Source organism: Sutterella megalosphaeroides (assembly GCF_003609995.1).
Lineage (GTDB): Bacteria > Pseudomonadota > Gammaproteobacteria > Burkholderiales > Burkholderiaceae_F > Sutterella > Sutterella megalosphaeroides.
On the sequence record NZ_AP018786.1, the window covers coordinates 1,148,407 to 1,379,092 of the forward strand.

General features: G+C 62.4%; 176 protein-coding genes, 1 tRNA gene, 3 pseudogenes and 1 riboswitch (2 of these 181 running past the window's edge). Of the genes and pseudogenes, 99 read left to right on the forward strand and 81 right to left on the reverse strand.

Features of this window, described 5'->3' with window-relative positions; genetic code table 11:
• The 11 genes from cas6 to S6FBBBH3_RS05000 all read left to right on the forward strand — a co-directional run.
• On the forward strand, positions 1-695 hold the 3' portion of the coding sequence (gene cas6, locus S6FBBBH3_RS04950; RefSeq protein ID WP_170143823.1) for a CRISPR system precrRNA processing endoribonuclease RAMP protein Cas6. Its footprint begins 4 nt before the window's first position; the window shows 695 of its 699 coding nt (coding positions 5-699); its start codon lies beyond the left edge, outside the window; the stop codon is at positions 693-695.
• Between the two features lie 491 nt (positions 696-1,186).
• Positions 1,187-1,456, forward strand: a complete 270-nt coding sequence (gene cas2 / locus S6FBBBH3_RS11415; RefSeq protein ID WP_408646493.1) for a CRISPR-associated endonuclease Cas2 — start codon at positions 1,187-1,189, stop codon at positions 1,454-1,456.
• A 2-nt stretch (positions 1,457-1,458) separates the two neighbouring features.
• On the forward strand, positions 1,459-2,424 hold the full coding sequence (gene cas1, locus S6FBBBH3_RS04960) for a CRISPR-associated endonuclease Cas1 (protein ID WP_120176696.1): 966 nt from the start codon (positions 1,459-1,461) through the stop codon (positions 2,422-2,424).
• Positions 2,421-2,714 (forward strand): CRISPR-associated endonuclease Cas2, encoded by a 294-nt coding sequence (locus S6FBBBH3_RS11420; RefSeq protein WP_120177828.1) that lies wholly within the window; start codon positions 2,421-2,423, stop codon positions 2,712-2,714. The genes cas1 and S6FBBBH3_RS11420 overlap by 4 nt, the downstream gene beginning before the upstream one ends.
• A 53-nt stretch (positions 2,715-2,767) precedes the next feature.
• Positions 2,768-3,067 carry a CRISPR-associated protein Csx16 gene (csx16, locus tag S6FBBBH3_RS04970; protein WP_120176697.1) on the forward strand — a complete coding sequence of 100 codons (300 nt, stop codon included), beginning with the start codon at positions 2,768-2,770 and terminating at the stop codon, positions 3,065-3,067.
• A gap of 69 nt (positions 3,068-3,136) precedes the next feature.
• Entirely contained in the window at positions 3,137-4,303 is a 1,167-nt protein-coding gene (locus tag S6FBBBH3_RS04975; RefSeq protein ID WP_170143824.1) for a Card1-like endonuclease domain-containing protein, read from the forward strand.
• Positions 4,300-5,463 carry a CRISPR-associated ring nuclease Csm6 gene (gene csm6, locus S6FBBBH3_RS04980; protein WP_120176699.1) on the forward strand — a complete coding sequence of 388 codons (1,164 nt, stop codon included), beginning with the start codon at positions 4,300-4,302 and terminating at the stop codon, positions 5,461-5,463. The genes S6FBBBH3_RS04975 and csm6 overlap by 4 nt, the downstream gene beginning before the upstream one ends.
• 11 nt (positions 5,464-5,474) lie before the next feature.
• Entirely contained in the window at positions 5,475-6,092 is a 618-nt protein-coding gene (locus tag S6FBBBH3_RS04985; protein WP_120176700.1) for a GNAT family N-acetyltransferase, read from the forward strand.
• A gap of 204 nt (positions 6,093-6,296) precedes the next feature.
• Positions 6,297-7,289 carry a ribokinase gene (locus S6FBBBH3_RS04990; RefSeq protein ID WP_120177829.1) on the forward strand — a complete coding sequence of 331 codons (993 nt, stop codon included), beginning with the start codon at positions 6,297-6,299 and terminating at the stop codon, positions 7,287-7,289.
• Positions 7,290-7,351: 62 nt separating this feature from the next.
• Positions 7,352-8,320 (forward strand): nucleoside hydrolase, encoded by a 969-nt coding sequence (locus S6FBBBH3_RS04995; protein WP_120176701.1) that lies wholly within the window; start codon positions 7,352-7,354, stop codon positions 8,318-8,320.
• A gap of 253 nt (positions 8,321-8,573) precedes the next feature.
• The gene (locus tag S6FBBBH3_RS05000) at positions 8,574-9,698 is read left to right on the forward strand and encodes a 5-methyltetrahydropteroyltriglutamate--homocysteine S-methyltransferase (RefSeq protein ID WP_120176702.1); all 1,125 of its coding nucleotides are present in this window, start codon (positions 8,574-8,576) and stop codon (positions 9,696-9,698) included.
• A 125-nt stretch (positions 9,699-9,823) separates the two neighbouring features.
• Here S6FBBBH3_RS05000 and feoB (S6FBBBH3_RS05005) read toward each other — a convergent pair whose 3' ends face one another.
• Together feoB (S6FBBBH3_RS05005) and S6FBBBH3_RS05010 are read right to left on the reverse strand one after the other, a co-directional pair.
• Positions 9,824-12,151, reverse strand: coding sequence for a Fe(2+) transporter permease subunit FeoB (gene feoB / locus S6FBBBH3_RS05005; protein WP_120176703.1), 2,328 nt, complete (start codon positions 12,149-12,151; stop codon positions 9,824-9,826).
• 169 nt (positions 12,152-12,320) lie between these two features.
• Positions 12,321-12,557, reverse strand: a complete 237-nt coding sequence (locus S6FBBBH3_RS05010) for a FeoA family protein (RefSeq protein ID WP_120176704.1) — start codon at positions 12,555-12,557, stop codon at positions 12,321-12,323.
• 550 nt (positions 12,558-13,107) lie between these two features.
• Between S6FBBBH3_RS05010 and tyrA the strand changes: the two genes are divergently transcribed.
• The 5 genes from tyrA (at position 13,108) to S6FBBBH3_RS05035 (ending at position 19,002) form a co-directional block, all read left to right on the forward strand.
• Complete coding sequence (gene tyrA / locus S6FBBBH3_RS05015) at positions 13,108-14,283, forward strand: bifunctional chorismate mutase/prephenate dehydrogenase (RefSeq protein ID WP_120176705.1); 1,176 nt, start codon at positions 13,108-13,110, stop codon at positions 14,281-14,283.
• 59 nt (positions 14,284-14,342) lie between these two features.
• Positions 14,343-14,885 (forward strand): flavodoxin family protein, encoded by a 543-nt coding sequence (locus S6FBBBH3_RS05020; RefSeq protein WP_120176706.1) that lies wholly within the window; start codon positions 14,343-14,345, stop codon positions 14,883-14,885.
• Positions 14,886-15,005: 120 nt separating this feature from the next.
• Positions 15,006-16,532, forward strand: a complete 1,527-nt coding sequence (locus S6FBBBH3_RS05025; RefSeq protein ID WP_120176707.1) for a carboxymuconolactone decarboxylase family protein — start codon at positions 15,006-15,008, stop codon at positions 16,530-16,532.
• A gap of 331 nt (positions 16,533-16,863) precedes the next feature.
• Positions 16,864-18,399 carry a flavocytochrome c gene (locus tag S6FBBBH3_RS05030; RefSeq protein ID WP_120176708.1) on the forward strand — a complete coding sequence of 512 codons (1,536 nt, stop codon included), beginning with the start codon at positions 16,864-16,866 and terminating at the stop codon, positions 18,397-18,399.
• A 252-nt stretch (positions 18,400-18,651) separates the two neighbouring features.
• Positions 18,652-19,002 carry a cytochrome c3 family protein gene (locus S6FBBBH3_RS05035; RefSeq protein ID WP_120176709.1) on the forward strand — a complete coding sequence of 117 codons (351 nt, stop codon included), beginning with the start codon at positions 18,652-18,654 and terminating at the stop codon, positions 19,000-19,002.
• A gap of 80 nt (positions 19,003-19,082) precedes the next feature.
• Here S6FBBBH3_RS05035 and S6FBBBH3_RS05040 read toward each other — a convergent pair whose 3' ends face one another.
• Both S6FBBBH3_RS05040 and S6FBBBH3_RS05045 read right to left on the reverse strand, forming a co-directional pair.
• Entirely contained in the window at positions 19,083-20,915 is a 1,833-nt protein-coding gene (locus tag S6FBBBH3_RS05040) for a DUF262 domain-containing protein (RefSeq protein ID WP_120176710.1), read from the reverse strand.
• The gene (locus tag S6FBBBH3_RS05045) at positions 20,912-22,744 is read right to left on the reverse strand and encodes a DUF262 domain-containing protein (RefSeq protein WP_170143825.1); all 1,833 of its coding nucleotides are present in this window, start codon (positions 22,742-22,744) and stop codon (positions 20,912-20,914) included. Before S6FBBBH3_RS05045 ends, S6FBBBH3_RS05040 begins: the two co-directional genes overlap by 4 nt.
• An 849-nt stretch (positions 22,745-23,593) precedes the next feature.
• On the opposite strand from S6FBBBH3_RS05045, the gene S6FBBBH3_RS05050 reads away from it, so the two are divergent.
• Together S6FBBBH3_RS05050 and S6FBBBH3_RS05055 are read left to right on the forward strand one after the other, a co-directional pair.
• Positions 23,594-24,757 (forward strand): iron-containing alcohol dehydrogenase, encoded by a 1,164-nt coding sequence (locus S6FBBBH3_RS05050; RefSeq protein ID WP_120176712.1) that lies wholly within the window; start codon positions 23,594-23,596, stop codon positions 24,755-24,757.
• A gap of 304 nt (positions 24,758-25,061) precedes the next feature.
• A pseudogene (locus S6FBBBH3_RS05055) lies at positions 25,062-25,370 on the forward strand (ATP-binding cassette domain-containing protein); the annotation flags it as partial.
• A gap of 6 nt (positions 25,371-25,376) precedes the next feature.
• Here S6FBBBH3_RS05055 and tnpA read toward each other — a convergent pair.
• Positions 25,377-25,820: an IS200/IS605 family transposase gene (tnpA, locus tag S6FBBBH3_RS05060; protein ID WP_120177830.1), complete on the reverse strand. Its 444-nt coding sequence runs from the start codon at positions 25,818-25,820 to the stop codon at positions 25,377-25,379.
• Between the two features lie 65 nt (positions 25,821-25,885).
• On the opposite strand from tnpA, the gene S6FBBBH3_RS05065 reads away from it, so the two are divergent.
• From S6FBBBH3_RS05065 to S6FBBBH3_RS05075, 3 genes are all read left to right on the forward strand, one after another.
• Positions 25,886-27,016 carry an RNA-guided endonuclease InsQ/TnpB family protein gene (locus S6FBBBH3_RS05065; RefSeq protein ID WP_120176714.1) on the forward strand — a complete coding sequence of 377 codons (1,131 nt, stop codon included), beginning with the start codon at positions 25,886-25,888 and terminating at the stop codon, positions 27,014-27,016.
• 134 nt (positions 27,017-27,150) lie between these two features.
• Positions 27,151-27,684 (forward strand): ATP-binding cassette domain-containing protein, encoded by a 534-nt coding sequence (locus S6FBBBH3_RS05070; protein WP_408646494.1) that lies wholly within the window; start codon positions 27,151-27,153, stop codon positions 27,682-27,684.
• A gap of 85 nt (positions 27,685-27,769) precedes the next feature.
• The gene (locus S6FBBBH3_RS05075; protein ID WP_120176715.1) at positions 27,770-28,531 is read left to right on the forward strand and encodes an ABC transporter permease; all 762 of its coding nucleotides are present in this window, start codon (positions 27,770-27,772) and stop codon (positions 28,529-28,531) included.
• A gap of 304 nt (positions 28,532-28,835) precedes the next feature.
• On the opposite strand, the gene S6FBBBH3_RS05080 is transcribed toward S6FBBBH3_RS05075, so the two are convergent.
• Positions 28,836-30,617: a flavocytochrome c gene (locus tag S6FBBBH3_RS05080; RefSeq protein ID WP_120176716.1), complete on the reverse strand. Its 1,782-nt coding sequence runs from the start codon at positions 30,615-30,617 to the stop codon at positions 28,836-28,838.
• A 206-nt stretch (positions 30,618-30,823) separates the two neighbouring features.
• Between S6FBBBH3_RS05080 and S6FBBBH3_RS05085 the strand changes: the two genes are divergently transcribed.
• Entirely contained in the window at positions 30,824-31,744 is a 921-nt protein-coding gene (locus tag S6FBBBH3_RS05085; RefSeq protein WP_120176717.1) for a LysR substrate-binding domain-containing protein, read from the forward strand.
• Positions 31,745-32,344: 600 nt separating this feature from the next.
• Here S6FBBBH3_RS05085 and pepT read toward each other — a convergent pair.
• Positions 32,345-33,583: a peptidase T gene (gene pepT / locus S6FBBBH3_RS05090; RefSeq protein ID WP_120176718.1), complete on the reverse strand. Its 1,239-nt coding sequence runs from the start codon at positions 33,581-33,583 to the stop codon at positions 32,345-32,347.
• A gap of 279 nt (positions 33,584-33,862) precedes the next feature.
• Between pepT and dcuC (S6FBBBH3_RS05095) the strand changes: the two genes are divergently transcribed.
• The 4 genes from dcuC (S6FBBBH3_RS05095) (at position 33,863) to S6FBBBH3_RS05110 (ending at position 39,644) form a co-directional block, all read left to right on the forward strand.
• Positions 33,863-35,254, forward strand: a complete 1,392-nt coding sequence (dcuC, locus tag S6FBBBH3_RS05095) for a C4-dicarboxylate transporter DcuC (protein WP_120176719.1) — start codon at positions 33,863-33,865, stop codon at positions 35,252-35,254.
• A gap of 249 nt (positions 35,255-35,503) precedes the next feature.
• On the forward strand, positions 35,504-37,654 hold the full coding sequence (locus S6FBBBH3_RS05100; RefSeq protein WP_120176720.1) for a sensor histidine kinase: 2,151 nt from the start codon (positions 35,504-35,506) through the stop codon (positions 37,652-37,654).
• A gap of 72 nt (positions 37,655-37,726) precedes the next feature.
• A complete protein-coding gene (locus S6FBBBH3_RS05105; protein ID WP_232008838.1) occupies positions 37,727-38,386 on the forward strand; it encodes a response regulator transcription factor in 660 nt (219 codons plus the stop codon).
• A 145-nt stretch (positions 38,387-38,531) separates the two neighbouring features.
• Positions 38,532-39,644, forward strand: coding sequence for a M20 family metallopeptidase (locus S6FBBBH3_RS05110; RefSeq protein WP_120176721.1), 1,113 nt, complete (start codon positions 38,532-38,534; stop codon positions 39,642-39,644).
• A 275-nt stretch (positions 39,645-39,919) separates the two neighbouring features.
• Here the strand turns inward: S6FBBBH3_RS05110 and S6FBBBH3_RS05115 are convergent, their stop codons facing one another.
• Entirely contained in the window at positions 39,920-41,071 is a 1,152-nt protein-coding gene (locus S6FBBBH3_RS05115) for a porin (RefSeq protein WP_120176722.1), read from the reverse strand.
• A gap of 542 nt (positions 41,072-41,613) precedes the next feature.
• Between S6FBBBH3_RS05115 and S6FBBBH3_RS05120 the strand changes: the two genes are divergently transcribed.
• The 4 genes and pseudogenes from S6FBBBH3_RS05120 to S6FBBBH3_RS11430 all read left to right on the forward strand — a co-directional run bounded on the left by S6FBBBH3_RS05120 (position 41,614) and on the right by S6FBBBH3_RS11430 (position 47,730).
• Positions 41,614-42,480: a cyclic nucleotide-binding domain-containing protein gene (locus S6FBBBH3_RS05120; protein WP_120176723.1), complete on the forward strand. Its 867-nt coding sequence runs from the start codon at positions 41,614-41,616 to the stop codon at positions 42,478-42,480.
• 211 nt (positions 42,481-42,691) lie between these two features.
• Positions 42,692-43,501: a restriction endonuclease gene (locus tag S6FBBBH3_RS11325; protein ID WP_170143826.1), complete on the forward strand. Its 810-nt coding sequence runs from the start codon at positions 42,692-42,694 to the stop codon at positions 43,499-43,501.
• Positions 43,474-44,559, forward strand: a pseudogene (locus S6FBBBH3_RS11425) (DEAD/DEAH box helicase family protein); the annotation flags it as partial. The gene S6FBBBH3_RS11325 and the pseudogene S6FBBBH3_RS11425, both read left to right, overlap by 28 nt.
• A gap of 51 nt (positions 44,560-44,610) precedes the next feature.
• Positions 44,611-47,730 carry a type ISP restriction/modification enzyme gene (locus tag S6FBBBH3_RS11430; RefSeq protein WP_408646498.1) on the forward strand — a complete coding sequence of 1,040 codons (3,120 nt, stop codon included), beginning with the start codon at positions 44,611-44,613 and terminating at the stop codon, positions 47,728-47,730.
• Between the two features lie 154 nt (positions 47,731-47,884).
• On the opposite strand, the gene S6FBBBH3_RS05130 is transcribed toward S6FBBBH3_RS11430, so the two are convergent.
• The 4 genes from S6FBBBH3_RS05130 to S6FBBBH3_RS05145 form a co-directional block, all read right to left on the reverse strand.
• The gene (locus S6FBBBH3_RS05130) at positions 47,885-49,681 is read right to left on the reverse strand and encodes an FAD-dependent oxidoreductase (protein ID WP_120176724.1); all 1,797 of its coding nucleotides are present in this window, start codon (positions 49,679-49,681) and stop codon (positions 47,885-47,887) included.
• 102 nt (positions 49,682-49,783) lie between these two features.
• Positions 49,784-51,328, reverse strand: a complete 1,545-nt coding sequence (locus tag S6FBBBH3_RS05135; RefSeq protein ID WP_170143827.1) for an FAD-dependent oxidoreductase — start codon at positions 51,326-51,328, stop codon at positions 49,784-49,786.
• A 5-nt stretch (positions 51,329-51,333) separates the two neighbouring features.
• Positions 51,334-52,002: a response regulator transcription factor gene (locus S6FBBBH3_RS05140; protein WP_120176726.1), complete on the reverse strand. Its 669-nt coding sequence runs from the start codon at positions 52,000-52,002 to the stop codon at positions 51,334-51,336.
• On the reverse strand, positions 51,996-53,933 hold the full coding sequence (locus S6FBBBH3_RS05145) for a PhnD/SsuA/transferrin family substrate-binding protein (protein ID WP_170143828.1): 1,938 nt from the start codon (positions 53,931-53,933) through the stop codon (positions 51,996-51,998). The genes S6FBBBH3_RS05140 and S6FBBBH3_RS05145 overlap by 7 nt, the downstream gene beginning before the upstream one ends.
• Positions 53,934-54,124: 191 nt before the next feature.
• Here S6FBBBH3_RS05145 and S6FBBBH3_RS05150 point away from each other — a divergent pair, with 191 nt between their 5' ends.
• Positions 54,125-55,135: a cytochrome-c peroxidase gene (locus S6FBBBH3_RS05150; protein WP_120176728.1), complete on the forward strand. Its 1,011-nt coding sequence runs from the start codon at positions 54,125-54,127 to the stop codon at positions 55,133-55,135.
• Positions 55,136-55,481: 346 nt separating this feature from the next.
• Here S6FBBBH3_RS05150 and feoB (S6FBBBH3_RS05155) read toward each other — a convergent pair whose 3' ends face one another.
• The 6 genes from feoB (S6FBBBH3_RS05155) to S6FBBBH3_RS05175 all read right to left on the reverse strand — a co-directional run bounded on the left by feoB (S6FBBBH3_RS05155) (position 55,482) and on the right by S6FBBBH3_RS05175 (position 63,190).
• On the reverse strand, positions 55,482-57,821 hold the full coding sequence (gene feoB / locus S6FBBBH3_RS05155; RefSeq protein WP_120176729.1) for a Fe(2+) transporter permease subunit FeoB: 2,340 nt from the start codon (positions 57,819-57,821) through the stop codon (positions 55,482-55,484).
• 113 nt (positions 57,822-57,934) lie between these two features.
• Positions 57,935-58,162, reverse strand: coding sequence for a FeoA family protein (locus S6FBBBH3_RS05160; protein ID WP_120176730.1), 228 nt, complete (start codon positions 58,160-58,162; stop codon positions 57,935-57,937).
• Positions 58,163-58,248: 86 nt separating this feature from the next.
• A complete protein-coding gene (locus S6FBBBH3_RS05165; RefSeq protein WP_120176731.1) occupies positions 58,249-58,500 on the reverse strand; it encodes a FeoA family protein in 252 nt (83 codons plus the stop codon).
• 384 nt (positions 58,501-58,884) lie between these two features.
• Positions 58,885-60,204 carry an LTA synthase family protein gene (locus S6FBBBH3_RS05170; protein WP_269460467.1) on the reverse strand — a complete coding sequence of 440 codons (1,320 nt, stop codon included), beginning with the start codon at positions 60,202-60,204 and terminating at the stop codon, positions 58,885-58,887.
• Positions 60,107-60,979, reverse strand: a complete 873-nt coding sequence (locus tag S6FBBBH3_RS11055) for an LTA synthase family protein (protein WP_170143830.1) — start codon at positions 60,977-60,979, stop codon at positions 60,107-60,109. The genes S6FBBBH3_RS05170 and S6FBBBH3_RS11055 overlap by 98 nt, the downstream gene beginning before the upstream one ends.
• A 162-nt stretch (positions 60,980-61,141) precedes the next feature.
• Positions 61,142-63,190: a methyltransferase domain-containing protein gene (locus S6FBBBH3_RS05175; protein ID WP_120176733.1), complete on the reverse strand. Its 2,049-nt coding sequence runs from the start codon at positions 63,188-63,190 to the stop codon at positions 61,142-61,144.
• Between the two features lie 483 nt (positions 63,191-63,673).
• On the opposite strand from S6FBBBH3_RS05175, the gene S6FBBBH3_RS05180 reads away from it, so the two are divergent.
• The gene (locus tag S6FBBBH3_RS05180) at positions 63,674-64,156 is read left to right on the forward strand and encodes a Dps family protein (protein WP_120176734.1); all 483 of its coding nucleotides are present in this window, start codon (positions 63,674-63,676) and stop codon (positions 64,154-64,156) included.
• Between the two features lie 121 nt (positions 64,157-64,277).
• Here the strand turns inward: S6FBBBH3_RS05180 and S6FBBBH3_RS05185 are convergent, their stop codons facing one another.
• Both S6FBBBH3_RS05185 and S6FBBBH3_RS05190 read right to left on the reverse strand, forming a co-directional pair.
• Positions 64,278-65,165 (reverse strand): DMT family transporter, encoded by an 888-nt coding sequence (locus S6FBBBH3_RS05185; protein WP_120176735.1) that lies wholly within the window; start codon positions 65,163-65,165, stop codon positions 64,278-64,280.
• A complete protein-coding gene (locus S6FBBBH3_RS05190; protein ID WP_120176736.1) occupies positions 65,165-66,157 on the reverse strand; it encodes a LysR family transcriptional regulator in 993 nt (330 codons plus the stop codon). The genes S6FBBBH3_RS05185 and S6FBBBH3_RS05190 overlap by 1 nt, the downstream gene beginning before the upstream one ends.
• A gap of 148 nt (positions 66,158-66,305) precedes the next feature.
• Between S6FBBBH3_RS05190 and S6FBBBH3_RS05195 the strand changes: the two genes are divergently transcribed.
• Positions 66,306-68,225 (forward strand): flavocytochrome c, encoded by a 1,920-nt coding sequence (locus S6FBBBH3_RS05195; RefSeq protein ID WP_232008839.1) that lies wholly within the window; start codon positions 66,306-66,308, stop codon positions 68,223-68,225.
• 165 nt (positions 68,226-68,390) lie between these two features.
• On the forward strand, positions 68,391-69,527 hold the full coding sequence (locus tag S6FBBBH3_RS05200; protein ID WP_123957642.1) for a porin: 1,137 nt from the start codon (positions 68,391-68,393) through the stop codon (positions 69,525-69,527).
• 180 nt (positions 69,528-69,707) lie between these two features.
• On the opposite strand, the gene S6FBBBH3_RS05205 is transcribed toward S6FBBBH3_RS05200, so the two are convergent.
• The 3 genes from S6FBBBH3_RS05205 to S6FBBBH3_RS05215 all read right to left on the reverse strand — a co-directional run bounded on the left by S6FBBBH3_RS05205 (position 69,708) and on the right by S6FBBBH3_RS05215 (position 74,607).
• Entirely contained in the window at positions 69,708-71,057 is a 1,350-nt protein-coding gene (locus S6FBBBH3_RS05205) for a ferredoxin reductase family protein (RefSeq protein ID WP_170143831.1), read from the reverse strand.
• A gap of 397 nt (positions 71,058-71,454) precedes the next feature.
• Positions 71,455-73,065, reverse strand: a complete 1,611-nt coding sequence (locus S6FBBBH3_RS05210) for an amidohydrolase (RefSeq protein WP_120176739.1) — start codon at positions 73,063-73,065, stop codon at positions 71,455-71,457.
• A gap of 129 nt (positions 73,066-73,194) precedes the next feature.
• Positions 73,195-74,607 carry an APC family permease gene (locus S6FBBBH3_RS05215; RefSeq protein ID WP_232008840.1) on the reverse strand — a complete coding sequence of 471 codons (1,413 nt, stop codon included), beginning with the start codon at positions 74,605-74,607 and terminating at the stop codon, positions 73,195-73,197.
• Positions 74,608-74,785: 178 nt separating this feature from the next.
• Positions 74,786-74,960, reverse strand: a riboswitch (Lysine riboswitch).
• 294 nt (positions 74,961-75,254) lie between these two features.
• On the opposite strand from S6FBBBH3_RS05215, the gene S6FBBBH3_RS05220 reads away from it, so the two are divergent.
• Entirely contained in the window at positions 75,255-77,051 is a 1,797-nt protein-coding gene (locus S6FBBBH3_RS05220) for a multiheme c-type cytochrome (RefSeq protein ID WP_120176741.1), read from the forward strand.
• Positions 77,052-77,285: 234 nt separating this feature from the next.
• On the opposite strand, the gene S6FBBBH3_RS05225 is transcribed toward S6FBBBH3_RS05220, so the two are convergent.
• Positions 77,286-77,792 carry a hypothetical protein gene (locus S6FBBBH3_RS05225; protein ID WP_120176742.1) on the reverse strand — a complete coding sequence of 169 codons (507 nt, stop codon included), beginning with the start codon at positions 77,790-77,792 and terminating at the stop codon, positions 77,286-77,288.
• A 143-nt stretch (positions 77,793-77,935) separates the two neighbouring features.
• Positions 77,936-80,353, reverse strand: coding sequence for a heavy metal translocating P-type ATPase (locus tag S6FBBBH3_RS05230; protein WP_120176743.1), 2,418 nt, complete (start codon positions 80,351-80,353; stop codon positions 77,936-77,938).
• Between the two features lie 224 nt (positions 80,354-80,577).
• On the opposite strand from S6FBBBH3_RS05230, the gene S6FBBBH3_RS05235 reads away from it, so the two are divergent.
• The 8 genes from S6FBBBH3_RS05235 (at position 80,578) to S6FBBBH3_RS05270 (ending at position 89,317) form a co-directional block, all read left to right on the forward strand.
• On the forward strand, positions 80,578-81,057 hold the full coding sequence (locus S6FBBBH3_RS05235) for a MerR family transcriptional regulator (RefSeq protein ID WP_120176744.1): 480 nt from the start codon (positions 80,578-80,580) through the stop codon (positions 81,055-81,057).
• Between the two features lie 102 nt (positions 81,058-81,159).
• The gene (locus S6FBBBH3_RS05240) at positions 81,160-81,753 is read left to right on the forward strand and encodes a hypothetical protein (RefSeq protein ID WP_120176745.1); all 594 of its coding nucleotides are present in this window, start codon (positions 81,160-81,162) and stop codon (positions 81,751-81,753) included.
• A 132-nt stretch (positions 81,754-81,885) separates the two neighbouring features.
• Positions 81,886-83,031, forward strand: coding sequence for a beta-aspartyl-peptidase (iadA, locus tag S6FBBBH3_RS05245; protein WP_120176746.1), 1,146 nt, complete (start codon positions 81,886-81,888; stop codon positions 83,029-83,031).
• A 236-nt stretch (positions 83,032-83,267) separates the two neighbouring features.
• The gene (yddG, locus tag S6FBBBH3_RS05250) at positions 83,268-84,245 is read left to right on the forward strand and encodes an aromatic amino acid DMT transporter YddG (RefSeq protein ID WP_120176747.1); all 978 of its coding nucleotides are present in this window, start codon (positions 83,268-83,270) and stop codon (positions 84,243-84,245) included.
• 730 nt (positions 84,246-84,975) lie between these two features.
• Entirely contained in the window at positions 84,976-85,143 is a 168-nt protein-coding gene (gene dba / locus S6FBBBH3_RS05255; RefSeq protein WP_120176748.1) for a disulfide bond formation protein Dba, read from the forward strand.
• Positions 85,144-85,158: 15 nt separating this feature from the next.
• Entirely contained in the window at positions 85,159-86,700 is a 1,542-nt protein-coding gene (gene dsbI, locus S6FBBBH3_RS05260) for a disulfide bond formation protein DsbI (RefSeq protein WP_120176749.1), read from the forward strand.
• 271 nt (positions 86,701-86,971) lie between these two features.
• Positions 86,972-88,339 carry a YihY family inner membrane protein gene (locus S6FBBBH3_RS05265; protein ID WP_232008841.1) on the forward strand — a complete coding sequence of 456 codons (1,368 nt, stop codon included), beginning with the start codon at positions 86,972-86,974 and terminating at the stop codon, positions 88,337-88,339.
• 225 nt (positions 88,340-88,564) lie between these two features.
• Entirely contained in the window at positions 88,565-89,317 is a 753-nt protein-coding gene (locus S6FBBBH3_RS05270; RefSeq protein ID WP_120176750.1) for a tetratricopeptide repeat protein, read from the forward strand.
• Between the two features lie 103 nt (positions 89,318-89,420).
• On the opposite strand, the gene S6FBBBH3_RS05275 is transcribed toward S6FBBBH3_RS05270, so the two are convergent.
• From S6FBBBH3_RS05275 to S6FBBBH3_RS05335, 13 genes are all read right to left on the reverse strand, one after another.
• Positions 89,421-92,219 carry an ATP-binding protein gene (locus S6FBBBH3_RS05275; RefSeq protein WP_120176751.1) on the reverse strand — a complete coding sequence of 933 codons (2,799 nt, stop codon included), beginning with the start codon at positions 92,217-92,219 and terminating at the stop codon, positions 89,421-89,423.
• A 320-nt stretch (positions 92,220-92,539) separates the two neighbouring features.
• Positions 92,540-93,910: a type II secretion system F family protein gene (locus tag S6FBBBH3_RS05280; RefSeq protein WP_120176752.1), complete on the reverse strand. Its 1,371-nt coding sequence runs from the start codon at positions 93,908-93,910 to the stop codon at positions 92,540-92,542.
• A 41-nt stretch (positions 93,911-93,951) separates the two neighbouring features.
• Complete coding sequence (locus S6FBBBH3_RS05285; protein WP_197714305.1) at positions 93,952-95,664, reverse strand: GspE/PulE family protein; 1,713 nt, start codon at positions 95,662-95,664, stop codon at positions 93,952-93,954.
• Between the two features lie 60 nt (positions 95,665-95,724).
• The gene (locus tag S6FBBBH3_RS05290; protein WP_120176753.1) at positions 95,725-97,512 is read right to left on the reverse strand and encodes a secretin N-terminal domain-containing protein; all 1,788 of its coding nucleotides are present in this window, start codon (positions 97,510-97,512) and stop codon (positions 95,725-95,727) included.
• 93 nt (positions 97,513-97,605) lie between these two features.
• The gene (locus S6FBBBH3_RS05295; RefSeq protein WP_120176754.1) at positions 97,606-98,358 is read right to left on the reverse strand and encodes a hypothetical protein; all 753 of its coding nucleotides are present in this window, start codon (positions 98,356-98,358) and stop codon (positions 97,606-97,608) included.
• Positions 98,355-98,927 carry a hypothetical protein gene (locus S6FBBBH3_RS05300; protein WP_120176755.1) on the reverse strand — a complete coding sequence of 191 codons (573 nt, stop codon included), beginning with the start codon at positions 98,925-98,927 and terminating at the stop codon, positions 98,355-98,357. The genes S6FBBBH3_RS05295 and S6FBBBH3_RS05300 overlap by 4 nt, the downstream gene beginning before the upstream one ends.
• Positions 98,928-98,939: 12 nt before the next feature.
• Positions 98,940-101,105: a hypothetical protein gene (locus S6FBBBH3_RS05305; RefSeq protein ID WP_120176756.1), complete on the reverse strand. Its 2,166-nt coding sequence runs from the start codon at positions 101,103-101,105 to the stop codon at positions 98,940-98,942.
• A gap of 11 nt (positions 101,106-101,116) precedes the next feature.
• Positions 101,117-101,890, reverse strand: a complete 774-nt coding sequence (locus S6FBBBH3_RS05310) for a prepilin peptidase (RefSeq protein ID WP_120176757.1) — start codon at positions 101,888-101,890, stop codon at positions 101,117-101,119.
• Positions 101,891-101,925: 35 nt separating this feature from the next.
• The gene (locus tag S6FBBBH3_RS05315) at positions 101,926-103,011 is read right to left on the reverse strand and encodes a type IV pilus twitching motility protein PilT (RefSeq protein WP_120176758.1); all 1,086 of its coding nucleotides are present in this window, start codon (positions 103,009-103,011) and stop codon (positions 101,926-101,928) included.
• A gap of 250 nt (positions 103,012-103,261) precedes the next feature.
• Entirely contained in the window at positions 103,262-103,648 is a 387-nt protein-coding gene (locus S6FBBBH3_RS05320; protein WP_120176759.1) for a pilus assembly FimT family protein, read from the reverse strand.
• Between the two features lie 77 nt (positions 103,649-103,725).
• The gene (locus S6FBBBH3_RS05325; protein WP_120176760.1) at positions 103,726-104,103 is read right to left on the reverse strand and encodes a pilus assembly FimT family protein; all 378 of its coding nucleotides are present in this window, start codon (positions 104,101-104,103) and stop codon (positions 103,726-103,728) included.
• 213 nt (positions 104,104-104,316) lie between these two features.
• Positions 104,317-105,960, reverse strand: coding sequence for a GGDEF domain-containing protein (locus tag S6FBBBH3_RS05330; RefSeq protein ID WP_120176761.1), 1,644 nt, complete (start codon positions 105,958-105,960; stop codon positions 104,317-104,319).
• Between the two features lie 2 nt (positions 105,961-105,962).
• Positions 105,963-106,661 carry a substrate-binding periplasmic protein gene (locus tag S6FBBBH3_RS05335; protein ID WP_123957643.1) on the reverse strand — a complete coding sequence of 233 codons (699 nt, stop codon included), beginning with the start codon at positions 106,659-106,661 and terminating at the stop codon, positions 105,963-105,965.
• A gap of 613 nt (positions 106,662-107,274) precedes the next feature.
• Between S6FBBBH3_RS05335 and S6FBBBH3_RS10980 the strand changes: the two genes are divergently transcribed.
• From S6FBBBH3_RS10980 to S6FBBBH3_RS05370, 8 genes are all read left to right on the forward strand, one after another.
• Positions 107,275-107,490, forward strand: a complete 216-nt coding sequence (locus S6FBBBH3_RS10980; protein ID WP_123957644.1) for a hypothetical protein — start codon at positions 107,275-107,277, stop codon at positions 107,488-107,490.
• Positions 107,491-107,671: 181 nt separating this feature from the next.
• Positions 107,672-108,061, forward strand: coding sequence for a hypothetical protein (locus S6FBBBH3_RS05340; protein WP_120176763.1), 390 nt, complete (start codon positions 107,672-107,674; stop codon positions 108,059-108,061).
• A gap of 81 nt (positions 108,062-108,142) precedes the next feature.
• Complete coding sequence (locus S6FBBBH3_RS05345; protein ID WP_120176764.1) at positions 108,143-108,868, forward strand: hypothetical protein; 726 nt, start codon at positions 108,143-108,145, stop codon at positions 108,866-108,868.
• A 549-nt stretch (positions 108,869-109,417) separates the two neighbouring features.
• On the forward strand, positions 109,418-110,479 hold the full coding sequence (locus S6FBBBH3_RS05350) for an HD domain-containing phosphohydrolase (protein ID WP_120176765.1): 1,062 nt from the start codon (positions 109,418-109,420) through the stop codon (positions 110,477-110,479).
• Positions 110,442-110,924, forward strand: a complete 483-nt coding sequence (locus S6FBBBH3_RS05355) for a prepilin-type N-terminal cleavage/methylation domain-containing protein (RefSeq protein WP_170143832.1) — start codon at positions 110,442-110,444, stop codon at positions 110,922-110,924. The genes S6FBBBH3_RS05350 and S6FBBBH3_RS05355 overlap by 38 nt, the downstream gene beginning before the upstream one ends.
• On the forward strand, positions 110,914-111,561 hold the full coding sequence (locus S6FBBBH3_RS05360; protein WP_120176767.1) for a type II secretion system protein: 648 nt from the start codon (positions 110,914-110,916) through the stop codon (positions 111,559-111,561). Before S6FBBBH3_RS05355 ends, S6FBBBH3_RS05360 begins: the two co-directional genes overlap by 11 nt.
• Complete coding sequence (locus S6FBBBH3_RS05365; protein WP_120176768.1) at positions 111,558-112,010, forward strand: prepilin-type N-terminal cleavage/methylation domain-containing protein; 453 nt, start codon at positions 111,558-111,560, stop codon at positions 112,008-112,010. The genes S6FBBBH3_RS05360 and S6FBBBH3_RS05365 overlap by 4 nt, the downstream gene beginning before the upstream one ends.
• Positions 112,011-112,013: 3 nt before the next feature.
• The gene (locus S6FBBBH3_RS05370) at positions 112,014-112,550 is read left to right on the forward strand and encodes a hypothetical protein (RefSeq protein WP_120176769.1); all 537 of its coding nucleotides are present in this window, start codon (positions 112,014-112,016) and stop codon (positions 112,548-112,550) included.
• 112 nt (positions 112,551-112,662) lie between these two features.
• Here S6FBBBH3_RS05370 and S6FBBBH3_RS05375 read toward each other — a convergent pair whose 3' ends face one another.
• The 3 genes from S6FBBBH3_RS05375 to S6FBBBH3_RS05385 form a co-directional block, all read right to left on the reverse strand.
• Complete coding sequence (locus S6FBBBH3_RS05375; RefSeq protein ID WP_120176770.1) at positions 112,663-113,034, reverse strand: Hpt domain-containing protein; 372 nt, start codon at positions 113,032-113,034, stop codon at positions 112,663-112,665.
• 171 nt (positions 113,035-113,205) lie between these two features.
• Positions 113,206-113,988, reverse strand: a complete 783-nt coding sequence (locus S6FBBBH3_RS05380) for a foldase protein PrsA (protein WP_120176771.1) — start codon at positions 113,986-113,988, stop codon at positions 113,206-113,208.
• 97 nt (positions 113,989-114,085) lie between these two features.
• Positions 114,086-114,691, reverse strand: a complete 606-nt coding sequence (locus tag S6FBBBH3_RS05385) for a septation protein A (protein WP_120176772.1) — start codon at positions 114,689-114,691, stop codon at positions 114,086-114,088.
• A gap of 446 nt (positions 114,692-115,137) precedes the next feature.
• On the opposite strand from S6FBBBH3_RS05385, the gene S6FBBBH3_RS05390 reads away from it, so the two are divergent.
• Both S6FBBBH3_RS05390 and S6FBBBH3_RS05395 read left to right on the forward strand, forming a co-directional pair.
• Positions 115,138-117,867: a M16 family metallopeptidase gene (locus tag S6FBBBH3_RS05390; RefSeq protein WP_179950568.1), complete on the forward strand. Its 2,730-nt coding sequence runs from the start codon at positions 115,138-115,140 to the stop codon at positions 117,865-117,867.
• Positions 117,868-118,256: 389 nt separating this feature from the next.
• Positions 118,257-120,149, forward strand: coding sequence for a suppressor of fused domain protein (locus S6FBBBH3_RS05395; protein ID WP_170143833.1), 1,893 nt, complete (start codon positions 118,257-118,259; stop codon positions 120,147-120,149).
• Between the two features lie 120 nt (positions 120,150-120,269).
• Here the strand turns inward: S6FBBBH3_RS05395 and S6FBBBH3_RS05400 are convergent, their stop codons facing one another.
• Positions 120,270-121,688, reverse strand: coding sequence for a flavocytochrome c (locus S6FBBBH3_RS05400; RefSeq protein WP_120176775.1), 1,419 nt, complete (start codon positions 121,686-121,688; stop codon positions 120,270-120,272).
• 394 nt (positions 121,689-122,082) lie between these two features.
• Between S6FBBBH3_RS05400 and S6FBBBH3_RS05405 the strand changes: the two genes are divergently transcribed.
• From S6FBBBH3_RS05405 to S6FBBBH3_RS05435, 7 genes are all read left to right on the forward strand, one after another.
• Positions 122,083-122,964: a DNA-processing protein DprA gene (locus S6FBBBH3_RS05405; RefSeq protein ID WP_120176776.1), complete on the forward strand. Its 882-nt coding sequence runs from the start codon at positions 122,083-122,085 to the stop codon at positions 122,962-122,964.
• Between the two features lie 179 nt (positions 122,965-123,143).
• The gene (locus S6FBBBH3_RS05410; RefSeq protein WP_120176777.1) at positions 123,144-123,902 is read left to right on the forward strand and encodes an HAD family hydrolase; all 759 of its coding nucleotides are present in this window, start codon (positions 123,144-123,146) and stop codon (positions 123,900-123,902) included.
• Between the two features lie 485 nt (positions 123,903-124,387).
• Positions 124,388-124,921, forward strand: coding sequence for a hypothetical protein (locus S6FBBBH3_RS05415; RefSeq protein WP_120176778.1), 534 nt, complete (start codon positions 124,388-124,390; stop codon positions 124,919-124,921).
• Positions 124,918-125,385, forward strand: coding sequence for a hypothetical protein (locus tag S6FBBBH3_RS05420; RefSeq protein WP_120176779.1), 468 nt, complete (start codon positions 124,918-124,920; stop codon positions 125,383-125,385). The genes S6FBBBH3_RS05415 and S6FBBBH3_RS05420 overlap by 4 nt, the downstream gene beginning before the upstream one ends.
• A gap of 13 nt (positions 125,386-125,398) precedes the next feature.
• The gene (locus S6FBBBH3_RS05425) at positions 125,399-125,902 is read left to right on the forward strand and encodes a hypothetical protein (RefSeq protein ID WP_120176780.1); all 504 of its coding nucleotides are present in this window, start codon (positions 125,399-125,401) and stop codon (positions 125,900-125,902) included.
• 395 nt (positions 125,903-126,297) lie between these two features.
• A complete protein-coding gene (locus tag S6FBBBH3_RS05430; protein WP_120176781.1) occupies positions 126,298-126,738 on the forward strand; it encodes a hypothetical protein in 441 nt (146 codons plus the stop codon).
• Positions 126,731-127,024 carry a hypothetical protein gene (locus S6FBBBH3_RS05435; RefSeq protein WP_120176782.1) on the forward strand — a complete coding sequence of 98 codons (294 nt, stop codon included), beginning with the start codon at positions 126,731-126,733 and terminating at the stop codon, positions 127,022-127,024. The genes S6FBBBH3_RS05430 and S6FBBBH3_RS05435 overlap by 8 nt, the downstream gene beginning before the upstream one ends.
• On the opposite strand, the gene S6FBBBH3_RS05440 is transcribed toward S6FBBBH3_RS05435, so the two are convergent.
• The 3 genes from S6FBBBH3_RS05440 to S6FBBBH3_RS05450 all read right to left on the reverse strand — a co-directional run bounded on the left by S6FBBBH3_RS05440 (position 127,021) and on the right by S6FBBBH3_RS05450 (position 129,064).
• A complete protein-coding gene (locus S6FBBBH3_RS05440) occupies positions 127,021-127,368 on the reverse strand; it encodes an SDR family oxidoreductase (protein ID WP_120176783.1) in 348 nt (115 codons plus the stop codon). The genes S6FBBBH3_RS05435 and S6FBBBH3_RS05440 overlap by 4 nt on opposite strands.
• A gap of 30 nt (positions 127,369-127,398) precedes the next feature.
• Positions 127,399-128,028: a chalcone isomerase family protein gene (locus S6FBBBH3_RS05445; protein WP_120176784.1), complete on the reverse strand. Its 630-nt coding sequence runs from the start codon at positions 128,026-128,028 to the stop codon at positions 127,399-127,401.
• A gap of 97 nt (positions 128,029-128,125) precedes the next feature.
• On the reverse strand, positions 128,126-129,064 hold the full coding sequence (locus S6FBBBH3_RS05450; RefSeq protein ID WP_120177834.1) for a DMT family transporter: 939 nt from the start codon (positions 129,062-129,064) through the stop codon (positions 128,126-128,128).
• A 365-nt stretch (positions 129,065-129,429) separates the two neighbouring features.
• On the opposite strand from S6FBBBH3_RS05450, the gene S6FBBBH3_RS11060 reads away from it, so the two are divergent.
• Complete coding sequence (locus tag S6FBBBH3_RS11060) at positions 129,430-129,579, forward strand: hypothetical protein (RefSeq protein ID WP_170143834.1); 150 nt, start codon at positions 129,430-129,432, stop codon at positions 129,577-129,579.
• 362 nt (positions 129,580-129,941) lie between these two features.
• Here the strand turns inward: S6FBBBH3_RS11060 and S6FBBBH3_RS05455 are convergent, their stop codons facing one another.
• Positions 129,942-131,747, reverse strand: a complete 1,806-nt coding sequence (locus S6FBBBH3_RS05455; protein ID WP_120176785.1) for an FAD-dependent oxidoreductase — start codon at positions 131,745-131,747, stop codon at positions 129,942-129,944.
• A gap of 444 nt (positions 131,748-132,191) precedes the next feature.
• Here S6FBBBH3_RS05455 and S6FBBBH3_RS05460 point away from each other — a divergent pair, with 444 nt between their 5' ends.
• The 3 genes from S6FBBBH3_RS05460 to dcuC (S6FBBBH3_RS05470) all read left to right on the forward strand — a co-directional run bounded on the left by S6FBBBH3_RS05460 (position 132,192) and on the right by dcuC (S6FBBBH3_RS05470) (position 135,917).
• Entirely contained in the window at positions 132,192-133,448 is a 1,257-nt protein-coding gene (locus S6FBBBH3_RS05460) for a M20/M25/M40 family metallo-hydrolase (protein ID WP_120176786.1), read from the forward strand.
• A gap of 320 nt (positions 133,449-133,768) precedes the next feature.
• Positions 133,769-134,350 carry a hypothetical protein gene (locus S6FBBBH3_RS05465; protein ID WP_120176787.1) on the forward strand — a complete coding sequence of 194 codons (582 nt, stop codon included), beginning with the start codon at positions 133,769-133,771 and terminating at the stop codon, positions 134,348-134,350.
• Positions 134,351-134,636: 286 nt separating this feature from the next.
• Positions 134,637-135,917: a C4-dicarboxylate transporter DcuC gene (dcuC, locus tag S6FBBBH3_RS05470; RefSeq protein WP_120176788.1), complete on the forward strand. Its 1,281-nt coding sequence runs from the start codon at positions 134,637-134,639 to the stop codon at positions 135,915-135,917.
• Between the two features lie 119 nt (positions 135,918-136,036).
• Here the strand turns inward: dcuC (S6FBBBH3_RS05470) and S6FBBBH3_RS05475 are convergent, their stop codons facing one another.
• Positions 136,037-137,788: a C69 family dipeptidase gene (locus S6FBBBH3_RS05475; protein ID WP_120176789.1), complete on the reverse strand. Its 1,752-nt coding sequence runs from the start codon at positions 137,786-137,788 to the stop codon at positions 136,037-136,039.
• Positions 137,789-138,030: 242 nt separating this feature from the next.
• On the reverse strand, positions 138,031-139,701 hold the full coding sequence (locus S6FBBBH3_RS05480; protein WP_120176790.1) for an HAL/PAL/TAL family ammonia-lyase: 1,671 nt from the start codon (positions 139,699-139,701) through the stop codon (positions 138,031-138,033).
• 400 nt (positions 139,702-140,101) lie between these two features.
• On the opposite strand from S6FBBBH3_RS05480, the gene tilS reads away from it, so the two are divergent.
• Positions 140,102-142,654, forward strand: a complete 2,553-nt coding sequence (tilS, locus tag S6FBBBH3_RS05485) for a tRNA lysidine(34) synthetase TilS (protein ID WP_232008842.1) — start codon at positions 140,102-140,104, stop codon at positions 142,652-142,654.
• Between the two features lie 413 nt (positions 142,655-143,067).
• Here the strand turns inward: tilS and S6FBBBH3_RS05490 are convergent, their stop codons facing one another.
• The gene (locus S6FBBBH3_RS05490; RefSeq protein ID WP_120176791.1) at positions 143,068-144,042 is read right to left on the reverse strand and encodes a LysR family transcriptional regulator; all 975 of its coding nucleotides are present in this window, start codon (positions 144,040-144,042) and stop codon (positions 143,068-143,070) included.
• Between the two features lie 253 nt (positions 144,043-144,295).
• Between S6FBBBH3_RS05490 and S6FBBBH3_RS05495 the strand changes: the two genes are divergently transcribed.
• The 3 genes from S6FBBBH3_RS05495 to S6FBBBH3_RS05505 all read left to right on the forward strand — a co-directional run bounded on the left by S6FBBBH3_RS05495 (position 144,296) and on the right by S6FBBBH3_RS05505 (position 151,755).
• Complete coding sequence (locus tag S6FBBBH3_RS05495) at positions 144,296-146,113, forward strand: aryl-sulfate sulfotransferase (protein WP_120176792.1); 1,818 nt, start codon at positions 144,296-144,298, stop codon at positions 146,111-146,113.
• 218 nt (positions 146,114-146,331) lie between these two features.
• Positions 146,332-146,856: a macro domain-containing protein gene (locus S6FBBBH3_RS05500; RefSeq protein ID WP_120176793.1), complete on the forward strand. Its 525-nt coding sequence runs from the start codon at positions 146,332-146,334 to the stop codon at positions 146,854-146,856.
• 372 nt (positions 146,857-147,228) lie between these two features.
• Positions 147,229-151,755: a DEAD/DEAH box helicase gene (locus tag S6FBBBH3_RS05505; RefSeq protein ID WP_170143835.1), complete on the forward strand. Its 4,527-nt coding sequence runs from the start codon at positions 147,229-147,231 to the stop codon at positions 151,753-151,755.
• A 342-nt stretch (positions 151,756-152,097) separates the two neighbouring features.
• Here S6FBBBH3_RS05505 and S6FBBBH3_RS05515 read toward each other — a convergent pair whose 3' ends face one another.
• Entirely contained in the window at positions 152,098-152,715 is a 618-nt protein-coding gene (locus tag S6FBBBH3_RS05515; protein ID WP_120176796.1) for a TetR/AcrR family transcriptional regulator, read from the reverse strand.
• 211 nt (positions 152,716-152,926) lie between these two features.
• A complete protein-coding gene (locus S6FBBBH3_RS05520; protein ID WP_120176797.1) occupies positions 152,927-154,684 on the reverse strand; it encodes a flavocytochrome c in 1,758 nt (585 codons plus the stop codon).
• A gap of 393 nt (positions 154,685-155,077) precedes the next feature.
• Between S6FBBBH3_RS05520 and S6FBBBH3_RS05525 the strand changes: the two genes are divergently transcribed.
• The 3 genes from S6FBBBH3_RS05525 (at position 155,078) to S6FBBBH3_RS05535 (ending at position 158,374) form a co-directional block, all read left to right on the forward strand.
• Complete coding sequence (locus tag S6FBBBH3_RS05525; RefSeq protein ID WP_120176798.1) at positions 155,078-156,730, forward strand: HAL/PAL/TAL family ammonia-lyase; 1,653 nt, start codon at positions 155,078-155,080, stop codon at positions 156,728-156,730.
• Positions 156,731-156,850: 120 nt separating this feature from the next.
• A complete protein-coding gene (locus S6FBBBH3_RS05530) occupies positions 156,851-158,101 on the forward strand; it encodes an MFS transporter (protein WP_120176799.1) in 1,251 nt (416 codons plus the stop codon).
• Positions 158,102-158,137: 36 nt separating this feature from the next.
• The gene (locus S6FBBBH3_RS05535; RefSeq protein ID WP_120176800.1) at positions 158,138-158,374 is read left to right on the forward strand and encodes a hypothetical protein; all 237 of its coding nucleotides are present in this window, start codon (positions 158,138-158,140) and stop codon (positions 158,372-158,374) included.
• Positions 158,375-158,465: 91 nt separating this feature from the next.
• Here the strand turns inward: S6FBBBH3_RS05535 and S6FBBBH3_RS05540 are convergent, their stop codons facing one another.
• The gene (locus S6FBBBH3_RS05540; protein ID WP_120176801.1) at positions 158,466-159,017 is read right to left on the reverse strand and encodes a CreA family protein; all 552 of its coding nucleotides are present in this window, start codon (positions 159,015-159,017) and stop codon (positions 158,466-158,468) included.
• Positions 159,018-159,281: 264 nt separating this feature from the next.
• Complete coding sequence (locus S6FBBBH3_RS05545; RefSeq protein ID WP_120176802.1) at positions 159,282-159,770, reverse strand: hypothetical protein; 489 nt, start codon at positions 159,768-159,770, stop codon at positions 159,282-159,284.
• Positions 159,771-160,085: 315 nt separating this feature from the next.
• On the opposite strand from S6FBBBH3_RS05545, the gene ppk2 reads away from it, so the two are divergent.
• Entirely contained in the window at positions 160,086-161,291 is a 1,206-nt protein-coding gene (gene ppk2, locus S6FBBBH3_RS05550) for a polyphosphate kinase 2 (RefSeq protein WP_232008843.1), read from the forward strand.
• 97 nt (positions 161,292-161,388) lie between these two features.
• Here the strand turns inward: ppk2 and S6FBBBH3_RS05555 are convergent, their stop codons facing one another.
• From S6FBBBH3_RS05555 to S6FBBBH3_RS05570, 4 genes are all read right to left on the reverse strand, one after another.
• A complete protein-coding gene (locus tag S6FBBBH3_RS05555) occupies positions 161,389-162,321 on the reverse strand; it encodes an adenine nucleotide alpha-hydrolase family protein (protein ID WP_120176804.1) in 933 nt (310 codons plus the stop codon).
• The gene (gene larC / locus S6FBBBH3_RS05560) at positions 162,321-163,067 is read right to left on the reverse strand and encodes a nickel pincer cofactor biosynthesis protein LarC (RefSeq protein ID WP_120176805.1); all 747 of its coding nucleotides are present in this window, start codon (positions 163,065-163,067) and stop codon (positions 162,321-162,323) included. The genes S6FBBBH3_RS05555 and larC overlap by 1 nt, the downstream gene beginning before the upstream one ends.
• 46 nt (positions 163,068-163,113) lie before the next feature.
• On the reverse strand, positions 163,114-163,794 hold the full coding sequence (gene larB, locus S6FBBBH3_RS05565) for a nickel pincer cofactor biosynthesis protein LarB (RefSeq protein ID WP_232008844.1): 681 nt from the start codon (positions 163,792-163,794) through the stop codon (positions 163,114-163,116).
• 85 nt (positions 163,795-163,879) lie between these two features.
• Positions 163,880-165,160 (reverse strand): nickel-dependent lactate racemase family protein, encoded by a 1,281-nt coding sequence (locus S6FBBBH3_RS05570; RefSeq protein ID WP_120176806.1) that lies wholly within the window; start codon positions 165,158-165,160, stop codon positions 163,880-163,882.
• 497 nt (positions 165,161-165,657) lie between these two features.
• Here S6FBBBH3_RS05570 and S6FBBBH3_RS05575 point away from each other — a divergent pair.
• From S6FBBBH3_RS05575 to S6FBBBH3_RS05585, 3 genes are all read left to right on the forward strand, one after another.
• Positions 165,658-165,733 (forward strand) — tRNA-His (locus S6FBBBH3_RS05575).
• A 198-nt stretch (positions 165,734-165,931) separates the two neighbouring features.
• The gene (locus S6FBBBH3_RS05580; protein WP_120177837.1) at positions 165,932-166,402 is read left to right on the forward strand and encodes a Panacea domain-containing protein; all 471 of its coding nucleotides are present in this window, start codon (positions 165,932-165,934) and stop codon (positions 166,400-166,402) included.
• Positions 166,399-166,833 carry a hypothetical protein gene (locus tag S6FBBBH3_RS05585; protein ID WP_123957646.1) on the forward strand — a complete coding sequence of 145 codons (435 nt, stop codon included), beginning with the start codon at positions 166,399-166,401 and terminating at the stop codon, positions 166,831-166,833. Before S6FBBBH3_RS05580 ends, S6FBBBH3_RS05585 begins: the two co-directional genes overlap by 4 nt.
• A 178-nt stretch (positions 166,834-167,011) precedes the next feature.
• Here the strand turns inward: S6FBBBH3_RS05585 and S6FBBBH3_RS05590 are convergent, their stop codons facing one another.
• Entirely contained in the window at positions 167,012-167,884 is an 873-nt protein-coding gene (locus S6FBBBH3_RS05590) for an aldo/keto reductase (RefSeq protein ID WP_120176808.1), read from the reverse strand.
• Positions 167,885-168,172: 288 nt separating this feature from the next.
• On the opposite strand from S6FBBBH3_RS05590, the gene S6FBBBH3_RS05595 reads away from it, so the two are divergent.
• A complete protein-coding gene (locus tag S6FBBBH3_RS05595) occupies positions 168,173-169,780 on the forward strand; it encodes an FAD-dependent oxidoreductase (protein ID WP_120176809.1) in 1,608 nt (535 codons plus the stop codon).
• A gap of 14 nt (positions 169,781-169,794) precedes the next feature.
• A complete protein-coding gene (locus tag S6FBBBH3_RS05600) occupies positions 169,795-170,136 on the forward strand; it encodes a cytochrome c3 family protein (protein WP_120176810.1) in 342 nt (113 codons plus the stop codon).
• A gap of 113 nt (positions 170,137-170,249) precedes the next feature.
• Here the strand turns inward: S6FBBBH3_RS05600 and S6FBBBH3_RS05605 are convergent, their stop codons facing one another.
• Together S6FBBBH3_RS05605 and S6FBBBH3_RS05610 are read right to left on the reverse strand one after the other, a co-directional pair.
• The gene (locus tag S6FBBBH3_RS05605; protein WP_120176811.1) at positions 170,250-171,734 is read right to left on the reverse strand and encodes a sensor histidine kinase; all 1,485 of its coding nucleotides are present in this window, start codon (positions 171,732-171,734) and stop codon (positions 170,250-170,252) included.
• A gap of 5 nt (positions 171,735-171,739) precedes the next feature.
• On the reverse strand, positions 171,740-172,417 hold the full coding sequence (locus tag S6FBBBH3_RS05610) for a response regulator transcription factor (RefSeq protein ID WP_120176812.1): 678 nt from the start codon (positions 172,415-172,417) through the stop codon (positions 171,740-171,742).
• Between the two features lie 334 nt (positions 172,418-172,751).
• Here S6FBBBH3_RS05610 and S6FBBBH3_RS05615 point away from each other — a divergent pair, with 334 nt between their 5' ends.
• Positions 172,752-175,187 (forward strand): sulfatase-like hydrolase/transferase, encoded by a 2,436-nt coding sequence (locus S6FBBBH3_RS05615; protein ID WP_120176813.1) that lies wholly within the window; start codon positions 172,752-172,754, stop codon positions 175,185-175,187.
• Positions 175,188-175,459: 272 nt separating this feature from the next.
• On the opposite strand, the gene S6FBBBH3_RS05620 is transcribed toward S6FBBBH3_RS05615, so the two are convergent.
• The 6 genes from S6FBBBH3_RS05620 to S6FBBBH3_RS05645 form a co-directional block, all read right to left on the reverse strand.
• Positions 175,460-176,026, reverse strand: a complete 567-nt coding sequence (locus S6FBBBH3_RS05620; protein ID WP_120176814.1) for a fimbrial protein — start codon at positions 176,024-176,026, stop codon at positions 175,460-175,462.
• Positions 176,026-177,186, reverse strand: coding sequence for a hypothetical protein (locus tag S6FBBBH3_RS05625; RefSeq protein WP_120176815.1), 1,161 nt, complete (start codon positions 177,184-177,186; stop codon positions 176,026-176,028). The genes S6FBBBH3_RS05620 and S6FBBBH3_RS05625 overlap by 1 nt, the downstream gene beginning before the upstream one ends.
• A gap of 2 nt (positions 177,187-177,188) precedes the next feature.
• Positions 177,189-179,879 (reverse strand): fimbria/pilus outer membrane usher protein, encoded by a 2,691-nt coding sequence (locus S6FBBBH3_RS05630; RefSeq protein ID WP_120176816.1) that lies wholly within the window; start codon positions 179,877-179,879, stop codon positions 177,189-177,191.
• A complete protein-coding gene (locus S6FBBBH3_RS05635; RefSeq protein WP_170143836.1) occupies positions 179,876-180,532 on the reverse strand; it encodes a fimbrial biogenesis chaperone in 657 nt (218 codons plus the stop codon). The genes S6FBBBH3_RS05630 and S6FBBBH3_RS05635 overlap by 4 nt, the downstream gene beginning before the upstream one ends.
• Before the next feature lie 175 nt (positions 180,533-180,707).
• Entirely contained in the window at positions 180,708-181,448 is a 741-nt protein-coding gene (locus tag S6FBBBH3_RS05640; RefSeq protein ID WP_120176818.1) for a fimbrial biogenesis chaperone, read from the reverse strand.
• Between the two features lie 104 nt (positions 181,449-181,552).
• Entirely contained in the window at positions 181,553-182,113 is a 561-nt protein-coding gene (locus S6FBBBH3_RS05645) for a fimbrial protein (protein WP_120176819.1), read from the reverse strand.
• An 839-nt stretch (positions 182,114-182,952) separates the two neighbouring features.
• Here S6FBBBH3_RS05645 and S6FBBBH3_RS05650 point away from each other — a divergent pair.
• Positions 182,953-184,755 carry a sensor histidine kinase gene (locus S6FBBBH3_RS05650; protein ID WP_170143837.1) on the forward strand — a complete coding sequence of 601 codons (1,803 nt, stop codon included), beginning with the start codon at positions 182,953-182,955 and terminating at the stop codon, positions 184,753-184,755.
• A gap of 155 nt (positions 184,756-184,910) precedes the next feature.
• On the opposite strand, the gene S6FBBBH3_RS05655 is transcribed toward S6FBBBH3_RS05650, so the two are convergent.
• Together S6FBBBH3_RS05655 and S6FBBBH3_RS05660 are read right to left on the reverse strand one after the other, a co-directional pair.
• Positions 184,911-186,041 (reverse strand): porin, encoded by a 1,131-nt coding sequence (locus tag S6FBBBH3_RS05655; protein WP_120176821.1) that lies wholly within the window; start codon positions 186,039-186,041, stop codon positions 184,911-184,913.
• Between the two features lie 110 nt (positions 186,042-186,151).
• Positions 186,152-187,636: an FAD-dependent oxidoreductase gene (locus S6FBBBH3_RS05660; RefSeq protein WP_120176822.1), complete on the reverse strand. Its 1,485-nt coding sequence runs from the start codon at positions 187,634-187,636 to the stop codon at positions 186,152-186,154.
• 228 nt (positions 187,637-187,864) lie between these two features.
• Between S6FBBBH3_RS05660 and S6FBBBH3_RS05665 the strand changes: the two genes are divergently transcribed.
• Positions 187,865-188,524, forward strand: a complete 660-nt coding sequence (locus S6FBBBH3_RS05665) for a response regulator transcription factor (RefSeq protein WP_170143838.1) — start codon at positions 187,865-187,867, stop codon at positions 188,522-188,524.
• Between the two features lie 139 nt (positions 188,525-188,663).
• Here S6FBBBH3_RS05665 and S6FBBBH3_RS05670 read toward each other — a convergent pair whose 3' ends face one another.
• Positions 188,664-190,157: an FAD-dependent oxidoreductase gene (locus tag S6FBBBH3_RS05670; RefSeq protein ID WP_120176824.1), complete on the reverse strand. Its 1,494-nt coding sequence runs from the start codon at positions 190,155-190,157 to the stop codon at positions 188,664-188,666.
• Between the two features lie 355 nt (positions 190,158-190,512).
• Here S6FBBBH3_RS05670 and S6FBBBH3_RS05680 point away from each other — a divergent pair, with 355 nt between their 5' ends.
• On the forward strand, positions 190,513-192,315 hold the full coding sequence (locus tag S6FBBBH3_RS05680; protein ID WP_120176826.1) for an FAD-dependent oxidoreductase: 1,803 nt from the start codon (positions 190,513-190,515) through the stop codon (positions 192,313-192,315).
• A gap of 147 nt (positions 192,316-192,462) precedes the next feature.
• Here S6FBBBH3_RS05680 and S6FBBBH3_RS05685 read toward each other — a convergent pair whose 3' ends face one another.
• Positions 192,463-192,840: a RidA family protein gene (locus tag S6FBBBH3_RS05685; RefSeq protein ID WP_120176827.1), complete on the reverse strand. Its 378-nt coding sequence runs from the start codon at positions 192,838-192,840 to the stop codon at positions 192,463-192,465.
• Positions 192,841-193,169: 329 nt separating this feature from the next.
• Here S6FBBBH3_RS05685 and S6FBBBH3_RS05690 point away from each other — a divergent pair, with 329 nt between their 5' ends.
• The gene (locus tag S6FBBBH3_RS05690) at positions 193,170-194,258 is read left to right on the forward strand and encodes a hypothetical protein (RefSeq protein WP_120176828.1); all 1,089 of its coding nucleotides are present in this window, start codon (positions 193,170-193,172) and stop codon (positions 194,256-194,258) included.
• A 138-nt stretch (positions 194,259-194,396) separates the two neighbouring features.
• On the opposite strand, the gene S6FBBBH3_RS05695 is transcribed toward S6FBBBH3_RS05690, so the two are convergent.
• The 4 genes from S6FBBBH3_RS05695 to S6FBBBH3_RS05715 form a co-directional block, all read right to left on the reverse strand.
• Complete coding sequence (locus S6FBBBH3_RS05695) at positions 194,397-195,176, reverse strand: UDP-2,3-diacylglucosamine diphosphatase (RefSeq protein WP_120176829.1); 780 nt, start codon at positions 195,174-195,176, stop codon at positions 194,397-194,399.
• 94 nt (positions 195,177-195,270) lie between these two features.
• Positions 195,271-195,768, reverse strand: a complete 498-nt coding sequence (locus S6FBBBH3_RS05700; RefSeq protein ID WP_120176830.1) for a peptidylprolyl isomerase — start codon at positions 195,766-195,768, stop codon at positions 195,271-195,273.
• A gap of 182 nt (positions 195,769-195,950) precedes the next feature.
• Entirely contained in the window at positions 195,951-196,532 is a 582-nt protein-coding gene (locus S6FBBBH3_RS05710; protein ID WP_120176832.1) for a peptidylprolyl isomerase, read from the reverse strand.
• Positions 196,533-196,620: 88 nt separating this feature from the next.
• Complete coding sequence (locus tag S6FBBBH3_RS05715) at positions 196,621-197,184, reverse strand: tetratricopeptide repeat protein (protein WP_120176833.1); 564 nt, start codon at positions 197,182-197,184, stop codon at positions 196,621-196,623.
• A gap of 426 nt (positions 197,185-197,610) precedes the next feature.
• Here S6FBBBH3_RS05715 and cysS point away from each other — a divergent pair, with 426 nt between their 5' ends.
• Positions 197,611-199,020: a cysteine--tRNA ligase gene (gene cysS / locus S6FBBBH3_RS05720; protein ID WP_120176834.1), complete on the forward strand. Its 1,410-nt coding sequence runs from the start codon at positions 197,611-197,613 to the stop codon at positions 199,018-199,020.
• A gap of 91 nt (positions 199,021-199,111) precedes the next feature.
• Entirely contained in the window at positions 199,112-200,230 is a 1,119-nt protein-coding gene (locus tag S6FBBBH3_RS05725) for an acetyl-CoA carboxylase carboxyltransferase subunit alpha (protein ID WP_120176835.1), read from the forward strand.
• Positions 200,231-200,357: 127 nt separating this feature from the next.
• Here S6FBBBH3_RS05725 and S6FBBBH3_RS05730 read toward each other — a convergent pair whose 3' ends face one another.
• Positions 200,358-201,131: a magnesium transporter gene (locus tag S6FBBBH3_RS05730; protein WP_120176836.1), complete on the reverse strand. Its 774-nt coding sequence runs from the start codon at positions 201,129-201,131 to the stop codon at positions 200,358-200,360.
• Positions 201,132-202,189: 1,058 nt separating this feature from the next.
• Between S6FBBBH3_RS05730 and nrdD the strand changes: the two genes are divergently transcribed.
• The 9 genes and pseudogenes from nrdD to S6FBBBH3_RS05775 all read left to right on the forward strand — a co-directional run bounded on the left by nrdD (position 202,190) and on the right by S6FBBBH3_RS05775 (position 214,560).
• Positions 202,190-204,352 carry an anaerobic ribonucleoside-triphosphate reductase gene (gene nrdD / locus S6FBBBH3_RS05735; protein ID WP_120176837.1) on the forward strand — a complete coding sequence of 721 codons (2,163 nt, stop codon included), beginning with the start codon at positions 202,190-202,192 and terminating at the stop codon, positions 204,350-204,352.
• Positions 204,353-204,484: 132 nt separating this feature from the next.
• Positions 204,485-204,973, forward strand: coding sequence for an anaerobic ribonucleoside-triphosphate reductase activating protein (gene nrdG, locus S6FBBBH3_RS05740; RefSeq protein WP_120176838.1), 489 nt, complete (start codon positions 204,485-204,487; stop codon positions 204,971-204,973).
• A 26-nt stretch (positions 204,974-204,999) separates the two neighbouring features.
• A complete protein-coding gene (locus S6FBBBH3_RS05745) occupies positions 205,000-207,015 on the forward strand; it encodes a sensor histidine kinase (RefSeq protein WP_120176839.1) in 2,016 nt (671 codons plus the stop codon).
• A gap of 13 nt (positions 207,016-207,028) precedes the next feature.
• Positions 207,029-207,655 (forward strand): response regulator transcription factor, encoded by a 627-nt coding sequence (locus tag S6FBBBH3_RS05750; RefSeq protein ID WP_120176840.1) that lies wholly within the window; start codon positions 207,029-207,031, stop codon positions 207,653-207,655.
• 295 nt (positions 207,656-207,950) lie between these two features.
• Entirely contained in the window at positions 207,951-208,319 is a 369-nt protein-coding gene (locus S6FBBBH3_RS05755) for a cytochrome c3 family protein (protein WP_120176841.1), read from the forward strand.
• Positions 208,320-208,585: 266 nt separating this feature from the next.
• Positions 208,586-210,058 (forward strand): annotated as a pseudogene (locus tag S6FBBBH3_RS05760) (FAD-dependent oxidoreductase).
• Positions 210,059-210,495: 437 nt separating this feature from the next.
• Positions 210,496-213,135 carry a DEAD/DEAH box helicase family protein gene (locus S6FBBBH3_RS05765; protein ID WP_170143839.1) on the forward strand — a complete coding sequence of 880 codons (2,640 nt, stop codon included), beginning with the start codon at positions 210,496-210,498 and terminating at the stop codon, positions 213,133-213,135.
• A gap of 64 nt (positions 213,136-213,199) precedes the next feature.
• Positions 213,200-214,000, forward strand: coding sequence for a DUF3427 domain-containing protein (locus tag S6FBBBH3_RS05770; RefSeq protein WP_120176843.1), 801 nt, complete (start codon positions 213,200-213,202; stop codon positions 213,998-214,000).
• A gap of 92 nt (positions 214,001-214,092) precedes the next feature.
• Positions 214,093-214,560 (forward strand): (deoxy)nucleoside triphosphate pyrophosphohydrolase, encoded by a 468-nt coding sequence (locus S6FBBBH3_RS05775; RefSeq protein WP_120177838.1) that lies wholly within the window; start codon positions 214,093-214,095, stop codon positions 214,558-214,560.
• A 166-nt stretch (positions 214,561-214,726) separates the two neighbouring features.
• Here S6FBBBH3_RS05775 and S6FBBBH3_RS05780 read toward each other — a convergent pair whose 3' ends face one another.
• The 4 genes from S6FBBBH3_RS05780 to S6FBBBH3_RS05795 all read right to left on the reverse strand — a co-directional run bounded on the left by S6FBBBH3_RS05780 (position 214,727) and on the right by S6FBBBH3_RS05795 (position 220,495).
• The gene (locus S6FBBBH3_RS05780; RefSeq protein ID WP_120176844.1) at positions 214,727-215,308 is read right to left on the reverse strand and encodes a DUF362 domain-containing protein; all 582 of its coding nucleotides are present in this window, start codon (positions 215,306-215,308) and stop codon (positions 214,727-214,729) included.
• Between the two features lie 27 nt (positions 215,309-215,335).
• Positions 215,336-216,661 carry an RNA-guided endonuclease IscB gene (gene iscB / locus S6FBBBH3_RS05785; RefSeq protein WP_120176845.1) on the reverse strand — a complete coding sequence of 442 codons (1,326 nt, stop codon included), beginning with the start codon at positions 216,659-216,661 and terminating at the stop codon, positions 215,336-215,338.
• Between the two features lie 241 nt (positions 216,662-216,902).
• Positions 216,903-217,397 carry a hypothetical protein gene (locus tag S6FBBBH3_RS05790; RefSeq protein WP_197714291.1) on the reverse strand — a complete coding sequence of 165 codons (495 nt, stop codon included), beginning with the start codon at positions 217,395-217,397 and terminating at the stop codon, positions 216,903-216,905.
• Positions 217,398-217,633: 236 nt separating this feature from the next.
• Positions 217,634-220,495, reverse strand: coding sequence for an ATP-binding protein (locus tag S6FBBBH3_RS05795; protein WP_120176846.1), 2,862 nt, complete (start codon positions 220,493-220,495; stop codon positions 217,634-217,636).
• 600 nt (positions 220,496-221,095) lie between these two features.
• Between S6FBBBH3_RS05795 and S6FBBBH3_RS05800 the strand changes: the two genes are divergently transcribed.
• Both S6FBBBH3_RS05800 and S6FBBBH3_RS05805 read left to right on the forward strand, forming a co-directional pair.
• A complete protein-coding gene (locus S6FBBBH3_RS05800) occupies positions 221,096-222,040 on the forward strand; it encodes a DMT family transporter (protein ID WP_232008735.1) in 945 nt (314 codons plus the stop codon).
• Positions 222,041-222,124: 84 nt separating this feature from the next.
• Positions 222,125-223,306: a M20 metallopeptidase family protein gene (locus S6FBBBH3_RS05805; protein WP_120176848.1), complete on the forward strand. Its 1,182-nt coding sequence runs from the start codon at positions 222,125-222,127 to the stop codon at positions 223,304-223,306.
• A gap of 117 nt (positions 223,307-223,423) precedes the next feature.
• Here the strand turns inward: S6FBBBH3_RS05805 and S6FBBBH3_RS05810 are convergent, their stop codons facing one another.
• Positions 223,424-225,052: a Na/Pi cotransporter family protein gene (locus S6FBBBH3_RS05810; protein WP_120176849.1), complete on the reverse strand. Its 1,629-nt coding sequence runs from the start codon at positions 225,050-225,052 to the stop codon at positions 223,424-223,426.
• Positions 225,053-225,088: 36 nt separating this feature from the next.
• Entirely contained in the window at positions 225,089-226,084 is a 996-nt protein-coding gene (locus S6FBBBH3_RS05815) for a helix-turn-helix transcriptional regulator (protein WP_120176850.1), read from the reverse strand.
• 167 nt (positions 226,085-226,251) lie between these two features.
• Between S6FBBBH3_RS05815 and S6FBBBH3_RS05820 the strand changes: the two genes are divergently transcribed.
• From S6FBBBH3_RS05820 to S6FBBBH3_RS05835, 4 genes are all read left to right on the forward strand, one after another.
• A complete protein-coding gene (locus S6FBBBH3_RS05820; RefSeq protein WP_120176851.1) occupies positions 226,252-226,968 on the forward strand; it encodes a gamma-glutamyl-gamma-aminobutyrate hydrolase family protein in 717 nt (238 codons plus the stop codon).
• A gap of 178 nt (positions 226,969-227,146) precedes the next feature.
• Positions 227,147-228,466 carry a hypothetical protein gene (locus S6FBBBH3_RS05825; protein WP_120176852.1) on the forward strand — a complete coding sequence of 440 codons (1,320 nt, stop codon included), beginning with the start codon at positions 227,147-227,149 and terminating at the stop codon, positions 228,464-228,466.
• A gap of 366 nt (positions 228,467-228,832) precedes the next feature.
• Positions 228,833-230,014: a porin gene (locus S6FBBBH3_RS05830; protein WP_120176853.1), complete on the forward strand. Its 1,182-nt coding sequence runs from the start codon at positions 228,833-228,835 to the stop codon at positions 230,012-230,014.
• 376 nt (positions 230,015-230,390) lie between these two features.
• A protein-coding gene (locus tag S6FBBBH3_RS05835) for a C69 family dipeptidase (RefSeq protein WP_120176854.1) crosses the window boundary here: on the forward strand, positions 230,391-230,686 show its 5' end (the start). The gene runs 1,210 nt beyond the window's last position; 296 of the gene's 1,506 nt are visible here — the first part of the coding sequence; it begins with the start codon at positions 230,391-230,393; its stop codon lies beyond the right edge, outside the window.

A 230,686-nucleotide genomic window follows, 5' to 3' on the forward strand; every position in this document is an offset into this window, starting at 1 on the left:
AGTCCTTCAGCAAGGTGCCGAACCCTTACGTCATTGAGGCGCCCCTCGGCGGACGAAAGCACCTGGACGTCGGAGATCGACTGGAATTTTCCGTGGTTCTCTTCGGCGACGCCCTGCAGAAGTTGGCCTTGATCGTCTATGCGATGCAACGCGCTTTTTCCTACGAAGTCTGCCGCGGGAAGGCTTCGTTGCAATGTGTTTATCTTGAGACCGAGGCAGGGGACGAGCCGATTTACGAGCCGGGTGCCGAATCGATCAAGCCGCATGCGCAACAACTGACGCTGACCGCTCCCCGAGGGGAGGCCGACAAGACCTTGCGTTTTGTGACGCCGCTGCGCCTCCAGAATAACGGGAAGATTTACGGTGCCAAAGACATCGAGCCCCTGCCTTTCCTCACCGCGCTCGTGCGGCGGATCGGTTTGCTTGCCGAATTTCATGGAGACAAGCCGAATCTGAACTATCACGCCCTGAGGGAAGCCGCGCTTGCGGTCGAATCTTCCCATGCGTTGAGTTGGCAAAATTGGAAGCGCTATTCGTCCCGTCAGCAAAAGAGCATGTATCTCGGCGGACTCGTCGGTACCTGGACGCTGAGCCGGGTTCCCGAAGCGTTGCAGATTTTTTTGGAGCTCGGAAGCTACCTCCACGTGGGTAAAAATGCCACCTTCGGGTTGGGACGCTATGAAATTTTACATTGATTTATATCAAGGATTTAAGTTATGTTCAAAAGACTACTGACGATGAATTTTCAAAGCCTGGATTTGCTAGTCGCACAGGCGTTTTCTGGAAAACTGCTATTCTGACGGTACCCTGATCTTGAAGGGATTGAGACACGTAGATCCGCTTGACTTCGGTAAAAAGCTCATTCTGACGGTACCCTGATCTTGAAGGGATTGAGACTGATTACCCGAACCAGGCTGATTGCCGGGTTGAATTCTGACGGTACCCTGATCTTGAAGGGATTGAGACAGAGCACACATGCAGATGTCGTTGAGGATCGTATTCTGACGGTACCCTGATCTTGAAGGGATTGAGACTTGATGGATATGACGGATATGACGGGGAAGGACGTGATGCTGACGCTTGAAGAGATGGCCGGGATCTCACAAGTTTGTGAGTTTTACGGAGGAGGAATTGGAGGAGTATATTTCCCGTGTGAATACGTTCGTATGGAGGTGATGTGTCTCGCGTGCTGTATTTGGTTTGCTATGACGTGGCTGACCCCAAAAAGTTACGACGTATTCACAAAATGACGGCGGCATATGCGGTGGGCGGTCAAAAATCGTTTTATGAGTGTTGGATGACGGAGTCGGAATTGAGACAACTCAACCGACAAATCGAAGACGAAATTGACTTGGAAACAGATCGGGCTCATATGTTTTCCTTGGATCCAAGGAGCTCTCCGTTTTTATTTGGGGTTGCGAGCCGTCAATCCATCAATCCTTTCATGGTGATCTAACGATGACTAGTCTCTTTGTGGATCGGAGAGGTGTCGAAATCAGACTCGACGGGGAAGCTCTGACTTTTTACGAAAAAGATGAGCGTGTTGCTACGGTGCCGATTGCGCCGCTTGAGCGAATTTATGTCTTCGGGGACACCCTGGTGCGAGCCGGACTTCTGGCAAAGCTCGGAGAGCGAGGTGTGGGGGTTGTTTTTCTCTCCGGAAGAAGGTTTGTGCCGTCGCTCTTCCTTCCCAAGCCTCATAACGACGCTGTACGTCGAGTAAGGCAGTACGAATTGAGCTCTTCCAATGTATTCAAAATGCGATTTTCTCGTGAAATCGTAGCGAGAAAAATCCAAGCGCAAAGGGACTGTTTGTTGAGTTTGAAAACCGAGCATTCGGAATGTGAAAACGAACTGATAGAGTTCGCCGACAGGTTGCTCGAACTTCTTCCTCAAGTTGAGGGTTTATCCTGTTCGGCGGAATTGCGAGGATTGGAAGGTGCTGCGGCAAAGGTCTATTTTTCAGGAATTGCTCGTGTTCTTCCGAAGGAACTGTGTTTTTCCGGTCGAAATCGCCGGCCGCCGCGGGATCCGTTCAATGTGATTCTTTCCCTTGGTTATACATTGCTGCACTCCGAGGCGGTATTGATTTCTTATGGAATGGGGTTGGATCCGTACATCGGATTTTATCATTCCTTGGATTTCGGTCGGGAGTCGTTGGCGTGTGATTTGATCGAGGATTTGAGGCCACTCGTTGATCGTTTTGCCATCCGTCTTTTTGAAGAAAAAGTTTTAACGATCGACGATTTTTCTCGTCAAACGGATTCGTGCCTGCTCGGAAAATCGGGGCGCACTCGGTTTTATCCGGCCTGGGATGAATGTCGCGCGTCTCTTCGTTCGGCGCTCGAAGATCGTGCATCCGAGTTGCTTCGTGCGACAACGGAGTTGTCGAATATGCCGGATGTCGAGAGGTGCACGGCATGAGTACGTATCTCATCGCTTACGACATTCGTAATGCGCGTCGCTTGCAACGCGTGCACCGAAAACTGACGGCGACGGCCATGCCGCTCGAATACAGCGTGTTTCTTTTTGTCGGAAGCGACGAAGGGTGTCGGCGAAGCGTTGAGGACTGTCTTTCGCTCATGAACCCGAACGAAGACGAGCTTCGGTGTTACCGCTTGCCCGCTCACGGGCGCAGGGTTGAAATCGGTCGCAGGGCGCTTCCCGACGGCTTGGTGTGGACCGGGTGGTCGACTTCGGAAAGAGTAGGTTGAGTGCGATTCGCAGAGGGTTTGCGGATCAACTCGTGCGGAGGAACGGTTTGAAAATGGCTCTTTGGTTTGTTTCGCGTCACCTGGGTGCCCGGGCTTGGGCACGGGCCCGCTCGCTTCGGGTCGACCACTGGGTGGAGCATCTTGATGTCGAAGACGTGAGCGAAGGCGACGTGGTCGTGGGGACGCTACCCGTCGACAAAATTGCCGAAATCAATGCGCGCGGCGCACGGTTTCTCGCGCTCTGTCTCGACCTGACGTCCGAGATGCGGGGGCGGGAGCTCACGCCCGAGGACATGGAAATGCTCGGCGGTCGGCTCGTCGAGTACCGCGCCCAACGGGTGGAGTCGACGTGACGGCAGGGCGCTTCGGCTACCGCCGAATCGATGACGAATTACGAGGTAACGATAAAGGGAGTACGCGTTATGACGATTTTGTCCGAACGAGTCGACACGCACATCATGTTCGTGTCGGAACACAATTCGCCCAATCTTTGGCCTGCGTTGGATCCGAAAATCGCGCCTTCGCACGCGATTTTGGTGACGACGCCCGAAATGAAAGCGAAGGCCGAGAGCTTGGAGCGGACCCTGCGCTGGGCCGTGCCCGGCATCGCGATCGAGCACGTCGACGTGCCGGACGGCTACGACATCCTGATGCTTGCCGATACGCTTGAAAACATGATTCGCGATCTCAAGGACCGGGGGCTGCGGCCGCTTTTCAACCTGACGTGCGGCACGAAGGCCATGACGCTTGCCGCGATGACGGCGACCGAAACGACGAAAACGCCGTGTCTTTACCTGCCGATCGATTCGCATGACGTGATTTTCGTGCGGGAACTCGAAACGATGCGGCTCGATTGCGCCATGCAGTTGAAGCACTACGTGTCGCTTTACGGCTATGTCATGCGCGAAGAGCCGAAGACCCTGCCTTTTACGCAGGAACTGCGCGACCTCGCCGAAGAGCTCGCGAGGACCGAATCGTTTCGCCAGACGTATCCGGCCGTCAACCGTCTGGCGAGCGAGGCGAAAGACAAGCTCGCCGTATCGCTCGACCTGCTCGGTCCGAGGTCGGCCGCGTTCGATGCGCTCCTCGACCGACTCGAGGCCGCGCAGTTGCTGACCCTCAACGGTCGGACCGTACGCTTCGGCAACGAGGCGAAGCGCTTCTTCGTCAACGGGGGGTGGCTCGAAGATTGGGCCGCCAACGCGGCGCGGCGGGCCTTTCCGGGCGCCAAAGTGGTGGAAAACGCCCGAATCGATTACATCGAGGGACAAAACGGGAAGATCGACGTCAAGGGCTTGCAAAACGAGCTCGACGTGGTTCTCTGGCAAAACGACCGGCTCGTCATTCTCGAATGCAAGACGTCGAACCTGGGCGATGAAAAGCGATTCGAGGACGTGACCTACAAACTGAGTGCGCTCGGGAAGCTCTTCGGCAAGACCGTTGTGCCCGTCATCGTTTCCTACCTGCCCTTGACCGAAGCGGCGGTCAATCGGGCAAAAACCCTCCGTATCGAGATTGTGGCCGGCAAAGACGTGGCCCGGTTGGAGGAGCGACTCAAGGGGCTCTTGAGCGAGAAGGCGAAGGCATGATGTCCGAGCGGTACCCGCGCCGCATTCTGCTTGCCGTTACCGGCATGTCCACGCAGGTCGTGACGGAAACCCTCTGGGCGCTTCTTGCCAAAGGCGAACTTCCGACCGAGGTACGTCTCGTCACGACCGAACACGGTCGCAACCGGGCCGTGCGCGATTTGCTCGACCCCAAGGACGGCCGCTTTCACGCGTTTTGCCGCGACTACGGGCTCGAGGGGAAGATTGCTTTTTCCGAAGACTCGATCCGTGTGATCGAATCCGCCTCGGGCGATCGGTTGACCGACATCCGTACGCCCGAAGACAACGCCCGTGCCGCGGACGTCATCCTCAAGGTCGTGCGATCGTTGTGCGCCGACGAGCGCGCCCGGGTGCACGTTTCGATTGCGGGCGGTCGCAAGACCATGGGGTTTTTCGCCGGGTACGCCCTGTCGCTTTTCGGTCGGGAGCAGGACCGGCTCTCCCACGTGCTCGTTTCCGAGCCCTTCGAATCGAATCGCGACTTCTTCTACCCGAGCCCCGTTTCCCGCAATATTCTCTCGGCCGACGGGCGACTCCTCGACGAGGCCGAGGCGCGCGTGACGCTCGCCGAAATCCCCTTCGTACGCTTGCGGGAGGGGTTGAGCGCGAATTTTCCCGAGGACTGTACGCGGTACGAGGACGTCGTGGAACGCGCTCAGGCCGAGATGCTGCCGCCCGTCTCCCTTCGGATCGAGCTTCGCGAAGGGGCGGAGCCGGTACTCCTCTGTTCGGGGCGACGCGTCAATCTGGCTCCCACTCCGATGGCCGTCTACGTTTGGTTGGCCGAACGCCGCAAACGCTCGGCCGACGGTGTTCGGCCCGGGCTTGACGCGGCGGCGGAGATCCTTGCGTTGCATTCGGAACTCTTCCCGCGTCGCTCGGGCGACCATGCCCGCAGTTTGCGTGCGTTGAAGCACGAGGAAGACGTGTTGCCGTATTTCCAGGAAAAGCGCTCCCTCATCCATCGCGCGCTGCGGGAGGCGCTCCCCGAACGACTGGCCGAGTCCTACTTCGTGGCCGCGCTCGGGCGTCGTCCGAATACGGTCTATAGGCTCAACGTCGACCCCGACGCCATCGAGATCGTTCGAATTCCCGACGCTCGCTCCACGGAGAAGCACCGAGCGCAAAACCCGCCCCGATGAGGTGATGAGAAATGGAAAACGTGAAAACCGCATCGACCGAAACATTCGTCCGACCGCCGGTTTTTACGCCGTTGGCGTCCGAGACACTGCGTGCGGCGCTCGAAAGCCTTCGGTGTGCCTCCGATGTGCCGGGCGTTCCGGACGACGCAACCGACCGCCTCTCGGCGCTCGCGCGCCTTGCGTGCGAAGCCGACGAGCCCGAGCACGCGCTCACTCTCGTTACGTCCGAAGCCCGCGGACTTCTTTTGAAGGATGCCTCCGGGAACGGACTTTTCTCGGGTTTCATTCTGTGGGGTCCCGTCACGAAGGAAACGCGTGCGTGGCTTGCGCCGCAAGGGCTTGCGGCCGACTTCGAGGTGCTCCTCATTGCGGTCGAGGCCGCCCGCAGGCGTCGGGGAATCGGGCGGCAACTTCTTGAGGCGGCGCTTGCGAGGGAATCGGCGGGCTCGCGCTGGGTGCTCGGGACGGGAAACGCTCCCGCGACCGAGCGCTTTTATCGGGCCGCGGCGTGGGAGCCCGCGGGCCTTGAGCCCGGGTACTTCGAGCGGGCCTACGGGCACGCGGTCTTCGACGGGAACACCCGCCTGACGGCGCGCAGCTACTTCATGAAGACGGCGCCGCAGGCGTGAGGTTGGAAAGGGCCGGAAAAGGGTGTCAAGCCCATCTTCGGGCCGTATTTCGCGGTTTGAAAACCGCTTCTCTTTCGAAAAACCTCCGGGTCTTCTACAATGGCGCGCGACGGGGCCGCACGCAACGGTGCGGTCCGTTTCATTTTTCAGTTCGTGCGCCCGGGGACTCGCCTCGCGCGTCCCCCTTTTCCGGAGAACTCTTCGATGCCCCGCGTCCTCAATATCGGTTCGATGAATATCGACTACGTCTATGCCGTGCCGCACTTCGTGCAGCCGGGCGAAACGCTTGCCGCCACGGGGAGGGCTTTGCACGAAGGGGGCAAAGGGTTGAACCAGAGCGTGGCGATGGCCCGCGCGGGACTCGAGGTCGAGCACGCGGGGCTTCTCGGTATCGACGGGGTCTTCCTCAAGGACTTCCTCGCGGACCAGGGCGTCAAGGTCGACGCCGTGGGCGTCAGCGACACCTTCCCTTCGGGCCACACGATCATTCAAGTGTCGCCCGACGGCGAAAATTCGATTCTCTACTTCCCGGGTACGAACCGCATGCTCGCGGAAGCGCGCATCGACGAACTCCTCTCGGGCCTTTCCAAAGGAGACTTCGTCGTTCTTCAAAACGAAGTGAACGACGTCGCCCTCTGGGTTGAAAAGGCGCTTGCGCGCGACCTGCGCGTTGTTTTGAATCCTGCTCCCTATACGGCCGAGATCGCGCGACTGCCGCTTAATCGCCTGCACGCCCTCATCGTCAACCGCACCGAAGGCCGCGGACTCCTCGAAGACTTCACGAAGAGCGAAGCGGTCGACAACGGGGAAACCATTCTCGGGGCGCTTGCGGACCGTTTCATTCGCGACGAACCCGCGAGCGGTCCGGTGCTGATCCTCACCGAAGGGTCGGAAGGCGTCTCCTTCAAGATCCCGGGCGAAGCGCCCCGCCACTTCCCCGTCTTCCCCGTGACGGCGGTCGACACGACGGGTGCGGGCGACACTTTTGCGGGTTACGCCGTCAAGGCCCTGATCGAAGGCGTTGAAAAGGGTAAGGAGGCTTTGCTCGAAGGGATCGCTCGTGCGACGCTCGCCGCCGCGCTTTCGGTGACGAAGCACGGGGCTGCGGCCTCCATCCCGACGGCGGACGAGGTGGCGCGCGAACGCCTTGCCCGCATCGAGCGGGGCGAATGGCCGGTTCAGGGCTTTCAGGGCTGAGGCCCCCGAGCGATCGACTTTCCGACGAACATCTTTCCATTTCATCCGAGGAACTTTCCACGATGACCGAAGTGACGAAAATCATTCTCGACTGCGACCCCGGCTACGACGACGCCGTGGCGCTTTTGCTCGCGGCGGGAGATCCCCGCATTGAGCTTTTGGCCGTTACGACGGTGGCGGGCAACCAGTCGATCGAAAAGGTGACGGGGAACGCCCGCCGCATTCTCCGTGCGGTCGGGCGTGAAGACATTCCCGTCGCGGCGGGTGCGATTCGCCCGCTCGTGCGCGGGGGCGCGGCGTTCTGCCCCGAAATCCACGGCGAATCGGGCTTGGACGGAACGACGTTGCCCGAAGCGACGACGCCCGTCGACCCGCGCGCCGCGGCGCAGCTGATCGTCGACACGGTCATGCGCGAACCCGAAGGGACGGTGACGCTCGTTCCCACGGGGCCCCTCACAAACATTGCGCTTGCCGCCCGACTCGAACCCCGCATCGTCGGGCGCGTCAAAGAAGTCGTGCTCATGGGCGGCGGATGCAAGATCGGGAACGTGAAGCCCTTTGCGGAATTCAACATCGAATTCGACCCCGAAGCCGCCTACGTCGTCTTCAACGAAGCGTGGAAGGTGACGATGGTGGGGCTCGACCTCACGTACCAGGCCCGCGCCGACGAGGCCGTGCGCGCCCGCGCCCGTGCGATCGCGACGAAGCCCGGGCAGCTCCTCGCGGACATCCTTGACGCGTTCGCGCGCAACTACAAGAAAAAGAGCCACTTCGACGCCCCTCCCGTGCACGATCCGTGCGCCGTTGCGGCCGTCATCGACCGATCGATCGTGAAGTGCGTTCCGGTGCCGATCGACGTCGAACTGCGCGGTGCGCTCACCTACGGGATGACCGTGGCGGACTTCCGTCGTCCGGCCCCCGAAGGGTGCCGCACATTCGCGGCGGTGGAACTCGATCAGCCCCGCTTCTGGGACATGGTGATCGAGGCCGTGGAACGCATCGGCGACCCCTTGAAGGACGTCGAGTACTGAGGCACGTTTCCTCCGTCCCGCCCCTGCGGCCGGCGGCCTTGATCGGTCCTTTTCGAGCTTTTCTTAAGGTATTACCGTGCGAGGCCGTCCGCAGGCGGCTTGAGGCGGCGGGCTCGGGCGCATAATACGAAAACGCCCGAAGCATTGAAGCATTCCAGCGGGCGCTTCCGACGAACGGGAGCGCCCGTTTTTTCGAGGCTTTTCAACCCGTTTCACCAATTCCATTCAACCGCACATCCAGGAGAATCCCACCATGGAACGCATTCTTCCGCCCTATCGCGCCGACGTCGTCGGCAGCTTCCTTCGTCCGAAGTGCCTGCTCGAAGCGCGCGCCGCTTTCGAAGCCGGGAAGCTCTCGCGCGACGAACTTTCGGCCGTCGAAGAGCGTGAAATCGCCGCGCTCATCCGCAAGGAACGCGAAAACGGTCTGACGGCCGTCACGGACGGCGAATTCCCGCGCGCCTTCTGGCACCTCGACTTCCTGGCGGGCCTTTCGGGCATTCGTCACGTGAAGGCGGAAGCCTGGTCGGTGCACTTCGAAGGCCACCAGCCCAAGGCGGAAACGGTCGTGATCGAGGATCGGATCGGCTTCCCGAAGGATCATCCGTTCCTTGCGGCGTTCGATCGTGTGAAGCGCCTCGCGGGCGACGCCCCCGTGAAGTTCACGATTCCGTCGCTCTCGATGCTGCACCTCATCTGTTGCGTGCGCGAAGCGAACTACAAGCCGATCGCGGCCTATGCGGAAAATCCGGATCTTCTCTTCGAGGACCTCGCCGCCGCCTGGACGGACGCGATGCTCGCGCTTTACGAGCACGGCTGCCGCTACCTGCAGTTCGACGACACGAGCTGGGGCGAATTCTGCTCGGCGGAAAAGCGCGCGGCCTATGCGGCCCGCGGGATCGACGTCGATGCGGTGGGTCGCAACTACGTGAAGGCCTTGAACGCCGTCCTCGCCAAGAAGCCTGCCGATCTGACGGTGACGATGCACATCTGCCGCGGCAACTTCCGCTCGACCTGGTTCTCCTCGGGCGGCTACGAACCCGTGGCGGAAATCCTCTTTGCGAACTGCAACGTCGACGCCTTCTTCCTCGAGTACGACAGCGACCGCGCGGGTTCGTTCGAGCCGCTGCGTCACATCAAGGACCAGACGGTCGTGCTCGGTCTCATCACGTCGAAGTTCCCCGAACTCGAAGACCCCGAAGCCGTCAAGGCCCGCATCCGCGAAGCCTCGCAGTACGTGCCGCTCGAGCGCCTTTGCTTGTCGCCTCAGTGCGGTTTCTCCTCGACCGAAGAAGGCAACATCATGACGGAAGAGGAAGAATGGGCGAAGGTCCGCCTCGTGAAGCAGATTGCCGACGAGGTGTGGGGGAACAACTGATCCCTCACACGGACTTCGCGATCACGAGCTCGTGAAGCCCTTCGTGCAAGCTTCCAAAACGAACGCCTGGCCTCCTTTGAGGAGCCGGGCGTTTCGTTGTTTCCGTTTTTCCTATCGGTCGCGGCTTACTGCTTCGGCACGATCGGAATCACCTTCGGACCCGTGTTGCGGCGCGCGAGGCGCTTCATCACGAGAAGAAGGATGAGGAGGGCGGCGAGACTTCCGCCGATCGCCACCGAGGCGTACGCGGGAGCTTCGGCAAAGTGCACGAGTCGGTAGAAGACGGTCGCGGCGGCGTAGCCGAGCACGGTCGTCCAGATCCCCGAGAAGACCGTCCACACGAAGCCCACTTCGCGAAGAATGGTCGCCATGGCGGCCACGCACGGGCAGTAAAGAAGAACGAGAAGGAGGTAGGCAAAGGCGGCCGATTCCGACGCGAAGAGCGTGCGGATCGTGTCGATCGTGCCGGTCGAAACTTCCTGCTCTTCGGCGGCCGACGTTTCGTCAGAGAGGTCCCCGACCGAAAGGCCCAGGGGGTCGGTAAGCGCCGCCCCGAGGCCCGCGAGGTTTTCGCCCGTCACCGTCAGCGCTTCACCGAGCGTATCCGCAAAGGAGAAGCCCGATTCGTTCGCTTCTTCGTCGGCCGATTCGGTCGCGGCCATCTGACCGTAGAGCGAGTTGAGCGTCCCCACGACCGCTTCCTTGGCGAAAATCCCCGTGAAGATCCCGACCGCGGCGGGCCAGTTCTCTTCTTCGACGCCCATGGGTTCGAGCACCGGAACGATCGTGCGACCGATCGACGACAAGACCGATTTGTCGCTGTCTTCGTTGCCGAAGGAGCCGTCCGTCCCCATCGAATTGAGAAAGGTCAAGCAGGCGACGATCACGATGATCGCCTGACCGGCGCGGACCGTAAAGCCCGAGACGCGCTCCCACGTGCGAAGCATCACGCCCTTCAGGGTCGGGATGTGGTAGGGGGGAATTTCCATCACGAAGTGCGCGGCGCTCCCCGGAAGAACCGTGTTCTTCAAGAGGAACCCCGTGAGGATCGCGGCGACGATCCCGATCACGTAGAGGGCGAAAACGAGGTTCTGCCCGTTCGTGGGGAAGAAGGCCGTGGCAAAGAGCACGTAGACGGGGAGACGAGCGCCGCAACTCATGAAGGGCGCCATCATGACCGTGATGATGCGGTCCGACGCCCGGTCCATCGTGCGCGTCGCCATGATGGCGGGCACGTTGCAGCCGAAGCCGACGATCAAGGGAACGAAGGCTTTGCCGGGGAGTCCCAACGCGCGCATCAGGCGGTCCATGACGAACGCCGCACGCGCCATGTAGCCCGAGTCCTCGAGAACGGCGAGGAAAAGGTAAAGGAAGAAGACGACCGGGATGAAGGTCGAAACCGTCTGAAGACCCCCGCCCACGCCGTTCGCAAGGAAGACGCGCAACCAATCCGGGGCGCCGAGCGACGTGAGAAGCTCGCCGAAGCCTTCGACCATGACGCCGCCCACGAGAATGTCGAAGAAGTCGATGAAGGCCCCGCCCACGTTCTGCGTGAAAAGGAACATCACGTACATGACGAGAAGGAAGATCGGGATCCCCAACCAGCGGTTGAGGACCACGCGGTCGATTTTCTCCGTGAGGCTTTGCGTCACTTCGCCCACACGCGTGATCGCGCGGTCGGCGACTTCCTGCACGAACGCATAGCGCGCGCTCGCCACGAGAATGTCCGTGTCGCCTTCCGTTTCGTCGTTGAGAGCCCGAACGCGCGCCTTGACGGGTTCGAGGTCGACTCCGGGGAGCTTGTCGTCAAGCCCCGCCGCCTCTTCCATGAACTGCATCGCGAACCACTCGGGGCGCGCGACCTTCGCGTCGCGGAAGTACGCGGCCGCTTCCGCGACGGCATGCTCGATCCGCTCGTCGAAGTGCGTTTTGACGTGCGGCACCACCGGATGCTCGAGCGCGGCGAGGATCGCGTCCTTGAGCGCCTCGATCCCGTCTTCGCGCGAGGCGACGACGCCCACCACGGGGCAGCCGAGTTCGCGGGAGAGCGCGTCGAGGTCGATCGAGAGGCGGTGCTGCTTCGCGATGTCGAGCATGTTCACGACGACGAACATCGGGACCTGCATCTCGATCAACTGCGTCGTGAGGTAGAGATTGCGCTCGAGGTTCGAGGCGTCGACGATGTTGACGACGAGTTCGGCTTCGCCCGTCAGGATGTAGTCGCGGGCGATGCGTTCGTCTTCGCCCGAAGCGCCCGAGGGCGTGATCGAATAGATGCCCGGCAGGTCGACGAGGTCGATCGCAACGGCGCGGTGCGTGAAGCGGCCGACTTTCTTGTCGACGGTGACGCCCGGCCAGTTGCCGACTTCCTGATGCGAGCCCGTGAGGGCGTTGAAAAGCGTCGTCTTCCCGCAGTTCGGGTTCCCGACGACGCAGACGGTGCGAGTCTGCATGAAAAGGATTTCTCGGTGGATGGATGGGGGTTTCAGCAAAGGGCCGCAGGGGGTGACGAACGTGACGAAGCGGGGTCGCTAAAAAAATCGGGCCGCCCGACGCTCAGGCGTCGAACGGCTCGCGGGCGACCGTGCTCGAAAGCGTCCCCTCGGTCTCGAAAGCCCGGCTTCAGTCGCTCAGGCGTTCGATGTGCATCAGTTCCGCTTCGTCTTTGCGAACGCTGATGAAACTGCCGCGCACGCGGATTTCGATCGGATCGCCGAGCGGCGCGCGACGCACGACTTCGAAGGTCGTCCCCGGGGTGGCCCCGAGCATCAGAAGGCGCCGACGGTATTCGCGGTGTTCGTTGTGAAAGCCGACGATGCGACCGCGAGCGCCGATGGGAAGTTCCTTGAGCAAAAGCATGGTGCGAATCCTGCGGCCGACTTGCGTATTCTTGTCGTGACGGAAGGCGGCGCGTCGGCCTCGCTGCGCCTTTTCTTCCGTGGGGTGGACTATAGCGCGATTTTGTCCGAAAGGGAATGAGATTGTGAGTGTTTCTCACTTAGGAATGCACGGGGAAAGCCCGTTCGGCTCTTGAACGGCTCTGAGGACGCCCCTCGGACGACGCCGAAAAAGCGCCGGAGGCGCGCCGTAGCAGGCTTTTTTCTCCCAAAACGGTCGGAACGCGGGGCCAACGGGTGTAAATCGAGGGGAAACCTTTGTCCGAAGTTGCCGGGAGGGCGTCCTCGTGCACGACTTCGTTCGCGGATTCACTTGCCTACGGGTGAATTTCTGAGGTTACGCCCTCGACCCGATGCGATAATGCAAAACTTGAGAGCCCGGAAGGCGTGCCGTTGTGCGCCTTGCTTCGGGCTTTCGGTGGCGTCCCGCGCGGTCGTCGTCGTTTCCGTATTTTGGCGGGTGCGCCTGCTTCCGAGTTGCTGCGCGCCCCTCCGAGGAGCTTTGCCTTTCCATGTCGTCCATCCCGTGTGCTTTTTCAGAATGTTCGGAAAAAGAGCTCCGGCTCTTTGCGGGCGACGCCGAGGCGCGCTCGAGCTTTTTCACGCGCCTCGAAGGTTTGCAGGCGCCGGTTGATACCGATGCGTCCGGTGCCGCTTCGCCCGAAGCGGCGGCCCGAGCCGCCGTCGCCCGTGCGGCGCGGGAGTTGGAGCTTGCCTTGAAGGCGTACGGGGAAGCGTGCGAAGCGCCTCATGAAGCCGAAGCCCTTCATGAAGTGACTCAAGAAGAGGCGCGGTCAGCGGACCTCGCTTCGAGCATCGACGCAGCGAAACCGCCCGTCGTCCTCGTGGGCGGCGCGGGCGGTATGGGGCGGATTCTGCAGCGCCTCTTTGCGGCGGACGGGCGCGAAGTGCGCATTCTCGAAAAAGACGACTGGGATCGGGCGCAAGACATTCTGCGCGGCGCGAAGCTTGTCGTCGTTTCGGTGCCTATTGACGTGACGACGGACGTGATCGCCCGACTCGGGCCGATGCTCGACGCCGACGCCGTTCTTTCCGACGTGACGAGCGTGAAGCGCGCGCCCGTCGAAGCGATGCTGGCGGCGCACGCGGGCCCCGTGGCGGGTCTGCACCCGATGTTCGGGCCGGACGTTGCGTCCTTGGAGCGCCAGGTCTTTGTGTACGTTCCCGCCCGAAACCCGGAAGCGAGTGCCTGGCTCGAAGAGCTCCTTCGAAAAGAAGGGGCGTCGGTCGTCACGACGAGCGCCGAAGAGCACGACCGCGCGATGGGGATCATTCAGGCGCTTCGCCACTTCACGACCTACGCGTACGGGGTTTTCCTCGCGGAGCTCCATCCCGATCTGCGCCAGATCATGGCGATGAGTTCGCCCATCTACCGGCTGGAACTCGAGATGGTGGGACGACTCTTCGCGCAGGATCCGCACCTCTATGCGGACATCATCATGGCGAACGACGACAATGCGCGTCTCATTCGCGCCTACGTCGAAAGCCTCGCGCCCGAACTCGAGCTCGTTCTTCGCGGCGACCGCAAGGCGTTCGTCGAACGCTTCGGCCGTGCGCGCGATTACTTCGGAACGCTCGCGTACGATTTCATGAAAGAAAGCGGTCGGATGCTTGCCGCCGTGCAGTCGGAGCGAAACGGACACTCGAAAGCCCGGGCGGCGCGCTAACCATCCCCGACACCCGACCGACCTCATTCACGACACTTCACGAACCCAAGGAATACACGATGGAAGTCACGATTCTTCTCGGCAGCCCCCACCTCAACGGCAACACGGCCGCGCTTGCGGCCGGCTTTTCGGACGGCGCCAAAATGGCCGGTGCCAACGTCGTTCGCATCGACGTCGATCAGCTCGGCGTCTCGCCCGTCGACGCGAAGCTTTTGAAGCGCCTCGAAGCGGGTGAAAACGTGGATGCGGACGGCATGGACCGCGTGATCGACCGACTGCTCGCTTCGGACGTCGTCGTCTTTGCGACGCCGCTCTACTACTACGGGATGAGCGCGCAGTTGAAGATCGTTCTCGACCGTTTCTTGGCGCGTAACGGCGAACTCCAGCAACACCCCGCGCGTCTCGTGCTCCTTGCGACGAGTGCGGGCCCGGGCGAAGAAGCGATGCGCCCCATGATCGACCAGATGCGCTTGGTCTGCGGCTACCTCAACTGGACCTACGCGGGCGAAGTATTGGCGACGGGTCTTGCGGTCGAGCACCTCGGCAAGGCCCGCCGCGAAGCGGCGAAGACCTTCGCCGAAAAGCTTCTCAAGGCGAACTGAGACGACAAGTCTCCCGGGGCTTCGGTGCGGTCTTCGTGACGACGCGCGAAGCTCTTCTTCCGGTTCAACCCGAGCACGCGGCGCAAGCCGCGTGCTCCCTCATCTCACAAAAGAAATCGAATGACGCGCATGCAACGACGCGACCTCGCGAAGCTCGGTTTTGCCTTCACGGGTCTTGCGGGCGGCTTCACCGCTCTTACCGCTCCCGCCCGTGCGGCCGAGAGTCCCGCAACGGGGTTCGTTTCGGTTTTGGAACCCGTTTTCAAGCGACTTCTCGAAGAGGACGTGCCCGAACGCACGTCGCTCGACGACCGACTCGCCAACCTCCTGCAAACGGCCGCGATGACGGTGTTGCCCGCTCACGGAGGCTCCGAAGCGTTGGCGGAAACCTTCCGTCGGGCGCTCTTTGCGGGTGTCTCCGCGGAGGAGCTCCTTGAAGTCTTGGTGCAGACGATGCCCGTCGCGGGGATGCCCGCCGTCATCTCGGCCGAGCGGATTCTGCACGCCGAACTCGGTGAAGCCGGCATGAGCGCGCCCGTGACGCAACCCTCGACCGCCGGGGCGGCGGAGCGCTTCGAGCGCGGCCTGGAGGCGGAGGAAAAGCTTTTCGGGCGCGAGTACCTCTACGCCTTTCACGCGGGACTGCGCGAGGACGAGCGGCCCTTGCAGCTTTCGCTCCTATCCTCCTGGGCCTACGGGGAGACCTTCGGGCGGCCGCACCTCACGGATGCGGAGCGCGAACTCGTGCTCCTTGCCGCCCTCATTGCGTCGGGCGCGCGGGAAGAAATCGAAATGCACGTCCGCGCGGCGAAAACGCTCGGGGCGACCCGCACCGACCTGATCGGGCTTCTGACGGTACTCCTTCCCTACACGGGGTTCCCGAAGGTGCGCGCGGGGCTGGCGCTTATCAACGCGGTCGAAGCCGAAGACGAACGCCGCCGTGCGATCACGCAAGCGCGCGAAGAGGCGTTGAAGCGCCTTGAAGCCAAGCGTGAAGCGAAGCGCGAGGCCGAGGAGAAAGCGAAGGAGCAGGCCGAGGCCGAAACTGCCGCGGCCGCTGCGGGCGAAGAGACGAAGCTCGAGGAAACGACCGAAGCGCCCGAAAAAACTGAAGAAACGTCCCGGACCGACACGACCTCGGACGAGAGCACGGAAGCGTCCACCGACGAGACCGAAGAGGGTGCTTCGGAAGACGGGTCGGAGAACGGGACCCGAGAGCCGGAAGTGCAGGAATCCGAGAGCGAGGCCGATTCGAACGGCGCCGACCTTCCCGAAGCTCCCGAGGAACCCGTGAAGGCCGACGCCGCCCGGCCTGTCGAATCCGTCGATGCGCGTCCGGCCGACACGTCGAGCGCCTCCGGTGTGAAGGACGCTGCGCCGACCGCTCAACCCGCCGAACCGGCAACGCAGGCCCCGAGCAACGCTCCTGCGGCTCCGTCCTCCGCTCCCGCTGCGGGCGCGAACGACTCCGCGAAGCTCGTCTCCGACTGGAGCGAAGCCGACGAGCGGGCCTTCAACGCGGCGCTTGAAAAGCTCTCGAAGGCAACCGAAGCGGGCGACGATGCGGCCGCGGCCGCCGCGCTGAAGGAGCTTGATGCGCTCGGCGCTTCGGGCGGGGATTTGCCCGTCCTGTCGACGACACCCTGAGGTCCGTCCGCGCGCGTGAACGTTCGCACGAAAGACTTTCCAACGAAAAAACCGTACCCCGCCCGGGGTGCGGTTTTTCGTTTTTTTGATGTCGCTTCGAACGCGTTTCGGAGCCGACGCTGGACTCGCGGTCCTTTTTTGAGGGTTTTTCTGAGGTGCCGCCCCCCTACCAATAGGGTTACGCCGAGAGTAGGGGGTCGATACACTCTTCCCACGTCGTTCCGAGGGGGCTATGTCCGTCGGGACGCAATCACGATCGGGTTCCAAAGCGGAACGGGGCCTTCGGGCACCTTTTTCCCTTTGCAACTTTCAGCTTCAAAGGAGCATCACAATGACCCAGATTTCCCGTCGTTCGCTCTTCGGCACGGCCGGCGCCGGCGCTCTCTCGCTCGGTCTCGGCGGCTTCGTCTCGACCGTTTCCGCCGCGGAAGCCAAGAACATCAACTGGAACGAAACGACCGGTTTCCTCATCGTCGGTACGGGTTTTGCCGGTTTGGCCGCCGCCCTCGAAGCGCACGGCCTCGGCATGAAGAAGGAAGACATCCTCATCCTTGAAAAGATGCCGACCCCGGGCGGCAACTCCATCATCAACGGCGGCGCCGTGGCTGCGGCGGGTACCGACATGCAGGAAAAGGACGGCATCAAGGACAACGCCGACCTTCTCTACGCCGACATTCTGAAGGCGGGCGGCGGTCTTGCCCACCCGAGCCTTGCCCGTCGCATCGCCGACGAATCCGTTGAAAACTTCTACTGGCTCCGCGACAAGATCGGCGTGAAGTTCAAGGCCGTGACCTTCCACGGCGGCCACTCCGTCAAGCGCAGCCACGCCGTGACGAACAACTCCGGCTCGGGCTTCATCAACCCGATGCTCGCCAAACTCAAGGAATACGGGATCGAACCGCGTCTTCGCACGAAGGTCGAAGAGCTCATCGTCAACGACAAGGGCTGCGTTCTCGGCGTGAAGGCCCGTACGGGCTACCGCTTCGGTCGCGAAGATTCGGGCAAGGTCACCTACATCCGCGCGACGAAGGGCGTGCTTCTCGCTTCGGGCGGTTTCTCGAACAACGTGAAGATGCGCATGTCGCACGACCCGCGTCTTACGGCCGACTTCACGTCCACGAACCATCCCGGTGCCACGGGCGAAATGATTCAGGAAGCCCAGATGATCGGTGCCAACACCATTCAGATGGACTGGATCCAGATGGGCCCCTGGACCTCGCCCGACGAAAAGGGCTTCGGCGTTGCTCCGCTCTTCGTCGAATCCGCTCTCGGCTACGGCCCGATGATCGACCCCGTCACCGCGAAGCGCTTCATTCAGGAATCCGGCAACCGTAAGGTTCGCGCCGACGCCATCGTCGCCATGGGTCACCCCGCCGTCATCTACACGACGGAAGAAAACGCCCGTACGGCCATCATCGGCAAGAACATGACCGAAGAGCTCTACGAGCGCGCCCTGAAGAACGGCGTCGTCAAGAAGTACGACACCCTGAAGGCGATGGCCGACGACCTGAAGATCCCGTACGCCGAACTCGAAAAGACGAACAACACCTTCAATCAGTACATCAAGGATCAGAAGGACCCGGACTTCGGTTGCATGATGTTCGAAAACGCCAAGCCCAACGTCAAGGGTCCGTTCCTCGCCGTTCGCCTCTGGCCGCGCGTCCACCACTGCATGGGCGGCCTCGAAATCAACGACAAGGCTCAGGTTCTCAACGTCTTCGGCGACCCGATCAACGGCCTCTACGCCGCGGGTGAAGTCACGGGCGGCGTGCACGGCATGGTCCGTCTCGGTACCGTGGCCGTCGCCGACTGCATGATCTTCGGTCGTGTGGCTGCTCGTACGGCGAACGAATTCAAGGGCTGCTGATTCCCGAATTCGATCGCTTGAACCGCTCGACTCGACCGTGCTTCGACGCGGTCGAGCCGAACCGAGCGTAAGCGCCAGGGCTTGGCCCTCGGGCTCCCGACCTCCTCGAGGGGAACCTCTGCGGCCTCCCTACCGTACCACGCCCGAAGGAGCGCGTCTCTTTCGGGCGTTCCTTTCGGTTTCCGACCCGAAAGGCCATTCCTTCTTTCCCTTTCCTCGTTCTCACTCGTTTCCCCAAGGAGACTCCCTATCATGATGCGTTTTGCCGCCATCGCCGCTTCGCTTTGCCTCGGCCTTGCCGCTCTTTCGAGCGCCGCCACCGCCGCCGACTTCGGCGCGGACCGCCACGTTGCCCGCGGTCTGAAGTGCGAAACCTGCCACGGCCCCGACATGAAGAATCCGAACTACCCGGATGAAAAGACGTGCCTTGCCTGCCACAACCGCGACGACGTCGCCGCGAAGACGAAGGCGCTCGAACCCAATCCCCACAAGGCGCCGCACAACGGCGACTGCACGCTCTGCCACATGCAGCACGAACCCGAAGTGAACTACTGCGAGCAGTGCCATCAGTTCAATTTCAAGATGAAGAACGGTGCGAAGTAAGCCGCGCGGCTTCTTTTGCTCCTCACATCGAAACGCCCGGAGGGCTCGACGCTCTTCGGGCGTTTTTTCGCACCTTGAAGTCAGGAATCTCGGACGTCCTCCGCGTGTCGGTCGATGACGGCCCAGAAGGCCTTCATCCGGTCGATGTAGGGCTGAAGCGACGCCTCCGTGAGTTGGTCCGGCGGGAGAGGCACGCCCGCCTTCTCCTGGGCGCGGGTGAGCGCCGCGCAGACGATCAACGTGGGCCAGGCCTTCTCGGCTTTGTCGTCGTCCATCAGTCGAACGGTCTTCGTGCCGATCGACGCGTTTCGCCAGCTCGAATTGAGACTCTCGGTGATGTGCGCGAAGTTGTGGGGAGTGTTCAGCAAACGATCGAGCTCCTTGCGCTGCTTCTGTTCGCCGCGTTCAAGCGACACCCAGTGCTCGGTGGCTTGTCCGGCCCAACGGTCGGGAAGTTCGTTTTCGAGACGAGGCGCTCTTTGTCGGACCAGATCGAAAAAAGCCGAGGCCGCTCTCTCTTGAAGGACTTCCTCAAACGCGGAGCCCGCCTTCGCCCACGCATCGATCGCCTCCTTGACGAATCCGAAGTAGGGCTCCGTCCGGCTCCAGATACCGCGCAACAACACCCATTCGCGCCACAGGAGGAGCCAGGTCGTGGGGCCGCACGCATCGGCATCTTCCTTATTGTTCTCGATTTCTTCTCGCGCTTGTCGGGCGAGCCAACCTTCAAGAGCTTTGAGCGTCTTTCGGATACGTTCCTCGGGGCTCGCCGTTTCGTCGGTGAGGCCGGAAACGACGACGGCAAAGGCCCCGCTTTCGAGCCAACGCTCCTGGTAGTACCCGTGAAGGAAAGCCTGAAGCTGAAGGAGCGCCAGGGCATCGGGAAGGCAGGAAGATTCCGATTCCGACCCGAAGAGAAGCGTTTCGTCCTCCTTGTTACGAGCAAGGAGCAGGCCCGAGCGCAGTCGTTTACGCCGCGCATTGCTGTCGTCGGAAGCGGTGCTCAAGTCGTTGAAGGTGGGAAGCTTTTGCAAGAACGCGTTGCGGTTTTCCGGAGTGTCGAGCACGAACCGGTTCCGAAAAGACGCGTCGGGATCCTCCGGATTCACGGTGAAGCCTTGGGGGTCCTCCTCGTGAACAACCGTCCGAAGAAGCGTCAGGAGAATTCGCATGAAGCGCAACTCCTGGCGCTGGAGCCGCTCGGGCGAGCGCTTTTCCTTGAGACCGAGGCCGTCCAGCGTCCAGACGGTTCGTCGCAGCCGCTCCCATTCTTCAGCAACGGAACTGCTCTTGTCGTCGGCCCGAGCTTCATCCGGCAGATCGAGTACGAGCCTCGCCTTGGCTTCGTCGAGTGCCGAAAGCATTCGGCGTTGACGGTTGAGACGCGTGAAGAACTGAGCGCCGAGGCGGCTCGCACAACGTGCGTCCGCCATGTCGGGTTCCAAGATCGTCACCGCGAACATAACCGCCTCAGTCCAATCGGAGGGGAGTTCGCGCAGGTAATCGACTGCTTCGCGAAAGGCACCCGCAAAGCCCTTGAGGTCGTCGGGCGGCTCGACGGCTTGGGGAAGGGCGAGCCGTCCGCGGAAAAGCGGCAGTCCCTTCTGCTCGAGAAGAAGTGAGAGCAGATGGTGGAGCGTTGTGAGTCGCTGCTGCCCGTCGACGACGTCGAATACGAAGGACGGTTGCAGGTCGCCCTCGGGTGAGGCCGCCTGATCCTGCCGTTTCACGAGGACGATCGTGCCGAGAAAGGCCGGGCGCTTCGGCGAGGCCGAGCAGAGAGTCTCCGCGAGCGACGTCCATTGCGGTTGCGTCCAGGCGTAGTCGCGCTGCCAGAGCGGAATCATGAGCCGCTCGGCGTAGTCTTCGAGTTGACTGAGCGTCATGAGTTTGTGATGGACGGTGTAACTCATTCGGAAGCCTCCGACTCAAAGCGTTTCAGGGTGTCGCGAACATAACGCGCTACGGCACGAGCCTCGTCGGAGCCCTCTTCGGACGGATGCTCAAGAAGCGAGATCCATGCCTTCAGCGCGGTGGAATACCGGTGTCGGCCAGGGGCTTGCCTTGCGAGGAGCCACAGGGCGCTTTCGGGCGTTCGGCATTCGCGGGCCGCTTCAACGGAAGGTTGCAGAAGGAGTGCGTTCTCAATAGTGTAGAAGTACCCGCCGAACGCGCCCGACGCGTTGAAGAGAGCCGTCACCAAGGCGGCAAGCAACGACGAAGCGTCGCGATCGGAGAGTTGGCCGTTCGTTCCGAAGCGGTCGGTCCAGAAGAGCGCCGTGGCAAGAAGTCTCGGAAGGATGGATCCTCGGGACGTGTCGAACGCATCGCCCGCGCCGGGCCTCAGGCCGAGAAGCCAGCGCGAGGCGCCCGGCTTGGTGAGGAGTTCGTTGAGAAACGGGATGCCCTCGACACGGAAGGAGGTCGTTTCGTCGTGTTGCGTATCGGACTCTCGTGAGGCTTTCAACGAGTCGAGCTCTGCGGCAACCAGATACAGGGCGGCGCGAAAGATCAGCACAGCCGTCATGACCAGGGCTTCGGGCGTGCGCGGGTGTTCGGGCGATAGGACGAGCCCGTCGCTCCCGGAAAGCCGAGCAAGGCGCAAATGCGTTGCGAGAACGGTCTCGTCGTTATCCTTGTCTTCGTTCCGGATGCGCAGTGAGTTGTCTAAGAGTTCTTGCGTTCGGCGGATTTCCTCCGTGATCCCCCGAACATGCGTCTCGAGTCGCCGCACGACTTTGAAGAACCCGAGGCCGGCTGCGAAATCGAGCGGTCGGTCGGCACGCCAACAGTCGGGCGCCCGGCCGGAGCTCATCCCGTCGTAGGGCTCGAGCGGATCGAGGTGCAGGTCGGTTTTCTCCGTGATCGGCAGGTACCATCCTCCTCCTCCTTCGCCAGCCAGGAGCCCGAAAAGCCCTTGTATGAGACCCTGTCCGAAGGTCGCCCATGCGTAGTCGTCGGCGAGTCGGTCGAGACCGAGCGGGGTTTCGGAGAAAGGCGTGCGGTACTCGATCTCGATGAGGTCGTTCCTCCCGGAGCCGGAGAGCTCGGCCGGAACGCGGTTCTTGCAGCGCCAGGCTTCGAGCTTCTCAAGCAGTACTTCCACTTCGGGATCGGTCAACGCGTCTTCGCGCAGGATGTGCCCGTAGTGGCGCGCCTTCAGGATCTGCCAGCCCGTAAGCGGCAGGCCCGTGGTGTTCGCGTCATCGAAGAGTCGCTTGACGGTTTCGACGGCATCGGACGACCGAGACTGATAAAGGGCGGCGGCGCGAGCCTGTTCGATGCGACCGCGAAGATGCACGCTGCGTTCGGCGTTGAGCAGGTGGTTGAGCACGCGTTCGGCCTCGGCAATGCGGTAGGTGCTCTCGGCATTTTGATTGGCATCGGCGAGAAGCGTTTCCAAGCGCGAGGAGAGCGGAATGTTGCCGCCATGTGTGGCGCGAAGCAGCAGGCCGAAGGTGATGAGCCTTTGCTGGCCGTCGACGACAAAGAGTGTCCCGTCGTCCGGGCCGACACGCTCAAGCATCAACACCCCGAAGTCGACGGGAGAGGAATCTTCGGGCGACTCTCCGACAACATCATGAAAGAACGCGGTGACGAGCGACTCGTCCCATTGGTACGGGCGCTGGTAGTCGGGGAGCTTGAGGGTGCCCGGTTCGAGCAACCACTCGGAGAGGCATTCCAACCGGAGTTCGAAGGAAGGCTCGACGGTCGGGGCGTCGGTGCTGGAGGTATTGGCCATGGCGTAGTTCTTCGTACAAAGACGGCTCTTCGGAGAGAAGCTCCACGTGTCGACTGTAGCACGCAGGTTTCGGGGCGTATGGCTCGCACTTTCCCGAGGGTAGTCCAGGCGTGTCAACGGTCCTGACAAGATCTGATCGCTTTTGTTACATCTGCAAATGAGAATTACTTGCATCGGAGGGGCGTTTGAGGCATACTTCACTCAACGGGAAACAACACCCGCCCACACCAAGAGCCAAGGGGTCGGCTCGGGCGGGAAAGCTCTCCGATCGACGGGAAAACGATCGCGGAGCCGGCGCTTCTCCTCGCCGCGTTGTTTTTCGGGGTCTCTACTTGAGGGCCGACGGTCGCAACGACTGTCGGCCCTTTTTTCATGTGTGCCGCCCGCGAAGGCTGAGGGAGCCGCGGACGCAGGTCTTCACGTCCCCGCGGAAGGTCGCTGGAGAAAAACTTTTAAATCGCAAATGAGAATCACTTGCATTTCTGAGAGGTTTCAGGCATACTTCTCCTAACGGGAAACAACACGTCGCCCGTACAAGAGCCAAGGGGTCGGCTCGGGCGACGCGTCCTGCGATCGACGGGAAAACGATTGCCGGACCGACGCTTCTCCTCGTCGCGTTGTTTCTTCGGGGTCTCGCTCGGGTCGACGGTTGCACGTACCGTCGGCCCCTTTTTCTTTGCCGATACATTCCGCGGCAGGTTTGGTTTGGAGCAGTTTCGGGCAGGGATTCGCGGATTTTCGGGTAACGGACTCCGCTCTCGCTTCGGTAAGATGGATACGATTCGCGTGCGAAAACGCCTGACAACGAGGCGGCGCACGTCTCTCGTTTGGCTTTGAGGAGATTGCATCATGCAGCCTTTTTCGCTTTATCTTCCGACCCGTCTGGTGTACGGGAAGGATCGCATTGAAGAACTCGACGGCCTTACCCGGGGTTACGGCACGCGCGTCCTGCTCGTCGCGGGCACGGGTTCCGCCCGCAAGTCGGGGCTCGTCGATCGCGTGAAGGCGGCGCTCGCCGGGCGCGACATCGTCGAACTTGAAGGCGTCGTGCCCAATCCCCGCATCGATTCCGTCCGTGCGGGGGCCGCGCTTTGTAAGGAACACAACGTCGACTTCATCGTCGCGGTCGGGGGCGGGAGCGTCATCGACTGCTCGAAGGCGATTGCGGCAGCGGCCGTGAGCGACGAAGAGGCTTGGGAACTTGTGCGTCATCCCGATCGCATCGAAAAGGCGCTGCCGCTCTTTACGGTGCTGACGCTCGCCGCTACGGGCAGCGAATACGACAACAGTGCGGTGATTTCGAATACCGCGACCTCCGAAAAACTCGGCATGGCGAACGACCGGCTCGCCCCCGTGGCGTCGATCTGCGACCCGTCGCTCACCTTTTCCGTCCCCGCCTACCACACGGCGGCGGGCATTGCCGACATCATGAGCCATACGTTCGAGCAGTACATGGTTCTGGAAGGCAATCCCGTGAGCGACGGCTTTTGCGAAACGATTCTGCGTACCTGCATCGAGTACGGTCCGAAGGCCGTGGCGGAGCCCGACAACGAAGAAGCTCGTTCGGCCCTCATGCTCGCGAGCTCCTTCGGTTGCAACGGCATGCTCGCCCTCGGTCGCACGCCTTCGCCCTGGCCCTGCCACGGGATCGAGCACGAAATCTCCGCGTTCCATGACATCACGCACGGTGTGGGTTTGGCGATCATCACGCCGCACTGGATGCGCTACAGCCTCACGGAAACGACGCTTGCGCGCTTCGTGCAGTACGGCGTGCGCGTCTGGGGGCTCGATCCCGAAGGCGACCCGATGACCGTCGCCAAGACCGCCATCGACAAGACGGCCGAATTCTTCGCGTCGATCGGCCTTCCCTCGCGCCTTTCGGAAACGGGCGTCACGGACGAACACTTCGAAGCGATGGCCGAACACGTCGAAACGTGCTGGTGGAGTCTTCAGGGGGCGTTGCGTCCGATCGACCGCGCGGGAGTCCTTGAAATCTTGCGCGCTTCGCTCTGAGGCGGGCGTCGAGCCTTGAGAGGCTGAGCCGAGACGGCCGGGCAGCGTGAAGCTGCCCGGGGCCTCGACGGCACCAAGTGCTCGAAACACGCAAAAAGCCAGAAAAGCAAATACAGCAAGCGAGCCGGTTCCCGAAAGGGGCCGGCTTTCTTTGTGTCGGCGCGTTGCTGGGACGGATGTTCGGCGGAAAACGATCGCGTCGGGCGTCCGAACACCGTACGGATTAAGATGGGCGGTCCGACGTCGCACGCCGCACGGTGCGGCCCGACGGTCGACAAGACCCGCTCACGACTTCCGTACGACCATGACTTCCGTTTTGAGTAAGCCGACTCCGCCGATTTCTACCCCCGCCGGCCGCCCGAGCGCCATCGCGATCGAGCACCTCGGGAAAACCTACCGCACGGGCGTGGCGGCCCTGAAGGACGTCTCCTTTACGGTCGAAGAGGGGAAATTCTTCGGTCTTCTCGGCCCGAACGGGGCGGGGAAGTCGACCCTCATTTCCTGCCTCGGAGGGCTTGCAACGCCCACGAGCGGGCGCATTCGCGTGCGCGGCCTCGATACGGCGACGGACCGCCGTGCGGCCTCGTTGCAGCTCGGAATCGTGCCTCAGCAAAACCCGTCAGGAACCCTCGCCCTCTAAGGGCGGGGAGGAATGACGGCTACGTGTCCCTTGAGACTCGACGTAGCGCTTCAACACGTCAACCGTGACGCCACCTGCCGTCGCGGCGAAATAAGACCGGGACCAAAAAAGCCCCGTGTTGCCGCCGTGAAGAATGTTAGGATGGTTTTTGCGAATCATCCGTGATGAAACGGTTTTCAACGAATTCACCATCGACGAGATGCTCATGTCCGCAGGGAACAACAGCAGGAGATGTATGTGATCCTCCTCCCCGTTAATCTCCTTGACGGTACAGCCGATTTTCTCTGCCGTTTCCCGTAACGTCACCTTCATCTCTTCGAGGATCGGTGGCGTCATAACCTTGCGGCGGTATTTCGTGGTGAACACGAGATGAACGCAAAGCTTGGTGACGCTGTGGCGTCGCTTATCATAGTCGTCGAACATTGAGCGCCTTTTTAAAATAAGTGCTATAATTTCAATTATAGCAATGAATTGCAAAATGACCGCCAATGCTTAAAGCCCTCCGTGTACGACTCTACCCCACGCCCGAACAAGCGCACTTCCTGCGCGGTCAGTTCGGCGCCGTGCGGTTCGTTTGGAACAAGGGCCTCTTTCTCAAGCGGCACTTTTACCGCGTCAAGGGAACCAATCTCGATCCCGTCCACGACCTGAAGAAACTTCTTCCCGTCGCCAAACGGCATCCCAAGTACGCGTGGCTCAAGGACTACGATAGCATGGCGTTGCAGGAGAGCCTGCGCCATCTCGGTTCCGCCTTCTCGCGCTTCTTCAAGAAGCAGGCGGGCTTCCCGCACTTCAAGAGCCGACGCGGCGAGCAATCGAGTTATCACTGCACGGGCGTTTCCGTCGGAGAGGATTTCATCAAAGTCCCAAAGATGGCCCCTATCAAGGCGGTGATCCACCGCCCGGTGGAGGGCAAGGTGAAGAGCATCACGCTCAAGCTCGATACCTGCGGTGATTTCTTTGCCTCAATCCTTTACGACGACGGGAAGAGCAATGCGGTCAAGCCGAAAGCCGTGCGTGCCTCCGAGGTTGTCGGGTGCGACGTGGGACTCAAGTCCTTCGTCACCGACTCGAACGGCCGCAAGATCAAAGCACCGAAGGCTTATCGCCGTGCACGAAAGCGTCTCGCAAAGGCGCAGCGGGCTCTGTCTCGCAAACAGAAGGGAAGCGCGAATCGGGAGAAAGCGCGTCGTCGCTTGGCCAAACAGCATCGACGCGTAGCCCGCATTCGGAAGGACTTTCTGAACAAGGTGTCTCGAAAACTGGTGAACGAAAGCCAAGCATTAGTCGTCGAGACTTTGAAAATCAAGAACATGCTCAAGAACCATCATCTCGCCGGCGCCATTGCGGATGCGAGTTGGGGTGAGTTCGTCCGTATGACCGAGTACAAGGCCGAACGTGAGGGACGTTACGTCGTTCACGTCAACACCTACTTTCCGTCCTCGAAAACGTGCTCGCAGTGCGGGTACAAACGAGACGAGCTCGATCTGTCGGTTCGATCGTGGACGTGCCCGAAATGCGGTGCGCACCTCGACCGCGACGTAAATGCCGCGGTGAACCTGAAGGCGGAGGGCATAAGAATGTTGAGGGCGAACGGGCTGGTCGTCCTTCGCGCGTAAAGTTGCGCGAAAAGCCTGTGGAGCGGGTGTAAGTCCGGGCATGCCCGGCCGTCTGCGAAGAAGCAGGAAGCCTCGCCCAAGCGTCAGCTTGGACGGGGAGCAGTCACGAAATCACGTTCGATCCGTTTCTCACCGTGCGCGAAACGTTGCGGTTTCAGTCGGGCTATTGGGGCGTAAGGAAGAACGACGCCTGGATCGACGAAATTCTCGAGCGTCTCGGCTTGGCCGACAAAGCGGACGCGGGCATGCGACAGCTCTCGGGCGGCATGAAGCGACGCGTCCTGGTCGCGCAGGCACTCGTGCACAAACCCGCCGTCATCGTTCTCGACGAGCCGACGGCAGGGGTCGACGTCGAGCTGCGCGAACACCTCTGGGCCTTCATCGGGAGCCTGCACGCGCAGGGGCACACGATCGTTCTCACGACCCACTACCTTGCCGAGGCCCAGGCCCTCTGTCAGCGGCTTGCGATCATGCAAAAAGGGGAGCTCGTTGCGCTTGATCGGACGGAAGCGCTCCTCTCGCGCTTCGAAGGGCGGGTGATGCGCTGTCGCCTTGCGGCAGGCGACCTTCCCCCGAATTCGAGGGGGACCTTTTGCGCCGGCACGGCGCCGACGTCGCGCTTCGCGTCGCGGACGCATCGGACGTTGCCGCGAAGCTTGAACGCATGATGCGCTTCGGCACGACGGTCGAAAACCTCACGGTCGGGCAGCCCGACCTGGAGGACGTCTTTTTGCACATTACGGGAGGTGAAAAGTGACGTGGACGCCCTTCGTGACGCTCTTTCGCAAGGAGCTCCTGCGCTTTCTGAAGGTGTGGATTCACACCGTGGGGGCGCCGATTCTGACGGGATTCCTCTATTTGGTCGTCTTCGGCGAGGCGCTCGCGAAGCATCTCCCCGTCTACGAGGGCGTTTCCTACACGGAATTCATCATTCCGGGCCTCATCATGATGTCCGTACTTCAAAACGCCTTTTCGAACACGGCCTCAAGCTTCATCCAGTCGAAGATTTCCGGGAACCTCGTCTTCATTTTGCTGCCCGCCATTCCCGGGCCGCAGCTCGCAGCCGCCTACATCTGCGCGAGCTTCGTGCGCGCGGCCTTGGTCGGCGCGGGGCTCTACGCGGTGTGTGCGCTCTGGGCGGCGCCCCCCGTCGCCTCGCCTCTCGTCCTTTTCTCCTTTGCCTTCTGCGGCGCGGCGATCATGGCGTCGCTCGGTCTCATCACGGCGCTCTGGGCCGAGAAGTACGACCAGATGGGCGCCGTCATGAATTTCGTCGTCATGCCGCTCACCTTCCTGTCGGGGGTTTTCTACTCTGTCGAGTCGCTCCCGCCCGTCGGGCGCACGTTGAGTGCGTTCAATCCGTTTTTCTACCTCGTCGACGGCTTTCGGCAGGGCTTTTTCGGCCGCGGCACGACCGACATCGGCACGAGCCTCGTGGTCGTGGCGCTCACGGCCTGCGCCGTTACGGCCGCGGCGGTCATTCTCGTGACCCGCGGGTGGAAAATCCGGGAGTGACGAAGGTTCCGGGGCCGGCCGTCCTTTCGCGGCGGGACCCGCAACCCTTTGCGGGCGGCTCGGCAATAATGGTTTGTGTGTTCATCGTGTTGTGAACTACGGGATGCCATGGCATCGGAGCGGGTCAAAGCTGAGTTTCAGAGTTGGTCTTGATGCGGGCTGTGAACGGAGCTCTCGATTTCGACGATGTCGTGCGGAGTGTGTCAAGCGCGAGCCGGAATCCGTAGAAAAGCCCGTCGGGCGGACCGTAAAGTCCGCCCGACGGCTCGATGGTGCGTATCCGCTCGTCAGAGCGGGAAGGGTGTCACTTCTTCAAGATCGCATCGGCCGCACGGTCGCCCGCGATGCGACCGAACGTGATGGTTTCGCTGATGGAGTTGCCGCCCAGACGGTTTTTCCCGTGAACGCCCCCGGTGGTTTCGCCCGCTGCGAAAAGGTTCGCGATGGGCTTGCCCGCCTTGTCGATCACGCGCGTGTCGGTGTCGATTTTGAGGCCGCCCATGGCGTAATGGATGGCGGGCGTGATTTCGATGGCGTAGTAGCGCGGACCTTTGAGCTCGATCTTGATGTCGGGACGACCGAACTCGTCGTCCTTCCCGGCGCGAGCCATGGCGTTGTAGCGCTCGATCGTGGCCTTCAGGTTGGCGGGGTCGATTCCGGCGTTGCGCCCGAGCTCTTCGAGGGTGTTCCCTTCCTTGGCGAGTCCGAGTTCGAACGCGGCCTTGAGTTGCGCGACGCGTTCCCGCACGCCGTCGTCGAAGATTTCAAACGCGGTGCCGCCCGTTTGCTTGGAGACGGCCGCACTCGTGACGTCGCGGGTGGCGAGTTCCTGGATGAAGCGCTTCCCTTCGCGGTTGACGAAGACCGCTCCCTGGCCGCGAACGGTTTCAGAGATGATGACGGGAGAGCCGACCAGAAGCGTCGGATTCAATTGGATTTCTTGCACGTCCACCAAAGCGGCACCGGCCTCTTCGCCGAGAATCATCCCGTCGCCGGTCGTACCGGGTTGGTTCGAAGTCTTCGTTTCGGGGCTGATGTCGGGACGATATTTCTTCACGAGCGCCTTGTTGGCGCCGAGCCCGCCCGTCGCGAGGATCACGGCTTTGGCGTCGAGTTGATAGAGCCCCGTGTGGAGTCCTTCCACAAGAACGCCCGTGACGTCGCCCCGATCGTTCCGGACAAGCTTGACCATGCGGGAATTGAGCCGCAGGTCGACGCCTTCCAATTGGTCGACATTCTTGCGGAAGAAGGCCGAGAGATAGGGGCCCACGGCAAGGCCGCCCTTGGGACCGTGCATGCGGGCGGCGGAGGCGCCCGCCCCTCGGGCGACGTTCTCAAGGGGAGCGCCGCGTTCGCGCAACCACTCGACGGAGGCCGCGGATTCGCGGGCGAGTACGTCGACCAACGCGGGATCGGAGACGTTCTTGCCGCCCTTCATCGTGTCGGCGGCCATCAGTTCGGCACGGTCCTCGATGCCCTGTGCCTTCTGGAAACTCGTTCCGGCGGCGTTCATGCCGCCCGCGGCAAGCTGGGAGTTGCCGCCCGGAATCGGCATCTTCTCGAGAATGACGATGTTGCGCACGCCGCGGTCGTGAGCCTCCATGGCGGCGACGAAGCCCGCCGCCCCGGAACCCACGACCACGAGGTCGACCGTTTCGACGCGCTCGGGTTTGGCGTGCGTAAAGTCGTCGAGCGGTTTGGGCGCCGGACGCTTGGGGCTCGCAAAGGGCATTTTCTCGAATTGCGGAAAGTCGTGGCACTCGAGGCAGTACGCGCGGGAAGACTCGTGGGCGCGGTGGCAGGTCGTGCACTGAATGTCGCCGAGGTGGGACTTGTGCGGATTCGGGCCTTCGCTTGAAGCCGGAATCTTTTCCATGGGGCCGTGGCATCCTACGCAGGAGGCATTCACTTCGCGCTCTCCGTCCGAGACCGAGGTCCCTGACTTGTGACACGATTCGCACATCACGCCTTTGGCGGCGTGGGCGCCCGCAAGGTGAGCGGCGGGGTCGGGAACGGTTGAGGTCGCAAAGGCGGCGGAGGTCGCGAAGAGGGCGAGGATCGCGAGGGCGGAGGATCGTAGACGCATGAAAGGTTCTCCTTGGGGTGGTGCGGTCGGACCTCTCCGGAGTTTCTCCCAGCGACGCGGGGATGAAAACGAAGGAAGAGGCTTAAGGCAAGCTTAAAGACGGCCGCCGGCCGCCGCTTGTTAAAATTTCGGAAGCCCGGCATCGGAATTGCCGGAAACCGGAGGTTCCCGCGAGGTGCGGGAGTCGTTCTGCGCGGTGATGTTTCGTGATTCGTTTTGATCTTTCCGACCTTCGACTGGTCCTTGCGGTGGAGCGCGCCGGCAGCGTCTCGGGCGCGGCCGAGGCCGTGCATCTCGCGCCGAGTTCCGCCGCGGCGAAGCTCGCCGCGCTTGAGCGCGGACTCGACGTGACGCTTTTTCGACGTACGAGTCGCGGGGCCGTGCCCACCGAGGCGGGACGAGCGTTTGCAAGGCATGCCCGGACGATTTTGAGCGAAGCTTCCGACCTTCAGGCATCGCTCGAGCGCTTTGCTCGTCGCAAGCGTGCCGTGCTGCGCATCGTCTCGAATGAAAATGCTTTGCGGTCGTTTCTGCCGGAGGGACTCGGTCGCTTCCTCGAGGTGCATCCCGAGATGACCGTCGAGGTCGACGAGTGTGCTTCCGAACAAGTGGTCGAAGAAGTCGCCTCGGGCTTGGCCGATGTAGGAGTGACCGCATTTGCGGGGGAGTGCCCGTCGGTGACGTTCGAGCCCTACGCCGTTGATCGGCTTGTGGCGGTCGTACCGGAGGGCTCCGTCCTGGCCGATCTAGAACGCGTCGATTTTGCGAGACTTGCCGCCGAACCCTACGTGTCCATCGGTCCAGTCTCCGCCATGCAGGATTTTTTGGACGAACGGGCGAGGATTTCGGGTATCCGACTCGTTCCGCGAATTCGCGTGGCGAACTGGGAGGCGGCGGTCGCTCTGGTGGCCCGAGGGGCGGGCGTGACGGTCGTGCCGGCTTTTCGTCTGATCGAGCGTGAGGGTGCGGTGACGGTGCCGCTCTCGGATGCGTGGTCCGTACGCACGCTGCGGCTATGCCGGCGTATGCGCGAAAACGAGTTTGAGGAAGAGGGGCTTCTCGATGAACTCCTGCGGACATTGCGCGAAAGCGCGGCGAGAAACGAAGCGGACCGGAATGCGCGATAAGAAGGCGGCACCGCGGCCGTGATGCGTCAAAGAGGCCATAAAGCCGCTTTGACGCGGGAACCGAAATCGATCTACAATTTTCGAACGACGGGTGTTCCGTGTAATTGGGCTTCGGACGGCTTGAGTTATGCGGCAACGCCTCTTTTTTTATCTGAAAAAGCCGTCGGGTTTCTTTCGAATTTACGGAGGTTTGGTGATTTTCTCCGAAGAATGAAGAAGGAATTCGAGCGACTGTAAGACGGGTTGACCGCACGGCGAGCGACCCGAATGCGGAGCGCACGCTTTGCGCCACCTCAAAGCCCGAAGAGATTTCAGGCAAAGGAGTTGGGGAAACACTGATACCTCTTCCTCCGATTCAGGAACAACGATGCATCGTCTTCAAACTCACCGAACTGCTCGGCGAGGTCGAGAAGCTCTCGGCGTAAGAGCAACCTCGATGCGAGGCTCTGCGCCCTGCACTCCCGAGAGTGCCCGAGGTGCAAAAGCAAAGCGGGCGTTCCGGATTTCCGGAACGCCCGTTTCTTGTGGGCTGAGGTCAAGATTTCCCACGTGCGGGCCCGAGTTTCTCCTCAAGCCCGCCCTCGGGAATTCAACGGGACCTCAGGCCTTCGCGGTCATGAGTTCGAGCGTGACTTCCAGGCTCTTCACCCAGGAGTTCATCGGGAGGAATTCCGCACGGCTGTGGAAGTTGTGCGCGCCCGTGAAGTAGTTGGGGGTGAGGACGCCCTTCACGGACAGGTACGAGCCGTCCGTGCCGCCGCGCATGGCGGTCGTCTTCGCTTCGACGCCCACGGCTTCGAGCGCGCGGTAGAGGCGGTCGATGCCTTCGCGGTTGTCGTCGCGGATCGAGTCGGCGATGTTGGCGTAGGAGTCGGAGAGCTCGATGTCGATCACGGCGCGCGGATGACGCACGCGGAGGTACTCGGCGGCGGCCACGAGCTTCGCCTTCTTCGCTTCGTAGAGCGCCTTGTTGTGGTCTCGGATCTTCATCGTGAGGACGGCCTGGGAGGGATTCGCCTGGAGCGTCTTCAGGACGATGAAGCCTTCGCGGTTTTCGGTGTATTCGGGCGTTTCGCCGCGATCGAGCATCGCGATGAAGTCGTGCACGACGAGAATCGGGTTGACGAGCACCCCTTTTGACGACATCGGATGGGCGGGAATCCCCTTGACGGTGAGCTTGGCATTCCCGGCATTGAACGTTTCCCAAACGACTTCGCCGAGCTCGCAGCAGTCGATCGTGTAGGCGTAGTCGACGGGGAATTTCGCGAGGTCGAGCTTGCGGGCGCCCTGTTCGCCGAGTTCTTCGTCGGGAACGAAGCAGATGTAGATGTCGCCGTGCGGACGGTTTTCTTCCTTGAGGATCGCAAGCGCCGTCATGACGTTCGCGATTGCGGACTTGTCGTCGGCGCCGAGCACCGAGGTGCCGTCGGAGATGACGATGTCGTCGCCCTTGTAGCGTTCGATTTCGGGGTGTTCCTTCACGCGAATCCAGATGTTTTCGGCTTCGTTCTGGAGGATGTCGCCCCCTTGGTAGTTTTCGACGACCTGCGGGTGAATGACGGGGGAAAGGCCCACGTCCACGGTGTCCATGTGCACCATCCAGCCGACGGCGGGCGCGGTTTGCCCGGCGGGGAGGTTGCTCGGGAGCTTCGAGGTGAGCACGGCGTGCTCGGAAATTTCAATGTCGACGAGTCCGAGTTCAGCGAGTTCCTTCGCGAGGAGTTCCGCAAGGTCCCGTTCGGCGGGATTGCTCGGGACGACGCCCGCCTTGGGGTTCGACTGGGTGCTGATCGCGACGTAACGCTTGAAACGCGTCAGAAGTTCGGATTTCTTGTCCATGGGTTGACTCCTCTTTGTCATGGAACGTGTGGTGGTCGGGGAACGCCCCTCGCAGGGGCCTTCCTTGAAAACGGTCGCGAACCATTATCGAAGCGTGAAGATGCTTCGTACATTGCACCAAGGTACAAGGCGCCCGAGGGGCGGTCCGTCGCACAATGCCACCGTGCCCGTGCCGCGATTTCCGGCTGCGCTCGACTGCCTCTCTCGTCGAATGCGCCGCGATTCGCGGGCGGCATTGAGACCCACGACCGTTCAACCCCAATAAAGGAGCCGAAACAAATGATCGGCGTCATCATTTCCCTCCTGGTCACCATCATGGTGGTCCGGATCCTTCTTAAAAAACTTAAAGCCCAATTCGTCCTCTTTTTCGGCGGCCTCGTGCTGCTTTTGAGCGCGGTGCTCATGGACATGGCCGGGCTCCTTCCCAACGGCGCTCAGATTCTTCCGAAGGGCGTCGCGAGCACGGGTTTCGTCGGCTTCGACTTCTTCAAGTGCATTTCGTCGATCATGTCGTCGCGCCTCGCGGGGATCGGTCTTCTCATCATGTCGGCCGCCGGCTACTCGACCTACATGTCGAAGATCGGCGCGAGCGCCGTCATGGCCGACTACATTTCGCGTCCGCTTCGCGTCTTCCGCTCGCCCTACGTGGTGCTTGCGATGAGCTACGTGATCGGCGCCCTCGCGGACCTCTTCATCCCGTCGGCTTCGGGCCTCGCCATGCTCTTGATGGTGACGATGTACCCCGTGCTCGTGAAGCTCGGCGTCTCGCGCCTTTCGGCCGCCGCCCTCATTGCCACGGTCTCGTGCCTTGACATGGGGCCGACCTCGGGTGCCGCGAACTACGCCGCTCAGGTGGCGGGCATGGACACGATGACCTACTTCATCGAGTACCAGATCCCGGTCGGCATCGTCGTGACGATTGCGGTTGCGATCCTTCACTACTTCACGCAGCGCTACTTCGACCGCAAGGACGGCGACAAGGCCAACGAAATCGACGAATCGATCGCGAAGCAGAGCGACCTCGACAGCAAGGGCGCTCCCGTCTGGTACGGCTTCCTCCCGATGATTCCGCTCGTCCTCCTCTTCGTCTTCAACCGCTTCGTGATTTCGAGCATCAAGCTCGACGTCCCGACCGCGATGTTCATCTCCTTCACGGTGGCGCTCGTTTGCGAACTCTTCCGCAAGACGCCGAAGGAAGTGCTCACGACCGCGACCGAGTTCTTTAACATGATGGGTAAACAGTTTGCCACCGTGATTACGCTCATCGTCGCGGGCGAACTCTTCGCGAAGGGCCTCATTGCCACGGGCACGATCGACTACCTCATCGAAGGTACGAAGCACCTGGGGCTCCCCGCCTACGCGATCATGATCGTGGTTGTCGCCTTCATCTCGATTTCTTCGGTCGTGATGGGCTCCGGGAACGCTCCCTTCTTCGCCTTCGCGCCGCTCGTTCCCGACTTCGCGCAGCAGTTCGGCGTCTCGACGATTCTTCTTCTCATGCCGATGCAGCTCTCGACTGGGCTTGCTCGTGTCATGTCTCCGATCACGGCCGTGGTGGTCGCGGTGGCCGGGTGCTCCGGGATCAATCCCTTCGCGCTCGTTCGTCGCACCGCCATCCCGATGACGGGCGGGCTGATCGTGATGATGCTGACGACCATCATCCTCAATTGATCGACGACCGCGTCGATGCCCGGTCGAGAGGGGCTCGCACGAACGAGCCCCGGCCGACCCAGGCCTGCGCGCTCGGAGGCGCACGGCAAGGCGCCCCCGGGCGCCTTTTTGCATATCGGCAGGTTCGCGGCTTCCGGCTCGACCGCTATTATTGGTTGAGGGCGTACGACGACGGTTTTTCGGTTCCCGAGCGACACGCCCCGAGATTTCGACCGCCGAACGTCCGGCCACTCGTACGCTTTTCGACCCATGCGCTTCCTTCGTCGCCCCGCTTCCGTTCGTTGCCCCGGCGTGCCGCATCGTGCCGCCGTTGCGTTTCTCTTCGCGCTTTTCCTTGCAGCGTCTTGCGCTTCTTTCGATGCGGACGCGCGAGCGCAGAGCCTCCCGACGGACGTGAAGCCTTCGAACGGTTCGACGGTCTCGCAACAGTCCGCTCTGTCGACGCCCTCGGGCCCTTCGAGCGCATCCGCCTCGGCGCCCCTTGCGGAAGACGACCCCGAACCTCGTCCCGCCGTTGCGGCTTTGCCGCGGCACGTCTTTTCCGAAAACGAAGCGGAACCCGAGGAAGGCCGTACGGGCGACACGCCGACGCTCGTTTTCGGGGTGCCGGCGTCGGACGAACCGGGGTTCCGGGAAGAATTGCTCCTTCCCACCTACGAAGCGCTTCGGCGCGCCTTTCCCGACCACCGGATCGAGTGGCGGGAGATGAGCAAATTCGACCTCATTCTGGCGGTTGTGAAGCGCGAGGTCGATCTCTACGTCGTCTCGAGCGGCTTTTTCGCTTACCTCACGCACGGTGCGGGCTCATCGTGGCTTGCGACGCGCAAAATCCCGCAGGCTTCGGACCCCGAGCATGCGGTCGGGGGCTTGGTCGTAGCTCGAGCGGCCGACGACCGCTACGCGACGATCGCGGACCTGAGAACGGCTCGTGCGGCCGCCGCGAGTTCGCAGTCCTTTCCTTCTTGGACGGCGGTGCTCGGCGAAATCGCGAACGTCACCTCCTACCCAGAGCACTTTCTCGGGAAACCCCGCTTCACGGGTGATTCGGGCCTTTCCGTCGTCGAGCGCGTGCTACGCAAAGAAACCGACGTGGGGTTCCTCAGAACCTGTGAGTACGAAACGCTCGTCGCGCGCGGTCTCGTGCACCCGCAGGCACTCAAGGTCGTCGGGGAACGCACGAGCGAAGCGCTCGCGTGCCGCACCTCGACCGAACTCTATCCGGACCTGGTTCTCGCGGCGCGGCCCGACCTTTCCGACTCGGTGCGTCGCCGCGCCGCGGCCGCGGTTTTTTTGATTCCCGAAAGCGCCTCGGGCTACGCCTGGACCGTTGCGAACGACTTTCGGTCGGTGAGGCGCTTGGTCGCTCGCTTCGGGAGCGCCCCGAGCGAGCACGCCGAGCCCTCGGCCGCGCTCGATCGCTACAAGTACGCGCTCGTCATTTCGGTGTTGCTCCTCGGCGGCGCGATTCTCTACAGCGTGTCGGTAAGCGGCGTCGTCGCGCGCCGTACCAAGGAGCTCGTTGCCGTAATCGACGAGAAGACCACGCTGGAGCAGACGGCGCGCGTGAGCCGCGAACGCTTGTCGCAACTCGAGCGTGCGGGGATCGTGTCGGAGCTCTCAAGCATGATCGCGCACGAATTGCGCCAGCCCGTGGCAGGGCTCGTCAACTACGCGGACGGGCTCGCCCTCTACCTGAGCGGCAAACAAGATCCCGTCGTTGAAGAGGCGACCCGCGAAATCGCCCGGCAGGCGGAGCGCGTCTCAAGCATCGTCGAGCGCGTGCGCGCCTATGCGAAAGGAAAGTCGGACGTGCGGCAACCGAGCGACCTCTGCGTCGTTGCCAAACGCGCCTTCACGACCTTCCGCTCGGGAGCGGACTTGACCGGCGTGCGCGTTTCGGGCGAATTTCTCCCCGAAGCGCCCGTTTCGGGCGATCCGCTGGAGCTTGAACTCCTCGTCGTGAACTGCCTCAAAAACGCGCTTCACGCCGCAAAGTCTTCGCCCGACGGGCACGGTGAAATCCGCATTCGTGTGTCGGACGACGCGTCGGGCGAAAAGTGGTGCCTGGAGGTCGAAGACAACGGTCCCCGGATCGACGACGCAAAGTTCGCCGAACTCTCCCACCCCGTGACGAGTGAAAAATTCGAAGGGCTCGGTCTCGGACTCTCGATTTCCCGCGTGATCGCGGAGCGCCACGCCGCGCGGCTCCTCTTCCGTCGTGCTGGCGAGCGAGGACTTGTCGTGACGCTTCTCATCGCCAAGCGCCCCGTCGAAGCGGAGGATGCTTCGCACGGTACGGGCGGCATGAACGGCATGGACGGTACGTTGGCCGCTCCCAAGGCCGTACCCGCATCTCACTACGGGGCCGACCCGTCTCGAAATGTCCTCTCGGACGAATGATCGACAGACTGAAAGACCTTCCGACCAATTAACCGACCGCCCCTCGATCGACTGTTTTAAAGGAGAAAACCCGTGCTCGACTTCGGCTCGCCTCCCGCGCTCCAACCCCTCGCCCGCATCGTCGACGACGATGAAACGGTTCGCCGCTCGACGGTCTTCAACCTGCGCATGGCGGGGATCGAATCGATCGCCTTCGAGAGCGCGGAAGAGTTTCTGGAGCGTGATGACAACCGTCGCCCGGGCGTTCTTATTCTCGACGTGCGCATGCCCGGGATGAGCGGCCTCGAACTGCAAGACGAGTTGTTGCGTCGCGGAAACGACCTCCCGATCCTCTTTCTTACCGGCCACGGCGACGTCGCCATGGCGGTGATGGCCCTCAAAAAGGGGGCGGCCGACTTTTGCGAAAAGCCCGTCGACCCCGCGCAGCTCCGCGAAAAAGTGCGGCGCCTCTCGGAAGCCCACATCGAAACGCGGCGCGAGGCTTTCCGCATCCGCATGATGAAGGGGGCCTTCGAAACCCTCACGGACCGCGAAAAGGAAGTGATCCGGTGCGTGGCGGACGATCGCTTGAACAAGGTGATCGCGTTCGACCTCGGGATTCAGGAGCACACGGTGAAAATCCACCGCGCGAACGCCTGCCGCAAGCTTGGCGTCCGTTCGGCCCTCGAAGCGCACGAATTCCTGCGTCAGATCGGAGAGCTTCTGCCCGAGGCCGAGAAGCCCTCCGAATAAGGACGTCCCCGGGCCTTGAACCAAGGTGCATGGTTTCTTTTCCTGCGGAAAGCGACAATTTCCTTCGACCAATGACCGAAGACGGTCGCAGGGGCGGAAAAAGAAATCGTCCGCGATCGTCGCACTTTTTTCTTGGAGAGGACCCATGCTCGAAGCTTATTTGAAGGATCTCGCCGAAGTCGTCAACATCGATTGCGGCAGCGCCAATGTCGAAGGCGTCACGAAGGTCGCGCACATCATGAAGGCGCACTTCGATTCGATCGGCTGGCACACCGAACTCGTCGACGTCGGCCCGAAGGCGGGCAAGGGCGTTTTCGCGACCAACAAGCCGGAAGCGACGACCTACGACATCATGTTCAACGCCCACCTCGACACGGTTTTCCCCGAAGGCGAAGCCGAACGTCGCCCCTTCAAGATCGAAGGCGACCGCGTCTACGGTCCGGGCTGCGGCGACTGCAAGGCGGGTGTCATCGCGATTTTCCACGCCCTCAAAAACGCTCGTCCCGAAGACCTCGAACGTCTTGCGATCGCGGTTGTGTACAACCCCGACGAAGAAGTGAGCTCGCTCTCCTCGCGCCCGTGGTTGCGCGAAATGGCTTCGAAGAGCCGTCGCGCCATCGTCTGCGAACCGGGCCGCGCGTCGGGCGCCTTCGTGCGCTCCCGCAAGGGCCGTTCCGTCTGGGACATCACCTTCCACGGCGTCGCCGCCCATGCGGGCAACAACCCGCAGGACGGTCGCTCGGCGATTCTCGCCGCCTCGCGCTTTACGATTGAAGTGAGCAAGCTCGCCGACTACGAAGGCAAGGGTACGAGCGTTACGGTCGGCGTCATCCAGGGCGGCACCGTCTGCAACACGGTTCCCGAAAAGTGCACGATCAAGATCGATACGCGCTGCTGGAAGGACGAAGACGGTCGCGAAATCGACGCGGGTATCGAAAACCTCGCCAAGCAGAACTGGGGCGACGGCATCACCTGCGAAGCGCGCCGCGTCTCCACCTCGCCCGCGATGCCCGTGACGGAAGCCTCGAAGGAACTCGTCGAACTTGTGAACCGCGCCGCGAAGGCCGCCGGTTACGACGCGAGCTGGGTCGACGCGGGCGGCGGTTCGGACGCGAACCGTATCGCCGAAGCGGGCGTTCCCGTGGTCGACGGCGTGGCTCCCGCGGGTGCCGGTTTCCACTCCGAACGCGAATACGTCGAAGTGAAGACGATCGAAAACCGTATTGCAACCCTTTCGAACGTTCTCTCGCTCCTGTGAGAACGACGAAAAAAAGGAGTGCGTCCCCGGGGACCCTGCGGCATGCCGTACGGCATGCCGCAGGGGAGCGGGGTCGAAACGGAGGTAGCCGGAAAGCCGATACATATCGGGTTTCCGGCTTTTTTCTCGTCCTGCGGACATGAAAAAGCCGACGCCCCGAAGGGTGCCGGCTTTTGGGGTTCCGGAACTATCCGTTGGACTCCGAGCCCTCGCGGGAGCGCCGCGAAGCACTCCCCGAGGGGCTCAAGCGAGGCCGTACGGAAGGACCTCTCGGATTAGAAGCGGTGAACGATACCCGAGGTGAGTTCGTAGCCGCTCGGCTTGGCGGAGTCGCCCCCCTGCAGTTCGACCTTTTCCTGCGAGTAGCCGCCCATCACGTAGACCGCCGTACGCTTCGAGAGGGGATAGTCGTAGCCCGCGGAGGCCACCCAGCGCGTGAAGTCTGTGTTCTGGCGGTTGTCCATGTCGCGGTAGGCGAGAGCGCCCTTGAGGACGCCGTTGCCGGCGGGAACGTGAATGCCGAGGCCGACGCCGAAGCCGTCCACGAAGCCGTAGCCCGAACCCTGGGTGATGTCGAGGATGCCTTCCTTGCCGACGCCCGAGCGGACGGCCGTGTTGAGTTCCATATCGCCGAAGAACTGCGTGAAGGCGAGGAACTTGATGTTGTTTTCAAGCGAGTAGTTGCCGCCGAACGTCACGGTCCAGCCGTCGTTCTTCGACGGATTGGCGCCGGCATTGCGGTACGTGCCGTACATCGTCGTGTCGCCGACGAGGACGAGTTCGAGCGGGCCCTGCATGTAGCGGGCGGCAAGAGCGGCGTAGCGGTCGGATTCGCCGCCGTGGCCTTCGGTACCGACAGCGGCGGAGTTGTTCTTGAAGGAGTACATCGCGTAGCCCGTGAAGCCCGCGAAGGTCGGGGTGACGTAGCTCACCGCGTTGTCTACGCGCGTCCAGGAGGAGGCCGTCACGTGGCCCGAACCGAAGGCGACGGTGTAGTTCGCGAAGAGCGGATCGATCGCGCGGAAGAGGCCGTCGGCGCCGAGCGTGCTGCCGAAGACGGGCATCAAACCGAAGGAGAGCTTGCCCCAGGGGCCGTGAAGGTCGACGTGCGATTCGCGACCGAAGAGCTTGCCGCCCTGGTCGAGGCTGCCGTCGTCGGACTTGATGCCCGATTCGAGCACGAAGCCCACCTTATAGCCGTTGCCGAGGTCTTCGGAACCCTTGATGCCGAAGCGGGAACCGAATTCCTTGGCGTTTTCCATCGTGAAGGAATCGGTCGAATCGATGCCGGGGCGGTCGGCGTCGCTGTGCACGTAGGAAAGGCTCGTGTCGATGAGGCCGTAGACTTCGACTTCGGCGGCGGTGGCGGTAAAGGAAAGGCCCGCGAGAGCGGCGCCGAGGGTCACGGCAAGAAGACTCTTCTTCATGATGGGGGTCCTGCAAAAAGGATTTGAAAACGTCGCGAAGCCGCTCGGCTCCGCAGAAGGCTCACCGATCGACGTTGATCGTCGTCGGTCGGCTCGGGCCTTCGTTGTTGAAGGCACAATTTTCGGGGTCGAAACACGTATCAAACACCCAAATACTTGGGAGTCGAACAAAAGGAAAAACCCTGTAGTACGGCGAATTCCCTGCGGCACAGGGAATCCACTAGAATTGCCGGATAGGCAACACGTCGAAAAAAGACCGAATGCAAGTGTTGGTAAAATACAACACTACGGTTTTCAGGCTGTCCTACGGGTGTTGTGCCCCGGAAAAGACCTTGCGGTAGGACCAACCGAGAGGTAGGACACAAGACGAAATCGTATGACAAAAGAGGAAAAGAAAACATTCCGATCGACGGAGAAAATTGCCGTCGTCGAACTTCCGCTGAGACGCGTCGGGCACGAGCCCGGTACCGGTCACAAAGGGACCGGCGGGAGGCGTCGAGGCGCAGCCGGTCGATCGGATATTTCACTAAAGGAGAGACGCCATGCGCCGCTTTACCGACGCGTGGATCGACGCCGTCGGGCTCAAGCGCTTTGCCGGGCCCTGGTCGTCGCCGCGCGGACCGAGACTTCCGATCCTTCCCTGGATTGCCGTACCGCTCCACCCGATCATTCGCGAGTTTTTCGAGACTTGCGGTCGGGAGGTGCACTTTGCGCCCGGTGAAAAGTTCTTTCCCACGACGCAGGTGACCCATTTCATCACGGTGACGTCGGGCCTGACGGGGCGTGTTGCGGCGGTCCTCGACGGTCGAAGCGGCTCGGGTGCGATGGCCCTTTCGCCCGCGGGGCGCTTTGCGGCGGGGAACCTGAATTGGGTGACGAGGCGTCCGGCGATCGGTCGCTACTATGCGCTTTCGCAGTGCACCGTGCGCATGATCCCGCATGTCGATGCGGAAGAGCGGATTCTTGCGCGCGACGACGCGAACGATTTTCTCCGCATTCTCTACACGCAGTTCGAACTCGGGAACCTCTCCGACCGCATGGCCTTTTCGACGCTTGCGCTTCTCCAGGCGCCCTTGCGTCTTCAGGCTTTTTTCCTTGCGTGGTCGGTCTTTTACGGCACGATTCGGGAAGAGGGCGGTCGACACATCGTTCGGATGCCCTCGCCCGGACGTCGGGCGCACATCGAAGACGTACTCTCGGTTTCTTCCGTCACGATGGACAAACTCTCTTCGCACCTGCACGCGGAAGCCGCCTTCGAGCGCGACGGGGAGTTCGTGACGTTCGACGCCGCGTGGTTGCAGGAAGCGCACGACTGGATGCGCGCCTGCGACGGGGACGGTGTGCTCTACCCGAGGCCCAGGTCCGTGATCGACTTTCTCTACGGCGCGCAAGCGGGCGAGTACGCGTGAGTCGCAAAGCACGGGTGCCTGCCCGTGCTCAAGCGAAGAGGGTCCGTAAGGTCGGAAAAACCCTGTGAAGAGCGCAGAGCGCCTCTCCTTCCCGCATTCCCTATACTTGACGGGCACCCCGTTCCGGAGTCGATCGGCCGGGTCTCGGAATTGAGGCATGTCAACGGTCGCGTCGGAACGGTCCGAAACAGACAACGCATTTTCCCGACTCATGACCGAATTCGATACGAACGATACCGACGTCAAGGAAGAGCTGCCCGAGAACGCCGACTATCTCACGCAACTCCTCGACACGCTTGAAACTGCGAGTGCGACCGAACGCGACAAAGGCACGCGCTTCGAAACGCTCGTCCGAGACTGGCTTCGCAAGGAGCCCACCTATTCGGACCTCTTTACCGACGTGCAAACCTGGAAGGATTGGGCGTCGAGTCATCCCGACCTCGCCGTCAACGCACGCGACATCGGGATCGACCTCGTAGGCACGAACGCGGACGGCCCGGGCTACACCGCGATCCAGTGCAAGCTTTACGCGCGCAATGCGAGCGTCCCGAAGGCGGGCATCGACTCCTTCCTCGCCGCTTCGGCGAAGCCCTTCTTCACGCGCCGTTTTTTGGTGGCGACGAACGAAAAGTGGTCCGAAAACGTCGCGAACGAACTCCATCAGCAGACGATTCCCGTCACGCTCATCACGCGTCGCGAACTCGAGACGTCCGTCGTCGACTGGTCCGAGTACCTGAAGTCGGGCCGTGTGGTCGAACGCCCGAAGCGCACGCCCCGGCCCTATCAGCTGAACGCGATTGCCAATGTTGTCAAAGGGTTTGAAACCTCCGACCGCGGCAAGCTCATCATGGCCTGCGGTACCGGAAAGACCTTTACGTCAATGAAAATTGCAGAAGAATCAAGCATTTACCCCCCCCCCACCAGAATGCTAGAGGTCGGTTCGTACTTTTTCTCGTCCCCTCGCTCTCCCTTCTTTCTCAGACGCTCTCCGACTGGAAGCAGCAGTGCTCGTGCCGTCTGAATGCCTTTGCCGTCTGTTCCGACGCGTCGACGGGTAAGGCCAACCTCGAAGACATCGAACAGTTGACGGTCGGAAGCGAGCTCGCTTATCCCGCCACCACGGACGCGAAAACACTCGCCGATCGCGTTGCCCGCGCCCTCAACGACCACGACGCTCTCACGGTCGTTTTCTCCACCTACCATTCGATCGACGTCCTGCACGAAGCGCAGCAGAAGTACGGAATGGCCGACTTCGGTCTCATCATCTGCGACGAAGCGCACCGTACGGCCGGCGGTCACTACGTCGAAGGCGAAGAGGACTCCCCGTTCCAGCGCATCCACGACGCGAACTACGTTCGCGGTAAAAAGCGCCTCTACATGACGGCCACCCCTAAGATTTACGGGGGAGAAGCCAAAGCCCAGCAAGACGCGGGCGAAGTCGTTCTCTATTCGATGGACGACGAGAAGGTGTTCGGCAAAACCTTCCATACGATCTCCTTTTCCGAGGCCGTCCGTTTGGGGAGTCTGGTTGACTACAAGGTGATCGTCCTTACGATCGAAGAAAACGTCCTCAAAAAGTACGCCGAGGGACGCGACGACCTGGAGCTCGTGCGCGACGGCGGGTTGCCCGTGAAGCACGCGGCCAAGGTGATCGGCTGCTGGCGTGCGCTCTCCAAGGTCGACCTGAAGGGCGAACGTTCGATTTTCGACGACGTTCGCGCGATGAAGCGCGCCGTGGGGTTCGCGCAGATCATCGACGCGCCGAAGGGGCGCAATCTCGACCGTACCTCGTCGAAGCTCTTCGCGGCGAATTTCGAAAACGTCGTCGAAGCTTTCAAGAAGGAAAACTTCCTCACGTTGAACGCCAAGGACCCGACCTACAGCCGGGCCGCCTACGCGGCCGAGTTCCCGCTCGAGTGCGACTGCAAGCATATCGACGGGTCGATGAACGCCACAGAAAAAACGGCGCTTCTCGACTGGCTGCGCGAGGAGCCCGCCAAAAACCGCTGCAAGATCCTCTTCAACGTTCGGTGCCTTTCGGAAGGGGTCGACGTGCCGGCGCTCGACGCGGTGCTCTTTCTCTCGCCCCGCAAGTCGCAGGTCGAGGTCGTTCAGACCGTGGGTCGCGTCATGCGCATCGCGCCCAACGCCGGTAAGAAGCGCGGCTACGTCATCCTGCCCGTCGTGACGCCGCCCGGGCTTGCGGGTGAAGATGCTCTGAACAACAACAAAGAATTCGACGTTGTTTGGCAGGTGCTCCGGGCCCTGAAGTCGATCGACAACGAGTTCGGTGCGGCGGTGGACCCGCAGCTCGGCAAGATCAACTCCGACAAGATCGAGGTCGTGAGCCTCACGGAAAAGAAGCTCAACAAAAAACCGAAGGCCTCCGGCGCAACCGGTCCGAAAGGCAAACGAGGGTCGAAGCCCGAAGGCACGACCGACACCGGAGATCAGGGGAGCCTTTTCGAACGCGACGAAGTGTTCGAAGAACACATCCGCAGCCGCATCCTGAAGCGCGTCGGCAACCGACGCGAGTGGGGCGACTGGGCCGAGGACGTGGGCCTCTTCTGCGAAAAGCAGGTCGCTCACATCGAGAAGGTCCTCCGCGAAAGCGAAACGTCCCGCGCGGCGTTCGAGAGTTTCAAGAAAGAACTGAAGGCGACGTTGAACGGCGAGCTTTCGGACAAAGAAATCGTCGACATGCTCGGACAGCACGTCGTGACGCAACCGATCCTCGACGCGCTCTTTACGATTCGCGACGACACGGGGAACATCATCTACGAATTCTCAAAGCACAACCCGATCGCCCGGGCGATGACCGCGATGGTCGATTCGCTCGACAAGGACGGGATGCGCACGGCAGCGAGCTCGCTCAAGGATTTCTACGAGTCGGTGCAAATCCGCATGCGCAACGTCAAGACCGCGGTCGAGCGACAGACCGTCATCAAGGACCTCTTCGAGAAGTTCTTCAAGGCGGCTTTCCCGAAGCTTCAGGAAAAGCTCGGCATTGTCTATACGCCGGTCGAGGTGGTTGACTTCATCAACCGCTCGGTGGCGGACCTCATGAAGCAGGAGTTCGGCACGAACCTCTACGACGACGGGGTGCACATCCTCGACCCGTTCTCGGGAACGGGGACCTTCCTCGCCCGCCTCATGCAGAGCGGCCTCATCCCGCAGGACAAGCTCCCGAAGAAGTTCGCGACCGAGCTGCACGGGAACGAAATCGTCCCGCTCGCCTACTACGTCGCCTCGATGAACCTCGAGGGGGTCTTCCATGAGCTCTGCCCGAACCAGCCCTACGCGCCCAACAACGTCATGCTCTGGACGGACACCTTTGCCGACCACGGCAACCCCGATGTCTTCAAGACGGCGCTTGGGGAAAACAACGAGCGGCTCGAAAGTCTCGAGAAGACGGATGTGCGGGTCATCCTGGGGAATCCGCCGTATTCTGCGGGTCAGAAATCACAAAATGACAATAATCAAAATGAGCACTATGAGAGTCTGGATGCTCGCATCGATGAAACTTACTCGGCCCGTACGGATGTGACGCTGAAGAAGCTGAAGGATTCATATATCCGGGCGTATCGTTGGGCATCGGATCGAATCGGTGATAAGGGGATTATCGGGTTTGTGGCAAATGCAAGTTGGTTGACGAGTAGTAGCGCTAACGGCATGAGGAAGTGCATTTCCGAAGAGTTTAATTCCATTTATGTATACAACTTAAAGGGAAATCAGAGAACATCAAAGGAACAGTCTCGTAAGGAGGGTGGTAAGATTTTTGGTGAGGGTAGTCGTTCTGCCATCGCTATTGTTTTATTGATCAAGAACCCTGACCATAATGGAAAAGAGGGGATTTTCTATTATGAGGTTGATGATTATCTAAGTAAGGCTGAAAAGCTTGAAGGACTGTCTCGAACCGGTTCGATGCTTAATGTGCCTGTAAGGATTATTATTCCGGATGAATATGGCGATTGGTTTGAACATCGAGAGGGAACGTTTTCAAAATACTATCCGATTTTTGACTCAAAATCGGACGTTCCTGCAATCTTTGATGAGAAAATCGTCGGTGTAAGTACAAATCGCGACAAATGGGTTTGGGGATCGTCTACGACGCAAATCGCGAAGAATATTGATAGAATTAAAGAATCTTACACTCGCGCATTGGGTGTGATGAAAACGTCGAGGACTCCCAGTAATAAGGAGAAAATTACCGAGGCCAGAGCTGCCGTGCAGGGTGATATTGCATGGAGTTGTGGATTATTGAGGCGGTTGGAAAGGTTTGAAGCTGTTTCTGGATTTGATCTCGGCAAGATGAGGTTGGCCGCATATAGACCATTTGTTGTTCAAAATCTCTACTATGATCGAGAATCCTTTGTTGAGAGGCCTGGACGGTGGAGCCAGGTTTTTCGGGATGATTTTACGAAGAATCTAATAATTTGTTTTAATCAAAACTGGACAGGTGAAGGGCAAATTGTCGTGATGACAAATCGTATTGCAGATTTGCATTTCAATGGCGATACGCAGTGTTTTCCTAGGTGGATTCCCAGGGTGACAGATTTTGCTCAGGGGAGCCTTTGCCTGGGATATGAGGACGATGATCGGGAGAGCGGCTTTTCGAAAGATGCACTGCCGCATTTCCAGAGGGCCTATCCCGGTCACACGATCACCGAAGACGATCTCTTCTACTACATCTACGGGATTCTGCATTCGGAAGAATATCGAACGCGCTACGCGAACAACCTCATAAAAGAGCTGCCCCGCATCCCGCGGGTGGCGACCTACGAGCAGTTCCGAGCGTTCGCGGATGCGGGGCGAAAGTTGGCGGATCTTCACGTCAACTACGAACACGTCGCTCCTTATGCGGGCGTGAAGCTCGTGAAGAAGGAGGGGAATGCCGACTACCGCGTGGAACAGATGAAGTGGGGGAAGATCCCCGGGAAGAAAGGGAACGCCGCGAAGGACAAGACCCGACTCGTCTACAACGACTGGCTCACCATCGAGAACATCCCGCCGGAGGCCCAGGAGTATGTTGTCAACACGAAGTCGGCTCTCGACTGGGTTGTGGAACGTGCATGCGTTTCGGTTGATAAGGACTCGGGAATCGTCAACGATTTCAACGACTACGCGGCCGAAATCGGGGACCCGCGCTACCCGTTGGATCTTTTCCTGAAAGTGATCACGGTGAGCCTCGAAACCGTGAAGATTGTGAAGGGACTGCCCGCGCTTGAGATCCACCCGTTGGATGCCTAAGCCCGACTTCCCGCCCGGGCGGCGATGCCGCAACCGGGCGGAGTTCGATTGAAGGGTGTTTTATTCGCACACGCTTCGAACCTTCGAGCAAAAAGGCCTCCCCGCATGGGGAGGCCTTTGGGTTGCTCGGTGACGAAACCTGGTCGAAAGCGCGTTACTTCGAGTTCTTGACGGCGCTTTCGCCCGCCACGTAGCCCGAGACGATCGCCCACGTGTTCATGAGGGTCGTCATCGAGTCGGCGCCGTTCGCGCCGCCCACCACGCAGCCCGCACCGTAGAGGTTGCCGACGGGCTTGCCGTCCTTACGGAGAATCTGCATGTCGGCGTTGGCGCGCAGGCCGCCGAGCGTCGTCTGGTAGCGGGCCTTCTGTTCGACGATGTGGTAGGGACCTTCGCCGATTTCAACGAGCGTCGTGCGGCCGAAGGCCTTGTCTTCGCCCGCCTTGACGGCGGCGTTCCAGTCCTTCACGGTCTGCACGAGCCCTTCCGGGTCGATCCCCATTTCCTTGGCGCACACGTCGAGTTCGCCCGTGCAGATCACGGGGCGGCCGTTGTTGCGAAGCGACTTCCAGGCTTCGAACGTCGAGGCGTCGGGCACGGTATGGTCGTCGACCGCCTTCTTGACGTAGGCTTCCCAGGCCTTCTGGTCCATCACCAGGTACATGATGTGATTCTTCTGCGCGAGGGTCGCTTCGGTCAGTTCGCCGAGCGACTTGTTTTCGTTCACGCAGCGCTTGCCGTCCGTGTTGACGAAAATGGCGCTGCCGCGCACGGCGAAGGTCGAGGAGCCCGTCGTGTCCATGGAGCGGCCGGGCTGGACTTCGACGCCGTTCGGGTAGGTCTTGACGTACTCAAGGTTGATCGTGTCGGCGCCGATCGCCGTCCCCATCTTGAAGCCGTCGCCCGTTTCGGTCGGGATCCCGTAAAAGAGCACGTCCTGCATGCGTTCGGGGAGCATCGACTTCACGGCGCCGTAGCCGCCCGAGGCGAGCACGAAGGACTTGGCGTCGAACCGGTAGTTCTGGCCCTTGAGGCCCGTCGCCTTGACGCCCGTGACGTTGCCGTCCTTGTCGGTGATGAATTCGGTCGCGCGCATGTCCGTCATCAGAACGCCGCCGTGCTTGGCGAAGATGTCGAGCATGGTCTTTTGCCAGCCGACGGAGTTACCCTTCGCGGAAATCTGGCGGTGCGCGCTGTGGTCGGGGAACTGAACCCAGGCCGCGCCGTAGGCGACCTTCAGATCGTCGATGAGCCAGTCGCCGACTTCGCCCGTGTGTTCGCTCACCATCTTGGCAAGGACCGGGTCGTTGGCGTTCTTGCCGACGCGCAGCATGTCCTTGTAGAGGAGTTCGGGCGAGTCGTTCGTTTCCTTCATCTCTTCGCGCTGGTAGCGGGTGCCCGTCGCGGCGAGCCCGCCGTGATTGAGGGCGGAGACGCCGCCCGCGGCGGGACGCTTTTCGATGAGGATCACTTTCGCACCCGATTCGGCCGCTTTGACGGCGGCGGTGATGCCGCTGTTGCCCGCACCGATCACAAGAATGTCGGACGTGACGTCCTTGACGGGAAGCGAGGCCGCGCTCTTGTCGTCGACCTTCTTCAAGTAGGGCTTCGTGTCGACGCCCGCCGAGACGAGCGCGGCGAGCACGGCCTGCTTGATCGCCTCGGACGTGAGCGTTGCGCCGCCCACCGCATCGACGGCCGCGGACTGTTCGGCGGTGACCGCTGCGGGAATACGTTCGAGGGCGGGATCGGCAATGCCGGTCGATTCTTTGTGGGACACCACCTTCACCGCCGTGATTTTGCCGTCCGTAAGCGTGACCGCCACCTTCACGGCGCCGTTGCGACCCTGGGCTTCGCCCGTATAGGTGCCGCTGGCGGCGGCCAATGCCACGGAACTGCCGAAGGCGGCAACGAGCGTGGCGGCAAGCAGGGTGCGGGTGAATTTCTTCATGAATTTCTCCTTTGTCGTTCGATGGTGCTCGACGGGGACGTGGTCGGTCGTCTCCCGCGTCGAGCTTTGAAGAAAGTATGAAGCGCCCGGCTGCGCTCGTCTTTATACGGCTGTATAAGTCGAGACTCCAAGGATCGATTCCGCTGCGGCGTGCCCGAATACGAAGGCGTCGGCAAGACCGCACCCGCCCAATTGGTTTTCGCCGTGCAGCCCCCCGACGGCTTCGCCCGCGGCCCAGAGCCCCGGAATGACGACTCCTTCGTCATCGAGCACGCGTCCGACGGCGTCGACGTCGATGCCGCCCGACGTGGCGTGCACGGTCATCGCCACGGTGCTCATCCAAAAGGGCGGACGGGCGATGGGATGCGCGTTGCGAACGTTTTTCCCGAATTCGTCCCGACCCTCGCGAATGCCCCGGTTGTAGCGCTCGACCGTCTCGCAAAGCACGGCGCCCGAAAGTCCCGCCTGGCGCGCGAGGTCCTCGAGCGAGTCGGCGCTCACCGCGTCGCCCGATTCGACCGCAAGCACCGCCTCCTGCTGAATCGAGCGGTTGTAGCTTCGGAAGCCGTCGTCGTCGATGAGAATGCGGGCCAGCCCTCCGGGCAGCGCCGTCACGCGGTCGCGAATCGCATCGCGTCGTCCGTCTTCGGCGACGAACCGTCGGCCGTCGGCGTCAAGAAGAATGAAGCGCTCGACGTCGTTGTGAAAGCGAACGCGGCGTTTTCCTCCGGGCGGGCACCCCGGCTGGCACTGAACGACGTCCATGTCGCGAAGCCGCGCGCCCGCGTCCCGGGCGGCGAGAAGCATTTCGCCCGTGGCTCCGGGCGCGTTGTCGTGCCCGAGGTGCGCGTATCGGGGAGCGAAGCGCTCGAGCATGGCGCCGGAAGCCGAAAAGCCTCCCGACGCAATCAGAATGCCGAGCTTTCCCGTGAAACGCGCAAGACTGCCGTCGGCCCGCCGTGCGAGCACGTTCTCAACGCGTGCCACGCCCTGAGCGGTCATGCGGGATCCGAGGGCGAGCGCACGGCACTCGGTTTCGAGGCGAACGCCGAGTTGCAGGGCTCGGGCGGAGAGTTGCCGCACGTAGCCTTCTCCGTTCGGCATCACGGGGCGGTAGTTTCGGGGAAAGAGCGACCCCGAGATTTCGTAGACCTCGCGCCCGAACGTGACGCCGAGCCCTTCGAGCCAGCGCATCACGGGGCCCGCCTCAAGCGCGAGGCGCATCAAGCGGGCGGAGTCGGCTTTCGGGCCCGCATTGGCGTAGAGAAGCCCGTAGAAATCTTCGACGCCGTCCGAAATGCCCGCTGCCCCCTGACGCTCGGGCTCGACGGCGGCGTAGTAGCCGCTCGCAAGGAGCGTGTTGCCGCCGATCGAAGGCATCTTTTCGAGGACGATGACGCTCGCTCCGATTTCGGCCGCTCGGGCCGCGGCGGCGAGTCCCGCACCGCCCGCTCCCACGATCACGATGTCGGCCGCGCGTTCCGTCGGCAGGTTCGGCGCGGGGCGACTTTCGTCGAAAATGCCCGCCTCGTCGGCGCTTCGGGAGGAGGAAGACGGTCGGCAGCCGGACGCGGCGAGGAGGGAAACGGCCGCCGCACCACCGAGCAGTCGGCGGCGTTCGAGGTCGGGTAGAACAATCGAACGCACGGGTCTTACTCCGAAAGCAGTCGGGCTTCGATGCCGCTCAGGAGCCCGCGCTCCGCATGCGCGTCGGGAATTCCCGCCGCGTCGAGCACGGCTTTGATTTCGACGGCCGATCGGACCTCAAGTTTCGCGTACACCGCGGAGCGGTGGATTTTGACGGCCTGTTCCGATACCCCGAGTCGGGCGGCGATGACTTTGTTGGGGTCGCCTTTGACGGCCTCGAGCGCGACGTCGAGCTCCCGGGGCGTAAGTGCGTCGACGCGTTCGCGTGCGAGCGCGCGTTCTCGGGAACGGCGTCGCGCGTCGAGATTCCAGGCGAAAAGCTCCCGCGCGGCGCGTGCGAGCTTTTCGGGATCGACGGGCTTCGTGAAAAAGTCCGCGGCACCGTTTTTGACGGCCAAAAGCGCCATCTCGATGTCGCCGTGTCCCGAGAGAAAGACGACGGGTTGGTCGAACCCGAGCGAGGGCATGCGAGCGTGGCATTCGAGGCCCGCCATGCCCGCCATGCGGATGTCCATCACGACGCAGCCGGGAACGGCCGGGTCGTCGCGGCGCAAAAACTCTTCCGCGCTTTCGTAGCCGACGGCGCGAAGGTCGGCCATGCTCAAAGAAAAAAGCAGCGCGTTGCGCAGAGCGTCGTCATCGTCGACGAGGCGAACAAGCGGTGTGGTCAACATGAGGTCGGTTCCGAAAGACGGGCGGTGGTGTTTTCAAGGGATCCGTCGGGTGCGGGGTTCTTTTCTTCAGATACGAGCATCGGGAGGCGAATTTGCACGGTGAGGCCGTTCGAGGGGGGAGCGGCACGACGAAAGGCGAGACTTCCGCCGTGCGCTTCGACGATGCGCCGCACGATGTGAAGGCCCAGGCCGAGCGAATCGGGTTTCAGACTTTTGACCGGAGTTGAAAGTCGCCGGAAAACCTCTTCAGCGACCGGTCCGTCGGGAGAACCTTCGTCCGAAACCTCAAGCGTTGCAAAGCGCGGAGCGAACCTCGCTCTCTTGGCGTTTCCCGATGCTTCAGGGACAAGGACTTCGCCGCACTCGAACGCTTTCACGAGGATTCTGCGCTTTCCGCTCGGGCGATCGGTCATCGCGGCGGCTGCATTGCGAAAGAGGTTGACGAGAACGAGTTCGAGCTCCAGAGGTTCGCCCGAAACCGAGAGCGTATCGGGTACGTCGATGCGTACGTCGACGCCCTCGCCGAGCGAGCCGTGTCCGAAGATCTCCCGGGCTCGGGCGACGAGCCCCGCAAGTTCCACGCGGCGGTGACGGCGGGCTCCCGCTTTGGCATAGCTTCGCACGCGTTCGACGATGTCGGAGACGCGCTCGGCTTCGTCAATCAGCCGATCGGCGGCCGAAACGAGCGTCGGTCCGAGTTCGGGCGAGGGGGTCTTGCCGAGACGTCCGGCCGCCATCCGAATTCCGCCCGCATATGCGACGACGGCCGACAGAGGTTGGCGCACTTCGTGCGCGAACATGCTCGAGAGTCCCGAAACAACGCTTGAGCGTTCAAGTTGCGTGAGGCGCTCCCGCGCTTCTCGCGCGGTTGCGGCGGCACGTTCCTTCTCGGCGATCGCGGCCCGAAGCGCCCGGGTACGCTTTTCGACGAGCCGTTCGGCCGCAACGGAATGGAGCGCCAAGAGCATCAGAGCGAGAAAGACGGCGATGATCCATCGCTTGTAGCGTTGCCAAAAATGCAGGAGCGTCGGTTCTTCGGTGACGGGCCGGTAGGGACCGATCCGGAGTTCCCGGTAGAGGTCCGCCGCTTTCGTGAAGTCGCTCGCAATGCGCCAACGCTCGCCCGCACGAAAGGGTTTCGCGCCGAGAAGCGTCACCGAGAGCGTGCTCGCCAGGTCGGCGCTTGTTCCCGTCGAGACGCCGAAGACGATGTCGGGCAAAAGCGGCGCGGAGTGCCGGCAGGGAAAACCGTCGGAGACGCTGTCGCCCAAAACGACGAGTTCGCCCTCGCGCACGACGTTCATCGCCACGAGCGACTCGAGCCGACAGGCGGGCACGACCGCGACGTCGACCGCCGCTTGTTGCACGAGCTGGATCGGGTCGGGCGGCATGTAGCCCGTGAAGCGCACTTCGGCGTTCCAGCCGGGTTCGAGCGCGCCGATCCCGTTAAGAAGTCCCCGAAACGCGAGCCAAGTGGAAAAGTCCCCCGGGGCTTCGGAGGCGATCCGTTTGCCGGGAACGTCCGAGAGCGTGCGGATCGGGCTGCCGCGCCGAACGACGACCGCAACCCCCGCCGCTTTGGAGGGATCTTCGACGTAGGGCGGCGTGCGGGCGGCAATCTGTTGGGCGCCGCTCTCAAGTTGCAGTACGCCGAAAAGAGCGCTGTCGGCAAAGAACGCGTCGACGCGCCGCTCGCGCACGGCGCGTGAAAGCGCTTCGGGCGTGTAAATCGTTGTCCTGAACCGCGTCTCGGGGTGCTCGCCGCGCAAAAGCCGCATGGTCGGAGCGAAGGATTCGATCAAAAAATCGGGCCCGAGATTGTCCTGGAGTCCGATGCGCACCTCGGGCGGAAGGTCCGCGGCCTGTGCGGGGAGAAGGACCGCACCGAGCAGAGCGAAGATCGAGCCGAGGACGAGGATCCGAGAGCGCATTGGAGGTGAGAGGAAAAGGTGATCTGTCGATTTTCCCATACTTCGTCCTACGCATGGAGAATCCCTATTGTCCTCTTAGATAATTAAAATTAGCTATCAAAAGTAGTAGGGTCATATAATTATTTCGGCGTCGACGAGCTTCATTCGCTCGTCGTAGAGACCACTCACAGACCACCCACAAGGAACGCCCCATGACCAAGACCCTTCTTGCGGCCGCCGTCGGCGCCGTGATCGGCCTCTCTTCCTTCTCCGCGCTTGCCGCCGAACCCGTCGACCCGATCGAGCCCGTTGAGGTGAAGAACCCCGCGCTCGTCGAACTCGGGAAGATGCTCTTTTTCGAACCCCGCCTCTCGCGCTCGGGCCTTCTTTCCTGCAACAGCTGCCACAACCTCTCGACGGGCGGCGTCGACAACCTGAAGACCTCGATCGGCGACTACTGGGCCCAGGGTCCGATCAACTCCCCGACGGTTCTCAATTCCTACGGTCAGATCGCACAATTCTGGAACGGCCGCGCGAAGACGCTCGCCGAACAGGCCGCCGGCCCGATCGCCAACCCCCTCGAAATGGCCTCCACGCACGAGCTCGCCGTTCAGGTGATCGGCTCGATCCCGGGCTATGCCGAACACTTCAAGAAGGCCTTCGGCGACGAAAAGGTCGACATCGGCCGCATCACGGACGCGATCGCCGAGTTCGAACGCACGCTCGTGACGCCCAACGCCCGCTTCGACAAGTGGTTGAAGGGCGACGCGAAGGCGATCACGGACTTTGAACTGAAGGGCTACCAGCTCTTCAAGAGCTCGGGTTGCATGATCTGCCACAACGGCGCGCTCTTGGGCGGCCAGAGCTTCCAGAAGATGGGTGCGGTGCGTGCCTACGAAACGACCAACACGGACGAAGGCGTCAAGGCCATTTCCGGTCGCGACCAGGACCGCATGACCTTCAAGGTGCCGCAGCTCCGCAACGTCGAACTCACCTACCCGTACTTCCACGACGGCGAAGCGAAGACCCTTGAAAAGGCCGTCCAGGTGATGGGCGACGTTCAGCTCGGGAAGCGCTACACCGACGAAGAAACGGCTCAGATCGTCGCCTTCCTGAAGACCCTGACGGGCGAACAGCCGAAGATCGTTCTGCCGATCCTTCCGCCCTCGGGCCCCGAAACGCCCGAATTCAACCCCTGGGCTCCGAAGCCCGACGCGAAGTAAGTCGTTGACGACCGACGGAGGACGCAAGTCCTCCGCCGACTTCCGAACGCCCCGGCTCCCGTCCGTACCGGACAGGGAGCTTTTTCTTTTCGGGGAGTGTCCGAAGACGGAAGAAACGCAGACGAGGAGGCGGAAGGCGTCTGATCCCGTCGGTTCTCGAACATCGTGCGCCGGCCCGCGCTCAAGTCCCGATCGAACCTCGCACGCTCCCTCGGGGCCTTGCCGGTTTTGCCGGCCTCAAAAAGACCGCCGGGGATGCCTCTTTTCGAGGCACCCCCGGCGGGATCGGAGACACGGTTTCGAAGGTTTCGGCTGCCGTGAGTCGTTCTCAACCTTCAGCGCGCGTTCAGCGTTCGGCGACGATCGGAATCACGCGCGGGCGCTTCGCCGCGTCGCGCTTCGCGAAGGACTTCATGTAGAACCACATGAAGACGAGGACGAGAAGCGAGACGCCGATTGCCACGGTCGCGTAGATGGGATCGGCCGAGAAGTTGACGACGCGGTAGAAGATCGTCGCGGCCGAGAAGCCGAGCGCCGTCGTCCACACGCAGGCAAAGACCGTCCAGGCCGTACCGACTTCGCGGTAGACGGCGGCGATGGCGGCGCAGCAGGGCATGTAGAGAAGCACGAGGAGGAGGTAGGCAAAGGCGGCCGACTGCGACGCAAAGAGCGTGCGGATCGTGTCGATCGTACCCGTGGAGACTTCCTGTTCTTCGGCGGCTGCGGCTTCGTCCGAGAGGTCGCCCACCGTAATGCCGAGGGGGTCGACGAGAGCGGAGCCGAGGCCCGCGAGGTTTTCACCCGTGACGGAAAGCGCTTCGCCGAGCGTCGCCGTGAAGGAGAAGCCTTCGTCTTCTTCGGCGGCACCTTCTTCGGCCGCGTTTGCGGCGCCCATTTGGTCGTAGAGCGAATTGAGCGTGCCCACGACGGTTTCCTTCGCGAAGATGCCCGTGAAGATGCCGACGGCGGCAGGCCAATTCTGTTCTTCAACGCCCATCGGTTCGAGGATCGGCACGATCGTGCGGCCGACCGACGACAAGACCGACTTTTCGGTGTCTTCATTACCGAAGGAGCCGTCGGTACCGAGCGAATTGAGGAAGGAGATCGCGGCGACGATGACGACGATCACCTTGCCGGCACGGAACATGAAGCCCGAGACGCGATCCTTGGTGCGGGTGAGGACACCCTTCAGGGTCGGGATGTGGTAGGGCGGAATTTCCATGACGAAGGCGGACGCCGCACCGGGAAGGGCACTCTTCTTGAGGAGGAACCCGGTCAGAACCGCGGCGACGATCCCGATCAGATAGAGCGCGAACACAAGGTTCTGCCCGTTCGTGGGGAAAAAGGCCGTCGCAAAGAGGACGTAGACGGGCAAACGCGCGCCGCAACTCATGAAGGGCGCCATCATCACGGTGATGATCCGATCCGACGCCCGGTCCATGGTGCGCGCGGCCATGATGGCGGGCACGTTGCAGCCAAAGCCCACGATCAAGGGAACGAAGGCCTTGCCGGGGAGCCCGATCGCACGCATCATGCGGTCCATGACGAAAGCGGCACGGGCCATGTAGCCCGAATCTTCAAGGACGGCAAGGAACAAATAGAGGAAGAAGACGACCGGAATGAAGGTGGAGACCGTCTGAAGACCCCCGCCCACGCCGTTCGCAAGGAAGACGCGCAGCCAGTCGGGCGTTCCGATCGAAGCGAGAAATTCGCTTAAACCCTCGACCATGACGCCGCCCACGAGAATGTCGAAGAAGTCAATGAAGGCCCCGCCCACGTTCTGCGTGAAGAGGAACATCACGTACATGATGAGAAGGAAGATCGGGAGCCCCAACCAACGGTTGAGCACCACGCGGTCGATGCGGTCCGTCATCGTTTCGGAAACTTCGCCCTTGCGCGTGACGGCGGCCTCGGTCACCTGAGCGACGAAGTCGTAGCGCGAGCCCGCGATCGCGATGTCGAGGTCCCCGTCGTAGGCGGCGTTCATCGCGTCGATGATTTCCGCAACGCGCGCACGGGTCGCTTCGGGGAGGCGCTCCGCCAAACCCGGCGCGCCTTCAAGGAGCTGCAGCGCGTACCAGTCGGGGCGCTTCGCTTCGTCCGCTTTGAGAAGGTCGGAAATCTTGCGCACGGCCGCGGTCGTCTTTTCGTCGAATTCGACGCCGAGAGGCGGAATGCTCGGACGGGCGATGAAGTCGGAGAGGGCCTGCTTGAGTTCGTCCAAGCCCTTTTCGCGCGAAGCGACGATCCCGACCACGGGGCAGCCGAGGCGACGGGAAAGCGCGTCGAGGTCGATCGAGAGGCGGTGCTGCTTCGCAATGTCGAGCATGTTCACGACGACGATCATCGGAACGCGCATTTCGATCAACTGCGCCGTGAGGTAGAGGTTGCGTTCGAGGTTCGAAGCGTCGACGATGTTCACGACTGCTTCGGCTTCGTCCGAGAGGATGTAGTCGCGCGCGATGCGTTCGTCTTCGCTCGTCGACGAGGAGGGCGTGATCGAGTAGATCCCCGGCAGGTCGACGAGGTCGATCTCGTCGCCGCCGAGCTTGAAGTGCCCGACCTTCTTGTCGACCGTGACGCCCGGCCAGTTGCCGACGTGTTGGCGCGAGCCCGTGAGGGCGTTGAAAAGCGTGGTCTTGCCGCAGTTGGGATTGCCGACGACGCATAAGGTACGTGTGGTCATACGTGTTTTCTCGGATTCGGTTGAGGGGACGGCCTCGGGCGAGAGCTCTCGGGCGGGGACCGTCGGGAAGAAATGAAGACGGAATCGTTTCCGGATTCAAGCGAATGGGGCGATTAGGGCGACTCGACCTCGAGAAGCGCCGCTTCGTCCTTGCGAAGGCTCACGAAGCTGCCGCGCACGCGCAGCTCCACTGGGTCGCCGAGGGGCGCCACGCGCACGATCTCGAAGGCGGTGCCCGGGGTGAGCCCGAGCGTCACGAGACGACGGCGGTATTCGGGGTGTTCTTTTCCGAGCGCGACGATGCGCCCTTTGGCGCCGACGGGAAGATGTTGGATTTCCATGGTTGTTGTCCTGAAGATTGGAGAAACGGCGTCGGCGGCCTCTCGGGCGGGTCGTCGGCGAGGTTGGACGGGGGAGCCGTCCGAAATCAGCAAACGTAAATTTTTCGGGCCGTCTCGCGATCGACCCCGATGCGACCGCACCCGATGCCGAGCATCAGGGGACCTTCGTCGCCGCCTTCGAGCGGCGTTACGGGGCCGCCCACCCGAAGACCGAGCTCCGTCAGTCGGGCGGCCTCGCCTTCGGGGAGCTTCACGCGCACGACCGTGACGGTCTGACGAAGCGGAGATTCCGTGAGCGGACGGGGACGACGCGAAAGGTCGGAAGTGGTGGCGGGCATGTCGTACCTCCCTGAGATGCGTACGTATCAAAAACAAAGAAGAAAACGGTCGACGCCTCCGCGGCGGTTCTCATCGCGGGCGCGATGCATCGATAATGCGCATATTACTGATAATTATTCTCAATTTCAATTGTGGAAAATATTTATTCCGAAGGAATGCGGAGGTTTTCGACTAAAACGGCCTGATTTTCAATTTGAGTAAACGATTTTGCGGTTGGAAGAGATTGAATTGGTCCGCGTCGCGGCGCCCGGACGGCAGGCTTCGGTTCCCCGGGGGACGAAAAAATCGGGCGACCCGACACTGTGTCCGGTCGCCCGTTGAAGCGGTTCAGGGTTCGAGCGCAACCTTCGTTCGGGTTTGGCTCGTCCTTTGAACTCAACGGATTACGGGTTTCTTGCTGCCGTCTTGGCCGCTCGCACGCTTTCGCGCACGGTCATGTCGGCCAGACCGTGTTTGGCCTGCGCGGCACGAGCCATACGATCCATGAGAGGCGTGCAGGGCGAAACGCGCACGAGCTGCTCGGGGCGCTCGGGATCAGGATTCGGGCGAAAGCACTCGTACGTGCCGTCCGCGTTGAGAATCGCCGCGCCCCACGTGCCGACGGCGAACCCGTGGCTCGTGGGCCCGAAAAAGGAGTCCGCGAGGTCGACCGTCGAGGGCGCCAGAAGGTTGCGCCCCTCGAAGTCGGCGGGCGTTTTTCCGAGAACGAGCGCGTTGAGGGTCGGGAAGATGTCGCGGTGTCCGACGGGGCGGTCCGTGTCGACCGATCGGCGCGCTTCGGCGGAGAGGAGCTTCTCGGGAATCCAGAATATGAGCGGAACGCCCATCTGGCGAAGCCAATAACCGTCGGGGTCGTAGGTGAAGCGCGCGTTGTGGTCGCCCGTGGCCGCCACCACCGTATGCTCGAGCTGGCCCGACACACGCAGGTCGCGCACGAACCGCCCGAGAGCGTTCGCGGAGTACCGATAGGTTTGTTGCATCGCGCGCGTGTCTTCGGGCGACTTTTGCCGTACGTAGGCGGGAAGTCGCGAGGGATCGACGGGCGGCACCTCGGCGCCGTCGGGAACGCGGTGCGGCGGGTGGTTGGTGGTCGAAAGAAGAACGAGGAAGAGTTTTTCGCCTTTGCGGTCCGCTTCGTCGAGAAGCTCCAACGCGTAGCGGAACATCCATTCGTCGCCGACGCCCCAGGTGCCCGATTCGGCCTGCGGGTAGCGTGCGCTCAAAGCGGCCGCGCCGTAGACGGCATCGAACCCCTGAGTGGGAAAGGTTTCCGCGATCGAACGCCAGCCTTCGGGGCCCGAGGTGAGGAAAATCGTGCGGTAGCCCGCATCGCGGTAGGCGCGAATTCGCGAGACGGAGAGCGGTTTGCGACCGTAGACGGTCTGAGTGAGGGGCGTCAAAGGCGTGTCGAAAAGAATGCCTTCGAGCGACGGAAAGGTGCCCGAGCCGATGCAGATGCCTTTTCGAAAGAGGAGTGCGTTTCGGAGTTCGGGTTCGAGAAGACCGAGTTGGTCGTTGCCTGTTCCGTGTGTTTCAAATTGCTCGCGGCCCATCGATTCCATGAGCGCGAAGACGACGTGAGTATTTTTCAGGCGCTGAGGCGCGTCAGAAAATGCCGGCCCGGCGGGGGGGGGTAAATTGATGTTTATCAGTAGGATAGGATGCCTCAGCTTCGCCTTCGATTCTATCCGTTTCGCTCGCAACGCGCAGAGCCTCGTGCGCGCTTTCGCGCGTCGGGAAACCCAACTTGGCGAGACCTTCGAGAGGATCCCCGTCGGGACGCACGGCGGCCAACATCCGAAATTCCTTGTAGGCGGTATAGAGCGCCGCGGGGCCGTTCGGAACCGTCGCATTCACAAACGGATGAGGCGACACCGAAAAATCCTGCTGACGCAACGGGAAGGTCCCCAGGCTTCCGCGCACGGCAACGGCCAGAAGAAGCGTTCCGGCAACGGCCGTCAAGACGACGCGCGTGAGCTTTTCGGTCGACGGTTCGGCGCTATTGCGCAGAAGCCGCCCGGCCAAGACGGGCGGAAGCGCCACGAGCAGGAGGACGGCCGCGAGGTACTCGAACACCGGCCAGTCTTCGAGCAGTGTGGCGACGATCGCCTTCGTGTCGTCCTGAAAAAGCCCGAAGACGACGGCGTTGACGGGCGTCGCGTAAAAGCCGTAGTAGCCGAAGTTGACGACGTCGAGAAGCGCCGTGACGGCATAGCCCGCGACACCCGCGACGGCCGCCGCCCGACGAAGCGCCGGAAAGCGAATGCCTGCGATCAGAAGCACCCAGGCGGGCAAAAGCGCGATCGCAAGCCACTTGAGGTCGACGCGCAGCCCCGTGACGAGCCCCGGGATCGCATCCGCCCAGGTGAGCGTCTCGGGGCGGTACGTCCCGAAAAAGACGAGTCGCACGACGGAGAGTGCGACGATCGATAGAAAAAAGAAAAGCGCCGCGCGCTTTGTATGGTTTGTCCAAGTCATGTCGATCGGTTGAGGTATGGAAAATCGATGGTGGGTTGAGAAACGAAAAAACGAAGTCGGGTTCTCGGCGCTCTTGGGAGGCCTTGAGCCCGATCCGGTGGGGGTTGATGGGAAGGTGAAATGCTGTTGGATTGTCGGCAGATCGAAGATCCGCCCCGGGCCTCACGGACTCGGCGCGCTCGGGCGCCAGCGGTCCGCATGGTACTGGAGTGCCACGGTGTCGGTCGCTTCCAGCAGTGCGTCGAAGAGCTTCGTCTCCCAGCGCGGCTCGCGCACGGCCGAAAGGCCCGCCGCGGGAAAGGCCGACGCCGCCTGGGCGAAAAAGAGCGCCTCGTACCGGTCGGCAAGAAGCGTCCAGTCGTCGAAGACGCGGTTTCTGCTCTCGTAAAGGAGCGCCGCGCTCGGCAGCCGATCGCTTTTCCCGCGGTTGACGGAACTCTCCGCGGGAAGGAGGTTCCAGAGGTCGTTCGAGCGGCTCTTCGCCCAGGGGATCACGTGGTCGACGTCGAGCGTCCGGTCGGTGAGCGGCAGCTCCGACCAGACGCACACGAGTCCCTGATTGCGAATGCGGTCGAGGTACACGGTGCGCGCAAGGGTCGTACTGCGTTGGTCGGGCTCGGGAATGAGGCGCTCCAGAATCTCGGAGCTCGTGTGCGTCGCACCCGACAACACCGAAAAGCGGTGCGAAAGCTTCGCCCAGCCGAGTGCGACCGAGTCGGTGAGCCACGGGGCGACCGCCGTCAATTCCCGCCAGAGGTCGGCGGGGAAAACGAGTTCCCCGCAGCGCAGGCGAAAGTCGTCGGGCGTTGCGGGCTTCGTCGTACGACGCTTCCCGCCGCCGGCGACGTCCTCGTACGGGCGCACGGAAAAGAGGCGGTTCGCGTCCGAGAGTACGGTGAGAAGATTTTCCGAGAGGGAATTCCCCGCGTAGCGCACGGGCCCGTCTTTGACGGTGCTCGCGACGCTTGTGACGAGTTTCGCGTAGAGGGTCCGACGCCGAACGCGTAGGTCGTATTCCTTGGAGTCCTTCGCCCGGAGGGGCCCGAGGGCGGTCTCGGTCCAAGCGCCCGAATAGAGGTCTTGCTTCAAGCGCCAGAGGTCGCCCTGATAATCGCGAATCAAATCGAAAAGGGGCGCCACGAACCCAGGCCGACGACTCCCGCTCACCTGGCGCGGTGCGTCCTTGAGAAGGTCGTCGTCGGACTTCTTCGGCGCCCGGACGACTTCCGGCGCATAAAGCCGCCAGTAGTTTTCGATCCAGAGCTCCACCACGCCGTAAAAGGGCACGGCAACCCGCGGGTCGGCGAGGATCCGAAGCGCGGCGTCCGACGCGGTGCTCGTCGTGCTCGCCGCGATGTGCCGCATTTCCTTGTCCGACAAAAAGCGAACGCCGCCCGAGGAGCGGATGTTGAGGTCGCACAGGGTTTTGAGGAGGGCGAACTTGTAGGTGGCCGTTTTGGAATCCTGTTCGACGATCCCGAAAAGGCTCGTTCCCGCCCGCACGCGCCCCGTTTCGCGCAGAAAAACCATCGTGCGCCAGAGGGCGGGGGTCGGTTTCGGGCCCGCTTCGATCGGGTCGGAGAGCGCCACGAGCGAAAAGCCGAGGCGCTCGAAAAGCGACGTGTAGTGTGCGGCGGGCAGGTTGGAGAAAAACCGTCCGGAGGTCGCTCCGTCCCCGGGGTGCTCCGTCGGGACGGCAACGAGCACGACCCCTTTTTCGCTCGTGACCGATGCGATGAAGGCCGCCGTCTCGTAGAGTTCCGAAGCGTCGAGGTGCTGAAGAACGCCCGAGGAGGTGACGACGTCGAAGGGCTTCGCGGCCCCCAACGCGTGAAGGGCCGCGGCCGTGTCGACGCGCAGGCCTTCGGAGGGCGGAAGCTCGAGATGCACGAACCGAAGGCTCCCGGGCGCCGCGCCCGTTCCGGTCGCACCCGATCCCGCGAGGCGCTGCGCTTCGGCGAGCATGGCTTCCGACCCGTCCGTCGCCGTCACGTCGGCGCCCAAGCGTGCCATGAAGCGCGCGTCCCGTCCCGAGCCGCAGCCGAGCTCCAAAACGCGCGCGCCGGGAAGGACCCAGCGTCGGTAGAGGGTTTCGAGGGCTTCGGGCGGACGGCTTTCGGGCGACGCACCGAGCGACTCGTACCGCGCGCAGTAGGTCGGGGCGTCCGCCTCGTAGGCGGCGAGCGTGGCGTTTCGGGTGAGCTCGGACATGAGCAGGAAAAACAAGCGTTGAGGGTTTGGGATCTTTGAGGCGGTCGGAGCCTCTTTGTTCAATAGCCTATCCGAAAAGGCAACCGACCGTGTGTCCTACCGTTGCGGAAGGGTTACACTCAGGGGGCACCCGGAAGGATTTTCGGAGAAAACGCACGAACCCGACCGCAAACACGGAAAAGAGCAGGCAACACGAGCGAAGCGCCCGCTTGCCCGTTTCTCGCGCGATGCTTTGCGACCGACGCCTCGACGGAGGCTGCAGGGAGGAGTCTTTGTATAGAGTCCTTCTATTGAAAATTATTTTTCATTAGAAAGTTGCAATTTCCGGCGAGACGTGTTAGGATGACTCCAACAGCTCGGGAGGCTCACTTCTCGGCCCGAACCGTTTCGGTTCGCCCCGATCGATCTCCGGAGCCTCCGATCCCGTCAGGAGCCGACGTCCCGAAGGACTTCCGCTTCGCAACTCTTCTGAGGAGAATTCGCATGTCGAACTGCAAGATCAATACCTACCTCGCCAACCTCGCCGTCTGGACGGTCAAGCTTCACAACCTTCACTGGAACGTGACGGGCCACATCTTCAAGCCCCTCCACGAATACACGGAAGCTCTCTACGACGAAGCCTTCGAAGCTTACGACGCCGTCGCCGAAGTCCTCAAGATGCGCGATCGCATGCCCCTCTCCACGATGAAGGCCTACCTTGAAGCCGCCACGATCGAAGAAGTCGATCCGCGCGACTTCACCTGCTGCGAAGTCGTTTCGATGGTCGAAGCCGACATGCAGACGATGATGAAGCTCGCTCTCGAAATCCGCAACGAAGCCGCCGAACGCGACGACTTCCAGGTTCAGAGCCTCTTCGAAGGTTACATCGAAGGCTTCACGAAGCAGCTCTGGTTCATCCGCGCCATGAAGAAGGAAGGCGGCGCTCAGGAATGCTGCGGCGGTTCCTGCGGTTGCGGCGGCCACTAATCGCCCGACCCCGGTTCGGAGGCGCAGCCGTTAGGCGTCTCCGACCGCGCAACACAATTTGAAGTCCGATTCGGCCCGAACCTCTCGAAGGTTCGGGCCGAGTTGTTTTTGCGGGACGCGCTCACGTCCGCTTTCGCGCGTTTTGCATCTGCACGCAGCCCGCCGCGACTTCCGAGAGGACGATGAGGGCCATGCCGAGAAACGCGCCCGGACCGATGTCGTCCTTGAAAAGGAAAAGCCCGAAAAGCGTGCTGAAGAGAATCCCCGAAAACTGAAGGTTCGCGCAGAGAAGCGGCCGTCCGCGGCTCCAGCCCTGCGTTTGCGCGAGCTGCGAGCAGACGGTGCAAAGCCCCACGGCGACGAGTTCCGGGGTCGTCGCGAGTGTTTCGACGGACGTCTCCGAGGTTGCCCACCAGAGAAGCGTTGCCGTGGCGAGCGACCCGCAGCCGAAATAGAACGCGGTCCGAAAGACGGGCTCGCCCATCCCTCCGAGCCTGCGAAGCGCGAGTCCGGAAACCGCGGCGCAGAGCGCGGCGGCCAGTGCGAGAAGCGCGAAGAAACCGTCTTCGTCGTGAAACGTGGGACAAAGCGTGAGATAAACGCCGAGAAACCCGAGGAGGATCGCTGCGAGCGACCGTCGGTCGAACGCCTCGCCCGATTTTGCCCCCGATCTTGCTCCCGCGTATTGTCGCACGGCAACCAAGGCCGCCACGAAAAGCGGGGACGCCGCAAAGAGCGTTTGGGAGGTGGCGATCGGAAGCGCCTGCACGGTCACGATGTTGAGAAGCAGCGCCGTGACGCCCGCCCCGGTACGAAGCAAATGAAGCCGCGGAACGCGCGTGCGAAGCGCGACGCCGCTTGTGCGCGCGAGGCCGTAGAGAACGAGTGCGAGAAAGACGGAGCGCACGAAGAAAATGTCCGCAACACCGAGTTCGGACGGGGTGAGTTTGACGAAGACGTAGGTCAAAACCGTCAAAAAAGTGCCCGCAAGAATCCAGAGGGATTGCATTATTCGAGGCTCCCCGAAAGTACGGCCTTCGCGTTCTTTGCGATCAAATCGAGAAGCACGGAACGAATGAGTTCGAACGCCGGATCCTTTTGCGTGCGCTCGTGCCAGGCGAGCTGCACGGTGAGTTCGGGCGCTTCGCGCGTCACGGGAAGGATGTCGATGCGTGAGGTGTCGAAAGCAAGCCGCGCGGTGACTTCGGGGACGATCGCGTAGTGCTCGGTCCCTTCGAGAGAGAGCGGAACGCTCAGGAAAAAGGGCGTGACGAGCGCGATTTTCGAGGGGTCGCGCGGGTTGAAGTAACCGTTCCCGGGACCGTTCGGCCGGCGGTAGCGGTCGGGCTGGGTGTTGACGAGCACCTGCGAGAAGCGCTCGAGATCGTGCCGCGTAAGCGCTCCCCTTCGTCGGGCAACGCCTGAGAGTGGATGGTCCTTCGCGACGATGCAGGCGTACGGGGTCGTGAGGGCTGCGGCCGAGCGGACGTCGGGCGGTAGCCCCTGCCGCGCGACGAAAAGCAGATCGAGCTTGTCGTCGCGAAGCAAATCGAACATATGTTCGTCGGCCTGCGTCACCTGAAAGGTGACGTGCGGAAAGGTTCGGGCGAATTGCGCGTGCACGGACGCGAGCGTCGCCGCAAACGCGTTGTCGTAGCACGCGAGCCGCACCGTGCGCTTCAAGCGTGCGGGCTCAAGCGGCCCCGTGCTTCGAAGCTCTTCGAGGAGTCGCAGTATCCGCACGACGCCTTCGTACTTTTCTTTGGCCGATCGGTCGGGCAGCATCGAAGCGCCCGAACGCACGAAAAGCGGCGCGTCCCAATAGGCCCGCAGGCGCGCGAGCATGCGGTTCGCGCTCGAGAGGCTCACGCCGAGTTGCTCGGCCGTGCGCGGCAGCGACCCCGTACGGTAGAGCGTGACGAAAAAGTAGAGCGCGGCGGGATCGATATCCCGCGCGAAGTCGGGGATCGAACTGGTGGGCTCGGTACGTTCGCTTGACATGGTTTCACTTCGAAAAATGACATCGGAAGCCAAGAATCTTCCTATAGTCTGACATTTTAACAAGATTTACATTTTCTCCATCGATCGGGAGTCGCCCACGCGACGCCCGCATGCGGTCCGAAGGTCCGATTTTTCAGGAGAAATTTTCATGAAGTTCAAAGTGATGCGCCTCTCGGCGCTCGCCCGCGCGACGGCTGCGACCGTCGCTCTCGTTGCCGCGAACGGCGTTGTTTCCGCCATGACCCCGGGCACCTACGGTGCGACGGTTCCCGCCCGCAACGGCGCGATGACGGTCGAAGTGACGGTCGAAGCCAACGCGATCAAGGACGTTCGCGTCACGAAGCACGAGGAAACGCCCGGGATCGGGTCGCTCGCGATCGAGGCGATCCCGGCGCGCATGGTTGAATTGCAGACGGCGGGCGTGGACGGCGTCACGGGTGCGACCGTTACCTCGGACGCTCTCAAGCGCGGCGTCGAAGAAGCCCTCAAGAAGGCGGGTGCGGAACCGGGCTTCTTTGCCAAGAAGTCGCCCGTCGCCAAGGCCGCCGCGCCGCTTGTCACCCAGGCCGACGTAATCGTCGTGGGCGGGGGCGGCGCGGGCATGGTCGCGGCCGCCACCGCGGTCGACGGCGGCGCCTCCGTGATCGTTCTCGAAAAGATGGCAATGTTGGGCGGCAACACGGCCCGCTCCGAAGGCAATATGTCCGCGATCGACCCCGAGCCCGAAAAGTTCCTCGACATGACGCCCGCCGTGCGCGCCATCATCGCGAAGTACACCGACCGTCCCGCCTGCTCGAAGGAAGCGGCCGAACTCCAGAAGGTCGTCAAGGAACAGTTGGCCGCGCACGATGCCGCGGGCAAAAAGTACCTCTTCGACTCGCCCGAACTCTTCGCCCTTCAGACGATCATGGGCGGGGACTGCAAGAACGATCCGAAGCTCGTTCTCGCGATGGCGAAAAACGCCACGGCCGCGATGCTCTGGCTCGACGAGCAGTCCGACATGACCTGGAAGCACGTGCCGCGCCATTGGATCGACGTCGGTATCGGCGGGATCTACCCGCGCGGTCAGTGGCCGCGCAAGGCCGACGGCGAAACTCCGATTTCGACCTACGACGCGTACATCAAGCCTCTTGCCGAGAAGGTGACCGCGGCGGGCAACCCCATCTATACCTCGACCAAAGTGACCGAAATCGTGCGCGACGCTTCGGGACGCGTCACGGGTGTTCGTGCCGAAAAGGACGGAAAGGTCGTCGAATTCAAGGGCAAGAACGTCGTGCTTGCCGCGGGCGGCTACGGCGCGAACCTTGAGATGGTCAAAAAGTACAACAACATCAGCGTGCGCGCCACGTCGAACCAGCCGGGCGCCACGGGCGAAGTGATCGAAGAAGCCGTCAAAGCGGGCGCCGCGCTCGAAGGCATGGAATGGATCCAGATCCATCCGCACGGCAACCCCAAGAACGGCGAACTCGAATCCGCCATTGCGGGTCGTCCCCAGGACACGCCCTACGTCAACGTCGACGGCGTTCGCTTCATCGACGAAACGGGCCGTCGCGACGAACTTTCGCACGCCATTCTCGAGCAGCCCGGCAAGGTTGTCTACGCGATCTTCGACCGCCGCACGATCGACGAAGGCAAGGTGCGCGAAGACCTCATGACGTCGGCTCTCGAGCGCGGATTCGCCTTCAAGGCGGAGACCCTCGCCGATCTCGCGAACGCGGCCGGCATCAAGAGCGACGCCTTCGTGAAGACGATCGATGCCTACAACGTCGCGACCCGCAAGCAAGACGCTTCGAGCCTTCCCGTCACGAAGATCCTCTTCGGTCTGACGGTTGAAAAGGCGCCTTTCTACGCCGTGCCGATTACGACGACCATTCACCACACGATGGGCGGCATTCGCATCAACGAAAAGACGCAGGTTCTCGACGCGAAGGGCGAACCGATCCCGGGTCTTTACGCCGCGGGCGAAGTGACGGGCGGCATCCACGGCACGAACCGCCTCGGGCGCAACGCGCTCACGGACCTTCTCGTCTTCGGGCATATCGCCGGGCAGGAAGTCTCGAAAAAGTAAGTTCCGCTTCGTTCGGCTTCGATTTGCTCCGACGGGGGCGTGCGTCTTCGGCGCCGCCCCTTCCCGTTCCCGTTCGTACGACGACCAGGACCGAGTGCGGCGTTCGCCTCGGTCCGGTCGGTCGTGCACCTCCTTTCATCGATTCCCATTTCCATTACCGTTCCCATGCAGATTCACCGCATTTTGGTCGCGGCAACCGCGACCGCTTTGGCTTCCGCGAGTGCCCTCGCCGCCGACCTGACCGTCTACGGCGTCGTCAATACGGGCCTTTCCTACACCCATGCCGAAACGAGCGTTTCGGAAAGCACCGACACGTTCGAACTCGACAGCGGCAACTACCTCGGCAACCGCTTCGGCCTCAAAGGCGAAGAGACGATTTCGCCCGACCTCAAGGCGGGCTTCATCCTTGAAAACGGTTTTTCGGCTGACACGGGTTCGCTTTCAGATGGCGGCCGCATGTTCGGTCGCGAAGCGTCGCTTTACCTCACGAACGAGACCTTCGGGACGCTGCGCTTCGGTCGCCTGACCGTGATGACCGCCTCGACCGGTTCCTCGGGTCTCATGGCGGGGAAGTTTTCCGCGCTGAGCACCGGCTGGGGCGTTGTCTGGGGCCACAACGCCGTATTTACGGGTAAGTTCGGGCGTATGGACAACATGATCATGTATTCCTCGCCGAAGTTCGCGGGGCTGCAGCTCCATGCGCAGTATTCGTCCGGGATCGATCAGGCGACGGAAAAGACGGTCGAGGAAAATTCCGGTTCGTCGACCCGCTACATGGGGCTTGGCCTTCAGTACTTCAACGGCCCGTTCTCGACGATTGAGGTCGTTGACAGCCACCGCTACGCCGACACGTCGGAGGACCCGGGCGTCACCGCCAACGGCAGCGTCGCTTACGACTTCGGTGTCGCGAAATTCTTCCTTACGGGCCAGTACTTCCGCGACATGCGCTACCTCGGCAAGGCCGCGGTCGACGCCGAAGTGAGCGCCGCGAACGTCTTCGGCAACAACGTTGCCAAGGACGGCTTCGCGCTCAATGTCGGCGCCACGGCACCCGTTGCGGGCGGGAAGCTCTACGGCGCGATCGGCTGGATGGACGCGGAAAACGCGAAAAATTCCGACGCCTCGATGCGCCGCCTCACGCTCTCGGCGGGTTACGACTTCAACCTCTCGAAGCGTACGGTCGTCTACGCGGGTGCGGGCTACATGCTCGACATGTACGACGAATTTGGCACGAACGTGCGCGCGTCGAACGACGACGCCGCAAAGTACGGCGTCACCTTCGGGCTCTCGCACCGCTTCTGAGGGCGGTCGATGTCGGTCGGACGCGGACTTCCCGCGTCCGACGGAAGAGAGCTCTGAAACTCAAACCCTCGCAAACACCGGGTTTTGCGGGGGTTGGGTTCGTTTTGAGCCCGGTACGCTCAGGTTGTTTCACATCCTTCGGGCGGAAGCTTTTCCTTACCGCCCGTTCGACTCAGCGACTCATCGCCACGCGAAGTGTTCGCGCACGAGCGCTTCGGGTCGTCCGCCCGCACGTTGCCAGGCTTCGGCGACGCTTCGGGCGAGACCCTCGCCCGCGCAGAGCGCGATCGTTTCGGGGCGTTCCTCGGCAAAGAGCGCATCGGGCGAGAAGCGCGTGCCGCGGCTTTCGAACACCTCCACCCGAACGCCCGCGCGTTCGGCGCGCTCGAGAACCTCGGTCATGAGGGGCTCGGAGGCCTTGTCGCGCACGCACCAGAGAAGGCGCGTCGGAGGGCGGTTCGCTTCGGGCTCGTTCGCACGGTGTTCGAGCCAGGCAATGAACGGTGCCACGCCGATACCCGCCGCAATCCACACCGAGTCGCCCGTCATCCGATCGGGCGAGAACGCGCCCCAAGGACCTTCGAGGCGCAAGGTGTCACCCGATTCGAGCTCGGGAATGCAGCCCTCCGTAAAGTCGCCGAGGTGTTTGACGGCGAAGACAAGGCGCCGCCCGTCGACGGACACGATCGAAAACGGGTGCTTTTCTCCCTTGAAGGCGCCGCTCGCGGGCGCAAGGAACGCGAACTGCCCGGCACTCGCTCGGATGGGAGAGGCCGTTTCCACGGTGACAAGCGTGACGCTTCCGCGATTTTCCGTGTTCACTACCCGCGCGTCGACGGTCTTCGAGCGTCCCGCCCCCGGCACAAGGAGCACGATCGACGCGACGCAGCCGACGACCGTAATCGCGATGTTGAGAAGTCCGTAGGGCGTGAGGAAATCGGCCGCATCCATCAAGCGCACGGAATGAACCGAGAGGCCGAGGAAGATGACGGAAAAGAGTTTGTGGGTCGTGAGCCACCGGGCGTAGCCGAGGCGCTTCACGTACGAGAGAAGCCCGAGCGCGACCATGAGCACGGTGAGCCACAGGCCCGACGTTTCGGAAAAGGGCCGAAGCGCGGCCCAAAACGCGTCGAACCCTTCGAGCACCGTGCCCGAACTCTGGGGTTTCGGGGCGGACGGAACTGCAAGTACGGTGAGAATCGGGCCCGCCCAGGATTTGACCAGCCAGTGGACGACGGAAAGCACGATCGCGGCGACGCCGAGACGGCGGTGCCAGAGGTAGAGGGCGTCGAGCGGCGTTTTCATCCAGCGCTCGATCCCGGCGGGACGTGCGGCGATGACAAGCGCCAAGGCCATCCAAAGCCAGGCGATCGTGCCTGTCACGTAGAAAAGTTCGTGAATGATCGATCGGGTCGTCACTTCGGGCGGCACGATGGCAAGGTTGATCGCCCACAGCAGGACGGTAAAAAGCGTGAGACCGGCAATGACGGCGGGGGCTCCGTGTTTGGCGGGGGAAGTGTTTTTCAACATGGTCGGCTCCTTTCGGCAGCCGTTGCCCGACGATCGGTTGGGGCCCGCAAATCTCGTCGGGAATCGGCGCTCGGCATTCGGCATTCGTTCGGGGGGAGGAGAGCCCGATGGCTCTCTCCTTGCCAACCATTCTCTCCGCGCCTCGAAACGCCGTTTGTGTCTACGGTCGGAATTTGCAAAAGCTGACGCATCGTAAAGCAGTCTTTACAGATGTATCACGGAACTAACTGTAAACACTCGAACGACGGGGGCGACTTGAGGACGCTTTTTCCAAAACGAAGAACCCCCGGGAGGCGTTTCTCCCGAGGGTTCCCGAGGCATTCAACCTTGAGCGCTCAACGGTCGACTCCGTCCGTGCGAGGTCGAATCGAGCCGTTGTGAGGAGGCTTTACGCTTCTCACGCGCCTTCGCGCTGATAGACGAAGCGCCCTGCCGTCATCGTGGCGTCGACCTTCGTACGGCGCAGCTCTTCAACGGGCATCGTGAAGATGTCTTCCGAGAGCACGACGAGGTCGGCGTAGTAGCCCGGCAAGAGGCGCCCCTTCACGTTTTCTTCGAAGGACGCGTAGGCGCCTTCGAGCGTGTAGGCGTCGACCGCCTCTTCGACCGTGAGGCACTCTTCGGGGTGCCAGCCGCCTTCGGGGGTTCCGTCGAGCGTGCGACGGGTGACGGCGCAGTAGAGGTTGTCGATCGGGTTCATGTCTTCGATCGGGCTGTCGGTGCCGAAGCTCATATGGATGCCGAGCTTTTGCATCGTGCCGAAGGCGTACGAGGTGGATGCGAGGTCCTTTCCGACGCGGTCTTCGACGATGCGGGTGTCGTAGTGGAGGAAAATCGGCTGCACGAGCGCGAGGATGTCGTTCTTCGTGAAGCGTTCGACCAAGGGACGGTCCGTGATCTGCACGTGCACGATCCCGAGGCGCAGCGGATTCGAGCCGTTCGTCACTTTGTCGTAGGCGTCGAGCATGCGTTCGACCGCGAGGTCCCCGATCGCGTGAACGGCGACCGAGCACTTGTTTTCAACAGCAATCCCGACAAGTTCGTCGATCTGCTCGGGCGTGAGGGTCGCGATCCCGGAAGTCGTCGGGTCGTCGTTGTAAGGGTGGCGCATGAGCGCGGTGCGCGCGCCGAGCGAGCCGTCGATGAAGAGCTTCAAGGGGCCGAAGCGGTGCATGGGCGTACCCGTCCCCGTCACGTGACCCGCGGCGAGGAACGCCCGATAGTCGTCGGGGTTGTGGAAGTGCGACTGATGGTAGACGCGGGTTGAGGCACCTTCCGCGGCGACGCGCTCGTAGGCTTCGAGCGTACGCTCCCAGGAGCCGGGACGCAGGTCGCAGGTTTGCACCGAGGTGACGCCCGTTTCGGCGGCGTGCGCCATGCCGATGCGGATGAGTTCGACGAGTTCGTCCACCGAGCGCTCCGCCATCAGGGCGCGGATCGGCTTGCGGGCGTTTTCGGCGAAGATCCCGTTGGGGTTTCCTTCGGCATCGCGACCGATCGAGCCGCCTTCGGGGTCGGGAGTCTCCGCCGTGATCCCCGCAAGGCGCACGGCCGCGGTGTTGGCGGTGAGGAGGTGCCCGCAGGCGCGCTCGAAGATGATCGGGTAGTCGGTCGAAATGTCGTCGAGGTCGGCTGCGGTCAAAAGACGCGATTCGTCTTCGAAGTAGTCTTGGTTCCAGCCCATGCCGTGAAGGACCGTGCCCGGGGCGGGCTTGCGCTCGGCAATGTAGCGACGGGCGATTTCCTTCACTTCGGCGATGCTCTTTGCGGTATGAAGGCGAATGTCGGAAAGCGCGATCCCCGTGTTGAGCAGGTGCTGGTGCGAATCGTTGAAGCCCGGAACGATCGTGCGGCCGCACGCGTCGAAGGTTTCGTATTCGGCGGGAGCTTGAGCAAGCACCTCTTCGTTCGTGCCGACGGCGCGAACGATCCCGTCTTCGACGAGAAGGGCCCGGGCGAAGCGCCCGCGTTCAAGGTAGATCTTGGCGTTCAGAATGACGGTGGCCATGGGGGAATCCTTCGAAAAAAGGGTCACACGGGGGTGGATGGTTGAAATGTAGAACTCGGGGAGAAGACTCCGCGCGACCGCTCCTTGGCAGTCATCGGTCGCGCGGTGTTTCGGACAGGTGCTTTAGGATTATTCGCTTCCGAGGGCGTCCTTCCCTTCGAGGGCGCGTTCCTTTTCAAGCGCGTCGTGGCGACGGCGGAAGAAAAGTTCGTAGATCACGAGCCCGCCGAGCGGCACGAGAAGGCCGAGAAGCGCCGTCACGGGATCCTGCTCGAGGGTGTTCAAAGCCAGACCGATCATGACGAGGCAGATGAGAATCGTCGTGAAGGGATAGAGCCAAACACGGTAGGGGCGCTCCATCGTCGGGTACTTGCGGCGCAACACGATCACGGAGAAGAAGGTGAGGCCGTGGAAGATGATCCCGCAGAGGGCGACGAGGCTCGTCAATTCGGAGAGCGTGCGCGAGCACACGAGAATCGAGGCCATCACCGCGGAAGCGATCTGGGCGTTCATCGGGGTGCGGTACGTCGGATGGAGCTTCGCGAGGCTCGGGAACAGAGCGCCGTCGCGGGCCATGGCGAAGTACATGCGCGGGAAGACCATGATGCAGCCGTTCAAGGAATTGAAGATGGCGAGAATCATGGCGGCACCCACGACGATCATGCCCGCGGAACCGAAGAGTTCCTTCGCGGCCGCCGTGCCGAGGTAGTAGTCGCCGCTTTCAACGAGCTGCTGAATCGTCTCGAAAGGGAGGACGCGATAGACCGCATAGTTGAAGAGCACGTAGAGAATCGCCACGCCCGTGATCGAGAGAATGAGAGCAAGCGGAATGTTGCGCTTCGGGTTCTTGATTTCTTCGGCGATCGTGTTGAGGTTCGTCCAGCCTTCATAAGCCCAGAGGGTCGCGATGACGGCAAAGCCCACCATGCTGCAGAGTTCGAGGAAGGAGGGCGCGGCATGCGTTTCCGGAAGCTCGAAGGTGAGAAGGTCGGGCGACTGCGTCCCCATGGCAAGACCGCACACGAGAATGAGCACGATCGGGAGCATCTTCAAAATCATGAAGAGGTTCTGCACGGTGCTTCCCAACTTCACACCTCGGATGTTGAGGACCGTGAGAAGGAAGATCGACGCGAGAGCGATCCCCTTTTGCACCAGGGGGTCGAGCGGATAGATGCTCGAGAGCGCCGCCCCGAACGCCACGGCCAAAGCCGCGATCGAGCCCGAGGAGGAGAGGAAGAAATTCGTGATGCCGCACATGAAGGCGACGCGTTCGCCGTAGGCTTCGCGCAGGTACACGTAGTAGCCGCCCGCCTTGGGCATCATCGCGCCGAGTTCGGCAAAGCAGATGCCGCTCAGAAGCGTCACGAGGCCGCCGATAAGCCAAACGAGGAGCGCGAGGCCGAGGTTCATCCCGGAGCGCTGCAGAACGATCGCACCGATATAAAAGATCCCGGAGCCGATCATGATGCCGGCGAGCACGGAGATGCCGCCGAAGAGGCTCACTTCGCGCTTCATTGTTGCGGGTTCGTGGGAATTGGACACGGGGTTTCTCCGAAAAAGGGGAAAAGGGTCGAAAAAAATACAAACGAAAAAGCCGCACTCACCATCGTCGGTGATGCGGCTTATAAGAGAACCCGTCCTCGGCCCGTGCGCCCGCGCCCCTTCCGAGACGACCGAAGCGCTGTCGGACGCCGAAAACGGAGGGCTCGATGTCGCAAGCTCCGCCGATAGCGCCTCCGACGAAGCGAAGCTTCGCCGGGAGTCACCGACGTATTTCGCCGGTGCCCAACGCAGGGACGCACCCGTCCGAACGTTTCGGCGGGTTGACCTTTCACCGTCGTCTCCGGGTGTCCCCTCGAACGGCTACTCATTCGCCCCGCGCCTCTATCCACAACTTTCTGTCCGATAACTTTCGCACGGCAACGCGCACTGCGGGGACGAGGGAAATCCTGTAAACATAACTTTTGTTCCATCCTTTCAGTCGCATCAAAGCGAGTGGGCGATTTGGATTAGGGGTTCTTGAGTAACTTCGGGTAGGGAATATCCCTCGAACTCGGTCGGAATGCGTGCAAGTCCGAATCGGCCGCAGGGATGCGGCCCCGTAGAATGGCCCCAAGCACGATCGGGCCCGCAAGAACGAGCCCCGACCGTACTCCGAAGAGCTTCCAAGACCTTCCGTGGTGCCCGCCATGACCCCGTCCGTCCTTTCTCCCGTTCGATCTTCGTTCCGACCGTCGTCGTTCGCGCTCGCGTGCGCCGTTGCCCTTGCGGCTTCGCTTTCGACTTCCGTCACAGCGGCGGGTTCGACCCCGACCGCGTCTGCTCCGGAGCGCGCCGCCTGCACCGCGTGCCACACGGTGACGCCCAATCTGAGCGCGCACAGCCCGCGTGAAATCCATGCGCTCCACGCGGGCGACCTTGCCCGACCCGAAGGCGACTGCCTCCAGTGCCACGAGGACGACGGACGTTTTCTCGTCGCTCGGGCGAATGCGTGCTCCGGGTGCCACGCGGACTTTGCCAAGAAAGCTCCCCACGACGCGAAAAAGCTTTCGGACGCCGAGTGTGCCTCCTGCCATACGACGGACGCCGTGCGCGCGGCGCACTTGGGCGCCAAGGAAACGACCGCGCGCGAAGGACTCAAGTCGCTCGTCTCCGTTGACGTGACCGACGCGAAAATCGTGCGCGAAGCGGATGCGGCGTATGCCGAGGTCACGTTCCGGCTCTTGGACGCCGAAGGGCAACCCGTTCCGCTCGCAACGAAAGACCCCGCGGACGCCCCGTGGATCAAGAATCTCCAGCTCTACGTCAATTGGGACGCGGAAAGCGACTTCACGATGAGTCGCGGGACGCCGATTTTCGTGAAGTCGAACAAACGCGACGTCACGCAAAAGGGGCTCGGGCGCACGCCCGCGGGCGAGCGCGAACGGACGCCTCTTTTCCGCACGGACGGCGAACATTTCACCTACCGCGTGGGCCCCGTCGTGCTTGAGGACCGCTTTTCGACGTCCTCCCCGAAAGCAGGGAAGGTGGGTGTCGTGAGCAACCGTCTGATCTACTGCTTCGACGACGCGAAAAAGCTCGCGGCGTGCGACAGCGGTCGCGACCGTAAGAACGCCGCCTGGAACGACCTCTGGGTGTTCGACGAAAAGGGGCTCGTTCCGCACGAACGCCTCACGGCCCTGCGCCCGACGATTACGTCGAACGCCAAGTGCGGGACCTGTCACGGCTACAACGCCGAGCACGACGAAACCGAAATCAATTGTCGCAGTTGCCACTCGCAGGTGACGAAGAAAAACAAGCACTACGCGGATACGACCTGCTACTCGGGGCACGACGACGAAAACGGGCGCCATACGACGCCCTTCAAGCCGAAGAGCTACGCCCCGCGCGCGATGCCGGGCTTCGGCGGGTCGACGAACGACCTGACGCTCCCGTGCGTCACGTGCCACAATCCGAATACGCCGCCCACGGCCGCGATTCGCGACTACATGACGAACGCCGATTCGCCCGATTTCATCGAGGACCTCGTGCTCTCGTACCCGGACATGAAGGTCTGGATCCATTCGCTCCATGCGGGGACGCGCCCGAGCCAGCGCGCGGAAGGCGGCGTTCGCGAAGTCAAATGGGCGAAGTCCCGCGGCGACTGCACGGCCTGCCACGAGGGCGAGAGCTTCGGCCTGGAGCGCCTCGCCAAGGTCGGTCGCCCGCTTGCGCTCGATACGGCGTACGACCCCGACTCGAACGCCCATCCTGCGGTCGACTTCACGGTGAACGCCTACGCCTCGCCCATGGCGGCGACGTGCTTCGCGTGCCACGCCTACACGCGGGACGCCTACGGGAAACTCGTCAAAAACGAGAAGGCGAAGGCCCACATCGCCGAGATGGGCGGGAAATTCGGCGTCAAGCTCGAAGACCTTCAGCCCGAACGCTGCAACACCTGCCACACGCCCGAAGCGCTCGGCAAGGCGCACGGGTTGAAGCGCTGACTGAAGCGCTGACGAAGAGATTCCGAAACCCCGAACCGCCGAGTCCGTGTTGTCTCGGGCGTCGGGCTCCGGTTCGGGGGAGCGGAATCGGGAAGCTGAAAAAGACATCGGGGCGGCGCTTGGTGCGTCGCCCCGAGAAGCGTATTCGTTGAGGGATTTGTTGAGGGACTCGTTGCGGGATCCGTCGGCTTCACGGTCGGCGGATCTTTTTCGTCGGGCCCGAAGGCGCGAAGCTCACTTCTTCTTCGCGTCGCCGCCCGCAAGATAGAGGCCCGCGAAAATCATCATGACCGCAAACGGCACGGCGGGTTCGCTGTCCGGAAGATTCATGAAGATCAAGAGGAGCGCAAAGCCGAGCGCGGCGACGCCGTACCCGACGAGGCGCCCGAAGGGGGTCGCAGACCGGGCGTCCTTACGACGACCGGTGCGCTTGCGGCCGATCGGCGACGTGAGGACGGCTCCGTCCGACGTGCCCGAACCGGTCGAACTGTTCGAGCCGCTCGAATGGCCCGAGGGGAGCGACATCACGGCATCCCGGGCGCGCTTTCGGAGGCTCTCAAGGAGTGCGGCCGTGGCGCTCGCGCGGGGCTCGTCGCTCTCTTCAAGGACCTCTTCCATGTCGGAGAGCGACATGCGGCCGCTGTTGGCGGCTTTCAAAAGCGCGGCCTGATCGGCCTGAAGGGCTTCGACGTAGGCGACGAAGTCACCGTTTTTGGGTTCGAGCGACGTCGGGTCACGCATGAAGAATCTCCCGGGAAAAGAAAGTCGAAGAGCCTAGACGGAAGGCATCCGAGGCTTTCCGCAGCGCGAAAAAACGCTCCCTTCCTCACTTCAGTATATCGGCGGGAAGGGAGCGTCGTCGGGGTTTCGGCTGCGGGTTGAGCTCAGCGCCCCTCGGCGCGCGACTTCGCGCGCAGCATTCGCAGGCCGTTCGCGACCACGATCAGGCATGTGCCCGTATCGGCAAAGACCGCCATCCACATCGTGGCATGGCCCGCAAGGGCGAGCGCCGCGAAGACGAATTTCACCCCGAGCGCGAAGACGATGTTCTGAACGAGCACCGAGTGCGTCATGCGCGAGAGTCGCACGAGGGAGGTGAGCGACGAAATCCGGTCGTCCATGAGGGCGACGTCCGCCGCTTCGATCGCGCTGTCGGTGCCGCGAATGCCCATGGCGATCCCGAGGTCCGCTTGAGCGAGCGCGGGCGCGTCGTTGATGCCGTCGCCCACCATCGCGGTGAAGCCCCGTTTCTGTAGTCGCCGGATGTGTTCGAGCTTCTCGTCGGGAAGAAGTTCCGCGTCGATCGCACTTTCGGGAAGCCCGATCGCATGTCCGAGGGCAAACGCCGCCGCACGGTTGTCGCCCGTCAAAAGCACGGGTTCGATCCCTTCGGCGCGGAGCGCCTCAAGACCCGCTCGGGCGTCGGGACGGATTTCGTCGGCAAGTTCGAATACCGCCTCAACCCCGAACGCGTCCGCAAGCGCCACGGTGGAGCGCCCCGACTTTGCCGCAAGGCGAAAGACTTCCCGCACCTCGTCCGTCGCCCAGCCGCGCTCTTCGAGTTCGGCGAGGTTGACGAGAAAGGCTTCTCCGTTGCGAACGCGCCCCTTGACGCCGCGACCGGGAAGCGCCGTAAAGTCGACGACGTCGAGGAAAGGCGTGTTGCGCTCTTCGGCGTGGCGGGCAATGGCGCGCGAGAGCGGGTGCTTGTTCATGGCGGCAAGCGACGCCGCTACCGGGAGAATCGTCGCGTCGGTGAGGCCCGCAAAGAGGTGGATGCGCTCCACGCGGGGTTCGCCCTTCGTGAGGGTCCCCGTCTTGTCAAGCGCCACCGTGCGAATGCGGCGCGCTTCTTCAAGCGGCAACCCCCCTTTGATGAGAAGCCCGCAGCGCGTCGCGGTCGCAAGGGCCGAGACGATCGTCACGGGCGTTGAAATCACAAGCGCGCAGGGGCAGGCGATGACGAGAAGGCAGAGGCCCTTGTAGAGCCACTCGACGAAGTCACCCCCGAAAAAGAGCGGCGGAACCGCGACGACAAGAAGGGCCGCGAGGAAGACGATCGGCGTATAAACGGCCGCAAACCGGTCGACGAAGCGTTGCACGCGGGATTTCGACGCCTGAGCATTTTCGACCATTTCGATGATGCGGGCGGTGAGGCTCATCGAGGCGGGTTTCGTAACGAGCACGTCGACGGTCGAGGTGAGGTTCACGGTCCCCGCCCACACCTCGTCCCCCGAGGATTTTTCAACCGGCATCGATTCGCCCGTCACGGCGGACTGATCGAGCGTCGTCGAGCCTTCGAGAATCCGGCCGTCCAGAGGAATGCGGTCCCCGGGCGCCACGCGTATGCGGGCGCCCGGCGCCACTGCTTCGACGGGCGTTTCGACGTAGCCCGCGTCGCCCTTGACGAGCGCGCGTTCGGGCGTCACCGTCATCAGGTCGCGAATCGATCGACGGGCGCGCGCCATCGAGAGCCCTTCGATTGCTTCGGAAATCTCGAAGAGCACCATCACCATGGCAGCTTCGGGCCACGCCCCGATCAGAACGCCCCCCGTGACGGCCACCGCCATGAGGGTGTTCATGTTGAGGGTGCCCTTCGTAAGCGCAAGCAGGCCCTTGCGGAAGGTGCCGAGTCCCACGGTGAAGATGGCGGCCGCGGCAAAGAGGAACCCCGCCGCCTCCAGCATCATCCCGCCCGAAATCACGCCGTATTCGCCGAGAAGCTCGATCGCTTCGGAAAGAATCGCGAAAACGAGCCCCGTGCCGTAGCGGCCCCAGGGAAGACGTTCCTCGCGGGCACCCTCCCCGTGAGCGGTCCCGGCCGCGTGCTTTTCCCCGCCCGCGAGGGGTGTCGCCTCGTAGCCCGCACGGCGCACGGCCTCGCACGCCGCTTCGACCGATTCGGCGGGCACCGCAATCGTGCGGGTCATGATCCGGAATTCATAGGAGCCGATGCCCGAACGCTTGAATTCGCGCTCGATTTCGCCCGCTTCGACGGGGCAGTCCATGGCGGGAACGGCAAGAAGCACGGTGCCCGTGCGCGGGGCGTCGACGAGCTCCGCACGGTCCCCGCCCGAGCGAAGCGCCTCAAGCACAAGTTCGGGCGTAAGGGTTTCGCGAAGCGCTTCGGACGCGAAGGTTACGGTGAGGGTGCGCGTTCCGTAGTCGGGTACGGCCGCGAGTGCCGAGGCGGCAAAGCCGTGCGATGCTGCGAGTCGCGCGAGCGCTTTCGCATAGTGCTCGAATTCGACCGGACAGCACATGTCCGGTACGCGGAATCGGAGGGTCGAGGGAAGCGGCATGGTCTCAAAATCCGAAAAAGTCGGGAGAGGGCGGGAGGCGCATCGAACGAAAAAGCACGTCCGGCCGTCTCTTTGAAAATCGTTCTGAGCGTATTGAACACCTTGAAGCGGTTACAAGGTCAAGGGGATTTTTAGGCATAATGGAAAAAACGCTCCGCGAGCCCACGGCTGCTCTCGGTCGCTTTCCGCTCTTCCCTTTTTCGACTTCTTGAAGGAGTCCGACAGTGCGCATTCGAGAACTCGCGCAGGCCACGGGGCACACGCCCGAGGCGATTCGCTACTACGAAAAAATCGGTCTCATCGCGCCCGCGCGGCGCGAGGCGAACAACTACCGCTCGTACGGCGAGGAGCACGTGCGGGTGCTCGACTTCATCCGTCACTGCCGCAACATCGACTTGGGGCTCGAAGAAATCCGAACGCTCCTCGAAGCCCGGGCGGGTACGCTCGAAGAAGCGCACTGCGCCCACGAACTCATTCACGAGCACCTGAAAGAAGTGGATGCGCGCATTGCGGACTTGCTCGAACTCAAAGGCCACCTCGAAGCGCTCGCCGCACGATGCGGGGGCGACCATTCGGACGGACGGCGCTGCGCGATTCTCGAAGGGCTCGAGTCGGGCGACGCGGAAGCGGGTTGTTGCACGAGCGAATTTCACGAGCGGCCCGAGCGAGCGGAAAGGCTCGAACGCTTCGGCGAACGCCGTTAAGCCCCAAGGCCCTCAAAGACCTTCAAAGACCGTCATAGGTTTCCTTGACCGACGGGCCTCCTTCGATATAATCGAAAAACTTTCTCATTCAGGAAAACCCTCATGACCGACGCAGCCGTTACGTTTTCCACCGCCGGCATTCTCATTGCCGTTGCGGCTCCGCTTCTTCTCACCGTCGCACTCGCTCTCGTCGCGCGCGCCGTTCCGCCCGCCGTGCGGGTTCCGGGCGTTGCGGGCGGCGTCGGCGGTTTGATGCTTGTTTTCTTCTTTTTCCTTGCCGCCGAAGCGACGTTCGTGCTCTTTCAGTTCGGGCGCGCCGCGGGCGAAGCGGCGGGCGTGATCGCGATGGACGCGAGCTTTGCCTGGCCCGCCCTCAAAACGATCATCCCGCAGGGGGTGGCCGCGGTCGGCATGATTTTGACGCTCCTCCTTTTGACCGTGGGTCGCAGCCCCGGGGCGCTCTACGGTGCGGTGGCCGCTTTCTGGGCCGCGGGGCCCGTTGCGGACCTGCTGCGCATGCCCATTCTCGGCATTCCCTTCGACGTGTCGCAAAACTTCATGGGGATTTCCGCCTTCACGATCATTGCGACCTGCTACCTCCTCTTTTCGACGCGAACGAGCCTTCTCTACGGCACGCGTTCGGGCCGCCAAATCGCCGCCCGCTACGAAGCGATCCGAAAGACGAACGAAGCGTAATTCCACGACTTTCTCGACGAGCGCCCCGACGACGGGCGCTCGTTTGCATTTTGCGGGCCCCCTCGGCAACGACGGGGCCCTGTCGGCCGGTCTGAAAACCCGAGATTCTGGCAATTCAAAAAGGAGAATTCCATGCAAAACCCGATGCTTCTCAAAAACTGCGACCTCTGGGCGCCCGAACACCTCGGTCGCCGCGACGTGTTCGTCGCGGGCGGCAAGGTCGTTGCGGTCGAACCCGAGCTCTCGATCGATTTTCCGGGGCTCGAAACGATCGACATGAAGGGTGCGAAGGTCGTGCCGGGCTTGATCGACCAGCACATCCACGTGACGGGCGGGGGCGGTGAAGGCGGCTGGCAGAGCCGCTGCCCCGAGCTCGTCTTTTCCGAGCTCGTGCGCGCGGGCGTGACGACCTTCCTCGGCGTCTCGGGCACGGACTCGATGTCGCGCTCGATCGAAAACCTGCTCGCCAAAGTGCGGGGTCTTGCCGCCGAAGGCGCTTCGGGTTGGATGTGGACAAGCAACTACGCGTACCCTCCGACGACGATCACGCGCGACGTGAAGACGGACCTCTTTGCGATTCCGGAAGTCTTGGGCGTCAAGATCGCGCTCGGCGACCACCGGTCTTCCTGGCCCACGAAGGAGGAACTCCTGCGCCTTGCATCCGAAGTGCGCATCGCAGGGATGCTTACGGGTAAGGTCGGTTTCGTGCACGTTCACCTCGGCGACCATCCGACGGCCTTCGATCTGATGGAAGCCTGCATCGCGACGGGCATTCCCGCGAAGCACTTCCGCCCGACTCACACGGGCCGTCACCCGGAAGTCTTCCGCCGCGCCTGCGAATTTGCGAAGGCGGGCGGCATCATCGACATTACGACGGGAGGAGGCAACTACCTGGGGACCGCTGCCGAAACCCTGCGCGCCGCGCTCGCCGCGGGTGTTCCCGCCGAGCGCATCACGCTCTCGTCGGACGGGCACGGCTCGATGCCGCGCTTTAACGACGCGGGCGAAATGGTGGGCCTTGCCGTGGGTCTCATCAACTGCAACAAGGAAACGATCGGCGAACTCGCGAAGGACCTCGGCCTCGAAGCGGCTCTGCGCTTCATGACGACGAACGTCGCGCAGGCCCTGAATCTTACGGAAAAGGGCGCGATCGTTCCGGGGGCGGATGCCGACTTGCTTGTCGTCGACGACGCGTTCGAACCGCAGTGGGTCTTCATGCGCGGTCGCATTGCGATGCGCGAAGGCGAACTCCTCATGAAGGGGACGTTTGAGGATTAAAATCATCGTCTCGCTTGCGATGCGCCGAAGGAACCGTTGCCGTTCGTTCCTTCGCGCTTGAGCCGTCCGAGACGGCGTACGACGATCCGGCTTGAAGGCGCCCGAAATCGGGTGTGGCAAGTCGGATCGTTGTGCTCCGGCCTCCGAACGCTCGAAAGCGTTTTTTCCGGATTTTTTCCAAGCTCATCCTCACCACGACTACTTCGCCCGGTACCGCCGGGCGCATCGGAACCACCATGTTTGCCGCCGACTCCACCGCCCGAAAAGCCACGCTCACGGGACTTCTCGCACCGCTTCTCTGGGGCATGAGCGTCGGGCTCGTGCGCGGAATCAGCGAAGACTTCGGTCTCGCGCGCGGCCTCATGGTCCTCTACGGGATCTCGGTCGTCTTTCTCCTTTTCATCCTCGGGCGCCCGAAGCTTTCCGCCTACCCGAAGAAGTACCTCTGGTTCGGGATTCCCGCCGCGAACCTCTGCTCGATTTGCTTCGGGCTCTCGCTCGCGCTCTCGGACGGGGGTGCGCAGACGATGGAAGTCGGGATGGTCAACTACCTTTGGCCCTGCCTCACCGTGGTCTTTGCGGTGCTTTTCAACGGCCAAAAGGCGCGGTGGTGGATCGTCCCCGGGTTCTTCGTCACGATCGCGGGCATCGTGACGGTGCTCGCGGGGGATGCGGGGTTCGATCCCGCGAGCTTTGCGGCCAACGTGCAGAGGAATCCCTGGAGCTACGGCTTGGCGTTCATCGGGGCGGTGGCCTGGGCGGGCTTTTGTTCGATGACCCGTGCCTGGGCGCGCGGCGAAAATCCGGTCATCGTGATTTTCGTCATCGACTTCGTGATTTTCTTCGTCCTCTGGCTTTTCGGAGTCGGAGGGGAACCGCAGACGATCGGCTGGAAGGGCGTCGTCTCGGCCGTGCTCGGCGCGATGGCGATGGGCGGAGCGTACGCCGCGTGGACCTACGGCACGATGAAGGGAAATCTCACGCTCCTTGCGATCGCCTCCTACTTCACGCCCGTGCTCTCCTGCGTCTTTGCGACCTTCTGGATCGGGGCGGATCTGACGCTTTCCTTCTGGAAGGGCGTGGCCCTCGTCGTGACGGGGTCGCTCGTTTGCTGGCACGCGACGCGCGGCTCGGCGCCCGCGACGTCGGACGAGGTCTCAACGGAAGATCGAGGAGCGCCCCTCAAGCGGGCGCCGGCGAGTAGCAAAGCCTGAAAGAAGCCGGAGAACCGCCGAATGAAGCCGAGCGAGCCGATCGATTCCAAGCGGTCGGCTCGTTCTTTTTCGCTTCGACCGGATTCGAAGCATGCGCATAAAGAAAGGGACGATTGCGTGAACAATCGTCCCTTTTCCCCCATAACGGAAGTATCCCCGCGGCGCCTTGTTTCCGCGCTTCCGTATCCCGCCGACGTGCGTCGCCTTTTTCATGCACGTCGAGGAAGACACGATCATACATGAGTCGCGGCGTTTTGTCGAATCTTTTTCGAAAATTGTCGACAAAACTCGACGAGCCGGAACCCGCGGGCCGAAGGGGACCGCTCGGGCGGGGAGGAGAAAACGTGCGGGTCCGACCCGGGACACCTGCCCGTGCGTCGCCCCCTGCAACATTTTCTCTGCCCCGGAAAGCGCCTGCGAGCGTCTCGCGTTCTCCGTCAACGCCCGTGTGTCGGGCCTCAAGGGGCGAGTCCGTCAAGATGCCCGAAATTAGGGAAGGTTGACGGAACCGATCGAGATTCGAGATTGAATTCGCGAAAACCTTAAGGAAATGGATAAGGGTATAACCCTGAAGCAAAATGTAAAAATAGGTTTACTTCTTCAACAAATCGTGGAAGAATTCGGGCCTCTCCCATTGGGACTACACCCGTCGGCGATCTCATGCGTCCGAAAACGTGGGCGATTGCTGAAAGTGTGTCCTGATTAACCTTTCAAAGCAGCAGGAAACAACATGGAGTTCGTAGAGCTTCTTCTTTTGTGTGTTGCGGTCCTTCTGATGGTCTTCAAGCCCGAGCAGGAAAAGCTCGCCTGGTGGCTGACCGTCGGCGGCTGGGCCGTGGTGGTCTTCATGTACGTCGGTCACGTGTCGACGGCCATTCTCGGTCAACTCAATCTCTAAGGCTAAGGTGACAGCATGACGGACTACTCGCAGCCCGTAAACGAAACGGACATCAAGAAGGCCAAGACCTTCTACGACATCGTCGCCTGGGGCGGTCTTCTGATCGTTCTCCTCCCGGTCGGCATCGCCAACCTCATCCTCGGCTACCTCATGGGCGACAGCCCCTGCACGCTCTGCTGGGGTCAGCGTCAGCAGATGGCCTACATCGGCGTCGTCGCTCTCTTCATGGTGCGCTACGGCTTCAAGCCGAAGTACCTCGCCATGATGCTCGTCATGGCCGCCTGCGGTCTCTACTCCTCCTTCCGCCACCTCGGCAACCACGCCTTCCGCGACGTGGGTCAGGGTTTCGGTCTCGACATCTTCGGTCTCCATACGCAGTTCTGGGCCGAAGTGGTCTTCTGGTGCGTCGTGATGCTCTTCGGCCTCGCGACCTTCCTCGCCCCGCGCTTTGACGCCCTCATCGCCGAAATGCGCGGCAAGCCCTTCCGTCCGCTCACGTCCTTCTACAAGGTCGCGTTCGGCATCGTCGCCTTCATCATCGCCTCGAACACCTTCCAGGCGCTCTGGTCGACGGGTCTTCCCCCGAACTGGGGTCAGGGCGATCCGTACCGCTTCTCGTGGGACACGAAGTACGTCAAGTGGTCGGACGCTTCCTGGGAAGGCATGTGGGCCGGCATCAACTTCCTCGGCCGCCGCGACGTGAAGGATCCGGACTTCGCCTACGCTCCGAACGCGAAGAAGCTCGGTCTTACGTTCGAACACGACGCCGAAAAGGGCCCGCTCGCCGTCAACGGCAAGCTTGCCGTGACGAACACCCGTACGATCGAAGGCGTCGACGCCAAGCTCAACACGATCGCCAAGATCCGTGGCGAATACGTGGTTGCTTCGAAGTACGACTTCTGGTTCTTGGGCGACGATCTGAAGCCCGCGATCCACGCCGCCATGGACCCCTGGTTCTCCGCGAACGTGCTCGACATCGTGGGTATGACGGAATTCCGCGACGACGCTATCGTCCTCATGGGTACGAACAAGTCGTTCCTCAAGATCCGCAAGAACCCCGAAGCCGACGACGTGACGGGTTGGCCCAACTTCACGGCCGGTCGCGATCAGGTTGAAGCGGTGGACGGTTTCGGCCGCGGCCGCATCGGCACGGAACGCGCCAAGATGTTCTACGTTCACTCCTCGGCGACCGACGGCAAGTACGTCTATACGGCCACGGTTCCCGACAACAAGGACAAGAAGACGTTCGTGATCTCGAAGGCTCTGCAGAAGGACTTCGTTCTCTCGGGCGAATTCACCCCCGAAGCTTCGATGCTCAAGGACGGCCGTACGCTCGGCGAACTCTACGTGACCGGCATGGTCTACGAAGACGGCAAGCTCTACGCCGTGTCGAAGAACTACAACGTCCTCGTGACGATCGACCTTGCGAAGGAAGCCGTTGTCGACGTTCAGGCTCTTCCCGCCGAACTCACCGACATTCGCGGCCTCGTGAAGACGGCCGACGGCTTCGAAGTGCTCGACACGAACCGCATCGTGACGCTCGGCTACGCGAAGTAATCCTTCGCCGCAGAGAGCGTTCGAGGGGGGAAGGGAAAGGCCCGCGCCAGAACCTCCCCCGCCTCGAACACCCGATGCCCCGACCGCAGTCGCTTCCTTTCGGAAGGGCTGCGGTTTTTTTCGTTCCGGTCGTTCGGTCGCACCCGTAAATCATCCCGAAAGATCGTCGGGAAAAACCGCGGGGTCGGTACGGGCGCATGCGGCCTCGCGAACCGCTCCCGCTATACTGAGAGCCGCGATATTTCGAGAAATTTTTCAAAGGATTTCCCCCGTGGCTCTTCCCCGATCCGTTCAGGATGCCGTGCGCTCGCACCGCCTTTTCGACCTCGGCCGACAGGCGCTTTCGTTTGCGGCGCACCGCATGCGCGATACGCAACTCCAGGAAGTCGCCTCCTCGATGACGCTCGCAACGCTCCTTTCGCTCGTGCCGCTCCTTGCGGTGTCGCTCGCGGTCTTCGCGGCGTTTCCGAGTTTCGAATCGAGCCGCAAGGCGCTCGAAGAGGCCGTTCTCACAAGCTTTCTGCCGCTCGAATACAGCGAAGTGGTGGTGAAGTATCTGCACGCTTTCAGTCAACAGGCCACGGGGCTCGGGGCCTTCGGTATCGGGGGCTTGTCGGTGACGGCGCTCCTCTTGATCGACAAATTCTTCGTGACCGTGAACCGCATCTTCAAGGTGCGCACGATGCGCCCGTGGTCGCAGCGGGCGGTCATCTACTGGGCGCTTCTGACGCTTGCGCCGCTCGCGATCACGTTGTCGCTTACGCTTTCGGGCCAGATGCTCAAGCTCGCCTTCGGGGAGGATGCGGGCGTTTCGCTCTTTCCGACGTGGGTGCTCGCTCTCTTTCAGATGCTTCTTCAAGGGTTGGGCTACGCGCTTCTCTACAAGCTCGTTCCCAACTGCCACGTCCCGATGTCCCATGCTCTGACGGGCGGGATGTCGGTTGCGGTCGTGGGGCAGATCGTCAAACAGGGCTTTGAAGTCTACGTGACCGCGGGAACCCTCTCGACCCTCTACGGCGCGTTCGTCGCATTTCCCGTTTTTTTGCTCTGGCTCTACGTCAACTGGATTCTCGTTTTCTCGGGGGCGGCCGTCACGGCCACGATCCCGCTTCTGACTTCCGGTCGTTACGCGGATTCCTACCGTACGGGAAACGACTTTTTGACGGGGGTGGCGCTCCTTCGCGTCATGACGGCGGAGCGCGCGGCGGGGCGGTCCTCGCTCGGCGTCGAAGAGCTCGCGGACCGGGTCGACTCGTACCCCGAGGCCGTGAGCCGGATCCTTTCGCGCCTTGCGGACGCGGGCTACGTCGGAGAACTCGCCACGGGCCGCCGGCGCCTGACGCCCGCCTGGGCGCTTTTGGCCGACCCCGAAACGAAGACGCTGCGCGAAGCCTTCCACGCGCTTTTGGTCGACCCCCACAACACGCTCGTTCGTCCCGAATCGGCGCAGCCCAAAAAGGGCGAAGGGATGCTCTGCGAGTGGTACGACACCTGGACGCGGGAGCATACGCTCGAAACCCCGTTGTCGGCTCTGCTTGAGGGAGTGAGCCTCGAACGTCGACCCGAAGGCGCAGCCGCCGTCGATTCCTCTTCTACCTCCGACGCCCAATCGGCCGACCGCCCGCCGAGCCGCGCATAAGCCGCGCGCAAAGCGAAGCCACGCTGTCGAAAGTCTCTCCCGCACGGTAGGCTTCGCTTAAGAAACGGGTGCTAGAGTGAATCGGTCACGGGGGCCCGACCCAAGGACCCCCGCCCGAGATTTCGTCCGTTCCGTGCGTTCGGTTTGCTTGATGGCGCCGACCCGTTCGGACCGACCGGCCGAGCGCCCGAACGGACTTCACCACCCGAAAAAAGAGATACACCCATGATTCGCTTTCCGTCGCTTTCCGCGCTCGGGGCCGCAGCGGCCCTCGCGACGATTCTGGCCGCCCCCGCGGCCTATGCCGGCATCGAAGAGGGCATTCAGGCCGTTCGCAACCAGAAGTTTGACGTCGCTCAGAAGGAATTCGAGAGCCTCGCCGCGAAGGACGACGCCCGGGCCATGTATTACCTCGGCGAAATGTACTTCAAGGGCTTGGGCCGCAAGGGGCCGGAACGCCTGACCGCCGTCTACTGGTGGGAAAAGGGCGCCTACCTCGGGGACGTCGAGTGCCAGCTCGCGCTCGGGAACGTCTTCCGCCAGGGGCTGGGCGTTCGCGTTCACATGCCGCAGGCCTACCTCTGGGACCTTCAGGCCGCCAAGCAAGGAAGCCCCGTCGGTGAAAAGAACGTGGGCGACTACTACCTCTACGGCAACGGCAAGCCCAAGGACGCGCTTGAAGCCGCGAAGTGGTACCGCCGTGCCGCCATGCAGGGCTATCCCGAAGCTCAGGTTGCATTGGCGAACCTTCTCCTGACGGGCGACGGGATCGAACACGACCGTGCCGCCGCACTCGTCCTCTTCAACGCCGCGGCCGCTCCCGCCGACAAGAACGTGCAGCCCGACCGCAACGCCGCGGCGGACGCGCGCATTCTGAAGGGGAACCTCTCGCCCGAAGACCTGAAGCGCGCCGAAACGCTCACGCTTGACGCGGTCTACGAAGGCCTCAAGTCGCTCGAAGATCACCCGACGCCCTGATGCGTCATTGAGCGTCATGGAGCGGCCCTGAGCCGCTCCTGATCGAAACGAAAAAGGCGTCCCTCTTTGCGAAGGACGCCTTTTTTCTTTAAGCTCGCGGGCTTCAGTTTTCTCGCCTCCCCGTGAATTTCACCACCGCGTCGCGGAGCTTCCCGAAGTCGAGGGGCTTCGCGAGGTGCCCGTTCATCCCCGCTTCGTAGATCGCGTTGATGTCTTCGAAGTCGACGTTCGCGGTGACGGCGACGATCGGAAGCGAAACCGCATCGGGACGCGTACCGGCACGCGCGCGGATCGCGGCCGCCGCTTCGAGTCCGTTCATCTCGGGCATGTTGATGTCCATGAGGACGAGATCGATCTCGCCCGGGGTCGAGGCGTCGAACCGTTCCACCGCCGCGCGGCCGTTCTCGGCCGTTTCGCTTCGGCAGCCGAGCTCGTCGAGAAGTTCCGCGAGCACTTCCTGATTGATGAAGTTGTCTTCGACGATGAGGCAGAGGGGCTTCGGCTTTTCGCCCGAAGATCCGTCCGTCTTTTCGGTCGCCTTTTCGGTCACCTTTTCATCCGCCTTCACGTCGGACGCGTCGGTCGGGTTCTTGTCGGCCGGTTCTTTCGTCGCTCCCTTTTCGGGTTCGTTCCCGGACGCGGCTTCGGGCATCACGCTTTCAATCGCGCGCGTCCCCGCCGCAGTGTCCGCCGCATCGAAGGCGACGGCAGCGGGCGGGAGGTGCGGCGCGGGTACGACCGAACCGCTCGAACCGCCCACCGCGGCCTCGAGCGCCCGCTTTTCTTCCTGCGTGAGGATCCGAAGCGGCAGCGTCACGATGACGGTCGTTCCTTTGTTGACGACGCTCTCGATCCTCACGTTCCCTTCGAGAATCTGCAGGAGGGCCTTCACGATCGGCATCCCGAGGCCCGTCCCCTGCACCTCGCGGTTCGCGTAGCGGCGTTCGCGGGCGTAGGGTTCGAAAATCGTCTTGAGGAACTCGTCGCTCATCCCGATCCCTTCGTCGCGCACGATGAAGCGGAAGACGTCCGCCCCTTCGCGCGGGAGGTGCTCCGCCGTAAAGCGGATGGTGCGCCCCGGAGGCGTGTACTTGACGGCGTTTGAAAGGAGATTGTTGAGAACGAGTTCGATCCGCACGGGGTCGCTCTCGACCGCAACGTCAAGACCCGAAAAGTCCGTGAGGAAGCGCTTCTCTTCTTTCTTCGCGGCGACATCGAAGACGTGCGCGATCTTCTCCACAAATGGCGCAAGAAGGAAGGGACGGAGCTCTGCCGTCTGGTTCCCTTCGCGCGCGGCGGCAAGCTCCAGAAGGTCGTTGACGAGCTTCAGAAGGAGGTTCGCGCCGTGGCGGATGTGCTCGAGCGCGTTTTTCGTCTTCCCGAGGTTCGCCGCGTCCGTGCCGCGCTCAAGCGCCCGCTCGGCGATCGCGGTCATGTTGCAAATCGCGTTCAAGTGCGTGCGCATCTCGTGCGACATCGAATGGAAAAAGAGCTGCTTCGAGCGTTCGCTGCGCCGCGAGGCTTCCAAGGCCGTCTTGAGAAGTTCCGTCTGCGCGGCTTCTCTGCGGTGCTGATCGGTCGCGTCCGTCATGCGAACGAGCACTTCGTCGGGAAGAAGCGTTTTGTCAAGCAGGAGCGCCAGGTTCATCCACGAACGACCGCCCCGTTGGTCTTCGTATTCGAAGGTCCCCCCGAAGGTGTGCGTACCTTCTTCGTAGAGACGCCGCAGACCCGCGAGCGTCATGTGTTTGTCGAATTCCTCAAGGTTCGAGAGCACGTAACGATGGAGGTGCGCAAGGAGCAGGGCGTAATTCCCGAATTCGGGGAGCATGCGCCGTACGCGGGCGTTCCCCGAAAGGAGTTCGTAATGGCCCGTTCGGACGTTCACGGTCGCGACGAGTTCCGACGAGCTGATCATGGCGGTCACGGTATTGGAGACGCGCTTCAGACGCCGGTCGGTTTCGGCAATGCGCACGAGCCCCCAGAGAACCGCGAGGATGAGCGCGAGGGTCCCGCCGAAAAAGACGGCGTTGAGGGTTTTGAGTTCCCGGTCGAGCTCCGTGGTGGGAACGGCATGGAGCACCCAACCCCCGACGGGCAGGGGCGACCCGTACACCGAGACGAAGGGCGAATTGGGGCCCGGCGCAATGATCAGATCTTCAAGCTTTTCGCGCGAGCGAAGGAGCTCCAGCCACTTCGGGACGTAGTCCGCATAGATCTGAAACGACGTGGAGTAGGAGCTGTTTTTGAGGAACGTTTTCCCTTCCGCGTCGGTGAGGAAGAAACTTCCGCGGGCGCCTTCTTCGGTCGCGACGGACGGGAGCTCGACTTCGGCCGGGTAGAGGTCGAAGACGAACATGAGGTCCTTCGCGCGGTTGTAGCGCGTCACCGTGATGACGGGGCGGCCCGTTTTGAATTCCTGATAGACGTTCGAGACAATCGGCTCTTCGGTCCGTTTCGCTTGGATGTACCACTCGCGCGATTCGAGGTTGTAGTCGGACGTGAGCCAGGGCGTCAGTTCCGGAATCGCAATGGCGCGCCCGCCCACCGCCGCACTGACGTTGAGCCCGTTTTTGCTCCCGAGCATTGTTTCCGCTTGCACGAGAAAGCGTCGGATCCAATCGAGGATCTCCTCGTCCGTGGGCGAGGTGCCCATCAATTTTTCGAGCTGAATGTAGCCCGCAGCCGCAATCGAGTGAATGACGGCGATGCGGTTCATCTGTTCGCCGCGGTATCCGCGCAGTTCGTAAACGCCGATGTTCTGAAAATCGTCCACGTACGAGGAGCGCAAGAGCCCGTAAAGGAGTCCGTCCGCAGCGAGGAGGACGACGATGATGAAAATGCGCAGATTGAAGACGGCGTTGAAAACGCGGCCGAAAAACGTAGGTATGGACTGGTACATCGATAAGGAGGGCGAAGCGTCGGACGAGACGGATGTCGCGGCGAAACGGGCTCCGTGTACGAAAAAAGCGGTGATCGGGTCGAAAAAAGTACGGGTTTGGCGTCAATCCGCGGTACGTGCCGAAAAGGGCGCGGCATGAAGCGGATTGTAAGTCGCATTTTGGTAAACCGTAGAGGGGTATCTCGCGAAATAGAAGTCTTTTAGTGGTAATTGCCGATAAAAGAGGGCGTTTTAACGGAAATTCAAGGAAGAGAAGAAGGTTTTATCCCTCCTCTCCTCCTCTTTCGATCGGCCCTTCGGTTGGTTTCGCGTTTCCTTCGTCAGACAAACGAAATCATGTCCCACATCGGCATGAAGATCGCCAACGCGAAGAAGAGAATCACGACCCCGAGGCAGAGAATGAGCATCGGCCCCAAGCTGTCGGTCATCTTCTCGACGGCGACGTTCACTTCGTCGTCGTAGTGTTCGGCCAATTCTTCGAGCATCGTGTCGAGGCGACTTGCCTGTTCGCCGATCGTGCAAAGGCTCACCGCCAGGGGGCTCATCGAGCGCACCTCGCCGATCGCCTTCGCGATCGATTCGCCCTCGCGGATCTTGACCTTCACCTCTTCGAATTCGGCCGCGAAAAACGCGTTGTCGACGGTCGACTTCAAAATATCCATGCTCTCCAGAATCGAGACGCCGCTCTTCAAAAGAATGCTGAAGAGCGCCGCAAAGCGGGCGATGACGGACTTCTGAACAACCGGCCCCACAATCGGCAGCTTCAAAAGAAGCCCGTCGATCGTGCGGCGGCCGGCCGAGGACTGCGCCCAACGCCGGAGCACGACGAAGGCGACCGCCAAAACCGCGAGGACGAGCACGCCCCATTCGGAGAGCACGTGGTGCATGCCGATCGCAACCTGCGTCGCCCACGGGAGCTCGCGCCCCGACTGCGAATAGACGGCCGCGAACTGCGGAACGACGAAGTTGAGAAGCACGACGAAGGCGCCCACCATGGCGCCCGCCACCATCTTCGGGTAGCGAACGGCCGAGGCCGTCTTCTGACGGATCTTCTCTTCGTGGGCGAGAAGCTTCACGAGGCGCTCCAACACCACGCCCATCGAGCCGCTTTGCTCCCCCGCTTCGATCATCGAGGCATACAAGGGCGGAAAAATCTTCGGGTGCGCGCGAAACGCGGTCGTCAGGCTCTGCCCTTCGACGATGCGGGCGCGAATGTCTTCGACGGCGGCGCAGAGGTGCTTCTCGGGCGTCTGGTCGCGCAGAATCCGAAAGACGTCTCCGAGCGGGATCCCCGCCATGAAGAGCGTGCGAAACTGCTTCGTAAAGAGAATGAGCGACTTCGTGTTGACGGGGGTGACGCCGAGGAGCCCTTCGAGCTTCTCAACGAGCGTTCCCGAGGCGGCCTTCGCGTCCCCGGTCGAAGTCGAACCCGAAGCCGGAGCAGGAGCAGGGCTCGGGGGCACCCCGGGCTTGGCGGGTTTCGCGGAGCCGCTTTCCCCGTCGAAACCGAAGAGTTCCGCGAGCCCCGACAGGGCCGAAGCGCTCTCCGGGCGGTTAGCCGTGACGGTAAGCGCCGCGAGCCCGCGCGCAAAGAGCGCCGAGCGAACGGCCTGTTCGTTCTCGGCCGTCATGACCCCCGTCGTTTTCTGCCCTTCGGCATTGAGGGCGACGTACGTGTAGTCCCTTGCCATGGTGGTTTATCGAAAAGTTTTCCCAGTCATCGGTTCCGGCTTTAAGCCATCGTCACGCGCAGCGCCTCTTCGACCGTCGTGCGACCGTCGCGGATCTTGTCGGCGGCGTCTTCGCGCATCGAGTGAAAGCCTTCGGCGCGCGCGGCCTTCTGGACGTCCTGCGGGCTCATGCCGCGCGAAATCTCCTGACGGATTTCGTCCGACATCGCGAGCACTTCGAAAATCCCGACGCGACCGGCGTAGCCCGTCCCGTTGCAGTGCGGGCACCCGGTGCCGCGGTAGTAGACCGCCTCGTCGGGTTTGAGCCCGAATCGGGCAAGCAAATCGGCGGGCGGCTGATAGGGCGTGCGGCAGTGCGGGCAAATCGTGCGCACGAGTCGCTGCGCGAAGGCGCCCAAAAGCACCGACGTCACGAAGTGGGGCTCGACCCCCATGTCCATGAGACGGTAGACCGCACCGAGAGCGTCGTTCGTGTGCAGCGTCGACAACACCAAGTGCCCCGTCAACGCCGCCTGCACGGCGATCTTCGCGGTTTCTTCGTCGCGGATTTCCCCCACCATCACGACGTCCGGGTCCTGACGCAGGATCGAGCGAAGGCCGGATGCGAACGTCATCCCCGCTTTGGTATTCAGCTGCACCTGGCGGATCCCGTCCATTCGGTATTCGACCGGGTCCTCGAGCGTGATGATGTTGATGTCGTCGCGCTTGATCATCTGGATGATCGAGTAGAGACTTGTACTCTTACCGGAGCCCGTCGGGCCCGTCGAGAGGATCATCCCCCAGGGCTTTTTCGCTTCGCGCTCGAGAATCGTGCAGTCGTGCGGATTCATCCCGAGGGCGGGGAACGTGTAGACGCGCTTCGAACTCGTGTCGAGGAGTCGCATCACGATGTTTTCGCCGTAAATCGTCGGAAGCGTCGACAAACGCACGTTGATTTCGCGGTCGTCGACGCGCACCGAGAAGCGCCCGTCCTGCGGAGTGCGCGTCACGGAAATGTCGAGGTTCGCGAGAATCTTGAGACGCGACGCGAGCGCGGGCCCCAGGTTCTTCGGCACGTCGCTCGCCGTACGCAACACGCCCTGGATGCGGTAGCGGACGTTCACGATGTTCTTTTCGGGGTTGATATGCACGTCACTCGCCCCGGCACGCACCCCTTCCGCAAGAATCAGGTTCACGATGCGGATCACCGGCGCGGCGTCGCCGTCCGCGTCCGTCATGGCGATGAGCTCCGACCCTTCTTCCGAGACGACGCTCACGTCGTCGGCGCCGTCGTCGCGGAACTCCGTCATCATCGCGTCAAAGGCCGTGTGTTCGCCGTAGACGATGCGGAAGATCCGCCCGAACTCTTCCTTCGTGCAGAGTACGGGTTCGATCTGATGGCGCGTGAGGTCTTCAAGCGCAAAGAGCTCGTTGAAACCGGGGGCGTCAAGAAGCGCGAGGTACAAAATCCCGTCGCGAACGCACAAGGGTGCGGCTTGACTCTGCTGCGCGCGGCGCATGGGGAGCAAATCCCGGAGCGCCGGGTCGGTTGCGTACTGCGACGCGTCGTAACGCGGAATCGAGAGCTGCGACGAAATGATGTCGAGCACGTCGAGTTCGGTGACGATACCGCGATCGATCAGGAATTCGCCGAGACGCATCTTCGCGTTGCGCGCGGAGGCGAGCGCCGCTTCGAGCTGCTCGGGCGTAAGCTTGCGGCGACGAACGAGTTCTTCGCCGAGTCGGAGTTTTTTCTGAATGCGGGGTACGGGCATGTCGGGTTCCGAAAGCGTAAGTGTCGTATGTGTCGAACGTATTGAACGGGATGCGTGAAATCAGCGCCCGGCGCTCAAGTCGAGCACCTGGGAGCCCGCGGGGACGGGCAGGGGCTGGGCCGCGGAGTTCGTAGCAGAGTTCGCTGCGGGCTTCGTGCTCGTCTTCGCATCGGCAGACGCATCGGCTTCACGAGCCTCGATCGCTTCTTCGTGCGAAACGGTATCGGTCGCCCATTCGCTTTGCGCCTTCGTGCTCGAAACCGGGGTCGCGACGTCGCGAAGCGCCGAAGGCGAGGGCGACGGGGGCAGGGGCGTCGGCGTCAAGTTCTGCTTCGTGCGCGTCGGAAGGATCGTCGGCGTAATGAAGATCAACACTTCTTCCATCGACTGCGTGCGGTTCGTGGAGCCGAAGACGTAGCGGCCGCCCGGCAGATCGCGCGCTCCGGGAACGCCCGCTTCGGTGTTGACGCCGCGCTCCTTCGTCAAGCCCGAAATGACGATCGTTTCGCCGCTTCGGACCATGACGGTCGTTTCGGTTTGCTTCTTCACGATGAAGGGGTTCCCCTCGACCGCGCGCGAGCTGTCGACTTCGTCCTTCTTGATGAGGACCTTGAGTTTCAAGTTCGCCCCGTCGATCACGTTCGGCGTCATTTCAAGGCGCAGCACCGCGTCCTCGAACTTCACGTCGACGTTCCCGTCGGAGTCGCGGCTCACGTACGGAACCTTTTCACCGTTTTCGGTGTAGGCCATCTTGTTGTCGAGCGTCGTGATGGAGGGCGAGGAGAGGATGTTGAGAACCCCTTCCTTTTCCATCATGTTGAGCTGCGCTTCGAGGATGTTGCCGCCCTGACGACCGAGAGCAAAGCCGAGCTTGCCGGCCCCCGTCCCGTTCACGATCGAGCTGTAGTCAAGCCCCAGGTTCGAGCCGAGGATCCCCGTCGCGGCGTCGGTCGCGGCGTCCTCTGCGGCACCCGAGCCCGTACCAATCCAGCCGCGGTCGCCCCCGCTGATCGTCCCCGAGCGAAGGTTCCCGCCCCACTGCATGCCGAGTTCGCGGGCCTTTTCCTTCGTCGTTTCGATGATGTGAGCGCGCAACTGCACCTGCGGGCGCGGACGGTCGAGGTGTTCGATCAAGGAAATGATGCGGGCCTGCGCGGAGTCCGTCGCCTGCACGATGAGGGCGTTGTTGTGCTGATCGATTTCGATCACGGCGTCGGGGTTCCCCGCCAGGAACTTCGCGAGCGTCTTCTGGAGTTCCGTCGCGTCCGAATAGCGCACGTTCACGACGCTCACGCCCAAGGGGCCCGTGTTCATCGCGCGGGTTTCCTGAAGGGCGATTTCGTTGTTGAGAGCCGCCAAGTCGAATTCGCGCTTCTTTTCTTCGATGGTGAGAACCTGCAGAATGCGGCCCGTCCAGCGGTATTCGAGGCCGTTCGCGGCCAAGACGCTCTTAAAGACGTCGCTCCAGGGTTCGTTCACGACATCAAGCGACACGAACCCCGTCACGGCGGGGGAAATGAGAAGCGAAACGTTCGCGGACTTTGCGAGCATGCGAAGGACCACGGGGACGGGCGAATCCTGCGCCTTGAGGGTGACGGGACTCGCAGGGAGGCCCTTCTTGACGGCGCTTGCAAGGGGCTTCGCTTTTTCCTGCATCAGAACGCGGGGTTCGGGCTGAAGGTCTTCGACGGAAGGCGAAAACCCTTCGCGACCGATCGCCTGCTCCTGCCAGTGGTGCATGAAGGGGTTGCTCGCTTCGGCATCGGGGTTGCGCGTGGCGCAGCCCGCAAGAAGGACCGTCAAGAGCGAAAGAAGGGTCGTGGTACGGAAAATGGGACGGGTTGTCATGGTGTCCGGGGCATGCGTTTTTGCGGAGTCCGGAGCTCTCACTGCGGGGCTCGACGGACTCGGCGGGGTGAATCGGGTGCGTAGGGTCGTCTGTCAGTGTCGAAGCGCGGCCGCGGTGCTTTCAATCCGCTCGCGGCTCGCGGCGGGGCTTCGGAGCGCTTCCTCGCGAATCTTGGGGACGACCCCCATGTCGCTCAGTCGCGACCAGGCGTCCGACAAGGGCTCCGCCTTGAGTTCGCTCGAGGAGGCTTGAGAGGCGGAAGCAGTCGAGCCGCTCGAACCGCTCGAAGCACTCGAAAGGCCGGAGCCCGCCGAGATCGTCTTCTGGCTCGAGGACGCCGCGGCGCCCTGCGTGTAGGCGGCGGGGAGTTCGTCCGTAAAGAGGACCGTCCTGCGCGCTTCCGTCTGGGGCGCGAAGAGTTCGACCGCGTCGGGCGAAATGGCGGTCACGCGTTCGCCCGTTTCGGCGACGGTGTCGCCGACGGCGTAGCCCGTCCCGTTGATGACGGCGTGCGCCCCGTCGGGGAGCGCCAGGAACCCGGTGTAGGTGACGGACGGCAGATTCCCTTCGAGGGTCGAGCGCGTCTTCGGGTCTTCGTAACGCGTCACGATCGGGCGCTCAATCGGGCGGCGCGCGGTCGCAAAGAGCGCGCGAAAGCCCGTGGGGTCGTTTTCGATGCGGGGCACGATCGCGTTGACCGCGGCCTGCGCGTGCGCGGGCGTGGGGCGCGTCGGGTCCATCGACGCTTCGCGCGGCTTCGAGAGGAAATTCCAACCGAGGTCGGCGAGCGCAACGAGCGCGACGACGATCAAGAGGGCAAAGAGTCGCAGTTCGCGGGTGGTCATTGGAGCTCCTTCAAGAGCGCTTCGGTCGAGTAGCCCGTCGTAAAGCGCGTGACGAGCTCGATCGTAAAGTTGGGTTCGGGCGAGGCCGCGGTGAGGGTGAAATTCCCCACGTCCTCGATCCACGTCTGGCGGTTCACCCAGACGAAGAACATTCGGAAGGCTTCGCTCGACCCGGTGCCGATCCCGTCGACGCGCACGGTCGAGGCGCTCACGAGCGTCGTTGCGTCCGGGATGAAGCGCGCGTTCTCGATCCCCGACTGCGCGGCGTGGCGTTCAAGCAAAACGAGCACTTCGTGCAGGTCGTTGGGCTCCGGGGTCGAATGTTCCGACGCGAGAATCGCGAGAAGCTCGCTGTTTTTCTGACCGATGCGCTCGATCGCCGGGGCGAGAATCTTGTGAGATTCGATCGCGTCCTCAAGAAATTCCGCTTCCGCTTCGCTTTCCTTGCTCGAGAACCAGAAAACGGCCGCGAGCAGCGTGAAGACAAAGCCCGCGAGGTTGATCGAGGCGATGAGCTTCAGCGGCACCCAGCGCGGGATGCGCATGTAAAACTTTTGAACGGGTGTCATGACTAACCTTCCTCAGGGGGCGATGTCGGGGAAAACAAGACGGAAGACCAAACGGTCCGCCTCGGGGGTGGAGAGTTCGAGCTCCATGTCGTGTGCGTAGGGCTTCGTCTTGAGGCGCTTCAAGAATTTGGCGAGCAAGAGCTCCTGCTCCAACGCATCCCCCACGATCAGGCCGTCAAGCTCAATCACGTAGGGGGAAGCCGGAGCTTTGGCGTCCTTACCCTGCTGAGCCGCACCCTTTTGGGGGCTCGGCCGCGGCGGCATGCCGGATCCCGGCGGGTGCTCGCGGTCCACGCGCGCAACGCGCGTGAGGTACACGCCTTCGGGGCGCAAGACGCTCAGGGTCGCGAGGAACGCCGGATAGCGGTCCATCGACTTGATGCGGGCTAGTTCCGTCACGAGCCGCTCGTTTTCGTCCTTCTTCGCTTCGAGTCGCGCGACGGTCGCTTCGGGTTGAAGCGTTGCGCGTACGTCCTGCGCCGCACGGATGTCGGAGAGCGCATGCCACCAGGAAATCCCACCCCAGAGCGCGATCGTGAAGGACGTGAAGCAGAGTCCCAAGGCCCCGAGCAGAATCGCATGCGTGATGCGCTTCTGGCGCACTTCTTCGCGTCGCTCGTCGGGACACGCAAGAAGATTCGGCACGGAGGGCGACTTGAAGGAAAGACCCGCGGCGTCGAAAAGGAGCCCCGCGCGCGGAGAGCGCGAAATCGCGCGCAGAGCCGCCTGCGCTTTGGGGGTTGTGCCTTCGGGAAAGAGAAATTCCGAGGTGGGCAAACGCAGGTTCTCTTCTACGCGTCGGGCGATCAGGCGCGTGATCGTGTGCGGGGCCGCAATCACGACCCCTTTGACGGGGACGTTGTAGTTGCGGCGCTCGAAGTAGACGATCGAGCGTTCCACGTAGGCGACAACGCGATCCAGAGCATCCCCGAGCACGGCGTCGACCGCGTCGAGTTCGCCCTCCGTCAGATTGTGTTCGTTCAGGAGATGCTCGACGCCGCGCGCCGTCGTCGCATCGCCCGGGCCCGCCATGCGGGAGGGCGTCTTCCCGAAGTCGACCGCACAGGCTTCGCCCTCGGCCGTAAGGTCCGCCGCATGGAGGTGGGCGTCGGAAACCGAGCGCGCCAGCGACAGAATCCCGCAGCCGAGATTGCGTTGCATGAGGAGGTGCTCTTCGTGGAAGACCGAAAGGAGGCTCGAGTCGGACGAGAACGACAGCACGACGTACGTCTTCCAGGGCGCGTCAAGGAGCCCCGCGTGGGCGTACCCGCAGACGGAGAAGGCGTGCGCCGCCACACCCGCCAAACGAACGCCGTGGCGACCGAAGTCGTTTTGGAGCGCTTCAAGGAGTTCCATGTCGCCCGTAAGTCCCAGAGCCGCGACCGTGTTCGTGCGCGACGCGTCCCACGTGCCCGTCGTGCGGTAGTCGAAACGCATCGTGTCGGGACGCACGGGGTACTGCTTGCTCGCCTGCAAAAGGGCGACGGCGTCGAGCTCCTCGCCCTTCAAATCGGGGAGTTCCAGGACGTACGCGTGCGTGCGCTCCGCAGGAGCCTGCATCCAGAGGTCGACCTTCGACCAGTCGGGGGTGAATTCCTTCACTACTTCGGCAATCCAGTCGAGGCGTTCCTTGGGTTCCACCACGAGCGCCGCCGGGTACGGGAAGTACGCGACGTCGTCGATGCGGTTGTTCTTCGTCGGGTCGGTGAGAACGAGCAAAATCCCGTGCGCGTCTTCGGAGACCGCAAGCACCCGACGGGGCTTGTCGCCGTAGAGCATGCGGGCGATCGGGCTGAAGGAAAGGGGCGTATTTTCGTCGGGGTGCGGCTCGTGCGCGGGCTCCGTCGTTTCGAAAAGCACGACGGGCGCGCTCGAAGGATTTGCACCCGCAGCCGAATTCGCGTTCGCAGCCGAATTTACGTTCGCATTCGGGTTCGCTCCCGTGCCGATGCGAATGCCGCGCTGCTCGTCGATCACTTCGTCCCAGGCGGGGGCGTGAGGCTCCGACGAGGCGGCGGGGCGGACGGGCCGGGAAGATTGCACGGAAGGCACGGCCCCGTAGGGGGTCGACCCTCCCGCAGTTCCCGTCGTGCCCGGGTAGGCGTTCCCCGCGGCAGCTTCGCCCGGGGCGGGCGAGACGCCGTAGGCGTTCGGATATCGGTTGGCGTTGTCGCTCATGTCGATTTCCTTCAAAGAATGATGCTCAACCAGGCCGACCAAATCCGGTCGCCCGCAAGCCACGTGAGGTACGCGGCACCCGAGAGAAAGGGCCCGAAGGGAAGGCGCATGTCGGAAGGATCGCGCCCGAGAAGGCGCAAAACCAGAAAGACCGCCAACGCCCCGAGGGACGCAAAGAGGACGACCATCGGAAGGAACATCCCGCCCGTCAGAAAGCCGATCGAAAGCATGAGTTTCGAGTCGCCCAATCCGAGCCCCTCGCGCCCCGAAGCGCGCTCGGAGGCAAACGAGATGAAGCGGAAAAGCCCCCAACCGATGAGCCCCCCGGCAATGGCGTCAACGGGATCGTGCCCGAGCCAAAGGGCGGCGGGGAGCGCGAGGACCGCGGCCGGCAACGTCAGCCGGTCGGGAAGAAGGCCGACTTTCAGGTCGATCCCCGAAGCGACGACGTAAATCGACGTGAAGACGAGGTAGACGAGCGATTCGGGCGTGGCGCCGAAGGTGAAAACGACGAGCGCGAAAAGGACCGCGACGATGATTTCGGACGCGGGGTACCGCACGGACACTTTCATCCCGCAGTGCGCGCACCGCCCGCGAAGGCAGAGCCACGAGAGGACGGGCTCGAGCTCCAGGGGGCCGAGGGTCGTCCCGCAGCCGTCGCACGCCGAGCGCGGACGCACGATCGAGCGCCCTTCGGCGCCGCGATCGATGCACACGTTGAAAAAGCTCCCGAAGGCGAGTCCCAAGAGGGCAGCACAGAGCGTGAGAAAAAGATTCGGATCCATGAAGAAAACGGAAAATCAACTACTCGATCCCGGACTCAAACCGGGAAGCCCGCGCGACGGAGTTCCCCCGCAAGGCTCAGTCGGTCGCGCGCCTGAAGGAGCGCTTCCTCGGGGGCGACGATGCCCGCCGTCACGAGTTCGGCGAGGTGGTCGTCCATCGTGCGCATTCCGTGGGCGCGGTTCGTCTGCATGACGTTCGGAAGCTGGAAGGTCTTCCCGTCGCGAATGAGATTGCGCACCGCGGGGTTCGCAACGAGCGTTTCCATCGCCAGAACGCGCCCTCGGACGTCCGAGCGCTTCACGAGCTGAAGCGAAAGGACCGCTTCGAGGGACTGCGCGAGGCTCGCGCGGATCTGGGCCTGCTGCTCGGCGCGGAACGTATTGATGATGCGGTCGACCGTTTCGGCGGCGGAGCGCGTGTGGAGCGTCGCGAAAACGAGGTGACCCGTTTCGGCCGCTTCAAGGGCCAGCGCCATCGTTTCGGCGTCGCGCATTTCGCCCACGACGATGATGTCCGGGTCTTCGCGAAGGGCCATGCGCAGGGCCGAAGCGAAGGTCGCGGTGTGCGAACCCACTTCGCGTTGGCTCACAAGGCACGCTTCCGGGGCGTAGAGGAATTCGATCGGGTCTTCGATCGTGAGAATGTGGTCGCGTCGGACGCGGTTCGCGTGATTGACGATCGAGGCCATGGTGGTGGACTTCCCGCTTCCCGTCGCGCCTGTCACGAGCACAAGGCCGCTCGAAAGAAGCGCGAGGCGCGCGAGATGCTCAGGCAATCCGAGCTCCCGCATGTCGGGAATGCGTCGGGGAATCCAACGGAGTTCCGCAGAGGTGCCGCCGAGCGTCTTATAGAAGTTCGCGCGGTAAAGCGACGCCCCTAGGGGCTCCCAGCGAAAGTCGATTTCGCCCGCGGCGTCGAAACGCTTGAAGTCGTCGGGGGAAACCATGCCGGCGAGCGCTTGGCGGAGCTCCTCGTCGGTAAAGGGCGTGTCCGTCAGCGGGACGAGTTCGCCCGCGGAGCGGGCGAGGGCGGGACGACCCGCCGCAAGATGAAGGTCCGAGCCGCGCATCGCCTCGAGTCGGGCGAGGAGCTCAAGAATGCGGGGAATGGGGGCGGACATGATTTGGCGGTTGAGGGGTTGAAAGCCCGAAGGCTTGAAGGTCTGGTCGAAGGAAATCGGAACGCGGCGGCTGTCTCAGTGTCTTGAGAGCCTCGGCGTTCCGTGAATCGGGCCGCGGTTTGCCGCCCGGTTGCCGAAGGGGTCATTTCGGCAAGGCGCCCCGCGCGGATCCGTGCTCGAAGAATCGAGCGTTGATCCCCCGAGCGGGGCGCTGTAGTGCGTCCGAGGAAAACCTCGGACGTACGACCGATTAGTTGTTGGCGGAGGTGCTGCAGGACGGGATTTGGATCGCGAACGACTGGTGATTGTTGGGGTCGTTCTTCAACGCAACGTCAAGGTTCGGGTTGTTGAATGTGATCGTGTAGTTCGTGCCGTAGGAGCCCTTCTGAGCTTCACCCGTGGCGGTGGTGATAGCGTTGGAACAGGTTTGGCCCTGGAGGAGCGCCTGCGCGAAGGAGGCGTTGAGGCGGGCCTGGAATTCGGCGGCGACGGAGGCCATGGCCTTCTTTTCGGCATCGGCCTGGAGGTCGAAGTATTTGGGCACGGCAACGGCGGCAAGGATGCCGATCAGCACGAGCACCATGACGATTTCGATGAGGGTAAAGCCGGCTTCGCGGTTCTTGAGGATGGTCTTCATAGTAAGGCCTTGTTTCAGTATGTGTAGGAAGTGTTTTTTTGTGCGTCCGATCGCCGAAGCGTCGTGCGCTCATTCGATTAGTTGGAGCTGCAGGACGGGATTTGGATCGCGAACGACTGGTGATTGTTGGGGTCGTTCTTCAACGCAACGTCAAGGTTCGGGTTGTTGAACGTGATCTTGTAGTTCGTGCCGTAGGAGCCCTTCTGAGCTTCACCCGTGGCGGTGGTGATAGCGTTGGAACAGGTTTGGCCCTGGAGGAGCGCCTGCGCGAAGGAGGCGTTGAGGCGGGCCTGGAATTCGGCGGCGACGGAGGCCATGGCCTTCTTTTCGGCGTCGGCCTGGAGGTCGAAGTACTTGGGCACGGCGACGGCAGCGAGGATGCCGATCAGCACGAGCACCATGACGATTTCGATGAGCGTAAAGCCGGCTTCGCGGTTCTTGAGAATGGTCTTCATAAGAGTCAAGTCGTGTAGGAAGAGGTTGTGGTTTTTTTACTTGGTGGAAAACGGGGAAGGCTCCCAAACGGGGCCCTGCCCGGGAAACGACCCTCGGGGAAAACCCCGAGGGATCGAAAGGGAAGCAGATTCTACGTGAAATTACAAAGAAATTACAAACGGATTTCTTGTTTACATTTCCGTAGTTTTTGCTTGAAAATCAATCGTTTACTGTTAGGTAACAGGTTGGAAAACAGACCTGTCGCGACCGTTTTGCTTCGCCTCGTAGAGCCCTTCGTCGGCCACGGCCGTGAGCACGTGAAGGCTTTCGACAGGCGCAGTCGTTTCGTCGTAGAGCGAAACGCCGAGGCTTGCCGTGATGTTGAAGGGCTTGCCGTCTGGGGTCGTGAAGTCGAGTCGCTTGATCCCGGTGCGGATCCTTTCCGCCATGCGCTCAAGCGCTTCGCGGTTCGCGCCCTGCGTCACGACGCAGAATTCTTCCCCGCCGTAGCGGTAGACCCGGTCGCGCGACCGCGCGGCGCCTCGCAGGAACCCGCCCACCGTGCGGAGCACCTCGTCGCCGAAGGCGTGCCCGAAGGTGTCGTTGATGGGCTTGAACTTGTCGATGTCGAGAACGATCACGCCCGTACCGAGGGGCAGAGGCGACATCTCGTCGTTGTCGCGCTCGAAGGCCAAACGATTCGAGATGCTCGTCAGGCCGTCCGTGTAGGAAAGCCCCCGATAGACGTCGCGCTCGGAGCGCATGCGGTCCGCTTTCTCGCGCTCGGTGGCGATCGACGTGAGAAGGAGCGGCAGCTGGTTCAAAAGCGACTGCACTTCGGAAATGTTCGAGTGCGGAAGAGCGCTCGGCATTTCGTAGGTCTTTTGGAAGTCGTCGAGAATCCGGCTCGTGCGCTCGATCGGACGGGCCAAACGGGTGCTGAAGTAAAGGAACACGAAGAATTCCGTGACGTTCAGAACGAAGAGGAGCGCAAGCCCCGGCCGCATGTCGTGGACCTGCTTTCCGATCGCCTCGACGTGTGCGAGCACCTTCGTCGTGCGGTTCGCCGTATAGATGTGACGCACGGCGTCGAGCGCCCCGACGGCTTCGTTCCCTTTGCGAAGAATCATCGTGCGGAAGTTTTCGCGCTCTTTTCGCACCTTGAGGTAGGCCGATTCCAAGCGATGCAGGTCCGCGAGGAGCGAGGCTTCGGGCGAATCGGCCGGCACGGCGCGCTCGAACTGTTCGACGTAGGTGTCGAGCATCGCGTCTACCTGTTCGTCCGTGGGCGCAAGCGTCTGTTCGCTTCCGAAGAGGCGGTCGAGTTTCACTTCGGGAATGCGCGCGTCGATGGTCGTTCCCACCGTGCGCATCGACTGCCAGATGCGGTGCGCTTCTTCGGTGGCGGAAGAGAGCAGCTGCCGAAGCGCCCACATGTCGTCCACCGAACGGCGGAGCGCCACGAAATTCTCGCGGTCCGTTTCGGAGAGGTCGCCGGGCGTCATGAAGCTGCTCGCCGTCGCGTTGAGGTACGCGTTGCGAAGCTGCTTCGGGTCGTCCGAGCGAATGAGGGTCGCAAGCGACGTCTCGATCACGTAGAGCTGCGAGTAGCGCGTTTGCGACTCGGTGAGTACGTCCGTGAGACGCTCCTGAATCGCTGCGAGCTCGTCTTCCGTGGTCGAGAGGTACTTCGTCGTGAGGAAAAGGCAAAAGCAAAGCTGCACGATGAGGGAGCCCACGAGGAGCCCCATCACGCTTCGAATCGAAACCGAGTTTTTGTCTTCTTTCTTGGAGGCGCCGTCGGCCCCCTCGCGCACGGCGTCTTCGCCGTCGGGCGACTGCATGCAGGTCGCACTCGAGAAGGGATGAATGTTCACGGTCAGAGACTCACGAGTTTGAAGTGTTTGATGAAGATCGCCTGGAGCTTGCCGTTGAGCTTCAACTCCGTGAGCGCCCGGTCGAGCGCTTCAAGGCGCTTGTCGCCCGCACGCATCACCATGCGTTGAAGCTCATAGGGGCGTTCCTTCTCGGGCGAATAGATCCCCGCCGGGAAAATCTCGGCGTTATCCGTATGCTTCAGGTGTTCGATCCCGTTCATCGCGTCGACGAGCGCCGCGTCGACGGTGCCGTCTTCAACCGCCGTGAAGAGTTCGTGCGCCGAATCGACGCGAATGAGCGTCGCACCCGCGGGGAGGTACGCGGTTTCGCCGACCACTTCCTGGTGCGTCCCCTTCCCGACCGCGATCTTGCGGCCTTCGAAAAGTTCGGGGTCGGTGTCGTGAATCGAGCTGTCTCGCGTGAGGAGCATCGTTCCCGAACGGAGGTAGGGCTTCGAGTAGGCGACGCTCTTTTCGCTCGGGTCTTCGGAGAGGTGTGCGACTGCCACGTCGACGTTGAAGCCCGCGGGCCGCCCGTCGCGCGTCTCGTAGCCGTAGGGGTAGTTGTTGGCGCCCACGCCCACCGTGATTTCAACGGGGATGGGAGCGGCGGGCTCGACTTCGTAACCCGCCATGTAGTAGATCGCGCCCCCGAGAAGGAGCAGCAGACTGCCGATCGGGCCCACTTTATGGATGAGCACGCTCACCGCACACCTCCGAGTTTGGTCGAGGGGAGACGCGTGCGGTCGGAACGCGCGAATTCGAATCGAGAGAAAAGATTAAGACGATTCGCTTTCGTATGAAATGAGGTATTGGTGGTGATCAAAGAGTGCGGAATAAAGAGCATAACGACCTCGATTTGATCTGGATCAAGTCGGGGGGGGGGTATGCCTATTTCCCATGCCTCAAAAAGGAAAACTCAGCAAAACGGATCGGGATCTTATCACACGAAAATTCGCCCTGACAATTCAAAATAAAGAAGAAATTTTATTTTTTCCGACATTTGATAAAAAGGGCGGCAAACGTTTTTACGGAACTTTCTTGAATACCACGTTTACGATCCTTCTTTCTAGCGGCTACGGCATCTTTCGGGCTGTAAACAAATCCAAATAAAACCCTTGCATGAAACTCGGAATTTGAAAACCAAATTTCGATTTTCTTGACTGAAAATGTAAACATAAAGATGCGACAATGAAAACCTAAGGCTGTAAAACCGAAAGTCGCACAAAATCGACCGAGCCGAATTTCGGAAAAAAGACACTTCCTTCCACATGTATTCTTTTCTGTACACAAATTTGTAATTACAGGATGAAAATGACACAATCCTATCCGCACAACGCCGTGAATTTTCCCGACGACAACCCTATGACCGAAATCTACCCTGCGGGCGGGCTTCGCACGAAGCGCGTCGGCCTGATGGCGGTGTTCAACGAAATCTCGAAGCAAATCGGTCTTTGGGTGGACGCTGAAAGTGCGTTCGGGCCTTGCGCCGCCGGTTGGCGCACGCGCTCGCCTATCACCGGCTCATGACGGAAGCGAACTCCCTCTCGCTCTTTGCGCCCTGGCCCGAGGGCTACCTCCTTCCGAGTGACGAGCTCCTGTCGGGCGAGTCCATTGTGGCGTTCGAGACGGCGTTGGGCGAGGCGCAGGTTGCGACGTCGACCTTTTTCGCGGCCCGTGCGGCTCATGCGGCTCGTCTTGACGAGCCCCTTTGCGCCTACGACCTGAGCAGCATCGCCGCGCAGGGGCTCAACCCATCGGTACGGCCTTCGGACTTTCGACGGGAGGCGCCGTCGGGGAAGAAGGGGGCCTCGGCGTCGCGCTCGGGCTTAAGAGCGGGTTGCCCGTGCGATTTGCGTTGTTGCCGGGCGGCCTCACCGACGCCGCGACCGCGGCGGATCTCCTTTGGGAAAAGATCGACGAGGTCGAGGCCCTTCGCGGGAAAGAACGCTTCGGCGCGGTGCTCGAAGCGAAGCACTTCGACATGTCGAACCTCGCGCGTGCCGTCGACGAAGGAAAGCACGTCCTCTTCAACCGCCTCGGTTGCGCCGCGACGCCCTGGATTCGCGAAGCGGTGGAAGAAGCGGTCAAAGAAGGGTGAGAAGGGCGCGAGGGATCGGAGTCGACCGAGCACCGACTGCCGGACGAAGACGGGTGGGGCATCACCATTAAGAGAGACGTGATGTTTGACGACGGTCGCGTGCGCCCCGTGTGGGGGCATGTCTTCCGGTTCGAGTCCGTCGCGAACGCCGAAAAGGTGCGGATGTTCATGCGCATCGGGAACTTCGTAAAAGAGTGGAGCGAAGCGGACAGTGCGTCCGAACTCCGGAAGCGCGCCTTGAAAAAGAACGCGATGCTTCGCTACTTCCTCACGCCCGAGGGCGAGCCCGACGAAACGATGCTCGAGCGCGACTTCGATGCGATCGACGCGGCGCTCAACGCGGCGGGGATCACGGTGAGCGTGAGAACGATGCCGTGTTCGGCCGAGGACGTGATCGAAACCTGCCGTCGGCCCGGAACGTTCGAGGCGTGTTTCCTCGGCGGACGGGCGGAGCCGGAGACGGCGCTCCTTTCCGGACACGGGACGAAGGCGCTTACGGGGCGCTTCCTCGTGGGGTTCCTCGCGCTTTCGATTCGCAACGAACCCCTGCGTCGCGTGGAGAAGGCCTTTTCCGAGCCGCGTCGGTCGGCGTCCTCCGTCGGGAAATCCTCCGCCTCCGGGAAGCCCGAGAAGCCTCAGGCCGAGGAGGTGATTTTCGACGAACTCCGCAACGTGCTCGATACGGTCGAGGTCGTCTTCTCGGGTTCGGACGCGCGTTACATCCTTCTCACGGACGCGCAGAAGGCGATCGCCGAGAAGCTCGGCTGCCCGGGTGTCTTCGATCGGGTGCCCGACTTCGGCGACTGAGCGCGTAACGGAAGTTTCGGGCCGGGAAGTCTCCGGCCGCTCCGGCCGCTTGGAGTGTTCCGAACGCTGCAGCCCGAACGCTTTCGCCCGAGCGCATTTATTCCTGCATGCGCTCGGGCGGCCTCTCGACGGGATTCTTTCCGTTATTCGCGAATGACGATTCCTTTTGTCGATCGTTTTCCGTTTTGTCGGACGTCATTTACCGACCGTTATTCCATCTACGGGTTGCTTGAAAAGAGTCGTTTATTCCGTCGCATTGACGGGGATTGTGTCGTACTCCGAAGCGTATTCGGTCGTGTTTTCGATTATTCGTCGCTTTCCGAATCGATTCTTCCGATACAGTCCCGAATCGGGGTTGTCGGACACTCAAGTCGGGTATAATGCGCCCGCATTCGTTTTCCGGGTCCGCGCCTTGCGACGAAGCTTTTTCCCGGTCTCAAGGCGACCCTGACGACTCGCGGCGCCTTTCCCCCGATGTGCGCCCTTCGCCCGTAGGTCGGTTTTTCCGACGACACGGTCCGGAACACTTGGATTTGGTACGTTCATTTCATGTTTGATACCGTTCTCGTCGTTGACGACGACGCCATCAATCGCGAAGTGCTCGAAGCGGTCTTCGAGTCGCGTTATCCCGTGGTTTCCGTGGGTTCCTCCCCGGAAGCACTCGAACTCTTGCGCAAGGACCCCTCGCCCTATTGCGCGATCCCGCTTGACGTGGTCATGGAGGATATGAGCGGGCTGCAGTTCCTTGAAATCTTCAACGAGATGGGTTTCCGCGATCGGATCCCCGTCTTTCTCGTCACGTCCCAGGGCGACGTGCAGACGGCGCGCCACGCGTACGAGCTCGGCGTCATGGACGTCATCAAAAAGCCCGTGATCGGCTTCGTGGTCGAACGACGCGTTGCGAACGTGGTGGAGCTCTTCCAGCAGCGGCGCTTCCTCGACCAACGCGTTGCCGAGCAGACGAAGGAAATCATCGCTCAGGCGCTTCGCATCCGCGAACTCAACCGCGGCCTCATCGAAACCTTCTCCGCCGCGATCGAATTCCGCGACGGCGAATCGGGCGAGCACGTCCGCCGCATTTACGAACTCACGAAGTTCTTCCTCACGCGCACCGAGTTCGGTGCGGGGATGGACGAGGAGACGGTTGAACTCGTGGCGCTCGCGTCGATCATGCACGACGTGGGCAAGATCGGCATTCCCGACGCCATCCTCATGAAGCCCGGCCGCTACACGGCCGAGGAATTCGAAATCATGAAGCGCCACACGGTGATCGGCGCCGAGATGCTCGCCTCGATCGAGCAGATCCGCACGCTCCCCATCTTCGAGTACGCGCACGACATTGCTCTGCACCACCACGAACGCTGGGACGGTCGCGGCTACCCCGACGGCTTGACGGGGGACGAAATCTCCGTTCCCGCTCAGATCGTCGGTCTCGTCGACTGCTACGACGCGCTCGTCTCGAAGCGCCGCTACAAAGAGAAGCTCCCGCACCGCACGGCCCTTCAAATGATTCGCGACGGGAAGTGCGGCGTCTTCAACCCGAAGCTTCTCGAGTGTCTCGAACGTCATGCCGATGAAATTCACGCGAAACTCTATCCCGACGACCTCTGAGGCCCTGTCGAACGGAAGGGCCCGCTCCCAGGCGGGCTTCACGCTCTTTGAAATTCTGGCGGTGCTCGCTCTGGCGAGCATCGTTTTTCTTGTCGTCGCTTCCGGCAGCTACGACTTCGGTGTGAACGCCAAGACCGAACTCGAAGCCGAGCGCGTTCGCATGATCGCCCGCATTGCTCACGCGCGCAACGAAGCGATCACGGCGGGCGAAGAACGCACCATCACCCTCTCGGGCACGACCGTTACCTACGACGGCGACCTCGTTCCCATGACGGGCGAACCCAAAACCGTGCAGTTGAAAGGCGTGCGCGCCGACTGGGCGCAGATCCGGTTCGACGCCTACGGTTGGCGCCCCGAATGGGGGCCCAACACCCTGAAACTCACCCACATCGCCACGAACCGCTCCGTGACGATCTCGCTCGGGGAGGGCGGCTATGCCGAATAATTCCGCGGCGGGGTTCGCTCCCCGCAGTTTCCTTGCGTCTCTTTCGCCCCGCGCTGCAGGTGGCTTCACTCTCATCGAAGCCGTGGCGGCGCTCGTTTTCGTCGGGTTCGTCGCGGCCCTCATGGCTACGATCGTCTCGAAGAGCAAGGTGGAAGGCATTCAAATCGCCCGCGAAACGAAGGTGCTCCTTGCGAAAAAGAGTTGCGCCGAACGCCTGACGGCCGACCTCGTCGCGAACGTCGGGACCCTCGTTTCCCGCCGAGAACAGCTCCTGGCGCATCTGCGCGACCGCCCCGACATTTGCCCGGGCACGCCCTCGATCGTCGTCGAAGAAAACGGCTCGACCGCCGGGAAGTCCGTTTCCGGCCGCAGCGCTCCGGGCGGCACGACCGTCTCGGCCGCGGCTGGCGCCTCGGCCCGCTCCGGCAACGAAGAGTGGGTCGATAACCACGTCGGCGTGTGCGTCCCGACGAGCCGCGACTGGCCGGACGGGCAGCTCGTCATCAAGTATTCGTGCTTCAGCTCCACGTACGACAAGCCGGGCATCCCGGAAAAACCGGGCTCGGGAACGGGTTCGGGCGGCGGCTCCGCGATTCGCATCGAAATCGACGGGATTCAGATGGAGGTGATGCCGTGAGTCCCTTGATTCGCACGATGCGTACGAAGCGTATCGAACGTTGGGAGAGCGGCTTCACGCTCCTCGAAATGGTGCTGGCGCTCGTGCTCGCGGGGCTTCTCGCGGGTGCGATCTCCTCGGGCCTCGCCTTCACGGCGAAAGCCTCCATGGACTCCGCGGAAGCCGCGCGCGAGGTGCCGCAGCAGACGACCGCCATTGCCGTTGTCTTCAAGCTTCTCAAAGAGGGGAAGCTCGACACGCTGCGCTTGGAGAACGGGGAGCTTTTGCAGCGTCGCGACAACCGCGAAGCCGTGATTCTGAAGCACGTTTCGGCCTTCCGCACGGACTGCTCCGTCCCCGCCACGGGGTTGCCCGGGACGGGCACCGTCTGCAAGGTCGAGCTCGTCACGAATTCGGCGGGCGGCGACACGTACGTCTTTTACGCCGCTCCGGGCACGCAAGGAGGTTAAGCTGTGACTGCTACGACCGCCACACAACCGACCCGCCCGCAGGACGCCCGCGCGAACGCGCGCCGCGGCGAATCGGGCGGCATCCTGCTCTACGCCGCCTTTGCGGTGATTCTCCTCTCGTCGCTCGCCTTTTTGATGACGACCTTGACGCCCAACACGCTCTCGGGGGTGATGGACCTCAAAAAGTACATCGAGTCCCTCAACACCGAGGTGGGTGAAGTGCCCGAGGAGACGCCGCCTCCGCAGATCGTCGTCGACTACGGGTCCGTGATCGACGCGGGGTTTCAACAGGCTGCGGCAGCTGCGGGCATGGACCCCAAGGACTACATTCTCGCCTTCTGGCAGTGGAGCGACCCCTGGTACATCCTCGACTCGGACGGAAAGAAGCACTACTTCCTGATCGACAACCCGAAGGACGTTTCGGGCGGGGTGATCCACGATTGGCCCAACGAAAAGTTCATCGTGAACCTCACCGTGAAGCCCATGGACGGCTTGAACCGGACGCTGAAGTTCACGCTGGTCTATCCCTGGCCGCACTGACGGAAGGACACACCGGGCGCGGCGCGCCCGACGGACTCTCCCGAAACAAAACGACCGAAGCATTGCAGGACGCTTCGGTCGTTTGTTTTTGAGTAGGCCCTTTCGAGCTCGCTCAGACGTTTTCGGCCGCAAGGAGCGCCGTGAGGCCCGCTGTCAGGCGTTCGTGCGCTTCGGTAAGCGCCGGGAGGTGCTTTTCGGCTTCTTCCCAGTTTCCCGCGCGCAGGCACTCGGTCATGGCGGAGGCCGCTTCGTAGAGGGGCACGACGGAAAGGTTCCCCGCGACCCCTTTCAGGGTGTGGGCGGCGCGAAAGGCCGTTTCAAGGTTCTTCGTGCGGAACCCTTCGAGGCAGAGCGCGTAGTGGCCGTCGTCGAGATAGCGGCCGAGGATGCGCTTGAAGAGCTTTTCGCTTCCGTTCAGGCGAAGCATCGCGTCTTCCACGTCGATGCCGAGCGGGGAGAGTTGAGAGAAGAAGCGGTCGGTCATGGGGGTGATCGGGCGGTTGATCGGTAGATCGGTTGGAGGGGGAGACGGAAACGCTCCCCAACAGAGAAAAAGCGCCGTTCGTCCGTGGGCGAGCGGCGCTTCGGCTTTCGGCGAAGCCGGGGAACTCGGGAAGGGTGAGCGGGTCCCCGGGGGCTTCGCGCGGGAAGTCGGTTACTGGACCTTGGCGGCCTTCACGATTTCCTGGAAGTGAGCCTGAACCTTCTGGTTGGCGAGCGCGTTGCGAAGAACGGGCTTCTGGCTTTCAAAGGACGGGAAGAGCTCGGCCTTGCGCTTCGCTTCGAGCTTCACGACGTGGAAGCCGAACTGCGTGCGAACTGGGGTCTGAGCGACTTCACCGGGCTTGAGAGCCGAGAAAGCCGTCCCGAAGGCGGGAACGAAGGAGCGGGGAACGACCCAACCCAAGAGGCCGCCCTGAGCCTTGCTGCCGGTGTCTTCGGAGAATTCGGTGGCGAGCTTGCCGAAGTCCGAACCCTTGTTGATGCGGGAGATGAGGTTCTTCGCCTGGTCTTCCGTCTTCACGAGGATGTGGCGGACCTGGTATTCGGTGTCGCCGTAAGCGGCCTTTTCACGGTCGTAGGCGGCCTTGAGGTCGGCTTCGGAGACGGGGTTCTTCTTGGCCCAGTCCTGGGCGAGGGCCGTGACGAGAATCTGCTGGCGGGCGTTTTCGATCGCCTGCTTGACGGCGTCCTGGTTTTCAACCTTGGCCTTCTTGGCTTCCTGGAGGAGAACCTTCTGCTGAACGAGGATGTTCTTCACCTGGCGTTCGAGCTCGTCGCCCGCGGGCTGGCCCTGAGCGATCGCGCGATCGTAGAGCACCTTCTGTTCGGCAACGGTCACGGTTTCGCCGTTCACCTTGAAGGCCTTGAGTTCGGCGCTGGCCGTGCCGGCGGTGATGAGAGCCGCAAGACCGAGGGCGATGACTTTCTTGTCCATTTTTTTAGCTTCCGAAAAAACGTTGGTATGGTTGACGGAATTCGCGGCCCTCAGTACGGCCGCGGGTCCCACCGAGAATTGGGCCGATAAAGATTTTTTAATTCTGCCGCTCGACCGCGTGCTTCGTCATATAGAAAGCAACGCCAATTGTAAAAATCATTGTCAAGGCGGTCAGGCCGAAAAGCTTGAAGTCGACCCAGACATCGGTCGAAAAGAGGTAGGCGACTGCAAGGTTGACGCAGCCGATGGCGGCGAAAAAGAGGATCCAGAGGTTCTGCACGGTGCGCCAGGCGGCGTCGGGCATGTCGATCTGACTCTTCATCAGAGCGCGCATGAAGTTCCTGCCCGCGAAGTTTCCGTAGACGAGGATCGAGCCGAAGACCCAGTAGAGGATCGTGGGCTTCCACTTGATGAACATTTCGTTCTTGAGCCAGAGCGTCAAGCCCCCGAAGACGACGATCACCGCGAGGCTGATCCAGAGCATCGTTTCGACGCGCTGTCCTTTGATCTTGAGCCAGCCGATCTGGCAGAAGGTGGCGACGATCGCCACGATGGTCGCAAGGAAAACGGGCGCGGTCATGGGCGTGACGCCTTCGCCCATGACGGACTGCGCCAGGGAGAGCGCGTCCGCGGAGAAGTGTTCGGAGAGTTTGAAGGTCGCGAAAAAGAGAATGACGGGAAAGAGGTCGAAGAGTAGTTTCATGGCGTTGCCGCCCTCCGACGGGCGGCCCGGTGCGTTTGGAACCGAAGAAGGATAGCAGAGCGCGGGCACACCTTTCGGAAGAAACGTTCGCCCGCTCGACGATTCGTTCGGCGTTGCCGTTCGCGCCGTGCGGCGCCTCTCTCCCCCTTGCCGGGCTCTTCCGATGCCTCCATCGGACCTCGGACGGGAAAACCCCTTCGGATGAAGCAGCGAGCCTTCGTAACAAAGCCTTCCGCACGGTAACATTACCGAACGTTTTCCCGCTTCCCGGTCACCCTTGCCCGGCCTTGGGAGCGTAGAGTTCGGGAAGACCGAATAACTTTCGACGGCCCGCGCGGCCGTCCGGCCCGCCCGCGGGGTTTTCCCGCGCCCGGACGGGCTCGGACAACACGCCGCCCGCAGAGCCGCCCACCCGAGAGTTTCTTGTTATGAATAAAAAAGCGGCAATGATGATGACTGCGGCCGCCGTCGCGACGATCGGATGCGTCAACGCGGCCGAGGAGAAAAACATGAACGACATGACGCCCGTCCCGGTTGTCACGGTCGAAGGGATGACGGAATACCGCATGCCCAACGGCCTCAAGATCGTCCTCTACCCGGACGCCTCGAAGCCCACCGCCACGGTCAACATGACCTATCGCGTGGGCTCGCGCCACGAGAATTACGGCGAAACGGGGATGGCGCACCTGCTTGAGCACCTGATGTTCAAAGGGTCGAAAAACTATCCCTCGCCCACGAGCGAATTCACGAAGCGGGGCTTCCGCATGAACGGCTCCACGTGGCTCGATCGCACGAACTACTTCGTCTCCTTCACGGCGTCGGACGACAACATGAAGTGGGCGCTCGGCTGGCAGGCCGACGCCATGGTGAATTCCTTCATCGCGCAAAAGGACCTCGACACCGAGATGACGGTTGTGCGCAACGAATACGAAATGGGTGAGAACAAGCCCGTTTCCGTCATGATGAAGCGCATGCAGAGCGTGCTCTTCGACTGGCACTCGTACGGCCGCAGCACGATCGGTGCGAGGAGCGACATCGAAAACGTCGAAATCGAAAACCTTCAGGCCTTCTACCGCAAGTACTACCAGCCCGACAACGCGGTGCTGACGGTTTCGGGCAAATTCGACCCCGAAACGGTGCTCGGTTGGATCAAGGACGACTTCGGTGCGATTCCGAAACCCGAGCGCGTTCTCCCGAAGGAGTGGACGGTCGAGCCCGTCGCCGACGGCGAGCGCGAATTCACGATCCGTCGTCAGGGCGAAACGCAGCTCGTGGCCGTGGGCTACCGCATTCCGGCCGCACTTCACGACGACTACGAACCGACCGCGATGGCGGCGCAAATCCTCGCCGACGCGCCGACGGGACGCCTTTATAAGGAGCTCGTCGAAACGGGTCTCGCGACCCAGGTCTTCGGCTGGCCGATTGCGGCCGAAAAGCCCGGCTTCGTCATGTTCGGCGCGCTCGTCAAGAAGGGCGACGACATCAACATCGTGAAGACGAAGCTCGTCGACGCGATTGAAAACGCCTTTGCCCGTACGCCCGCCACCGCCGAAGAACTCGGTCGTCAGCAGGCCGACCAGGCGACGATGTTCGAGCGCACGCTCTCCGACCCCGAGCAGTTCGGGGTCGGGCTTTCGGAATACATCGCGCTCGGCGACTGGCGGCTCTTCTTCGCGGACCGCGAAATGGTGCGCGACGTGAAGCCCGAGGACGTCGATCGTGCGGCGAAGACCTACTTCGTGCGCGATAATCGCGTTGTGGGCCTATACATCCCGACCGACGAAACGAAGCGTGCCGAAATCACGGCTGCTCCGGGCGTCGACGAGGTGCTCTCACGTTACACCTTCTCCGAAAAGGGTTCCGAAGCCGAAGCCTTCGACGTCTCGCAGGACAACATCGACAAGCGTACGACGCTCGTTGATATCGGCGACGTCAAGGTCGCGCTCCTTCCCAAGAAGACCCGCGGCGAAACGGTCGTCGTGCAGATGCAGTTCAACAACGGCAACAACGAAACCTCGGTGAACGCCGCGATTCCGATGCTCGCCGTTGCGATGCTCTCCCGCGGCACGGACACCCTGACGCGCGATCAGATCGACGACAAGTTCACGGCTCTCAAGATGGAAGGTTCTCCCTTCGGCTTCACGACGGACCGCGAACATCTCGTCGAAGCGCTTGCCTTCGTGGGCGATCTCTATTCGAAGTCGACCTTCCCCGAGAAGGAGTTCGAAACCCTGAAGCGCCAGACGCTCGTCGGCCTGCAGTCGCGCTCGGATGACCCGCGCGTCAAGGGGCGCGACGCGATGACGCGTCACTTCAACACCTACCCGCAGGGGGACGCCCGCTATACGGAAACCTCCGAAGAGCTCGCAGCCGAAGTGGAAAAGGCGACGCTTGAGGACGTGCGAAACTATTGGCAGCGTGTTTTCGGCGTGACGAAGGGGACGCTTGCGGTCGTAGGCGACTTTGATCCGAAGGAGGTCGAAGAGGCTTTGAAGTCGAAAGTCATCGGGGTCAAGAAGGCCGAAGTGCCCTTCGAGCGCATTGTGAGCGAGTACCGTGAGGTGAAGCCCGCGCGCTTCGTCGTCGATACGCCCGAAAAGGAAAACGCGGTTCTCATGGCCCGCGTCGACTTTGCGGCGAACCTGGCGGATCGCGACATGCCCGCGCTTATCACGGCCGACTGGATCCTCGGCGGTTCGAGCGGTCTTTCGAATCGCATCGTGACGCGTCTGCGTCAGAAGGAAGGCCTCTCCTACGGCGCTTCCTCGAACGTGACGATCCCCGCCTTCGGCAACCGCGCCAAGTGGTCGATCGGTGCGATCGTGGCGCCGCAGAATCTCGCGCAGGCCGAAGCGAGCCTCAAGGACGAGCTTCGCAAAGCGTTGAAGGACGGCATCACCGAGCAGGAACTCGAAGAAGCCAAGCGCGGCATGATCGAAAACCGCGCGGTCAACCGCGCGCAGGACGGCATGCTGGCGGCGGGCTGGACGAGCAACCTCGAAATGGGCCGCACCTGGAGCTTCTCGAAGGAAACCGAAGACGCCATCCGCGCCCTCACGGTGAAGGACGTCAATGCGGCGATTGCCCGCATCGCCGATCCCGATCGCATGTCCTTCGTTCTCGCGGGCGACCGCGCCAAGGCAAAGGCTGCCGGGAAGGACTTCTTCGGCGAATAAGCGGCGCTTCTCTTCGAAGCATCGCAGTCCGTGCGGGTCTCCCGCACGGACTTCCACAAAGAACCGCGCTCTTCCGGGCGCGGTTTTTTCTCGACTGCTCTCGAAGCGGTCTATTCGTTTGACGCTCGGTTGCTTGGGTGTGTCCGACGAGTTTCTGAGTATACTGTGGAGTATCGATTTCGCCGGCAGTGGGACGACTTCCGTATGTCGGCTGGAAAATTAGAACTATTGGGGTATTTCCTTAGAGAATGAAATTGGGGCGAGCATCCCGAAAAAAAACTGCTCATCGTTTTGGCCTGTGTTGCAGGACTTGAACTATGGATACATTTCGGTGGTCGCACATCAAACGAAAGTGCACTGCTGAAAGCATGAGAAGGGCGAGGTGGAAAATGACGAAACGCTATACTCCTGATGAAATGGCTTGCGTGATGAGCCATATCGAAAAGTGTTTCGGGTCGGTTGCAACTATCCTGCACGAAATCGTTTCGCCCGATATTCATGTCGACATTTGTGTGATACCTCCCCACGACGACAGTGCCTACTACACGCTCGTCACGATGGGAATGGGGGCTCATCGCATGAATGTCCCGGATGAGCTCAAAGGAAGACTTTTCGACCGGGCTGAATTGGTAATTGCCTTGCCTAAGGACTGGCAAATCCAATCCCAAGAAAAACAGTGGTATTGGCCAATTCGATTGCTAAAGGATCTGGCACGACTACCCGCTCAAATGGATACTTGGTTGGGTTGGGGGCATGCAGTTGACAATCCGGTACCCTATGCCGATAACGTCCCGTTCAGTTCGTCTATGTTGATTGGTGCGCAGGCAGGTAACGAAGGTGCCGCTTTCTGCAGACTACCCGATAGGGATGAGGTAAATTTCTACCAGGTCATTCCGCTCTATCCCGAGGAATCGGTATTTCACACTGAGAAAGGTGCAAATGCTCTTCTTGAGCGCTTACGGGCAGTCAGCTGGGTCGTGGATACGGAGCGTCCCAATGTCTTAGATGAAGAAGACGTTCCCAATGAGTTGCTCGACGATGCCGATTGGCATCTGGAGTCTATTGAAGAAAAGGGACTTGCGGTTGACGAAATCGTCGCATTCAATCATCTGGCCATCTTTTTGCGATGGTGCATAGAACATCAACTCATGGGGGAGACCTTCTCGCAAGACTTTCCTGAAGTGCTCGAAAATCCAAAAGACTTGCGAAGCTTCATTCGCGACAAGCTTGACGGCAAACTTTTAAGATCCATGTTGAATGACAAGGGGTACGATTTTGCTCGTTACTATTACGGTGATAATCAGCAGCCGCCGTATTATCCTTGCGATGTTGATGATCATGCGTTCCGGTTTTTTGGGGCAGAGCGTTATTTCAGTGCTGAATTTCAGGACGAAGCCTATCTCTTTGTCCCATTTGATGAGCGCTACTATGAAGAAATAGCCGAGGTTATTCAAACTCGATGGGGCGCTTGGAAGAACTTACAGACAAATGCAGTTGACTGGGATGGGCCTACCTCTTTGAACGCGGCCTTTGAGAAGTATCTGGGATGTCCGACCGAATACTTTCCGCCTATGCCCGATGACGATCCTTTGCGCGCAGCGATCGCCTATGCAACTCGATACGGACTGCGAGACGGCTTTGTTCCCGTCCTGATTGTTGAAGACGAAACTTTGTGGGAAACACTTATTCTCAACTCTGATCCGGAAAACGACGGTGCGGGAGATTACAAATTTGATCCGGACAGGGTTGCTGAATACCGCAAGAAATTGTTGGAAAATCCGATCAAAAATTCATCAGAAGTTCTGGATCGTTTGATCGGAGATAGGGGGTGCGAGGCCGAGAATGATGAAATGGACTGGGATGAAGAAATTCTTGGAAAAGTTGTTGGCGGCGAGTCAATCGATCACAATGTATGGTGGAATTCCGAGACGAAACTAACTCATCCCGTCATATTGGCCAAGATTCCTGTTAAGAAGCCCTGGGAAATCTTTGCCTGGTTGCCGTTTGGCGGGTGGAATGACTGTCCGTCCCCCGAAGATATGATGGCTATAACCAAACATTGGTATGAAAAGTACGGGGCCGTCCCTATCGTCTTGTCACACGATGAGCTTGAAATGTCCGTTCCTCAAGCGGTACCCATGAACGATGCCTTGGGGTTGGCACAAGAGCTTTATGGGGTTTGCCCCGATGTGATTGATCAGGGCTCTGAAGATGAAGCTACGGTCGGACACCTTGCTGCCTCTTTGAGCCAGTCCAAACTTTGGTACTTCTGGTGGGATTGAGTATTCCCAAATAGGATTTTTTTCCCGTAACAGATGAAAAACGCCCCGGCAGGCCAAAGCCTGCCAGGGCGGGGGTTTCTCCGCGCGTCTCATGGACGACGCGCATTGAGAGAGGAAGGATTACTTCTTCGCGGCATCCTGCTGCTTGGCGAAGATGTAGGCCTGCTGGCCGGCGATGCGACCGAAGGTCACGATGTCGGCCTGGGCGTTGCCGCCGAGGCGGTTGCCGCCGTGCACGCCGCCCGTGATTTCACCCGCGGCGAAGAGGCCCGGGATGATCTGGCCCTTGGTGCTGTAGACCTGGGTCTTCGAGTCGATCTTGATACCGCCCATCGTGTGGTGGACGGCCGGGGTCACGAGGATCGCGTAGAAGGGGCCCTTGTCGAGGTCGCGCGGCATGTCGGCGCGGCCGAAGGCATCCTTCGAAGCGGCCTTGCCCTTCTTCCAGTCTTCCATCGTGGCCTTGAGCGTGGCGGCGTCGACGCCCATCTTGCCGGCGACTTCGTCAAGCGTTTCGCCCGAGAGGCAGTACGACTGCTTGATGTAGCCGTTCGTCGCCTTGAGGGACTTCTGCATGTCGGAGTCGAAGAAGAGGTAGGCCACGCCGTCCTTCTGCTTGAGGATGGCGGCGGAGACCGCGTCGCGCGTGTCGAGTTCGTTGAAGAAGCGCTTGCCGTCCTTGTTGATGAGGACCGCACCGTTGCCGCGAACGGCTTCGGTGATCATTTCGCCGACCTTCGGCACGACGGTCGGGTGGGTCTGGATTTCTTCCATCTGGATGAGGGCGGCACCGGCTTCCTTCGCCATCTTGATGCCGTCGCCCGTGGCGCCCGGATGGTTCGTCGTGGCAAAGCCCTTCAGACGGGGCACGTAGGAGGCAACGAGTTCGTTGTTCGCGCCGAAGCCGCCCGCGGCGTTCACAACGGCCTTCGACTTGACGGTGTATTCGCCGTCCTTGCCCTTCACCTTGACGCCGATCACCTTGCCCGACTTGTCCTTCAGGATTTCGGTCGCCTGGGTGTTCGTGCGGATGTCGATGTTGCGGGCCTTGGCGGCCGTGTAGAGGGTGCGGATCACTTCGGGACCGACGAGAGCGCCGCCCGTGGGACGGTGCGTACGGGCCTGCGAAGCGCCGGCCATGAGGCCCACGTCGCGCAGGTCGCCGCCGAGGGCGAGGAGCCATTCAACGGACGAAGCGGACTTTTCGCAGAGCGTGCGGACGAGTTCGGGGTCGTTCTTCCAGTGGCCGCCCTTCATCGTGTCGAAGTACATGATTTCGACGGAGTCCTTCGTGCCCTTGGCGGCCTGAAGGGCCGTACCCGTGGCGTTGAGACCGCCGGCGGCGCGGATCGTGTTACCGCCCACCATGGCCATCTTTTCGAGCACGACGACCTTGGCGCCGAGGTCGTTGGCCTGGACGGCGGCGGAAAGGCCGGCACCGCCCGCACCGATAACGGCGACGTCAACCGTGATGTCTTCGGCGGCGTTGGCAAGGCCGAAGCAGGAGGCGACGGCGGCAGCAACAAGAATCTTCTTCATCTGAATTTTCCTCGAAAGTTTTTTCTGAAGCGGTCCGCCCGTAAGGTGGTCCCGGACCGCAGAAGCGGTCTTGGCCGCTTCGTTAGGTAGGAATGCTACGGGAATCGAAATGTAAAGACGGCCGAATTTTTTTGAAGCAGCTCAAAAGTACGGGCGATAGCTCGTCGAAAGGAGGTAGATTTCACGGGCGGAAATCCTTCTGGTTCCGAAAACTACTCTCTAAAAGTTATAGTGAAAACCCTTATGTATAGTTTGGAGGCAGTCGCATCTCGTCCGATTTGCGGGCGGTTCGGACGGTAGAATTTCGGTTTCCGGCTTCTTTTCGTCGTTTCCTGCCGGTCGGTCTTTTTCCGATAGGTTTTGGGTACGGCTTCGATACGTTTTGCTTCGCCACATGTCGCCCGCCGCTTTCGATCCTTCCGCCCCCGCTCCTTCGCTTCCCACAGACTCCGTCGACGCCGCATCTTTCCGTGCATCTCGTGCCTTTCGTCGTCTTTTCGAGCGCGAAGCCGCGCTCGTGCCCGGCCTCACGCCCGAAGCGCTCTTCAAGCTCCTTCCCGAGGACGTGCGGATTCTTGCGCGCGACGACGCGGACTACCCGAGCGCCTTCGCGCTTTTGAAGGACGCCCCCGAGGTGCTCGTTTGCGAAGGAGATCCGACGCTTCTCGAATGCGAAGCGACTGTGTCGATCGTGGGATCTCGGAATGCCTCCGAAGCCCGCACCGCGAGCACGTTTGAGGCGGCCCAGGGCCTTGCGGAACGGGGCTTCACCGTCGTTTCGGGCTTGGCGGCAGGCATTGACCGTGCCGCGCACGAAGGGGCCCTGGCCGCTCGTCGTCCGTCGGGGGCCGTCGGGCGAACGGCGGCCGTTCTCGGCACGCCCCTGGCAGCGCCCTGGCCCGAAGAAAATGCGGAGCTCGCGCGTCGCATCGCTCGCGATGGCGTGCTTCTTTCGGAAGCGCCCCAGGCGGCGGGACTCTCGTTCACCCCCGAAGCGCGCACGGCGAGTCTTCACGCGCGAAACCGCCTTGTTGCGGCTCTCGGTCGGGGGACGCTCGTCATGGCGGCCGAAAGCGGCTCGAGTACGCTCATCGAAGCGCGTGCGGCACTTGCCCTCGGGAAGACCGTTCTCATCTGGCACGAAGCGGCCGGGGATTCGGGTGCCCGGGAGTTGCTCGACGAATACCGTGAGAGCCCCGAACGCGTGCGGGTGGTCGCATCTGCCGACGAGGTCGCCGAACTGCTTTCCCCCTGGCAGGAAGTGTGGTGGCTGTGAGGCGCACCTCATCCGAATCCATCCGAATCCATTCGTACGGCAGCAAACTTCACTCGAATTCCGTATTTTCCGACGCCCGAAGATCTCGGAAGGCCTTCGAAGGCTTCCGAAGGCTCCCAAAGGCTTCCAACACCGCGGGCGTCGGTCAATCTTTTCAACACTTGTTTCCAAGGACCCCCATGTTTCTCGACCGCTCGCTCGTGATTTTCGACCTTGACGGCACCCTCATCGATTCGCTCGGCATTTGGAGTCTCGTCGACTCCGCACTCGTCGAAGAGCTTTCGCGCGATCACGTGCGCCTTACCGAAGAAGAGGCCTACGACCTGCGCGTCGTGTCGCTTTCGCGTTACGGCGAAGGGTCGGAGGCGTACGTGAAGTACTGCGCCGACCTCAAGGCGAAATTCGACATGCCCGGTACGCCCGAAGAGATCCATACGCGCCGCTACCAAATCGCACAGGACTTCCTGCGCGAGAAGGTGGTCTGGCAGCCGGGCGCGGCCTCGTTCGTTCGGCGCCTCCACGATGCGGGCGTCAAGCTTGCGATTGCGACGACGACGCGCCGCCGCAACGTCGACGTCTATTCGAATGAGAACGAAGCGATGCGCAAGGAAGCCGTGATTTACGAGCTCTTTTCGGTCGTGAAGACGCGCGACGACGTGAGCGCGACGAAGCCCGATCCCGAGGTTCTCCAACGCATCCTCGAAGAAACCGGCACGACCCCGAAGGACGCTCTCATGATCGAAGATGCCACGGCGGGCCTTCGCGCGGCCGCTGCGGCCGGGGTCGACGCGATCGTGATTTCGGAACGTCACTCGGAAGGGGAACGCGCGACGAACGACGCGCTTGCCCTGCGACGGTTCGAGTCCTACGAGGAACTCCACCGACTCCTCGACGAGGAAGAGCGCGCGGGCCTGCGCCCGGGCGCTTCCCGCGACTGACGCGGCCGTCGCAACGGACACGACCAAAACGATCGAAACGAACGGGCGCCCGAGAGGGCGCCCCGAAAGAGCGCGGAGAGGAGCGAGGAGACCCCGCGCGGCGCTCTGCGCGCCCGTACGTCCGATTCCGGAAACCTCGGTGAAAACAACTATTTTTTCACCGATTTTTAGCTCGCACAAGAGGGATTACGCTCGATTGGCGCAAACCTTGTCCGACAACAAGGTCTCTCGGGAAAGCGGTATCCGAGCGGGGCGTAAACCGCTACTATTCCCCTAGCGGGGCCGGTACGCTCCTCTCTCTGAGCGCCCGCTGTCAAACACCTCCTGGCGCAGCCGGGCAGCTCGCGTCATCGGCCTCGTCTCTTGTCCCGCAACGATCTACTCCCCGCCACTTCCCGAATCGTAGATGTTGCGGGAGTTTTTTGTCCGCGGTCCGTATAATTTTCGCTTCCGACATACTTCGCGCCTTACGGAGGCCATTTTTTATGACGACCGAATCCACGGCCCTTGCCGTTCCGCCCACGCTTGAGGATCCCGACACGCTCGCTGAGCTGCTCACCTACGCGGGCGGCGAATTTTTGCGCGCGCTTCGCATCGAAGACCCCGAAGAGGCCGCCCGCAAGGTCTCCGAAGTGCTCTTCGGTCTCGCCGGCGTCTTCTCCGAAGAAAGCGGCATCGTGCAGCTCCCGAAGGGCTGGACGCTCGCGGGTGCGGGCGCTCGCCTTCGCAACGATGAAATCGTCGTTGCGCGTCTGAAGGAACTCTCCGACGAAGATCGCGCCCTCTTTGACGAAGACGACCAGATCATCGTCCTTGCGATTCAGGTCTTCTTCGAAGAAATCGAAGAGCTCGCGCGCGATTGGTTCGAGCGCAACAACGCGGAAGCGTTCGACGACGAAGCGATTCACCGGTTCCTCGCCGACCCCGTCGTGCACCTCATGGTGCTGGAATTCGGCTCCTGGCTTCTCGGCGAATCGACCGACGAGAAGACGGCGAAGGACGCGGAGGCGGCGGAATGACCGAGGCTGCGACCGACGCGAAAAAGATCGAAGTGTTCGACCGCGCGACGCTTCTTTTGACGCTGCGCCTTACCTTCGAAGCCGTTTTTCAACAGATTGCCGACGTCCGTCAGGGGAAGCTCACCCCGGATGAAGCCGCCGAGCGCGACGACGCGGCCGTTCGAGCGATGGCCCGCGTGCTGATGGGCGAAAACGACGCCGTGACGACGGAGCTTCCCTACGTCGGGGGCGCGCTCGTCGAGAAACTGCGCGCCGCGGAGCCGCAGCTTTTCGAAGGGGTCGAAAGCGACAACCCCCGTGCGCTCATGGTGGGCGCGTGCCGCATGTTCATGAAGGAAATTTACGGGACGATCCGCGAGCTCGTGCGCGCGAATCCGCCTCTGAGCGACGACGAAAAGAAGGAACGGGTCCTGGGGCTCGTCGCCCTCTGGGAGCGTCGCTTCACGGGCTCGACCGACAACTGAGAGGAGAAGCGTCATGGCTCGATGCGGATCCGGATGCGCCTCCGATTGCCGGCGCTCCTGCGGGCACGACCACGGCTCGAAGGCCGAACGGCGCCCCGATTTGCTCTCGATCGAAGTGGTCGAGGGACTTCTCGGGCAGGCGTGCCGCAATATGAAAAAGCGCTTTGAAGCCGAACTCGCGGGCGAAATGAGCGCCGACGAACACGTCGAGCGCACCGAAGCGCTCGTCGATTGGCTGACGCTCACGTTCGCGGGCGAAAATCCCCATTTCGAAGACACGGGCGAGTGGCTGCCCTCGGGGCTCGCCGAGTACCTGCGCGAGACGGACGAAACGCTCCGTTCGGGGTTCGCGTCGGACCGCACCGTGATCGAGCGCGCTGCGCGGCAGTTCGTCACCGAAACGGCGGGCGCGCTCGCTTACTTCCACGAACACCCAGCGGAAGGCTCGGTCGACGACTTCCTCGGCTTTCACGGCGCGCGTTGGGCGCGTCGCCTGACGGGGATGTACGAGGGGTGACGGCGGACGCTCCGCCAGAAAGCACGGAAACAGCACGGAAAAAGCGCTCGGACTTTTCGAAGCCGGGCGCTTTTCCTTTTTCCTCCTTATTTCCGGATGCCCGACTGGCCGATTGTCCGATTGGCTCTTCGCGTTTTCGCCCCGGAAACGGGTAAATCCTGTCGTCGGCTTGCGCTTTCTCAAGGAAGGAAGACGCGCCCCGCGAAAGGCGCCCGCAGGCGCGTCGCGCCGCACGGAATTTGCTACGATGAAAGTTTCCCCGGCGTTTCGGGGACGGGTGAGGTGCGCGCTCGGGGCTTTGAACCCGGCGACCAAAACGACAACATGTCCGACAGGTTCAAGAGCCGTGTCGGATGCCGATCGCACCGCCCGCTTTCAAACTCAGGAGGCCCACCATGCTTTTCGAAGACCTTCGTGATTTTCTTCAGGTTCGCCCCGGCAACGGCATTCTGGAAATGCGCGACGACCGTGTGACGACGCCCTTTGCGATTCCCGGCTCGACGGAACGCGTCGCCGTGTCGGTGCGTGCGATGGAAGGGGGCTTTTACTTCGTGCACGACGACGGCGCGATGAAGCGTCTCCTCCCCGAATTTGACGTCGTGACGAAGTCCCCCGTGTTCGCGGGCGTTCAGGACGAGTGGATCCGCTGCGGTCTGCAAGTCGACGAAGAAGGCCGCATTTTCACGACGACCGATGAAACGGGGATGCTCGAAGCCGTCGCGCGCGTGATCGAAGCGCAGATCGAGCTCGGGGCCCTGTGCCTCGCGTTCGTCGGCCACGCGAATGCCGGCATGCCGAAGTGCGCTTCTTCTTCCTGCTCCGCGGCCCATGACTGAGTCCTTGGGATCGGGGCGACCGACCAACCGCGCGCTCGCCCAAGCCGACATGGCCGCCATCATGGGGCGGCTCTCGCCCGACGCGCTTCGCACGCTGCGGGCGGTCGCGGCCATGCGTCATCGACCGCCCGAAGAGGTTCTGAGGGAAGAGCTCGAAGGGTACGTCGCCGACCAGATTCCCGCCGTGGACGTCGAGGGAATCATTCGACTCATGGGGGCCCGACTCTACGAAATCGGCTACCTCGTGGGGTCGATGAAGCGCTTCATCCGAAAGCACCGCTCCTAAAGCCGCAAAAGAAGGCCTGCGAGATGAGTCCCGCGGGCTTTCGAACATGTGCGACCGGCTTCGGCCTCCCAATAGGCGGAAACGCCGCCGCCGTGGGTGATATCGGCAAAGCTCTGAAAGAGCTTGTCGACGAGCGGTGTTTTGATTGTTGCGGCGCACACGGCGTTGACGCGGATGCCTTTCGGGCCGAGGTCGATCGCCATGCTGCGGGCGATCCGGCCGATGGCGCCTTTCGTGAGGCCGTAGCCGAAGCTGTTGGGCTTCCCGATGCAGCACCGGTCCGACGCATTGATGAGGACGGAGCTACCGCGCTTCTTCGCAAAAACGCGAAACCCCCGAAAAATCGGGGGTTTCGAGAGCGAGTAGGGCGGATCTCAACGCGTGCCCATCATCGCGTTCTTCAGGCGGTCGTCGATGGGACGGTCGCCAATCCAAATCGCGAGCACCGCATCGTAGAGGGCCTTGCCGGCGATGGAGGGACCCACGGGCTTGCCGTTCAAGCGCAGCGTCGTACCGGTTGCGGGCGCGTACTCGAAGTCGACCATGTCGCCTTCTTTCACGTCGCCGATCGCACGCATAAGGTCCTTCAACTGATTGAGTTCGTTCGTGATCGCCTTTTTGCCCTCGGGCGTCAGGTTGGCATCAAGCCCCGACTCGAGCGCTTCAATGAAGTCGGCGCCCTTCACGTGACGCAGCAGCCCGAGACGAACGGCGCGCGGCGCATCGGCGGCGAAAACATCCGCGGTCGAGGCGGCGTGCTTTTCAACGTAGAGCGCCGCACCATAGACCTTGAAGAAAACGATCTGGCGAAGCCCCGCACCCTGCAGAAGGAGCGTTTTGCCGGCCAGGGGGATGCTACCCGTGAACGTGACGTCGCCCACCTTGATGTCAGCAGGAACGGCTGCGGCAGCGGGCGCCGCAGGAGAGTTCGGAGCGTCGGCCGCAAGAACCGTACCTGCGCCGAGGCCGAGAGCGAGAAGAAGGCCGGCAATGGTGTTGCGCATGAAGGATTCTCCTATGTTTCAGCGTTGCTGTTTTGGTGCTTTCGGGGTGGATTTCAAGTGTTCGGGCGCAAAGATTATCACGCGAACCGACACGTCGTCATCGGTCGTTTGGGGGATCCGCCCGGTATTGCGCTTCGCGCGCTTTGCGCTCGGCGATGCGCTTCAAGCGCCGCTGCGTCGAGAGGACGCTCCCCGTTTGGAGCGCCACCGAGAGGCAGATAAGCGCAAGCCCCCCGTAGAACTCAAGTCCGAGTTCGTGCGCTTCCCCGAAGAGAATCATCGCGAGGATGATCGAATAGACGGGTTCGAGGTTGTAGGAGAGATTTACCGTGAAGGCCGAAATCTTTTCAAGCGACTGGATCTGCAGGATGTACATCCCGAGCGTGCAGAAGGTGGCGAAGATCACGAGCCAGAGCCAGTCGATCGGCTGCGGGAGCACATTTTGGGGCGGCATCAGGGTGAGGTACGCGGGCAAAAGGGCGAGTGCCGACACGAAGCCCCCGGTGAGCTGCCAGCTCATCACCGTGACGGACGAATACTTCGCGCGGTACTTTCGGAAGTAGACGGCCAACGCCGCGGCCGCCGCCGCGCTCGCCAGCCCGAAGGCGATCCCGAGCCGGTAGCGGGTGTCGAAGTGGAAAATCAGGTAGATCCCGAGCACCGTGAGGCACGAGAAAAGGATTTCCTTCGGCTTCACGCGCGAGCCCGTCATGAGGGGCTCAAGGAGCGCCGTGAAAAAGCCGATCGACGAAAAGGCGACGACGCCGATCGAGACGCTCGAGGCTTTGATCGAGGCGTAGAAAAGCGTCCACTGCAGCATGAGGAGCGCCCCCACGAGCATGATCCCGATCCGATCGCGCGGCGTGACGCGTTCGATGCGGCCCGTGAACCAGGCCCAGAGCCAGAGGAGGCCGCCTGCAATGACGATGCGCCAAAAAACGATAAGGCCGGGCGTGAGTTCGATGAGTTTTCCGAAGATGCCGGTCCAGCCGGCGAGCAGAATCGAGAGGTGAAGTTGCAGGAAAGCTTTTTTCATGGCGGCGAGGGCATCCGCAAAAAAAAATGTAAAGATTCGGCGGACGGGACGACGCGCGCCCCGTCGGGAATTCGTTCGGGCACGAGCATAGCAAAAAACCGACCGAGAGCCGCTCTGCGGGCTGTTTTTCAGGCGCTTCGGGCGTTTCGGGACGGTCGGGTGCCGCTTCAAGCTCGTCGAAAAAATCATCGACTGTAAAGTGGACCGCTCGGTAGTTGATACGAAGACAAGGACGGATACAAAAATTTGCGCGCGCTTTGCAAAACGGGGAGAATGAGGGTAAGGAAAAAGCCTTAGGAAGCCTTGGGAATCGGGATCTTCTTCCGTGAGGGAAGAAGCGGACGGTTCCAAGGAAGGGAGGTACTATGACAAGCCGCCATGAACATCAACCCGGTGAACGCGGACGTGCGCTTCTCTTCATCCTCTTCCTGGTCGTGCTTGCCATCGTGCTGAAGGGCATGGGCTGGTGCATCGGGGGCGTGTGCGAGGTCGGTACCGACATGCTGCTTCCGTGACGACCGAGGAAGTGACAGCCGCGCAGCGCAAAGTTCCGGAGATCGAAAAGAAGAAGCTGTACAAACAAAGAAAAACGAGCTACTATCGGAACTAAGGAAAGTTTCCGCATGAAGCCTTCCGATAGGAGGTCCAAGCGAGGTACCTGAGGATACCTAAAGCCCGGTGAAAGCGGGTCGCCGCACAATGTGATCTCATCGCGCTTCGTGCACGAAAGGGCCGTGTCCCGTAAGACGCGGCCCTTTTGCTGTGCGCAGTTTTCGTTGCTTTCGGCGGCCGCGAACCCGGCTCCTTGCGGCGATGCAACAAAAAACGGGATGCCCGACCGCGAGCATCCCGTTTGCGTTTCAAAGGCCTCTCAAGCTCATTGCTCGCGCGCGGCGTTTTCGCCCGCGATGCGGCCCGACGTGTAGGCGACGGCCAAGCCCGTTCCCGACGTATAGACGCGGTTGTAGAACGGACGGTTCGCCATTTCGCCGCCGGCGTAAAGACCCTTGATGACGGAGCCGTCGGGGCGTAGCACCTGGAAGCGCTCGTTCGTGACGACGCCCCCGATCGTGCCGCCCGTACCGGGAAGGACGCGCACCGCGAAGAAGGGACCGGTCGTGAAGGGCTTCATGTAGGCAGGGTCCTTCCCGAAGACCGAGTCGCGTCCCTTTTCGCAATCGGCGTTGTAGGTGTCCATGGTCTTTTGAAGGGCGGACGGGTTGGTAAGCGCCATGCGACGACCGAGTTCGCTCCAGGTTTCCCCGTGCACGACCACGTCGTAGGTAAGGTAGCGCTTGAGAATTTCGGTCTTTTTCGGATCGCTCCCGTCGACGATCGCCCAGACCTGGCCCTGCATCGCGGCGGGATCCGTCACGTAGGGGCGGCTCTCGTCGACGAAGCGCTCGCCGCGCTCGTTCACGAAGACGCGGTCCTTGTATTTGTCCTTCGACGTGTAGGTGGAAGCAAGGATCGGGTACTTGGGAACAAGGTAAAGCCCGATCATCCAGCTGTCCTTGGCTTCCGCGGCGCCCGCATCGAGAGCCATCCGAAGGCCGTCCCCGGTCGAACCCTTGGCGCTTGCGGTCCAATCCGTGAAGGTCACCCACTGCGGCGCCCGTTCGACAAGCATCTCGACATTGCGCGCAAAGCCCCCCGTCGCGAGAACAACGGCTTTCGCTTTGAATTCATAGCGGTTCTTCCCGTCGTGGGCGCGCACGCCCGTCACGTCGCCGGCCGCGTTCGTCACGAGCTCGTAGGCGGCGGTGTTGGTACGCACCGGAACACCTCGGGCGTCCGTGTACTTTTTGAGGGCGGAAATGACGTAGGCACCCCCGCCCGCCGTCGATCCGCGACCGCTCGCGGGAACGGGCGAAGCCGCAGGCGCGTGAGCGCGCTCGGGGCCCCCGAACCCGAAGGGACGGGGCTTCGCGAATCGGAGACCCACCGTTTCTTCGAGCCAGTCGACGGTGGCGGCGGACTCGGCGGCGAGCGCCTTGACGCGCTCGACTTCGGGGTAGCCGTCTTCGCCCCCGGGGACGGACGACTTCTGGTCGTCAAGCCACAGTTGCGCAAAGGCTTCCGGACTGTCTTCGATGCCCGCACGGGCCTGAGCCTTTGAGCCGGCCGCCGCGATGGCGCCGCCCGAAAGCGCGGAGGAGCCGCCGATCAAGCCCATCTTTTCGAGTACCACCACCTTGGCGCCGAGCTCGGCCGCACGAGCGGCCGCGGCCATCCCGGTTCCGCCCGCGCCCACGACGACCACGTCCGTTTCAACGGTCGAAAGGGGGAGCGTGTTCGGGTCGATCGGGGTCGTATCCTTCGTGAAGTCGGCCGTATCGCCCCCGGCCTTCTCCACCGCCTCCCCGACCGCGCGCAAGAGGGCCGTGGTCGAGCGGGTGGCCCCTGAGACCGTGTCGACCGAGAGCGTCTGATCGGCGACGATCTTCGCCGCCACGTCCTTCATCGGCTGCAGCGCGATGTAGTCCGTTTCGTAGTTGTCGCCCACGACCACGTTCTCGATCGAATGCTTGCCGAGCGTGGTCGTGACGGTCAGAGGGCCGTTGTTGCCTCGGGTGACGATTTCGTAGGTGCCGGGCTTCATCTCGGCCGCAGAGGCCGGAAGAGCGAAGGACGCAACGGTCGCAACGGCCGCGAGGGCGGCCGCAAGGACGGTTTTTCGCATGCGGTGGTTCTCCTTGGGTCGGCGCTCGCAAAAGAATCGACCTTCGGTCGGGGTGCTTCGAGGGGCTTCGGGAGGCCTCGGGTGCCGGAACAAGCACGACGAGGCCGAGGCGACTCGAAAGCACGCGGCGCCGTTTCGCGAGCGCGCTGTGGTTTCCCGCGGACTATGCCGAAGCCGCCTTAAAGCGCGCTGAAAAACGGGCCTCGAAACTCGACCGAAAACCCGTCCGAACGCTTGGAAATTCGGGCAAAGCGTCGCTTGGAAAGTGCCGCAGGCGACTCTCGTGGAAATTCCTTAGGACGATGGAACTAGGACAAGGTATGATCTTTTCACTTGCCGGCGGGCCTTGCGTACCGTCGGTCGTCTTTTTGGCGTCGAAGGGCTCGGTCGCGAGCAGCTACTCCCTTTGCCCTTCGCAAACTTACATTGAGGAGCAAATTGATCATGACGGATCGCGTCCCCGAGATTGAAGAAGCGATGCTTGAGCGCGTGCGCGGCCTTGCGGCCCGCGACGACGTTGCCCGTGCGATGACGATCTGCAAGGAGCAGGTCGCCGAAGCCATGGCCGAGCAGGTGAAGATTGCCGAAATCGAGTCGCCCACCTTTGCCGAAAAGGTGCGCGGCGAAGCGGTGATGGAACTCATGCGTTCTTACGGCCTCACGGACGTCGTGATGGATCCCTCGGGGAACGTCGTCGGTCGTCGTCCGGGGACGGGCTCGGGCCCGACGCTCGCGATCGCCGCTCACCTCGACACGGTCTTCCCCGCGGGTACCGACCTCAAGGTCCGCCGCGAAGGGAACCTCTACTACGGCCCGGGGATCGGTGACAACGCCTCGGGCATCCGCTCGATGCTCCAGGTCCTGCGCGCCCTCGAAGGGGCGGGCATCCGCACCGAAGGCGACATCCTCTTCGTCGGCACGGTCGGCGAAGAAGGGAACGGCGACATCCGCGGCGCGAAGGCTCTCTTCGACGGTTCGCGCAAGATCGACGGTTTTATGGCGCTCGACATGGCGGACGTCAATACGCTGCAGAACGGCGCGACGGGCGCACATCGCTGGCGTCTCTCGATCGAGGGCGAGGGCGGTCACTCCTACCTCGACTACGGTCACGTCCCGTCGGCCATTCACGCGATGTGCCGCGCCGGTGCGCTCATTGCGGACCTCGATCTTCCCGAAACCCCCAAGACCACGTACACGATCGGTACGATCAAGGGCGGCACCACGGTGAACACGATCGCCGCGAAGTGCTCGGTCGACGTCGACCTGCGTAGCGTTGACGTTCAGGAACTCGCGAAGCTGGAAGAAACGGTGCTCGCCGCCTTCGAAAAGGCGGTCGAACTCGAAAACGCCCACTGGCCCAAGGCGGACGCCGCCCATCAGTTGAAGCTCGTGAAGACTCAGATCGGCAACCGCCCCGCGGGGCTTCGTCCCGACAACTGCCCGGCCGTCCAGGCGGCTCTTGCCGCCATGGCGACGATGGGTATCGAAGTCAAGCAGTGCCGTCCCTCCTCGACCGACGCCAACATGCCGATGTCGATCAACATCCCGGCCGTCTGCATCGGTACGGGCGGCGTCACGAATCTCGAACACAGCCTGAAGGAATTCTTCGACTCGACCGACATGGAAAAGGGTCCGCAGCTCGCCACCCTCATCGCGCTCGCCCTCGTGGGCATCCGCGACGAAGTGAAGGCCGCGCTCTGATTCTCCGTTGAGGTGCTTGAGGCGCCTCAGGCGCTTCGGGTGCCCTGAAGGCGCCCGAGCGACACGTCCCCGTCTTTTTCGGAAGGCGGGGACTTTTTTCGGTTCGAGCGAGGAGCGGAGGGCGCCGCGAAAGCGGGACGGCCGGCCACTCGCTTTGCCCGAGTGCCGCGTTCGATTTCGCCCGTATTTGCGCGCTCCGGCCCGGTCCTCTACAATTCGCGGCCGACGCGTGCGTTTTTCGCCGCACCGCGCGCCCCTCGCCGAGACGGGCGTTGCGATCCCGAGACACCCGCGAAGCGGTCAATCCCATCTCACAGATCATGTCCACTTACGCCAGCATCATTGCCAACGATTTCGAAGAACGCGTCGAGGATATTCGTCCGCTCGTCGAAGCCATTCTCCTCGACTCCTACGAAATGCGCGTGCCCGTCGACGAAACGGGTGCCGTGACGAGCGCGGCCTTCGACGACGTGGTCGACGCGATGAGCGCGGGCGCCGTCTGCGCGATGTACCTCGACTATCTGCTCGATCGGTACCAGAACGGCTGGCTCTCCCGGGACGAAGCGCAGTGCTTCCAGGAGGCACTCTCGGTTGTGCAGGAGGACTTCGCGCGCGAGAGCGAACTTGTGAACCTCTTCTGTGTGCCGCTCCTTTTGAAGATGATGTCGGGCATGGCCCGGATGCCCGTTGCGAACGAACGGGGCGGCCGCTACGCCTTCTATCACGTCTTCGGCGAACTCCGTCAACTCGTGCGAACGATCGTTGAATCGCAGTCGCGCCTTCCGATCGGTCGCAAGCCGACCGAGCTCGAACTCGAGGTCGCCCTTTCGGCCGTGGGGCTTGCCTACCGCTCGATCGCCCGCACGCTCGACACGAAGTTCGGCCTTTCGACGCACGATTGAGCGTAGGTCGCTCTCCGGTCGGTCGTCGGTCGATTTTCGATCGAAACGGACTCGACGGCTGCGTTGCCGCAATCCTCGCCCTCGACGCTCTCGGGGGCGTTCTTTTTTCTGTTGCGGCGACACCGGAGGTTTCGCCGGCTGCATCTTGCTCCTAGGGTTTCTCCATGGGGTTTTCGTCTTAGGCTCGGCCTAGAATCGATAAATCGCGCGCTTCGTGATCGGGCTTCCGAGCCCGCGAACGTATGCGTCGATGCTCCCCGCAAAACCCCCAATTCAGGAGAAACCCATGACTTTCGCCATGTGGGGCGCACTCATCGTCGTGATCGGGACGGTGTGGGCGCTCATCAAGCGTTACGAGACCCGGTTGGTGCTGCTCACCTCCGGCCTTTTGATGACGCTCCTTTCGCTCGATCCCTACGCCGCCTTCCAGCAGTTTGACAAGTCGATGACGAACGGCTCGCTCATCATCGTGATCTGCTCCTCGATGGGTTTTGCGGCGGTCATGACGCTGACGAAGTGCGACCTGCACCTCGTGAGCCTCCTGACGAAGCCGCTCAACAAGTTGGGCATTCTGCTTCTTCCCTGCACCATGGTCGTGACGGGCGTTTGCTCGATTGCGATCAGCTCGCTCGCGGGTCTTTGTGCCGCGATCGGTCCCACCATGGTGGCTCTTATGATCCGCGCGGGCTTTCGTCCGGCCGTGGCGGCGGCAACCGTAGTGGCCTCGACCCTTCCGAGCTTCGTTTCGCCGGGGTCGTCCCACAACGGGTTCGTCGCGAAACTTGCGGATGTTCCCGTCATGGACTTCATCACGTACACGGCACCGCGCACCGCGATCATCTCGGTCGTATGCATCGCACTGATGGTGCTCGTGTGCTTTCTCTACGGCGACTTCAAGAAAGAGGGCTTTCACGAAAACAACGAAGGCGCACTCGTGAAGCAGGCGGAAGCCTCCGAACTTCCAGAAAATCCGAAGGTTCTCTGGGCGCTCGCTCCGCTCCTTCCGGTGGTGATCCTCTTCGTCGTGTCGCTCACCTGGCCCGAACTCAAGATGAGCGTTGCGACCGCCATGCTGATCGGCATGCTCTACACGCTCGCCGTCACCCGTTCCGACCCCGCGGACGTCATGAAGAAGTTCTTCGACGGCATGGGGCGCGGCTACGGCAACATTCTCGGTCTCATCATCGCGGCGGGCGTCTTCGCGGCGGGTCTTCGCACCTGCGGCGTGATCGACCTTTTCGTCGAATACCTCAAAGGCTCGTCCGAAATCGCCAAAATCGGCGCCGCCGTGGGCCCGCTCGTACTCGGGATCATGACGGGCTCGGGCGACGCGGCCGCGTTTGCCTTCAACGAAGCCGTGACGGTGCACGCGCCCGAATTCGGTCTCACCATTCCCGACCTCGGCTACCTCGCCATCGTCTCCGCCACCTTGGGTCGCGTCACCTCGCCGATCGCCGCGGGCATGATCGTGATCGCCGGCATCGCGAACGTGTCGCCCCTTGACGTCGTGAAGCGCACCGCGATCGCCAACATCGGTACGCTCATCGTGCTCTACATGATCAGTTGAGCTGCGCTCAACGCGCTCGAGAGAAGCCCGGGCACGCTTCGGCGCTCGGGCTTTTCCAAAAGGAAAAGGGCCGCCCGACGGTATGTCGGCGGCCCTCGGCCTTTCAATGACGGACGTTCTTATGCAACAAACGTCACGGGAATCATCGCGACGAAGCGCTGATGGTCGATGACGCCGCGCAGGTACGTGTCGGCCGTGACGCCCGCAATGCCGAACTTCGCCGCGTCGTGCGCGCGGAAGGTGAAGACCCATTCCGCGCCCGAGGGCGTTTCAACGCGGTGCATCGCGAGGGGCGCAGCGGGATCGTTGACGCCCGGTTTCGAAGTGGAGAAGCCCACGCTCCAGAGGATCGACTTCGCGTCGGGAACGCGCATCGCCATGCCCGCGGGGACCTTCAGGGTGAGTTTCACCGTGGCTTCTTCGTCCGAGACGCTCAGTTCGCTTCGGCTCGCATGCGCCTCAAAGCGATTGATGTCGGCGAGGATCGTGCGGTAGCGGCGGTCCGCTTCGGCGCACATTTCGCACGTGAAGCGCCCGAGCGCGGCGCGCTTCGTTTCCGCATCCATCCCGGGGAGTTCGGCGCGCAACTTCCCGAGCTCTTCGCGGAAGTACGCTTCGAGCGCGTCGCGCTCGGCGTGCACGCCCGCAAAGAGCCCGCGGTTGAAGTTCACGAGTTCGCCCAGAACGGCGTAGGTCCAGTAGCTGCGCGAGAAGTCGAGCGAAATGCTTTCGGGGCGTACCGCGAAGTGTTCCTTGCGGGCGGTTTCGAGGTCCATCCACCGGTAGCCCTCGGGGATCGCGCCCGCCATGGGGAACCAAGGAACGTAGACGCCCGTGTCCTGATAGCTCGAGCATCGCCACATGACGGTTTCGAGCGGCTCTTCGGCGATGTTCGCGATCCAGCTCTCGCGGGTGTGCGAGCGGGAAATGTCAACGGCGCTTACGTGGAAGGCGTCCGCGCGCCCGTCGCCGCGCGTGGCGTAGGTTTCGGGATTCGTGATGCGAAGGACGCGCATGACGTCCTGCACGCCCATGGGCTCCTTGGGGGAGAGGAGTTCGGGGTAATGGAGTTCGTCCGCGCACCAGACCCCTGCAATGTCGAGCCAGCCGAGACGCATGCGGTGCGACTTCGTCGGCGCGTGACGGTTTTCGTCGCTCTGGTAGGCGGCCGCAAAGTCGAAGTCGCCGTAGTCGCCCGGGGTCTTCGGCGTGTAGCGCCCCATTTTGATGGCATACTCGATCAGATCGTCGCTTGCGATCACGTTTTCTTTGTCGTTCAGGTCGACGTGACGGATGGCGAGCATGTTCGAGATGAGCATCACCTTGTCGTCGGGGACGCGCTTCGCGACGAAGTGGTGACCCTTGACGATGTTGATGCACCAGGCCTCATCCTTGTTCGCGACCGTGTAGTTGCGCGCCGGGCTCCAGTAGCCGTATTCCTCGACGAGCGCCTTGCAGATCATGACGGCTTCGCGCGGAGTGCGGGCGCGCTCGGCCATGAGACGGCGAACGAGAAAGCCGACGCCTCCGTTCTTGAGAGCGAGGCTCGACTCGTCTTCGAGGTCGCCGTCAAAGCTCGTGCCGCCGCCGTTCGAGCAGATGACAAGGCCTGCTTCGTTGGCGAAGCCCTGGTCGAAAGACGAGCCCTTCCCCGGCTCGAGCATGTTCGACCAGTAGGTGGCGAGCGTTTCGCTTGCCTGCGGGACGGCGGCTCGACCGGGTTCGGCCGTCACCGTTTCGCCCGGAGCGTGGTGCCCGGCCGGGCAGTAGAACTGTTGGTGCAGCGTGCGGCCGCCCGCGTCTTCGTTGTGACCGACGATGACGCGGCCGGTCTTGGATACGTTCTTCCCGACAATGACGGTGGTGCACATGGGTCTGATGGCTCCTTTGCATGGTGGATGTTGGCCGAAGGGATCCGGCGCTCCTCAATCGTTCCATGCTATCGGGAATTCGGCGAAACGGCTTGAGAGGAAACCCGTTCAGACCGTTCAATCCGCTCGTTTCGTCCTGTGTTTTGTTCTCGGGGCGCCCGACCGTAAAACCCAAAAAACCCCGTCAGCGACGAACGCGACCGGGGTTTTTCGGTTAGGAGAGATTTGTGTCGAGCGACTTATTATTTTTGATCGAGGACCCATTCGAGCGAACGCTGAAGATCCGTCGTGAAGATGCGGTCATGATCGACGTACGGTACTACCGTGCGGTAGGAGGCGAGGAGCTTCGACGTGCCTTCGCCCAGAGTGCGCTTTTCCGTACGGGTGCGGATGTCCATGGCCTGGGTCGTGTGGAGAATTTCGTAGGCGAAGACACCGGCCGTGCATTCGGAGAGGCGATCGAGGCGGTCTGCGACGACGTTCACGTTGGAGAAGGTTTCTTCGATCCCGATCGAGGTCGGCACGCCGTAACCCATGACGCTGTTCGTGAGTGCCATGCCTTCCGCATAGATACCCGACATCGACTGCGCGATGTTCGCAAACCCGTCGCCGCCCTTGTTTTCAGGAGCAACGAGGTAGGTCGGGAGCTGCGTGCGGTGGCTGTCAACCAACTGGGTCGTACGCCAGGCGGAAGCGTGCATCACCTGGGCGAGCGCGCGACCGACGCTTTCCAACTGAAGCGCAAGCTGCGTGTTGTCGAAGTTGGCGCAGGAGTTGACGTGCGCGGTGGGCGAACCGGCTTCGTTCATTACGACGGCGGGAAGCTTCGAATACCAGCGGTCGGCCTTGACTTCCGTATTGACGATCGGATTGTCGGTCGTATGGTTGATCGCGGTCGTGAGCAACGCCTTCGCCTGATCGACTTCTTCCATGGCGGCGGCAAGGATGTAGCCCGCGCTTCGGAAGGAGAGCGGGTCTTGAAGGTAGCGCTTTTCGTCCTTTTCCCAGAGGTACGACCCCTTGAGGTTCCCGAGAATGGCTTCGGACGCTTCGTGCTGCATCGGCCAGCCTTTCGTTTCGACCGTATGCCAGAGGAAGGGGGTGACGTTGCCGTTCAGGGCTTCAAGGCTTGTCGCGACGAGTTTCGCATTGAAATTGAGCAGTTGCTCGACCTTCTTCACGGCCGTGACGGCCTGCGCTTCGCTGACGTTCGAATTTGAGAGGATCGAAATGCCGTCAAGCCCGAACGGATGGAAGGGCTTCAGGCCGAGCTCTTTGCGGACGTCCGAAGCCTTGCGGCGTTCGCCCTTCCACATGACGTCCCATTCGCCCATGAGCGCAAGTCCGATATGGGTGGCAAAGCTCAGGTCGTTCGCGCCTTCGGAACCCTTCGAGGGAATGAGAGGCGTCACATCGTTGTTGACGTACTCGGCATAGGCGCGCGCGGCATCTTCGCTCATCGCGGTGTAGCCCGCCGCCATCTGGTTGAGGCGGATCACCATGGCCATCTTGGCGGTGCGCTTGGGAAGGAAAGGTTCAAAGCCCGCCGCCTGAATGCGCATTTGCCGTTCGTTGAAGGCGATCGAAGCGCTACGGTTGGGTTCGTCCTCAACGCCCGCTTTTCCCTTTTCGCCGTCCGTGACGCGCTTTTCCTTGAGAGCGCCGTAATTGACGGTCAGACCGTAAATGTCGCGCCCGTCTTCGGCCGCGATGATCGGCGCCTTGTAGCCCGCACGCAGGCGCTTCGTGCCTTCGTCGGAAATTTTGACGGTTTCGCCCGGAGCGGAAATTGCCCAGAGCTCGTCAACCGTGAGCGTGCGCCCGTCGAGCACGTGCTCGGCGGCATTGGTCGCTGCGGCACTGATCGCCAGGACGGCAACAAGAGTGAGCGGGAAGAAATGGCGGCGGTTCATCGGGTTCTCCAAATTGGTCACAAGAGAAAGAGCTGCAAAGGTGGTGTGGTCACGGCGGGTGCGATGTTTCGCGGTGTGATCGCTCCTTACAAGCGTCACTCTTTACCCCAACCGTATAAATTCATGCTACCTGTGGAACAGTCTTTGAGCTATTGGGTTAAATACGGTTGAGATTGTTACGATTTCCGATAGCGATTCGGCATACGCATCCGTCACCGGCCTCTGAGGATCGATGCGGAGGAATCCCGACGACGCTGTCGGGCGTCTTTCCCGTTCGGCTTCCCGTTCCGAGCCGCGCCCGCCGCTCCGCCGTGAAAATGCGATAATTCGTCATTCCCGTCGGGTGCCCGAACGACGGACGTACGTTGAACCCATTCTTATTGCGCGAAGGATTTCGAGCGTGACCACGAAGAAACCCCTCTGGAAGCCCGACGTCGACAAGACGTCCGAACCCGCCCGAAAGACTCCCCGGCGAATCCGCAGCACGGAGAAGTCGACCGGGACGCCTTCGTCGCCCGAAAAGAAGTCGAAGAAAGCGGTGGCGACGAAAAAAGCCGACGCTGCTCGTATGCCCGCTGCGCCCACTACGCCCGTTGAGTCCGTGACCGAAAAGCCGACGACGGCCGAAGCGACGGCTGAAGCAACCGCGCCCCTCACCGAAGAAGAACGTCGCGCGGCGGAACTTGCCGCGCAACTTGCCGAGATGGAGCGCATCACGGCCGAGTGGCAGGCGCTCGAAGCGCGCGGCGAAATCCCGACCGATCCCGACGTCCCGTTCGTGCCGCCTTTCGTTCCGGCCTTTGCCGAGCAGAAGACCGCTGAAGCGACCGAACCGGCCGCGTCCGTCGAACCCGTTGAGCCCGTTGAGGAAACCGCTCCGGGAACCGACACCGCCGAACTCTCCGCGGCTCCCGAAGCCGCCGAAGCGAGCAAAGTTTTGAAGACCGATGCGACCGACACCTCCCGCGAAGTCGAGGTGCCCGGGCTCGTGCCTTCGCCCGACGCGGTGGCTGCTGCCGCCGACGAGGAGGCGCCCGTCCATCGGCCGTCCCCCTTCGGCATGCAGCGCTCCCCGGTTGCCGACGACCTGCGCGCTCTCATTGCCGAAGCCGCCAAGGCGCCCGATTCGACGATCGGCAACATCGACGACATCGATTTCGAGCATATTCCGCCCTTCGGTTTTTCTCTGCAAAAGCCCGATCCCACGTTGCCCGTGACGGAGCCCGCAAAACTTCCCGACATCGAACTCGTCGACAAGGCCATTCGACTCGCGCAGGAAGAAAAGGAATTCAAGCGCCGCGTGCGCGAATTCGAAGCGCGTCGCAACCCGAAGGCAAAGCAAACGCCTCTCGCCGCACGCCTTCTCGGACTCGTGCGCGGTGCGCTCGAGGAAGCCGCCGACGAACTCGTCGGGCGCAACACGGAAGAGTTCGTGTTGGTACCGCTCAATCCCGTGCGCGTCATCGTGGCGCTCTCGGGCGGGCGCGACTCGATGGCGCTTCTCGACATCGTCGCGCGCCTGTACAGGCAGCGCGATCAGGCGCTCGTTTCCATGGTGACGGGGGTCTACGTCAATCACGGCCTATCGCCCAATGCGGACGCCTGGGAGGCGCACTGCCGCGCCGAATGCGAAAAGCGGGGCCTTCGCTTCGAAGCGCTTCGCGTGCGCGTGAATGCCAAAGGGGACGGCCTCGAATCCGCCGCCCGCGACGCGCGCTATCGTGCGCTTGTGCGCTTTGCGCGCTCTTCGGGGCACGACATCATTCTCACGGCACACCACGAAGACGACCGTATCGAAACGTTCCTTTTGCAGTGGATGCGCGGTGCGGGTCCCGAGGGGCTCGCCGCCTTCCCGAAGACGCGCGACCTGGGGCGGCCGGGCTCTTTCCCGCTGCAACCTGGCGAGAACGGCAACGCGAACGTTCCCGTGACTCTCCTTCGTCCCTGGAGCTCGGTGCTTCGCGCCGACATCGAACGCTACGCGCGTTCGCAGCGCCTCAAGTGGGTCGAAGACGAGTCGAACGACGATTTGCGCTTCTCGCGCAATCGCGTCCGCCACGAAGTGATTCCGATGCTCGAATCGCTCCGCCCGGGCTTTCGCCATGCGGCGGCGCGCAGCGTCGAACTCATCGCGGAAACGGTCGACGTGCTCCGAAGCGTTGCCGAAACCGACCTCGAACGGTGCCGCTCGGAAAAAGACCCCCGTGCGCTCAACATCTTCCGCCTGCTTGAGCTCATTCCCGCCCGACAGGCCTGGTGCCTTCGTGCGTGGTTCGCACAGTGGGGGTTGAAGGCTCCCTCGAAGGCGCGCTTGACGGAAGCGCTTCGTCAGATTCGCGAAACGCACAGCGACGACGCATTTGCGTTGCGACTCGGTCGCAAGGAAGTGCGCCGTTGGGGGAGCGACCTCGTCGTGCGCGACGCCGTGAACGAAAGCCGGAGCGACCCCGACCGCGACGCGATGCTCGTGTGGACGGGCGACGACATCAACCTCGGCATCTGGGGCGGCACCCTCAAGGTGATCAAATGCAAGGGGACGGAGCCGGGGGTCTCGCGCCTGCGTCTCGAAGAGGGGCTCCTCGAAGTGCGTTCCCGTCGCGGCGGCGAAAAGCTCAAACTCTGGGTCAATCGTCCGACGAAGACCTTGAAGGCTCTTTACGCCGAAGCGGACATTCCCGCGTTCGACCGCGCGGACCTGCCGCTCATCCGTTTGGACGGCGACGTGATCTTCGCGGCGGGGCTCGGGATGAACCTCAATGCGACGGACGACCCCGCGACGAATCCTCAGCGCTACCGCTTCGTCTTCGAGCGCGAATCGATGGTGCTCGGCAAAAACGCCGTCGGCAATTTCGCCGACCTCTCCGACGAAGAACGCACGCGCCTCGTTCAGGAACTGAAGTCGGAAGCGACGGAACGCCGCAAGAAGACCGCGGCCCTCCGCCGTCAGGGCTGATACGCCGACGCGCTGCCACCCGCCTATCTCCGTCGCCCGCCCGATACTCCCGGCGGGCGACGTCGTTTCCGGGCTTGGGTGTCGGTTTTGAGGCTCTGTTTCTGTATTTTGCTCTCCCGATCCGCCGCAAAATTTCATCCGTTCCCGAGACGGGGAACGCTTTCTTTCCTCAGAAGCCCGCCGCGTCCCGAGAACGGGCGGCAGGTGAGCTTTTCACTGTATTTTGCTCCCGTCGCTTTCTCGTGATGCTTTTGAGGGGATTTTGAAGGGGCGATGCGCCTCAAACCCCGGCGGGCCGGGGATCCGGCGCGAAATCGTTGCCCTTCGAAAACCTTCAAAACCGGTCGGATCGTTCCCGTATCTCGCAGCGAGGTGCGCCCGGGAGTTCCGGGAACACTCCCTCCGGAGAGGCCTTACGACTGCGGCCCGATTCGTCCCGTGCGGATCTCGTCGAGTCTCAACTCCTTCTCGCCCTTTCGTACATGGGTCCAAAAGAGGCTCCTCAGCCAGACGAAGGCGGGATCCGCACTGCTTCGGCGGTGCCAGATGAGGGAAGGTTCAAGGGACGGAACGCTCGACGCGCGCCCGAGCACCACGACGGGAAGGAGCGTTGCCAGGTTTTGCGCGGTCCGCCACGGGAAGGTGAGTACCGCATCCGTTTTGAGCATCAGGAAGTAGGCCGAAATCCAGGATTCCGTCCAGAGGGTCGTGCCCGAGGTCGATGCGGGAATGACGGCGGGGCCGGGCGTCCCTTCCGCCGTCGAATCCGTGTCGGGATGAACGACGATCTGAATCCGTCGGTAGCGGGCTGCTTCCGCACGCCAGTCGTCGGTGCCGCTTTCAAGAAGCGTTTCGAGCGGGTGACCCGGGCGCACGAGGTGCACGTAGGGGGTTTTGACGAGCGGCATGTGTTCGAACTCGTCGGGAAGGTTCGCGGCGGGAAAAAGCGCAAAATCGAGGTCCCCGGCTCTCAGATGCGCGAGCGTCGTTTCGCAGTGCGTGCGAAAAGCGAGCCCCGCCTTCGGGGCCGCTTCATGGAAGGTCGAAAGCATCGGTTCGACGAGCATCGGGAAGGCGTTGTCGAGGCACGCTCCGCGAAAGACCCGATCGAGCCGTGCGGGCGCAAAGACCGCGTCGACCGTCAGGGCGCGCATGTCTTCGAGCACGTGCTCGGCGCGTTCGGCCAAAAGGAGCGCGCGATGCGTGGGCGTGAGACCGTGCCCGTGCTGCACGAAGAGGTCGTCGCGAAAGACCGTGCGTGCTTCGGCAAGAAGGCGGCTCGCGCTCGGGCCGCTGATCCCGAGCCGCTGCGCGGTTTGGCCGAGGTGACGCAGTTCGGCCAAGGTCGTGAGAAAAACGAGGAGCTCTTCGGTGATGCCGTTTTTCATTTCGTGAAGAAAATTCTTTCTCCGACCGTTCCCGAAAGGCGGGAAGGTCGGAATGGTTCATTGTCGTACGAAAGTCTAGCATTGAGGTCGTTGAGAAAACGAGGCGACGCCTTCGGGGCGTCCGAGCGCCTGCGGATTCTTTCGCGGGTTTCGCGCTCCGCCCCGCGCGTCGACCGTTTCTCAAAATACGCATTCATCGTCTTCGAGGAGCCGCATTGAGGCGGCTCCCGGGCATTCGAAAAGGAGAATCTCGATGCCTCTCATGCACCGTACCGCACTGGCCGTCGCAACGGCCTGCGCCGCTTTGCCTCTCGCCGCTTTCGCCATGGGCGGCGCGTCCGGTCCGAAAACGACCTACGAAACGCAGGGGCACTTGGGCGAAATCATCGTGAATCCCTACAAGGTGGCGCCCCTGACGGCCGTCATCCGCAACGGCGGCTACGTGATCGAAAAGGCCAAGGTGACGGTGCTTCCGAAGGCGGGCGGCGTCCCGATTTCCTACAACGTGAGCCGCCGCATGCTGCTTACGCACGGGGGCGTTCCCGTTTTCGGGCTCTATCCCGACTACGTCAATAAGGTTCGCGTCGAATACACGCGTCTTTTCAACGGCAAGTCCGAAACCTTCGACGACACGTACGACATCTACGCGTCCCCGATGTACGGCGAAGCGCAGGGGCTGCGCTTCCAGAAGTCCGCTTTCCCGCGCGTCAAGCCCGTGAAGGTCGATCCGAAGTTCAAGGACCGCCTCTACCTCCTCAACAACGCCGCGGACCTCGCGGGCAAGGCCGCGCACATGGTCTGGAACAACCCCATGGGCGGCGCTCTCGAGTGGAGCTTCTATCCGCAAAACGGCATCGTCGACACGACGGGCGAATACCGCTGGTATCTCTTTGCCGAACCGATCTACGACGTGGGCAATCCCTTCTGGGGCGGCGACATGATGGGCTTTCGTCAAACGGCCGACGGCGCCTTCACCTGGGGCTACGGTCAGCGCTACGTGAAGTACGACCTCATGGGGCGTGAAATCTGGAATCGTCCGCTTCCGATGAACTACAACGACTTCTCGCACGCGCTCGATCCCGCTCAGAACGGGCACTTCTTCCTGCGTGTGGGGAGTTCCAACCTGAAGCTGCCCAACGGGAAGAACGTGCGCACGGTGCGCGACGTGATCGCCGAAGTGGATGCGGACGGCTACGTCGTGGACGAATTCCGTCTCTTCGACATTCTCGACCCGTATCGCTCCGACGTCATCAAGGCGCTCGATCAGGGGGCGGTGTGCCTCAACATCGACGCTTCGAAGGCCGGGAAGACCCTCTCCGAAGAAGACATCAAGGCGCTCAACGAGTCGGATCAGTTCGGCGACATCGCCGGCACGGGTGCGGGTCGCAACTGGGCCCACGTCAACTCCGTCGACTACGACCCGACCGACGACTCGATCATCATCTCCTCGCGCCACCAGTCGGCCGCGATCAAGATCGGTCGCGACAAGAAGGTGAAGTGGATCATGGGGGCGCCCCGCGGCTGGAAGGGCGAATTCGCCGACAAGGTTCTGAAGCCCGTCGACAAGAACGGCAAGCCCATCGCCTGCACGGACGCCACGTGCGAGGGCGGGTTCGATTGGACGTGGACCCAGCACACGGCCTGGCGCATCGACGCGAAGAGCAAGCCCGGCATCGTCTACCTCTCGGTCTTCGACAACGGCGACGCTCGCGGCATGGAACAGCCCGCGCTTCCCGAAATGAAGTACAGCCGTGCGGTGGTCTACAAGATCGACGAAAAGGCGATGACGGTCGAGCAGATTTGGAGCTACGGCGAAGAGGCGGGCCACGACTGGTTCAGCCCGGTGACGTCTCTCACCGAATACCACGCCGACAAGGACTCGATCTTCGTCTATTCGGCGACGGCCGGCGCTTCGTTCGACCTCGCGACGGGGGCCTTCACCTCGGCGCCGAACCCCTACGTGATGGAATTCAACTGGGGCGAAACGGAACCCGCGGTCGAAATGCGCGTCGAATCGACGACGGGATACCAGGCGATGCCGGTCGACATCTCGATTGCGTTCGAGAAGTAATCGACCGCACTCCGAGCCGTCGAGCGACTTGAACGGCTCGGCCGGCTCGATCGTAGGCGCACGCAACCGCGCTCCGATCCGTACGAGGTCGGGGCGCGGTTGGTGTTTCCGATGCGCGCTATGCTTGAGGGCGGCGGATCTTCCCGTGTCCGGGAACGCTTCCCGCGCCGGAGATCCTAGCTGCCGCCTTCATACAACTCACGCTTTTTCAAACGATCATGCCGAACCTGCACCTCATTGTTGCCGATATCACGACGCTTCACGTCGACGCCGTGGTGAGCGCCGCCAACCGTACGCTCCTTTCCGCCGGGGGCGTGGGCGGCGCCATCCATCGTGCGGCGGGGCCGAAACTGCGCGCACTCTGCGAGACGCTTGGGCCCATCGAGTACGGCGAGTGCGTGATGACGCCGGGGTTCGAGCTTCCCGCGCGCTTCGTGATCCACGCGGCGGGACCCGTATGGCGCGGGGGCGACTGGGAAGAAGAGGCGCGTTTGGCCTCGTGCTACCGCCGTGCGCTCGATCTTGCGACGGAAGCGAATCTCGCGAGCGTTGCGTTTCCCTGCATCAGTACGGGCGCCTATGCGTTTCCGAACGAGCTTGCGGCATGCATCGCGGTCGAGACCGTGCGCGCCCATCCGTTTGCGGGCGACGTCAAGTTCGTCATCGCGCGCGAGATCGACCTGAAGGCCTACGAGGCCGCATGGCCGACGGAGCTCCCGTTTTCCGTCGAAGGGCTCGACTGAGGACGCATGCGGCTAACCGACCTTTTCCCGAAAGTCGCAGGGCTCTCTATCCGATAAAATTTGTCCGTTGGGGTCGAATGCCGGAAGGCGTTCGACCGATCGCATCGAACAAGATTTTGAGTGCAGAGCGGATTCATGGCGGGTGGAAAGAAGTACGGATCGGCGGGAATTCCCCCGTGGCTTGACGACGAGAACGCGGCTCCGCAGGCGCCGGCCGCCTCGACGCCTTCGAATCCTTCGAATCCTTCGAATCCTTCGCAGGCTCCGACGGCTTCTGCGACGACCGCGAAGTCTTCCGCTTCCTCTTTGTCCGCTGCAAAACACGCTGCAAAGCCCGCCGCGCCGCAGTCCGAATCGCCCCGATGCGCTTCGGTGACGCCCGACAAGCCTGCTTCCGGGAACGCCTCGGACGTTCCTCCTTGGGTTGCCGTTGAAGGGGAGGAGGGGTTCGGTCCCTTGGAAATCCCGCCGAGCACGCCGCAGACGGGCGGGCTCTTTTCGGCGGCGGACCTCGACGGCCCGAAGACCACCAAGCCCAACAAGCTCTCCAAGCCCTCCGCATCCCGCCCGTCGCCCGACCCGCTCGTCGCGTCCCTTGACGTTCACGACATCGACGATCCGCTCGAAGACGCGGTCTGGGCTGTGTACGCGCCGCTCGTCGCTTCGAGGCCCTCCGCGTTGCGTCCTCATGCCTCGTCCGATACGTCGAGCCGAACTTCAGCCCATACGTCGTCTCATACGTCGACCCGCACGTCGAAGCGCCCTGCCTCGGGCGTGCGGTACGACCCGGCCGAACATGCCGCCGTTGACGAGCACGCCCCCTGGATGGAGAGCCCGCCCCAAGCGGGTGCCGCAGCCGAGGCCGCTGTCGCCGCAGTCCCTGCGTCCGCTGCGCGTGCCCCGTCGGCAACCGAGGCGAAAGCTCCGGCAGCGAAACATACCCAACATACGGAAGTCCCCGTCAAGACCCACGTCCGATCGCCCGCTCCGACGCACGAGAAGACGCACGAGAATGCTCCCGAGAAGGTGCACGCACACGCTCGTGCGGCAGTCCCAGGAACGGATCCGAAAGCGAAGCCTCAAGCGCAGCCCCCGCAGCCCACGCAGTCCCAAACGGTCCCCTATGAGGACCCCACGGAGGCTCCCTCCAAGGTCTTCGCGAAAAAGCCCGACTCCGATCCCGCGCACGCGTCGTCTGCGAACCCCATGCCTTCGAGCCCCCGGCTTGGGGGAGGCGTACCTCCCGCGGACCCGACCGAAGCCGCGCCGCGGCCGCTTACGAAGGAAGAAGAGCACCGCGCCGAGGTCCTGCGCTTTTGGTCCGCCCTCGAACTCTTTTCGCCGCCGGGATTTTCGGAAATCTCGACGGAGCGCTCCGCCCTTTGTCGGTGGCGGCCCGGCGCGAGCGACGTTCGGAGTCTTGAAGCGCGCGCCTTCTGGGAGAGCGAACTCTGGCCCGAGGGCGCCGTTCAGATCGACACGAAAGCCTTGCCGCGTGAAGAAGTGCGCGCAGCGGTGCCGTACTTCCGGGTGTATCTGGGGATCGTGCCTTTGCGCACGCTCTTTTCACACGTGTTGCGCGTTCTCGAAGTGCCGCTCGGCTCAAGCCGACCTGCGGAGGACGCCCTCTATCAGCCGGGTGCGGCGCGCCGCGGGGTCCTCGCGGAGAATCCGGGGCTGGAGCCCGTCCTTGCCGAGGCGTCGAACATTCGGGGAACGGCCTTTCTCGCGTGCTTTGAACTCAACCCCTGGGGAAAACTCGTTCCGGGAAGCTTCCGACTCTCGGACATCGTGTCGGCTCTGAGCCTCGCGGTTCGGAAAAAGCGCGGGGCGGCGGAACTCCGTCGTCGGGGCGAACGCATCCCGAAGGACTTCTTCGCCGTTCCCTTCACGATCGAAGACGCCGCCCTGCGAAACGGGTTCTACACGGAGCACTTCTCGGAATACGCCCGAAAGACGCTCGGGACGGACGCGTCGCATCCGGGCTACAAGCGTACGCTCGATCGCGACGGGGTCGTGACGATCGAGGACCCGCAGGGTGACGCGAAGCGTGCGAGCGCCGACTTCGTCGAATACGTCTCGACCCGAATCGCGTCCTGGATCGGGTGGGGCGAAGTCTTCGACTGCGCCGTGCGCGTTTCGAAACACGACGCCCGCTGGGAGCCCTCGTCCGAAGACGGCGAATGCCTCGGGAGCTTCTACCTCGGGGACTTGCGTCGCCTTTTGCGCCTCGCGGAAGCGGGCGAGTCGCTCGGGAAACCCCTGGAAACGCTCCTCGGTCGGGCGAGCCGTCCCGAAGAGCGCCACGATATCCTGCGCGAACCCGCCGCCGTGAAGGCGGCCCTCAACCCCGAGCGCTTCCCTCTCGGGCGGTGGCCGAGCGACGCGTCGCACCACCTCTACGCCGCGCAGCAGGCGGCCGTCAACATCGTCTGCGCGCCGCTCGGTCGCGGGACCGAATTCGGAAAGAAGGTCAACGGGGAGGGGGATGCCGCTACGTTGTCGGCGTCCGCCGCCGCCCCCCTTTCAACGTCCTCTTCGACGCCCTCGACGTCTTCGATGCCCGTTTCGGACAAAGCCTGTCCGCCGATTCTGTCCCTCAACGGCCCTCCGGGCACGGGGAAGAGCTGGCTCTTGCGCGACGTCGTCGCCGACATCGTCGTGGCGCGCGCCGAGACGCTCTCCGGGCTCGAACATTCGAGCGACGTTTTCGATTCCACCCGATCCGTCACGATCGAAACGAACGGCGAAACGCTCGACATTCGTCCCGTGCGCTCGGATCTGACCGCCCCCTTTACGATCGTCGTCGCCTCGAACAACAACGCGGCCATTCGCAACATCACCGACACGCTCCCGCGAAGCTTTTCGCTCTCGCGCCGCAAGGTCGACCCGCGCACGGGGCGTGAAACGAAGAGCGCCCCCTTCGGCTACTGGCGCGATACGGCCTTGAAGATGCTGCGGGGTCTCGAATTCCTGACGGGCGGCAACGCTCCGAGCGGCAGTCGCACCGCCCGAGCCGGGGTCGATCCGACGTCGGCCGCGGCGGGCGCTCTGGAAAAGAGCGTCTGGGGGCTCGTTTCCGCCACGCTCGGTCGGCGGGCGAACTGCCGGCGCTTTGCCTTCGACGTCCTTACGACGGCAAAGCCCGCGCCGGAAGCGGCGGCCTCGGAGGGTCGCGACCCGATGCGTCCGAGCAACCCGAGCGCTGCGAACGGCACTGACGCCGCCCCTTCGTCCGCCGAACACGATGCGTCGCTTCCCGCGCAGCTTCGCGAAGAAGCGCGCTATCTGAATTTCACCGACACCTCTCCGGAAGAAAACTGGATTCGCGCGCGCGATCAGTTCCTCGCGATTCGCGAGCGGGTCGTGAAACGGATCGAGCGCTATGCGGGCTCGTCCATGAAGCCCTCGCTTTTTACGCGCTCCTTCGAAGAAGACCCCTCGCAGCACAAAACGAGCCTCTGGGTGGACGAAGCGTTCGAGCGGGACCGCTCGGAACTTTTCCTCGCGGCGCTCTCGCTCCATGCGGCGCTGCTCGTCGCGCAGGCGGAAGCTTTTGCGAACAACTTCGAGATGGCGGGGCGTTGGTTGAAGAGCGGGCAGACGCAATTCCGATCGGGAAGCGCGATCGACCTCTTTCGGCTGCTTTCGCTTGCCGTTCCCGTCGTTTCGACGACGCTTGCGAGTGCCGAGCGTCTTTTCAGCGGCGTGCGACGCGAAGAAATCGGCTGGCTCTTCGTCGACGAAGCGAGTCAGGCCACCGCCGGCGCGGCGGCGGGACTGCTTGCGCGCTCCAAGCGCGCGGTCGTGCTCGGCGACCCCCGTCAGCTGATGCCGGTCGTGACGATGCCGGAGCCCTTGGTCGAGTACCTGCGCGAGCGGCTTGCGCGTTCTCGGGCGGTGGAACCTTTCTGGGGGCCCCTGCGTTCGTCCCTTCAGTCCCTCGTCGACCGCACGATGACCGTGGGGGCCGCCATTCGCGACGCCGAAACGCAGGACGAAGTCTGGACGGGCTTGCCCCTTCGAACGCACCGCCGTTGCGGCTCGCCCATGTTCGAAATCTCGAACGCCGTCTCGTACGCCAACCAGATGGTGCAGATGACGCCGCGAACGGACGACGGTCGTCCGCAGCTCTCGCGCTGGATCGACGTCGTGCCGCGGACGGTGCCGGGTGCTAAGCACGCGCAGGCCTCGGCGGCTGGCGCTCGGGCAAGCGGCTCGGATGCGGGGGATGCCTCCGCTACGCACGAAACGGGGTTCGTCGCGAAGCGCGACCCGAAGATCGTCGGGGAAGAGCTCGAATGGATGAGTCGCGAGTTGCGGGCGTTGGAGAGCGACCGTCGGTTCCGTCATGCGTCGGTCTTCGTCCTTTCGCCCTTCCGAAGCGTGGCGGATGCGGCCGCATCGATCGTCAGGAGCCTCCGACTTCGTTCGATTGTCGTTCGTGCCGACACCGTGCACGCCTTCCAGGGGCAGGAAGCCGACATCGTCGTTCTCGTTCTCGGGAGCGCCCCGGGCGAAGCGGGGAAGCGCCAGCGCCGCTGGGCGGCCTCGCCCGTCAATCTCATCAACGTGGCGGTGACGCGCGCGCGGCGCGACCTCGTCGTGATCGGGAACTACGAGGAGTGGACGGCAGAACCCGTCTTCCGACTCGTGAGCGAACACCTGGAGCGCGAAACGACCGAACCCGTCGAGGTGACGGTCTTCGACAAATCCTCCCGCAAGGCGCAGGAAGAGGTGCGCGAAGCGGATTTGTTCGACGCGTACGCGGACATGAACGCGCCGCTTCCCGAACCGGATCTGCCGCCCGCGCCGCCGATCGAGTTTGAGAGCGATCCCGAAAGTGCTCCCGATTTCGGTCCCGACGACGTGCCGCCCGAGCATTCGGAGTCCGGTTGATGAATCCCGAAAACATCGAAATCGTCCCGATCGTATACATTCGCACACATTTTGCGGTGCGGCGAAACAATATGGTTTACCTAGGGATCTTCACGCAGTCGGGAGCGTTTGCTACCATGAACCCGGCGATCCGGTTCTGCGGGGGCGACGCTCCGGACATCTCGGGAAAGAGGGCGTTGCGACGGGAAGAAGAGACGGATCGCCGCTCTCTATGATGTTGTCTCCGATCTTGAAGGAAAGCCCGCACGGCACGGACCGCGCGGGCTCTTTTTTCGTCGGGCTTCGGACCGGGCGTCGGGATCGGAACGAACTTCACCGTCGGTTCGACCGACTCACGCCCTATCAGCTCGCCGCGCTTTCGGAGGCGGCTTTCTCGGTGTCGTCGCTTTTGCGCTCGACATCGCTCGTCCCCGTCAAATCCGTCATCAGTGCGTAAATCTCTTCCTTCGTCTCGGCGGGAATCGTGTCGACGCCGAACTTGTGCGCGTAGAAGCACCCTTCGAGCGCCATGATCACAAGCAGCATACGGCTGCGACGGCGCTTCGGAAGGCGCAGGATGCGCGCGAAAAGCCGCGCGTACCAGGCGCGCACGGGTTCGAGCAACTCCGGATCGTGCGCCTGTTGCGAGAGAAGCTGCACGCCCACCGAGGCCCAGCCGCGGTTGTCGCTGCTGAACTGCCGAAACCAGGAGACGAACCCAGGAACGAGCGTTTCTTCGGGGAGCCCCTCGAACTTCGCCTCGTGGCGCCGAAGTTCCCGATCGAGGTGTTCGGCGTAATCTTCGATCAAAGCGGCCTGAAGGGCGCGCTTCGTGGGAAAGTGGTACATGATGGCGCCCTTGCTTACGCCCGCCTGCTCGGCCACGCGGTCCATGCTGAGGCGCGCGATCCCGCCCGAAAGGAGCACCGCACGGGCGGCTTTGAGAAGGTCAGCTTTGGTTTTCTGAGCTTTGAGCGACATGGCGGGTTCTTCGGATGGGGCGTTCGGGGGCTTGTCGGACGTGCGGCTGCAGGTCGGCGAAACGCCTCGGGCGCGGAAATGAAAAAAGGGGCGGCCGATTCGGCCGCCCCCCGAATATTAACCGAGAGGGGAGACGTGGGGGAAACCGAACGTTCTTCCTCCCGGTTCTCTTTCGAGGTCGTGCGTTTGCGGTGATGCAAACGGTCGGACTTTACTTCGCGGCTTCGGCGGCGGCCTTGCCGGCGATGCGACCGAAGACGATGATGTCCGTGTAGGCGTTGCCGCCGAGGCGGTTCGTGCCGTGCGTGACACCCGTCACTTCACCCGCGGCCCAGAGGCCCGGAATGACCTGACCGTCCTTCGTCAGAGCCTGCGCCTTTTCGTTGATGCGAACGCCGCCCATCGTGTGGTGGGTGGAGGGCACCGCCTTGATGACGTAGTACTTGCCCTGGCTCATGTCGACGAGGCCGCTGCGGTGGTTGAAGTCCTTGTCGTTGCCCTTGCCGGCCATCGAGGTGACGCGATCCGTCGTGGCCTTAAGCTGATCGAACGGGATCTTCGTGAAGTCGGCGATGCACTTCAGGTCGTCGCAGGTCTTCATGATGCCCTGCTTCGTGAAGGCTTCGTATTCGGTCGGGTGAGCCTTGACGGTGTTGGAGATCGCACCGATCTTGTCGTTCCAGAGAACCCAGCAATAAGCGCCCGTCTGCTTGAGGATGGCTTCGGAGAGCACGTCGCGACGTTCGAGTTCTTCGACGAAGCGCTTGCCTTCCTGGTTGAGCATGATGGCGCCGTCAAAGCGCGCGTCGGCGATGAGTTCGATCACGCCCGAGATCGGGTCGCAGATCGGGTACGTCTGGATGTAGCTCATGTTGACGAGCTCGGCACCCGCACGTTCCGCCATGTAGAGAGCTTCGCCCGTGGCGCCCGGAGCGTCGGTCGTCTTGAAGCGTTCGTCGATCTTCGGGTTGTACTTCTTCACCATTTCGGGGTTGGCACCGAAGCCGCCCGTAGCGAGCACGACGCCGCCCTTGGCATTGAAGGTGTAAGTGTTGCCGTCCATCGTGGCCTTGACGCCGACGACGCGACCGTCCTTGTCCTTAACAAGCTCTTCGGCCTTCATGTTGGTGATGACCGGAATGCCGAGTTCGTCGGCCTTGGCCTGGAACTTCGCGATGAATTCCGTGCCGGTGTGGCCGACCGGAATCAGAGCGCGCTTGCGGCTGTGGCCGCCGAAGAAGAAGAGGTTGTCGTCTTCGAACTTGACGCCGAGGTAGTCGCGGCACCAGAGCGCGGCGTCGAGCGCCTGATGGGTCATGACGTTGATGACCTTCATGTCGCCCTTCTTGTCGCCGCCCTTGTAGGTGTCTTCGGCGTGGAGTTCGGGCGAGTCGTCGGTGATGCCGAGCTTGGGCTGGACCCAGTTGCGGGCCACGTTCATTTCGGCGCCCGAAATGAGGGAGTTGCCGCCGACGGCGGGCATCTTTTCAAGGAGGACGACGTTCGCACCGGCGTTCTTCGCTTCGATCGCGGCCGAGAAGCCCGCGCCGCCCGCACCGATCACGACCACGTCATAGGAGGATTCCTTCGGGAGGTTGACGACGGCCTTCTTGAGGGCCTTCTTGTCGGCCTTCGAGAGCGTCACGCCCGCCTTCTTGGCGGCGTCCTTAACGGCGTCGAGGAAACCCTTCGAGGAGAAGGTGGCGCCCGAGATGACGTCGAGGTCGGCGGAGTTCGACTGAACGACGTGATCCTTCAGGTCCGTGAAGACTTTCTTCGCGAGAACGGGGTTTTCCTGGTTCTTCACGACTTTGATGTCGGTGATGCGGCCTTCGTCGAACGTGACGGCAACCGTGATATCGCCGTGCTTGCCGACGCCCGTGCCTTCCTGGGTAACGGGGGCGGCAAAAGCCGTGACGGCGAAAAGACCGCCGATCGCGGCGGTAAGAAGCGTGGTACGCAACTTCATGATGGTTTCTCTCCAACGTGGGGTCCGAGCAGCACTCGGGTCCGTTCTTAATTCGGAAGTGATTCTAGACGAAACCGACTGGTCGGTATGGTGGTACTTTCACCTACTCGAGTGGGAGATGCAAAGAAGAAAATCATAAAAAACAAGTGCAAGCCGATTTTCAGCTGAGCTCCCTAGGGGAAAACATCAGACCGACCGGTCGGACTTTTGGGTATGATTCGGTTCGCGCGCCGGGTTGACTCCCGACCGACGAGCCTCGGCCGATAGCTCCCGAGCGGTCGACCGACCTCGGCGCGTTCATTTTTATTCGGAGGCTTCGCTCGCGGACCGTTTTCGGGCGGAGCTCCTCCGGAAGAGCTTTCGAACTTTCGACCGTACAAAGGACACCGTACAATGCAGCTCAAACCCATCGTTATCGGACTTGCCATGTCGCTTGCCGCCCTTTCCGCCAACGCCACCGTGACCCTCACCGGGAAGACGCTCACCCAGGACGAAGCCTGGCGCGTTGCCGAAGGCGAAGAAGTCGCTATCGCTCCCGAAGCCATGAAGCAGGTAACGGATTCGAACCGCCTCGTCATGACCGCCGCCCGCCAGGGCGTTGAAATCTACGGTCTCACGGTGGGCGTCGGTCTCAACAAGGATCACAAGCTCTTCGAAGCCTCGGGCGAAATGACCGAAACCGCCCGCCGGGCGAGCATCGACTTCAACCGCAACATCCTGCGCTCGCACTCCGTCGGGTACGGCGCTCACCTCCCGAAGGAAACCGCGCGTCTCGCGATGGTCGTGCGTCTCAACACGCTCCTGACGGGCCGCTCGGGCGCTCAGCCCTACGTGGCGGAGCTCTACCGCGACTTCTTGAATAAAGGCATCACGCCCGTGATCCCGACCCGCGGCTCGATCGGCGACGCGGACATCACGCTCGCTTCGCACGTGGGCTCCGTCATGATGGGCGAATGGCGCGCCGAAGTGGACGGCAAGGTCGTCTCGGGCGCCGAAGCGCTCCGCATGAAGGGCATTCGCCCGCTCGTTCCGGAAGGCAAGGACGGTCTTGCGATTCTTTCCACCAACTCCGTCGGCATCGCGATGACGATGAGCGCCATGCGCGAAATGCGCCGCGTGCTTCAGCTCTCGCCCGTTGTCTACGGCCTTACGCTCGAAGGCATGAACGGGAACGTCGCCCCCTTCCTCGCTCAGACCGTGAAGAGCCATCCTCTCGCGGGGCTCTCCGAAGCCGCGACCGAAATGCGCGCCACTCTGAAGGGCTCCTACCTCTGGGAAAAGGATCCGACCCGTGCGCTCCAGGATCCCCTTTCCTTCCGCACGACGGTCTACACGATCTCCGAAGCCAAGCGCGCTTTGAACGATCTTGACGAACTCGTCAACGTTCAGATCAACAGCTCCGACGACAATCCGGGCGTCATTCTCAACGCCTCGAAGGAGGACCTCGAATCGAGCCAGGTCGCGCAGTACTTCGTGAAGGGCGAAGGCCTCGAAGGCGCCATCATTCCGAGCGCGAACTTCGAACCGCTCCCGATCGCGATTGCCGCCGAACGCGCCGCGATCGCCCTCGGTCACGTCGCTCACAATTCGCTCCACCGCACGCTACGTCTCGACGAAGACCGCTTCTCGGGCCTCTCGCGCTACCTCGCCGGCCCCAACAACACGGCCGGTCACTCGTTCGGCGCGACCGAAGACTCGATGGTCTCGATCTACGCGGAAAACGTCGATCTCGCGAACCCCGTGTCGCTCGCGAGCACGCCGGTTGAAGGCAACATCGAAGACTCCGCTTCGAACCTTCCGCGCGTGGCGAACCGTCTCGAGCGCAGCGCCTCGAACCTGATCGACCTCTACGCGATGGAAATGCTCCACAACACCCAGGCGATCGACCTCCGGAAGATGAAGCGCTCCGACGTGAAGCTCTCCGAAAAGACGCAGGCCCTCTACGACGCCTACCGCAAGGTGGTACCCTTTGTTGAAAAGGACCGTATCTTCTCCGAAGACCTCGAAGCGGGCGTGAAGCTCTTGAAGAGCTACGAAGTGAAATAAGTCGTTTGCCCCCGCGTCGACGACTCCGGGGGGAAACGTCCGCGGGGAGCCGCTCTTGCGGTTCCCCGCATTTTTTTGTAGTCTTTGCCCGCTCGACCGCACCACCACCCTCGTTTTCTCATGACCGCATTGCGTTTGCGCTCCGACGTCTTCGTGACGATCTCGGGCGCCGGCACGCCGTTTCTCGACGGCTTTTCGACTGCATCCGCCGCTTTTTTGATTCTGCTGGTTCCCGGGCTCACGTCGCTTGAAACCGCGCTCATGACGAGTCTCTTTCTCGCGGGATCGTTCGCGGGCTCGCTCGTGGCGGGACCGATTGCGGACCGCTTCGGTCGGCGCGGGCTCTTTGCGGGGGCGGCGGCCGGGATCCTCGCGCTCACGCTTCTCGCCCGCGCGCTTCCCGAGGTGAGCGTCATTCTCGCGATGCGCTTTTTGACGGGGTTTTTGGTCGGGGGCGACTACCCCGTCTCGCAGGCGATCGTCACGGAATCCGTCTCGCCCGAACGGCGCACGCGGGCTCTGGCCGTCATGATGCTCGCGTGGAATGTCGGCGCTCTCTCGGCCGTCGTTACGGCGCTCCCCGTACTGCTTGCCGACCGCTCGTGGCTCTTTTTCTGGACCGTGCAGGCCGCGGTGGCGGGGATCCTCTTTTTGATGCGCCTGCGCGTTGCGGAGTCCTCCGAGTGGCTGCGCGAGCGCGACAAGGGGGAGAAAAAGGTTGAGGACCGTGAAACGTCGTCCGAAAGGGAGGCGCTTACGGCCGAACCTTCCGAAAGCCGTTCCGGCAAGCGCGCCTACCGCCGCAATCTTGTCTTTTGTGCGGGCTTCTGGCTCTGCCAGACCGTGCCCGTCACGGTGATGATGTTCTATGCGGGCCGCATCATCGAAATCCTCACGGGAACGAACGGTCCCGTGACGCACATGCTGCTTCTTTACGGGTTCTTCCTCGTCGGGGCGATCCCGACGCTCTTTCCCGTCGTCGCCTCTCGCCCGAGGACCGTTCTCCTCACGACCTACGTCGCGATGTTTATGGGCCTGGCGCTCGTTGCTTTCGGCGGGAGCGACACGGCGGCCTCGGCGGGGTTCGTGCTTTTCGCCTTTGCCTACGGGCTGCAGGCGCCGCTTGACTTCGTGTACCCGAATCTCCTTTTCCCCACGGCGATCCGCGCTCGGGCCGTGGGGCTCGTGACCGCGCTCGCGCGCGTCGGGGCGACGGCATCCGCTTTTGCGTTCCCGCTTCTCCTGGAAGATTTCGGCGCGCCGGCGCTCTTCGCTGGCGGTCTCGGGCTGCTCGCCTCGGGGTTTTTACTCGGACTGCTCCTTGCGCCCCGCGATCGGGCCCTCGGTGCGTCTGTGAATCTGAAAGAATAACGAATACGAAGTCTCGTTTTTTCTCACGGAGGTCCCATGCTCGAAGCTCTCTTCGCCTTCTTGGCGTTTCTCGTTTTCGGCGCGCTTTTCTTTTGGATTCTTCCGTTCCTGCTCGGTCTCTTGTCGATGTTCTGGACCGTGTGCGTCGGGCTCGTGATCTTCGGCGCGGTGTGCTTCCTTTTCCCCGCCGCATTCGCCGTGCCGTTCGGGTTGATCGGGATCGCGCTCGTGCTTTTCCCGATTCTCTTCCTCGTCGCGGTGTTCCGCGATTGAGGCAACCGAGAGAACCCGGAACAACCGAGAAGGGCGAAAAAAAGCGGGCACCGAAGTGCCCGCATCCTCTCGGTCTCGGACGGACGGGCCGTCAGAGCGCCGTGTCGCGCCCGTCGAGAGCGTTCTCGGCGCTTTCCGAAGCGACGCCGCCCGTTCCGTTCATTCCGCCCGGGGCGGGCTTGCGGTAGGCGGCCGTCCCCCAGAGCGGCACAGTCGACAAGGAATGCTTGAAGCTTCCCGACGTTTCCTTCGTCGAGTAGCTGACATAAAGGAGCGTCTGGTTCGCTTCGTCGTAGATGCGACGGATCTTCATCGTTTTGAAGAAGACGCTCTTCGACTTGCGGAAGACCACGTCGCCGTCCTTCCCCTTCGGAATGGCGACAATCATCTCGGGCGTGATTTCGCCCGTCTGGCGGCAGGAGACGGAGCTCTCCGACGGGTCCGAGAACTGAAGCGGCGACTCGATGCTCGTGACGTGACACGTGACGCCCGTGACCACGGGGTCGACGAAGGCGTTCGTGGTGATGTTCTTGAAGGTGAAGACGCCGAGCGAGACTTCGGCGACTTCGTCGTTCGAGCAGCCCGCAAGTGCGATGACCGCGGCGCCGAGCGCGCCGCAAAGGCGAAGAGTGCGAGAGGTCATGGGTTTTTTCCGGTGAGTTCGGTTTTCGAAGCCTCATCATACCCAAGGCCGGGTCCGAGCGTGTCGGACCCGTTGCAACCGTCTTTTTCAGGCCGAGTCCGAGTCGGGACTTCGGCTTTATCGGAGAAGGCCGAAAGCGGCCGGAAAGCGAAACACACGAAAACATGCAGGCCGACGGCCCGAAGTCGGGCGCCGGCCTGAGGTGTCGTTTCGTTTTGTACGGTGCCGGGCCGCCATGCCGTCACGCGGGCGGTTGCGACTCGATCATTTGGTCGGGGTCTTGGCGGGCTCTTGGGACCGAGCGGGAGCCGTGGTTCCCGTCCGAGGCTGCAAAACGAGGAAGCGGCGGATGTCCTTGTCGAGGTTGATCATCCAGTTGTTGACGTTCCTGTGCGCGCAGACGACGTCCTTATCCTGGGTGCAACCGTGTCCTTCGTTGAGGCCGCGGCTCGAGACATATTCGACGCGGAAGTTGCGCGCGTCGTAGTTGACGCGCACGATCGCTTCGAAGTGCTGCGCCTTGGGGCCGGAGGGGTAGGCGAGCGTCACGACGCCCGGGTCGTCCGAGATGACGCGCCAGTAGCGAAGTTCCGCCGCGCGAAGAACGGCTTCGTGCACGGTCGCAATGGGCGTTCCTTCCGTCACGTAGCCTTGCGACATCGTGCGAACGGGAACGGTTGCACCGCAGCCGGCGAGGATGAGGGCGCTCGCAAGAGCGAGGCCGAGTAGAGTAGAGCGAATCGGGCGTTTCATTTGTCGTCTCCGTGAAGCGGTTGACTTATTCCCATTTTACGGAGTTCCTTCGGGCTTTTTCTGCGGGTTTCATCGGAGGAGTTCGCGAACCTCAAGGCTTGAAAGGCATTCGGTTTCAAGGAGTTCGGCCGCTCGTTCGGGCGTGATGCGCTTCAGGACCGAAATGCCGATCGTCACGTCGGTACCGTGAGGGGGTTTTGCCCGTCCCGATTTCGCGTGAAGCGCGAGGCTACAATCGTTGAAGTCGCATCACACCGACCCGGGCTCAAAGCCTTCACGGCACAGAACCCGCCGAAATGTAAAAGGAATTTCATGATGGCCGACAAATCCCTCACCCCGACCGATCCCGCACTTGAGCGCGACCGCAAGGTCGCGGAGCAGCTCACCGAAAAACTAAAACTCGACGATGCCTTCCCCGTCTTCGACTCCTCCGCCGATGCGGTCGACTACGTGCGCGGGGCGCTCGCGACGATGCCTGCCGACAGCCGCGCCGAAGCGGTCCGGGCGTTTCTCGCGCAGCTCCAGCCCGAAGAGCGCGACCGACTCTTCACGGCTCTTCTCACGAACGCCGCGCGCAAATTCAAGAAATTGAAGAACGAGGTCTCGAACCTCTATGAACTCTCCGAAGGCTACGGTCGAGGCGAATACCCCTACAAGAACCGTTACCCCGCGAGCCTCTACGAGAAGGAACTCTACAATCTTCAGGTCGAACTCTTGAAGCTTCAGGAATGGGTCAAAAAGACCGGGAGCCGCATCGTTGTCGTCTTCGAAGGGCGCGATACGGCGGGGAAAGGCGGTACGATCCGGCGCTTCACCGAAAATCTCAATCCACGCGGCGCGCGCATCGTGGCGCTCTCAAAGCCCACCGAAGCGGAAGCCCGTCAGTGGTACTTCCAGCGCTACGCGGCGCAGCTCCCGAACCCCGGGGAAATCTGCTTTTTCGACCGTTCCTGGTACAACCGCGGCGTCGTGGAACCCGTGATGGGCTTTTGCACGCCCGAGCAGACGAAACTCTTTCTCTCCGAAGTGGCGGGCTTTGAACGAAGCCTCGTCAATTCCGGGATCATCCTCGTCAAATTCTGGCTTTCCATCAGCCGCGAAGAGCAGCTGCGCCGCTTCCGCGACCGCCAGACGAACCCCCTGAAGCGCTGGAAGTTGTCGCCCGTCGACATCGCCTCGATCGACAAGTGGGACGACTACTCGAAGGCGATGCAGGCGATGTTCCTTGCGTCCGACACGCCCTTTGCGCCTTGGACCGTCATTCGCAACGAAGACAAGCGCCGCGGGCGCCTGAACGCCATTCGCATGCTCTTGCGCCTCGTCGACTACGAGGGCCGCAACCTCGAGCACGTGGGGTCGGTCGATCCCTTGATCGTCGGGCGCTCCGAAATGCTCGTCTCCCAAACCGCCGACATGCGCCTGGAGAGCGCCTCGGGCGGTCACGCGGAAGACGCCGCAAAGGCGCGCCGCATTCGCGAGCTTGAGGCTCAGGTGAAGGAACATTATCGGAGGCTCGACTGATCGCGAAAACGCAACGGCAGGAACGCAAAGGCCGCCCGGGGAAACCCGTCGGGCGGCCTTTGTGATTTTGGGTTGTGCTTCGCGGGGAAAAACGCCGTCAGCTGTCGCGCTTCCGGTCGAACCACCCCGACACCTTACCCGTCACCTCGCCCGTGAGACCGGGGAGCCGCGCCCCGAACGTCTCGGCAAGCGCCGCGAGGAGCACTTCGAGTGCCGCGCGCGCTTCCTCGGCGTTCCCGCCCGAATCGAGCTGCAAAAGCGTACGCGTCGCTTCGGGGCGGCGCAGCCGAAAGCCTCGTCCTTCGCGCGCGGGATGCGCTTCGAGGAAGGCCTCGGCGTCGGCCAGGAGCGCGAGCTCGTCGTGCGTCGGACGGACGCCGTAGGGGTAGCGCGTCAGCAGGCAGGGACGGGCGGCCTGTTCGGGATCCGCAAGGCCCAACGCCCGACCGAGCGCGCGGATTTCGTCCTTCGCGACGTCCGCGTCCGCCAGGGGCGAGCGGATGCCGAGTTCGCGCAGAGCCCGAAGGCCCGGGCGGTAGACCCCGAGGTCCGACGCGTTCGTGCCGTCCGCGAGCGGCAAAGGCGCCGCGCGGTCCTTGAGTAGCCGAAAGAGGGTTGACTTGCAGACGTAGCAGCGGTCGGTACCCGACGTGAAAATCGCGTCGTTCGTAAGGGGATCGAGCGCGAGGAGTTCGATCGTACGATCGAGCCGCCCCCGGGCCTCGTCGAAATTTTCAATACGCTCAAACCCCATCGCGCGTGCCGATTCCAGTGCCGCACGCGATTCTATTTCGGGTACGTGCGGGCCCGTCACGTGAAGAAGCCGCACGGGAATCTGCAGGCTCGACGCGAAAAAGGCGAGAAAGCGGCTGTCGAGCCCGCCCGAGTAGGCCAGCGCCAAGCCGCAGGCGGCGTCGGCGAGCTCGGTCAACACCTCACGCAGGGCGCGAGCCTTGAGGGCGAGCGGTTCGGGGAGCATCTCAAGACGCTCGGAGAACTCCCGGACTTCAGGGCGTTCCGCGGCGTCCATCAGGCGAATTCCTTCGGCAATTCCGTTCCCCACGCCCAGAGGGAGCCGTTCGGGACGTCGTCGAATTCGCGCAGCGTAAAGACCGTGGCGCGCGTTTCGATTCGCATGGCGGGCCAGGGACCGAATTCGGCGCCGAACCCCAAGAGGACCGCGAGGCCCGTGGGCGTGACGGGTTCGCCTTCGCCCCCGTAGGGTCGGACGGGAACGCCGTCAAGCATCGCAAAAAGCGCCGGAGCGGGGTAGGGGATCGCGCCGTGGGCGCACTGAATGGTGCCGTCTCCCAAGGGAATCGGGCTTGCAACGAGACGAGGCGAGCCGAGATTCACCCAGCATTCGGCCGCAAGACCCACGGCGAGAATGTTCGCCATGCGGCCCACTTCGTGAAAGTGGACGTCGTCGAGCGTCGTTCCGTGCACGCGCGCTTCGGCTTTCCCGAGCGTTTCCCAGACGCGGTTGCAGATCGCACGGGCTTCGGACGACAAGCGGCTTGCATCGAGAATACGGGCGATGTCCGAGAGATGGCGGTGGACGTGCCCTTCGGGTGCGACCGTGCGCGCGGTGTAACCCGCAATCGACCGAACGCTGCGCGGGCCGAAAGCGATTTCCGCATCAACCTCGGGGAAGAGCTTCGCGAGAAAGGCGCTCGCCGTACCCGACGTCTGCCCGGTGAGCGCGAGAAGGCCCGCAAGGAACGCGTCGGCGTTGAAGCCCGCATGGATGCGGACGGTGATGATCGAATTTGGCATGGGGTACCTCAGGAAAAATCGTTCTCGTTCTTCTCGTTCTTCTCGTTTAGGACGCGTTCAGCAGGCGCAGAACCCGCGCCGCCGCGCACGCCGCGCCGTAGCCGTTGTCGATATTCATGACGGCGACTCCGGGCGCACACGAGGCAAGCATCGAGGAAAGGGCCGTGCGGCCCCCTTCCGCGATCCCGTACCCGACCGACGTGGGAACGGCAAAGAGAGGGCGGTCGGTGAGGCCGCCGAGCACCGACGCAAGCGCCGCATCGAGCCCTGCGGCCACGATCACGACGTCGCAGGCGTTGATTTCCGCAATCGCCGCCTGGATGCGCCAGAGACCTGCAACCCCGCAGTCTTCGAAAAGCCGCACCTCGTACCCGAGGTATTCGAGCGTGCGGGCGGCTTCACGCGTCACGAACGCGTCCGCCGTCCCGGCCGACACCACCGCCGCGCACCCCGTAGCGTGCTTGGGGCACGTCTTCGCCCACGCCGTGCGCGACAAGGGGTCGTAGTCGTAGGCCGCCCGAAGGTCTTCCGGGAGCGCCGCAAACCGCTCGAGCGCCACGCGCGTAAAGAGGATCGGCTTTTCGTCGGGATTCGCAAAACGCGTGAAAAGCGCGAGGAGGGCCTCTTCGGACTTTCCTTCCGAGAAGACCGCTTCGGGCAGTCCGATGCGGCGGTCGCGCTCGATGTCGAAACGAATGCCCGGGGCGGCGTGCGGGGTTCGGGTCACGTGGGATTCCTCCTTGAAGCGGTGTTGGGTGTGTGAGCGTAGGCTGCGGGTTGACGGGTTTTGCGGGAACGGTTCCTTCGGTTTCTCAATGCTCGATGCGCGGCACCGTGAGGCTGCCTTCGGGCATGAGAATCACGGAAGGATGGTCGCCCGTATAGGTCTTGGCGATTTCGAGGGCTTCGGGAACCGTGTCGACCGCAGCCGTAAAGAGCATGTCGTGCGCGAGCGTTTTATCAAGGCCCGTGACGAGGATGTAGTGCGCCTTTTCGATGGGACGCGTGATGGCGTAAGCCTTGTTCGCTCCGATGCGGAAATTCTTTTCGAGTTCCGCCTTGATGGCTTCGGGGGTCTTCAGGCGGCGGAAGGTTTCTTCGAGGACCGCCGAGCCCGACCCTTCGACGCATTCCGCGAGGAGAATCACCACGCCCCCGTCGCGCACGGCGCACGAGGCGTTTTCCATCGTCTTTTGCATCTGATAGACGTTGATGTCCTTGGGGTAGCCGCCGCAGGAGGCGATCACGAGGTCGGCCGCCTTCGGAATCACGGCGCCGTAGACGCGGTCGACGAATTTGCACGCTTCGCGGTGCGCGGCGCGGTAGTCGCCCGCAAACATCCCGACGAAGCGGTGACGGGCGTTCAAAACGGCGTTGAAGAGAAAGAGCGAGCGCCCCTTTGCAAAGAGCGCCACCCCTTCCATCTGGTCTTCGTAGCAGGGGTTGCCGTCCGTGACGCCGAGCTTCGCGTGTTCGTCGAGCATGAAGCTGTGGTTGACGCGCACGGTTTCCATTGCGGCGCACCCGGGGAGAATCGCCTTTCGGCCGCCGCCGTAGCCCGAGAAGTAGTGGTGCACGATCGTGCCCGTCAGAATGACGTGGTCGACGTTGCAGAGCTCTTTGTTGATCCAAACGGGCGTGCCGCGGGAGGTGGTGCCGAAGTAGTCGAAGTCTTCCGAGCGGGTCGAGACCGAGTTGTAGGTCTTCAAGCGCCCCGCAACGTCCGCACCCACCTGCGCGACGATTTCGTCGTCGGTCATTTCGCGGTGCGTGCCGAGGGCGAAGACGATCTTCATGTTCGCGTCGGGTACGCCGAGGCGGTTGAGTTCGTTCACAAGCACGGGCATGAAGTCGAAGCTGTTCGCCACGCGCGTCGGGTCGTTGCAGATGAAGGCCACGGTGTCGCCCAGTTTCACGATCTCTTCGAGCGCGGGCGATCCGATCGGGTGACGCACGGCTTCGAGCACCGCTTCGGGAATGTTCTCGATCACGGGAAAGTCGGCCGTGCGCACTTCGGCAAGCACGTCTTCGTCGGGAACGGCAAAGGTCTTGGTGCCTCGTCCGTAAGCAAATTCGCAGATTCGATCGGTCATGGGTTTCTCCTTGTGGTCGGTCCGATGCCCGGAGTGGCGAATGCAGGTCGGCGGATTCGCTTCACCGGGCGCGCCCCTTTGCCCTTCGGGTGGTTGGTCTCGGTCATCGGAGCGTGCCGCAAATATTAAAACGGCCGTCCGACTCCTCCGAGGAACGCCGCCCGCGCTCGGCGGCCCTTTCGGCTCGCCTTTGGCGCGGATCAAAGCGGCTTGAGCGCTTTGCAGTCGTTCCACGTCGTTTACAGTCGTCTCTTTGTGCTCGCGCGTGTTCGTTTTCCTGAGGGTAGCGCGCCCGGGCCGGGATGGATGTTCCGTCTCCGTCCTCTTCTTGCCTCATCGTGTCGGTTCGGGGAAGGGTCCCGACTTCGCTGCGGGGCCGCTTTTTCTTCTCCGCCTCACGAAGAGCGAAGGCAGAATTATTTTTTCGGCCGCTCTTGACAAACCGCCGAATTCCTGTAAAATTCAAAATCTCTTCGGTGCAAGCATCGAAGCAGACGGTGGGTGTAGCTCAGTTGGTAGAGTCCCGGATTGTGATTCCGGTTGTCGTGGGTTCGAGTCCCATCTCCCACCCCAGATTCGAAAGCCCCGAGGTTCCGGCCTCGGGGCTTTTCCATTCGTTCTGTCTTGATTTGGACTAAGTTTGAAAATCGTGAGTCGGCCCTCTGCCCCGTGGCGGAAATCGGCTACGATAAGGTTCCAAGCTGCTCCGTGCAACGCAACCTGCAGGGGGTGTTCCGGAACGTGTTCTGTTTTCGTATGGAGGAGGAAAAGATGACGGAAACGAAATTTGCCCCCATCAACAGCCTCCAAGTGTTGGCGTACATCATCCGACGTTGTGAAGAGATGGGGATTTTCATTAACATCACTAAGCTGCAGAAACTGATGTACTGCTGCTACGGAACGATTTTGGGAAAGTTCGGCGTTCGGCTGATCGATGAGCCCCCCTCTGCATGGCAATACGGCCCCGTCTTCCCAGAAGCGCTTCGATCCATCCAGTTTTTCCAGATCGCAGGGTTTCGTCAAAAACCTACTCCTGACGTAGATGATTTGCCTGAGTCGTTTCGCCGGGTGATTGACGAAACGTTGGCAAACTTCGGCAAGTTCACTGCCAAGCAGCTTTCAGAGTGGACGCACATCAAGGGATCGCCCTGGTACAAGGCATCCGACGGCGGAGCGTCGCTCTACCACACTCTGTCCGACGAAGACATCAAGAACTATTTTAGGGCTAACGTGTTGTTATGACGGCACCGATGAACCACGGAGAGACGATGGTCCATTTCGATACGCTTCCTTTTGACCCTGAGGCGGCGGCTCAAGTGGATCACGAAAAGTTGCTGAAGATCCGGGCGGAGGAGCAAGCGCATCGATTTCGAGGGATCATCTTCTATACAATGCTCGGCTTCTTCGCCATCGTTGCTCTGGTATGGCTTATTGGTTTGACCTGTGCGTGGCCAGACCCGGATGCGGGAATACCCGCTTACGCATTGGTCGGCGTCAAGGTCGCGCTTCTGACGGCGGTTCTTCTGACGGTTGCCATATCGCTCATGCGTTTTGTCATTCGGTGCGCCCGCCAAGATAACAAGGACAAGGAAGACCTTCCTAACCCGGGTAACTCATGGGAAGAGGTGGTGAAAGCCCTCCTCAAGAACCTCAAACTACCCACCGGAAGCTGATCGGGTTATGGTGCCTGAAGGCATGATTCATGCTATGTATCCTCGGGCACAGAGGTAGCGACTGAGGGTATAGGACAGGGCTAATAACTGTAAATATTGGGCGGACGCCCGATCCCGTGATCCGTGCGTCCGCCCGTTTTATTCGTGCGAAGGTATTGCCCCGTTCGCTTCGGAACGATCAACCTTCGTACGAGAAGCCGATGTTCATGTCGAACGTTTCCGGGTCGGGCCCCGTACGCGTCCCCTTGTGGAGGGCGTTGAGGCGCTCGACGTCTTCGTCCGTGAGGGCGAAGTCGAAGACGGCCGCATTTTCACGCAGACGTTCGATCTTCGTCGAGCGCACGACGAGCGCGACGTCCGTCTGGAGGTCCCAACGCAGAACGATCTGTGCGGCGCTGCGGCCGTAGCGTTCGGCCATTTCGAGCACCACGGGGTGCTTGAGGACGGCACCCTGCATGAGGGGCGACCAGGCCTGCGGCACGATCTTTTCTTCGCGGCAGCGAACGAGGAGGTCCGTCTGCACGAGTTCGGGGTGGCGTTCGATTTGGTTGACGACCGGCATCACGCGCGCGAAGCGCTTCAGCTCGTCGAGGTGACGGCCGTGGAAATTCGAAACGCCGATCGCCTTCACGGCGCCCGCAAGCGCGAGGTCTTCGAGCGCCTTCCAGTTGGCTTCGAAGGAGCCCGTGCTCGGCCAGTGGATGAGGAAGAGGTCGAGGTAGTCGAGTCCGAGAAGACGGAGGCTGCGTTCGTAGGCGGCGATCGTGCCTTCGTAGGAGAGGCTGTGGTTCCACACCTTCGACGTCACGAAAAGGTCTTCGCGCTTCAGACCGTTTTCGGCGAGCGCGTCGCGGATCCCTTCGCCCGTGCCGGTCTCATTCTGATAGACGGCGGCGGTGTCGATCAGGCGGTAGCCCGCGGCGACGGCGGCGCGAACGGTGGCGGGCGCTTCCTCGTTCGAAACTTGGAAGACGCCGAGGCCGAAGGCGGGCATCGACGTCCCGTTCGAGAGCGCGATGCGGTCGGAAAGCGAAGCGATGTTTTGGAACATGGTTGTATTTCCTCACACGGCAAATGATAGAGATTCGCAATTTTAGCGAAAAACCGGGCGATCGATCTCGACCAAGGTCGGCACTTGAATGGCGTTTCCCCTGTGCCCGTAAGTAAACTCGGAAAATCCGACCGAAAATCAAGCCCTGAAAAACGCGGGGTTGTAGGAGGCTCGGAAGCGTCGCAGAATCGTACTGTCGGCAAGAGCGGGCGGTGCGACAGACCGTTCGGCAAACGTCCGCCCTTCGGCGATTTTCCCGGAAATCCGACCCGGAAGGAGGAAATGACCATGGACCAAAAGAGAAGGAATTTCTTGCAAGGTTCGCTGCTTGCCTCGGGAGCCGTGCTCGCGGGTGCGGTGGAGGCGGCGCCCGAACCCCCGAAACCCCCCAAGGAACCCAAGCCCCCGAAAGATCCGAAAGGCCCGAAACCCCCGAAGGCCGAAACCTACGACGTCGTCGTGGTCGGTGCGGGCTTTGCGGGCATGTGCGCGGCGCTCGAAGCCGCGGAACAGGGTGCGAAGACCGTGCTCCTTGAAAAGATGGGGCGTCCGGACGGCACGACTGTCTATTCGTCGGGCTGGATTGCCGCAGTGGGCAGTCGCTTCCAGAAGAACCACCCCGAAGACTCGAAGGAAGCGTTCTTCCAGGACATGATGAAGCTCTCGGGCTACCGGAGCGACCCGGAACTCGTGCGCGTTTATGCGGACGAAGCCGGTGACGGCATCGACTGGCTCGCGGACCACGGGACGCCGTTCTTCCTCTGGGAAAACCTCCCCGCGCCCGAGCTCTCGCGCTGCGTCATCAGCCCGGGCGAAGGCATCACGGGGGGCTCCAAGCTCCTTCGCTGCCTCATGGCGGCCCTGGAAAAGGCGGGCGTGCCGATCGTCTACAACACGAAGGCCGTTCATCTTCTGAAGAGCCCGAACTGGGACGTCGAAGGCGTGCATTGCTTGACGCCCGAAGGGCCGAAGGACTACCGCGCCCGGGGCGGCGTCATTCTGACGACGGGCGGGTTCGGTGCGAACGAAGCCATGGTCGGTCAGTACATCGGTCCCTGGGCCGCGAAGCTCATCGTGCGCGGCTCGCCCTGGATCACGGGCGAAAACATCCTCATGGCGCAGGAAGTGCAGGCGCGCCTCGTCAACATGGATCAGTTCTACGCGGGCCCGATCACGCCGACGGGTCACGCGAATCCGTCGCCCCTGATGCATGCGGGTTACGGCATTCAGGTCGGCACGAACGGGAAGCGCTTCGTGCCCGAAACCTGGTTGCAGGTTCCGAAAGCGAAGGCGATCGCGCAGCGTACGCCCGACAACCGCAGCTTCATGTTGATCGGCGAAGACGCCAACGCGAACGACAACATCCTTTCTGCGACGATCGAACGCTTCGCGCGCTTGGGCTACCACGTCTTCAAGGGCGAAACGATTGAAGAAGTCGCCAAGGCGGCGGGTGTGCCTGCGGACGCGCTTGTCGAGACGGTGCGCGTCTTCAACGAAGCCGTGAAGGCGGGCAAGGCCAAAGAGCTCGATCCGCCGTACGAATACGAAACGCCGCACGCGCTCGAAACGGGACCCTACTACATGATCCCCGCCGCGGGCGGCATGGCGAGCACGATGGGCGGCCCCAAGATCAACAAGTTCGCTCAGGTCGAAAACTTCGAACGTCGGCCGATTCCGGGCCTCTACGCGGCGGGTGCCGCCGCGGGCGGTCTCTGGTACCAGGACGATATTGGCGGCAACCAATTGGGCGGCGGCATGGTCTTCGGACGCGTGGCGGCGCGACATGCCGCACGGCGCGCGAAGGCGGAGGCGGCTCGCAGACCGCCCGAACCTCCGAAACCTCCGAAGCCTCCGAAAGAGCCGAAAGAACCCAATGGTCCGAAGCACGGTGCGTAAGAGGAGGAACCGTTATGAAAAAGTCGCTCGTTCTTGCGATGGTGCTCGCGGGCTTTGCCGCGACCTCGTTTGCTGCGGAACCCGCGTTTCTCGCCGACCGTCACGTCGCGCGCGGCGCTTCCTGTGAAAGCTGCCACGGTGTGAAAGCTCCGGCTCCGGGCGCGAAGGTTTCGTCGACCGCGTGTATGAACTGTCACGGGTCGCTCGACAAGGTTGCCGAACGCACGAAGGCGAAGGTGCCCAATCCCCACTACAACCACCTGATCGGGACGGATTGTCAGGAATGCCACAAGGGGCACGCGCAGAGCGTGAATCTCTGCGGTTCCTGCCACAATCTCGACTGGAAGGTGCCTTGATCGTAGGGCCAAGTACCGGATCTGCGGCTCCGACGCGTGAACGGGCGCGTCGGGCCGCAGAGACTCGGCGGGCGAAGAACGGTTTCGGTTCTTCGCCCGCATTTTGTTGCGGCTCAGTGCGCGCCTTCGATTTCGTCGAGGCGTCGCCGCTCGGTGCCGACGAGACGCAATTCGAAAATCGCCCCGACCGAGACGTTCTCCGTTTTCTCCAGAGCGTCAATGCGCTCCGCCGCTTCCTTCGAGAGGCTCGCAAGCTCCTCGGGAGCGCGAAGCGACAATTCCCACCCGCAGCGGTGCGCGAGTCGGGCCGCAATGGACAAGCCCAATCCAATGCCTTCCGTGCCTTCGCCCGTGGCCCAGGTGCCCGCGCTCGCGCGCCGGTACGCTTCGAAGATATGCGGAACTTCGCTCTTTGCAATCCCCGGTCCCGTATCGACGACAAGGCACCCCGAGGGGGTCGCAACGAGCATCACGAGGCCCGACTCGGTGTAGGCGACGGCGTTTCGCAGTAGATTGCCGAGCACCGTCTGAAGATAGAGCGCGGGGTAGCGGGGTTCGGTTTCTGGATCCGCTCCGTGTCGGTCGAATCCGACTTCGGCGAACACGAGGCCCTTCGCCTCGGCACGCGACGCCCAATGCCCGCGGAGCGAACCGACCACGTGTCCGAGCGTCGCACCGCGGTTGTCGGGGCGGTGCTCGACGGGGACTTCGATCCCGTTTTCGGGAGCAGCCGCTTTTGCTCCGTGCTCGTTTCGGGCGAGCTCCAGAAAGAGGGTGACGAGGCTTCGCATCGACTCGGACGCCTCGAGAATGCGCGCGACGAGCTCGCGCTCTTTTTCCGTTTGAACGGAGAGTTCCAAGAGTTCCGCCGACGTGCGGATGATCGTCAGCGGCGTACGCAGTTCGTGGCTTACGTCGCCCGTAAAGGCCTTTTCACGCTCAAGTGCTTCGTGCAGGTCACGAACGGCCCGATCGCAGAGCTTTGCGAGTTCGCCAACTTCATCGTCGGGAATCGCAACGGGAAGGGGCACATACCGATCGGCTTGGGACTGCACCCGAACGGCGGCCGAGAGTTCTTCAACGGGCCTCAAAACGGCCCGCGCCATCGAGCCCCCGACCGCGGCGGCCACGATCACGACGCCGATCACGCTCAGGATGATGAAGATTTCGATCCGCTGTTCTTCATCTTCGAAGGCCTGCTGATCGAGTTCGAGCGCATAGACGTTTCCGCTGCGGGTTTCTTTCATGAGAAAGACGGCGGGCGACTCTTCGAATTCGGAGAATCCTTCGGGCGCGTTGATCGTGTAGGCGGGGAGGGGCTCGAGAAAAGTCTCCCCGGGCCCGGCTTCGAGGTTCCCGTAGAGGCGGTACCCGTTCGGCAGCCTCGGGACGAAGCCCGCTTGAAGGGCCGCTTCCGATCGGGAGATCTCTTCGTGCATGACGCGCGTCATGAGGCCCCGCTCGGTGTACTCGAGCGTGGTGATGACGGCGGATGCATAGCAGACCGCCACGACGGCGATGAAAAAGATGAAGGAAAGGAGTACGCGCTGCCCGAGACTGCGACGACTCCAGAAGTTTCGGCGAAGGTACGAAAACATAGGATTCACCGGGCGGCAATCGACCACCCGAGCCCGGGGTGCGTGCGAATGAGCGCCCGATCGAAGGGTTTGTCGACCGCTTGTCGTACGAGGTAGAGGTTCGAACGCAGGGAATCGGAGTCGGGCGGGCTCGATTGCCAGAGGATCTCTTCGAGTTCCCCGCGCTCCACGACGCTGGGCGAGCGGAGCATCAGGGTTTTGAGAATTTTGAGGCCCGTCGGGTTGAGTTTGATCTCCACGCCGCCTCGCGTCACGCGTTGCGCGGCGACATCAAAGATGAGATCCCCGACCGTCAGGCGTGCGGCGTCCCCGCCGAAGCTGCGTCGCAGGTGCGCTTCGACGCGCGCGGCGAGCTCGCGAAGCGAAAAGGGTTTGACGACGTAGTCGTCGGCTCCGCCTGAAAGGCCCTCGACGCGGTCGTCGATTGAATCGCGCGCCGTCAGCATGACGATCGGCGCACGTACGCCCTGAAGGCGCAGGTGACGACACAGCGTAAATCCGTCCATGCCCGGGAGTCCCACGTCGAGGACGATCAGGTCGTAGGGCGATTCGGGTCCGATGCGCTCCGCGGCGGCCGTGCCGGAGGTGGCGGTTTCGACCGTCCAGCCTTTCATCTCAAAGAAGTCGCGAACGTTCGCGAGGATGTCGGGATTGTCGTCGACGACGAGGATTTTGACGGACACGGCGGAGGACTCGAAAAGGAAGAGGGGGGATTCGGCGGTCGGGCGGCATCGGTTCGGACCGCCCAGAAGTCCATTGTGGCGCGCCCGACGCACGAGCGACGCCGTCCCCGGGCGCTTTTCCCGAACGGGCGAACGAAACCCGCGTGCTTTTGCGTGAGCTCAAGCGTTTTGACGCGTTCTTCACGTTTTATTGACGGGTTTTTGATGCCCGCTCGGAATACTGGCACGGTCCGAAGCGTGTCGCTTCGGACCGGACGCCTTCTGCGGGCGTTTGTCGACCGCTTGACCTTTGATCGTTTTTGCCCCGTCCGCCTCAACTGCCCCGGTGATGCCCATGTCCGAAGTCTTTATCCGTACCGGCTCCGAATCTCCGACTGTTCGTCCCTGGTCGCCGCTCCTTTGGTTCTGGGGACCGGCGCTCGCGCTTCTTTTGCTTGCTCTTTTCCCGCCGCACGTCCTCGACCGGGCGATTTCGCTCCCGTTTTTCGACGGGGCGGGCTGGCCTTGGCGTACGGACGCTCTCTTCAACTGGGTGTTCTATCGACTGACGAAGGTCGTGCCCGGCTTCGTCGCGCTCGTGTCCCTCGGGATTCTCGGGGCGTCCGTCTGGCGTCGGTGGCGCACGGGAACCTATCCGTTCGAGCGGGAAGTGCTTCGTCGGCATCTCTACATCCTGCTCGCCATGGGCCTTTCCGTCGGGCTCGTCTGGTGGCTCAAGACGACGACGGGCGTAGCCTGCCCGTGGAGTCTCGAGGAGTTCGGAGGTGCGGCCCAAGTGACGAACCCCGTTTTTGGCTTTGCGACGCTTCCCGGTCGCTGCTGGCCGGGCGGGCACGCGGGCACGGGCTTTTGCCTTTTCGCGCTCTACTTCGCGTTACGAGACCGCTCCGCCCCGACGGCCCGGCAAGGTTTGCTGCTTGCGCTTCTTTTGGGGTACGTCTGCGGCGTGAGTCGCATCATGCAGGGCGCGCACTTTTTCTCGCACAACATTGCGACGATGCTCGTCGACTGGCTCGTCTGCGCGACGCTTTACATCGTGATCTTCGATCGGAAGGGGGCGGTGAAGCGTATCGTTTCGGCGCTCGCTCAACCGCTTCCCGTCGCGTCGGGCATTGTTTTTACGGCCCTCTGGTGGACGCTCGTCTTCGACTACCCGCTTTTCCGTGCGATCCTCGCAAAAGACCCCTCGGGGCGGCTTTTCTTTACCTTGGCCGTTGCGGCCGCGTTCTTTGCGGTGGCGTTGGGGCTTCTCGTCCTTTTTTCGCTGCTGCCGAAGGTGCTCTTTCGCGCGACGCTGGCGGTGTTGGCGCTTGCGGGCGGCACGGTCTTTGCGGGGTCGGAACTTTACGGCACGGTCTTTACGCCCGACATGGTGCGTAATTTCCTTGCCACCGACGTGCGCGAAGCCACCGCGTACCTCTCGATCGGTACGATCGGCACCTTCCTCGTCGCGGCGCTCCCGGCGCTGTGGGCGGCGCTGCGGATCGAGTCGCCCGGGGCGAGGGACTTCCAAGATCTGCGCCGTTTCCGTGCGTCTTCCGGGTCGGTCTTCGCTCGGCTGCGGGACGGGGCGGCTGCATGTGCCCGCCGCCGCGCGGGTGTTTGGCTTCGCAACGGGGCCTATGCCGTGCTGTGTACGGCAGTCGGGGTGGGGCTTTTGCTCGTCAACTTCCAGTCCTTTGCCGGGCTCATGCGCGAAGACAAGACGCTTCGCTACGGGATTGCTCCCGTCGGGATCGTGTACTCCTTCGTGCGAACGATCGCGACCGACGACAGTCCCGACGGCGTGCGCATCCGCCGTGCGGTCGACCCCGCTCCGAAGGCGACGGTTGCCTCGGGTCCTGCGCTCTTTGTCGTCGTGGTGGGCGAAACGACGCGCTCCGCCGACTGGGGTCTCGCGGGCTACGAACGCGACACGACGCCGCGCCTTCGAGCGATCCCCGACCTCATCAGCTATCCGAAAGTGCGTGCTTGCGGTACGTCGACCGACGTGTCGTTGCCGTGCATGATGAGCCGGATCGGCCGATCCGATTACGATCGCGAGCGGATTCTCTCCGAAGAGGCCTTGCCTTCGCTCTTGCAACGTTCGGGTTTCAACGTCTTCTGGGTCGACAATCAGTCGGGGTGCAAAGGCGTGTGCGCGGAGGTACCTTCGCGCGCGGCCGAGCCCGATACGGAAAACTGCCCCGAGGGACTTTGTTCGGACGCAGTGCTCGTTAAGGAAGTGAAGCAGCTTCTCGCGTCGCTCGATTCGAGTCGCCCGACGGTGGTGTTTCTTCACATGTACGGCCAGCACGGGCCCGCTTACTACAAGGGCTCCCGCAAGGAAACGAAAGCCTTCTCGCCCGAATGCGAGGCGGCGGACCTTGCAAGTTGTTCCCCCGAGTCCGTCCGCAATGCATACGACAATGCCGTTCGCGAAACGGATACGGTTCTTGCCGACATTATCGAAACGCTGCGCCGTGCCGACGCGCAGGGGGTGCCGACGGGGATGCTCTGGGTGTCGGACCATGGCGAGAGCCTCGGTGAGAAGGGCTTGTTCCTTCACGGAGCGCCGTACTTCATGGCGCCCGACGAACAAAAAGAGGTCCCGATGGTGATGTGGATTTCGGATACGTTTGCGTCGACCTTCTCCGTCAACCGTACGGCGCTCGTGCGCTCAAGCCGCGGCAAGGCGTCGCACGAAAACCTCTATTCGACGGTCCTCGGGTTGTTGCGCGTTGAGAGCACGACCTATCGGCCGGAGTACGATCTCGGACAGCCCCGGTGAGATTGCGGACGAGCGAGTCCGGGGCGTTCATCCGTCTCTAGCGCTTCGAGAAGTCTTTTTTCTCGGGCGCTCCAAACGTGTTGAAGAAGGACCGGACAGACCCGAGTGCAGCACATCGCCCGTGTGGTGAGTGTCGGGGAGCAAGGCTTTCGGCCGGAGGACTTGATGCCATCAATGGGAATACATGGTCAGCCCCCTGATTGCAACGAGGGAAGCAATTCACATTGGCCTCCGAAGGCGGGCAACGCCCGCCATCGGGGACCAAATACAGGTCAATGGTATTCGATTCGGATTGTCATCGTTTTGAGAATCGTGCCCGTTCCCACGACGGCCTCGGGCGAGGTTTTCGCCAGCGAGGCCGAGACCTTGAAGTCGATTTCGGTCGCATCCGAAACGAAGGCGGTGTCGGGGAAGTCGACGAGCCCTCCGTTCGCGGCAAAGTCGACGGGCTTTCCTTCGAATTCGATCGGGATCATGAGGCCCGGAATCCCGGAGTCGAGCGCCGAGTTGCTCGCGGCGGAAACGCCCGAGTCGGCTTCGAAGCGCAGTTGCAGTCGACCGAGCGCCTCTTCCGAAGAACAAGTGAGCCGCAGCCCTATCGCGACGGGCGGCGTCGACGCATGCGCGTCGAAGTACGACTTCGAGTAGCTCCCGAAGTCGATCGACTGGAACGCGGCGTCGGACGCAAAGGCGCAACCGCCCGCAAGAATGAGGCCGCTCACGGTCACTTCCTGCGTGCCCGCGGAGTAGTTTGCCGTGACGACGTCTTCGGCCCGCGGTTGGGCGACGGGCAGCAGGGCGGCAGCCGAGAGGAGGGCGATCCAGGTCTTCGCGTGCATCAGTCCACCCAAGCTTCGATTTCGACGACGGTACTGAAGGCGCCGGCTTCGAGCGGTCCGAGCGCGCACAGCCCCCAATGGAGGGTGCCGTCGTTCGTTCCCGAAACGTCGAGCGTACCGACGGAAATTTTCGTGTTCCACGGGCGGCTTGTCCCGTAACAGGTCCGGATTTCGGAGTTGGTCAGACCGTAGATGAGCCCCACGGAGTTGTTGCCGGAGAATTTCGCCACGTTCGGGGCTTCGCTCAAGACGCCGTCGTAGGGGCGAAGGCTGAGGGCGGTCGAGCCGCCCGCGAGTCCGGGCCCGCAGGTGATCGAAAAGTCGGTTTGCGTGCGGTCGATGACCGACCCCGCCGTGACGGGAGCCGACGCGGCGATCGTGCGGAAGACGGCCGAATTGGAGCTCAACACGAACGTGCACGGGGTGACGAACGAAAAGGTTTCGGCGCCCAGGAGGTTGAGGCCCCCCGCGCTCGAGCCCGCGCCGTTGCTCGAAGTCCGCAGCACCGTAAGCCTCAGGGCCGGCGAGGTGAACGTATCGAGCGCGCGTAACGCGGCGACGTCGCACCCCGACGTCGGGCAGGCGAGCTCGATGCGTACGTTCGAGGCGGAAAGGGTGGCGGAGAGGGGCTTTCCCGCATCGGTCGGAATCGTCACCGAAAGGAGGGCGGGGCTCCCGCCGACCGCATCGTCCGTGAGGGCGGTCGCGGAGTTTTCGAACGTGCGTGTTCCGGTAACGGCGCGCCCGTCCGAGAGCTCGATCCGCAGCGCGAAAGTGCCCGAGAGCCGGTAACGGGTCCCGGCCGCACCCGTTTCGACGGGGAGCGTCACCGGGAGGTCCGACCCGAGACCGAGGCCGAGCCCCATTGTAAGGGGGATCGTTTCCGAATCGAGGGGAAGGGTTTCCGTGACGTTCGAAAGCGTCGTCTCCCAGAGGACGAGGCTCGTCGGATCGCGCTGCGAGAGGTCGATCTGCGCGGCCGAGGCGTTCCCGGAGAAGAGGGGGGTGGCAAGCGCCGCGAGCAAAGTGAAGGCCGTAAGCAGAGTGAGGGCCGAAAGCTTGCGCACGTTGCGGGAGAAGCTCCCGAGCGGCGGATTTTCGCTTCCCGCGCGCCGACGCGCGGAAAGGTCTCGGAGAAAACGACGTGGATCTCGACTCATGATCAGGGCTTCGGCAGGGTGGTCGTAATCGAAGCGGCGGTATTTGCTTCGGGTTGCGGAGTCGGACGGCAGGCGAGTTCGACCTTGTAAATCATTGCATCGTCCTTTTTCGCCGTGAGGGCGTAGGGGGCGCGGCAGGCGAGTTTCGTCGAAGTTTCGTCGCGCCAGCTCACTTCGAATTCTCCCTTTTCGGGCACGGCCGCGAAATACGCCGTACCCGTTTCGTCGAGCATGCTCTCCGCCCCGATGTCGGGTCGACTTACGAGCCGCACGAAACTTCCGAAGGGCGGGGGACCGTCCTCGGTCACGAAATTGACGAGGAGCTGTTCGCCTCGGAAGGCGTCGAACGTGACTTTGAGGACCGCATCGTCCGCGGGAACGACGCGCTTCGTGTAGAGCGGCAGGTAGACGTTCGGGGGCAGGTCGTTCACGGCGAGCGGAAGTTCGTTCGATTCGTAGTTGCGCAAGCCCGTCGAAAAGACGCCGCCCGCAACCGAGGTGCTGCGGGCGCGGTTTTGGAGTTGCGCCTCGGGCACGTCGACGATTTCGGCGAAAACGGTCGGGCCGTCCGCCTCTTTGGTGAGAAAGACCCCGTCCTTGAGCGCCACGACCGCGCCGTTGACGCTCGCGGTGACGCTCTTTTCGAGCGGTCCGGCGTTGGCCGAGAACCGCAGATCGGCGCGGTTCGCGCGGTACTGCACGGAGCCGTTCGCCTGGGCGTCCCGCTCCGCGCCCGAGTGGGTTGCTTGAAGGGAGTAGGTGAGCTTGTTGTCCTCGAGGGCGCTCCCCGAAAAGGAGAGACGTTTGTCGAAGTGTCCGTCGGACGTGCGGGTGAGGCCCGTCCCCACGGTCTGCGAGCCGATCGAATCGCCCGTGATGACTGCAAGGGGAATCGTCGCGTTGACGCTCGCCGTGAGGTCCTCCGTCGTTTCGCCCGACGCGTAGTGGCGCTCGGACTTCTGCACCGCCACCGTGAGGTTCGTGCGATTGACGGAGGTCGTATAGGAGGCGGCGAGCGACGTGTCGGGGCGGTTGTCCCCTTCGCGCTTACGGCGGTTGTAGGAAAGATTCAGGTTGCCGAAGCGCCCCATCGACTGCGACACCGAGGCCTGCCACTCTTCGAGCACGGCCCCGTACGGCACGCGCCCCCAAGCGTCGCGAAGGCCGTAGGCTTCGTCGATCGAGGTGAGCGCCCCGGAAATCGCCCGCTCGTAGCGCAGCGTCAGGTGCGAGCCCGTCTGTTCGACGTAGCGCGTAAAGGAGAGCGCCAGGCCCGAGCCGAGGCCCTCCGAAGGTCCCTCCGTGCGGTCGTCGATTCGAACGTACTCGATGTTGAGGGCCCCCGTTCCCGGAACCATCACGCCGAGACCCGCACGGACGTTGTCGTAGGCGTCCGTCAGAACCGCGCCCCCGTAAAGGGTCGTGTTGAAGGGAGCACCGTACCCGCCGTCAAAGGCCGCCACCAAGGGCGTTTTGTCTTCGAGAGCGTCTCCCGCCTGACCGTAAATGCCGACCGCCGCCGACCAGCGGCTTTTCCCGCGGCGCAGCTGCCGGGCGTTCGTCGTGAAGGGAACGACGTAGGAGGATTCCGTACCGTCCGCTTCCGTGACCGTCACGAAAAGGTCACCCGAATTCCCGATGTTGGGGAGGTTCTCGAGCGTGAAGGGGCCCGGCGAGACGTAGCGCTCGTAGACGATGCGACCGAGCTGTCGCACGGTAACGCGCGCTTCGCTCGCAGCCGTCCCCGTAATGACCGGGACGAAGTCGAGCGAATTGTCGTCGAGCATGTCGGGTTCGACGTGAATTTCCGCCCCGCGCATGTTCGTGGCCGTCGTGAAGTAGGAGGCGGTCGTGAATTCGCCGAACTTCACGCGTGTTTTCGATTCGGGAAAGACGCGCGTGGCGTAAAGTTCCCGGCGCTCGAATTCCGTTTCGCTCGGCTCGCCCGAGCGGTTGTCGGCGGAGAAGTTTCCGCCCCCCAACACGCGCCAGGCGCCCGCGTTGAGGCGGGCGTTCACGTTGAGGTTGAGGTGAGCGGCCGTGCGCTCGTCGGTGCGTGCGGCACCGGCCTGCAGGTCGTAGTTCGCGACGATCGCGTTTTCGCCCCAGTCCCAGACGCGGTCGGGCGCGATGTTGCCGCGGCGTTTCGAAAACCACGAAGGAGGAATGACGATTCGCAACTCTTCCTTGAGCGGGGAGAGCCGTACGGTCGAGCCCGGGAGCAACGCATTGAGGCCGTCCGTGCGCAGCGTTGACTTCGGGTCGAGCTCGGCGATCGCACTCGGAATGTCCGGGTTCGACATGTCGAACGGAAGCGCCGAGAGCACCTCCGCGGGGATTTCCGCAACGTACCGACCGTTCTCCTCCAAGACCGTAATACGGCGGCGTTCCGTGAAGCGTTCGTTGACATAAATTTCGTACGTGCGCGGCCCCGTCGCGGAATTGCGATCAATCTCGGCCATGCCCGCGAGCGTGGCGTCCGGGCCGAAGAGGCTCTTGAGGGTCGCTTCGTCGAAGGCTCCCTTGAAGGCTTCGAGCTCTTCGGCGGAAAGGGGCGCGTCGCCCCCCTCGACGGGGGCGGCGGGCAGGGCCTGCGCGGCGCCGAAGAGAAGGAAAAACAGCGCGGACGCAGCGAGCCTCCGAAAGGCCGCCGCGGACGGCGAGAGAGGGGAGAAGATGCGAAGTTTCGTCACGGTGCCTTCGCTCCCAATTCGATCGGTTCGGAGGGCGTCCCCCGATCCGTGAGAATGCTGAGCGTAAGGCGCTCGGGCGGGGCGGTGAGGCGTGCGGGCAGCACCGCGCGCCCGCCCGCCGGGGCGAGCACGGGGCGGCGGGTGTCGTCCGCGACGAGGGATCGGCCGTCCGCACGCAGGTCGGCGACCGTCAACCAATAGGGCGTGGGATTGAGGAGTTCGATCGCGTCGCCTGTCGCGCGCCAGCGAAGCTTTTCGGCGGCGCGCTCGAGCGCCTCGGGCGCTTCGAGGGCGGCGGGGCGGTAGAAGACCTTGAGAAACGTCGTGAAAACGGTCTTCACCCGACCGGTTTCGCCGCTTCGTTCGGGATCCTTTTCCGGGACGAGACGCAGCTGCAGCACGTAGGCCGACTCCCGGTCGCGGGGGAGGTCTTTTGCGACGCGAACGATCCGCACGGGCGTCGAGCGGTTCGCATTGAGGACGGTGAGGCCCGGGGCCGCGACGAAGTCGGGCGTCCGTTCGCCCGCGCGGACGGGGTCGGGCTCGAGCGTGAAGAGGGCGGCGGAGAGAAGACGTGCTTTTTCAGAGCGGTTTTCGACGACGACGTGCGCCGTGCCGCGCGTCTCGTGAAAGACGATGCGGCTTGCGCTCACCGAAAATCCGTCGCGCGCGAAGGCCTCCGAGACCGGGGAACGCTCGGAGGCCGATTCGGAGGCGGGCGTTCCCGAGTACGCCCATCCGGAGGGGAAAGCGAACGCCAGGGCGAAAGCGGTCGCCCCGGCGGCGAATACGTTTCTGACTGTCCCAAGCACGTCGGTTCGATCCTACTCAGAGGTGTCTTTCCGTCACGACGACGGCTCCGTAGTCGTTCACGCACCCGTACTGAAGTTTGCCGCGACCTGCGGGGAGCTCGGGCACTTCGATCCGCGCGGACTCGAAGGGCTTTACCACGAGGGGTGTCTCAAGCACTGCGTCGCCCTCGAACGTGACGCGCGTGATGCTCACGTGCACGGGCGTGTCGTTCGTGACCGTGAAGCCCTCAGCATCGCGCTTCCAGACGAGGTGCTCGATAGCCCGGTTCATGTCGGCGTCGATCCCCTTGGGGCGGTAGTAGACCTTGACGGTGGTGGCGATGTTGATGCGAACGCTGTTTTCGGGATTCCGGCCGTTCGTCACGGTGCCCGGAACCGCAACCGATTCGTACAAAAAGAGCGACTCCCGATCCTCGGGCAGGAGATCGGGACGCGTGACGGTGGCGGTGACGCGCGATTGCCGCCCGGGGGGCAGCAGCATCATGGGCGGCGAAATCACGGCGGCCTCGGCGGGCCGGCGCGTGAAGTAGTCGAGGAGCCGATTGCGGGAGACGTAATTCGTCTGAGAATGGTTGCTGAAAAGGAGGCTCCCCGAAGAGGCGTTTTTATTCTTTGCGTCGATGATGATGCGGGTGAGATCGACGCCGAGGCCGCGTTTGCCCGAAGAGACGGGATCGGCTGCCGAGGCCGTGCCGAGCGCGAGGAGTATTGCGGCGAAGAAGCCGAGAAGTCGACGGAGAAAGGGGGAAAAACTCATGAAGGTCTCGAAACTCGATCCAAGAAAAAAAGCGGGACGTCCTTCGAACGACGTCCCGCTTCCTGAGCGTCGTCGCGCTCCGCACGACTCAAGCGCGAAGCGAATCACTGCTGGTTGATGGCGATCGTCAGCTCGGCCGTGAGGTTGCCCGAGCCCGTGAGCGTGCTGCCGACGAGCTTCGGCGCAAGCTTGATCTTGGCGGCGGGCGACACGTAGCCGTTGACGAGCTTCGAGAGATCGGTGGTGGCCACGCCCGTCGTCATCGGGATCGCGCTGCCCGACTTGTCCTGCACTTCAAGATAGATTTCCGAAGACTTCTGAGCGCCGATCTTGACGCCGGCACCCGTGCCCTGACCCGCATTCGTGTCGGTGATCGTCACCTGCACGGAGCTCGCGGCCCAGGTGCCGCCTTCGGCGCTGTCGCCGAGCGTGCATTCCGTGATGTTGAGCGTGAGCTCTTTGGCGGCGACGGACCCGCCGACGAGGGCGGCGTTGGTTATCTGATCGAAAGCGACGGAGGCCGTCGAGGCTTCGAACTTGCAGGCGGCCGACTGCACGGTACCCGTGATCGAGACGGTAACGCTGTCGGTCCCGGCGGCCTGAGCGGCACCCGAAGCGAGAAGAGCGGCGAGAGCAAGGGGTGTAAGGGCGTTAGAAAGACGCATAGGTGATCTCTGGAAGGGGTTGAGTGCTCCTTTTCGGGAATCCCGCCGAGACGCCAGATCCGACGCCGTTCGACGAAACTCCTCGAGTCCGTTGAGAGCGTTCAACGGAGGAAGCGGGAAAACAACTTTTAGAAGCGCGCGAAATCCGAAGGACGGCTCGGGAAGTCATCCCCTCAGACAACCACGGCATTCGGGGTTGAATGTCGGAAGGTATTCCGTATTTTTCCAATAAAAAAAGCATTCCGACATTCTTTCGGAAATAAGTCTACGTCTCGTTGAATTCTCATGTCAATAGCCGATATATTTATCCGTTCGGTGGAAAATTAAAGTCTTTGGGGTGTATTTGATACGTGGTTATTTTTGCAATATATTGTTTATTACGGATAAATATCAAATATGTTTTCAAAAAAGTCGGATGGGCAAAAGACGATTTAGTATCTCCATTGAGGGATAGTTCGATATTTTTATTGGAATTGCTCCTTGTTTTTATGGTCTGATCGGTAGGCTATTTTTCAGCCTTCATGCTATTTCATTTCATCCGAAAGCCAAAAGAAACGTTTTGCGAAAGCCGTTTTCGTCCGATGCGGGTCGACCGAGTCTTCGGTTGACGGGCGAGGTGGTCGGGCGGTTCTTTTTCGTCGGCAACCCGCGGACGATTCGGTGTTTGTTCCGGAGTTTCGCGATAAACTGACGTCATTTCGATGCGGCGAGACGAACGCGATGCGGAGGTCGGGATGAGTGAGGCGGAAGGACGGCGAGGGGAGGCGGCGGTCCGCCCGGAAACGGTGTTCGGTAAAGTTCGGTCGGCGTGCGCGTCTTTCGCGCTCTCGGCGTTCGCAGTGCTTCTCGGCGTAGCCTGCGCGCTCTCGGGTTCGGAGGTTCTCGCCGGTGTGCCTCCCGCCGAGCTCATTCGTGTCGGACTTCTCGACATCGAGAAAGAGGCGACCTATGCCGAAGACGGCAACATTCGGGAGACGACGCTCGAGTACCTCCGCGAGGCCGTTCCCGACGTGCGGTTCGAGGCCAAGGTCTACACGATCCCGGAATTGCGGGCGGCGTTGCGGCGCGGGGAGGTTGACCTTTTCATTTCCAGTTCGGGATTTTTCGTCGAGATGTGGCCCGTGGGCGTCAAGGATCTCGCCACGCTCGTCTCGGACGACTTTCCCGATCCGAACCGATGCGTCGCGGGGACCTTCTTCACGCGCTCCGACAGGCGCGACATTCGAACGCTGGAGGATCTGCGGGGAAAGCACCTCGTGACGACGAATCCGTCGAACTTCATGGCCTATCAGATCGGCGCGGCCGAAGTGGCGAAGCTCGGGGTCGATCCCGATCGGTTTTTCGGTGCGGTCGACTTCACCAGGAACGACATTCCGGAAGTGTTGCGGCGGGTGGCCGACGGGCAGGCGGACGCGGGCGTGCTGCGCTCCTGCATGCTTGAGGCGATGCGCTCGAAGTACCCGGAATATCGGGGCCTGTTCCGGGTGGTCGGACCCGTGAGCACCGAGGGTCGTTGCGCCTATTCGACCGAACTCTATCCGGGCTGGGTCGTGGCCGCCACGAAGCAGATCGCGCCGCAGGCGGCTGAAAAAATCGTCAAGGCGCTTTTTGCCAAACCGCCCGAGGGCTCGGGCGCCTATCGGTGGTCGGTAGCCACCGATTACAAACGCGTCAACGATGTTTTCAGGCGTCTTAAGGTCGGTCCTTTCGAGCACCTGAAGCACCCGACCGTGAAGGACCTCGCCGAGCGCTACTGGCCCGTGTTGGCCGCCCTCCTTTTCGGCGCGCTCGCCTGGATGCTGCACTGGGTGCTCTTGAAGCGTCAGGTGCGGCTGCGTACGGCGGCACTCTCGCGGGCGCTCGGCGAGCAACGTCGGCTGCGCGAAGCGGCGCTGCGTTCGGGCGAGGAGGTCGAGCGGCTGACGCGCCTCGGGATCGTGAACGAACTCTCCTGCATCTACGCGCACGAGATGGCGCAGCCCCTGACGAGCATCGGGTATCTCGCCAAAACGCTCGAACTTCTAACCGAGCGGGAGGCGCCCGACCGGGCGCTCTTAAAAAACTGCGCGACGCGCATCGGGACGAACCTTCGGTCGGCGCAAGCCATTCTCGAGCGTGTGCGCGGCTACGCCAAGGCGCCTCCGAGTCGCAGTGCGCCCGTGGATCTGCGCGTTTTGCTCGACGACGTGGCGCGATCCGTGAAAAATCTCGCGCCCGACGCGGATATCTGGATCGAGGCCGAGTCGGCTCCGGTGAGGGGCGACGCGCTCGAGTTGCGCATTCTCATCCTCAACCTGCTCCGAAATGCGGTGCGAGCCGTTGAAAAGCCCGTTCGAGGGCGGTCCGACCCGGTCGTTCGGGTGCGACTTTTCGTCGAGGGCGATCGCGCGACGCTCGAGGTGCGCAACCGCGCCGCTCGGCCCAACGTCGAAACGATTGCCGGACGGCTGCGCTTTTTCTCGGACGATGCGCTCGAGGACGAACGAGCGCGCGGCTTGGGTATCGGTCTTCTGATCGTGCAGACGGTGGCCAAAATGCACCGAGGCGAATTTCGGTACGCGTACGTCGAGGCGACCGAGGAGGCGGTGTTCCGTATCGTACTGCCCGCTCTGCGGGACGAGGCGCCTGCGGGCGAGGCTTGAGTCAACCGTTTCGACCGTTTCTTCCGATTGCGCCCCGTCCCCGCGGTCCTCTCGGGCGCCCCGGGAGGGGCATTCGGGCAAAAAAACGGCCGAACGTCGATCGTCGAACGTTCGGCCGCGGGCTTGGAGGAAAAGCCTCGTTTCGGAAGCGATTTTCAGAAGCGATGGATGAGACCCGATTCGATCGAGGCGACGTTCGCGTCCTCGGCGCCCGTCTTCGAATACGAATCGAACCCGTAACCCGTCGTCGCGTAGAAGCTCGTACGCTTCGAGAAGCGGTACTGGTAGCCCGCAATCAGGATGCCGCGGTCCATGTCGATGTCGGAATTTTCGGCCGATTCGGCATGCATGTAACCCGCGCCGAGTTTTACTGCGTGCTGCCCGAAGGGGATGTGAGTCGAGAGAATCGCACCGAACCCGTCCGCATACGTGATGTCGGGGCTCGTCGCGCCCTTCGTGTCGTTGTAGGGCGAAATGGTCGGCTTGGCGTCCTTGAAGTACTGCGCCGCCGCATGGAGCCGGAAGGTGCCGAAGTCGTAGTTGCCGCCGAGGCTCACGGTGTAGGCGTTTTTCGGCGTTGCGCCGGTGCCGCCTTTGGCGTAATTGAGTTGGTCGACGAGTGCCACCCACTTGAATGCCTTCGTCGTATGAACGAGCCCCGCTGCGGCATAGCGATCGACGTCCGACGTGTTTTCACGCTTCGACGTGTCGGTCGAGCCGTTCGTGACGACGTTGCGACCGGTCGAATACTGCAGGTGCAGGGCCGTGTTCGCAAACGAGGGCGTCACGTACGTGATCGTGTTGTCGTGCTGCGAGAAGACGCCGCCCATGACGGCCTTGTGGTTCGGTACGTCGGTCGACTTCGCGGACGGGAAGGCGGACACCGTTCCGCCGAAAATACCCGTCGAGCCGAGGCCCGACATCAGGGCGCCCATGCGTCCGAGTTTGAGCGTGCCGTAGGTGCCCGAGAGGTTCACCTGCGCTTCGCGCCCGAAGAGGCGATTGCCGTTGCCGAGCGCGCCCGTATCGACATCGAACCCGTTTTCGAGAACGAATCCGACCGTGAGACCGTCCGAGATTTTTTCGTTGCCGCGGATGCCGAACCGGGACTGCGAGTTGGGTCCCGACTTCATCGTGAAGGCGTTCGACGTGTCGACGCCGTTGTCTTTGTGCGTATAGGAAAGCGCCGCGTCGATGAGACCGTACATCTCGATTTCGGATGCCGAGACCGTACCTGCGACGGCGAGAAAGGCGAGCGCAACGAGGCGCTTGGAGTTCCTTTGCATGATCCGCTCCTTTTTTTCGATCGTGCGAATGTCGTACGTCGCCCGCTCGAGCCCGGGTCAGGGCCGAGCGGGGCGCCGTACGGCGGTTGAAGCAAAGAAAAACGCCCGTTTCAAGCGGACTTTTCGTTGGCGGCGTTCGTGCCGGCAATCTGCCCGTAGACCATGCAGTCGAGGAGCGCGTTGCCGCCCACGCGGTTCGTGCCGTGGATGCCGCCCGTGATTTCGCCCGCGGCGTAAAGACGCGGGATCACGGCGCCCGTCCAGTCGAGGCACTGCGCCTTCGTGTTGCAGTTGAGGCCGCCCATCGTGTGGTGAACGGTCATGCCGGTGTAGCAAGCCCAGAAGGGACCCTTTTCGATTTTCTTCGTGAGGTTGCGTTCCGCCTTGCCGAAGTCCTCGTCCTTCTTCGCGTCGACGAAGCTGTTGTAGCGCTTCACGCCCGCTTCGAGACCGTCGGGGTCCACCCCCATCTTCTCGGCGAGTTCGCGAAGCGTCGGAGCGGTCCACGCTTCGTTGATGGCGATGCCTTCCTCGACGCTCTTATGAACGGCGGAGTTGTACTTTTGGTACGTCTCATTGTCAACAACGGTGTAGGCGTAATGTTCGGGCGTACCGAGGACGGCGTCGCGAATGACGTCGCGGCGCGAGCCTTCGTCGACGATGCGATTGCCGCGTTTGTCGACGTAAATGGATTCGGCCACGCGCGAATTGAGAATGATCTTCATCTTCTTGCCGGCGGGAGCGCCCGGGGTGGACTGGATGAAGTCCATGCCGACCAAGTAGCCGCCCACGCGCACGGCCGCCATCATCACGTCGCCCGCCGTCTTGTTCGGAAGGTTGTCGGTGCCGAGCCCGGCAATGCGCGGATCGTGGAGTTCGCGCAGGTAGGTGTTCGCGCCGAAGCCGCCCGAGGCGAGCACGACGCCGCGCTTGGCCCGCAGATACTTGGTGCCTTCCTTCGTTTCGCAAAGAACGCCGCGTACGTCGCCCGAGGTCGGCGTGTCGCGGATGATGTCGGTCACGCGGCAGCCTTTCTTCACGACCACGCCGCGTTCTTCGGCCGCTTTCAGAAGGACGTAGGTATAGCCCTTCCCCTTCGGCACCTTCGGCTGATGAGCGCGCGGGTAGAGGCCGCCGAACATCTGGAAGACTTCGTCTTCGAAGGCCATGCCGAGGCTTTCGAGCCAGGTGATGGCGCCGTACGCATTCTTGCAGAGCACTTCGACGCGTTCCTTGTTCGCGCGGAAGTCCCCGGCGGCGAGCGTCTGCTCGGCGTGAAGTTCCCAGCTGTCCTTGATGCCCTGCTTGGGCTGACGCACGGGGTCGGCGGCGTTGATCTGACCTTGCGCGAGCTGCGTGTTGCCGCCCGTGAAGAGAAGGCGTTCGAGCACCGCCACCTTGGCGCCTGCGTCCGCCGCTTTGACGGCGGCCGCAAGGCCCGCGCCGCCCGAACCGACGACGATGACGTCGTATTCTTCGTCCCATTTGGCGGGCAACATCGAAGGCGTCGGCCGGGCTTCGGCCTTTTGGGTAAGCCCGACCACCGTGAGGCCGGCCGCGGCCCCTTGTAACAAATGACGACGATTGAGGTCCATGTCATTCTCCTTTGGGTTGGTTGACGTCTTTCATCGTATCGGGCGTTCTTTTGAAAAACCTGCGCGCGTAGGTTGCCCGAGCGCAAAGAGCGTGTATCGTCGCCTCGGCGTTTTCCCTCGGCCGGGCCGTGCGGGCGTATGCTCTATTCGGGCGTTTTGTCCCGCACTCCCGCCCGCTCGTACCCCGTAGGGCGGCTTCCGTTTCTTTTTCTTCGCGCGAGGCTCTGCATGACCGATATCGACTCCGACCGTCTTCCGACGCTTCGCGACCGCACGCTCGTGCGGATCGTGGACGACGAAGAAGAAATCGTCGGCACGCTCTCCCTCATGCTCGGCGTCGACGGGTGGCGAACGGCGGGCTATCCGAGCGCGGAGGCGTTTCTCGTGGGCGACACGCCGTCCGAACCGGGCTGCGTGTTGCTCGACATCCAAATGGGCGGCATGTCGGGAATCGACCTGCAACTCGAGATGGTCGAACGCGGGTACGTGCTACCCGTCATTTTCATCACCGGTCACGCTTCGGTCGAAACGGCGGTCGACGCCATGCGGCGCGGGGCGTTTGACTTTCTTCAAAAGCCCGTCGATCCGACGCGGCTGCTCGAATCGATTCGTCAGGCCTGCGGCAAGAGCCTGAGCGAAAGCTCGCACGAGCCTTCGGTTCTCGACGTGCAACGGGCGGCGGACGAGTTGACCGAACGGCAACTCGACATCGTGCGTCGGCTCCTGCGCGGGGAGAAAACGCGGAAAATCGCCGACGCGCTCGATATTTCGCTTCGTACCGTGCAGGGACACAAACTCGCGATCTACCGCAAGTTCGGCGTCCACACGGCGGCGCAGTTTGCCGAGCTCGGCCCGGTGCTCGGCGTCGAATCGGGCTCGGAAACGTGAACGGGAGAGGCGCTTTTGGAAAAGAGCGAAGGATCGGTCGCTTGCGCGCTCGATCCTTCGTTGAGGGATGCCCCATCCCGGTCGGGCAGGCGGATCGCTCGAACCGTTCGACCCGCCGCCCGCCCTCACGGACAAAATCTCAGGCCTTCTCGGCCGCAACCGATTCGGCGGCGATCTTGCCGAAGATCACGGCCTTCCCGACCGACGTTCCCGACATATAGGCCGCGCCGTGGAAGCCTCCGGTGCCTTCGCCCGCGGCAAAAAGCCCGGGGATCGGTTCGTCGAACACGGTGCGCACCCGGGCGTGCGCGTCGATTTTCGGTCCGCAGTAGGTCGAGAGCAGGCAGGCCGTGGCGGCGAACGCGTAAAAGGGCGGCCGTTCGATGGGAAGGGGCTTGCCGCCGCCCGCCGAAAGCGACGAGCGCCCGAAAGCATCGGCCCCCGAGACAATCCCGCGGTTGTAGGCGGCGACGGTTTCAGCGAGAGCCTTGGGCGGCACGCCGATTTTCTCCGCCAGCGCTTCAAGCGTGTCGGCCGAATGAAGTTCGCCCGCCGCTTTCAAGCGGTCCGTCTTCGCAAGCGGATCCTTTTGGGCTTCCTCATGGACGGCGGCGTCGTAGACCTGGTAGCCGATCCCGTCGGGCTGCGTCATGACGATTTCGCCCAACTCTTTGTAGGGACGCGACTCGTCGGCAAAGCGCAGCCCCTCTTTGTTGACGATCACGGCGCCCTGATACATGACGAAGGCGGACGTTTTCGTCTTCGGGTTGAAGCCGTACGTCGCCTTGGTGTAGGAAACGTCGAGCAGGTCCGCACCGAGCGCCCAGGCCATCTTGGAGCCGTCGCCCGTATTGCCGAGGCCCCCCAACTTCAGGGCCTTTTCCGCGGCGGGCGAGAAGCGCCGCAGAAGGTCTTCCCCGCGCGCCCAACCGCCCGCGGCGATGACGACGCCGCGCTTCGCGCCGTAGGTGCGGGTCTTTTTCCCGGAGCGCGCGGTGACACCCACGACGCGGCCCGCGGCGTTCGTGACAAGCCGCTCGGCGGCCGTGTTGAGATGAAAGACAGCGCCTTTCGAGCGGGCGAGGTCCTGAAAGACTTTGAGCATTTGGGATGTTTTCGTCATGTGCTGGCGCGGCACGCTCATGCCCGCGCCCGTGGTGGGCGCCCCGAATTCGACGCCCAGACTTTTCGCCCATTCGTAGACGGGAAGGCACGCAGTGACGTACGTCCGAACGAGCTCGGGGTCGTTCACCTTGCCCATCGCAAGGAGCTCTTTTTCGAAGAGTTCGGGAGAATCGTCGATCCCGGCCGCTTTCTGGAGGTCGGTGCCGCAAATGGCAAAGCCCCCGTTGCAGACGGCCGTCGAACCTCCCGTCGTACGGAGCTTTTCGAGAACGATGACGGAAAGACCGAGTTCCGAGGCTCGGGCCGCGGCGGCGGAGCCCGCCGCTCCGGTGCCGATGACGACGAGGTCGGCCGTTTCGTCGAAAGCGGGCCACGCTTCGGCGGCGGAAAGTCGAAGCGGAGCAAAAGCCGCAAGCGATGCGGCTCCCGAAAGCGCGGCCGCGCGCTTGAAAAAGTGCCGTCGGGATGCAACGTCGATCGGATCGGTCGGGGTGTCGGTGGTGGTCATGCTTGGAACCTCCTTTTCTCGGTTTTTTCTCGGTTTTTTCGCGGGTCTTTCCCGTCGCCGGGCGGGAATGCATCGTCCCGGGAGCGCCGAAGGCGGCGTCGGAACGCCGTCCGGGTCCCGCGCGCCGCGCGAAACCGGTCCTTCGAGTCTACGCCCGCGCCTGCCTCGACGGCCTTTGGGTTTTCCGCAGGTCTTTTCGGTGCATCTACCTACCGAAGTAGGTAGCCGATCGAGCTCGGGCGGTAGGACAATGATTCGATCGACGGTTGACGGTCGGCTTTTGCGGACTTTCCTTCAAAACCCGCGCGAACGGGCCGACAACCGAAACCGAGCTGTTTTTTCCGGAGAGTTTTTTATGAAGCAGACGCTTCTTGCGGCGGCCATGCTCGCCGCTTTTGCGGCCGGTGCCGCTTCGGCCGCTCCCGCCTTCAAGGCGGGCACCTACACCGCCCAGGCCCAGGGCATTCACGGCCCCGTCGTCGTTGAGGTCGCCTTCTCGAAGGACCGCATCGAGTTCGTGAAGGTCGTCAAGCAGGAAGAAACCCAGGGGATCGGCACGAAGGCGGTCGAACTGCTGCCCTCGCGCATCGTTGAAACCCAGTCGCCCAAGGTTGACGCCATCACCGGGGCGACCATCACCTCGAACGCCATCCGCGCGGCGGTCGCCGACTGCGTGAAGCAGGCCGGGGTCGATCCGGAAACGCTCGTTCCCGTCGTCGTCAAGAAGGCCGCGAAGAACGAAGAACTCACCACCGACGTCGTCATCGTGGGCGGTGGCGGCGCGGGCATGTCCGCGACGATTCGCACCCGCATGAACGGGCTCGACGCGATCCTCGTCGAAAAGATGCCGTTTATCGGCGGCGCCGCTTCGATTTCGGGCGGTCAGGTGGTCGCTCAAGGGTCGAAGCTTCAGAAGGCTTTCGGCTCCACGGAAGACAGTCCCGAATCGATGATCAAGGACTTCCAGGCGAACGGCCACAACTTGAACGACATCACGAAGCTCTCGCTCTACGCGAACAACGTGGGCGCCACTATCGACTGGCTCCACGAGAAGGTGGGCGTCAAGTTCATCCCGAACGACCTTCCGTTCCTCGCCGAATACTCGCATCCGCGCGCCCTCGAATTCCAGGGGGGTGCCGGCACCATGGCGCAGCACCTCCGTGAAGTGATCGCCTCGAACGGCGCGAAGGTCCTCTACCAGACGCGCGTGAAGGAACTCCTCGTTGAAAACGGCGCCGTCACGGGCGTGAAGGCCGAAGACGCGAACGGCGTCACCTACACGATCCGCGCGAAGAAGACGCTTCTTACGACGGGGGGCTACGGGAACAATAAGGAAATGCTCTCGCCCGAACTGAAGACGGCCCTCTACTACGGTCCCGTCTCGTCGACGGGCGACGGTCTCAAGATGGCCATGGGGCTCGATGCGAAGACGCAGCTCCTTCAGTACGGGAAGCGCTATCCGAACGGCATCGAGGTCGCCCCCGGCATCGCCAAGTCGACGATTTACGCGAACGTCGGCGCCTTCGATCAGGCGGGTATTCTCGTCAACGTCGACGGCAAGCGCTTCGTGAACGAAAAGGCCTCGAACCGCCACATTCTCGACCCGATGCTTCAGACGAAGAACAAGCAGGCCTACGTCTTCATGGACCAGAAGTCCTGGGAAGGCTTCTACAAGCGCCTCCCCGAAACGGGCGTTTCGCACGAAGACGCGGACAAGTACCTCGCCGAAAACGGGAAGTCGCTCCCGCTCTTTGCGAAGGGCGCCACGATCGAAGAAGTGGCGAAGATTGCGGGCGTCAACGCCGAAAACCTCAAGGCCACGGTCGCGCGCTACAACGGCTTCGTGAAGGCGAAGAAGGACGCCGATTTCGACCGTCCCGCGAAGTACATGGCCGCGGAAATCTCGGCCGAAGGCCCCTACTACATCGTCGAACAGAAGCCCCGCTTTGCGACGACGATGGGCGGCGTCTGCACGGACGACCACCTCAACATCGTGAAGAAGGACGGCTCGACCATTCCGAACCTCTACGCCGCGGGCGAACTCGTGGGCGGCGTGATGGGCGACGACTCGCCCGCGGGTGCGAACGTCGGTTGGGCGCTCACCTCGGGCCGCGTCGCCGCGGACGCGATCGCCGAAGCCATCAAGGCCGGCAAGTAATCCGCACTGCGACTTCGGGGAGCCGAACGGGCTCCCCGCGAAAGGCTGCTTCCCGAAAACAGCCGCCAATCAAAAGCAAAGGCCGCGCTCCGAAAGGACGCGGCCTTTGCCGTTGAAGTCGACGGACCGGTCGGTCCGAAGGCTCGCTTATTCGCCGAGGTAGGCGACGACCTCGATTTCGCAACGAAGACCCATGGGGAGCTCCTTCACCGCGAAGCACGAGCGCGCGGGCTTCGAGACGAAGTGCTTTTCGTAGACGGCGTTGAAGGCCTTGAAGTCCGCCATGTCGGCGAGGAAGCACGTCGTCTTCACGACGCGCGAGAAATCGGTGCCGGCGGAGGCGAGCACTTCGCGGAGGTTCGCGATCGCCTGTTCGGCCTGCGCGGCGACGTCCTCGCCCGCGGGGCGGCCCGTTTCGGGGACGATGCCGATCTGGCCCGACGTGAAGACGAAGTCGCCCGCACGGTAAGCCTGCGAGTAGGGACCGATGGCGGCGGGCGCCTTGTCGGAATGGATCTTCTGCATGGTTTTTTGCTCCTTGGCGGGACCGCGAGTACCCGGTCCGAATCGTGCAAGAATGATTTCGCCGTCCGCAAGACCCCGGGCTTTCCGAGGCCGCTGCGCTCGGAACGGCTCCGACGTGTTATAGCACGGGCCCGGCGTCATCGAAACGTCGGTCTTGTGGCGAAGGAGCCGGTGTGTTTTTGAGGCATACCATAAATTGATGATGATGGCCTGCTTGCTGTCATATGTGGTACATAAAAATTTTCAGTAGCAAGCCTCTCATTTTTCTGCGGAACCTGTTAATCTGACCCGCCGTCGCAGAGGCGACAGCGCGGGCCGAAGAAGTCAGAATGGAAGAAACAGTGATTCGGTCCCGAGCCGCGTCGGAGGATTTTTCCGCGTTGCTCGGCCTGCTCGAGAGCAAGGCACCTTTCGATGTTGCCGATTTTCACTTGCCCGAAACGCTGACGCGCTTTTCTATCCGCGTCGAAGGGCCGGGTTACGTGGCTGTTACGCCGGGCGAGCAGACCCGAACGTTGTGGGAAATTCAGGAGCACTTTTTCCGATTGGCGGCGCTCCTCGTTCACGGCACGACGGATATTCGGAAGTTGTCGACGGACGAACGCAAGGCTTTCGAGCTTCAATTCAGAACGCGCGAAGGCAGTTGGGAAGACCAGGTACTTACCGATGGTTTTTGGAAGGCTCTTTTCGAGAACACAGTTGGAAAAATGGACAGCAGAACGATTGCTTTGCTCATAATGGGGGTCTTCTGTGTCTGGGGGGTTACCAGCGTCGTTGACTCATACAACAACCGAACAGTGAAACTCAAGGAAGCCGAGGCGGCGATCAAGGCGGCAGAGGCTACGGTCAAGACGGCCGAGGCTAGGATCAAGGAGGCAGAGGTGAAACTCAAAGAAGAAACCAAACGTCTTCTCTCCCGTGAGGAAACCGAACGTTATCTGGCCCTTGTCGATGCCATCTCTCCGCGAGAGAAAAAGCAGTATGACGTTGTCATGCAAGCTACGGCCCATGCGAAGCAAAGAGTGGCGGAAAGTTTGGCAAAACGCAGCCCCGATGCGACCCGAATCGAAGTCGGCGGCTCCGAGTATCAGGGAGCGGCGCTCGAAGCGTTGCGTGCTCGCTCCAAGAATGCAACCGAGCCGGTCGATGTGGTGTCCGGCCGATTCCAGATCGTCGGACTGAACCTGAACAAAGGTGCGCCGAAGTGGTCGATGCAACTTCGCGAAGCGGATTCGGGTAACGAGGTTACTGTGAGCGCATCGGAAGATACGCTCGAAGTCGATCTTGCCGAGGCTCAAGAAACGACCCTCGACGCTTTTCACTATGATCGCACCGTTGAGGCAACCTATGTGACCGGGAAGCGGAAGACGTTCCTCGTCAGCATTCGTCCGGCCGAGGGCGACGCGACCGAACAGTAACGCGCCAGTCCGTCGGAGCCCGAGCAAACTTCGCTCTCCGCGGCCCCACAACGAAAAACGCCGAAATTCCCACTCGCGGGTTTCGGCGTTTTCCTTTTCACCGGAGCGCTCGAAGTAATCGAAACGCTTCAGGCTGAGTTACAACATTTGGATCTGCGGGCGACCGTCCTCAAGGAACGTGATGCAGCCCGAGCGGCCGGCGCAGTTCGTGTTGTCGAGTTCCCAGTCGGGTAGCACCCAGCGCTCGATCTTGGCGCCCACGTGCGCGGCGGGCTTGTGGGTGTGACCGTGAATGACGAGGTCGACCCCCGCGGTGCGGGCGGCTTCGGCAACGGCCGATTCGACCACGTCCATTTCGGCGTCGGTCTTCATGCTCTTGTCACCTTCGCTCTTCATGCGGGCTTCCTGGGCCATGGCGATGCGCTCGGGAACGGGCTTCGAGAGGACGGCGGCCTGCCACTGGGGATTGCGCACCATCTTGCGGAAAGCCTGATAGGTTTCGTCACGCAGGCACCAGGCGTCGCCGTGCGAGAGGAGGATCTTGCGACCGCGGATCTCAACGACGATCGGGTCGGCGATGAGTTCGGCACCGCACGCCGCGGCAAAGCCTTCGCCGAGCATGACGTCGCGGTTGCCCTGCATGATGAGAAGGCGACGGCCCGAAGCCGTGTAGAGCTTCAGGGTGGCGACGATCGCTTCGGCGTCACCCATCGCGTCGTCTCCGATCCAGAAGTCGAAGAGGTCGCCGAGAATCACGAGTTCGGCGTAGCGGGGGGCCACTTCCTTCATGAAGCGCAGAAAACCCATGATGGTCTTGGGCTTCGTCGGGGTGAGGTGAAGGTCCGAAATGATGACGGGATTCGAGAGCGGAGCAACGCTCGCGAGACCCGCAAGGGCGGGTACCTGCATCGATTCCATGGTGATAGATCTCCGGAGAATGGGTGTTGGGCGTGCAAAACGCGCAAAACCCCCGCGTTCCCGCGGAACGTCGGGGGCTTCGGACGAGCGAAAATCAGTCGGCGATGATTTCGGCCTTTTCGATCACGACGTCTTCGACGGGAACGTCGCCGTGGAAGCCGCGGGTCGAGGTGCGGACCTTGGCGATTTCGTCGACGACGTCTTCACCGGCCACGACGCGGCCGAAGACGGCATAGCCCCAGCCCTGGCTCGTCGGAGCCGTGTGGTTGAGGAAGTCGTTGTCGGCGACGTTGATGAAGAACTGGGCCGTGGCGGAGTGGGGGTCGCCCGTGCGGGCCATGGCGATCGTGTAACGGTCGTTCTTGAGGCCGTTGGCGGCTTCGTTTTCGATCGGAGCACGGGTTTCCTTCTGGATCATGCCAGGGAGGAAGCCGCCGCCCTGGATCATGAAGCCGCGGATGACGCGGTGGAAGATGACGCCGTTATAGAAACCGGACTTGACGTACTCTTCAAAGTTTTCGCTGGTCTTCGGGGCGTGTTCGTGGTCGAGCTCGATGTCGATCACACCCTTGTTCGTGGTGAAACGGATCATGATGGTGTCCATGCAGTCGGACCCGGGAAAGCACGCCGAGCGCGCCGTCGCCGGGCCGCAGGATAAGAGAAAAAAAATCGGGCCCCTCGAAGTGTTCCGGGGAGCGTGGCCCCCCATTGTCGCACAAGCGCGGGCAAATCGGGCCGCGAGGGGTTCGAACCCCGGTGCGGGGTTCGGGACGGTTATTTGACGACTTCGGCCTTGAGGATCTTCACGGTCGAGACGGGCACGTCGCTCATCCCGGCCTTGCGACCCGTCGAGACGGCGGCGATCTTGTCGACCACGTCTTCGCCCTTCACGACGCGACCGAAGACGCAGTAGCCGTTGCCGTCCTGAGCGCGGTCGGCGTTGAGGAAGTCGTTGTCGGCGACGTTGATGTAGAACTGGGCGGTCGCCGAGTGCGGGTAGGAGGTACGGGCCATGGCGATCGTGTAGCGGTCGTTGGGCAACCCACCGCGCGCCTCAAGCGGAATAGGTTCGTGCGTGGGCTTTTCCTTCATCGCTTCCGTAAAGCCCCCGCCCTGGATCATGAAGCCCGCGATCACGCGGTGAAAGATCGTGTCGGTGTAGTGGCCTTCGTTCACGTAGCGCAGGAAGTTCTTTACCGTGATCGGGGCGCGGTCGGGCGAGAGCTGCACGACGATCGTACCCATCGTGGTTTCGATCGCAACGCGCGGTTCCGAAACGGGCGCCGCGTTCGCAAGGCCCGTCGAAAGGGCGAGAGCGGCGGGAAGAATCGATGCAAGAAGTCGACGACGAAGCATGTGTCAGTGTCTCCGAATGGTGTCGTGGTGGTTGTGTTGGGGGTGCAAGCGGCTTCGCTCGGGCGAAGCGCTCTCTGAAGCCGGGCTGTCAGACCCCTTCCTTCGTGATGCGCTTCAAGGTCTTCAAGCGCGACTGCAATTCGGCGTTGCGCGTGAGGACGGCGGCCGAGCGCTCGTAATTTTCAATGGCAAGCGCCAGGTACACGTCCCCGAGGTTCTTTTGCGCGAGGGCGAATTCGGGGTTGATGGCGAGCGCCTTGCGAAGGAGCTCGGCCGCGTGTTCGAGGTTGCCGAAGCCCGCCTCGATCACGGCGAGGTTGTTGTAGGGGTCGGGAATCTCGGGGTATTCGCGAATGAGGGCGTTCAAGCCCGTGGCGGCTTCTTCGCGCCGCCCGAGCGCGTCAAGCGCCACGGTACGCATGAAGCGCAGCTGCACGTTGCGGGCGTTGCGGGCGATGCCGATGTCGGCCAACTCCAGAGCCTGCGCCGCGTTGTTGCTTTTGAGCAGTCGCTCGACGTGCTCGGAAAACTGCGAGTCGTGCAACGTACGGGCGAGATTTTCCATGTCGCTCGCGGCCGAGACGGGAAGCGACGTTGCGGTACCGACCGCAACGAAGAGGGCGGAGAGAAGAACGAAAAGCGAGCGGCGCATTGTGGAGGGCTCTGAGATAAAAGACGTGCGGAGAAGTGCGTAAGGGACGGAAACGGGAGCGGGACGCGAGTCCCGTCGGGTCCCCCCGACGAGTACCCCGGGAGGCGGCCCGAGGGTTTTCGAGGGGGTTTCAACGGGGTATCGGCGTCATCGGCCTTTTGCCCGACGCGGCGAGCGCGTCTGGACGGCTATACTTTCCGGGATTCCGACTGTCGGGAATTTTAGCCGCTTCGCGGCGGGGTCGTCCGAAGGACCTGTACGCACCTGTAACAGGTTCCTGCGACTTCCCGCGCAGCCCCGACTGTTCGGCCGGGGGGGCGGGGCGACCCGCACCTCGGACAAAGCGATTCGAATTCGTACTATTCGCAACGAGCCCGTCCTCCGCGCATGACGACGTCGGAGTGCCTGGGCTACCAAAGGAACGTCATGGCCCTTTCGATTTACTCGACCCTGAGCCGCGAACAAAAACCGTTTGCGCCTTCCGAACCCGGTCACGTCCGCATGTACGTCTGCGGCGTGACGGTCTACGACTACTGCCACATCGGCCACGGGCGCACGTTCGTCGCGTTCGACGTCGTGCGCCGCTGGCTCGAAGCTTCGGGCTACCGCGTGACGTTCGTGCGCAACATCACCGACATTGACGACAAGATCATTCGCCGTGCGGCGGAGCGCGGCATCACGACGGACGAACTCACGACGGAATTCGCCCGCGCGATGCAGGAAGACATGCTCGCGCTCGGGTGCCTCGCGCCCACGCACGAGCCGCGCGCGACGGATTACATCCCCGAGATGCTCGACTTGGTCGGCAAGCTCGAAGCCAAGGGCTTTGCTTATCAGGCCGCGGACGGCGACGTCGACTATGCCGTGCGTGCGTTCAAGCCCTACGGGCGCCTCTCCGGGAAGTCGATCGACGACCTGCAGTCGGGCGCGCGCGTCTCGGTTGCTCAAGGCAAGCGCGACCCCCTCGACTTCGTCCTCTGGAAGCGCGCGAAGCCGGGCGAACCGCACTGGTGCTCGAAGTGGGGCGAGGGGCGTCCGGGCTGGCACATCGAATGCTCGGCCATGGCTCAAAAGCTCCTCGGCGACGAAATCGACATCCACGGGGGCGGTCCCGACCTCATCTTCCCGCACCATGAAAACGAAATCGCCCAGAGCGAAGCCGCTTCGGGGAAGACGTTCGCGAAGACCTGGATGCACTCGGGTCCCCTGCGCGTTCGCAACGCCGACGGCACGGAAGAAAAGATGAGCAAGTCGCTCGGCAACTTCTGGACGATCCGCGACGCCCTCAAGGACACCGAAGCCGCCTACGGCGAAGGAAACGGCGCCGAGGTGTTGCGCTTCTTCCTTTTGAAGAGCCACTACCGGAGCCCCATCTCCTTCTCCTCGGGTTTGATCGAAGACGCCCACAAGGGGCTCGTTCGCCTCTACGGCGCCCTGAAGGGGCGTGCCGCCGACCGTGCGGCGCTCGATTGGTCCGAACCCTATGCCGCGCGCTTCAAGGATGCGATGGACGACGACTTCAACACGCCGCAGGCCGTGAGCGTCCTCTTCGAACTCGCGAGCGAAGTGAACCGTACGGGCTCCCCCGAACTCGTTCGTCAGCTCTTGGGGCTCGGGCGCGTTCTGAACCTTCTCGGGCGTGATCCGGAAGCGTTCCTCACGGGCGGCGTCAAGGAAGACGACGCGGCCCGCATCGAAGGGCTCATCGCCGAGCGCGCCGACGCGAAGAAGGCGAAGAACTACGCCCGCGCCGACGAAATCCGCAAGTCGCTCCTCGAAGAAGGGATCGAACTCATGGACGGTCCTCAGGGGACGACCTGGCGCCGCCTCGTTTGAGGCGTCTCGACCGCGCAAGTACACAAGGCGCCAAGGCGCTTGAGGGCCGACGCGGTCGGTCCTTCCCCGAACACACCATTACACACGCATCATGGCCAAGAAAGTTTTTCTCGACTTTGAAAAGGATATCGAGCTTCTCGAATCGAAAATCGACGAACTGCGCGCGCTCGAAGACGAGGGCGTCGAAGGTACGAAGGCGGTCAGCGTCGCCTCCGAAATCGCATCGCTCGAATCGAAGTCCTACGAACTTCTCAAGAAGACGTACGCGTCGCTCACCCCCTGGCAGACGTCGCTCGTCGCCCGTCACCCGAACCGTCCCTACACGCTCGACTACATCGAAGCGCTCTGCACGGACTTTCACGAACTCCACGGCGACCGCGCTTTTGCGGACGACGCGGCGATCGTCGGGGGGCTTGCGCGCATCGCCGACATCAACGTCGTCGTGATCGGCAACCAGAAGGGGCGGTCGCTTCGCGAACGCACGCAGCGCAACTTCGGCATGGCGCGCCCCGAAGGCTACCGCAAGGCCCTGCGCCTTATGAAAATGGCGGAAAAGTTCGGCCTTCCCGTCCTCACCTTCGTCGACACCCCCGGGGCCTATCCCGGGATCGACGCCGAAGAGCGCGGGCAGTCCGAAGCGATCGGTCGCAACCTCTACGAGATGGCGACCTTGAACGTGCCGATCGTCTCCTGCGTGATCGGCGAAGGCGGCTCGGGCGGGGCGCTCGCGATTGCGGTCGCCGACTGCGTGATGATGCTCCAGTACGCGACTTATTCGGTCATTTCCCCGGAAGGCTGCGCCTCGATTCTCTGGAAGAGTGCCGCGGAGGCCCCCCGCGCCGCGGAAGCGTTGGCGCTTACGGCCGACCGCTTGTCGGAACTCGGCCTCGTCGATCGCGTCGTCTCGGAACCCATCGGGGGCGCGCACCGCGATCCGAAGCTCATGTGCACGACCCTGAAGAAGGTCGTGGTCGACGAACTGCGCGAACTCCTCGCACTTTCCCGCGAAGAGCTCCTCGCGCGCCGCGCCGAGCGGATCGATCGCTACGGCGATTTCGAATACGTCGCGACCGAAGGGTCAACGCGTGCCGAAGCCGTTCCCCCTGTTGCGCCCGCTCCTGCTGCGGAAGCGGCGCCCGCTCCTGCCGAAGCTCCGGCCGCCCCTGCCGCGACCGAAGCTCCCGTTGCGTCCGAAGCGAAGGCCCTCTGACGGGACATCCCGAGGCCTCGAGTTTTCTCAGACCTCGGTCCCTTCGGTCCTTTCGGAGCCTTCCGATCATTCTCAACGCCCGACGCGTCCGTCCCGGACGTGGTCGGGCGTTCTCATTTCGGGCTCCTCACCCGAAAAGCACGTCCGCAAGGAAAAGGTAGGCGAGCCCGAAATAGATGAAGACCCCCAGAAGGTCCATCACCGACGTGATGAGGGGCGAGGAAAGCGTCGCGGGGTCGAGCCCGCAGCGCTTCGCGACGAAAGGCAGAAGCGCTCCGATCACGCCCCCTGCGGCCGTGCAGACGAACATCGAGAGCGCGACGACGCAAAGCACCCCGGGCGCGGCATCCTTCGTCACCCAAGCAAGGATCCCCTCAAGGAGTGCAACCAGGATCCCCAAGGCGCCCGAGACGAGGAGTTCCCGCCCGAGAACGCGGGCGAGGTCGCGCCCGCAAAGCCGCAAGGTGCCCGTAGAGAGCGCCCGAATGACGAGCGTGGCCGACTGACTTCCCGCGTTTCCGCCCATGTCGACGATCGGTGCGATGAAGGCCGCAAGAAGAATCACATGTTCGAGCATCTCCGTTTGGGCGGCAACCGCCGTGCTCGTGAGCATCCCGAAAAGCGTGAGCAACACGAGCCACACGGCCCGAACGGAAAAGAGCCGCACGACGGGCGTGCGCAGCAGATCGAGTTCGTCGAGATTCTGCGAGGCGGTTGCCGATCGGATGTCGTTGCGGGAGGGGGTGAGGACGGTCTCGGGGACGGCCGCGGGGGCGGTGACAGCGTCGCCGAACCCCCAGGCGGGGGCGGAGGAAAAATGCGCGTCGGAAAGCGTCCAGAGGGCGCGCTCGGGCGCGGCGTGACGGAGTTCGAAAGCGGCGGTGGGGATGAAGCGGTTCATGGGTAGTCTCCTTCGAATGCGGTTTCTCGAATAGAGCGAACGCGTACCGAGGGGGCCGTACGTGCCGTGGTCGTTGGGGCATTGTTACCAAGTGCCTGCTCTTCGCGCGAAGGCGTGCGAACGCGGCTCCGAATGCGGTGCGAACGCATCCGGGGAGCGGACAACGACAACGAAGCAACAACGAACGACGTGCTCGAGGAGAGAAAACTTCGAAAAGACCGAAAGTCGGAGCGGAAAAGAGAAGGTCGGCCGTGCGTTTCGTTCGGGAACGAAGCACGAAGACGACTTCTCCGAGCAGCTCCGGAGAGCTCGGTCGGCTCGAGTGCTCTCGCAACGATGCAAGGCGGCTCGGTGCGGTTCAACAGGTTGTGTTCGCGAACGTCCCGACGAAGGCCGTGCCTTCGTACGCTCCGGACGGCGAACACGGCCGATCATGCGGCGCGTCGAACCGAAGGAGAGGACATCCGCGAGCAAGTAGGCTCGGGATCCATAGAAAAGTGAATGTGAAAAGAAGAAAAAGCGGCGCGGGAGGAAGGGTCCTTGGGACGTTGTTCCCTCACGCGACCGCGGCATTCTAGCCTAGGACGGTTCGTCCGGGCAAGACCGACCTGCGGGTCAGCGTAACCCTCGGTCTTTCGGTCGTCTCAAAAACGCACCCGCCCCCGGCCGGCAGCCGCCCCGCAGTCACCCCGAAGTCATCCCGCACGCCCTCTGAAAGCGTCTTGAACGTCGGTCGGAAACGGACCACATTTTATGGGGTCCGCGCGGCCGCGCATCGCCCTAGTCGTGGGTCCTATGGGGTGAATCTCTCAAAAATACAACATATAGTGGTTTTCGTGGGGGTTGGGCACCCTTTTTGGTATATTGATTCAATGAGATCGATAGAAAAATAGTATGCAACCCGAAAATCGAGATCTTTGAGGGCCTAAGCGCTTTCATCGGACCCGATCGGGAAGTCGGGTTGCGGCTCGTTCTCCAACGGACCTTCAAACTGTGGTTTAATTGCACCCCTTGTTTCATCAAATCGATGCCAACCGTTTTCCGAGGAGGAGGTTCCCATGCTGCAGGTCATCAAGAAGGACAACAACGTTGAAGCCTTCGACTCGCAAAAAATCGTCGCCGCGATCCGCAAGGCGGCGTTTCGTTGCGATCGTGCGATCGACCTGCCGACGATGGAACGCATCGCCGAAGAGGTGCTCGTGCGGCTCGGCGCGCGCGAAACGGTGACGGTGGCCGAGCTCCACGAGCTCGTCATCGCAGCGCTCGCTTTCTTCCATTACAAGGAAGTGGCCGAAGCCTATGCCGAGTACCGCTACTACAAGACGACCTACGCGAAGACGTTCGAGCAGCTCCGCCAGGATGCGGACGACGTTCTGCGCCTCGGCGACCGCGAAAACGCGAACTACGACAGCTCGCTCGTCTCGACGAAGGGCTCGCTCATCAAGGGCTACCTCACGAAGAGCCTCTACAAGCAGTTCTACCTCTCGAAGCGCGAAAAGGAACTCATCGAGCGCGGGGACATCTACATTCACGACCTGCGCGACATGATTCTCGGCTGCATCAACTGCTGCCTCTTCGACATCGGCGGCGTCCTGAAGGGCGGCTTCGAGATGAGCAACGTTCAGTACACGGAACCGAAGACGGTCCTCTCGGCCCTTCAGGTCGTGGGCGACATCACGCTCGTTGCGACCGCGCAGCAGTTCGGGGGCTTTACGCTGCCCGAACTCGACAAGGTGCTTCTGCCGTATGCGTTGAAGAGCTGGAAGGCCGCCTACGAGAAGTACCTCTCCTTCGAGATGCCCGAAGCGCGCGCCCGCGAGTGCGCAGATCACGACGTCGTACGCGAACTCGAACAGGGCTTCCAGTCGCTCGAATTGAAGCTCAACACCGTCCCCTGCAGCCGCGGCGACTTCGCCTTCACGACGATCACGTTCGGTCAGTGGGACCACGAAAAGCTCGACGAAAACGAACGTCGCTGGCTCTCCGAAATCGACCGCATCATGCTACGCGTGCGCCGCAACGGTCACGGGAAGGACCACAAGCCCGTGGTCTTCCCGAAGCTTGTCTACCTCTTTGACGAAAAGCAGGTGGACGGCGACCGTTGGAGCGAGATGCTCTTTGACGAGGCCGTCAAGACGAGCACGAGCTGCATGTATCCGGATTACCTCTCACTCTCGTCCGAGCGCGGCAGCGTCTCGAAGATCTTCCGCGAAGACCACGCGATCACCTCGCCCATGGGGTGCCGCGCGTTCCTCTCGCGCTGGGTGAACGAAGCGGGCGAAGCCGTGACGGTGGGCCGTTGCAACATCGGCGCCGTCTCGCTCAACCTCCCGATCATCCTGACGCTTGCGCAAATCGAGTCGCCCGACAACTGGAAGGAACACTTCTGGGACCTCCTCGACGAGCGTCTTCAGACGATTCGCGACTTCCTCAAGAAGCGCTACGACATTCTGCGCAATCAGAAGTGCTCGAGCAATCCGCTCGCTTTCACGCAGGGGGGGTTCTACGAAGGGACGAAGGACCCGGACGACGTCGTGGGCGACCTCGTGCGCTACATGACCGCGTCCTTCGGGATCACGGCGCTCGACGAAGCGACGTACCTCTGGTCCGGGAAGCGCCTCATCGAAGAGGGCGGCAAATTTTCCGCGGAAGTTCTCCGTCACATGCAGAAGCGCTTGGACGTCTTCAAGAAGGAAGACGGCTACCTTTACGCCATCTACGGTACGCCCGCCGAGTCGCTTTGTGCCACGCAGGCGAAGCAGTACGACCGCTTCTGCGCGGAACACCGCGTGCGCAACGTCTTCCGTTCGACCCCGCACTACAGCCCCGACTACTTCACGAATTCCTTCCACGTGAACGTGACCGAGGACATTACGCCCTTCGAGAAGCAGGAGAAGGAATATGAAAACTTCCACCTCTGCGAAGGCGGGCACATTCAGTACGTGCGCTTGGACAATCCGGAAAACTTCGACGCCGTCAAAGCGATCATCCGCCGCGGCATGAAGATGGGCTTCTACCAGGGCGTCAACTTCGACAGCGCTTACTGCAACCACTGCGGCAAGCACTCGACGAACGTGCTCTTTACCTGCCCCGAGTGCGGCAGCAACGACCTCTCGGTGATCAGCCGAGTGTGCGGCTACCTCGGGTACTCGAACGTGAACGGCATCTCCCGCATGAACGACGGGAAGATGTCGGAAATCGTCAACCGCGTGAGCATGTAACGCCGTACGGGTGTCGAACGCACGCGAAGGGCCGGACCACTGAGGTCTCGGCCCTTTCTCTTTTCTCCGAATTCCGCCCGGACCCGCCCTCGGGTATCCTTGGGGCGAATCAACCATCGAGGTAACTTCGTCATGCACTACATCGGTCTGAGCACCTGCGACACCGCCAACGGCCCGGGCGTTCGGGTTTCGCTCTTTTGTTCGGGCTGCACCCTGCACTGCAAGGGGTGCTTCAATCCGGAGAGCTGGGATTTCGAGGCCGGGAAACCCTTTACCGACGAAACGCTTGCCACACTCGTCAAAGAGCTCGAGGAGCCTTATGTGGAGGGTCTGAGCCTTCTCGGGGGCGACCCCCTCGAACCCCGGAACGAGTCCGAGGTGCTGCGGATCGTGAAGACCGTGCGCGAAAAGTTCGGCTCCTCGAAGTCGATCTGGCTCTGGACGGGGCGCAAGCACGAGAAGGTGGCGGACTCGCCCGTTCTCGAGTACGTCGACGTCCTCGTCGACGGCCCCTTCATCGAGCACCTCAAGGTGAAGGAAAAGGGCGTCTGGTACGGGAGCTCCAACCAGCGCGTGATCCGACTCGCGGACGTGCGCAAGGACGCGCCCTGCGGCGAATAATCGTCGCACAAAGGTCGGAGGCGCTCATGACGGTGTCGAAGGATCGCAAAGCGGATCGAAAGCGCTCGCGTGCGGGTTTGCGCCCGCACATTCTCTCCCGCGCGCTCTTCACGGGGTTTGTCGTCGGCCTTGCGACTCTGTCGGCTGCATTTCCCGCATCGTCGGCTCGGGCGAGCGCGCCCGAGATCGATCCCTGGGTGCACGTGCGGGCGGACCAACGCGACACGGCCTGCACGGTTCGGGTGGGCGTGAGTTCCTTTGCGGAATTGAATCCGAACCATCCGATCATCAACGCGACGCTCGAGCATCTCGCGAGAACGCTCCCGCGGGAAACGGTGTGCGTTAACTACTATCCCACAACCGAGCGGCTGGCGGCGGATTTGCGCAGGAAAGAGGTCGACTTTTTCATCGCTTCAAGCGGCTTTTACCGTCGAACGCTTCTTCTCGGTGCGAAGGACCTGAGCGTTGTCGCGGGGCCGCACGCACCCGATCCGAATCGGGCGGAGGGGTCGGTCTTTCTCACCCGAATCGATCGCACGGACATTCGAGACCTCGAAGACCTGCGCGGCAAAACGCTCGTTGCAAACCTCGACTGGGGGTTTTCGGGCTTTCAGACGGCGTTGCGCGAAATCGTTCCCCTGCAACCGCAGGGGGCGCGCGCCAAGGACTTTTTCCGCTCGATCGCCTTCGTCGGGCACGACCAGAAGGCCGTGCCCGAAGCGCTCCTCGAAGGCAGAGCCGACGCGGGCGCCCTCAAAACGTGCCTTCTCGAAGAGTACGAAGCGCGTCGCCCCGAGTGGAAGGGAAAGTTTCGGGTCATCAACGAGATCCCCGATACGGACTTCGCCTGCCGCACGTCGACGCGGCTTTATCCCAACTGGGTTTTCGCCGCCACGCCGCGCGCCCCGACGGCGCTCGCGCGCCGTACGGCACTCGCACTTCTCGAAATGCCCCGCACCGAGGAAGGCCTCTACTGGGGGATCGGGACGGACTTTTCCGAAGTGGACGGTCTGATGCGGGACCTTCGACTCGGACCCTACGAGATTCTCGACGAATGGTCGCTGCGCGCGCTCTGGGAACGCTACAAGGTGCTCGTGAGCGTACTCTTGACGCTCGTTGCCGGGGGGCTTCTTCACGCGTGGCGTGCCGAGCGGCTCGTGCGGCGTCGCACGGCGCAGTTGACGGCGGCCCACGCCCGCGAAAAAGCGGCCGCCCGCGAGGCGCGCCTTCAGGAAGAGCGTCTGGCACTTTTGCAAAAGCGTGCGGCCGTCGGGCAGATGTCGAACATGGTCGCGCACGAACTGCGTCAGCCCTTGGCCGCCATTCTTGCCTACGGGCACGGGCTTGAACGTCTGGCGGAAGCCGGGCGCGTGAATGCCGACGTTCTCGGCTCGACCCTCGTCAAAATCACTCGCGAAGCCGAGCGTGCGAACGGGATCGTCGAGCGGGTGCGGCAGTACGCGCGCACAAAGAGCGTGCGCCGCACCTCGACCGACGCACGAGCGCTTTTCGACGAAGCGGTGCGGGCCTTCCGGTTGACGGAAAGAGCGCGCCGGGTCGCGTTCGAAGCTGCGGACGAAACGCTCGATGCGACCGAGGACGGACTGCGCGCCGTCGGGCCCTTGCCTCTTTGGGTCGACGAACTCGAGACGGGTCTTGCGCTTCAAAATCTCTTGAGAAACGCAGCCGATGCGGCCAATTCTCAAGGAGCGGACGAACGTGGCGAGCGTGGCAATCCTCGAGTCCGCTTTTCGCTTTCCTCTTCCGGCGGCTACGTTGTCTATCGGATCGAAGACAACGGCCCGCGCCTGAGCGACGAAGCGTTTGCGAGGCTTTCGATGCCGCTCACGTCCGAAAAGCCCGAGGGGCTCGGTCTCGGCCTCGGGATCGCGCGCTCGATTGCGCAAGCTCACGGCGGGCAGGTTGCGTTCGAACGCCTGGAGACCTCCGGTCTTGCGGCCCTCTTCGCGCTGCCGATCCAAACGCCCTCGGCAGGATACCCGCACGAACCTTCCGGCAAGCCTTCGAGCGACGAAAAGTAAAGGAGCAAGAATCATGACGGAATCCCGATTGCCCGATGCCGACGCACTCGTTCGGATCGTCGACGACGATACGGTGTTGACGGACGCGCTCGCTTTCATGTTGCAGTGCGAAGGCTGGAAGGTGCAGACCTACCCGAACGCGGCCGCTTTTCTCGCGGGCGACGCGCCGTCCGTTCCGGGCGTCCTCATTCTCGATCATCAGATGCCGGGGATGAGCGGAGCGGAGCTTCAGTTCGAACTCGAGCGCCGCGGCTCGCAATTGCCGATTGTTTTTCTCACGGCCCACGGCGACGTGGATCTTGCCGTACAGACGTTGAGGCGCGGCGCGTACCATTTCCTGCAAAAACCCGTCGACCCCGAAGCGCTCCTTACGACGATCGCCGAGGCGGCGGAGGCGGACCGCCGACGCCGCGGCGCGATTCCCGACGCGCGCGAGGCGAAGGAAAAGCTTGCCGCACTGACCGCGCGCGAGCGGCAGGTGATCGAGCTTCTCGGCAAGGGGCTTCTCAACAAACAGATCGCCGAACGACTCGCTCTCTCGGTGCGTACGGTCGAAGTCTATCGGGCGAGCGCCTACCGAAAGCTCGGCGTACGGAGCGTTGCGGAAATCGCTCGGATTTTGCAGGCGCTCGAGCCGTGAGTCGCCAGATTTCGGTCGCTCAGCCCGTGTAAATCGGGAAAGTAGGGGAAGCGGGCGAGAAGCCTGCGGATCTCTTTTGAGGGGGAGTTCTCGTGCGAACGGGGGCTCCCTTTTCGCATTCGAGGGAGGGGCGTCGGGGCCCCGCAAACCTTCGCGAACCTTGACGGAGTCGTACCGTACTTAAGTAGGGACGGATCGTACGCTTCGGGATGTGAAGAACAGAGTTTCGAGGGTCGGAGCGGGGCCGCACGGATCGGCCTTCCCTTCGACCGGAGAAGTAACGAGAGATCCCAAAATGAAAAATTTCCTCATGACGGCATCGGCCCTCGTCGTCGCGTTGGCGACGCTCGGCGGCGCTCCCACCGTTTCGGCCGCCGAGGCCTCAAGCACGCACGCTTTCCTTGCCGACCGCCACGCGGCCCGCAACGTTCCGTGCTCGGGCTGCCACAAGGGCACGCCCAACGCCGACGTCGACATGCAACAGTGCCTCGCATGCCACGGCGGCTCCTATGCGGCGCTCGCGAAAAAGACCGAATCGGACGACATCAACCCGCACGATACGCACCTCGGCGAAGCGCAGTGCGTCACCTGCCACCAGGGACACAAAGAACCGCGTCTCTCGTGCGACGGTTGCCACGAATTTCCCGACATTCGCGTTCCCTGATCGGAGTCGAACGGATCCGATTGGAACGACAGAGTACTTCAAGAGGCTTTCGGAATCGCGAGACTCTTGAGGGGGATCTCACCGCAATGACAACGCCTTCCAGACAGCGGGCTTCTAAGGCGTTTTCGAGAGCCCGCATCCTTAGAAAGGAGATAACTATGAATCTTCAGCGACGCAACATCCTGCGCGGCTCCGTGGCCGCCGCCATGGCGCTCCCGATCGCAGGGGTCAAAGCCGTCGAGCTTACGAAAGACCTGAAGTGGGACATGGAAACCGATGTGCTCGTGCTTGGCTATGGCGGTGCGGGTGCCTGTGCCGCCATCGAGGCGCACGATGCGGGTGCCAAGGTTCTCATCCTTGAAAAGCTCGCTCAGGGTGGCGGCAACACCGCGGTTTCGTCGGGCGGCTTCGTTGCTCCGAAGGACAAGAAGGCGGCCTACGAATACCTGAACGCCACCTATGCTTTCTCCGACAGTGAAAAGGACGAAAAGCTCCTGTCAACCTTCTGTGACGAGATTATGGGCGTCAAGGACTTCATCACGGGTCTGAAGCCTGAAACGAAGCTTATGATCTACGGTCACGCGGGTTTCACGACGCTCCCCGGTTCGGACACGATCGACAAGTACCGCGTGCGCGGCAAGAAGCGCGGCGGGGACATGCTCTTCGATACGTTGCGTCACGCCGTCGAAGAAGTGCGCAAGATCGAAGTCTTCCTCGAAACGCCCGCTCTCGAACTCATTCGTCGCGGCGAAGAAGTGGTCGGCGTCGTTGCCAACCGCAACGGCAAGAACATCAACATCAAGGCGCGTCGTGCGGTCATCTGTTCGACGGGCGGCTACGAATACGACGAACAGAGCCTGCGCACGTTCGCGCTCGGTCGCGACATCCTCGGTCTCGGCTCGCCCGGCAACACCGGCGACGGCCTGCGCATGGCCCAGTCGGTCGGTGCCCGCCTCTGGCACATGACGGCGTACTCGTGCCCGCTCGGCATGAAGGTCCCGGGTCTCAAGGCGGCCGTGCAGCTCAACATCCTCGCCCCCTCGCACATTTAGGTCGACCAGGACGGCAAGCGCTTCGTGAACGAAAAGGGGCTCGACAACCACACGTGCCTCTACGCCGTCAACCAGATGGACCCGATCAAGCATCGCTATCCGCGCATTCCCTGCTGGCTCATCATGGACGAAAAGGCTCGCAAAGCCGGTCCCATCAGCGGTGGCGCCACCTCGGGTTATGCTCTCAACCGTGAAAGCTACAAGTGGTCGACCGACAACTCCGCCGAAATCGAAAGCGGCGTGATTGTAAAGGCTGCAACCATCCGCGAGCTTGCCGAAAAGATCAAGGTTCCGGCCGACACCCTCGAAGCGACGGTGAAGCGTTGGAACGCCGACATCACGGCGGGCAAGGATACGGAATTCGGCCGTATCCTCAAGCGCGACCCGAAGGGTAAGACCGCCTTCGCGGGCCGCGAAGCTCCGATCGTTTCCGAACCTCTCGGCGAAGGCCCGTACTATGCGGTTGCCCTCTACCCGACGATGTTGAACACCCAGGGCGGCCCGAAGAAGAACGTCTACGGTCAGGTCATGACGCCGCAGGATCGTCCGGTGCCGCGCTTCTACGTCGCGGGCGAACTCGGTTCGATGTGGGGCTCGATCTACCAGGGGGGGACGAACAACGCCGAAAGCATCGTTTTCGGTCGTATCGCAGGTCGCCATGCGGCGTCCCAGAAGCCCTGGGCGTAATGCTTTCTCTCGGAGGTCGAGTGCACCTTTGACGTACGCCGCAACTCGGGGAGGTCATACGGAACTCTTCGTGACGGTGTGCCGATAAGGGGTCATTCGGGCGGGACGGCTTCAGCCGCCCCGCCCGTTTTTTATCGGTTGCAATGCACGAACGTCCGGATTTTCTTGGGAAAATTCGCCGTTTTGCAAAAGGAAGGTTCCGAGTCGACGGTCTTTCAGCTTGTAGTCTGCGGGGTTCAACCGGACTTGCATCCGGTAGGGGCCTCGCCAAGCGCGCTCGGACCGTGTATGCTGCCCGGATGTTTTTCGCCCGACAGAGACGGGCGAACCGAATCCGATCGCCCCGACCGATGACACCCTTCGACCCGACCGCCGCTTTTTCCTCCGTTTCCGATTCCGATTCCGAGCCCGATTTCGCACGAGACCCCGAGAGCGCCATGCTCATGAGGGCGCTCGCCGCGTCGTTCGTCGACGGCGACGTCGATTCGGATCCGGGGTTGCGGGCGGAATTTCTCTCGAACGACCCCAAGGCGGGCACAAAAGTCGTTTCGGTCCTCGAAGAGGAGCTCGCTCGCTGCGACCGCTTCGCGATGAGCGTTGCTTTCGTGACGATGGGCGGTCTTACGCCGCTTCTCGAAACTCTGAGGGAGCTGCGGGATCGGAACGTTCCCGGGCGCATTCTCACGACCGACTACCTCCTTTTTTCGGAGCCCCGTGCGATCGAGCACGTCCTCAACGAATTCCCCAACATCGAAATCCGCCTCTACCGCACGTTCGGCTCGAGCGCGGGATTTCATACCAAGGGCTACATGTTCGAGTCGGGAACGGGGTGCCGTTTGATCGTCGGAAGTTCGAACCTCACGCAAACGGCCCTCACCACGAATCGCGAATGGAACGCGCGCCTTGTTTCCCGCACGAAGGGGGCGTTCGCGGCGAAAATGCTCGCCGAATTCGAGGCGCTCTGGCACCACCCGGCAAGCCGCCCCGCGAGGAGCGAACTCCCCTCCTACCGCGAAGCCTGGGAAAAGGCCCGCGAGGTGCGGCGTCGCCTCACCGAGGTGGCGGAAGAGGCCGAGGTGACGGAGATTCCGGAAGGAGCCTCGGATGCGGACGCGAGACCGGTCGAGTCCTCGCATGAGTCTTTCTTCGGGACCTCCGTGCCCGCATCGGCTCAGGAAAGCCCGTCGGCGAGCACGGAGACCGAATCGGAGCGCGCACCGGGAGCCGTTTCGGAGCCTTCCGACGAACTTCCCGCCGATCGTCTCGCCCCCGTTCCCGCGACGACTCCCGGGTCGAATCCTTCCGTTCCCGAGCACGGTAGCGAATCCGACGTTGCGACGCTCGTCGCTGCAGTCAACCGGCCGCGCACCCGCTTCCCCGCGTTGCGCCCCAACCGCATGCAGCGCGATTTCGTTGCGTCCGTTCTGAAGCTCGTGCGCGACGGGGAACGTCGCGCGCTTCTCATTTCCGCCACGGGTACGGGGAAGACGTATGCGTCCGCCTTTGCCGTTCGGGCGCTTCTCGGGAAGTTCGAAGCGGACGCGCCGCACAGTCCGCACTGTCGCGCCCCTCGGGTTCTTTTTCTCGTGCACCGCGAACAAATCGCCCGCCAGGCGCGCGAAAGCTACCGCCGGGTGCTCGGAAGCGGCGTCTCGTCGGGGCTCTACACGGGGGCCGTCTCGCGCGCGGAGCGCGAGGAGGCGATCGACGCGCGCATCGTCTTTGCGACCGTGCAGACGATGGAAAAGGCGTGCCGCACCGAAGAGGACGAAGGAACGCTCTTTGACGACGTGCGTGATGTGCGGGACTTTGCGCCCGAGAGTTTCGACCTCATCGTGATCGACGAAGTGCACCGAGCGGCAGCGGCAAGCTACCTTCGGATCATGCGCTACTTCGAGCCGCGCTTCTGGCTCGGGATGACGGCGAGCCCCGACCGTCCCGACGGCGAAGACATCTATGCGTTGTTCGATCACAACATCGCTTACGAGCTGCGCCTACAGGGGGCGCTTGAAGAAGAGTTCCTCTGTCCTTTTCACTACTTCGGCATTCGGGAATTTTTGACGGATGCGGGGGAAGCGGGCGAGCTCGCGGACTTCGCGCGCCTTGCCTGCGACGAGCGCGTCGACTACATCCTTCGGGAAGCGTCCTTTCACGGCTGGAGCGGCTCGCGCGTCAAAGGGCTCGTCTTTTGCCGCACGAACGAGGAGGCGAGGGCACTTTCCGACGCTTTCAACCGTCGGGGCCTCCGCACCCTCGCCCTTTCGGGGGCCGACTCGCAAAGCGCCCGAGAGGCCGCGATCGAACGGCTGACCGCGGATGAACCCCTCGTGACGGGAACGGTCACGGAAGCCGTGTGGGAACGGTCCGAACGTGAGCCGCTCGACTACATCTTCACGGTCGACATCTTCAACGAAGGGGTCGACATCCCCGACGTGAACCAAGTGCTCCTTTTGCGCCCGACGCAAAGTCCCATCATCTTCATCCAACAGTTGGGGCGCGGCTTACGAAAGGCGCCCGGGAAAGAGTATGTCGTCGTGGTCGACTTCATCGGAAACTACGAAAACAACTACCTCATCCCGATCGCGCTCTCGGGCGACCGCTCGTACTCGAAAGAGGTCATGCGCCGCTACGTCGCGACGGGCTCGCGCCTCATTCCCGGCGCATCGAGCATTCACTTCGATCCCGTTTCCCGGGAACGGATCTACGCGGCGATCGACAACGCGAAGACGCAGACGATGAAGCTTCTGAAAGAAAGCTACCTCGAAATCCGCCGCAAGCTCGGTCGGATCCCGAAGCTCGTCGACTACGAGGCGCACGGCTCGATCGACCCGACGAAGTTTTTCGAAGCCCGCGGCTCCTACCACGGGTTCCTGAAGCGGGTCGAATCCGACTACGGGCGGGTCTTTACGCCTGCGGCCGAATCAATGCTCGCCTATTTGTCGGGACGGATCGGTCGCGGGGAGCGCGCGGGCGAAGCGCTCCTTTTGCAGCTGCTTCTCGCCGACTACCGGGCTCGAAAAGCGGGGAAGCCGTCGGGCTCGAAAGGCCCGTTTCACGGCGGCGCTCGAGTCGCTTGAGCGTTCTCGGGAACACTCCGCCCCGCCCGTCACCGAAGCCCATCTCGCGTCGATCCGTCGCCAGATGACAAACGGCTTTCACATCCGGCGCGAGGACGCCCTCAAGTACCCCGCGTGCGTCTTCATCGAGCCCGAGGTTCGGGAGAGTGCGTCCGAAGCTTCCGGCACCTCCGCCGGCTACGCCGCTCACATGCTCTCGGACGGCGGCCGCGAGGCGGACGACGCGCTTCAGGACGAATCGCGCTGGACGGGGGCCGAGTGGCGCATGAGCACGGTCTTCGCAGCGACGCTCGACGAAAACCCCGACCTCGTCGAGGAGCTTTCGGACCTTGCCGACTTCGTTCTCGCTCGCTGGGCGCGCCTTTACGGCGTCACCTACCGCGAGACGCGCTTTTCGCTCTACCAGACGTACACGTACGAAGAGGTGTGCCGGCTCTTGGATTGGGAGCGCAACGTCAACGCCCAAAATATCGGCGGGTACTTCTACGACCGTACGACGAAAACGCTCCCCGTCTTCGTCAACTACGAAAAGGAGGAGGGTGCGATCGCCTACGCGGACCGGTTCCTCTCGGAACGGCGCTTCGTGGCGCTTTCGAAACGCAACCGCCGCCCGACCTCGTCCGACGCGGACCACATCTTCAAGCGCGGTCCTGAGGAGGCCGAAAACCGCATCTACCTCTTCGTGCGCCGCAGCAAGAAGGAAAAGGAGGCGAAGGCCTTCTACTTTCTCGGCGAAGTGCGCGCGGCGGGCGAACCGATTCCCGTCGAGGTGCCGGGCGCAAACGGCGTCGATCCCGCCTTCGAAATCGACTATCGTTTGGCCGAGCCCGTACGAAGCGACATCTACGCCTACCTCACCGCCTGATTTTTAAACCGTTGCGGTTCCGACCCGAAGGGCGACCCGCGACGACCATGAAAACAACGAACGCAATGAACGCAACGAAAGCAACGAACGAAATGACTGAAACGAACCGAACGACCGAACCCCGAGCCGCGACCGACACGCCCCGCAAGCGTATCGAAGTCGTCGCGGCGATCATTCGCCACGAAGGCCGCATTCTCGCCGCGCAGCGCGGCTACGGCGAATTCAAGGACGGCTGGGAATTCCCGGGCGGCAAAACGGAGCCCGGCGAAACGCCCGAACGCGCGCTCGTGCGCGAGATCGAAGAGGAGCTTGCCGTGCGCGTCAAGCCCGAAGTGCTTCTGACGACGGTCGAATACGACTACCCGACCTTCCACCTTACGATGCATTGCTTCCTCTCGACGATCGAAGCGGGAGAAATCGAAATGAAGGAGCACGAAGCGCTCCGGTGGCTCGCTCCCGACGAGCTCGACCGCGTCGAGTGGCTCCCCGCGGACGTCGAGGTGGTGGAAAAGCTCAAGGCGCACCTCGCGCTCGATGCCGGGGCTACCGAGAACCTCTGACGCACGACTTCCGAGTCGAAGAAGCATCCGCCAAGGAAGAAGACAACAAAAACGCGCCCCGTTCGTTCGAGCGGGGCGCGTTTCTTCGAGGAGGAGAGCGAACGGGCCGTTTTGAATCTTCGGACCTTCGGACATCCGGCCGATTCGCTTCGGGACTCCATCGACCTCAGCCGATGTCGACGAGCTCGTAGTTTTCCGAACCCATGCCGAGTTCGCGCATGTAGGAGAGCTGCCGCAGACCGTGGCGCGTTTCGATGCGCTCCACCAGGTCGTGGTTGTGGGTCTGGTTGTAGACCAAGTCCACGCTCGCCTGGTCGATCGCGAGAATGTCGGTCGAGGCGAGAATGCCGATGTCGGGAATCGTGGGTTCCGCGGCGGACGTGCCCGCGCAGTCGCAGTCGACCGACATGCGGCGCAGCACGTTGATGTAGACGATGCGCGGCGCGAAGTGGTCGACCACCGCCTTGGCGGATTCGGCCATGTTTTCCATCAGACGCTCTTTGGCGGGCCATTGATCCCAGGGCTTGGTGACGTCGTCGACGCCGTGGACCTGCGCCTTCCCGATCTTGCCGTCGGCGCAACCGATGGCAATGTTCTTCATCGAGCCGCCGAAGCCGCCCATGACGTGCCCCTTGAAGTGGGTGAGAACGATCATCGAGTCGTAGTTGACGATGTGTCCGCCCATCGAGACCGCCTTGAAGTGCTTGCCGCCTTTGACGGGGAGATCCACCGTGCCTTCGGCGTCCATAGAAATGTCCTCAGGGAACCCCCGTCTTCAGACGGGGGAGGAATGAGATGCGGGGCGAAGCCACGCATACCCGTATCCGTCGTTAAAAGAAAGCAGTCGGCAATGACGCCAACCGATGCCGTCCACCTTGCCTTCAGGCGTCTGAATGACAAAGCAACCTCGCGCACGGACAGCCACACGGCCCCGGTAGGTTCCGGCCTTCCTCCCCGAGGGAACGACGGCCTTCACCATGTCGCCCGTGGCGAACCCGTGAATGCGTTTTTGGCGCGTCAAGTAGCCGCGCGGGAAGCCGTACTTGTCGACTCGCGTGCGCTGATAACTCCCCCGTCCCGTACAACGGACTTGAAGGATGCCCATCCCCTTGGGGTAGTGCACCCCGTTCACCCGACCCGCGCAGAGCGCATCAAGCCAGTGTTCCTTCGGAACCCTGAACGTATGGCGGTTGAACTTCGTCAGTGCGCCCGAACCCGTTTCAACAGGAAGGCCGAAGGTCTGCAACGCGTTGAAGAGCGACCAACGTGTTGCGTTGACCGCCGTCGCATCTCGAAGGGGCTTCTTGATTTGACGCTTGATGCGATCAAGCACGTCGGGGCGACCTTTCAGGAAAACGTCAACAGGTTGCGCATCCTTCTTTTGGTTGCAGTCCACACAGGAAAGCACGAGGTTCGAGATGCGGTTTGAACCGCCACGAGCCTTCGGGACCACGTGATCGATGTTGAGCGGAACGTTCTCCGCTCCACAGTAAACGCACTTCCTGCCGAACTTCTCAAGAAGATACTCGCGCACCTCGTACTCGAAGAGCGTTCCCTGCTGATACTCGATGCCCGAGATTTCCGGGTTCTGCAGCTTCTGCGTGTCGAACTTGACGAGCTCCTCCACGATCCCCGTAACGGGCGCAAGTTTGACGAGCTTCGCCACCCATGCGGTTGCGGTATCCACGCGGTGTCGAAGCGACGGAGGAAGCCATCCCTGCGGCTTCGTGCGGTTGAGAAACCTCGGGGCACGATGGCGGAGATTCCCGCGTCGCCAACGGCGATGGGCACTTCGACCGGTCAACGCATCACGGATGGATTCGCCGCGATGAACGAGTTCGATGAAGAAGAGGGCATGATGATCTCCCTTCTCGTCCACACGAACAACGGCGAAGCCCGAGCGACGGGAACCCGGATCGATCTTCACGAGGACGGGCTGAAGCTCGGAGTCCTCGATCAACCGATCCGTCAAACGGATCGTGAACGGGAAGAGCCTCACGACGCGAGCTCGGCCCGATTTCAGGAGCCTTCGCGCCCGAGCGGGTCGGCACGGCATCAGAGGCCGGTGCTTCCTGTCCTGAACAAACACAGAAACTGACATGATTGGTAAACCTTACGGTTCATCGGGGTTACCCCCGTGACATCAACAAAGAAGTTGAATTCCCCTCGCCAATGTTGCAGTCCGGCATTGCAACGGCAGACCGTTTCGTGAATACCCAAATCTTGTCTGCTTCTGCCGTTTCCGGAGCCCGGAGCTGAGGAAGCACCCCGGGGCGGGTCTTGTAACCTAACTGCAACGTAGTTTTCCTTTCGGATCACTGAGGCTGGTCAATCAGGCTTCTTCAAGCCTCTGCCTTCAGGCAGGGGTGATTGACGATGTCGACCGGGCAGAAGGTCCAGCCGTTCACTTCGAGGGTTTTCAGGTGCTTTTCGGTCGTGTCCCGGTCGCCCGCGTAAAGGGTGTTCGTTTCGACGATCGTGCTCTCGGGAATCGTCGCCTGGAAAGCCTTCACCATGTCGCGCGGCAGGATGTTGGGGCCGTGCTGCTCGCCCGTATGGAGTTTGATCGCGACCTTGCCCGAGATCGAGCCGTTCACGAGACCGTAGAGACGGATGAGGTGTTCGGCGTCGATCGTCTTCGAGAAAAAGACCTTGGCCTTCGGACCCGTAAAGTCGGCGTTGACGCGGCGCGACCCGACGACGGGCGCCTGAGGATATTTCGAGCCGCCCGTCGCAACTGCGGCTGCCACTGCCGTCGTTCCCGCTGCGCCCCCGAGAGCGAGACCGCCCAGAACGGCGCCCGCGGAGCGGAGAAATTCTTTGCGTGTGGTGTTCATTTTTCTCTCCCGATAAAACGTTGTCGCGCAAGCGCGGGTGCGCCGGAAAGGTTCGACGCACTCGTCCCCGCGTACGAAAGCGAGTATGCGCCTCTTCGGGCCCGGTGCGACAGGTACGGGAAATGCGGATTCTTGCCCGAAATGCTCGAAACGATCGAAACGGTCGAAACATGCGGAAGGCCGCCCGCAAAGCAAAACCGCCCGCAGGCGGAAAACCTGCGGGCGGCGGTTGCGGATCAGCGGGCGTGCCGTCGGGCGAGGAGTTGTTTCACGATCGAACTCAGTTTCCCGAAGTCGATCGGCTTGGCCAGGTAGGCGTTCATGCCGGCCGCATAGATTTCGTCGATGTCCTCGGTCAGGACGTTTGCGGTCGCGGCGACGATCGGGATGCCGAACGCTTCGGGGTGGGAGGAGCCCCGAATGGCGCGGGTCGCATCGAGCCCGTTCATCTCCGGCATGTTGACGTCCATCAGGATCGCCGTATAGGTCCCCGGAGCGGAATTTCGGAATTTCTCGACCGCTTCTCGACCGTTTTCGGCCATTTCGGCCGCACATCCGAGCTCGTCGAGGAGTTCGGCCAGGATTTCCTGATCGATGAGGTTGTCTTCCGCGACAAGGAAGAGGGGCTTGGCGGGCGTTGTCGTCACGGCGTCTTCCGGCTTTATCGCACTCTTTGCCGTGGCGCAGGCGCGCGCAACGACACCCGGTCCGAGCGCGGCGCTTTTCCCCTCGGGATTCCCCGTCCGATCCTTGTCAAGACGGCTCGCCTCCGTGCCGAGGCACGTGTTGCAGGAGGCGTGCGCCGCGCAGGCTTCCGGGGCGACGCCTCGCTTGAGGGCAGGGGCATCTTCGACGGGGGCGGTCGCCGTTTCCTCCGACACCGCGTTTGGGACTTCCGTCGAGTCTTTCGACGGGCGCAAGTCGATTTCACCCGTCTCGAGCGGCGATGCGACGGGCGACTCCGAACCCTGCAAATTCAGGTTGCGCGCCCGCTCATCGTCTTCCGAGAGGATTTCCATGGGAATGGTCATTACGACGGTCGTTCCTTCGCCCACCTGACTTTCAATGCGGATCGTGCCGTTCATGAGCTGAAGCAGCGACTTCACGATCGGCATGCCGAGCCCGGTGCCGCGCATTTCGCGCGTGTGGTAGCGCTGCTCGCGAGCGTAAGGCGTGAAAATCGTCTTCAGGAATTCGGGACTCATCCCGCAACCCTCGTCGCGAATCGTGAAGCGGAAGTGTTCTCCGTCGTCGCCCGAGGTGATGCGCTCGACCGAAAAGCGGACGGACTTCCCGGAGGCCGTGTATTTGAGGGCGTTCGAGAGGAGATTGTTGAGGATAAGCTCAAGCCGTACAGGATCCCCGGAAACAGGACGGGCGACGTCCGTGAAGTCGGTGATGAAGTGCTTGCCGTCCTTCCGGGTGCCGTCGGCAAAGGAGCGCGATACGGTGGCAAGGAAAACGTCGAGTCGGAAGGGCCGAAGCTCCAACTGTATCTTCCCGTCGCGAGCGGCCGCAAGCTCGAGGAGGTCGTTCACGAGGCGCAGCAGGATGTCCGCGCCGTGCCGGATGTGACCGAGCGCCAGCTTCATCTTCGTCCGGTCGCACGAGACGAAGGCTCGCTCGGCGATCGTCGTCATGTTGCAGATCGCGTTCAAGGGCGTGCGCATTTCGTGCGAGACCGAATGGAAAAAGAGCTGCTTCGAATGTTCGCTTTGGCGCGCGGCGTCCAAGGCCGTACGCAAGAGGGCCGTCTCCGTCGTTCGTGCCTTGTGTTGCACTTCGACGTTGGTAATACGCAGAATGATTTCATCGGGCAAAACGGCGGAGTCGAAGACGAGCATTGCCGCTCCCCAGGTGAGGTGCCCGTCCTCGGCTCGGTATTCGAATTCGCCGCCGAACTTTCGAGCATTGTCATCGTAGTGCTGTTTCAGGGAGTCCAGCGAAAAGTTGGCGAGAAACTCGGAGCGCCCCGTCGTGATCGCTTCCGTCAGCTTGTGAAGCGCGGTTTCGTAGGAACCTTCGTTCGGGATAGCACGTTGCACGGTGTCGGTACCGGCCAACAGTTCGTAACGCCCCGTCTGCAGGTTGACGAGAACGACGAGTTCCGACGAGCGGAACATCGTGCGGATGATGTTCGAGATGCGAACGAGCCGATGCTCGAGCCGTCGAAGGAACTTCGACCCCCAAACGAGAAGGAGTGCGACGAAAAGCGCGCAAGCCGCGGAAACAAGATTCAGGTGCTGAAGTTTCCGATCGAGGTCTTCGGTGAAGTAGCTGTGAACCACCCAGTTGCCGTTGAAAAGTTCCGATCCGTAAACGGACACGGCCTTTGTCCCGACGTGCGCCCGGAGCGGTTGCTCGGCGACGGACAGCGTTCCGAGCTCCCGAACCCATGCTTCGACGGCGTCCGAAAAATCCTCCATGGAGCCCCGGTGGTCGGTGCGCATGAGGAAGGGCCGACCCGTGCGATCCGTGAGGAAGTAGTACCCGTTGAGGCGTTCGGAGGTCGAGTAGATGGTCATGTCGGTGCCTCCCGGGTAGAGGTCGAAGCCGAACATGGCACGGTGTTTGCGGTCGTAGTGGGTGACGGTAATGACGGGGCGACCCGAACCCGACTCATTGTAGATCGGAGAGACACGTGCTCCGTCCGCGGCTTTCGCGAGTTGATACCATTCGCGCTCGGCGACCGTGGGATCGAACCACGGCACGTTTTTCGTCGTGTAGAACTTTTTGTCGTCGAGAATGATCCAGGTGTTGAAGCCGCGCTTTGTTCCGATCATCACCTGGGCCTGCAGGAAAAATTCCCGAAGCCATCGGTTGAGTTCCTCATCCGTGGCCTTGCTGTCGAGCCTTGCGACGAGTTGCATGTGTCCGGCCGTAGCGACGGAGCGCAACATCAGAAGGCGGTTCATCTGTTCGCCGCGAAATTCTCCGAGCGTATACGCTTCGTGTTGGTGGAAGTCCTCGACGATGTTCGAGCGAAGGATGCCGTAGAGCGCGGCGCCTGCACCGAGGAGGATGAAGAACACGACGACGCGAAGCAAAAAGAGCGGAAAGGAAATCCGACTGAGAAACGAAGAGAGATGCGAATTCATAGAGGGCAGAAGAGTGCCGACAGTGAAAACGGTATCGGTCCGGTTGGTCAAAACGGGCACCGCGCGGTCGCGCGCTTCCGGGACGCGCGAAGACGACGTCGGGCGGAAAGCGCCGCAAGTTTCGAGGGAGAAAGCTCGGCGTGCCGCAGGCGCAGACAAAATGGGTGCAAAGTTTAGGCGAAATTACAAAAAAATTTCAAGCGGTTCGGCAAGGGAAGTCGTTGCTTCATCGCGCGGTTTACGCTGAATTCGATCGATTGCCGAAGGAAAAGGCTTCGTTCGCGTTCGAGAAAGCTCCGCGGGAAGCTCCCGTTAGGACGTTGCGAACGCACTCCTCGGATTCGTCCGCCGCTCTTGAGCGCACGGATCTTCGATGTCGGTGCGGTGCGGCGGGTTTTCGCGGGCCGAGAGGGGCGGGCGCCGAGCTCCTCCCTGCGGAGTCGTCGGAAGAGAAACACCGGCCGGGCATGACACAAAACAAGAGACGTGCGTCTTCGACGTATTCGAGGTGCGGCAAAGCGGTGTGCCGAAGTGCATACTTTCTTCTTTCCCGTTTCCGCCTCGAAACCCCGCCTCCTCACAAGACCACCGGAGAACCCCGTGCCTACCCAGCCGAGCACAGACCGTCGTCCGATCGATTCCCGCGCCGTAGCCGTCGTCATGGCGCTTTGCTTTATTTGGGGCCTGCAGCAGGTCGCGATCAAAGCGGCCGCGCCCGAAGTGAGCACGATGTTGCAGGTCTCGGTGCGAAGCGCGCTTTCGTGCCTGCTGCTTCTCGCCTGGAACCGGTTCGTGTCGAAAGAACCCTGGACGCCGGGCGTGAAGCCCTTTCACGGCTTTCTGACGGGGCTCTTCTTTGCGGGCGAATTCTTTTTCGTGGCGGAGGGCCTGCGCTACACGTCGGCCTCGCACATGGCGGTGCTCCTCTATACGGCCCCCCTCTTTGCGGCCGTGGGGCTTGCGTTCAAGCTCCCCGAAGAGCGCCTGTCCGCCTTCCAGTGGGCGGGCGTAGCCACCTCGTTTGCGGGGATCGTTCTGGCGTTCGGCGTTCCCGCGCTCCTTTCGGAGCACGAACTCGGCGCGGACTGGCTCTGGGGTGACTTTTTGGGGCTCTGCTCGGGCCTTTCCTGGGGCCTCACCACGATCACGATCCGAACGACCACGATGAGTCGCGCGTCCTCGGGGCAGCTCCTTTTCTGGCAGCTCGCGACGGGCTTTGCGATTCTCTTTCCGTGCGCGTTCCTCATGGGCGAGACGCGGTTCGAGCCGGGGGTTGTGGGCTGGTCGAGCCTCCTCTTTCAAATTTTCGTCGTAAGCTTTGCAAGCTACCTCATCTGGTGCGGGATGCTGCGGCGGTACTTGGCCGCGCGGCTCGGCGTGCTCGTTTTCGCCACACCGTTGTTCGGTGTGGTGATGGGCGTCGTGATGCTCGGCGAGTCGGTCGACGGCTGGTTCGCGGCGGGCGCGGCGCTCGTTCTGGCGGGCGTTGTCGCCGTGCAGTGCGAAAACCGCATCCGCGAATTTCTGGGTCTCAAGTCCCATTGAAGTCCTGAGGTTCGCCTGATGCTCTCTTGAGACGCGAACGCACCACAGGTTCCCGACACATTCGAAAGCAAGAAGGAGAACACAATGAAAACCGAATTTCCGATTCCCGAAGAAGACCTCGTCCGTTGGCGCCGTCACGTGCACCGTCATCCGGAGCTGAGCTTTTGCGAACACAAGACGGTCGCGTACGTCGAGGCGGAATTGCGCGCCATGGGGATTGATGAGATCCGTCGTCCGACGGAAACGAGCCTCACGGCCGACATCACGGGGATGCTCCCCGCAACGGGTCCCGTGCGCACGATCGCGCTTCGCGCCGACATGGACGCGCTTCCCGTCGAAGAGGCGGAGGGCCTTGAATTCCGTTCCGAAAACCCGGGCGTGAGCCACGTCTGCGGGCACGACGCGCACGTGGCGATTCTGCTCGGTACGGCGAAAGTCTTGACGGCGCTTCGCTCGACTTTCGCGGGTCGCGTTCGCCTCATTTTCCAGCACGCGGAAGAATCGCTCCCGGGCGGCGCGCGCGACATGGTTGCGGCGGGCGTCCTTGAGGGCGTGGACGCCTGCGTGGGGTTGCACGTTTGGAACGACCGCATCGGGCGCCTTTCCGTCTGCACGGACCGCGTGGCGACGACCGCTTCCGACGCCGCCTGGATCACGATCGAAGGGCGCGGCACGCACGGTTCGATGCCGCACGCGGGGATCGACCCGATTGTGGTGGGCTCGGAATTGGTGGGGGCGTTGCACACGATCGTCTCGCGCAACATCGCGCCCGATCACTTCGTCGTCGTTTCCCCGACGGTCTTCGAAGCGGGCAAAGTCGTCAATGTCATTCCGCAGACGGCCCGCATCGGTCTCAACATCCGCACGAAGGACGCCGACGACCGCGCGCTCGTTCGCGAACGCGTCTATGCGCTCGCCGAGCACGTGGCGGCCGCGCACGGCGCGAAGGTCACGATCGACTGGCAGTCGGGGTACGATGCGATCGTTCAGGACGAAGGCATGATCGCGCGGGCGCAGCGCGTTGCAAAGGAGACGCTCCCCGAACACCTCATCGCCACCCGTACGGGGTGGACGGCGAGCGAAGACTTTTCGGCCTTCGCAAACCGCGTCCCCTCCGTGTACCTTTTCCTCGGTGCGGGCGGCCCCGAAGAGGGCTACCACGTCCAGAATCACCATCCCGCCTTCCGCGCCGACGAAGGGTGCCTTCCCTACGGGGTGGCGGTCGAGACGGCGTTCGCGCTCGACTTCCTTGCGGGCGAACGCTGATACGCTGAGCCTTCAAGCGCACAAGTCGCAGCCGTCGTCTCGTTGACCGGCTGCGGATAAAGCAAGGCCCGGAAGCGAAAAACATTTCACGCTTCCGGGCCTTGACCGTTTCCGGCCTCAAAGTTCGCCCGCCGACATCGCGGTGGCGGTCTCAAACCGTCGGAAGAGGGCGAGAAGCCCCACGTGAAGTGCGCTCGTGTCGACCGCCCCCGCACGCCCTTCGGCGACGCGCTTCATGTGGCGCGCGGTCAACTCGTAAATCGTCGCGTCGTTGCGGCGGATGCGCGCAAGGAGCGCCCGACGGCGGGAAGCCGTGCGCTTCGGCGTGTCGGCCTGCGCCCCGGGGCGCTCGCCCGCAAGGAGCCGCACGAGCATCTCCAGGCCCTCCGCCGCACGCTGGTGTTCGCGCAGCAGCTCCTCAAGCCCTTCGGGCGTGAAGAAGCAGTGCTCGGCGCACTTTTTCGTCTCCAACTCCGTCACGATTTCGTCCGCAACGTCGAGCGCAAAGGAAAGGCCTTCGTTTGCGGTATGGATGTTTTGCCAGAAGCGGGCTTCTTCGCCCGTGAGGACCGACTTGATGAGGTCGTTCAAGAACTGTTCGACGGCCGCGCACCGCCGCCTCAAAAGGTCGATGTCGTCGTGAAACGCAAAGAGAATCCCGGCGGGCGGGTTCGTGCGCAGGGGCGTGTCGAGCCCGCGCCAGAATTTGAGAAGCCGCTCCGCCGTGATCACGACTTCGGACCGCGCGGCCGAGAGGGCCGTGACGGGAGCAAGCAGGTTTTCGGGCGTCTCGAGCTTCACTTCGGCGGGAAGTTCGGGGGCGGCGTCGGAAGGAAGCAGCCGATCGGTAAGGCGCGCAACGGGTCCCAAAACGCACAGCCCCGCCGCACCGATTGCGGCGTTGAGAAGAAGGTGAAAGTCGACGAGCTTCGCGCCCGAGTCCACAAACCCCTTCAAGGGTTCTGAGAAAACGTAGAGAAGAAGGCCCGCAATCGTCACGCCCGCCGCACGGAAAACGAGGTTTCCCGTCGGAGCGCGCCGCGCGACGGGAGAGCCCGCGGCGGTCGAAACGGACGCCAAGAGCGCACTCCCGAGGTTCGCGCCCGCCACGACCCAAAGGCCCGCGTAGGGGTCGATCACACCCGACGTGACGGCGCCTGCCGCCACCGCCACAACGGCGAGACTCGAAAAGCATACGAAGGCGAGCGCCGCACCGAGAAGCCCCGAGAGGAGGGGATTCGCTCCGATCGTCTGAAGCGCGGCAAGCAGCACTTCGCTTTCTTTGACGGGTTCCGTCGCGGCGACGATCGTTTTGAGGGCCATCATCACGAAGGCAAGCCCCAGGAGCACCCGACCGAACTGGCCCACGCGCGTGTCCGGCCGCCGCACGAACGGAATCACCCCGAGGATCGTGAGAAACGGAACCGCGATCGAGAGGTCGAACGAGAGAAGCCGCACGACGAAGGCGCTCCCGAGGTCGGCGCCGAGCACGCACGCAAGCGCCGTCGCGGTCGTGACGAGCCCCTTTTGCTGCAGACCCGCAACGAGCAGGGCCGACGCGGTCGAGCTCTGCAAAAGCGTCGCGAGGCCGAACCCCGCTGCAAAACCCTTCGCCCGGTTCGTGAGCCGCACCGAGAGCCACGTGCGAAGCGAATCTCCGAACGTGCGCAGGATCCCGCTTTTGACCATGTAGAGACCCCACACGAGAAGTGCGACGCCGCCTGCGAGCGTAATGAGTCCGTGCATGCCGTTCCTCCGATGCGAATTTACTGAGCCGAGGCCTCACGCGGGCCTTTCGGTTTCAAGCGGAATCTTCTCCACCCGGCGCATGCCCGCGCGCTCGCGCCAGGCGGCAATCCACCCGTCGAGGATGACGGTGTCGTCGACGACCGCCTCCACGCGCCAGGCACCGTCGGGCAGCGTTTCGAACGAGGTCTGCCCGACAAAGGGCGTTTCTTTGAGGTTCCGTGCGGTTTCGGCGCTCGTGAATTCGAGAATCAGGCGGATTTTTCCTCGGTTTGCGTAGTTGAAGTGACGTTGTGCCACGTAGCTGTCGAGGTCGAACCCTTCGGGCCGATCGACCGGGCAGTCGAGGATTTCGGCATCGAGCAGGCGGTGAAGCGCCAGGTGCCGCACGTCGTCGTACCCTTCGAAGCGACATACCAAATAGAGACGCACGTCCTGCTGCACGAGACCGAGGGGCGACACCGCCGCTTCGCGTTCCTCGTCGCGGACGTTGCGGTAGCGGATTCGGAGCTTCACGTCTTTGTAGAGCGCTTCGCTCACGACGTCGAAAATGCGCGGTTTGATGTCGGGCGGTACCATCGGAACGGTGCTCGAAACGAAGGACACTTTTTTGAGCCAGGCGTTCGCGCGGGACGCTTCGTCGCGCGAGGCCGTAGCGTCGATCGCGGCGTCAAAAAGGGGCGCAAGGGCGTCGGTCAGTTCGCGCGGCAGTTGGTAGCGCAAATGCTCGCGTGCGAGGCGCAGAAGGAGCCCCTCGTGCGGCAGCAAACTCGCAAAGGTCGTGTCGTTTCCGGTGTCCGTTCGCCGATAGCCGTAGGGCTTCGATCCCGTTCGGCATTCGACTCCGAGGTCGGGTGAGGAGCTCAACGCCTTCAGATAGCGCTGCAGCCGTCGGGGCGACATTTCGATCCCCGCGGCCGAAAGCTGTCGGCGCAGTTCCGTCGACGAAATCCAACGCGCGCGGGGAATGCGCCTCAGAATCGACAGGTAGATCAAGGTGTCGCTCGAGGGAGCGAGATCGTCGACGGACATCGGGATGGCCTCCGGGAAAAGGAACGATGAAAAGCCTATTGTAGGGGGCTCGGGCCGATGTCGCGATCCGCCGCGACGGCGCATAACGGCGCATACTTGGCGAATCCCTTATAGAAATCCCGACCGACGTCCCTCGCGCCGGTCGAAACCGCACCGGAGAAACAAAAATGCTTGCAGGAAAACCGTTGATCGGTCTCACGCCCGCCCGTTTTCGCGAGGCTGGTGTCGTCGGAACGCGTGCCGGCTACGAAGAGAGCATCCGCGCCGCGGGCGGCGTGCCGCTCGTTCTGCCTTTTGCCGAAGAGGCCGTGCTCGACGCGCTCTTCGAAGAGCTTGACGGCCTGTTGCTTACGGGCGGCGTCGACGTCGACCCGAGGCTCTACGGCGAGACGCCGCAACCCGAGTGCGGCCCCATTGAGACGGAGCGCGACCGACTCGAACTCCAACTCATTCGCAAGGCCTGGGAAAAAGACCTTCCGATTCTTGCCGTTTGCCGCGGCGCGCAGATCCTCAACGCGGCGATGGGCGGGACGCTCTACCAGGATTTGCCTTCAGAGCTCGGTCTTCCGCCCGAGCGTCACTCTCGACGCGATGCCGAATCCCTTCTCGTGCACGAAGTTCGGACGGTTCCGGGTACTCGGATTTCCGAATGGTCGGGTACGCAACTCGGCGTCAACTCGCTCCATCACCAGGCCGTCAAGCGGCTCGCTCCCGTCTTCGTGCCCGCGGCCTATTCGGCGGAAGACGACGTGCTCGAAGGGTTCGAGGCGCCCGAGAAGCGCTTCGTCATTGCGGTTCAATGGCATCCCGAACGCCTGAGCACCCGACAGGGCGAAGCGGCACGACTTTTCGAGGAGTTCGTCAAGGCATGCGCGAACGAGTGACCCGGGCTCGGCCGTAACCCGCCGCACCGCAAGCACCTCAACCCCCTCTCGGGCTCGCGACTCCGCCCAACCGCGGAAGCCGCTCCCGAAAACCCGAAATCGCACCGGAAGCGCGATTTCCGCGCCTCATTTTTGAACTGTATAATCGATGTTTGTATTGGCATTCAAAGGACACCCGATGACACGCCTCAAACCCGACTCACGCATCGACTTGTCTCCAACCGGAGGGGCGCCGACCCCGGCTTCGGCTTCGAGCCCGAGTGAGACTCCGACACCCGACACCCCCACGGTCGCAGGGCCCGAAACGGGGCGGGGGAAGGTTGTATACAAAGAGGCGATCACAGAGGCGGTCGGAGACGCCGAAAGCGAGGAGGGCGGGACGTCGATTCTCGATGCATCGGCGAATGGGCTCCCGATCGAAGCCGACTTCGATGAGGAGGACGATGCACTCGATTCCGTTCGCGTCGGATCGCGTGCGGCCGACTATCGGGCCAAAACCAAAGCGCTCAAGAAGCGGTTCCCCGGGGTCATCATCGTGCCGGGCGTCGACGTACTCGGCGACTACCTTCGTCATCACACGTGGAGTACGCTCGACTGTCTGGAGGTCTTTCCCTGGACGCGGTGGCTCTTTTCGAAGACGGCGATGCTCGAAGTGCCCTTCATCCTCAATACGACCGAAGTGGCGAAGCGCTGGCCCGAGGCCGCGGCCGCCCTCGGGAAAACCGCGAGAAACGCCCGCATGCTCTTCGACCCCGAAGACCTTCATGCGTGGTTCGCGCGGCGGCTTCGCACCTCGGTGCAGCAGGTGCTCGTTCCCGTCTCGATGTTGGCGCAGCAGCCCGAGGCGTTGCGGCAGCGGTTCCTCGAATTGTGGGACGAAAGGCTCTCGGCATTTTACGAGCGCGAGCGCCCCGTTTCGCGTCGCAACGCGCGCACGGAGAAAAATCCAGCGTTTCTCGGGGGCTGGGGCCTCGAAGACTGGGTGAAGCCCGACTACCGGGAGCTCCTTTGGACCTGGAAGGAGGAAAACGACGCGCTGGCAGAGCGGCAGGGCGTCAAGCCCAACCGCGTCAGGTACGAAAGCATTGAGGTGCCTTTCCCGACCGACAAGCTCCCCCGCATGCTCGGGCAGACGGCAGTCTCGAAGACGCGTGCCTACGATTCGAAGGACGTCGGCAATTCGACGATTAGGATTTTCGCCTGGGCCAAACACGAACTCGTCATGCCCGAAACCGCCGCGCGGCCCGAGAGCCGCATGCCCCCCTCGGGTTTCACGCAGGGGATCGCGCTCGGGGGAGAACGCTTTTTCGAGGACTACCGCATCGGGCTCGTCGATCTATGGCCCGCACGCAAAGTGCTTGATGTTTTCGGTGAGGAGGTTTTTCGCGACGCTGACTGGCGACTTGACGCGGGTCTCTGCGCCTGGGCGAAGAAGGACGCCCGGTTCGGTCCGGGGCTGCCGCCCAAAGCGCAGGCGGCGATGCTCGGGTTTGTTTGAGGGCTGCGGGACGCAAAGGCGTCGATGCCGGACGGGGTGTCGGTCGGTGCGGGCTCCCGAAATCGGCGCGGTGCGCTATCCTTGTTGTCTGTAAATCTATCCTGAAAAGGGTAGGGAGGTTTAATTAGTGTTGTGTAATCGCAACACTTTTTCAGCAATTCAAAACAAATCTGAAGGTTAAATTTCAAGGAAAACATATAGTTCATAAGAACTAAGGGTTAACCCCCCCCCCAAGCCCGACCGAAGTGCAAAAATTTCCGAGTCGCGATTCCGGAAACGCGTTCGACCAACCCAATTTTTCCCGCTTGACATTCCTTCTTTTGGACCTCAGACCTCGGGGATGTCGATTCGGAGGAGAAACAAAACATGACTCTGCGCACTTCGCTTCTTGCCGCCGCTCTCGTCGGCGCTTTCGCAGGCTCGGCCGCTGCCGCCGACGTCTCGCTCTACGGTCTCGTCGACTACGGCTTCCAGTACGAATCCGTCGACCAGGGCTCCGAACAGTACGAATCCGATAACTTCCAGATGAAGTCCGGCATGAACTCGGGCTCGCGCTTCGGTCTCAAGGGCTCCGAAGAAATCGCCGCGGGCACGCAAGTCGGCTTCGTTCTTGAAAACGGCTTTTCGGCCGACGACGGCACGATGGACAACAACGGCCGCCTCTTCGGTCGCGAAGCCCAGCTCTTCGTTTCGGGCGAATTCGGCACGTTCTCGTTCGGTCGGGTCGGTCAGCTGATGAGCGCGAACGGCACGTACGGCCTCATGAGCAAGTTCAGCGTCTTCTCGGGCGGCTGGGGGAGCCACACGGGCGGTAAGTATTTCCACGTCGCCGACTGGGGCCGCATGGACAACACCATCACGTACGTTTCGCCCGCCGTGGCCGGCATCCGCGTGCACGCCCAGTACTCCTTCCAGCCCGACACGAAGGAAGTGCACGGCGTCGGTACCGCCGTTGAAAACAAGGGTACGGCCGACCGCGTCGGTTCCTTTGCCGTCACGTACGAAGGCGCCGCTCTGAAGTTGATCGCTCTCGGTCAGTGGAACCAGTGGTCGAACCTGCCGCGCGGCGCTCAAGGTACGAGCACCGACTGGCGTGAAAAGAAGAACGGTTACAACGTCTTCGTCGGCGCTAACTACGACTTCGACGTCGCCAAGGTCTATGTGACGGGCGAATACAACCAGCACATGCGCATCAAGGCTTCCGACAACACGACCGTTACGGGCATGGCGGGCGCCTTCTCGAATTGGATCAACAATACGGGCTACATCGACGGCTACGCCGCGACGATCGGTGCGGACGTTCCCGCTTTCGGCGGCACGTTCAAGGCCGACCTCGGTTACCGCTACGGCGAATGTGTGGTCAACAACGCGAACGACTTCAAACAGATCGCGCTCGGTCTCGGCTACACGTACGACCTCAGCAAGCGTACGACCGTCTACACGGGCGGCTCCTACGTCGACGGCACGCTCGGCAAGATCCATCCGGGTGCCGACACGCTCGATCCGACGGCCTACGAACTCTTCGCGGGCATGATCCATCGCTTCTGATTTTCGAACGTTCCAAACGGTTCGAACCTCCCGTGCCCGATCGCGCGCCGCGCGTGACCGGGCCGGGACTCCCGGGGAGACCTCTCGCAAGGCCTCCCTTTTTCTTTTTCTAGTTGCCCTCGTTCACAGTTGACGTTTTCTCCGACGGGAAACACCCGCGTTTTCCCGAAACCGACCGATGACCTCGGGTTTCTCCTCTAACATTTATCTTAGGGTATAGGCACTATATCGGGGGTCGGCCGAGCCGACGCGACGTTCCCTTTTTTCAAGGCGAAGTTTTCCGGACCAAAGGACTTTCGCCCGGCTTCCCCGACCGCGAAGCATGCCGAGCGTCGGACTCTCGGACCGATGACCGTATTTCAAAAAGGAGCTTTGTATGAAATTCCGTACCTCGATCCTGACCGCCGCGCTCTCGATGGCGATCGCCGGTTCCGCGCTTGCCTGCACCACGGTGGTGGTGGGTGAAGGGGCCTCGGCCGACGGGTCGTTCCTGATCGCCCGCAGCGCCGACAGCTCGGCCATGAAGGCCCAGCACATGGTCAAGCACCCGGCGCGCACCTACAAGAAGGGCGACATGTATCGCACGCAGGACTATAAGGGTGCGACCGACTTCTCGTACCCGCAGCCCGAACAGGCGATGGGCTACACGACGGTGCCCAATTGGAAGACGCA

Bases quoted from the DNA above. Each gene is read 5' to 3' on its own strand.
- S6FBBBH3_RS05820 (WP_120176851.1), top strand. From the start codon at position 226,252: ATGCTTGCAGGAAAACCGTTGATCGGTCTCACGCCCGCCCGTTTTCGC.
- S6FBBBH3_RS05100 (WP_120176720.1), top strand. From the start codon at position 35,504: ATGCGCTTCCTTCGTCGCCCCGCTTCCGTTCGTTGCCCCGGCGTGCCG.
- S6FBBBH3_RS05045 (WP_170143825.1), bottom strand. From the start codon at position 22,744: ATGGCCAATACCTCCAGCACCGACGCCCCGACCGTCGAGCCTTCCTTC.
- iadA (WP_120176746.1), top strand. From the start codon at position 81,886: ATGCAAAACCCGATGCTTCTCAAAAACTGCGACCTCTGGGCGCCCGAA.
- S6FBBBH3_RS05390 (WP_179950568.1), top strand. From the start codon at position 115,138: ATGATGATGACTGCGGCCGCCGTCGCGACGATCGGATGCGTCAACGCG.
- S6FBBBH3_RS05590 (WP_120176808.1), bottom strand. From the start codon at position 167,884: ATGTTCCAAAACATCGCTTCGCTTTCCGACCGCATCGCGCTCTCGAAC.
- S6FBBBH3_RS05520 (WP_120176797.1), bottom strand. From the start codon at position 154,684: ATGAAGTTGCGTACCACGCTTCTTACCGCCGCGATCGGCGGTCTTTTC.
- S6FBBBH3_RS05360 (WP_120176767.1), top strand. From the start codon at position 110,914: ATGCCGAATAATTCCGCGGCGGGGTTCGCTCCCCGCAGTTTCCTTGCG.
- S6FBBBH3_RS05115 (WP_120176722.1), bottom strand. From the start codon at position 41,071: ATGAAGAAGAGTCTTCTTGCCGTGACCCTCGGCGCCGCTCTCGCGGGC.
- S6FBBBH3_RS11055 (WP_170143830.1), bottom strand. From the start codon at position 60,979: ATGACTTGGACAAACCATACAAAGCGCGCGGCGCTTTTCTTTTTTCTA.
- S6FBBBH3_RS05315 (WP_120176758.1), bottom strand. From the start codon at position 103,011: ATGTCCGCCCCCATTCCCCGCATTCTTGAGCTCCTCGCCCGACTCGAG.
- S6FBBBH3_RS05685 (WP_120176827.1), bottom strand. From the start codon at position 192,840: ATGCAGAAGATCCATTCCGACAAGGCGCCCGCCGCCATCGGTCCCTAC.
- larC (WP_120176805.1), bottom strand. From the start codon at position 163,067: ATGCCAAATTCGATCATCACCGTCCGCATCCATGCGGGCTTCAACGCC.
- S6FBBBH3_RS05655 (WP_120176821.1), bottom strand. From the start codon at position 186,041: ATGCAAAGGAACTCCAAGCGCCTCGTTGCGCTCGCCTTTCTCGCCGTC.
- S6FBBBH3_RS05775 (WP_120177838.1), top strand. From the start codon at position 214,093: ATGACTGAAACGAACCGAACGACCGAACCCCGAGCCGCGACCGACACG.
- S6FBBBH3_RS05500 (WP_120176793.1), top strand. From the start codon at position 146,332: ATGCCGAACCTGCACCTCATTGTTGCCGATATCACGACGCTTCACGTC.
- S6FBBBH3_RS05210 (WP_120176739.1), bottom strand. From the start codon at position 73,065: ATGGCCACCGTCATTCTGAACGCCAAGATCTACCTTGAACGCGGGCGC.
- S6FBBBH3_RS04975 (WP_170143824.1), top strand. From the start codon at position 3,137: ATGACGATTTTGTCCGAACGAGTCGACACGCACATCATGTTCGTGTCG.
- S6FBBBH3_RS05290 (WP_120176753.1), bottom strand. From the start codon at position 97,512: ATGACAACCCGTCCCATTTTCCGTACCACGACCCTTCTTTCGCTCTTG.
- S6FBBBH3_RS05325 (WP_120176760.1), bottom strand. From the start codon at position 104,103: ATGAAGACCATTCTCAAGAACCGCGAAGCCGGCTTTACGCTCATCGAA.
- S6FBBBH3_RS05160 (WP_120176730.1), bottom strand. From the start codon at position 58,162: ATGGAAATCCAACATCTTCCCGTCGGCGCCAAAGGGCGCATCGTCGCG.
- S6FBBBH3_RS05305 (WP_120176756.1), bottom strand. From the start codon at position 101,105: ATGAGCGACAACGCCAACCGATATCCGAACGCCTACGGCGTCTCGCCC.
- S6FBBBH3_RS05780 (WP_120176844.1), bottom strand. From the start codon at position 215,308: ATGGACGCCGAAGGCACGGTGGATCTCCCCGTCAAAGGCGGCAAGCAC.
- S6FBBBH3_RS05540 (WP_120176801.1), bottom strand. From the start codon at position 159,017: ATGACCTCTCGCACTCTTCGCCTTTGCGGCGCGCTCGGCGCCGCGGTC.
- S6FBBBH3_RS05515 (WP_120176796.1), bottom strand. From the start codon at position 152,715: ATGTCGCTCAAAGCTCAGAAAACCAAAGCTGACCTTCTCAAAGCCGCC.
- S6FBBBH3_RS05080 (WP_120176716.1), bottom strand. From the start codon at position 30,617: ATGCGTCTACGATCCTCCGCCCTCGCGATCCTCGCCCTCTTCGCGACC.
- S6FBBBH3_RS05435 (WP_120176782.1), top strand. From the start codon at position 126,731: ATGACTGAGTCCTTGGGATCGGGGCGACCGACCAACCGCGCGCTCGCC.
- S6FBBBH3_RS05400 (WP_120176775.1), bottom strand. From the start codon at position 121,688: ATGAAGAAGATTCTTGTTGCTGCCGCCGTCGCCTCCTGCTTCGGCCTT.
- S6FBBBH3_RS05535 (WP_120176800.1), top strand. From the start codon at position 158,138: ATGCTCGAAGCTCTCTTCGCCTTCTTGGCGTTTCTCGTTTTCGGCGCG.
- S6FBBBH3_RS05605 (WP_120176811.1), bottom strand. From the start codon at position 171,734: ATGTTTTCGTACCTTCGCCGAAACTTCTGGAGTCGTCGCAGTCTCGGG.
- S6FBBBH3_RS05010 (WP_120176704.1), bottom strand. From the start codon at position 12,557: ATGCTTTTGCTCAAGGAACTTCCCATCGGCGCTCGCGGTCGCATCGTC.
- S6FBBBH3_RS05810 (WP_120176849.1), bottom strand. From the start codon at position 225,052: ATGCACGGACTCATTACGCTCGCAGGCGGCGTCGCACTTCTCGTGTGG.
- S6FBBBH3_RS05455 (WP_120176785.1), bottom strand. From the start codon at position 131,747: ATGCGAAAAACCGTCCTTGCGGCCGCCCTCGCGGCCGTTGCGACCGTT.
- S6FBBBH3_RS05130 (WP_120176724.1), bottom strand. From the start codon at position 49,681: ATGAAGAAATTCACCCGCACCCTGCTTGCCGCCACGCTCGTTGCCGCC.
- S6FBBBH3_RS05040 (WP_120176710.1), bottom strand. From the start codon at position 20,915: ATGAGTTACACCGTCCATCACAAACTCATGACGCTCAGTCAACTCGAA.
- S6FBBBH3_RS05770 (WP_120176843.1), top strand. From the start codon at position 213,200: ATGACAAACGGCTTTCACATCCGGCGCGAGGACGCCCTCAAGTACCCC.
- S6FBBBH3_RS05380 (WP_120176771.1), bottom strand. From the start codon at position 113,988: ATGGACAAGAAAGTCATCGCCCTCGGTCTTGCGGCTCTCATCACCGCC.
- S6FBBBH3_RS05175 (WP_120176733.1), bottom strand. From the start codon at position 63,190: ATGTCCGAGCTCACCCGAAACGCCACGCTCGCCGCCTACGAGGCGGAC.
- S6FBBBH3_RS05580 (WP_120177837.1), top strand. From the start codon at position 165,932: ATGACGGAAACGAAATTTGCCCCCATCAACAGCCTCCAAGTGTTGGCG.
- S6FBBBH3_RS05065 (WP_120176714.1), top strand. From the start codon at position 25,886: ATGCTTAAAGCCCTCCGTGTACGACTCTACCCCACGCCCGAACAAGCG.
- S6FBBBH3_RS05545 (WP_120176802.1), bottom strand. From the start codon at position 159,770: ATGAAACGCCCGATTCGCTCTACTCTACTCGGCCTCGCTCTTGCGAGC.
- S6FBBBH3_RS05415 (WP_120176778.1), top strand. From the start codon at position 124,388: ATGACGACCGAATCCACGGCCCTTGCCGTTCCGCCCACGCTTGAGGAT.
- csm6 (WP_120176699.1), top strand. From the start codon at position 4,300: ATGATGTCCGAGCGGTACCCGCGCCGCATTCTGCTTGCCGTTACCGGC.
- S6FBBBH3_RS05475 (WP_120176789.1), bottom strand. From the start codon at position 137,788: ATGTGCACCACCGTCATTGTCGGGAAGAACGTATCCAAGACCGGCCGC.
- S6FBBBH3_RS05815 (WP_120176850.1), bottom strand. From the start codon at position 226,084: ATGTCCGTCGACGATCTCGCTCCCTCGAGCGACACCTTGATCTACCTG.
- S6FBBBH3_RS05725 (WP_120176835.1), top strand. From the start codon at position 199,112: ATGGCCAAGAAAGTTTTTCTCGACTTTGAAAAGGATATCGAGCTTCTC.
- S6FBBBH3_RS05480 (WP_120176790.1), bottom strand. From the start codon at position 139,701: ATGAACCGCCGCCATTTCTTCCCGCTCACTCTTGTTGCCGTCCTGGCG.
- pepT (WP_120176718.1), bottom strand. From the start codon at position 33,583: ATGGACAAGAAATCCGAACTTCTGACGCGTTTCAAGCGTTACGTCGCG.
- S6FBBBH3_RS05150 (WP_120176728.1), top strand. From the start codon at position 54,125: ATGACCAAGACCCTTCTTGCGGCCGCCGTCGGCGCCGTGATCGGCCTC.
- S6FBBBH3_RS05805 (WP_120176848.1), top strand. From the start codon at position 222,125: ATGAAAACCGAATTTCCGATTCCCGAAGAAGACCTCGTCCGTTGGCGC.
- S6FBBBH3_RS05320 (WP_120176759.1), bottom strand. From the start codon at position 103,648: ATGAAGACCATCCTCAAGAACCGCGAAGCCGGCTTTACCCTCATCGAA.
- S6FBBBH3_RS05595 (WP_120176809.1), top strand. From the start codon at position 168,173: ATGGACCAAAAGAGAAGGAATTTCTTGCAAGGTTCGCTGCTTGCCTCG.
- S6FBBBH3_RS05450 (WP_120177834.1), bottom strand. From the start codon at position 129,064: ATGAAAAAAGCTTTCCTGCAACTTCACCTCTCGATTCTGCTCGCCGGC.
- S6FBBBH3_RS05425 (WP_120176780.1), top strand. From the start codon at position 125,399: ATGGCTCGATGCGGATCCGGATGCGCCTCCGATTGCCGGCGCTCCTGC.
- S6FBBBH3_RS05025 (WP_120176707.1), top strand. From the start codon at position 15,006: ATGACGCGCATGCAACGACGCGACCTCGCGAAGCTCGGTTTTGCCTTC.
- S6FBBBH3_RS05275 (WP_120176751.1), bottom strand. From the start codon at position 92,219: ATGTACCAGTCCATACCTACGTTTTTCGGCCGCGTTTTCAACGCCGTC.
- S6FBBBH3_RS05200 (WP_123957642.1), top strand. From the start codon at position 68,391: ATGCAGATTCACCGCATTTTGGTCGCGGCAACCGCGACCGCTTTGGCT.
- tnpA (WP_120177830.1), bottom strand. From the start codon at position 25,820: ATGTTCGACGACTATGATAAGCGACGCCACAGCGTCACCAAGCTTTGC.
- S6FBBBH3_RS05000 (WP_120176702.1), top strand. From the start codon at position 8,574: ATGGAACGCATTCTTCCGCCCTATCGCGCCGACGTCGTCGGCAGCTTC.
- S6FBBBH3_RS05120 (WP_120176723.1), top strand. From the start codon at position 41,614: ATGCGCCGCTTTACCGACGCGTGGATCGACGCCGTCGGGCTCAAGCGC.
- S6FBBBH3_RS05430 (WP_120176781.1), top strand. From the start codon at position 126,298: ATGCTTTTCGAAGACCTTCGTGATTTTCTTCAGGTTCGCCCCGGCAAC.
- S6FBBBH3_RS05710 (WP_120176832.1), bottom strand. From the start codon at position 196,532: ATGCTTCGTCGTCGACTTCTTGCATCGATTCTTCCCGCCGCTCTCGCC.
- S6FBBBH3_RS05490 (WP_120176791.1), bottom strand. From the start codon at position 144,042: ATGAAAAACGGCATCACCGAAGAGCTCCTCGTTTTTCTCACGACCTTG.
- S6FBBBH3_RS05680 (WP_120176826.1), top strand. From the start codon at position 190,513: ATGAAGCAGACGCTTCTTGCGGCGGCCATGCTCGCCGCTTTTGCGGCC.
- dba (WP_120176748.1), top strand. From the start codon at position 84,976: ATGGAGTTCGTAGAGCTTCTTCTTTTGTGTGTTGCGGTCCTTCTGATG.
- S6FBBBH3_RS05225 (WP_120176742.1), bottom strand. From the start codon at position 77,792: ATGCGTGACCCGACGTCGCTCGAACCCAAAAACGGTGACTTCGTCGCC.
- S6FBBBH3_RS05530 (WP_120176799.1), top strand. From the start codon at position 156,851: ATGACCGCATTGCGTTTGCGCTCCGACGTCTTCGTGACGATCTCGGGC.
- csx16 (WP_120176697.1), top strand. From the start codon at position 2,768: ATGGCTCTTTGGTTTGTTTCGCGTCACCTGGGTGCCCGGGCTTGGGCA.
- S6FBBBH3_RS05615 (WP_120176813.1), top strand. From the start codon at position 172,752: ATGTCCGAAGTCTTTATCCGTACCGGCTCCGAATCTCCGACTGTTCGT.
- S6FBBBH3_RS05035 (WP_120176709.1), top strand. From the start codon at position 18,652: ATGATGCGTTTTGCCGCCATCGCCGCTTCGCTTTGCCTCGGCCTTGCC.
- S6FBBBH3_RS05660 (WP_120176822.1), bottom strand. From the start codon at position 187,636: ATGGACCTCAATCGTCGTCATTTGTTACAAGGGGCCGCGGCCGGCCTC.
- dcuC (WP_120176788.1), top strand. From the start codon at position 134,637: ATGACTTTCGCCATGTGGGGCGCACTCATCGTCGTGATCGGGACGGTG.
- S6FBBBH3_RS05020 (WP_120176706.1), top strand. From the start codon at position 14,343: ATGGAAGTCACGATTCTTCTCGGCAGCCCCCACCTCAACGGCAACACG.
- S6FBBBH3_RS05195 (WP_232008839.1), top strand. From the start codon at position 66,306: ATGAAGTTCAAAGTGATGCGCCTCTCGGCGCTCGCCCGCGCGACGGCT.
- S6FBBBH3_RS05355 (WP_170143832.1), top strand. From the start codon at position 110,442: ATGAAATTCACGCGAAACTCTATCCCGACGACCTCTGAGGCCCTGTCG.
- S6FBBBH3_RS05645 (WP_120176819.1), bottom strand. From the start codon at position 182,113: ATGCGTCTTTCTAACGCCCTTACACCCCTTGCTCTCGCCGCTCTTCTC.
- S6FBBBH3_RS05570 (WP_120176806.1), bottom strand. From the start codon at position 165,160: ATGACCGATCGAATCTGCGAATTTGCTTACGGACGAGGCACCAAGACC.
- S6FBBBH3_RS05765 (WP_170143839.1), top strand. From the start codon at position 210,496: ATGCTCATGAGGGCGCTCGCCGCGTCGTTCGTCGACGGCGACGTCGAT.
- S6FBBBH3_RS05745 (WP_120176839.1), top strand. From the start codon at position 205,000: ATGACGGTGTCGAAGGATCGCAAAGCGGATCGAAAGCGCTCGCGTGCG.
- S6FBBBH3_RS05755 (WP_120176841.1), top strand. From the start codon at position 207,951: ATGAAAAATTTCCTCATGACGGCATCGGCCCTCGTCGTCGCGTTGGCG.
- S6FBBBH3_RS05220 (WP_120176741.1), top strand. From the start codon at position 75,255: ATGACCCCGTCCGTCCTTTCTCCCGTTCGATCTTCGTTCCGACCGTCG.
- S6FBBBH3_RS05695 (WP_120176829.1), bottom strand. From the start codon at position 195,176: ATGGAATCGATGCAGGTACCCGCCCTTGCGGGTCTCGCGAGCGTTGCT.
- dsbI (WP_120176749.1), top strand. From the start codon at position 85,159: ATGACGGACTACTCGCAGCCCGTAAACGAAACGGACATCAAGAAGGCC.
- S6FBBBH3_RS05240 (WP_120176745.1), top strand. From the start codon at position 81,160: ATGACCGACGCAGCCGTTACGTTTTCCACCGCCGGCATTCTCATTGCC.
- S6FBBBH3_RS05460 (WP_120176786.1), top strand. From the start codon at position 132,192: ATGACGGATCGCGTCCCCGAGATTGAAGAAGCGATGCTTGAGCGCGTG.
- S6FBBBH3_RS05715 (WP_120176833.1), bottom strand. From the start codon at position 197,184: ATGCGCCGCTCGCTTTTCGTTCTTCTCTCCGCCCTCTTCGTTGCGGTC.
- S6FBBBH3_RS05670 (WP_120176824.1), bottom strand. From the start codon at position 190,157: ATGACCACCACCGACACCCCGACCGATCCGATCGACGTTGCATCCCGA.
- S6FBBBH3_RS05030 (WP_120176708.1), top strand. From the start codon at position 16,864: ATGACCCAGATTTCCCGTCGTTCGCTCTTCGGCACGGCCGGCGCCGGC.
- S6FBBBH3_RS05285 (WP_197714305.1), bottom strand. From the start codon at position 95,664: ATGCCCGTACCCCGCATTCAGAAAAAACTCCGACTCGGCGAAGAACTC.
- S6FBBBH3_RS05795 (WP_120176846.1), bottom strand. From the start codon at position 220,495: ATGAATTCGCATCTCTCTTCGTTTCTCAGTCGGATTTCCTTTCCGCTC.
- S6FBBBH3_RS05345 (WP_120176764.1), top strand. From the start codon at position 108,143: ATGTTTGACGACGGTCGCGTGCGCCCCGTGTGGGGGCATGTCTTCCGG.
- S6FBBBH3_RS05110 (WP_120176721.1), top strand. From the start codon at position 38,532: ATGCTCGAAGCTTATTTGAAGGATCTCGCCGAAGTCGTCAACATCGAT.
- S6FBBBH3_RS05350 (WP_120176765.1), top strand. From the start codon at position 109,418: ATGTTTGATACCGTTCTCGTCGTTGACGACGACGCCATCAATCGCGAA.
- S6FBBBH3_RS05700 (WP_120176830.1), bottom strand. From the start codon at position 195,768: ATGATCCGTTTCACCACGAACAAGGGTGTGATCGACATCGAGCTCGAC.
- S6FBBBH3_RS05375 (WP_120176770.1), bottom strand. From the start codon at position 113,034: ATGACCGACCGCTTCTTCTCTCAACTCTCCCCGCTCGGCATCGACGTG.
- S6FBBBH3_RS05295 (WP_120176754.1), bottom strand. From the start codon at position 98,358: ATGACCACCCGCGAACTGCGACTCTTTGCCCTCTTGATCGTCGTCGCG.
- S6FBBBH3_RS05310 (WP_120176757.1), bottom strand. From the start codon at position 101,890: ATGGATCCGAATCTTTTTCTCACGCTCTGTGCTGCCCTCTTGGGACTC.
- iscB (WP_120176845.1), bottom strand. From the start codon at position 216,661: ATGTCAGTTTCTGTGTTTGTTCAGGACAGGAAGCACCGGCCTCTGATG.
- S6FBBBH3_RS05730 (WP_120176836.1), bottom strand. From the start codon at position 201,131: ATGAACCGCTTCATCCCCACCGCCGCTTTCGAACTCCGTCACGCCGCG.
- S6FBBBH3_RS05620 (WP_120176814.1), bottom strand. From the start codon at position 176,026: ATGCACGCGAAGACCTGGATCGCCCTCCTCTCGGCTGCCGCCCTGCTG.
- S6FBBBH3_RS05405 (WP_120176776.1), top strand. From the start codon at position 122,083: ATGTCGCCCGCCGCTTTCGATCCTTCCGCCCCCGCTCCTTCGCTTCCC.
- S6FBBBH3_RS05420 (WP_120176779.1), top strand. From the start codon at position 124,918: ATGACCGAGGCTGCGACCGACGCGAAAAAGATCGAAGTGTTCGACCGC.
- S6FBBBH3_RS05185 (WP_120176735.1), bottom strand. From the start codon at position 65,165: ATGCAATCCCTCTGGATTCTTGCGGGCACTTTTTTGACGGTTTTGACC.
- S6FBBBH3_RS04990 (WP_120177829.1), top strand. From the start codon at position 6,297: ATGCCCCGCGTCCTCAATATCGGTTCGATGAATATCGACTACGTCTAT.
- S6FBBBH3_RS11420 (WP_120177828.1), top strand. From the start codon at position 2,421: ATGAGTACGTATCTCATCGCTTACGACATTCGTAATGCGCGTCGCTTG.
- S6FBBBH3_RS05145 (WP_170143828.1), bottom strand. From the start codon at position 53,933: ATGCGCTCTCGGATCCTCGTCCTCGGCTCGATCTTCGCTCTGCTCGGT.
- dcuC (WP_120176719.1), top strand. From the start codon at position 33,863: ATGATCGGCGTCATCATTTCCCTCCTGGTCACCATCATGGTGGTCCGG.
- S6FBBBH3_RS05385 (WP_120176772.1), bottom strand. From the start codon at position 114,691: ATGAAACTACTCTTCGACCTCTTTCCCGTCATTCTCTTTTTCGCGACC.
- S6FBBBH3_RS05190 (WP_120176736.1), bottom strand. From the start codon at position 66,157: ATGTCAAGCGAACGTACCGAGCCCACCAGTTCGATCCCCGACTTCGCG.
- S6FBBBH3_RS05525 (WP_120176798.1), top strand. From the start codon at position 155,078: ATGCAGCTCAAACCCATCGTTATCGGACTTGCCATGTCGCTTGCCGCC.
- S6FBBBH3_RS05445 (WP_120176784.1), bottom strand. From the start codon at position 128,028: ATGCGCAACACCATTGCCGGCCTTCTTCTCGCTCTCGGCCTCGGCGCA.
- S6FBBBH3_RS05270 (WP_120176750.1), top strand. From the start codon at position 88,565: ATGATTCGCTTTCCGTCGCTTTCCGCGCTCGGGGCCGCAGCGGCCCTC.
- cas1 (WP_120176696.1), top strand. From the start codon at position 1,459: ATGACTAGTCTCTTTGTGGATCGGAGAGGTGTCGAAATCAGACTCGAC.
- S6FBBBH3_RS05690 (WP_120176828.1), top strand. From the start codon at position 193,170: ATGGAAGAAACAGTGATTCGGTCCCGAGCCGCGTCGGAGGATTTTTCC.
- S6FBBBH3_RS05790 (WP_197714291.1), bottom strand. From the start codon at position 217,397: ATGAACACCACACGCAAAGAATTTCTCCGCTCCGCGGGCGCCGTTCTG.
- S6FBBBH3_RS11060 (WP_170143834.1), top strand. From the start codon at position 129,430: ATGACAAGCCGCCATGAACATCAACCCGGTGAACGCGGACGTGCGCTT.
- nrdD (WP_120176837.1), top strand. From the start codon at position 202,190: ATGCTGCAGGTCATCAAGAAGGACAACAACGTTGAAGCCTTCGACTCG.
- nrdG (WP_120176838.1), top strand. From the start codon at position 204,485: ATGCACTACATCGGTCTGAGCACCTGCGACACCGCCAACGGCCCGGGC.
- S6FBBBH3_RS04995 (WP_120176701.1), top strand. From the start codon at position 7,352: ATGACCGAAGTGACGAAAATCATTCTCGACTGCGACCCCGGCTACGAC.
- tyrA (WP_120176705.1), top strand. From the start codon at position 13,108: ATGTCGTCCATCCCGTGTGCTTTTTCAGAATGTTCGGAAAAAGAGCTC.
- S6FBBBH3_RS05555 (WP_120176804.1), bottom strand. From the start codon at position 162,321: ATGGACGCCGCGGAACGCCCTGAAGTCCGGGAGTTCTCCGAGCGTCTT.
- S6FBBBH3_RS05830 (WP_120176853.1), top strand. From the start codon at position 228,833: ATGACTCTGCGCACTTCGCTTCTTGCCGCCGCTCTCGTCGGCGCTTTC.
- yddG (WP_120176747.1), top strand. From the start codon at position 83,268: ATGTTTGCCGCCGACTCCACCGCCCGAAAAGCCACGCTCACGGGACTT.
- S6FBBBH3_RS05180 (WP_120176734.1), top strand. From the start codon at position 63,674: ATGTCGAACTGCAAGATCAATACCTACCTCGCCAACCTCGCCGTCTGG.
- S6FBBBH3_RS05205 (WP_170143831.1), bottom strand. From the start codon at position 71,057: ATGTTGAAAAACACTTCCCCCGCCAAACACGGAGCCCCCGCCGTCATT.
- S6FBBBH3_RS05600 (WP_120176810.1), top strand. From the start codon at position 169,795: ATGAAAAAGTCGCTCGTTCTTGCGATGGTGCTCGCGGGCTTTGCCGCG.
- S6FBBBH3_RS05230 (WP_120176743.1), bottom strand. From the start codon at position 80,353: ATGCCGCTTCCCTCGACCCTCCGATTCCGCGTACCGGACATGTGCTGT.
- S6FBBBH3_RS05495 (WP_120176792.1), top strand. From the start codon at position 144,296: ATGCCTCTCATGCACCGTACCGCACTGGCCGTCGCAACGGCCTGCGCC.
- S6FBBBH3_RS11325 (WP_170143826.1), top strand. From the start codon at position 42,692: ATGACCGAATTCGATACGAACGATACCGACGTCAAGGAAGAGCTGCCC.
- S6FBBBH3_RS05280 (WP_120176752.1), bottom strand. From the start codon at position 93,910: ATGGCAAGGGACTACACGTACGTCGCCCTCAATGCCGAAGGGCAGAAA.
- S6FBBBH3_RS05165 (WP_120176731.1), bottom strand. From the start codon at position 58,500: ATGCCCGCCACCACTTCCGACCTTTCGCGTCGTCCCCGTCCGCTCACG.
- S6FBBBH3_RS11430 (WP_408646498.1), top strand. From the start codon at position 44,611: ATGCGCATCGCGCCCAACGCCGGTAAGAAGCGCGGCTACGTCATCCTG.
- S6FBBBH3_RS05410 (WP_120176777.1), top strand. From the start codon at position 123,144: ATGTTTCTCGACCGCTCGCTCGTGATTTTCGACCTTGACGGCACCCTC.
- S6FBBBH3_RS05625 (WP_120176815.1), bottom strand. From the start codon at position 177,186: ATGAGTCGAGATCCACGTCGTTTTCTCCGAGACCTTTCCGCGCGTCGG.
- feoB (WP_120176729.1), bottom strand. From the start codon at position 57,821: ATGACCACACGTACCTTATGCGTCGTCGGCAATCCCAACTGCGGCAAG.
- S6FBBBH3_RS05465 (WP_120176787.1), top strand. From the start codon at position 133,769: ATGTCCACTTACGCCAGCATCATTGCCAACGATTTCGAAGAACGCGTC.
- S6FBBBH3_RS05640 (WP_120176818.1), bottom strand. From the start codon at position 181,448: ATGAGTTTTTCCCCCTTTCTCCGTCGACTTCTCGGCTTCTTCGCCGCA.
- S6FBBBH3_RS05665 (WP_170143838.1), top strand. From the start codon at position 187,865: ATGACCGATATCGACTCCGACCGTCTTCCGACGCTTCGCGACCGCACG.
- S6FBBBH3_RS05140 (WP_120176726.1), bottom strand. From the start codon at position 52,002: ATGTTGACCACACCGCTTGTTCGCCTCGTCGACGATGACGACGCTCTG.
- S6FBBBH3_RS05050 (WP_120176712.1), top strand. From the start codon at position 23,594: ATGCAGCCTTTTTCGCTTTATCTTCCGACCCGTCTGGTGTACGGGAAG.
- feoB (WP_120176703.1), bottom strand. From the start codon at position 12,151: ATGCAGACTCGCACCGTCTGCGTCGTCGGGAACCCGAACTGCGGGAAG.
- S6FBBBH3_RS05750 (WP_120176840.1), top strand. From the start codon at position 207,029: ATGACGGAATCCCGATTGCCCGATGCCGACGCACTCGTTCGGATCGTC.
- S6FBBBH3_RS04985 (WP_120176700.1), top strand. From the start codon at position 5,475: ATGGAAAACGTGAAAACCGCATCGACCGAAACATTCGTCCGACCGCCG.
- S6FBBBH3_RS05825 (WP_120176852.1), top strand. From the start codon at position 227,147: ATGACACGCCTCAAACCCGACTCACGCATCGACTTGTCTCCAACCGGA.
- S6FBBBH3_RS05395 (WP_170143833.1), top strand. From the start codon at position 118,257: ATGACGAAACGCTATACTCCTGATGAAATGGCTTGCGTGATGAGCCAT.
- S6FBBBH3_RS05585 (WP_123957646.1), top strand. From the start codon at position 166,399: ATGACGGCACCGATGAACCACGGAGAGACGATGGTCCATTTCGATACG.
- cysS (WP_120176834.1), top strand. From the start codon at position 197,611: ATGGCCCTTTCGATTTACTCGACCCTGAGCCGCGAACAAAAACCGTTT.
- ppk2 (WP_232008843.1), top strand. From the start codon at position 160,086: ATGGCCGACAAATCCCTCACCCCGACCGATCCCGCACTTGAGCGCGAC.
- S6FBBBH3_RS10980 (WP_123957644.1), top strand. From the start codon at position 107,275: ATGACACAATCCTATCCGCACAACGCCGTGAATTTTCCCGACGACAAC.
- S6FBBBH3_RS05300 (WP_120176755.1), bottom strand. From the start codon at position 98,927: ATGACACCCGTTCAAAAGTTTTACATGCGCATCCCGCGCTGGGTGCCG.